Source organism: Pseudomonas pichavaramensis, from assembly GCF_050473265.1.
Taxonomy (GTDB): Bacteria; Pseudomonadota; Gammaproteobacteria; order Pseudomonadales; family Pseudomonadaceae; genus Aquipseudomonas.
On record NZ_JBJKFJ010000005.1, the window covers coordinates 56,063 to 281,152 of the forward strand.

A 225,090-nucleotide genomic window follows, 5' to 3' on the forward strand; every position below is an offset into this window, starting at 1 on the left:
TGACAACGATCACGCTGGCGGCGCGGCTGCCATCCACTCGGCAATGCCGGTGGCGCGGGTGATCAGTGGCGAACCGCAGCGTCTTGAGCGAGCGCTGGCGGCTGAAACCTGTAATTCAGGACAAAGCTGGCAGTGGAATGGCGTGATGTTCAGGTTGTGGCAATGGCAGGAAGCCGGCTCGGGCAACCCAAGTTCCTGCGTGCTGCAGGTGGACGCCGCAGGTGAGCGCTTGCTGCTGACTGGCGATATCGATGCCCAGGCCGAGATGGCGTTGCTGCAGTCCGATTTTCCAGTTGCGTCGCACTGGTTGCTGGCGCCGCATCATGGCAGCCGCAGTTCCTCCACTCAGGCTTTCATCGATGGAGTTGGCGCGCAGCACGTGCTGATCACCCGTAGCCGGCACAACGCATTTGGTCATCCGCACCCTCAGGTGCTGGCGCGTTACCAGGCGGCGGGCATCGAAGTGCATGACACGGCGAACACGGGGGCTCTGCATCTGCGCCTGGGTGAATGGCGCGCGCCTCGCGGGTTGCGAAGCGAGGCACGCTTCTGGAGGGAAAAATGAGAAGGAGCTGCACCCTATGCTAGAGTGGCGCCACTTTTTCGAGGGGGAATCTCTACCGTGTGGGAACTGGTCAAAGCTGGCGGCTGGATGATGCTGCCGATCATTCTCTGTTCCATCGCTGCTGCCGGTATCGTTGCCGAGCGCCTGTGGACCCTGCGGCCCGCCCGCGTCACGCCGGCCAATCTGCTGGCCCAGGTCTGGCGCTGGATCAAGGACAAGAAGCTGAACAACCAGAAGCTCAAGGAGCTGCGTGAGCATTCGCCGCTCGGGCAGATCCTGGCCGCCGGCCTGGCCAACTCCAAGCATGGTCGCGAGATCATGAAGGAGTGCATCGAGGAGGCCGCCGCGCGCGTCATTCATGATCTGGAGCGTTATCTCAACGCCCTCGGCACTATCGCCGGCATCGCACCGTTGCTCGGCCTGCTCGGTACCGTGCTGGGCATGATCGAAATTTTCAGCTCCTTCATGGGCGCCGGCATGGCCAATGCGCCGATGCTCGCCGGCGGTATCTCCAAGGCGTTGATTACCACGGCGGCAGGCCTGATCGTGGCGATCCCGGCGCTGTTCTTCCACCGCTACCTGCAACGTCGCGTCGATGAGCTGGTGGTGGGCATGGAGCAGGAAGCGATCAAACTGGTGGAAATGGTGCAAGGCGATCGTGACGTCGACCTGGGTGAGGGCAAGGCGTGAAATTCCGGCGCAAACCGCGGGAGAACGTCGAGATCAACCTGGCCTCGTTGATCGACGTGGTGTTCATCCTGCTGCTGTTCTTCGTGGTTACCACCACCTTCACCCGTGAGACCCAGCTCAAGGTCGATTTGCCCGAGGCGGCCAGTGGCACGCCACCGGAGCAGACCGAACTGAAGCAGGTCGAAGTGCTGATTGGTGCTGATGGCGCCTATTCGGTCAATGGCAAGGCGCTGCTGGAGAGCAACCTGAGTAATCTGATGGCTGCGCTGCAGAAAGAGTCCGACGGTGACAACAGCCTGCCATTGATCATCAGCGCCGATGGCAAGACGCCGCACCAGGCGGTGATCACAGCCATGGATGCTGCCGGCAAGCTGGGCTTCGCGCACTTGCGCATGACCACGGTGGAAGCACAGGAAGCGCCCTGATTGAGCGCCGCTGATCGCTTGCTCGAGGCCTGGTATCGCGGTCACCCGGCGTTGGCGCTGTTGCGCCCGCTGGAGTGGCTGTACCGCCGTGTGGTGCAGGTCAAACGCGCGCGCTTTCTGGCGGGCGAGGGCGCCATCTACCGCGCTCCGGTGCCGGTTTTGGTGGTGGGCAACATCACCGTCGGTGGCACCGGCAAGACGCCGCTGATCCTCTTTCTTATCGAACATTGCCGGGCTCGCGGCCTCAAGGTCGGTGTGGTCAGTCGCGGCTATGGCGCCGCGCCGCCGAGCCTGCCCTGGCGCGTGCGTGCCGATCAGCCTGCGGCGCAGGCCGGTGACGAGCCGCTGTTGATCGTGCAGCGCACGAATGTGCCGCTGATGATCGACCCGGATCGTAGCCGTGCGGTGCGCGCGCTGCTGGCCGAAGAGCCGCTGGACCTGATTCTCTGCGACGACGGCATGCAGCACTATCGCCTGGCGCGCGACCTGGAGTTGGTGCTGATCGATGCCGCACGTGGCCTGGGTAATCGCCGCTGTCTGCCGGCCGGGCCGCTGCGCGAGCCTGTCGAGCGTCTCGATGGGGTCGATGCGGTGCTGTTCAACGGCGCCGAGGCTGATTGCGTCGATGGGTTCGCCTTTCGTTTGCAGCCCACTGCGCTGGTCAACCTGGCCAGTGGCGAGCGCGTCGGGCTGGATCATTTTCCCCGAGGCCAAGGCGTGCATGCGGTGGCCGGCATTGGCAATCCGCAGCGTTTCTTCAATACCCTCGAAGCGCTAAACTGGCGGCCGGTTCCGCACCCCTTCGCCGACCATGCCCAGTACGATCTGGCGCAGCTCAGCTTCGAGCCCTCGCTGCCGTTGCTGATGACCGAGAAGGATGCGGTGAAATGCCGGGCCTTTGCCGCCGCCGACTGGTGGTACCTGGCCGTCGATGCCGTGCCTACACAGGCCTTCGTCGATTGGCTGGATGCGGCATTGGCTCGCCTCATACCGGGGTCCTCCTGACCCCATCCAAGGACTGCGTCATGGACCTCAAACTGCTCGATATCCTCGCCTGCCCGATCTGCAAGGGCCCGCTGCAGCTCTCCGAAGACAAAACCGAACTGATCAGCAAGGGTGCCGGTGTGGCCTACCCGATTCGCGACGGCATTCCGGTAATGCTGGAGAGCGAAGCCCGCACCCTGAATACCGATGAGCGTCTGGACAAGTAAATGAGCGCAGCTTTCACCGTCGTCATTCCAGCCCGTTATGCCTCCACCCGCCTGCCAGGCAAGCCGCTGCAGGACATCGCCGGCAAGCCCATGGTGCAGCACGTCTGGGAACAGGCCAAGAAAAGTTCGGCCAGCCGCGTGGTGATCGCCACCGACGATGCACGCATCGTCGAAGCCTGCCAGGCGTTCGGCGCTGAGGTGCTGCTGACCCGCGAGGATCACAACTCCGGCACCGACCGCCTGGCCGAAGTGGCCACCCAGCTCGGTTTGTCTGCCGATGCCATCGTGGTCAACGTGCAGGGCGACGAGCCACTTATTCCGCCGAAGATCATCGATCAGGTGGCAGCCAACCTGGCGGCCAATCCGCAGGCCGGCATCGCCACGCTGGCCGAGCCGATCGAGGACGTCGCAGCGCTGTTCAACCCCAACGTGGTCAAGGTAGTGGCTGACAAAAACGGCCTGGCTCTGACCTTCAGTCGCGCGCCGCTGGCCTGGGCGCGCGATGCCTTCGCCAGGAGCCGCGACGAGCTGCCAGCAGGTGTGCCGTATCGCCGCCATATCGGCATCTACGCCTACCGCGCCGGTTTCCTGCATGACTTCGTCGCCTGGGGCTCGTGCTGGTTGGAAGACACCGAATGCCTGGAGCAACTGCGTGCCCTGTATAACGGCGTACGCATCCATGTTGCCGATGCTCTCGAGGCTCCGGCCGCCGGTGTCGATACAGCCGAAGACCTGGAGCGGGTTCGCCACCTGCTGGGGGCCTGATGAAGGTTCTTTTCGTTTGCCTGGGCAATATCTGCCGCTCGCCGACCGCTGAAGGCGTATTTCGCCACAAGCTGCGCGCTGCTGGTCTGGACGGTCAGGTGCAGGTGGATTCCGCCGGTACCGGTGACTGGCACGTGGGCAAGGCGCCGGACAGTCGTACCCGCCAGGCGGCGCAGCGCCGTGGCTATGACCTGTCGGCGCAGCGTGCACGTCAGGTCGAGGCGGCGGATTTCCAGCGCTTCGATCTGATCCTGGCTATGGACCAGAGCAACCTGCGTAACCTGCAGGCACTGCGTCCGGCCAACGCGCGCGCCGATCTTGATCTCTATCTGCGTCGCTACGAACTGGCGCTGGATGAGGTGCCTGATCCCTATTACGGCGGTGAGGACGGCTTCGAGCAGGTGCTGGACCTGATCGAACAAGCCAGCGATGCGTTGCTGATCGAGATCAAGGGGCGTCTGTGACACTCAACTTGCAGAGCGACGTTTCGCTCAAGCCATTCAACAGCTTTGGCGTCGAGGCGCGCGCGCGCCTGTTTGTCGAGGTGCATGACGATACCGAGGTGCGCGAGGCGCTGAATCTGGCCGAACAGCGAGACTTGCCGCTGCTGGTGATTGGTGGTGGCAGCAACCTGCTGCTGACTGCCGATGTCGAGGCGTTGGTGCTGCGCATGGCCAGCCGGGGCATTCGTGTTCTCGAGGATGATGGCGAGCAGGTGCTGGTCGAAGCTGAGGCCGGCGAGCCCTGGCATCCTTTCGTGCAGTGGAGCCTGGCGCAGGGCCTTGGTGGCCTAGAGAACCTCAGCCTGATTCCCGGTACCGTGGGCGCTGCGCCGATGCAGAACATCGGGGCCTACGGGGTCGAGGTCAAGGACCTGTTCGCCGGGCTGACTGCGCTTGATCGGCAGAGCGGTGAGCTGCGCGAGTTCGCGCTGGAGGAGTGTGCCTTTGCCTACCGCGACAGCCTGTTCAAGCGCGAGGCTGGGCGTTGGCTGATCCTGCGCGTGCGCTTTCGTTTCGTGCGCCAGGCTGCGTTGCGGCTGGATTACGGGCCGGTGCGTCAGCGCCTGAGCGAAATGGGGGTTGAAGCACCGACGGCGAGCGATGTCGGTCGGGCGATCTGCGCCATTCGCAGTGAGAAACTGCCCAACCCGGCTGAGCTGGGCAATGCCGGCAGCTTCTTCAAGAATCCAGTGGTGTCGTTCGAGCTGGCTGAGCGCATTCGCGCTGAGCATGCCGATCTGGTCAGCTATCCGGCGGGTGTTGGTCTGGTCAAGTTGGCGGCAGGCTGGCTGATCGAGCGTGCCGGCTGGAAGGGCTATCGTGAAGGCGATGCCGGTGTGCATCGTTTGCAGGCGCTGGTGCTGGTCAACTACGGTAACGCCACGGGCGCGCAATTACTGCAACTGGCGCAGCGCATTCAGAGCGATATCCTGGGCCGATTTGGCGTTCCACTGGAAATCGAGCCCAACGTGCTTTGATCTGGCGGCGCTTATCACCGGATTTCATCCGGGCTACGTTTTGCCGGAGCTGTTGTTAAAACGCGGATATAAAAAAGGGGATGCCTAGGCATCCCCTTTTTGCTGCGCGGGAGAATCAAACCTGAGGTTTGATCTCTTCCTCGCTCTTCACTTCTTCTTCCGGCTGCGCAGGTTCTACCGCTTCGCTCGCACTAGGCTCGCTGGCGACAGGACTTTCAGTAACAGTGGGCTCGCTTTCAGTGGCGGCGACTTCAGCTTCTACTGCAGCGCTGGGCTCGGCAGCTACCGGCGCTTCGACCACGGGGGCGGGGGCGCTTTCGGCTGCTTCGCGGGCCAGGCGCTCGGCTTCGCGCTGACGGCGACGCACTTCGCGCGGGTCATTCGAGGCGCGGCCGGTGGCGTTGGCCGGTACTGCAGCAGGTGCCTCGACGACTGGAGCGGTTTCGACAGGAGCAGCTTCGACCACAGTGGTCTCTACAACTGTTGCCTCTACAGCCGGTGCCGGAGCAGGCGCTTCAGCAACTTCGGCCACAGGCTGTACCGGCTCGACCGCTTCGGCAACCGGTGCTTGCTCTACCGGGGTTTCGACCACGGCAGCGGTTTCTTCGGCTTGCACGACAGCTTCGGCTTCAGTCTGGACCGGGGCGGCTTGCGCAGCTTCCGGTTGTACGGCTTCGACTTCGCTGCGCTGGGTCAGCGGCGCTTCGGCGGCGACCGGATCGGCATCGGCAGGTGCTGCTTCGCTGGCCACGGCCTCGCTGCTGTCGACGCTCTCGGCGACCACGGCAGCGGCAGTTGCTACTGCAGCCGGCGTGCTTGCCGGGGCTTCGTCAGCGGCGTTTTCGCTGCTTTCGGCATTCTCGATCGGGTTGCCATCGGCATCGCGCTGACGCTCACGGCGGTTGCTGCGGCGACGCTGGCCACGGGAGCGACGACGCGGACGCTCGTTCTCGCCATTGCCTTGCTCGTCATCTTGCAGCTGTTCTTCGTTCGGCAGTGCTTCGTCCTGAGTGGCCTCGGCCTGCTCGGCGCGCGGCTGACGCTCCTCACGCGGCGGACGCTGACGCTCCTGGCGCTCGCCACGCGGCTGACGCTCGGCGCGTTCTTCACGTTGCTCGTTGCCGGCATCCAGCGGCTCGCGCAGTTCGCGTACACGTTCTTCGCGCGGTGCGCGCTCTTCACGTGGTTTGCGCTCGCGGCGATTTTCCTGGCCTTCACGTGGTTCGCGTGGCGCACGTTCTTCACGCGGCTGACGCTCTTCACGAGGTTGGCGTTCTTCACGCGGCTCGCGCGGCTGACGCTCTTCGCGTGGTGCGCGTTCTTCACGCGGTTTGCGCTCGTCGTCACCACGACGGCCACCACGGTTACGGCTCTGCTGACGACCGTTGCGACGCTCTTCGCGTGGTGGACGCTCGTTGCTCTTCTTCTCTACCACGGCCGGCTGGGCTTCTTCTTCCTTACCGGCGAACAGGCTGACCAGGGACTTCACCAGGCCTTTGAACAGGCTTGGCTCCGGCGCTTGTGCAGGCGCCAGCGGAGCTTGTGGCTCGGCAGCGACCGGCGCGTTGCTGCGCGGGGCAGCCTTGATCGCGGCTTCCTGGCGAACCAGGGTGCGAGTCGCGGCTGCCGGGTGTGCAGCGGCATCCTCGGCTTCGGTGGTGGCGGCGATTTCGTAGCTGGTCTGGCTGCTCAGGGCTTCCGGGCTGTCGTCACGCAGGCGCTGCACTTCGAAGTGCGGGGTTTCCAGGTGATCGTTCGGCAGGATCACGATGCGCGCGCGGGTGCGCAGTTCGATCTTGGTGATCGAGTTGCGCTTCTCGTTGAGCAGGAAGGCGGCGACCGGGATCGGTACCTGGGCGCGGACTTCGGCGGTGCGGTCCTTCAGCGCTTCTTCTTCGATCAGGCGCAGGATAGCCAGCGACAGGGATTCGACGTCGCGGATGATGCCTTGACCGTTGCAGCGCGGGCAGACGATGCCGCTGGTTTCGCCCAGCGACGGACGCAGACGCTGACGGGACATTTCCAGCAAGCCGAAGCGTGAGATGCGGCCGACCTGAACGCGGGCGCGGTCGGCTTCCAGGGCTTCGCGGACTTTCTCTTCCACTGCGCGCTGGTTCTTGGCCGGGGTCATGTCGATGAAGTCGATGACGATCAGGCCGCCAATATCACGCAGACGCAGTTGGCGGGCGATTTCCTCGGCCGCTTCCAGGTTGGTCTGCAGCGCGGTTTCCTCGATGTCGCTGCCTTTGGTGGCGCGCGCCGAGTTGATGTCGATGGACACCAGGGCTTCGGTCGGGTCGATGACGATGGAGCCGCCCGACGGCAGCTTCACTTCACGCTGGAAGGCGGTTTCGATCTGGCTTTCGATCTGGAAACGATTGAACAGCGGCACGCTGTCTTCGTACAGCTTGATCTTGCTGGCGTACTGCGGCATCACCTGCTGGATGAAACTCAGGGCCTCTTCCTGGGCTTCGACGCTGTCGACCAATACTTCGCCGATGTCCTGGCGCAGGTAGTCGCGGATGGCGCGGATGATGACGTTGGATTCCTGGTAGATCAGGAACGGGGCAGGGCGGCTGGTGGAAGCTTCCTTGATGGCGCTCCACAGTTGCAGCAGGTAGTCGAGGTCCCACTGCATTTCTTCGCTGGAGCGGCCCAGGCCGGCGGTGCGCACGATCAGGCCCATGTCCGCAGGGGCGTTGAGGCCGTTCAGCGCTTCGCGCAGTTCGTTGCGCTCTTCGCCTTCGATACGACGGCTGATGCCACCGGCACGCGGGTTGTTCGGCATCAGTACCAGGTAACGACCGGCCAGGCTGATGAAGGTGGTCAGGGCTGCGCCCTTGTTGCCGCGCTCTTCCTTCTCGACCTGGACGATGACTTCCTGGCCTTCCTTGAGCACATCCTTGATGTTGATGCGGCCGCCTTCAGGGGCCTTGGAGAAGTATTCGCGGGAGATTTCTTTGAGGGGGAGGAAGCCGTGACGTTCGGAGCCGAAGTCGACGAAGGCTGCTTCGAGGCTGGGTTCTACGCGAGTTATACGGCCTTTGTAGATATTGGCCTTCTTCTGTTCGCGGGCGCCGGACTCGATGTCCAGGTCGTAGAGTTTTTGGCCGTCTACCAGGGCTACACGCAACTCTTCGGGCTGAGTTGCGTTAATCAACATTCTTTTCATGTGGTACCAATGGGTTCCGGGGCTACCGGAAGCCACGTTAGGCACACACGACTCTCAGGGTCGGTGTCAGGCGCGTCAGAAACGGTCGTAAATCGTTCCTCTGTCGAGCGACGGCCGATCCGCAGAGCGGCGGTCGCGACGGACGTCTTCCTGCTTGCTGTGGTGACAGAAAGCACTCAGTCAGGAGGAGGAATCAACTGGCGGTCGCGGACGAGATGAGGCGTCTTTGATCAAGCTAAGGCTACGCAGGCCGACAGTTGTACATCTCCACCCTACACGTATCGCTGAAAATCGGGTGCCGCGCGGATTCCGCAGCGGTTCTATTTACCGCGACCGCCCATTGGGCGAGTCGCGCATCATACTCAAGGCGTTGTTTCCGAATTCTTCACAGGCTGAACAATCCGTCGGACGGCCTCACGTCCTGAAAGGGTTGCGCGGGCAGGGGATGGCAAGGTTGGCGATCATCCGCAGGCCAGGCCACTTTTGGCGGCGTTCGCGACTATAGCAGTAATGATTAAGTGCTTCAATTCCATAAAAAATTGTTATGATTGCGCGATGACTACTCCTGCCTCTCCAACCTCCGGCGTCCAGCTGATCGAGGTTGCACCGGAACTCGCCGGCCAACGCATTGACAACTTCCTTCGGACGCAGCTCAAGGGCGTGCCCAAGACCCTGATCTATCGCATTCTGCGTAAAGGCGAAGTGCGCGTGAACAAGGGGCGGATCAAGCCTGAATACAAGCTGCAGGCTGGCGACGTGGTGCGCGTGCCGCCGTTGCGTCTGGCCGAGCGTGACGAGCCTGAGCCGCTTGCGCAAGGCCTGCTTGAACGCCTGGAGGCGGCGATTGTCTATGAAGACAAGGCGCTGATCGTGCTCAACAAGCCGGCCGGCATCGCTGTGCATGGCGGCAGCGGGCTCAATTACGGAGTGATCGAAGCCTTCCGTCAGCTGCGCCCGGATGCCAAGGATCTGGAGCTGGTGCACCGTCTCGATCGCGATACCTCCGGCCTGCTGATGATCGCCAAGAAGCGCAGCATGCTGCGTCATCTGCACGAGCAGTTGCGTGGTGATGGTGTCGACAAGCGTTATATGGCGCTGGTTCGTGGTCATTGGGCAACGGCGAAGAAGCAGGTCAATGCGCCGCTGCAGAAGAGCAATTTGCGTTCCGGTGAGCGCATGGTCGAGGTCGACAGCGAGGGCAAGGAAGCGCTGACCCTGTTCCGTGTGCTGCGCCGCTTCGGTGATTTCGCCACGCTGGTCGAGGCCAAGCCGGTGACCGGGCGTACGCATCAGATTCGCGTGCATGCCAAGCATGCCGGGCACTCCATTGCCGGTGACTCCAAGTACGGCGACGATGAGTTCACTCGCGAGATTCGTGAGCTGGGCGGCAAGCGCCTGTTCCTGCACGCATACGAATTGCACGTCCCCCTGCCTGATGGCGGTGTGTTGAAGCTCGAGGCGCCAGTCGACGAGGTATGGGCCAAGACCGTGGAGCGTCTGAGTGCCTGACTATCAGCTGCTGGTTTTCGATTGGGATGGCACGCTGGTGGACTCCATTGGTCGTATCGTCGAGGCCATGCATCGCGCTGCCGATATCGCGGGTGTGCCGCGCTGTAGCGATGCTGCGGTGCGCGGCATCATCGGTCTGGAGCTGGGTGTGGCGATCAGCACGCTCTATCCGGAACTCGCCGAGCCGGCGGCAATCGAAACCATCCGGCGCGCCTATAGCGAACAGTATCTGGTGCTGGAAACCGAGCCGTCACCATTGTTCGAAGGCGTGCGCGAGTCGCTCGAGGTCTTTCGTGAGCAGGGGTATCGTCTTGCGGTCGCGACCGGCAAGGGGCGCAAGGGGCTGCATCGGGTGTTGGCGGACAAGGGCTGGCTGGATTTCTTCGATATCACCCGCTGCGCTGACGAGACGGCGAGCAAGCCGGATCCGCTGATGTTGCATGAGATTCTTGCGCATTGCCGGGTGCAGCCCGAACGGGCGTTGATGGTGGGGGACTCGACCTTCGACCTGCTGATGGCGCGTAACGCTGGCATGGATGCCGTTGCGGTCGGTTTCGGTGCTCAGCCGTTGTCGGTTTTACGTGAATGTGCACCGCGTTTGGCAATTAATGAATTCAATGAGCTGCGTGCGTGGCTGGAAGGCCGCCATGCGCAGCAACCTTCAGAGGTGAGTGAGCATGTCGGATGAGTGGAAGTCATCGTCGTCGTCGGGCGAGGATGCCAAGAGCTGGAAACTGCTGGAAAAGACTCTGTTGGCGGGGGTTCAGGAGCAGCGTCGTTCGCGTCGCTGGGGGATCTTCTTCAAGCTGCTGACTTTCATCTATCTATTCGGAGCTCTGGCCCTGGTGTTGCCAGCTCTCGATCTGAAGTCGACCTCGACCACGACTGCGCACACGGCGCTGATCGAGATTCGTGGCATGATCGCTGACCGTGAGGAAGCCAGTGCCGACAAGGTGGTGGGCAGTCTGCGTGCGGCGTTCGAGGATACCAACACCAAGGGTGTGATCCTGCGCATCAACAGTCCGGGTGGCAGTCCCGTGCAGTCTGGCTACATCTATGACGAGATTCGTCGTCTGCGTGGCGAGTACCCGCAGACCAAGGTCTATGCGGTGATCAGTGATCTTGGGGCTTCCGGTGCCTACTACATCGCCAGTGCTGCGGACGAGATCTACGCCGACAAGGCCAGTCTGGTCGGTTCGATCGGGGTCACGGCGGCCAGCTTCGGTTTTGTCGATACCATGGAGAAGCTCGGTGTCGAGCGTCGTGTCTATACCTCCGGCGAGCACAAGGCCTTCCTTGATCCGTTCCAGCCGCAGAAGGAAGAGGAAACGCGCTTCTGGAAGACCGTGCTCGACACCACGCATCGCCAGTTCATCGACAGCGTGAAGAAGGGGCGGGGTGATCGACTCAAGGCCGATGAGCATCCCGAGCTGTTCTCCGGCTTGATCTGGTCCGGCGAGCAGGCTCTGCAGCTTGGTCTGGTGGATGCCCTGGGCAGTGCCAGCTATGTGGCGCGCGAGGTCATCGGCGAGAAGGAAATGGTCGACTACACCCAGCGTGACACGCCGTTCGACCGTTTCGCCAAGCGCCTGGGTACCAGTGTGGCGGATCGTATCGCGCTGTGGATGGGCTTTCAGGGGCCGACACTGCAGTGAGGAATAAAGGAAGGCCCGTTTGACGGGCCTTCTTCATCAGTGGGTCAGGGAATCTCGACGCCTTCGTTCAGTAGCATGTCCACCAGGCGGATCAGCGGCAGGCCGATCAGGCTGCTGGCATCTTCGCCTTCCGTGCTGCGAAACAGGCTGATGCCCAGTCCTTCGGATTTGAAGCTGCCGGCGCAGTCGAAAGGTTGCTCGCGCTGCAGGTAGCGCAGGATCTGCCCGTCATCGAGCGAGCGAAAATGCACGGTGAAGGGGATGCAGTCGACTTGGCACTGGTTGCTGTTGGTATTGAGCAGGGCCAGGCCGGTGAGGAATGTGACGCTGCTGCCGCTGGCGGCGCGCAGTTGTTGTTGTGCCCTCGGCAGGTCGTGGGGTTTGCCGAGAATCTGGCCGTCGCTGAGGATGGCGACCTGGTCCGAGCCGATGATCAGGTGGTCGCGGTGTTGGTCGGCCAGTGCGCGGGCTTTTGCCTCGGCCAGGCGTTTGACCAGGTCGATACCGGCTTCGCCTATCAGGCGCGTTTCGTCGATGCTTGGTGACTGCCAGGTGAAGGGCAGTTGCAGGCGCTCGAGTAGTTCGCGGCGGTAGGGGGAGCTGGAGGCGAGCAGCAGCGCGGGCATGTTCTCTTCCTTATATAGGTGGGCGAGAAATTCTACTGGTCGTGCCTGGGTGAATACAGGCTGAATTTCCTTTGACAGCGGCAGGGTGCATCCCTAGAATGCTGCGCCTATGTTGAATGGGCCGATTCCACCTCACGTTGATCCGCGCAAGCTCGCCGACCGCGAAGCTACCCTCGAAGGGCAGCTCGAACTGGCCAGCCTGCTGCGTCTCTGCGACCCGCTTGCCGATACGGCGGGTGCGGTGCAGGCGAAGTTTCAGTTCGGGCGTGACGAGCAGAAAACTGTGGTGATCCGCAGCGAGCTCGAGGTTGAGGTCAAAATGGTCTGCCAGCGTTGTCTGGAGCTGGTCGCGCTACCCATCCGCAGCGAATGTGAATACGCGGTGGTTCGGGTTGGAGCGAACACTCAGTCCTTGCCGAAGGGCTACGACGTGCTGGAAGTGGGTGAAGAGCCGCTGGAGCTGCTCGGTCTGGTCGAGGATGAATTGCTACTCGCCCTGCCGATCGTTCCTGCTCATGCCCCAGGTGATTGCCAGCAGCCGGACGGTCTCGATGAGCCCGCGCCGGGCGAGGACGAGGTATCGCGGTCCAACCCGTTCAGTGTATTGGCGCAGTTAAAGCGTGACCCAAACGTTTAGGAGTTAATGAGTTATGGCTGTTCAGCAGAACAAAAAATCCCGTTCCGCCCGCGATATGCGCCGTTCGCACGACGCGCTCGAAGGTAACGCCCTGTCCGTAGAGAAGAGCACCGGTGAAGTTCACCTGCGCCACCACGTTTCTCCGGAAGGCGTATACCGCGGTCGCAAAGTGATCGACAAGGGCGCTGACGAGTAATCCTTGTCCGCCTCGATCATCGCGATTGATGCAATGGGTGGGGACTTCGGTCCCCACTGCATTGTTCCGGCCTGTATTTCTGCGCTGGCCGAATTCCCCTCGCTACACCTGACCCTTGTCGGTCAAGCTCCCCTCATCGAAGAACAGCTCGCTCGCCAGTCTGGCGTCGATCGTGCGCGCCTGCAGGTTCAGCATGCCAGCGAAGTGATCGCCATGGATGAGCGTCCGGCGCAAGCATTGCGCGGCAAGCCCGATGCCTCGATGCGCGTGGCGCTGGAGCTGGTGCGTCAGCGCCAGGCTCATGCCTGCGTCAGTGCCGGCAATACCGGTGCGCTGATGGCGCTGTCGCGCTACGTACTCAAGACCTTGCCTGGAATCGATCGGCCGGCGATGGTCAGCCCGATACCCACCGAGCGCGGTCATTGCTACCTGCTGGATCTGGGCGCCAACGTCGATTGCAGTGCCGAGCACCTTTACCAGTTCGCGATCATGGGCGCGGTTGCTGCCGAGACGCTGGGCGTCCCTCGGCCGCGAATCGCTTTGCTCAATGTCGGCACCGAGGACATCAAGGGCAATCAGCAGGTCAAGCTGGCGGCCAATATGCTGCAGCAGGCGCATGGCTTGAACTTCGTCGGCTATATAGAAGGCGACGGCATGTATCGCGGCGAGGCTGATGTGGTGGTATGCGACGGTTTCGTCGGCAATATCCTGCTCAAGTCCAGTGAGGGGTTGGCACGAATGGTTACCGGGCGGGTCGAGGCGCTGTTTAACGAAGGATTGTTTGCGCAGGCCATTGGTGCGTTGGCCATGCCGCTGTTGCGCCGTCTCAAGGCCGATCTGGCGCCGGCCAGGCACAATGGTGCGAGTTTTCTCGGTTTGCAGGGCATTGTCGTCAAGAGTCATGGCGCGGCTGGGCAGGAGAGTTTCCAGAGCGCCATTCGCTGTGCGTTGCGTGAGGTGCAGGAGAATCTGCCACAGCGACTGCATGGTCGACTCGAGGACTTGTTGCTGTAGACTCGTCGCGTTTTTACGTTGTGATGGGTGCCGGAATGTGACTGCGGCACGTAGCCTGTCATCCAACTGTCAGTTTGCTGCGCCAGGCTCGCCTGGCGCTGGTTTTTCGACTCAAGGGACTTATTCATGTCTGCATCCCTCGCATTCGTCTTTCCCGGTCAGGGCTCGCAAGCTCTGGCCATGCTCTCCGATCACGGTGCTCAGCAGAAACTGGTGCTCGACACCTTCGCTGAAGCTTCCGAGGCGCTTGGTTACGATCTCTGGGCGCTGACCCAGCAAGGCCCTGAAGAGCAGCTGAACCAGACCGACAAGACCCAGCCGGCTATTCTCACTGCCTCTATCGCCCTGTGGCGGCTGTGGCAGGCCGAAGGTGGCGCCAAGCCGGCTTTCGTTGCCGGTCACAGCCTGGGTGAGTATTCCGCGCTGGTTGCCGCTGGCAGCATCGGTTTCACGGATGCGGTGAAGCTGGTCGAGCGTCGTGGCCAGCTGATGCAGCAGGCCGTGCCGGCCGGGCAGGGCGGTATGGCGGCGATTCTCGGTCTGGAAGATGCCGACGTGCTGGCTGCCTGCGCCGAAGCTGCGCAGGGTGATGTGGTCAGCGCGGTCAACTTCAACGCGCCGGGCCAGGTGGTGATTGCCGGTAGCGCCGCCGCCGTCGAGCGCGCCATCGAAGGTTGCAAGGCGCGTGGCGCCAAGCGCGCCATGGCACTGCCGGTCAGCGTGCCATCGCACTGCGCACTGATGAAGCCGGCTGCCGAGCGTTTCGCCGAGGCCGTCGAGGCGCTCGACTGGCAGGCGCCGCAGATTCCGCTGGTGCAGAACGTCAGCGCTGCCGTGGTTTCCGATCTGGCCACGCTGAAGGCCGATCTGCTGGCGCAGCTGTACAGCCCGGTGCGCTGGGTCGAATCCATGGTCCGCCTGTCCGAGCAGGGCGTGACCGATCTGGCCGAATGCGGCCCGGGCAAGGTGCTGAGCGGCCTGAACAAGCGCTGCGTCAAAGGCATCAACACCCACAATCTGGATACCCCAGAAGCCTTTGCTGCCGCTCGCGCAGCGCTGGTTTGAGATAGGAGAACGAGCATGAGTCTGCAAGGTAAGGTCGCGCTGGTAACCGGCGCCAGCCGTGGCATCGGCCAGGCAATCGCCCTGGAACTGGGTCGTCAGGGTGCTACCGTCATCGGTACTGCCACCTCGGCCGCTGGCGCAGAGCGCATTGCTGCCACGCTGAAGGAGCACGGCATCAACGGTACCGGCATGGAGCTGAACGTGACCAGCGCCGAGTCCGTCGACGGTGTTCTGAGCGCTATCGCCGAGCAGTTCGGCGCCCCGGCCATTCTGGTTAACAACGCCGGTATCACCCGCGATAACCTCATGCTGCGCATGAAGGACGACGAGTGGACCGATGTCATCGATACCAACCTCAACAGCCTGTTCCGTCTGTCCAAGGGCGTGCTGCGCAGCATGACCAAGGCGCGCTTCGGTCGTATCATCAACATCGGTTCGGTGGTCGGTGCCATGGGCAACGCCGGGCAGGCCAACTACGCGGCCGCCAAGGCGGGCTTGGAAGGCTTCGGCCGTGCTCTGGCGCGTGAAGTGGGTTCTCGTGGTATTACGGTCAACTCGGTTGCCCCTGGTTTCATCGATACCGACATGACCCGTGAGCTGCCGGAAGCGCAGCGTGACGCGCTGCTGACACAGATTCCGCTGGGCCGTCTGGGTCAGGCAGAAGAAATTGCCAAGGTGGTCGGTTTTCTGGCTTCCGATGGCGCAGCCTACGTGACCGGGGCTACTATTCCGGTTAACGGCGGTATGTACATGAGCTAAAAACAGGCCTTCGGAGACTCCGGAGGCTGACGAATGTGACGCGAGCCATCAGAAAACTGTCATAGTCGCTGTCTAAAATCCGTTATAAAGCTGCAACAGGTTTATAGACAGATCGTTGAAGTGTTCCTGGGGGCTCCCCGGCATTCAGCTTGAAATGCTAAAAACCCTTTCTATACACTTGGCCGCTACCAGCTGCCTGGATTTGTCCAATTAGGAGTGATAACACGTGAGCACCATCGAAGAACGCGTCAAGAAAATCGTTGCCGAGCAACTGGGCGTTAAAGAAGAGGAAGTCACCAACAGCGCTTCCTTCGTAGAAGACCTGGGTGCCGACTCTCTTGACACCGTTGAGCTGGTGATGGCTCTCGAAGAAGAATTCGAGACCGAGATCCCGGACGAGCAAGCAGAGAAGATCACCACCGTTCAGGAAGCCATCGACTACGTGACTGCCAACGCGCAATAAGTCACAGTCAGCTTTCTGACCGAGAAAAGCCGCACTGCCTTAAACAGGCGTGCGGCTTTTCTTTACGTGCAAGGCGCATGTGGCGCCTGAGTAGAACAAGAGGAGATTGCTGTGTCGCGTAGACGCGTCGTGGTTACCGGTATGGGCATGCTGTCGCCGCTGGGTAACGATGTGCCGAGCAGCTGGCAGGGCATTTTGGCCGGGCGCAGTGGCATCGGTCTGATCGAACACATGGACCTGTCCGCCTACTCCACCCGTTTTGGCGGGGCGGTCAAGGATTTCAACGTCGAGGATTACCTCTCCGCCAAGGAGGCGCGCAAGCTCGACCTGTTCATCCAGTACGGTCTCGCTGCCTGTTATCAGGCCGTGCGTGATTCCGGGCTGGACATCACTGATGCCAATCGTGAGCGCATCGGTGTGGCCATGGGCTCCGGTATCGGCGGCCTGACCAATATCGAGAACAACTGCAAGTCATTGCACGAGCAGGGGCCGCGGCGCATTTCGCCGTTCTTCGTGCCGGGCTCGATCATCAACATGATTTCCGGTTTCCTGTCGATTCACCTGGGTCTGCAGGGGCCTAACTACGCCATCGCCACGGCGTGCACCACGGGCACCCACTGCATCGGCATGGCGGCGCGCAACATTGCCTACGGCGAAGCTGACGTGATGGTCGCCGGTGGTGCCGAGATGGCAGCCTGCGGTCTGGGCATGGGCGGTTTCGGCGCGGCGCGTGCACTGTCGACGCGTAACGATGAACCGACCAAGGCCAGCCGTCCGTGGGACAAGGGGCGTGACGGTTTCGTCCTGTCCGACGGTTCCGGCGCTTTGGTACTGGAAGAGCTGGAACACGCCAAGGCGCGTGGCGCCACCATCTACGCCGAGCTGATCGGCTTCGGTATGAGCGGCGACGCCTTCCACATGACCTCACCACCCGAGGACGGTGCCGGTGCTGCCCGCTGCATGGCCGCCGCTCTGCGTGATGCCGGCATCAATGCCGACCAGGTGCAGTACATCAACGCGCACGGCACTTCGACTCCTGCGGGCGACAAGGCTGAAGTCGCAGCGGTAAAAAGCGTATTCGGTGAGCATGCCTATCAGCTGTCGGTCAGTTCGACCAAGTCGATGACTGGCCACCTGCTGGGCGCTGCCGGTGCCATCGAGGCGATCTTCAGCATCCTCGCCCTGCGCGATCAGGTGGCTCCGCCGACCATCAACCTGGATGAGCCGGACGAAGGCTGCGACTTGGACTTCGTCGCGCATCAGGCCAAGGCCATGCCAATCGAGATCGCCCTGTCGAACTCCTTCGGCTTTGGCGGCACTAACGGTTCGCTGCTGTTCCGTCGGTTCCACGGTTGATGCTGAGCTGGGTCAACGGTGCGCCCGGCGAGCAGTTGTCGGTTCGCGACCGTGGCCTGGCTTACGGCGATGGTCTGTTTGAGACCATCGCTGTGCGTGGCGGGCGCATGCCGCTGTTGGCGCGGCACATGGTGCGTCTTGGCCAAGGTTGCCAGCGACTGTCCATTGCCCTCGACATGACCCTGATGCAACGCGAGTTGCAGGCGTTCGCCGCGCAGCTCGGTGACGGCGTGGTCAAGCTCACCGTTACCCGTGGCCAGGGGCAGCGCGGTTATGCGCCGCCACAACCTTGCCAGCCTCTGCGTATCCTGCAGGCGGCGCCCATGCCGCACTACCCAGCCGAGCATGCCGAGCAGGGCGTGCGTCTGTTCCCCTGTGCGACCCGTCTGGCCGAGCAGCCGCTGCTGGCCGGGCTCAAGCACCTCAATCGTCTCGAGCAGGTATTGGCACGTGCTGAATGGCAGGACCCTGACTGCGCCGAGGGGTTGATGCGTGACACCTCGGGGCGGGTGATCGAGGGGGTCTACAGCAATCTGTTTCTGCTGCGCGCGGGCCGCTTGCTCAGCGCCGATCTGTCGCGTTGCGGGGTGGCAGGGGTGATGCGCGCCGAAATCCTGCAGCAGGCGCAGCAACTGGGTATTCCCATCGAGCTACGTGATATTTCCCATGACGAACTGCTGAATGCGGACGAAGTCTTTCTCTGCAACAGCCTGTACGGCATCTGGCCTGTGCGGGCGCTGCAGGAACGATACTGGCCGGTCGGGCTGGTCACCCGTAAACTGCAGGCCATCGTTCGTGACCTATTGAGTAATTAACCGGTGCTACGCAAGATTCTGCTGCTGCTCGAGTGCGGCGTGCTATTGGCTCTGCTGTTGGTTGTATTTGCCGCCTGGCAACAGCAACAGGCGCTCGAACAGCCCCTGCATCTGAATGACGAGTTGCTTCTGGAAGTGCCTGCGGGTGCTACGCCCGGTGGTTTGCTCAATCGCCTGGAAGCCGAAGGGGTGATCGACAACGCTTTCTGGCTGCGTCTTTACTGGCGCTTCAATCTGCGTGCTCCTGCATTGCACAGCGGCGAGTACCGCCTGTTGCCCGAGCAGACGGCCAGGGACGTATTGAGCCTTTGGCAGCGTGGCGAAGTGGTGCAGTACAGCATGACGCTGGTGGAAGGCTGGAACTTCCGCCAGGTCCGCGCTGCACTGGCTAGCCAGGAACGTCTGCAGCAGCGCTTGGCCGATCTGACCGATGCCGAGCTGATGGAGCGTCTGGGGCTCGCTGGGCAGAATCCGGAAGGGCGCTTCTTTCCCGACACCTATCGCTTCGTGCGCGGCATGAGCGACGAGGATCTGCTCAAGCAGGCCAATGCCCGGCTTGAAGCGGTGCTTGCCGAAGAGTGGCAGCAGCGCGTAGACGGACTGCCGTATCGCGAACCCTACGATGCGTTGATCATGGCGTCGATGATCGAGAAGGAAACCGGTGTGCCCGAGGAGCGTGGCGAGATCGCCGGTGTGTTCGTCCGCCGTCTGCGTATCGGCATGCGTTTGCAAACCGATCCTACAGTGATCTACGGCATGGGCGAGCGCTATAACGGCCGCATCACTCGCGCTGACCTGCGCACGCCAACGCCTTACAACACCTACACCATCGATGGCATGCCGCCGACGCCGATCGCCATGGTCGGCCGCGAGGCGATTCACGCTGCGCTCAACCCTCGCGAGGGCAAGTCGCTGTATTTCGTCGCCCGGGGCGATGGCAGCCATGTGTTCTCCAACAGCCTGGCCGAGCACAACCGTGCTGTGCGTGAGTATCAGCTCAAGCGCCGCGCCGATTACCGCTCCAGCCCCGCGCCACGCGCGGCGGCAGAAACTGAATAAGGGCAATCCGTGACCGGTCTGTTCATTACCCTGGAAGGCCCGGAAGGTGCCGGCAAAAGCACCAACCGCGAGTACCTGGCCGAGCGCCTGCGTGAGCAGGGCATCGATGTACTGCTGACGCGCGAGCCGGGCGGCACGCCGCTGGCCGAGCGGATTCGTGAGTTGTTGCTGGCACCCAGTGACGAGCCGATGTCGGCCGACACCGAGCTGCTGCTGGTGTTCGCTGCGCGCGCCCAGCACCTGCAGCAAGTGATTCGTCCAGCGCTGTCCAATGGCAGCGTGGTGCTCTGCGATCGTTTCACCGATGCCACCTACGCCTATCAGGGCGGTGGTCGTGGCCTGTCCACAGCGCGCATCGCGCAACTGGAGCAGTTCGTTCAGGGCGAGTTGCGCCCGGACCTGACGCTGATTTTCGACCTGCCGGTGGAAGTCGGCCTGGCCCGTGCCGCTGCACGTGGTCGCCTGGATCGCTTCGAGCAGGAACAGCGCAGCTTCTTCGAGGCGGTGCGCCAGGCTTACCTTGCCCGCGCCGAGCAGGCGCCGCAGCGTTATCGCGTGATCGATGCTGGGCAGACACTGGCCCAGGTTCAGGCCGACCTCGATGCCTTGCTACCGAGCCTGCTGGAGGCATGCCGTGGCTGATGTCTACCCCTGGCAGGAAAACCTCTGGCAGCAATTGGCGGGGCGCGCTCAGCATGCCCACGCCTATCTGCTGCACGGTCCGGCCGGAATCGGCAAGCGCGCCCTGGCCGAGCGGCTGATGGAGCGCCTGCTGTGCCTCAGTCCGAACGGGCTGGATGCCTGCGGTAGCTGCAAGTCTTGCCATCTGCTGGCGGCGGGCACCCATCCGGACAACTTCGTCCTCGAACCGGAAGAGGCGGACAAGCCGATCAAGGTCGACCAGGTACGTGAGCTGGTCGAGTTCGTGGTGCAGACTGCGCAACTCGGCGGACGCAAGGTGGTGCTGCTGGAGCCGACCGAGGCGATGAACATCAACGCCGCCAACGCGCTGCTGAAAAGCCTGGAAGAACCGTCCGGCAATACCGTGTTGTTGCTCATCAGCCACCAACCCAGCCGTCTGTTGCCGACCGTCAAGAGCCGCTGCGTGCAGCAGGCCTGCCCGCTGCCGAGCGCAGCGATGAGTCTGACCTGGCTGAGCCAGGCGCTGCCGGAGTTGAGCGACGAGGAGCGCGGCGACCTGCTGACCCTGGCCGGCGGTTCACCGCTGGCAGCCGTGCGCTTGCAGGCGCAGGGCGTGCGCGAGCAACGCGCTCAGGCCGTGGAGGGCGTGAAGAAGCTGCTCAAACAGCAGATATCGCCGAGCCAACTGGCGGAAAGCTGGAACGCGCTGCCACTGAACCTGCTGTTCGACTGGTTCTGTGATTGGGCGCAGCTGATGCTGCGTTACCAGCTGACTCAGGACGAGGAGGGGCTGGGCCAGGCCGATATGCGCAAGGTGGTGCAGTATCTGGCGGACAAAACCGCACAGAACAAGGTATTGGCCATTCAGGAGTGGTTGCTCGCTCAGCGGCAGAAGGTGCTCGGCAAAGCCAACCTCAATCGCGTGCTGCTTCTCGAAGCATTGCTGGTGCAATGGGCAGCGCTCCCGACGACTGGGCGCTGAGCCGACGATCACGGGATTCGGCAGGGCGTCACATTCTGCTGGCTGCGTGCTATCGGGTGGTTTGCGTAGCAGCATGAACAGGCCCTAGAATCAATCATTAAGCAATAAACGCTAGGAATGCACTGATGAGCCTGCCACCCAATCTTGGGCCCCGTAACGGAATCCTGTCCCTGACCATCAAGGACAAGTCCGTGCTCTATGCGGCCTATATGCCTTTCATCAAGAATGGCGGTCTCTTCATTCCTACCAACAAGAGCTACAAGCTCGGTGATGAAGTGTTCATGCTGCTCAACCTGATGGACGAGCCGGAGAAGATTCCGGTTGCCGGCAAGGTCGTGTGGATCACCCCGAAAGGCGCCCAGGGCAACCGTGCAGCCGGTGTCGGCGTGCAGTTCAACGACGGTGACAACACCGCGCGCAACAAAATCGAGACCTACCTGGCCGGTGCGCTGAAGTCCGACCGCCCGACTCATACGATGTAACGCTGCCGGCCGCTAATCTTCCTCTTCACAGCTGCGGTTTGCTGCGTAAGCAGACCTTCGCCCCTTTCGATTACAATTCGGGTTTTTCCGTTGCCCGAGTTTCCCGCTGTGCTGATCGACTCCCACTGTCACCTTGATCGTCTCGACCTTGCCGCCCATGATGGCTCGCTGGATGCCGCGCTGGACGCGGCGCGTGCCGTGGGTGTGGGGCATTTTCTGTGCATCGGCGTCAGCGCCGACAACGCCGCCGCCGTGAAGGAGCTTGCCGAGCGCTATACGGATGTCGATTGCTCGGTGGGTGTGCACCCTCTGGATCTGCAACCGGGCGCGGAACCGGCGCTGGACTGGCTGCTGGGCGAGTTGGCGCATCCCAAGGTGGTGGCCATCGGTGAAACCGGACTGGATTATCACTACGAGCCCGAGTCTGCCGAACTGCAACAGGCATCTTTCCGCCTGCATCTCGACGCCGCACGTATCACCGGCAAGCCAGTGATCGTGCACACGCGCGAGGCGCGCGCCGATACCCTGGCGTTGCTGCGTGAAGCGGCCCTGCCGCAGGCCGGTGTGCTGCATTGTTTCACCGAAGATTGGGAAATGGCCAAGGCTGCGCTGGATATCGGCTTTTATATCTCGCTGTCGGGCATCGTCACCTTCCGCAATGCCGAAGCGCTGCGTGAAGTCGCGCGCCAGGTGCCGTCTGACCGTCTTCTGGTGGAAACCGACTCACCTTACCTGGCACCGGTGCCGCATCGGGGTAAACCCAACCTGCCGCAATACGTGCGTGAGGTGGCCGAGTATCTGGCTGTGTTGCGTGGCGTCAGCTACGAAGCCCTGGCCGAGCAGACTTCGGAGAACTTCAAGCGCCTGTTTCCCCTGGCCAGTGTGGTGTAGCCCGGATGCAATCCGGGTACCGCTTGAGATCTATTCCCCGAATTGCATCCGGGCTACGGGACTGAGTTCGCCACTTCCGGGTTTGCATGCCCGGTGCAGGCAAAAAAAACCCGGATTCTGGGGGATGAATCCGGGTCAAGACCATTAGGAGTAAATCAAGGTACGCGGTCCACGGTACCTTGGCCGACGGGGCACTTGGGGGGAGATGCCGCACGTCAGTAATCTTCAGTATTGGCCAAGCTGGCCAAGCGTCCAGAGCAAAACCTGACTTTTTTAAACGGATTTGGAATACCGCTGGCGCTGCTGAGTCCTCAGCCTTTTGCCAGCTGGCTCAATAGCCCCAGCGTCTCCTCGATGACCTGTTCACGAGTGTAAAAATGCGGAGACAAGCGCACGCCGGCTCCGCGTTGTACGCAGATCACCTGTTCTTCGCGCAGACGCTGATACAGCGCCGCATTGTCCCAGCCGGCCAGGCTGAAGTTGAGGATGCCGGCGCGGCGTCGCGCAGCGAGCGGGCTGTGCAGCATGGCCCCCGGTAGCTTGCCAATTGCGTCAGTCAGGCGCTGCACGCGTTCTTCCAGGTACTCGCCGACCTTTTCCATACCGACCTCTTCCAGCAGCGACAGGCTCGCCTCCAGCGCGAATGCGCCAAGCATGTTCGGGCTGCCGCATTCGAAACGCCGGGCACTGCGTGCGGGCTGCCAATCCTGACGGTTGTAGTCACCTGCATGTTCCAGCATGTGCCAGCCGTACTCATGCAATTTCAGTTGTTCGCGCACTGCCGTACGGCAGTAGAAAACCCCCAGCCCCTCCGGGCCGAGCATCCACTTGTGGCCGTCGGCCATGGCGAAGTCACAGCCGTAGGCTTGTACGTCGAAGGGCAGGGCGCCCAGTTGCTGGATGGCATCGATGCAGAACAGCACGCCATGTTTACGGCAACCCTGACCGAGGCGCGGCAGGTCCAGGCGCAAACCGCTGGCAAATTGCACGGCGCTGATCGACAGCAAGCGTGTACGCGGGGTGACGGCCGCGAGCAGGGCTCCCTCTGGATCGTCGCCTTTCAGGCTGACCTCCATGACCTCTACGCCCTGAGAGGCCAGGGCAAGCCAGACGATGCGATTGGAGGGAAACTCTTCATCGCTGATGATCACCTGATCCCCCGGTCGCCAGTCCAGCCCAAAGGCGACGAAGGACAACGCTTCGGAGGTGTTCTTGACCAGGGCGATATCGCCTGTGCTTGGTGCGTTCATCAGGCGCATGAGGCGTTCGCGCAAGCTACGCTCAGCTTTCAACCAGTCGGAATAGCCGCGTGCGCCGTAGGTTACGTTCGCTTCGGAAAACCGTCGAATCGCTTCAGCGCTGCGTTTCGGCCAGGGTGAAACAGCCGCATGGTTGAGATAACGCAGTCCCTGTTCCTGGGGAAACTCATCATGAAACACGTACATGGTCGGAAGATCCGTGCAATTTGGCTACATTTGGGCATAATAGCTCGCTTCGATTTTTGACCCCGTAGTCCCTTTATGCAGAAAGAACCCCGTAAGGTCCGCGAATTCCGTCGCCGCGAACAAGAAATTCTCGACACCGCGCTGAAACTCTTCCTCGAACAAGGTGAAGACAGCGTAACCGTCGAGATGATCGCCGACGCAGTTGGTATCGGCAAAGGCACTATCTACAAGCACTTCAAGTCCAAGGCGGAGATCTACCTGCGCCTGATGCTCGACTACGAGCGTGATCTGAACGAGCTGTTGCACTCGGCCGATGTCGACCGCGACAAGGAAGCGCTGTCGCGCGCCTACTTCGAGTTCCGCATGCGCGATCCGCAGCGCTATCGACTGTTCGACCGCCTGGAGGAAAAGGTGGTCAAGGGCAACCAGGTCCCGGAGATGGTCGAGCAACTGCACAAGATCCGCGCCTCCAACTTCGAGCGTCTGACCCAGCTGATCAAGGGCCGTATCGCCGAAGGCAAGCTGGAAGACGTGCCGCCGTACTTCCACTACTGCGCCGCCTGGGCGTTGGTGCACGGTGCCGTGGCGCTGTATCACTCGCCGTTCTGGAGCAACGTGCTCGAGGATCAGGAGGGCTTCTTCCAGTTCCTCATGGATATCGGCGTGCGCATGGGCAACAAGCGCAAGCGCGACGCCTGATACCTTCATGTCGGCCACGGGAATGTTCCGTGGCCGACATGGCGATATACTCCAGCCTATTGATCCACTGGAGTTCCCCATGATCGTCGACCGCCAAGGCAGACGCTTCCGCAATCTCCGCGTCAGCCTGACCGCCGCCTGCAATTATGCCTGCACCTACTGTGTGCCGAACGGCAAGCGACTGGTCGCTGCGCAAGACGAACTGTCCGCTGACGCCATGGCGCGGGGCGTGGCTTATCTGATCGAAGCAGCCGGTATCGAACGCCTGCGCGTCACCGGTGGCGAGCCGCTGGTCAGCACCCGTCTGGAGCCCTTCCTGCGTCAGGTCAGCCAGCTCGGTCTCGACGACATCAGTCTGACCACCAATGGTCAGTTGCTGCAGCGCAAGCTGCCGCTGCTGGTCGAGTGTGGTATCCGCCGTCTCAATGTTTCCCTCGATACTCTCGATGCCGATGCATTCCGCGGCATTGCCCGTGGCGGTGATCTGGCCACGGTGTTGGCGGGCATGGAGGCGGCGCGTGAGGCCGGTATCAAGATCAAGGTCAACATGGTGCCGCTGCGCGGGCAGAACCTCGATCAGGTTCTGCCGCTGTTGGAGTACTGCCTGGAACGTGGCTTCGAGCTGCGCTTCATCGAACTGATGCGCATGGGCCATCTGGCACGCGACCCCAACGCCTTCAATCAACAGTTCGTGGGGCTGCCCGAATTACTCGAGCTGATCGGCAGCCGCCATCAGTACGTGCAGGCCAGCGCTCCGGTGGACGCCACGGCGATGCGCTACGCCATTCCCGGCGCCGGCCATTTCGGCGTGATCGCCAATGAAAGCGTGCCGTTCTGCAGGACCTGCTCGCGCCTGCGTCTGTCGTCCACCGGTTGGCTGCATGGCTGCCTGTCATCGAGCAACCGCCATTTCGTCGGTGACCTGCTGGACAAGCCGCGTCACCAGGCTCTGCCGGCCTTGCAGCGTCTGCTGGTCAAGGCGCTGGGTGACAAACAGGACCTGGCCTTCTCCGGTGGCGTCACGGTGATGAAGATCATCGGCGGTTGACGCGCCGTCCTAGTCAGCCCATGCCGCCTGGGCCTGCTTGCCTCTGCTCATCAAGATCTCGATGAAGTTGTCGAGCAACTTGTTCTGCTCACCCTTGCGGGTGACCGCCACCAGGGACGTGCTGATTTCGATGCCATCGACCGGCAGGAACACCACGTCATGGCGATTGTTATCGGTCATGGAACGGCTGACCAGCGTACCGCCCAGCCCGGCGCCGACCAGGGCAAAGGCCGTATGTATCTCAATCGCCTCATGGTGGACCGTCGGATTGACGCCTTTTTCTCTCAGGTAGGCATGCAGCTTCTGACCGTAGGGGCTGCGGGCATCCTTGGGATAAAGAATGAATGGCAGGTGCTGGAAGCTGGTGATCGAGAAACTGGATTGCCCGGCCAGCGGGTGGCTGGCAGGCAGTACCGCTACCAGCGGGTCATCGAAGATCAGGCGGTAGTCCATGTCGGGGTGACGTTCATATTCACCAATGAAGCGTGAGATGCCGATGTCGATACGACGTTGATGCAGGCTTTCGACCTGGTACTCCGAGAGCTTTTCAACCAGATCCAGGTGCACATCCGGATGCGCCTCGCGAAAATGCCGGATGACATTGGGCAGCAGCGAGAACAGGGTAGAGCGGATGAAACCGACGCCAAGCCAGCCACCGTTGCCTATCGCAACCCGATTCGACTCTTCCTCCAGACGTTGAGCCTGCAGCAGCAGTTCCTTCGCCCGTGGATAGAAGAATTGCCCGAGCGAGGTCAGCTGCATGGGCCGTTTCGAGCGGTCGAACAGTTCGCCTCCCAGATCCTCTTCCAGCAGCCCCAACTGGGTGCTGATGGCCGTCGGCGCAACGCAGAGCAGTTTGGCTGCGGCGTTGCCGCTACCTGATTCGACCACTTTGCAGAAATATTTGACCTGTCTTAGGTTCATTTTTATTGGATGTTCCTGCGGAAAACGCTGATTGAGTGAAGATAAATACTAGGTAATAGTGGGTTACAGATCAAACAAGGGGTCAACAATATGATCGATAACCTCCGTAATGAAGAGCTGGCCAGGCAGCTCGGTGAGCTTGGCAGCGCCACCATCTATGAGGCGCAGGGTGCGTTCGGTGCTCTGGATTCGGGAATGAAACCTCTGTCGCCCGGCATGAAGGTCGCAGGCCCGGCCTTTACGGTGGATGTGCGTCCCGGAGACAACCTGATGCTGCATTACTCCCTGTTGCATGTGCAGCCGGGAGACGTTCTGGTGGTCGATGCGAAGGCGTTTATCGAAGCGGGCCCTTGGGGCGACATCCTCACTGAGCAGGCGTTGCACAAAGGGGTCGCCGGATTGGTGATCAATGGTTCGGTGCGTGATGTCCAGGCCATCCAGGAGATGGGCTTTGCGGTGTTCTGCCGTGGCGTCAGCATCAAGGGAACCGCCAAGAAGCAGTCAGGCAAGATCAACGTAGCGGTCACCATCGGTGATGTGACGATCCACCCAGGGGATTACATCTTCGGTGACGTGGACGGCCTGGTGGTGGTACCAGCAGCGAACCTGGCCAGTGTGCTGGAGAGTGCGTTGGCGCGTGAGCACGTAGAGGCCAGCTTCCGCGCGAAAATTCGAGAGGGTGTAAGCACCGTCGAACTGCTGGAACTCAATGCTCCCCTGAGCCAGATGGGGCTGGTCTGACCGCGTGATCTCTCCGGCGACGGAGCACGCGGCAAAAACTGAATACCTGCAACTCAATAAAAATAAAATCGGAGTCCGACTCATGAAGACCATAAAAACAACAGTCAACATCCTCAAAGGCATCGTACCCGCAGCATTCATGCTCATGGCGCTGCCAGCTGCTGCTGATTATCCCGAACGTCCTGTGTCGGTCATCATCGCCTACGGTGCCGGTGGTAATACCGATGTGGGTGCACGCATTCTTTTCCCCAAGGTCGAGCAGGCACTGGGCGCTACCCTGAATATCATCAACCGCCCCGGTGGTGGTGGCTGGGTCGGCTGGACGCAGATGCTGAATGCGAAAAGTGATGGTTACACCCTGGGCTACCTCAACACACCCAATCTGACCACGGGTTACCTGGACCCTCACTACAAGCGCAAGGCGACGCTGGATGATTTCGACCTGATCGCCAACCATGTGACCGATTACGGCGTCATCTCCATCAACAAGGATGAAACACGCTTCAGCAATATTCAGGAACTGGTTGAGTTCGCCAAGTCCAACACCCTGACTGCCTCTACAACAGGGGCCAATGGTGATGACCATATCGCCATGCTGAAAATGAACCAGAAGTTCGCGACCCAGTTCGTACCCGTGCATACCACTGGTACCGCGGAGCAGCGTGCCGCTCTTCAGGGCGGTCATGTGGACGTCAGCTTCTCCAATGTGGGTGATACCAACCTGGCGCACAAAGGCGGTGATCTGACGATCATTGCGGTCATGGCACCGGAGCGTTCCAGCTTCATTCCGGACGTTCCCACGCTCGCCGAGTCTGGTTTCCCGGGGGTAGTGTCCTGGTCGGCACGGGGTATCGCCGCGCCCAAAGGTCTGTCGCAAGAGCAACTGACTAGTCTGCGAGAGGCATTCATCGCCGGTTTGAACGACCCCGAGCATTTGGCCAAGATGAAAGAAATGGGTCTGCAGGTCGACATCCGCACAGGGGATGACTATCGCGCCATGCTCCTTGAAGAAGAGAACGGTATCCGCGAACTCAGTGAGCTGTTGGGCTGGTAAGTCCAGGACGGGGTGATGCTGCCTGGCATCACCCCCGGTTCATGCGGGTGCCAGAGGTTTTTGGCGCGACTGGCCAACTCGACAGGTTTCGATTCTCACTATGAAATATCTGCATCTGGACGCAGTCATCGGGCTGTGCATGCTGTTGTTTTGCCTTTTCTTTTACAGCCTGGCGGCAGACATGCCGAGAGATCCGGCACTGTTTCCCAGGTTGATCCTCGTAGCGCTTGGCGCATTTTCCTTGTTCGTGCTGGGCGGTGGGCTGATTAAAAGCCTGCGTGCACGCAATCGTGGCGAAGCGGTTACGCGTTTTTTCGCCGATGGTTTGCGCGGCCCGTTGAGCGTCTATGCCGGGGTGGTCGCGTATGTCGCGCTGATTCCCGTGCTGGGTTTCTTTGCCGCTACGTCACTGGCGACCGCCTTTTTCATGCTGTATTTCGGCTATCGCTCATACGTCAAGGCGCTGATGGTGCTGCTGTCCATCAATGCGTTCATCTACCTGCTGTTTGTCTGGCAACTGAAGATCTTCTTGCCGACCGGCCTGCTGGTTTGAAGGGGGAGACACGATGGATATTGATACTTCCTTGCTGATGGCCGTGCTGGCCAAGCTGGCGTCGGTAGAGGTCCTGCTGATGCTGTTGCTCGGCGTTGTCGGCGGCATTTTTCTCGGCGCGCTGCCGGGTTTGAGCGCGACTATGGGCATTGCCCTGCTGATTCCGCTGACGTTCGGCATGGACCCGGTTGCTGCCATGGTCTTGCTCGGTGCGATCTATTGCGCCGCGGTTTATGGCGGGTCCATAACGGCAATTCTGATTCACACACCAGGCACGCCTTCTTCGGCGGCAACGGCGCTGGACGGATACCAGATGACCTTGCGCGGCGAAGGCCTCAAGGCGCTGGGGACTTCCACCGTCTGCTCGGTCATCGGTGGGTTGGTCAGCGTTGTGGCGTTGCTGCTGTTGGCCCCACCTCTGGCGCAGATTTCGCTGAAATTCAGCGCGCCGGAATATTTCCTGATGGCGATTTTCGGCCTGACCATCATTGGCAGTCTGTCTTCCGGTGCCATGGCCAAAGGTCTGGCTTCCGGTCTGCTGGGGCTTTTGATCAGCCTGGTCGGCGTGGACATCATGACCGCGTTCCCGCGCTTTACCTTCGATCTGCCGGATCTGGAAAATGGCATTTCCCTGATTCCTGCCATGATCGGCCTGTTTTCCATCTCTCAGGTGATGGTTCAGGCCGAGAAGATTCACACGGCAAAGCAATCTTCCACTGTGGCTGCGCTGCAGGGCCGGCTCTTTCCCAGCTGGGCAGAGTGGCGTGGCATGTGGCGCACCATTCCACGTTCTTCGGCTATTGGCGTTCTGGTTGGCATTCTGCCGGGAGCAGGCGGGGATGTCGCTTCCTGGGTGGCGTACAACGAAGCCCGGCGTAACTCGAAGCGCCAGGACAACTTCGGTAAAGGCGAGGTCGAGGGACTGGCGGCCGCTGAGACGGCCAACAACGCCGTGACAGGCGGCGCGATGATTCCGCTGCTGACGCTGGGTATCCCGGGCAGTGCTGCCACGGCGGTAATGCTTGGCGGGCTATACATTCATGGCCTGCAGCCTGGCCATGAGCTGTTCACCGTGAATGCGCACGTCGTCTATGCGGTGATCGTCGGCCTGTTTCTCGCCAACTTGCTGATGGGCATCGTCGGACTTTCTCTGGCTCGTCAGGTGGTCAAGGTTTCGATGATTCCGTTTGCTATCCTGGCCCCCATCATCGTGGTGCTCTCGGTCGTTGGTGCCTACACCATCAACAACAGCATGTTCGACGTCTATGTGATGGCGGCCTTCGGCCTGTTGGGCTACCTGATGCGCAAAACAGGTTTTTCGACGGCTGCGGTCGTGCTGGCAATGATCCTCGGCTCGATGGCCGAACTGGGTTTCCGGCAATCGCTGGTAATGTCCAAAGGCAATTTGCTGACTTATTACCTCGATCGACCGTTCTCCATCCTGTTGCTGGCCCTGATCGTGCTGTCGTTGTTGTCACCTGTGCTGGTTGCCTGGCGCAAGCGGCGCTCTGCCGACAAAGGGGCGCAGGTCAGCAACTGATCGCAATCTGCAGGAGCGTTTGTTCCTGCAGATGCGGTTTCACCAGACTGGGGTAGCGGCAGCCGGCTGAGCGACATCCTCCACGCAGGGGTGTCGTGCTCTCGTAAAAAACGTCTGAAAATTTCGTCAAGGCGAGCGGCGGCAATACTGGCGTGGAATCTGCATTTCTCCTCTATCCGCCGGTTTTCCGTCGCCGGCATGAGGAGGAATGATTGATGCGTAACCTGTTTCTACTGGTGGCGCTGTTGGGCCTGGCCGGCTGCATGAAGGTGAGCGATCTGGCCGATGGCGCCGAATACCATTTGCGCGACGCCGGGTTTCTCGACCATGGGCGTACCGAGCGCATGGCGTCGCGGCGTCTGCAGCAGGACTCTTTCATCTACATCGCCCAGGGCCATTTTGTGCCACCGGGGCACGGTTATCCGCGGCCTAACGTCGTGGCGGAGGAAGCCTTCAAGGGCTTCGTCGAATATTTCCCGCTGGTACGTCGCGCCCGTGAGCCGGCTGGCCTGGAGCAGGCCGTGGCCGAAGCACGCTCTGTTGGCGCGCATTACCTGCTGTACGCACGCTTCGCCTACAGTGACGACCGCATCGGCAACGAGGATGAATGGGCGGATCAGGAGGCGCTGGATCGTCTCGGCACCGACCGCGCATCGATCCAGCTGATGCTGATCGAAACCAATACTCGCTATCTGGTCGATACTGCACGTATCCGTAGCCGCGGCGGTTTCCTGACGTTCTACGATGCCCAACCACAGGATCTCATCGGCCCGCCGCTGCATGACTATGCGCGCAGCCTGATCGGCCTGGGGCGCTGAGAGCAGAGCTGGCTGTCAGGGGCAAAGCCTTCTTCGCGCCTTTAGCAGTAGCTGTCGCGGTCAAGCTTCCTTGCGCGGTGTATCCTCTTCGGCTCACGGAAAAGCAAGAGGAGAGAGCATGAGCGATCCAGGCAAGGCGGGTGACCTGCTGACGCAGATCCCCAAGGGCGAAGGCAAGGGCCTGCCTCCCGTGCATCTGTGGAACCCCGATTTCTGTGGCGATATCGACATGCGTATCGCCCGCGACGGCACCTGGTATTACCTGGGTACGCCCATCGGCCGCAAACCCATGGTGCGGTTGTTCTCCACCATCATTCGCCGCGATGGCGACGACTATTTCCTGATCACGCCGGTCGAGAAGGTTGGCATCCAGGTCGACGATGCGCCCTTCGTCGCTGTGACTCTGCAGGTCGAAGGGGAAGGCGAGACGCAGCGGTTGCGTTTCACTACCAATGTCGAAGATGAAGTGACTGCATGCGCCGAGCATCCGATTCGCGTGGAGATCGATCCTGCGACACTCGAACCCTCGCCCTACATCCTGGTGCGGCGTAACCTCGAGGCACTGATTCACCGCAACGTGTTCTATCAAATGGTGGAACTGGCGGTAGAGCGTGAGGTCGACGGAGAACTCTGGCTGGGCGTGTGGAGCGACGGGCAGTTCTACCCCATCGGGCAATCCCAGGTCTGAGGCCAGTCGATTCGGTGCGCGTGGCGCACCCTACGGGTTGAAGGGAGATGCAGATGGATGAGCCACGAATCGAAACCCAGCGCCTGCTGTTGCGCTCGCCACAACCTGACGATGCGCCCGAGGTGCAGCGCCTGGCCGGCGACTTCCGTATCGCCGATGTCACCAGCAGTATTCCTCACCCTTATCCGCCCGAGCTGGCGCAGCAGTGGATCGAGCGTTGCGCGCAGGAGTGGGCCAGCGGAGCCGCAGCCAACTTCATCATCACCGAGGCCGACAGCGGCAAGCTGGTCGGCTGCATGGCATTGAAAGACATCAGTCGCGGCGAGGCCGAAGTGGGCTACTGGATCGGTGTGCCGTACTGGAGCCGTGGCTATGCCAGCGAAGCCTGCAACGCACTGGTGGAGTTCGCTTTTCGTCATTTGCGTCTGCGGCGTCTGCATGCCAGCCATCTGACGCGCAATCCGCAATCCGGCCGAGTGCTGTTCAAGGCCGGTTTCCGCCATCTGGGGCTGGGGCACTGTGCATGTGGCAGCCAGGGCAAGGTGGAACCTGTCGAGTTGTATGAGCGGGTGTCCGGCGAGTGACCCGTGCCCTGTTCATCTGCAGTCGCAATCGCTTGCGCAGCCCGACGGCCGAGCGGGTATTCGCCGATTTTCCCGGAGTAGAAACCGATTCCGCCGGGCTGGCCCCTGATGCCGAGGTGCGCCTTTCGGCCGAGCAACTCGACTGGGCAACGGTGGTCTTTGTCATGGAGAAGAACCACCGCAGCAGGCTGATGCGCCAGTACCGTCAGGTGCTGGCCGGCAAACGCGTGATTTGTCTGGATATTCCCGACGATTACGGCTACATGCAGCCGGAGCTGATCAGCCTGTTGCAGCGCAAGGTGCCCGCGCTGCTACGTTGATCCGCGTGGGCTCAACGCACCCGGTCCCGGCTTTGCACTGCCAGATCCAAGGCCTTCTGCATGTCCAGTCGCGCCGAGCGGCCGACATCCTTGTCACTCAATTGATAGTTACGCTCCGAGGGCAGGATGGGCGCTGTCAGGTCTTCGGCATCCATGGGCTCGAAGTCGTAGTCACCGCCAATGGTCATGGCGCTGCGGCGTAGCAACATGCGCACCTGCTCCGGTTGCAGGCGTGGGTTGATCGAGAGCATGGCCGCGACCACGCCAGTAACCAGCGGCGTGGCATAAGAGGTGCCGCAGTGCACCTCGCCGGTCGCATCGACCTCGCGGGTGGAAGCGCGAGCACAGGCGGCAGCGGTGATGTCGACGCGCATATCGACGTTCGACGAGTTGCGTTTCACCACATACGCCGGGTCGTCGACATCGGCCTTGTCGTCCTTGCTGCGCTGGTGCCCGCCGACCACCAGCAGTTGCTCGGTAATGAACGAGGAGGGCAGGCGGTATTCGTCCCTGCCAGAGTAGGACGAGCCATTGCCCGCGGAGTTGATCACCAGTACGTCCGGATGTTCTTCGCGCAGCCAGAGAAAGAACTCCTCCAGCAATTCCTCATAGCCGCTCATGGCGATGCCCGAGCGTACCAGCGAGTCGATCTCGTCACCTTCGACATTGCGGGTACCGACACGGTGGATGCCCCAGCTCCAGTTGAGCACGCGCACACCGTCTTCCACGAGATTGACCGAGGCCGCGATGTTGGCGGTGATGCCGGCATCCGAGTTGCGTTCGACGATGACCTCGAAGCCGTTACTGGCCTTGTCCAGGCCACGCAGAAAGCCGGTATTGCCACCCTTGTCCCAGTGCGCGGCCAGTATGCCGGCCACGGTACTGCCGTGGTTGTCTGGCTTGCCGGCGTCGCGGGCGTAGAGACAGGTGCGTCGTGCGCCCTCAGGGCAGGCGCCCTGATAATCGGCGAAGTCAGGCGCGTCGAAGTCGACGTTGCGTTCGATCACGCCGATCCGCACCGACTTGGTGTCGATGGGCGTTTCGCCGGCAGGGATGCGCCGCAGGTAATAGTTCACCGCGTCCATGAAGCGATTGGCCGCCCACTCCTCGGAATTCTTGTCCGGCTGCGACTTCAGCTCGGCCTTCGGTTCTGCCTCTTCGCCGCGCTCTGCTGCGCTTTCCTCGATCACCACGGCATCGACGCTGGTTTCACTGCCCATGCGCAGTACCAGCGCATCACGCTCGGTGAGGTTCTTCACCGGCAGGCGCAGCTGGTAAACGTTCAGCGGGGGAATGGCGCCGACCACCTCGGCATCGTATTTCCGGGCCAGGCGTCTGGCTTCATCGAGGCCATCGTGGCTTTCCTCGATCAGCAGACTGACCAGGTCGACGTAAGTCGTCAGGCCATCCATGTTCTTTGCCACCTCATCGGGCCGGGCGGCCAGCACGTGGCTGCCCTGTAGCGAGAGCCAGACCGGGTTGCTGCTGCGCGAGTCGTCTTCCAGCCACAGCGGCGCGCTGTGGTGCTGGTCGTGGCTTAATTGCAGACGCAGGTTATCGCCACTGCGTTTCACCTCCGAGGCGGGAAGCGTGCTGTCGCCCAGTTGCACCTTGGGTATCTGCTTGCCGAGGCCGCGTACCTGCAGGCACCAGTCTTGGCGCTCGCTGGTGAGCAGATCGCCGCAGCGTTGCAAGCTCTCGATACGCAGGGGTTCCTGTGCATCGGCGAACGGGCTGAGCGCTGCGATGGCCAGCGCGGGAAGAATGGTGCGGCTGCGGAGCATGGGGCAGGGCCTCCGTGGCGGTTGTCCTGCTTTTCCGACTGTCTTGGCCGCGCTTCGTTCAGGCGTCGGGGCATTGAGTCGCCTCGCCTGAGCCGAGCTAAGTCCAGTGTTAAGTGTTATGGTATTACGTTTCTTGAGCGCTCATCCGAAGTCTTCCATGCCCTCCCATCGCCTACTCTCGATAGACGCCCTGCGTGGCCTGGTCATCCTGTTCATGCTGCTCGATCACGTCCGCGAAACCTTCTACCTGCACCAGCAGGTGAGTGACCCGATGGATGTGGCAAGCACCGATCCAATGCTGTTCTTCAGCCGCACGCTGGCGCATTTGTGTGCGCCAGTATTCATCCTGCTTACCGGGCTTTCGGCGTTCCTTTACGGTGAAAAGCAATCAAGCCGGGCGGCGGCCAGTGCCTTTCTGTTCAAGCGCGGACTGTTCCTCGTGGTGCTGGAGTTCACCCTGGTCAATTTCGCCTGGACCTTCCAGTTTCCGCCCACGGTGATCTACCTGCAGGTGATCTGGGCCATCGGCCTGAGCATGTTGGCGCTGTCGCTGCTGTTGTGGCTGCCGCGCGGCTGGCTGGCGGCCCTGGGGCTGTTGCTGGTGGCCGGACACAACCTGCTCGACGGGCTGCATTTTGCACCGCAGTCGTTGCTGCACGTGCCCTGGGCGGTGCTGCATGATCGTGGCTGGATCGAGCTCTCCGAGTCGTTGCGTCTGCGCACCTCGTACCCGTTGCTGCCGTGGATCGGCGTGATCGCTCTCGGTTACGTAATAGGTCCCTGGTTTTGCAGCACCTGCGCACCTGAGCAGCGTCGCCAGTACCTGCGCAACGCTGGCTTCAGCGCACTGGCGCTGTTCGTCGCGCTGCGCCTGATCAACGGTTACGGCGAGCAGCCCTGGGCATTCGAAGAAAGTGGTTTGCTGACGCTGATGAGCCTGCTCAACATCACCAAGTACCCGCCATCACTGCTGTTCCTGGCCCTGACGTTGGGTGTCGGTTTGCTGTTGTTGGCCGCGTTGGAGCGGCGCAATGACGGACGTCTGGTCGCTACGCTCGCCGTCTTCGGCTGCGCGCCGATGTTCTTCTACCTGCTGCACCTGTACGTGCTGAAGTTGCTCTACCTGGCGGCGCTGGCGCTATGGGGCAGCAATCAGGGCACTTACTTCGGCTTCGATTCGGTCATCTGGGTCTGGGCCATGAGCGGGCTGCTGGGCGTGGCGCTGTACCTGCCAACGCGCTGGTTCGGCCGGCTCAAGGCGCGTCGACGTGATATTGCCTGGCTCAAGTACCTGTAACGGCAAAAGGCCGTCGCCAGTGCAGCGGTCAATGGTGGACAGGTAAAGCATTGTCCACCCTACGAGTCGGATTGGTGTGGTAGGCGCCTGCTTGCGGGCGATAGCGGGTGGCAATCGCCGCAAGCGGGCGCCTACAAGATGGCTGCGGTCTTACAGCTTGACGTTGAGCGACAGGTAAGCCGAGCGGCCCGGGGCCGGGGAGAACATGGCCTGGTCGTCGCCACCCCAGAAGAAGTTGTCGAACCAGACGTACTCGTACTCGCGGTCGGTAAGGTTCTTCAGTTGCAGGTCGAGGCTGGTGCTGTCGTTGAGCTGGTAGTTGACGCTGGCGTCGAGCACGGCGAAGCCGCCGTACTTGCCCTGGGCGTTGCGCTCGTCGATGTAGTAGTCACCCTGGGCGCGGGCCTGCAGGCCGATGCGCCAGTCCTGGTCGAGTTGGTAGTCGGCGCCGAGGTTGCTGATGGTGCGCGGGGTGGAGAACACCTCCTTGCCGGCCAGTGACTCGCCGCCGGAGAAGGCGCTGATCACCTTGGCTTCCTGATAGGAATGCGAGGCCCAGAGGCTCAGCCGGTCCGTCACTTGCGCATTGAGCTGCAGATCGACGCCGCGGCGGCGGGTTTCGCCGAGACCGACGTTGGTGCCGGTGGCCGGCATGTTGGCCACTTCGTCGGTGGCGTCTTGTTGCCACACGGCGATGCGCGCCTCGCTGCCGGCGAACGGTTTGAACTTGACGCCCACTTCCTTGCCGGTGTTGATCGACGGGCTGAAGTGCGTCTGCCCGACGGTGACATAGGCCGGATTGGTGGAGCCGGTGAGGATCTGGAAGGTGCGCCCCCAGTTGGCGTACAGGTTGATGTCGTCGGTCAGGCTGTAGACCACGCTGAGTTTGGGCTGACGAATCCAGCCGTAGTCCTGCAGCTTGGCCTTCACTCCGCCGAGCATCTCGGTGTTGCCGGAGAACTGGTCGACCCGGTAGGCGGGGATGATCTTCAACTTGTCGGTAGCCTGGATGATCGCCTGCACGTAGGCGCCGGTGTTGTACAGGGTGTAGCTGTCGTCGTTCTGCACCCGCGCTGGCATGTCATGGAAGTTGGTCGGCAGGCTGTAGGCGAAGCGGTGGCGCGTGTACTGGTTGTTCTGCTGTTCGTAGTTGACGCCGCCGTCGAGGGTCAGGCGTTCGTGGGCGCGCCAGGTCAGGTTGCTCAGCACGCCGGTCTGGCGTTCCTCCCACAGGCGGCGCTGGCGCGGCGCGTTGCCGGGCTGATAATCGGTGAAGGTGATGCGGCGGTCATCGTCGTAGCTGTTGTAGTACAGCTTGTTGCTCAGGCTGAGGTCGTCGCTGAGCTGGAGGTCGGCGTGCAGGCCGAGGTGCTTCATGTCGCGGTCGCTGTTGTCATGGGCGTTCTTCGCCGGCGATTGGCTGCGGCTGGCATGCAGTTGGCTAGCGGTGAGGAAGCCCGGCTCGTCGGCCTGATGGTGGTAGAGGCGGGCGACCAGACCGACCTTGGCCGTCTGCGCGTCGTTGCTGAGGAACCACTTGCCGCCCAGCGAGTATTTGTTGGAGCGGCTGTGATCGCGCTCGCCCTCGCTGTCCTGCTTGGCGAGGATGTAGTTCTGGGCGAAGTTGCCTTCTTCACGGCCGATGGCCAGTTGCAGCTCACGGGTATCGAAGCTGCCGTAGGTGATGCGGCCGTCGCTGTAGTTGCCGCCCTGGCGGGTGGCGAAGTTGATGTTGCCGCCGATGTTGTGCAGGCCGTAGCGCGGATCGTTGGTGCCGCGCACCACCTCGATGTAGTCCAGCTCCAGCGGGAAGATCATGTCGATGAAGCGCTGGTTGCCGCTGTTGACGTTGCTCGGGATGCCGTCGATCAGGGTCTTGATGCCGTTGATGTAGCCCTCGCCGTTGAAGGCGCGGAAGGTCACCTTGCCGGACTCGGCGCCCATGCGCGTCTCGGTCATCTGGATGCCCGGCATCTGCCCGAGCAGCTCCCAGCTGTTGCTGACGTTCTGATTCTCGATGCGATCACTGCCCAATACGTCCACCGAGGTGAGGATGCTTTCGGTGCTCAGCGTGTTGCTGGAATCCGGGTAGGCGTAGACGGCGCCCAGTGACACGCTGGAGTTGCTGGGCTGGGCGGCGAACAGGTCGGTCGTGACCAGCGCCGAGAGCACGGCGAGGGAGGCCGAGGTGGTTTTCATGGGGGGATCCTAGTGTTGCGTTTGCTGGATTGAAGTCGTGTTTTTTGTGGCGGATCCAGGGCAGATTCCGCGCTGAGGTTTGCTGCGATAAAGATGTTATATCATAACTATATTGTTTGATTCGACTAAAGCAGCCATTCGATGCTTGCTCGGTGGAATGCCGTGCTAGACAGCTTTCACCGCTGCCCGAGCCTTGCAGCCCAGCAACTGCGCCATGAACGATTAGACGTCTGCGCACTAATGGCGTATCACTATCAGTGTCTTGTACGGTCCATGCGAAGCAGAAGTCCTATGCAGCCTCTGGGTTCGATCAACACACCTGCCAGTTCCATTGATCAGCAGTTCGACGGAATCGTCCGTCTGCTCTGCGCTCACTTCAGCATTCTTGCCAGCATGCTGGTTGCGGGAGAGGGGCGCGCACGGCGTATCTGGGCCAGCCCTGGCCTAAGTGAGTTACAGCGATCCCAGATCGTGGATATCCAGGAGGAGGGAGTATCCGTTGCAGCTCCGCCTCTGCGCATTCTTGCCGCCCATTCGCTGCTTTCCTGCCAGGGCAGCAGGATCGGCACACTCTATTTGCTCGATGACACGCCCCGTGAACTCGATGCCAGCGAGCAGCAGGCGTTGCGGGATTTCGCGGCCCTGGCGCTGCACCAGCTGGAGCGGGAAGCCGAGCTTGCAACCCTGCGCAATAGCGAGCGCCGCATGGCGCTGGCCACTGCCGGCAGTGGTACCGGTATCTGGGATCGCGACATCATTACCGGGGAAATTCACTACTCCAGCAGTTGGAAGGCGCTGCTGGGTTATGCCGATCATGAAATCGGCAACCGCATCGAAGAAAGCTACACACGTGTGCATCCGTCCGAGCTCGACTACGTTCGCGCGACCATTCAGGCGCACCTCGAGCAGCGCACCGAAGCCTACGAAGTGGAACACAGGCTGCTCTGCCGGGATGGTCAGTACAAATGGGTATGCAGTCGCGGCAAGGTGGTCGAGCGCGGTAGCGAGGGCCAGGCGCTGAGAATGATCGGTACCACGACCGATATCACCGCCATGCGCCGGCTGTCCGAGCAGGTGCAGCAAACCGTGGAGCTGATGACGGACCTCACCAATGAAATCCCCGGCATGGTCTTTCAGTTCCTGCGGCCGCTGCGTGGTGAGCCGAGGTTCACCTACGTCAGCGCCGGCGCGCACGCCATCTGCGGCCTCACGGCGGCTCAGTTGATGGCTGATACCCAGGCGCTTACGGCGATCATCCATGCGGATGATCGGGACGCTTTCGTGCAGACCTTCATGCACAGTGCCGAGCAGTTGGCGCCTTGGCGCCACGAGTTTCGCGTGCAGGTGCCGGGGCGCGCCATCGCCTGGTGCCAAGCTGAAGCCTGTCCGCGGCGGCAGAGTGACGGCAGTGTGATCTGGCATGGCTTCATGACCGACGTCACCGAGCGCAAGAAGATCGAGGCCGAGCTGCAGGCCTTCGCCACCACCGACTTTCTCACGCAGCTCGCCAATCGCCGGCATTTCATGCGTCAGCTGGAAGCCGAGCTGGCGCGGTTGCAGCGCTGCGCGGGGCAGAGCGCGGCGATCCTGATGTTCGATCTGGACTACTTCAAGGCCATCAACGACCGCTGGGGGCACAATGTCGGTGACCAGGCCTTGCGCCACTTCGCGGCCATACTCGGCTCACAGCTGCGCAAGACCGACACCGCTGGCCGTCTGGGCGGTGAAGAATTCGCCGTGGTGCTCAGCGAGGCTGACCTGGAAAAAGCCATGCATTTCGCCACGCGCATCCAGAGCGAGCTGGCCAGAACGCCGGTGCTACACGCCGGTGAACAGATATTTCTCGCCGTCAGCGTCGGCATCTCATCTCTCACGGCCAACGACACCAGCGTCGAAGCCGCGTTGTCGCGCAGTGATATCGCGCTGTACTGCGCGAAACGCGGTGGGCGCAACCGGATCGAGTATCACTGAGCGCTGGCCGACTCACGCAGCCTTTAACGCCTGGCTGATCGCCTCATTGAATGCCGTGATATCGCCAGGATTGCGTGAGGTGATCAGCGTCCAGTCCTGGCCTGGGCAAACCTTCACCTCGGCATCCACCCAGTCGGCGCCCGCGTTGCTCAGATCCAGGCGCACGCTGGAGTACGAGGTCATCACCTTGCCTGGTACCACGCCGGCATCGATCAGCAGCCAGGGCCCGTGGCAGATCGCCGCGACTGTTTTGCCGGCGTCACGGAACTCCTGAACCAGACGCTGGGCATCCTCGTCCTGGCGCAGGTTGTCCGCATTGACCGTGCCGCCAGGAATCACCAGCAGGTCGTACTCCTCAGCGCTCTGCCCCTTGATCTGCGTGTCAGACTGCACGGTAACGTCTTTCTCGCTGTCCTTGAGCCAGGTTTCGGCCTCGCCGCCTTTGACGCTCGCATGGGTAACGCTCGCACCCTGATCCTTCAGGGCCTGCATCGGCTTGAGCAACTCGTCGCGCTCGATGCCACTGTTGGCGGTGATGAACAGCACCTTCTTGCCTTGCAGATTCGAACTCATGATCAATACCTCCGCTGGTGCGCCCGACGGCGCAGTAAATGGTCGCGTTGGTGAACGCGGCATGTATCAGGATTGAGGGATATGAGGTGCAGAAGTTCGAACAGATTGCCTCAGGGCTCGACTCAAGCAGATGTGCGATGGCATGGGCCAAAGCCATTGCCTTGAACCTCAGGCACTGTGTCGACTACCGTGTGGCGTCTACTCGAAACCAATACAGGGAATCTTCATATGGACGTGCAATGCAGCTCTCTCGACGAGGTACGTCGGCACATCGATCAGATCGACCGCGCCATGGTCGACCTGATCGCTCAACGCGGCGGTTTCGTCGCGCAGGCGGCACGTTTCAAGAAGGATGATGCAGACGTCCGCGCACCGGCACGCGTCGAGCAGGTCATCGACAAGGTGCGTGAACTCGCCGATCAGCGCGGTGCCTCGGCCGAGGTCGTGGAGCAGGTCTATCGCGCGATGATCGCTGCATTCATCCGCGAAGAATTGCGAACCCACGCGGCGCTCAATACGAGTTCAGACAGCGCCGACTGATGGGCGCTGTCGATCTGAAGAGGTATTAGCGTTGGCTCAGCGTGGCGACGGATACGCCTGACGCCACGAAAGTCATTCCGGCGCCCAGGTTCAAGCCTTTCACCAACCTGGGGCGCTGTTGCAGGTAAGCCGACAGCCTATAGGCGAACACGCCCATCAGAGCAAAACCCACAGCCGTCAGCACAGCGAACCAGAGGCCATAGACCAGCATTTGCGTCGTGACCGAACCCAACTGCGGATCGACGAACTGCGGGATGAACGCCAGCACGAAAAAGCCCGGCTTGGGGTTGAGAGCAGCAGAGAGGAAGCCGGTAGCGAAGATGCTCGGCAGCGATTGTCGGCTGACGCTACGAAAACTGATCAGGTTGCGGCTGCGCAGTACCTTGATGCCCAGCCAGAGCAGGTACCCGGCACCGATGCACTTGATCAGCCAGAACGCCAGCTCCGAGGTTTGCATCAGCAGGGTCAGCCCCAGTGATGCAGCCAGAACATGGAAAAGAATGCCGGTGCCCGAGGCCATGCCGGAAACGATGGCCGCCAAACGTCCCTGACCGAGACCACGAGCGATCGCCAGCAGATTGTCCGGGCCGGGAGCCAGCACCAGCAGAATGCAGGCGCCGGTATAAGCGAGCCAGGTATCGATGGGGAACATGCAAACCTCCTTGTAGAAAACGAGCGACGACTCCGCGCCCCGGTAGCATAGACACTAGCCTGTGGCTGTTCTGCCTGGCAAATCGAAGTCCATCACTCACATAGGTGACGCCGGCTGCCTGTCGGCGAATGCCGGTGCTGCGCTACAGGCCGTAAAGACTCTTCGAACTCGACACCGTGCTCGGCCTCTACTGATCGACACGACAGTGAATAGGGGAGACGCGCATGACGACCAAACACGCGGCAATCCATCGCATGGTGATGAAGGATCATATCTGTCCATTCGGCCTGAAGGCCCTGCACCTGCTTCGACATGAAGGTTACGAGGTCGAGGATCATTGGCTGCGTGATCGTGAGCAAACCGACGCGTTTAAAGAGGCGCATCAGGTCGACAGTACGCCACAGATTTTCATCGACGGACAACGCATCGGCGGCTATGACGAGTTGCGCCAGCATCTGGGTAAGGGCGGGCACTCATCGTTGTCCGTCTATCAGCCGGTACTGGTGGTATTTGCCATGGCCGGGGCGATGGCCCTGGCGCTCAGTTGGATGGCTTTCGGCTCCTTGCTGCAGGGACGCGTTCTGCAGTGGTTCGTGGCCATCAGCATGTGTCTGCTGGCAATGCTCAAGCTCAGGGATCTGGAAAGCTTCAGCAATACCTTTCTTGGCTATGATCTGCTCGCGCGTCGCTACGTCCCTTACGCCTATTTCTATCCGTTCGCGGAGGCGTTGGCCGGTGTGCTCATGGTCGCGGGCGCATTGATCTGGTTGGCGGCGCCACTGGCCATTTTCATCGGCGCCATCGGCTCTGTTTCGGTTTTCTATGCGGTTTACATCCAGAAGCGGGAGCTTAAGTGCGCGTGTGTGGGCGGTGACAGCAGCGTTCCGCTCGGCCCTGTCTCACTGGGCGAAAACCTGCTGATGCTGTTGATGGGGGCCTGGATGCTCTATGGCCACAGTGCCTGACCTTGCCCCGTCAGCCAGGCCTGCAACAGCGCTTATCCTGTTGGGCATGGGCATCGCGGTGCTGGCCCTTGCAGGCATGGCGCCACAGGACAGGGTCAGTTGGGTGCTGGAAAGTGCACTACCCATCCTGTTGCTGCTCGGGCTGAGCATCGCCTGGCCCTGGCTACGTTTTTCGCCTGGCGCCTATCTGGCGATCCTGGCGCTATTGGTAGTCCACGAACTGGGCGCGCATTACACCTATGCAAAGGTGCCTTATGACCAGTGGCTGCGCAGCCTGAGCGGCCAATCACTGGATGATGCGATGGGCTGGAGGCGCAATCAGTACGACCGTCTGGTGCACTTCAGTTACGGCCTGCTGATCGCTGTACCGCTGCGTGAGCTGCTGCTGCGTCTGACCCCGATGCGTGGCGGCTGGCTGATTCTGCTGACCCTGAGCCTGGTGATGTCCACTTCGGCGTCGTATGAACTGATCGAGTGGATCGGGGGAGAGTATCTGGGCAAGGACCAGGCCAGAGCATTCCTGGCCACTCAGCAGGACCCCTGGGACGCCCAGAAGGACATGGCACTTGCCCTGGGCGGTGCAATCCTGTGCTGCATGATCAGCCTGGCTCGTAAGCGCCTGGGTTCGTCGAGCGCCAATTGAATCGCCTTGGCTGCAGGGCGCCTGCAGCCAGGCGTGTTTGCTCAGCCTGAGCTCTTGCGCAAGCGCCGCAGGCCCCAGCCCAGCAGCAGAGCCGCCGCCGTACCCGCCAGCAGCATCGGAACAGGCTGAGCACTGCTCTGGGCGCGCCAGCCGCCGTCGATGCGCCTTTCGCCCGACGGCGGTTGGAACAGATTGCCGGTGGAATGTTGGGTGCGCTGCCCACGCTTGAGAGCACGGCCCACGATCAGCCCTGAGATCTTTGCGAAACCTGGTAGCAGGAAATGACCGAGGCGCAGCAGGGTCGCCGCACTGCCAACGGTTCTGCTGGGCCGTGGGCTCAGTGCCATCTCGACCATGGCTTCGGCAACGCGTTGTGGATCGTAGCGCGGGGGCGGCGGGCTCAGCTCATGGCCGGTGAAGTTGCCACCATCGCGGAAGCCCGGCGTGTCCATCACCGCAGGATAGATGTCGCAGACATGAATGTTCGGCCAGCTTGCCAACTCGCCACGCAGCGCCTCGGTGAGTCCACGCAGGCCGTATTTGGCGGCGGAGTAGGCTGCCGCGTAGGGCTGGGCGACCCAACTGCCGAGTGACAGCGTATTGATCAGCACGCCGGTGGTCTGGTTCTTGAAATACGGCAGCACCACATAGGCACCGCGCAGGTAACCGAGCAGGTCGGTCTGCACCACCTGCTCGTGCGCTGCCAGCGGCGTGTCTTCAAAGCAGCCCACTGCGCCAACACCAGCATTGTTCACCCAGACATCGATACGCCCTTCGCCGAATGCGGCAGCGCGCTCGGCCAGATTTTCCATTGCTTCGTTGCGGGTGACGTCAGTAGGTACAGCCAAAGCGCATGCGCCAAGTTGCTCGCATTCCTCGACCACGCAAGCCAGTGCCGCGTCATCACGTGCGGCGAGCACCAGGCGTGCGCCATGGCGGGCGAACTCGTGGGCGGCGCAGCGGCCGATACCACTCGATGCGCCGGTGATGACCACCAGTGCGTCATTCAGTTGAGTTGTAGCCATCGAACTCTCCTGCAATCATTGGATCGTTATCTGCTGGGCCTGATGCCTGTGCCAACCGCGAGTTGTTCGATTCGGGTTGCAGCGATGGCGAAACGCTTGCCGTTTACCTGATTGATTACCGTCACGCCCGTATCGCCCTGTTGCGGCCCGATACTTTCGATGCGGTAGCCCGGAATGCGTCCGGCCAGCTCACCCAGTCGCATGGCCATCCCCGAAGAGGCCCATCAAGGGCCTCTCTCCGGGGGTACGCCTACTGGCGGCCACCACCGTGGCTGTTCTGGCCTCCTTTGCGTCCTGCTTCAGAAGCCTTCTCGCGATCGTTGGCAAAGTTGCCGCCACTTACCTGACCGCCTTTCTTGCCGGCTTCGGATGCTTTCTCACGATCATTGGCGAAGTTACCCGGATTGTTGTTACCGGTGCTTTTGCTATTGGTCATTTCGGTTCTCCCGATTGCAGAGGCAGGATTGCCTCCGTGAAGCAATGGAGAAAACTGTCGCCGCTTGCGTTCACTCTATTTCCACGCTGCGCTTGCTGGTAGCTGACGAGCGGTGAGCCACTAGCGGGCCAGCTCACAGATTCGCCGATGGCAGTTGCAGCCAGGTGGAGAACAGCCCCAGTACGGACCAGAAAACAACGAACAGCCAGGGGGAGCGGAGCGAGAACAGCAGTGATTTGTAGGTGCTGTCGCTGCTGGCCTCCTGCTCGCTGAACAGGGGGGAATCGTCATAGGCGTGGCCGAATTCGGGGTCGCTGCGCAGCAATTGCTCCTGCTTGTAGTGCCAGTGCTTGACGATGGTCGCGGAAGCCCTGATGCCAGGCCAGGCATGCAGTGAACTGATCACACCCAGCAGCGCCAGAAGGGCGGGGAAAATCAGGGTGAACACGGCGCCCCAGTGCGGGTTCGAATTGGCCATCGAGGTCGCATAGGCGATGACCAGAAACGACTGCGCCGTCAAATAGGCGTTGGTACGCCCAGCCAGCAGGCTGGTCTCGTACTGAACTTCCCGACGGTAGAAATCCAGTCGTTCTTTCGGCGTGCCGAAGATCAGGGTTTGGGCGTGATCTGCCTGCTGCGCGGCATGCGCTGAGGGCGTAACGATTCGTGAAGTCTTCATCGATCCTGCTCGACTGTCGGTTGTGTTTCGCCGCTCTACGAGCCGTAGCTAACGACTGAGGGTTAGACTGCGGGCGGTCCAGTCATTCAGTGTTTTTGTCGTGCTCCTGGTGGCAGGGCCAATTGCCGGTCGTTCTTGGCTCAAGCCAGGAAACGCGTTGGGTTTGATGCGAGGCTCTATGACCCTAATGCCCAGAAGTGGCGTGGAGGTCTATCGGTGCGCGGTTGGTGAGGTAGGCGGTTGCTGCCAAGCTTTCTTTGCGCGGCTGAAGAGACAGGCATTAAGCCTTGGCCACTCGGGAAGTAGACGAGGCACTGCAAGCGACGATTCGCTGAGTCACGCGTTGGCGAGTCGCGCACAAATCCGCGGTGCAGCCGCGTACAGGCAAGAATAGTGAGAAAGCCCGTTCATGCGCTCGAGGCGCGCCTTCTGCGCCATGCGTTCGGCCAGATACGTCGACATGGCGAAAGGTGACCAGTTGTCCTGCGTGCCATGCCATAGGCAGACGCTTGCCGCACCGTCGAAGACCTCGGTTGACCAAGGTTGCAGGTAATGATGGATGTCCCGCATGTAGCCGGCCGTCCCATGGGCGAAGCCGTTTCGCAACACGCGGCAAATGAGTGCTCTGAACGCCGGGTCTTTCACCAGCGCCCGGTCTCCGCTGCAGGCGCTGGCGAATAGGGCGCCAAACAGCAGCCGAGGTGCGCGCCTAGCCAGTAGCGCTTGCCACCTTGCAAGCCAGTGGAACAGAGTTGGGTTAAGCGTGGCCAGCGAGAACACCGCCTTGCCGGCCATGCCATCGAGAAAGTTACCGGCGTCGAGAGGGGCGGCAGCCGAAATCAAATGTAGGCAGCGAACCTGGCCCGGCATCAGAGCGCTGACTTCCAGGGCGGCATGAGCGCCCAGGGAAAAACCGATAAAGTCTGCCGGGGCGCCTTGAAGCGTCTTGTCGATCAAGTGTGCGATGTGCTGGTAGTAGTCGGCACCGCCAAGCGACGGGGCGATGGCAAAACGATCGAAGCTCAGAATACGCAGCCCCTGCATCCGGGCCGGTGCATCGAAGATGGCGCTCTCGAGTGGCGAGCCTGGCACGCCATGGAAGTAGATCACGGGGTGCCCCGCAGAGCAGCCGTACTGGGTGAATTCCATGTCTGATTCTGATTGACCTGATGTCTCGGTCTTTTATCACCGCCTTGCTGAATATGCGCTAGGGCGAACTGCCGCATTGCCTTCCAGGTTCGAACGCCTGCGTGAATCTCGCGTGCCTCACTCCGGCAATCTGACCTTCTTCTTCGCTCCAAACAGATTCCAGCTGGCCACGAACAGTGCGGCCACCAGAGGGCCGATCACGAAACCGTTCAGCCCCAGCAGAGCCAGGCCGCCGAGAGTGGAGACGAGAATCAGGTAGTCCGGCAGGCGGGTGTCCTTGCCAACCAGGATGGGGCGCAGGATGTTGTCCACCAGGCCGATCACCAGCACGCCGAAGGCGGTTAGGATGACGCCCTGCCAAGGGTTGTCACTGAGCATCAGATAGACCGCGACCGGTGCCCAGACGATGCCGGCACCAGCTGCTGGCAGTAGCGACAGGAATGCCATCAGCACCCCCCACAGCAGCGGGCTGTGGATGCCCAGCGCCCAGAAGATGAAGCCACCGAGCGCGCCTTGCACGACGGCAACCACCACGTTGCCCTTGACCGTGGCGCGCACCACGCGGGTGAACTTGATCTGCAGGCGGCGTTTGGTGCTGTCGGCCAGCGGGATGGCGTTGCGAATGTTGCGCACCAGATCCTGGCCGTCGCGCAGCAGGAAGAACAGCAGGTACAGCATCACGCCGAAACTGATGAAGAACTCGAACGTGCCCTGGCCGATGGCGAATACCTTGGTGGCCAGGTATTGGCTGCCGGCGGTGGCGCTGCTGGAGATCTGCTCACGCAGACCGTCGAGGTTAGCGAGGCCGAAACGGTGCAACTGCTCCTGCATGGGCACTGGCAGTGCCCGTACCGTACTGGTCACGTAGGCGCCAAAGTCCAGCTCGCCGGACTCCAGCTGTTCATAGAGGCTGGTGCCCTCGGCAACCACCGCCGAGGTGATGAAGATGACCGGCAGAATCGCTACCAGCAGGCAAATGGTCAGTGTCAGCAGGGCGGCGAGGTTGCGGCTGCCGTTGATACGCTGGTTGAGACGCTCCTGCAGGGGGGCGAACACCACGGCCAGGACCATTGCCCAGAACACCGCGCCGTAGAACGGCAGGAGTATCCAGAAGAAGGCAATCGTCACCAGAACGAGCAGGAGGATGAAGGCTTTCTGTTCGAAGGTCGGGTTTCGCATATCGGTTTCGCCGGGAAGGGACATGCCAGTTAGTCCCCCGATGCTCTGGCAAAGTGCCCACAAAGTTGGAGTGGGGTTTTAGTCAGGCGGCCAAGGGGGATTGACAGCTCTGGGATACTGGAAGGCATGAGCACGGGCATTCGACGGAGACACGGCATGCGTGACGAGGAAATCAAGGCGCTGTTCGATCAGCAGGCGGCGGGCTACGACAAGCAATGGGCGGGGATGTCGCCGATTCGTGAGGCGCTGTATCTGCTGCTCGATGCGCTGTTCATCGATCTGCCGGCCAACGCGCGGATACTGTGCGTGGGTACTGGTACGGGCGTGGAAATCGCCCATCTGGCCGAGCGCTTTCCGGGCTGGCGCTTCACCGCGCTCGATCCGTCCGGGGCGATGCTCGAGGTGTGCCGTCAGCGCGCGGAGCATGGAGGTTTTGCCGAGCGTTGCGACTTTCACGAGGGCTATCTGGATACACTGGCGCCTGGGACGGCCTACGACGGCGCTACCTGTTTTCTGGTGTCGCAGTTCTTGCTCGAACCGGCCCTGCGTACGGCATTCTTCGCTCAGATCGCGCAGCGCCTGAAGCCTGGCGGGCTGCTGGCCAGTGTCGACCTGGCAGCGGATATCCAGTCGCCGGCCTACGAGGTATTGCTGCCTGGCTGGATGACGCTGATGTCAGCGGCCGGGGTCGATGCGCAGATGCTGGAGCGCGCGCGGGCAGCCTACGCCCGCGACGTGGCAGTGCTACCGGCGCCGCAGGTGGCTGACATCATTCAGGCCGCCGGTTTCGAGGCGCCGGTGCCGTTCTTCCAGGCCGGGCTGATGCATGGCTGGGTCAGTCGGCGCGCAGCCGATGCCTGAGTGGCGCTACTCGTGACGCGTGCTGCGGTCGCGGTCGCCTGGGTAGTGCCGGTCGAAGGGCAAGGGCGGTAGCCAGGTTTCGCGGCGGACGGTCCAGAGTTCGTAGGTGGGGGTGAAGCGGTTCGGTTCGTCCAGCGAGCCGACGTTCACTTCGATCTCATCCCCCGAGCGGGCGAATACCGGCGAGCCGCAGCGCGGGCAGAAGTGGCGGCCGGCGTACTGGCCGGTTTCGCCCTCTACCTTCACCGCGTCCTGCGGGAATATCGCCGAAGTGTGGAAGAGGGCACCGTGGTGCTTGCGGCAATCCATGCAGTGGCAAACGCCAACCCGATAAGGCTGGCCGCTGGTTTCGAAACGCACCTGGCCGCAGAGGCAGCCGCCAGTGAGGTGGTGCATGGTGAGTTCTCCTGTTTCCTGTGCAGGGATAGAGAACATAGCAGGGGCGTGCTTGTATCGCGGCCCGCGACCCAGTGAGCGACAGCCGTCGTTGTGGCGGACGGTTCGCTGGCGCTCCGCTACGTCCTGTGGGGTGCTGGTGTCATCTGGCGACATTGCCGCTATGTCGTCCATGATTTCGTCTGTCGCACTGCTAGGCTCTGTACGAAAAGTACCTGCGCTCGGTGATGCTTCGTTAAAAATCGGTTCGGAATGCTCATTTACAGCTCGTAAACTCCGCTTCCTCACCGATTTTTGCCTCGCCTGACCTTCGCTCGGAGACTTTTCGTACAGACCCTAGGCTTGGCTGGTGTGGCAAGACAGACTTTCTCAGCACAGGGACGGGTGATGAAACTCTTTTATTTTCTTCTGGCTTTAGCCATCGCTTGGCTACCCGGTTGCAGCCGTAGTGTCAGCGAACGTGTGATTTATGAGGGCGGCAACTGGTGGTCGATTCGGCAAGTACACGAGCCGCATCCGGCCGGCGGCGTGAGCGTCTATTACCGCGTGTATCACCGCGGCAAGCTGGTCATTTTGGCCCCACCGCTTGTTGAGCGGGAAACCAGTTCGGTGCTGTCGGTCGCGCACTTCAATCCGGGCGAGTCTCTTTACCCGGAGCTGATCGTATTGGTGGGCGATCGCTTCACGGATGAGCGTGGCTGTAACAATTCGAGATTCCGCGCCTTTCGCATGATTAGCCATCTCGACCGGGCGGAAATCGTGCCCGTCGCCATCCCCTGATGCTCATCGCAAGCCGTTGGTCTTGGCATGTATCATTTGCCCTTGTCGCCTGTTTTCAGGCTGAGCGCTGCTTTGTTTCGATGGCCTGACTCGCCACTGTGCGGTGGTATGTTGGCCCGCTGAAGCGCTGTTTCCCGTATTCCGGGCTGTCCGAGATCGGCAGGCCCGGCCATCTGCGAGTGATGACACGATGATCGAGGTAACTGAAGTTTCCATTGCCGAACTGCGCGCCGCACTGGAGTCCGGGCGCACCACGGCGGTCGAACTGGTCAAGGCTTACCTGGCGCGTATGGATGCCTACGATGGCCCGGATACGCCGAGCAAACTCAATGCCGTGGTGGTGCGTAACCCTGAGGCATTGACGGAAGCCGCGGCCTCCGATGCACGTCGTGCCCGCGGTGAGGCGCTGGGCCCGCTCGATGGCATTCCCTACACCGCCAAGGACAGCTACCTGGTCAAGGGCCTGACTGCTGCGTCCGGCAGCCCGGCGTTCAAGGACCTGGTGGCGCAGCGTGATGCCTTCACTGTCGAGCGCCTGCGCGCGGCCGGCGCCATCTGCCTGGGCAAAACCAATATGCCGCCGATGGCCAACGGCGGTATGCAGCGCGGCGTCTATGGCCGCGCCGAAAGCCCGTACAACGCCGCTTACCTGACTGCGCCGTTCGCCTCGGGCTCGTCTAACGGCGCCGGTACGGCCACGGCTGCCAGCTTCGCCGCCTTCGGTCTGGCCGAGGAAACCTGGTCCAGCGGGCGCGGTCCGGCGTCCAACAACGGCCTGTGCGCCTACACGCCGTCGCGAGGGGTGATCTCGGTGCGCGGCAACTGGCCGCTGACGCCGACCATGGACGTGGTGGTGCCCTATGCGCGGACCATGGCCGATCTGCTCGAAGTGCTCGACGTGGTGGTGGCCGACGATGCCGACAAGCGTGGCGACCTGTGGCGCTTACAGCCCTGGGTGCCGATTCCCAAGGCCTCCGAGGTGCGTCCGGAGTCCTATCTGGCGCTGGCGGCCAAGGCTGAAGCGCTGGCTGGCAAGCGTCTGGGCGTGCCGAAAATGTTTATCAACAAGGACGAGCTGGCCGGTACCAGCGAGAGTCCGGGCATCGGTGGGCCGACCGGTCAGCGCATTCACACCCGGCCGACGGTGATCGCTCTGTGGGAGGCCGCGCGCCAGGCGCTGGAGGCAGCCGGCGCCGAGGTGGTGGAGGTGGACTTCCCCCTGGTGTCGAACTGCGAAGGCGACCGCCCTGGCGCGCCGACCGTATTCAATCGCGGCATCGTCACGCCGGAGTTCCTACATGACGAGCTGTGGGAGCTTTCCGGCTGGGCGTTCGACGACTTTCTGCGCGCCAATGGCGACCCCAAGCTCAATCGTCTGGCCGATGTCGACGGCCCGCAGATCTTCCCGCATGACCCGGGCACCTTGCCGAACCGCGAGGGTGATCTGGCGGCCGGCATGGAGGAATACGTCAACATGGCCAAGCGCGGCATCAAAGCCTGGGACCAGATCGCCACGCTGCCCGATGGTCTGCGCGGTCTGGAACATACGCGCAAGATCGATCTGGAAGACTGGATGACGCAGCAGGGCCTGGATGCGGTGCTGTTCCCCACCGTGGCCGATGTCGGCCCGGCGGATGCTGATGTCAATCCGGCGTCCGCCGATATCGCCTGGAGCAACGGCGTGTGGGTGGCCAACGGCAACCTGGCGATTCGTCACCTGGGCGTGCCGACCGTGACCGTGCCAATGGGCGTGATGGCCGATATCAGCATGCCGGTTGGCCTGACCTTCGCCGGCCGCGCCTACGACGACTCGGCGCTGTTGCAACTGGCGGCGGCTTACGAGGCCACTGGCAGCAAACGCCTGGTGCCGCCGCGTACACCGCCGCTGGGTTGAGCGGGCGCGGGGCTGGTTTGCGCCGTGATAAAAGCTCGCCGCTAAAGCGCCTTCCACACCCAGCGCCGCACACCACCCCGCAGCCCGGATGCAATCCGGGGCCGCGCTCGGCCACGCCAGCCATTGTGGGAGGGGCTTCAGCCGCGATCAGGGCCTGGTCCGACAGCATCGCGGCTGAAGCGGAGATGCCGCCCAGTCGCTCCGTATTGGTGGTTTTTTGTCAGATGTAGTTGGCGAAATGATCTGGGCGAGCACGACCCGTGGGATTGCCCCGGATTGCATCCGGGCTACGTTGCGGTGTAGCCGGAGGTAATCCGGGGAGCGGGCTGGCTCGGGCTTGCTTATTGACGCAAATCCACCGCCGGCTCGCCCTGGCCATCGAACAGCTGCGCCGGCTGACTGGGCAGGATACTGGGGCGACCGCTGTTCGAGCCGCCATTACCGAGAATGCGGATGTCGCTGTATTTCTTGCCCGACAGCGCAGCCAGGCCGGCACCGTCGCGGACCACGGTGGGGCGCAGGAAGACCATCAGGTTGCGTTTGATGTGCGACTCGCGGGTGGAGCGGAACAGGCCGCCCAGCAGAGGAATGTCGCCCAGCAGCGGCACCTTGGACACGGCCTCGGTAACGTCGTCCTGAATCAATCCACCGAGCACGATCACCTGGCCGTCATCGGCGAGGATGGTGCTCTTGATCGAGCGTTTGTTGGTCACCAGATCCACCGCCTGGGCATTGAGGCCGGTGCTCGGCGCGATGGATGAGATTTCCTGTTCGATCTCCAGGCGCAGCGTGGCGCCGTCGTTGATATGTGGGGTGACCTTGAGCGTGACGCCGATGTCCTTGCGCTCGATGGTGGTAAAGGGATTGCCGGCACCTGAGGCGTCGGTGGTGTAGGAGCCGGTCTGGAAGGGCACGTTCTGCCCGACGAGAATCTCGGCCTTCTGGTTGTCCAGGGTCAGCAGGCTCGGTGTCGACAGCAGGTTGCTCTTGCTGTTGGCCGACAGCGCGGTGATCAGTGCGCCAAAGCGGTCGCTGCCGACGCCGATGATGGCGCCGTCGGGCAGGGTGGTGTTATCGGGTATCTCGCCGTCCTGCAGGATCTGCAGCACGGTGCCGACGGACAGGCCGGTGCCGGCGAAATTGACGCCGCCCAGGCCACCCCGGCCGCCACGAGCATCCACCGCCCATTGCACGCCCACGGCATCGGTAATGTCGCCGGAGACTTCGACGATGGCCGCTTCGACCATTACCTGTGCACGCGGAACATCCAACTGACGGACGATATCTTCGAGGGTCGCGACCTGATCCGGATCGGCCAGCAACACCAAGGCATTGAGGCTCTCGTCGGCGCGGATCAGGATGTTCGACTGCCTGCCGCTGGTGGCGCTGCCGTCCTGATCGTTGAGGCCTTCGGAGATTTCACCGAGGGTTTCGGCCAGCGACTTGGCGTCGTTGTGCCGTAGGCGAATCACGCGCATGTTGGCCGAGCGGCTGGTGGGCGTGTCCAACGAGCGGGCCAGGTCGGCCAGCCTTGCGCGGGCATCCGGCGGGCCGAGAAGCAGCAGGCGATTGGTGCGCGCATCAGCCACCACCTGGGTGGCGCCGGTACCCTTGGTTTGGCCACGGGCGATGGCCGTGTTGAGCACTTCGGCGGCGTCCATCACCCAGGCGTGTTGCAGGGTGACCACGCTGAAGTCCTTCGCGCCACTCTGGTCGAGCTGGTGCATCAGCTCTTCGATACGCGCGATATTGGCGCTGCGATCACTGATGATCAGCGCATTGGTCGAGGTGACGGCGGCCAGGTGACCATATTGCGGCACCAGCGGGCGAATCAGTGGGATCAGCTCGGCCACCGGCGCGTGCTGTACCTGGATCAGGCGGGTTTCCAGGCGGTCCGGTGCCGGCCGGCCCGAGTCGGCTTCGGCCTTGGCCTCGGCGTTGGGGACGATGCGCGCCTGGTCGCCCTGGGTCAGCACGCTGAAACCGTGAGTGGCCATCACCGAGAGAAACAGCTGGTACACCTCGGCCAGGCCCAGCGGCGTGCTGGACACCACATTGACCTGGCCCTTGACGCGCGGATCGACGACGAAGGTTTGTCCGCTGATGGCGGCGACCTGATCGATAAACTCGCGGATATCTGCACCCTTGAGATTGATGGTCCAGCTTTCTTCCTGCTGGTTGGTGCTGTTTGGCGTCTGCTCGATCTGTGCGAGCGACGGCATGGGGGCAGCGGCCAGGCTGGCGGCAAGCAGGGCGAGTGTCACTCGGCTTCGGAGAACAGGCATCGGTTCAGTCGCTTTCCATGGGCTGATCGGAGGGCGTTTCTTCAGATGGAGTGCCGCTGGCCTCCATCTCTTCGCGCAGCATCTGCATGCGCTGGCGCAGTTGTTCGAGGTTGTCCTGGTCGAGGCGTTCCAATTGCTGCACCGGGTCTTGCGCAGCGGCTTCGGCTGGCGGCGTGTAGCTGTATTGTTCGCTCTGATGACGGGGGAAGGCGAGGCTCTCACGGCGACCATTGCGCAGCAGCTCGATACGGTCAGCATGGATGGCGTCCACACGCACGCCATCGCTCACTTCCATACCGACTGTGTAACGTTGAGCACTTTCTCCCTGGCGCTGGATCAGCGCGCTGGAGCGCTGCGGGTCGCTGTGTACGAAGCTGCCGAGCAGAGTCAGTTGCAGATCGGTGGCTGGCGCAGGGCCGCTGTCGGCCTGGCGCGGGGTACCGAACAGTTGGGCGATGGGCGCCTGCGCGCGCTGTTGCAAGCTGGCGGTGGGCTGGCTGGAAGCCTGTGGCACGGGGCTACGTACCAGGCGTAGCAGATCTGCGCTCTGCCAGACCAGGCTGACGCTCAGGGCGATCAGCACGAGCATGCCGATCAGGCTCGGGGCATTGGCCTTGAGCCTTTGGGAGAGGGCTGAAATGGACAAAAACATTACTCCGCAAACGACGTTCTAGTTCTTCTTATGGGCGGGCGTCGCGCGCTGATCATAGCAGCCTGCGCGCTGTTGGCATCCCCAGGGGCGGGTGGGTGTGCAGTTTCAGGCAATGTGTTAAAGATAACTCGATAACTATCAAGAAAACCGTCCCGGCGATGGCCCATTGAGGGCGAGCAGTCAGGTTAGTCTGTAATGACTGGGATCAGGTTCTGTTCTAAGGCTATGCATGAACGCTTCGCTGTTCGAAACTCCGCTGCGCCGGTTGCCCTTCAGCTTTGCCAAGCGTCATGGCGTGGTAATCGTCATGCATGATGGGCATGCCCGCCTGGGTTACCGCGCCGATTGTGATTTGGTGGTGCTGGCCGAGGCGCAACGCTTTGCCGGGCGCAGCCTGCCGTTGCAGGCGATGAGCGCCAGTGAGTTCGCCCAGGCGTTGGGCGCGGCTTATCAGCATGATTCGGCCTCCATGCAGTTGGCCGAAGATATCGGCGGCAGCCTCGATCTGGCCTCGCTGGCCGAGCAGGTACCGGAGACCGAAGACCTGCTGGAGCAGGAAGACGACGCGCCGATCATCCGTCTGATCAACGCCATTCTCGGTGAGGCGATCAAGGAAAACGCTTCCGACATTCACCTGGAAACCTTCGAGAAACGCCTGGTGGTGCGCTTTCGCGTGGACGGCATTCTGCGTGAGGTGCTCGAACCCAAACGCGAGCTGGCGACACTGCTGGTCTCAAGGGTCAAGGTCATGGCGCGCCTGGATATCGCCGAGAAGCGCGTGCCGCAGGATGGGCGCATCTCGCTCAAGGTGGGCGGACGCGAGGTGGATATTCGCGTGTCCACGTTGCCTTCGGCCAACGGCGAGCGGGTGGTGCTGCGTTTGCTCGACAAGCAGGCCGGGCGTTTGTCGCTGCAGCATCTGGGCATGCGCAGCGAGGATCGCGCGCTGATGGAAGACACCGTGCGCAAGCCGCACGGCATTCTGCTGGTCACCGGGCCCACCGGTTCGGGCAAGACCACCACGCTGTACGCCAGCCTGGTCAGCCTCAACGACCACACGCGCAACATTCTCACCGTCGAGGACCCCATCGAGTATCACCTCGAGGGCATCGGCCAGACCCAGGTCAACGCCAAGGTGGACATGACCTTTGCCCGTGGCCTGCGCGCCATCCTGCGGCAAGACCCGGACGTGGTGATGGTCGGTGAGATCCGCGACAAGGAAACCGCCGAGATCGCCGTACAGGCCTCGCTGACCGGCCACCTGGTGCTCTCGACCCTGCACACCAACAGTGCCATCGGCGCCATTACCCGCTTGGTCGACATGGGCGTGGAGCCCTTTCTGCTGTCGTCGTCCTTGCTCGGTGTGCTGGCGCAGCGACTGGTGCGGGTGCTGTGTCCGGCGTGCAAGGAACCTTACAGCGCCGATGCGGCCGAATGCGCGCTGCTCGGTGTGCCGGCCCGCCCAGCGCCGACGCTGTATCACGCGCGCGGCTGCGCCCACTGTCATCAGCAGGGCTACCGTGGGCGTACCGGTATCTACGAGCTGGTGGTGTTCGACGAAACCATGCGCAGCCTGGTGCACAGTCGCGCCGCCGAGCAGGAGATGACCCGTCACGCCCGCTCGCTGGGGCCGAGCATCCGCGATGATGGCCGGCGCAAGGTGCTGGAAGGGGTTACCACGGTCGAGGAAGTGCTGCGCGTGACGCGAGAAGAATGATGGCGATTGGGATGTTGGCAATGGCTCTTGCAGGCGCGGCTGGGGGGAATTGCGCTTTAGCCGCGAGGCTTTACATATCGCGGCTAAAGCCGCTCCTACGGGGACAACTGGAGCGCTTTGCCGATGGCGGCCTTTGAATACATTGCCCTGGATGGCCGCGGCCGCCAGCACAAAGGTGTGCTGGAAGCCGACAGCGCCCGTCAGGTGCGCCAGCTGCTGCGTGAGCGCCAGCTGGCGCCGCTGGAGGTCAAGACCACGCGCAGCCGTGAGGCTGGTTCTGGCCAGGCGCGGCTGGGCTTCGTGCGCGGTTTGTCGGCGCGCGACCTGGCCCTGGTCACGCGGCAACTGGCGACGCTGATCCAGGCGGCGCTGCCGATCGAAGAAGCGCTGCGCGCCGCGGCGGCGCAAGCCACCCATGCGCGTATTCAGGGCATGCTGCTGGCCGTGCGTGCGCGGGTGCTGGAAGGTCATAGCCTGGCCGGCAGCCTCAAGGAATTTCCTGCCGCCTTTCCCGAGTTGTACCGCGCCACGGTGGCGGCCGGTGAGCATGCCGGGCACCTGGGGCCGGTGCTGGAACAACTGGCTGACTACACCGAGCAGCGCCAGCAGTCGCGGCAGAAGGTGCAGCTGGCCTTGCTCTATCCGCTGATTCTGATGTGCGCATCGCTGCTGATCGTCGGTTTTCTGCTCGGTTACGTGGTGCCGGACGTGGTCAAGGTGTTCGTCGACTCTGGGCAAACCCTGCCAGCGTTGACGCGCGGGCTGATCACCTTGAGTGACTGGGTCAAGACCTGGGGGCTGCTGGCGCTAGTGGCCTTGGTGCTGGCCGTCATCGCCTTGCGCGCGGCGCTGCGCGACGAGGCGTTTCGCCTGCGTTGGCACCGCTTTCTGTTACGCATTCCCTTGCTCGGTCGGCTCGGCCGCGCCACCGACTGTGCGCGTTTCGCCTCCACTCTCGCCATTCTCACCCACAGTGGCGTGCCCTTGGTGGAGGCGCTGGCGATTGCCGGTGAGGTGATCGGCAATCGGGTGATTCGCGCCGAGGTACTGGTGGCGGCGCAGAAGGTGCGCGAGGGCGGCAGCCTGACCCGCTCGCTGGAGGCCACGGGGCAGTTTCCGCCGATGATGTTGCACATGATCGCCAGCGGTGAACGCTCTGGCGAGCTGGATCAGATGCTGGCACGCACGGCGAAGAACCAGGAGAGTGACCTCAGCGCGCAGATCGCCTTGCTGGTCGGGTTATTCGAGCCATTCATGCTGGTTTTCATGGGCGCAGTGGTGCTGGTGATCGTGCTGGCCATCCTGCTGCCGATTCTTTCTTTGAACCAAATGGTGGGGTAACTAGGTGAAAAGCAGACAAGCGGGCTTCACGCTTATCGAAATCATGGTGGTGGTGGTGATCCTCGGGATCCTCGCCGCCCTGGTGGTGCCGCAGGTGATGAGCCGGCCGGATCAGGCCAAGGTCACCGCTGCGCAGAACGACATCCGTGCCATCGGCGCGGCGCTGGACATGTACAAGCTCGACAACCACAACTACCCCAGCACCCAGCAGGGTCTGGAGGCGCTGGTGAGCAAGCCGAGCGGCAACCCGCCGGCGAAGAACTGGAACAAGGACGGCTACCTCAAGCGCCTGCCGGTCGACCCATGGGGCAACCCCTATCAATACCTGGCGCCAGGCACCAAGGGCGCCTTCGACCTGTACTCCTTCGGTGCCGATGGCAAGCAGGGCGGCAGCGACCTGAATGCCGATATCGGCAACTGGGATCTCTGAGCCGAGCATGCCGCGCTTCGCCTCCAGGCACGCGCCCGGCCAGCGCGGTTTTACCCTGATTGAGCTGCTGGTGGTGCTGGTGATTCTCGGCAGCCTGATCGGCCTGGCGGTGTTCAGCACTGGCCTCGCCGGGCCGGCGCGCGAGTTGCGCAGCGAAGCCGAGCGGCTCAGTGGGCTGATTGGTGTGCTGCTCGACGAAGCCGTGCTGGACAACCGCGAGTACGGCCTGAGCTTCACCCGCGAGGGTTATCGCGTGCTGCGCTATGACCCGCTGCGCGGCGAGTGGCAAACCGTGGACCGCCAGGCGCATCGCCTGCCGCAGTGGGCCGAGCTGACTCTGGAGGTCGAGGGGCAGGCTGAAAACGAAGTGGCCGCATTGCCGAGCGAGGGCGGCGAGAGCGCCCCGCAATTGCTGATTCTCTCCAGTGGCGAACTGACCCCGTTTCGCCTGCGCCTGAGCGAACGGCGCCGCGATGGCCTGCGTTTGCAACTGAGCAGCGACGGCTTTGCCCTGCCGCGAGTCGAGCAACTGGATGCGGGGCGCGCCGGATGAACAGAGGCTCTGCTGCAGCTCGGTCCGCGCGCGGCTTCACCCTGCTCGAAGTACTGGTGGCGCTGGCCATCTTCGCCCTGGTCGCCGCCAGCGTGCTGACCGCCAGCGCGCGCAGCGTGCGCACCGCCAGCCAGCTGGAGGACAAGACCCTGGCCATGTGGGTGGCCGACAATCGCCTGAGCGAATTGCAACTGGCCGAAACGCCACCGGCCGATGGTCGCGACCAGGGCCAGGTGGAGTTCGCCGGGCGGCGCTGGTCATGGCAGAGCGAGATCGAAGCCACCAGTGAGCCGGCCATGCGCCGGGTCAATCTGTGGGTCGCCGCCGATGAGCGCGGCGCCCGTGGCGATTTGCGCGAGCGCGCCGTGGTCAGCCTCAGTGGCTTTCTCGGGGCGGCGCAGTGATGCGGGCACAACGCGGCTTCACTCTGCTGGAACTGCTGATCGCCATCGCCATCTTCGCCCTGCTGGGGCTGGCCACTTATCGCATGCTCGACAGCGTGCTCAGCGCCGATGCCGTGACCCGTGAGCATGAACGCCAGCTGCGTGAACTGACGCGTGCGCTGTCGGCGTTCGAGCGTGACCTGCGCCAGGTCACGCTGCGGCCGATTCGCGATGGCTTCGGTGACCCGCAACCGGCCTTGCACAGCGATCTGGCCGACGCCACGGCCCTGGAGCTGACCCGCGCCGGCTGGCGCAACCCGCTGGGGCAACGGCGCGCCGAGGTGCAGCGGGTGCGCTGGCAATTGAGTGGCGAGCAATGGCAGCGCCGCTACTGGCGCGTGCTCGACCGTGCCCAGGACAGCGCGCCGCAGGTGCAGCAGGCACTCGATGGCGTCGAGTCGCTGAGCCTGCGTTACCTGGACAAGGACGGCCAATGGCTGGTGGATTGGCCGCCGACCAGCAGCACCGGCGATGCCGCGCTCAGCGAGTTGCCACGTGCAGTGGAGCTGCGCCTGCAGCATCGCCGTTATGGCGAGTTGCGCCGCCTGTTGCGCCTGCCCGATCTGCCCGTGCAGGAGCAGGTCGTCGCGGCGCCGGGCGAGAGCGCCGAGGGGCAGCAGGAATGAGACGCCAGCAAGGTGTGGCATTGATCACCGTGCTGCTGGTGGTCGCCGTGGTCACGGTAGTCTGCGCCGGGCTGATCGCCCGTCAGCAGCTGTCGATCCGCAGCAGCGCCAATCAGCTGCACGTGACCCAGGCCTGGCATTACGCCCTGGGCGGCGAGACCCTGGCCAAGGCGATTCTGCAACGCGACCTGCGTGAGGGGGATCCGCAGCAGCCGGTCGATCATCTGCTCGAACCCTGGGCCAGGCCGCTGCCACCGTTCCCGCTGGATGAAGGCGGCGAGCTGCGCGTGCAGATCGTCGACCCCAGCGGGCGCTTCAACCTCAACAGCCTAGTCAGCCAGGGCCGCCCCAACCAGCAGGCCGTGCTGCGTTTTCGCCGCCTGCTGCTGCGCCTGGGCATCGACAAACCCTATGCCGAACGCCTGCTCGACTGGCTCGACCAGGACAGCGAACCGCAGGGCGGCAATGGCGCCGAGGATGGCCTGTACCTGCTGGCCACGCCGGCCTACCGCACCGCCAACCGCGAGATCAGCGATGTCTCCGAGCTGCGCCTGCTGCTGGAGATGGACGAGGCCGACTATCGCCGCCTCGCGCCCTTCGTCAGCGCGTTGCCCGGCACCGCGCTGCTCAACGTCAATACGGCCAGTGCCATGGTTCTTTCCAGCCTGTCCGACGGCCTCAGCCCGGACGCCGCCATGGGCTTGATCGCGGCGCGTGGCGCCGAGGGTTATTCCAGTTCGGCGGCTTTCGCCGCCCAGCCTGCGCTGGCCGGGCAGGGCCAGCAGGTGATGCAGGGATTGGCGGTGGGCAGTCAGTATTTCGAGGTGTTCAGCGAGGTCAGCCTCGGCGAGCGCCGGGTGGTGTTGCGCAGCCTGTTGCAGCGCAGCAATGATGGTCAGGTGCGTGTCCTCACGCGTGATTTGGGGCAGGGCGGCATGCCGCCTTAGTCCATCAGAGCCTGTTCAAAGCCTGCTGCGCGTCGGCCCTGCTGCGTTCAAAACAGGCTCGGACTGCTCATTTACAGCTCGTAAACTCCGCGTCCTCGCCTGTTTTTGCCTTGCATGGCTCTAGCTCGCGAGGCTTTGAATAGGCTCTGGGAAGAACAGCAATAATGAAGCCGATATGGATTTTCCTGCCGCCCGAGGCCTGCCAGGCACTGTCGCCGGAGCTGCTGGTGCAGTGGGTTGGCCCTGGCGAGAGCCGCACGCTGAGCCTGGCCGAGGCGTTGCTCGCGCTGCCGGTGCAGTGGCAACTGGTGCTGCCGGTGGAGGCGGTGACCGCTTGTGCCGTGCAGTTGCCGACGCAGAAGGCGCGCTGGATTCGTCAGGCACTGCCGTTCGCGGTCGAGGAAATGCTCGCCGAGGATGTCGAGCTGATGCACCTGGCCCTGGGCGAGGCGCTGGCTGATGGGCGTCACCGCGTCTATGCCGTGCGCGCCGACTGGCTGCGCGAATGCCTGGCGCTGTTCGCCACGCAGCCACCGCAGGCGATCCGCATGGACGCCGACATGCTGCCGGCGCACGGCAGTCAGATGCTCTGGCTGCATTCGCGCTGGCTGTTGGGTGGCGCAGCGCCCTGGCGACTGGCCGTGCAGGCGGCGGACTGGCCATTGTTGGCGCCAAGCTGCGCGCAGCCGCGGGTGGCGCGGGCCACTGCCGAGCAGCTCGCACTTGAGCCGGTCGATGAGCAGCACCTAGTTGAGAATGCTCACCAATGGCTGGTCGAGCAGGGTGCGGGCGCGGACCTGGCGCAAGGCGCGTTCGCCCTGCAGCAGAGCGGTGCTGGCTGGCGGCGCTGGCGTCCGCTGGGCGCAGTGCTGGTGCTGTGTCTGTTGCTGCAGTGGGGGTTCAACCTGGCGCAGGGCTGGTACCTGCAGCGCGAAGCCGATGCCTATGCGGCCTCCAGTGAGGCGCTTTACCGCGAGCTGTTCCCGCAGGACAGCAAGCTGATCAACCTGCGCGCGCAGCTGGATCAACACCTGGCGCAGTCCAGCGCTGCTGACAGCGCGCTGCTCGGCCTGCTCGCGGAGGTGGCGAGCGCACTGAGTGTCGACGGTGCGGCGCAGGTGCAGGTCAATCAGCTCGACTACAGCGCGCTGCGTGGCGATCTGTCCCTGCAACTGCAGGCGGCAGGTTTCGCCGAACTGGAAGGGCTGCGTGAGCGTCTTGAACAGGCCGGTCTGGCGGTGCAGATGGGCTCGGCCAGCCGCGAGGCGCAGGGCGTCAGCGCGCGCATGGTGATTGGAGGATGAGCGGCATGTCGATGAGCGAGAAAGTGCAGCAGCAGTGGCTGCGCTCACCGCTGGCGCAGCGTTGGCAGGCGCTGCCGGCGCGTGACCGCATGGCGCTGTTGGTGCTGGGCCTGTTTCTGCTGCTGGTGCTGTTCTACGTGACGTTGTGGCAGTCGGCGCAGCGCCAGGCGCAGGCCGCGCGCCAGGCCTTCGAGGAGCAGCGCGAGCTGTATGCCTATTTGCACAGCCGTGCGCCGTTGTTGCGCGGACGCGACCTGCAGCCACGCGCGAGCCTCGACCCGGCGCGTTTGCAAGGGCTGGTCACGGCCACTGCGGCCGAGCAGGGGCTGGTCATCGAGCGTCTGGACAGCGAAGGCTATGGCGCCGTGCAGGTCAATCTGCAGCCGGTGGCGTTCGCCCAGCTGCTGCGCTGGATCGAGGCGCTGGAGGGGCAGGGCGTACGGGTGGAGGAGGCCGGGCTGGATCGCGCCGAGGAGAATCGTGTGCTGGCGCGGCTCAGCCTGCGCGTAGATGGGTAGGGTGAGCCCCCGTTCGCTGGCGAGCGCTGCCATGTCGGTACGCATGGCGCAGCGGTAACATCGCGCACCCTATTGGGCGGTTAGGGAACGCCGCTGCTCCGATATAGTGCCGTTTTCAACAGCGAATGAGCTGCATGAGAGAGCCGGGTGCCCATGAAATGGGCCTTATATGATTCATGGCTTGAGTTTTGCTTTATTAATTCGTTTGTCTTTTCTGCTTGATCATGCCTTTTTCTGGCTGTCAATATCCTCCCCAGGCGCTTCCTCTGCTTCTGTAATTAGTTGTCGCATTAAGGAAATATCGCCTCATTGGCTGCCGCTAGAATGCCGCTCACCCAGCCAAGGCCCCTTGTCGCTCATCCTACCCGGATGGCGCTGCATCGCCTTTTACAAACCAAACAAGGCCCGGGCCCCTCACTGCCATCGATGCCATACCCAATTCGAAGGAGCAAAGAATGAAGAAGATCGCACTGCTCGGCGCCCTGGCGCTGTCCCTGATGTCGCCCCTGGCCATGGCTGAAAAGCCGCTGCGCATCGGCATCGAAGCTGCTTATCCCCCCTTCGCATTCAAGACTCCCGATGGCCAGATCTCCGGCTTCGACTACGACATCGGCGTCGCCCTGTGCGAAGAGATGAAGGTCGAGTGCAAGTGGATCGAACAGGAGTTCGACGGCCTGATCCCGGCGCTGAAAGTACGCAAGTTCGACGCGGTGCTGTCGTCCATGTCGATCACCGAAGATCGTAAAAAATCCGTGGACTTTACCGGCAAGTACTACGCCACTCCGGCCAAGTTGGCGATGAAGGCCGGCACCGAGCTGAAAGACCCGCTGGCTGATCTGAAAGGCAAGAAGGTCGGTGTGCAGCGTTCCTCCGTGTACGACCGCTATGCGACCGACATCTTCGCCCCGGCGGGTGTGGAAGTCGTGCGCTACAGCTCGCAGAACGAAATCTTCCTCGACATGCAGTCCGGTCGCCTGGATGCCACCCTGGCTGACTCGGTGAATATCGATGACGGCTTCCTCAAGACCGATGCCGGCAAGGGCTTTGCGTTCGCTGGGCCGGACTTCACCGACGTGAAGTACTTCGGTGAAGGCCAGGGCATCGCCGTGCGCAAGGGAGACAAGGCCCTGGCTGACAAGATCAGTGCTGCCATCCTGGCCATCCGCGCCAACGGCAAGTACAAGGAAGTGCAGGACAAGTACTTCGACTTCGACGTTTACGGCGAGTAAGCGAGCGCAGAGAGAAAAAGTGGCACTAACCTTTGCGGAGGTTGTGCCACTTTTTGCTTTTCCGACGGAGCGGTGTTGCCGGCTATCAAGCTGCGGTCTGCCGCCCGAGTGACATGAATTTCCTTTGTGCTATACGGCGCCATCAGGGTGCCCGCGAGGTATTGGCGCATGCTCCAAGGCTACGGCTCGACCATTCTTGATGGCGCCTGGCTCACACTGCTTCTGGCGCTGACGTCGATGGCAGTGGCGATCTTTCTCGGTCTGCTCGGTGCGGCTTTTCGCCTGTCGCCGATTCGCTGGTTGGCGATGCTGGGCGATACCTACGCCACAGTGATTCGCGGTATTCCCGATCTGGTGCTGATTCTGCTGATCTTCTACGGCGGCCAGGACATGGTGAACCGTATCGCGCCGATGCTTGGTTATGACGATTACATCGACATCAATCCTTTCGTTGCCGGTGTCTTCACCATGGGGTTCATTTTCGGCGCTTACCTGTCGGAAACCTTCCGTGGCGCCTTCATGGCCATTCCCAAGGGGCAGGCCGAGGCGGGCGCGGCCTATGGCATGAGCGGGGTGCAGGTGTTCTTTCGCATCCTCGTGCCGCAGATGATCCGCTTCGCCATTCCCGGCTTTACCAACAACTGGCTGGTGCTGACCAAGGCCACTGCGTTGATCTCCGTGGTCGGTCTGCAGGACATGATGTTCAAAGCCAAGAGCGCCGCCGATGCCACGCGTGAGCCTTTCACCTTCTATCTCGCGGTGGCGGGGCTTTATCTGGTGCTGACCAGCGTTTCCCTGCTGGCCCTGCGCTTCCTCGAGAAGCGTTATTCGGTGGGCACCAAGGTGGCTGACCTATGATTTTCGACTACCAGATGATCTTGGATAACCTGCCGCTGTACTGGAGCGGCGTGCTGGTGACCCTAAAGCTGCTGCTGATTTCCCTGGCGTTTGGTTTGAGCCTGGCGGTTCCGCTGGCACTGATGCGGGTATCGAAGTCGCAGTGGATCAACTTCCCAGCCTGGCTCTATACCTACGTGATTCGCGGCACGCCGATGCTGGTGCAGCTGTTTCTGATCTACTACGGCCTGGCCCAGTTCGAGTTCATCCGTGACAGCTTTCTCTGGCCGTATTTCTCCAGCGCCACCTTCTGCGCCTGCCTGGCCTTCGCCATCAATACCAGTGCCTACACTGCGGAAATCCTTGCTGGCAGCCTCAAGGCCACGCCGCCCGGCGAGATCGAGGCGGCCAAGGCCATGGGCATGTCGCGCAGCAAACTGTATCGGCGCATTCTGCTGCCTTCGGCATTGCGCCGTGCGCTGCCGCAGTACAGCAATGAAGTGATCATGATGCTGCATACCACCTCGCTGGCGTCGATCGTCACGCTGATCGACATCACCGGCGCCGCGCGTACGGTCAGTTCGCAGTACTACATGCCGTTCGAAGCCTTCATCACTGCCGGCCTGTTCTACTTGGCGCTGACCTTCATTCTGGTGCGCCTGTTCAAGCTGGCCGAGCGCCGCTGGCTGGCCTATATGGCACCGCGCAAGGGCTGAGGCCATGACGATTCAAGAGAACCCGAACATGTACAAACTCGAAGTTCAGGACCTGCACAAGCGTTACGGCAGCCATGAGGTGATCAAGGGCGTGTCGATGGCGGCCAAGGCGGGCGATGTGATCAGCATCATCGGCTCCAGCGGCTCGGGCAAGAGCACCTTCCTGCGCTGTCTGAACCTGCTGGAGCAGCCGCATGCCGGCAGGATTCTGCTCAACAACGAGGAGCTGAAGCTGGTGCCGGCCAAGGACGGTTCGCTGCGTGCGGCCGATGCCAAGCAGCTGCAGCGCATGCGTTCGCGTCTGGCCATGGTGTTCCAACACTTCAACCTGTGGTCGCACATGAGCGCCCTGGAGAACGTGATGGAGGCACCGGTGCACGTACTTGGCGTGAGCAAGGCCGAGGCCCGTGACAAGGCCGAGCACTACCTGGCCAAGGTCGGTGTGGCGCACCGCAAGGATGCTTACCCCGCGCATATGAGTGGCGGCGAGCAGCAGCGCGTGGCCATTGCCCGTGCCTTGGCCATGGAGCCGGAGGTGATGCTGTTCGACGAGCCGACCTCGGCGCTCGATCCGGAACTGGTTGGCGAAGTGCTCAAGGTGATGCAGGACCTGGCGACCGAAGGGCGTACCATGGTGGTAGTGACTCACGAGATGGGCTTTGCCCGCGAGGTGTCGAACCAGCTGGTGTTCCTGCACAAGGGGCTGGTGGAAGAGCGTGGTTGCCCGAAGGACGTGCTGGCCAATCCGCAATCCGAGCGCCTCAAGCAGTTCCTTTCCGGCAGTCTCAAATAAGAAGAAGCTAGACTGCGCACTGACTGGTGCGTGGAACCACTGAATAGACACTAATGACTCCCCATCGAATCGGCTTTCTATACTGGCCCGGCACCAAGGCCCTGACCCTGTCCCTGGCTGAAGAAGCCCTGCGTGTTGCCCAGCGGGTGCATCCGGAAGTGCTGTATGAACTGGTCTTCCTCCAGGCCGAGCCGCTGGTGGCCGGTGACTGGCGCCTGCCGGGGGAGCCCTGGGCCGGACATCTGGAGGGGTTGGACAAGCTGTTTCTGCTCGCTGATGCACCGCCGGCGCAGGTATCTGCCGGTCTGGCTGCGGCGCTCAAGCAGCAAGTGCGTGCTGGTTGCGTGATTGGTGGTCTGTCCGCCGGGGTCTATCCGCTGGCGCAGCTGGGTTTACTCGACGGTTACCGCGCGGCAGTGCACTGGCGCTGGCAGGATGACTTTGCCGAGCGCTTCCCCAAGGTCATCGCCACCAGCCATCTGTTCGACTGGGATCGTGACCGTTTAACCGCGTGCGGCGGCCTGGCGGTACTCGACCTGTTGCTGGCTGTACTGGCGCGTGATCACGGTGCCGAGCTGGCGGGCGCAGTGAGCGAGGAACTGGTGGTCGAACGCATTCGCGAAGGTGGCGAGCGCCAGCGCATTCCGCTGCAGAACCGCCTCGGCTCCAGTCATCCGAAGCTGACTCAGGCGGTGCTGCTGATGGAAGCCAATATCGAGGAGCCGCTGACCACCGACGAAATCGCCCAGCACGTGTGCGTGTCGCGCCGTCAGCTCGAGCGCATCTTCAAGCAGTACCTCAACCGCGTACCCAGCCAGTATTACCTGGAGCTGCGCCTGAACAAGGCGCGCCAGCTGCTGATGCAGACCAGCAAATCGATCATCCAGATCGGTCTGTCCTGCGGCTTCTCTTCCGGACCGCACTTCTCCAGCGCCTACCGCAACTTCTTCGGCGCCACGCCGCGTGACGACCGTAATCAACGGCGCAGCAACAGCCCCTTCGAGCTGACTTCCACACCGGTCGAGCGCGGCTGATTGGCGCTTTAGCAGCTGAAGTCATTCCTGGGGTATGCGCAGACGGTAGCCCGGATGAAATCCGGGGATCTGGCGCCGGCCCGGATTCCATCCGGGCTTCGCATTAGGGGCGTTTCGATACCAGTCGGTCAGTCGGCGGAGTTTTTTTCCTGCGGCGTGCTCCAGGCGTGTGATCTGCGATTACACTGCGCCTTTCCGACGCTTTCTGTCGCTTGGGCGACAACCCGCGGAAAACCTGGGGTAGCGCTGTAAGAAGTTGTCGCATGGCGACAATGCCGACCCCGATTCAGTCCCTACAATCCTTGCATTCCCTGTCGTTTCGGGCGCTTTGCTGCCCGCCAATGACTGGATTTCTCATCAGGAGAGCTTTGATGTCCGTTCAGCACGATGCGGTGCAACGCGCCGATTTCGACCAGTTCATGGTTCCCAACTACGCCCCTGCTGCCTTCGTTCCGGTTCGCGGCCTGGGTTCGCGAGTATGGGATCAGAGCGGTCGAGAGCTGATCGACTTCGCCGGTGGTATCGCCGTCAACGTGCTCGGCCACTGCCACCCGGCGCTGGTTGCCGCGCTGACCGAGCAGGCCAACACCCTTTGGCACATCTCCAACGTATTCACCAACGAGCCGACCTTGCGCCTGGGCAAAAAACTGGTCGAGGCGACCTTCGCCGAGCGCGTGTTCTTCTGCAACTCCGGCGCCGAGGCCAACGAGGCGGCATTCAAGCTGGCCCGGCGCGTCGCGCATGACCGCTTCGGTGCGGAAAAGTACGAGATCATCGCTGCCACCAACAGCTTCCACGGCCGCACCCTGTTCACCGTCAGCGTAGGCGGGCAGCCGAAGTACTCCGATGGTTTCGGGCCGAAGATCCAGGGCATCACGCATGTTCCGTACAACGATCTGGAAGCGCTGAAAACGGCCATTTCCGACAAGACCTGCGCCGTGGTGCTGGAACCGATCCAGGGCGAGGGCGGCGTACTGCCGGCGGACCAGGCCTACCTGGAAGGCGCCCGTGCGCTGTGCGATGCGCACAACGCCCTGCTGGTGTTCGATGAAGTGCAGAGCGGCATGGGCCGTACCGGCGAGCTGTTCGCCTACATGAATTACGGTGTGGTGCCGGACATCCTCTCCAGCGCCAAGAGCCTGGGTGGCGGTTTCCCCATCGCGGCGATGCTCACCACCACCGAGCTGGCCAAGCACTTCTCGCCCGGCACTCATGGCACCACCTATGGCGGCAACCCGCTGGCCTGTGCGGTGGGTGAGGCGGTACTGGACATCGTCAACACCCGTCAGACCCTGGATGGCGTCAAGGCCAAGAGCGAGCAGTTCAAGAGCCGTCTTGAGGCGTTGGGCAAGCAGTTCGGCCTGTTCGAGCAGGTGCGTGGCATGGGCCTGTTGCTCGGTTGTGTGCTCAACGCGCAGTGGCAGGGCAAGGCCAAGCAGGTGCTCGATGCTGCCACCGCCGAGGGGCTGATGATTCTGCAGGCCGGTCCCGACGTGGTGCGTTTCGCACCGAGCCTGGTGGTCGATGACGCCGATATCGAAGAAGGCCTGGCGCGTTTCGAGCGCGCGCTGAGCAAGTTGACGGCAGCCTGAGTCCTTGCTGACTGTCTGTGGGAGGGGCTTCAGCCGCGACAATTGCCGCATCGCTGCTAAAGCGCCTCCCACGCTGGCTATGAATCTTGCAGCTTCCGTATTTAGAAGGAGTGACCCATGCTGGTGATGCGCCCTGCGCAGATGGCGGACCTGGCGGATGTACAGCGACTGGCTGCTGACAGCCCGGTGGGGGTCACTTCATTGCCGGACGATGCGGGTCGTCTGGGCGACAAGATCGCGGTGTCGGAGGCGTCTTTCGCTGCCGAGGTCAGTTTCAACGGCGAGGAACGCTACTTCTTCGTGCTGGAAGACACCAAGAGCGGGCGTCTGGTCGGCTGCTCCGGCATTGTCGCCTCGGCTGGTTATTCCGAGCCGTTCTACAGCTTTCGTAACGAAACCTTCGTGCACAACTCGCGCGAGCTGAAGATCCACAACAAGATCCACGTGCTGTCGCTGTGTCACGACCTGACCGGCAACAGCCTGCTCACCAGCTTCTATGTCGAGCGCCCGCTGGTCGGCAGCGTTTTCGCCGAACTCAACTCGCGCGCCCGCCTGCTGTTCATGGCCACTCACCCCGAGCGCTTCGCCGATGCGGTAGTGGTGGAGATCGTCGGGCTCAGTGACGAGAAGGGTGATTCGCCGTTCTGGGAAGCGCTGGGGCGCAACTTCTTCGACATGAGCTACGCCGAGGCCGAACGCCTGTGTGGGCTGAAGAGCCGTACCTTCCTCGCCGAACTGATGCCGCATTACCCCATCTACGTGCCGCTGCTCTCGGATGAGGCGCAGGAAGCCATGGGGCAAGTGCATCCGCGCGCGCAGATCACCTTCGACATTCTCATGCGCGAAGGCTTCGAAACCGATCACTACATCGACATCTTCGACGGTGGCCCGACCCTTCACGCGCGCACCTCGGGCATTCGCAGCATCGCCCAGAGTCGCCTGGTGCCGGTGACGATCGGCGAGGCCGAGAGCGGTGGCCGGCAGTACCTGGTGAGCAACGGCCAGTTGCAGGATTTCCGCGCCATCGTCGTGGACCTCGACTGGGTGCCGGGCAAGCCCGTGGTGCTGAGCAGCGAGGCGGCCGAGGTGCTGAGTGTCGGTGAGGGCGCCAGCGTCAGGCTGGTCGCGGTTTGAATCGAAGTGGCAAGCCAGCTTGTCTTCTAACTTTTAGCTTGCTGCTTGAAGCGAATAGCTGATCCGGAGGATCCAATGATCGTTCGTCCCGTGCGCAGTGCCGACTTGCCGGCGCTGATCGACCTGGCGCGCAGCACCGGCGCAGGTCTGACCACGCTGCCAGCCAATGAGGCGCGTCTGGCCCATCGGGTTGGCTGGGCGGAGAAGACCTTCCGTGGTGAGGCCGAGCGTGCCGATGCCGACTACCTGTTCGTGCTCGAAGACGATGCCGGCAAGGTGGTGGGCATTTCTGCCGTAGCGGGGGCGGTGGGTCTGCGTGAGCCCTGGTACAACTACCGCGTCGGCCTGACCGTCAGCGCCTCGCAGGAGCTGAACATCCACCGTCAGGTCCCGACCCTGTTCATGGCCAACGACCTGACCGGCAATTCCGAGTTGTGCTCGCTGTTCCTGCATGCCGATCACCGCAGTGGTTTCAACGGGCGGTTGCTGTCGAAGGCGCGCTTTCTGTTCATCGCCGAGTTTCGTGAACTGTTCGGTGACAAGGTGATCGCCGAAATGCGCGGCATGTCCGACGAGCGTGGGCGTTCGCCATTCTGGGAAAGTCTGGGGCGGCATTTCTTCAAGATGGAGTTCTGCCAGGCGGACTACCTTACCGGTGTGGGCAACAAGGCCTTCATCGCCGAGCTGATGCCCAAGTTCCCGCTCTATACCTGTTTCCTCTCCGAGGATGCACGCTCCGTGATCGGTCGCGTGCACCCGGACACCGAGCCGGCGCTGGCCATGCTCAAGGCCGAGGGTTTCAGCTATCAGGGCTATGTCGACATCTTCGACGCCGGGCCGGCCATCGAAGCCGAAACCGGGAAGATTCGCGCCATACGCGACAGCCAGAACCTGGTGTTGGCCATCGGCACGCCAGGTGACGACGCCGAGCCTTTCCTGGTGCACAACCGCAAGCGCCAGGACTGCCGTATCACCGCCGCACCGGCGCGGCTGGCGGCCGGCACCCTGGTGGTCGCCCCGCAGACGGCCAAACGCCTGCGCCTGTCAGCTGGCGATCAGGTGCGCGCGGTGCCGCTGGCTGCGCACGGCTGAGTTCTTGTTTTGCGTGATGCCCTGCTGGCAGGGCATCGCTGAATGCTGGGAGTGGTAGAACAATATGAACACTCATTACATCGCAGGTCAGTGGCAGCCAGGTCAGGGCGAGCCGCTGCAGTCGCTCGACCCGGTCAGCCAGGCCGTCGTATGGCAGGGGCAGGGCGCCTCGGCCGCGCAGGTCGATGCCGCTATCCATGCCGCACGTGGTGCATTTTCGCTGTGGGCCGCGCACTCGCTGGACGGGCGTATCGCCGTGCTGGAGCGTTTCGCTGCCTGCCTGAAATCGCGTGCCGACGAAGTGGCGCGCGCGATTGGTGAAGAGACCGGCAAGCCGCTGTGGGAAGCCGCCACCGAAGTGAACAGCATGGTCGGCAAGGTCGCCATTTCCATCCAGAGCTACCGCGAACGCACGGGCGAGAAGAGCGGGCCGCTGGCCGATGCCACGGCTGTGCTGAGGCACAAGCCGCATGGTGTAGTGGCGGTGTTCGGTCCCTACAATTTCCCGGGCCACTTACCCAACGGTCATATCGTGCCGGCGCTGCTGGCCGGTAACTGCGTGCTGTTCAAACCCAGCGAGCTGACGCCCAAGGTGGCCGAGCTGACCGTGCAATGCTGGATTGAGGCCGGGCTACCCGAGGGTGTGCTCAACCTGCTGCAGGGTGGGCGTGAAACCGGCGTTGCCCTGGCCGCACATCCCGGTATCGATGGCCTGTTCTTCACGGGTTCCAGCCGCACCGGCAATCTGCTGCACGCCCAGTTCGCCGGGCGTCCAGACAAGATCCTGGCCCTGGAAATGGGTGGCAACAACCCGTTGATCGTCGATCAGGTGGCCGATGTCGATGCGGCCGTCTATGCCATCGTCCAATCCGCATTCATCAGTGCCGGGCAGCGCTGCACCTGTGCGCGGCGTCTGCTGGTGCCGCAGGGAGAGTGGGGCGACGCCCTGCTGGCACGTCTGGTACAGGTTGCCAGGCAGATCAGGGTTGGTCGTTACGACGAGCAGCCGGCTCCGTTCATGGGCTCGGTGATCTCCCTGCATGCCGCCGCGCAGTTGCTGCAGGCGCAGCACAATCTGTTGGCGGGCGGTGCCACGGCGCTGCTGGAAATGACCCAGCCGCAGCCCGGCGCTGCCTTGCTGACCCCAGGCATCCTCGATGTCAGCGCAGTGCGTGAACGGCCCGACGAGGAGTTTTTCGGCCCGTTGTTGCAGGTGATCCGCTACGACAGCTTCGAGGCGGCGATCACTGAAGCCAATGCCACGGCTTTCGGCCTGGCTGCCGGCCTGCTCTCCGACTCGCGGGCGCGCTACGAGCAATTCTGGCTGCATAGCCGCGCCGGCATCGTCAACTGGAACAAGCAGCTCACCGGTGCTGCCAGCAGTGCGCCGTTCGGGGGCATCGGTGCCTCCGGCAACCATCGCGCCAGCGCCTACTACGCAGCGGATTACTGCGCTTACCCGGTGGCCTCGCTGGAAAGCGACAGCCTGGCCCTGCCTGCGACCCTGACCCCGGGAGTGACCCTGTGATGTCCGCCTATGAGATGAACTTTGACGGTTTGGTCGGGCCAACGCACAACTACGGTGGTTTGTCCTACGGCAACGTCGCTTCGCAGAGCAACAGCCAGGTGATGTCGAGCCCCAGAGAGGCTGCCAAGCAGGGGCTGGCCAAAATGAAGGCGCTGATGGACATGGGCTTCAAGCAGGGCGTGCTGGCCCCGCAGGAGCGTCCGGATGTCGGTGCCTTGCGTCGTCTGGGCTTTACCGGCAGCGATGTCGAGGTCATTGCCCGTGCGGCGCGCGAGGCCATGCCGCTGCTGGTCGCCAGTTGCTCGGCATCGAGCATGTGGACGGCCAACTCCTGCACCGTCAGCCCCAGCGCCGACACGGCCGACGGCCGCGTGCATTTCACCGCGGCCAACCTCAACTGCAAGTTCCATCGCAGTATCGAACACCCGACCACCAGTCGCGTGCTGCAGGCGATGTTCGCCAACCAGGCGCACTTCGCCCATCACCCGGCGTTGCCGGCGGTGGCGCAGTTCGGTGACGAGGGCGCGGCCAATCACACGCGCTTTTGCAAAGGCTACGGCGATGCCGGTGTGGAGTTCTTCGTCTACGGTCGCAGCGCCTTCGACACCCGCTACCCGGCGCCTGCGCGTTACCCGGCGCGGCAGACCCTTGAAGCCAGTCAGGCGGTTGCGCGACTGCATGGCCTGAGCGACGCGGGCGTGGTCTACGCCCAGCAGAACCCGGCGGTGATCGATCAGGGCGTGTTTCACAACGACGTGATCGCTGTTGGCAATGGCGAGGTGCTGTTCTATCACCAGGATGCCTTCCTTGATACCGACAAGGTGCTGGCCGAGCTGAGTGACAAGCTGGCGCGCCGGGGCGGCCACTTCCAGGCCGTTTGCGTGCCGGGCTCTGCGGTGAGCGTGCAGGATGCGGTGCGCTCTTATCTGTTCAACAGCCAACTGCTGACCCGTGCCGATGGCAGCATGCTGCTGGTGGTACCGGAGGAGTGCCGCAACAACGCCAGCGTGTGGCGCTACCTCGAACAACTCACTGCCAGTGGCGGTCCGATTCGAGAGGTGCGTGTGTTCGACCTCAAGCAGAGCATGCAGAACGGCGGTGGCCCGGCCTGCCTACGCTTGCGCGTGGCGCTCAACGAGCAGGAGCTGGCGGCGGTCAATCCGGGTGTGGTGATGAGTCATGCATTGCACGACACGCTGGTGGCTTGGGTCGACAAGCACTATCGCGATCGTCTCGGCGAGGCCGATCTGGCTGACCCGCAATTGCTGAGCGAAAGTCGTACGGCATTGGATGAACTGACGCAGATCCTTAAACTGGGCTCGGTCTATCCTTTTCAATTGAACTGATCTTAATTCCGGAGATTTTATGAGCGACGCCCTGCAACTGATTCTCGAAGATAACGACGGTACCCAGCTGGAGACGTCCTGCACTCGTTTTGCCGTGATCTGGCAAGGCAAGGAGGTCTGGGTACAGGCCGTTGGCGATCAGTTGCTGATCGGTGTCGATGTGGCGGAAGGGGACAGCGAATACGCCAACCTGTTGCTGCGTCCGCAGGCCACCAATCTGGTCAGCCTGCAGCTGGAGATGGAGCCGGTGGAGCAGGACGATGATCACGTCCACGGTCCTGACTGCAACCACTGATCGTTGAGCCTTGCCGGGGCGCGCTGCCTGCACCGGCAAACATGCTGTTTAGCAAGGAGTTGTCATGCTGGTCCTCGGCAAGCTGCTTGAACTGACCCTGGCCGGCCATGAGCCGTCGGCGAAGATTCAACTGACGCCCGATGGCACGCGACTGCGCTGGCTGGATGAAGGCGCGCTGGAAGTGACCCCACCGGCTGCGCGTGACAACGGTCTGGACCTGCTGTTATCGGCCGGCATTCACGGCAACGAGACCGCCCCGATCGAAATGCTCGATCGTTTGTTGCGCGGCATTGCGCGCAACGAGCTGCGTCCGGCAGCACGTATCCTGTTCCTGTTCGGCAACCCTGAGGCCATGCGCCGTGGTGAGCGTTTCGTCGAGCAGGACATCAACCGCCTGTTCAGTGGTCGCCACGAGCAATCCAGTGGCTTCGAGGCCATCCGCGCTTGTGACCTCGAGCACCTGGCCGCCACCTTCTTCGGCAAGGACACTGGCCGCACGCGCCTGCATTATGACCTGCACACCGCGATTCGCGACTCGAAGATCGAACAGTTCGCCCTGTATCCCTGGCAGGAGGGGCGTGCTCATTCGCGGCGCGAACTGGAGCGTCTGCGAGCTGCCGGGATCGAGGCGGTGCTGCTGCAGAACAAGTCGTCGATCACCTTCAGCGCCTATACCTATGCCCAGCTCGGCGCCGAGGCGTTCACCCTGGAGCTGGGCAAGGCGCGTGCATTCGGGCAAAACGAGCTGGCCAACCTCGATCTGCTGGAAAATGCCCTGCAGGCGCTCATCGAAGGGCGTGAGGTCATCACCGGCGAGCCGACGCTGGATGGCTTGCAGTTGTTCGCCGTATCGCGCGAGATCATCAAGCACAGCGACAGCTTCCTGCTGCACCTGCCTGCGGATATCGAGAACTTCACCGAGCTGGAGCCTGGCTATCTGCTCGCCGAGGATATCGCCGACACCCGCTGGCTGGTGGAGGAGCGGGGTGCGCGCATCATATTCCCCAACCCCAAGGTCAAGAACGGCTTGCGCGCCGCTATCCTGATCGTCCCGGACGACGGCGCCGGTCTGGCGTAGCCCGGATTTCATCCAGGCTGCATCTCGCAGGAGCGGCTTCAGCCGCGATACGCCACCAGACACTTGTCAGCAATGACAGGTGGTTTGCCCGCCTAGCCCGCCGTTCTGCCGGATTTTGTGTCAACTGTATCTTGTGGCCCCCTCCGCGACCTCCTTAGCATGGCGCTTTCGCCAATAATCGGGAAAGCCTGTCATGCCCCTGATCGACCTGCGTAGCGACACCGTCACCCAACCCACTGCGGCCATGCGCGAGGCCATGATGGCTGCCGAGCTGGGCGACGACGTGTATGGCGAAGATCCCACGGTCAACCGTCTGGAGAGCTGGCTGGCCAACGAGCTGGGTTTTGAGGCCGCGCTGTTCGTACCCACCGGCACCATGAGCAATCTGCTGGGTCTGATGGCGCACTGCGAGCGCGGTGACGAGTACATCGTTGGCCAGCAGGCGCACACCTACAAGTATGAGGGCGGCGGAGCGGCCGTGCTTGGTTCCATCCAGCCACAGCCGATCGAGGGTGAAGCCGATGGCTCGCTGGATCTGGCTAGGGTCGAGGCGGCGATCAAGCAGGATGACTTCCATTTCGCTCGCACCCGTCTGCTGGCGCTGGAAAACACCATGCAGGGCAAGGTGCTGCCGCTTGACTATCTGGCAGCGGCCCGTGAGTTCACCCGTCGGCATGGACTGAGCCTGCATCTGGACGGCGCCCGCCTGTACAACGCCGCGGTCAAGCTGGGTGTGCCTGCACGTGAGATCACCCGGCACTTCGACTCGGTGTCGGTGTGCCTGTCCAAGGGCCTCGGTGCGCCGGTCGGCTCGGTGCTCTGTGGCAGTTCGGCTCTGATCGCCAAGGCGCGGCGTCTGCGCAAGATGGTCGGCGGCGGCATGCGCCAGGCCGGAGTGCTGGCGGCAGCGGGGCTTTACGCGCTCCAGCATCAGGTCGAGCGTCTGTCGGAGGATCATGCCAAGGCAGCACGCCTGGGCGCAGCGCTGAGTGAACTGGGCTACAGCGTCGAGCCGGTGCAGACCAATATGGTTTATGTGCAGCTCGGCGAGCGAGCCAGCAAGGTCAAGGCCTTCATGGCCGAGCGCCGTATTGTCGTCAGTGCGGCACCACGTTTGCGTCTGGTCACGCACCTGGATGTCGGTTCCGAAGGTGTCGAGCGAGTGATTGAGGCGTTCGCCGCGTTTCGCGCCCATTGACAGGATGCCGACAGCTCATAGCTGTCGGCTATCAACAAGGCACTAGCCGCGGGCGATAGGGCCGATATAATGCGTCCCTTTGCAGACTGCAGTGACAACTGCAGCGCTCGGTCATGCTGTGTTAGATACCGGCACAGAATGCCTGTTTACCACCGGTAAACTGCGCTTTCTCAGCCAGCTGACCTTCGCTCGCGACGTTCTCAGTTTGTCTGTTTCGCCGGCTTTGCCGTGGCCGCCTGATTCCGTGGATGACCCCTATGAAAAGCGCAGAAATCCGTGAAGCCTTCCTGAGCTTCTTCGAAGAAAAGGGACACACCCGTGTCGCTTCCAGCTCGCTGATTCCGGCGAACGACCCGACCCTGCTGTTCACCAACGCCGGCATGAACCAGTTCAAGGACTGCTTCCTCGGCCTGGAAAAGCGCGCCTACACCCGCGCCACCACCAGCCAGAAGTGCGTGCGCGCCGGCGGCAAGCACAACGACTTGGAAAACGTCGGTTACACCGCGCGTCACCACACCTTCTTCGAAATGCTGGGTAACTTCAGCTTCGGCGACTACTTCAAGCGTGATGCCATTCACTACGCCTGGGAGTTTCTCACTGGCGACAAATGGCTGAAGCTGCCCAAGGAAAAACTCTGGGTCACCGTCTACGCCACCGACGACGAGGCCTATGACATCTGGACCAAGGAAGTCGGCGTCCCCACCGAGCGGATGATCCGCATCGGCGACAACAAGGGCGCGCCGTACGCTTCCGACAACTTCTGGGCGATGGGCGATACCGGCCCGTGCGGCCCGTGCACCGAGATCTTCTTCGACCACGGCGAGCACATCTGGGGCGGCCCGCCTGGCTCGCCGGAAGAAGATGGTGACCGCTACATCGAGATCTGGAACAACGTCTTCATGCAGTTCAACCGTACTGCGGACGGCGTGCTGCACCCGCTGCCGGCGCCGAGCGTGGACACCGGCATGGGCCTGGAGCGCATCAGTGCAGTGCTGCAGCACGTCAACTCGAACTACGAGATCGACCTGTTCCAGAACCTGCTGGCGGCCTCGGCCAAGGCCATCGGCTGCGCCAACGCAGGTGAGGCATCGCTGAAAGTGGTGGCGGACCACATCCGCTCCTGCAGCTTCCTGATTGCCGACGGCGTGACGCCGTCCAACGAAGGTCGCGGCTACGTGCTGCGCCGCATCATTCGCCGCGCTTGCCGTCACGGCAACAAGCTGGGTGCCAAGGGCAGCTTCTTCTACCAGATCGTCGCCGCCCTGGTGGCCGAGATGGGCGAAGCCTTCCCTGAACTCAAGCAACAGCAGGCGCACATCGAGCGCGTGCTGAAGACCGAAGAAGAGCAGTTCGCCAAGACCCTGGAGCAGGGCCTGAAGATCCTCGAGCAGGACCTGATCGAGCTGAAAGGCAACGTCATTCCCGGCGACGTGGTGTTCAAGCTGTACGACACCTACGGCTTCCCGGTCGACCTGACCGCCGATATCGCCCGTGAGCGCGAGCTGTCGGTGGACGAAGAAGGCTTCGAGCGCGAGATGGAAGCGCAGCGCGAGCGCGCCCGTTCTGCCAGCGCCTTCGGCATGGATTACAACGCCGTGGTCAAGGTTGACGCCGACACCCACTTCCTCGGTTACGAAGGCACCAGCGGCAGCGGCCAGATCATCGCCCTGTTCAAGGCGGGCGCTGCCGTCGACAGCCTCGCCGAAGGCGAGGAGGGCGTGGTGGTGCTGGATCAGACTCCGTTCTACGCCGAATCCGGCGGCCAGGTTGGTGACTGCGGCTTCCTCGAAGGTGCCGGTGTGCGCTTCGACGTGCGTGACACCACCAAGGCTGGCGGCGCTTTCCTGCACCACGGTGTGGTGGTGCGTGGCGGCCTGAATGTCGGCACCAGCGTCAAGGCCGAGGTCGAGGCCGAGGTGCGTCAGGCTACTGCGCTGAACCACTCGGCAACGCACCTGCTGCACGAAGCCCTGCGCATCGTGCTCGGCGACCACGTGCAGCAGAAGGGCTCGCTGGTCAACAGCCAGCGCCTGCGTTTCGACTTCAGCCACTTCGAGGCGATCAAGCCGGAGCAGCTCAAGCAGATCGAAGACATCGTCAACCGTGTGGTGCGTGAGAACTCGGCGGTGGAAACCGAAATCACCGACATCGAGACCGCCAAGGCCAAGGGCGCCACTGCGTTGTTCGGCGAGAAGTATGGCGATCAGGTGCGCGTGCTGAGCATGGGTGGCGATTTCTCCGTCGAGCTGTGCGGTGGTACCCACGTAGCGCGCACCGGCGACATCGGCCTGTTCAAGATCGTCAGCGAGGGCGGTGTGGCCGCTGGCGTGCGCCGTATCGAAGCGGTCACGGGCTCTGCAGCCATGGCCTACCTCAATGGTGCCGAGGAACAGCTGAAAGAAGCCGCGAGCCTGGTCAAGGGCAACCGCGACAATGTGCTGGAAAAACTGTCGGCGCTGATCGAGCGCAACCGTCAGCTGGAAAAAGAGCTGGAGCAACTCAAGGCCAAGGCCGCCAGTGCTGCCGGTAACGACCTGGCTGCGGCTGCCGTTGCGGTCAAGGGTGCTCAGGTGCTCGCCGCGCGTGTCGACGGTCTGGACGGCAAGGGCCTGCTGGCGCTGGTCGACCAGCTGAAGAACAAGCTGGGCAGCGCGGTGATCCTGCTCGGCGGTGTGCTCGACGACAAGGTGGTGCTGGTTGCCGGTGTGACTCAGGATCTGACCGGCAAGCTCAAGGCCGGTGACCTGATGCGTCAGGCCGCTGCCGTGGTCGGTGGCAAGGGTGGTGGTCGCCCGGATATGGCCCAGGGTGGCGGCGTCGATGCGGGCAAGCTGGATGAAGCACTGGCCTTGGCCAGCACCTTCGCCGAGCAAGGTCTGTAAGTAGCATGAAAACAAGGCCTGCAGTGCGTCCGGCGGGCCTTGGCAGTGTGACCCGATGCGGGTTTAATGGGCGCCCTTCGAGGATTCAGGCGGCTTTTTGAAATGGCTTTGATCGTACAGAAGTTTGGTGGCACCTCCGTCGGCACTGTTGAACGTATTCAGCAGGTGGCCGAGAAGGTGAAGAAATTCCGCGAGAACGGGGACGACATCGTCGTCGTGGTTTCCGCCATGAGTGGTGAAACCAACCGCCTGATCGATCTGGCCAAACAGATCACCGATGGCGAGCCGGTTTCGCGCGAGCTGGATGTCATGGTATCCACCGGTGAGCAGGTGACCATTGCCCTGCTGGCCATGGCGCTGATCAAGCGCGGCGTGCCGGCGGTGTCCTACACCGGCAGCCAGGTGCGTATCCTCACCGATAGCGCTTATAACAAGGCGCGCATTCTGCAGATCGATGACCAGAAGATTCGCGCCGACCTCAAGTCTGGTCGTGTCGTCGTCGTCGCCGGTTTCCAGGGCGTCGACGAGCAGGGCAGCATCACCACACTCGGCCGTGGCGGCTCCGACACCACTGGTGTGGCCCTGGCTGCGGCGCTGAAGGCTGACGAGTGCCAGATCTACACTGACGTCGATGGTGTCTACACGACCGACCCGCGCGTGGTGCCCAAGGCTCAGCGCCTGGAGAAAATCACCTTCGAAGAGATGCTGGAAATGGCCAGCCTCGGTTCCAAGGTGCTGCAGATTCGTTCGGTGGAGTTCGCCGGTAAGTACAACGTCCCGCTGCGCGTCCTGCACAGCTTCCAGGAGGGGCCGGGCACCCTCATTACCCTTGATGAAGAGGAATCCATGGAACAGCCGATCATTTCCGGCATCGCCTTCAACCGCGACGAAGCCAAGCTGACCATCCGTGGCGTGCCGGATCTGCCGGGCGTGGCCTTCAAGATTCTTGGCCCGATCAGCGCTGCCAATATCGAAGTCGACATGATCGTGCAGAACGTGGCGCACGATAACACCACCGATTTCACCTTCACCGTGCATCGCAACGACTACAACAACGCGCTCAACGTGCTGCAGAAAACTGCAGACGAGCTGGGTGCACGTGAAGTGGTTGGCGACACCAACATTGCCAAGGTATCCATCGTCGGTGTCGGTATGCGCTCCCATGCGGGCGTCGCCAGCCGCATGTTCGAGGCCCTGGCCAAGGAAACCATCAACATTCAGATGATTTCCACTTCCGAGATCAAGGTCTCCGTGGTGATCGAGGAGAAGTACCTGGAGCTGGCGGTGCGTGCGCTGCACACGGCTTTCGAACTCGATGCGCCGGCCCGACAGGGCGAGTAACGCAGATGATCCGAAAGGCGCGGCTGGTTCCGCGCCTTTCGTTTTTTTGACTGCTATGCGGGAACTTTCTTTCTGCGCGGGCTGGTCAATACTTGGGTGGAGGTTTCCAGGCTCATCAAGCAGGAAGCTGGCACCATTTTCTTTTTTGCAGACTGTTGTCCTGAAAATGTAATCCGTGAGGAGAAAGGAATGCTGATTCTGACTCGCCGGGTCGGAGAGACCCTGATGGTAGGTGATGAAGTGACTGTCACCGTGTTGGGCGTGAAAGGTAACCAGGTGCGCATTGGCGTCAATGCGCCCAAAGAGGTTGCCGTGCACCGTGAGGAAATCTACCAGCGCATCCAGAAAGAGAAGGGTGACGAACCAAGCCACTAATTTTTCTACAAATTTTTGTTTGCAAACGGGGAAAACATGTTTATCATGCGCCCCGTGTTGCGGAGAGGTGGCCGAGTGGCCGAAGGCGCTCCCCTGCTAAGGGAGTACACCTCAAAAGGGTGTCGGGGGTTCGAATCCCCCCTTCTCCGCCATTATTCAGCGGGTCGGGCGCAAGTCGGGCTGGCGAATCAACCAGAGGTGATCTGGTATAAAAGCACCGACCGGACTCATAGCTCAGCTGGATAGAGTACTCGGCTACGAACCGAGCGGTCGGAGGTTCGAATCCTCCTGAGTCCGCCATATTGAATGGCTTGCATCGCTGCAGGCCATTTTGTTTCAACCAGCGGTGATCTGGTCTAAAAGCGCCAAACGGACTCATAGCTCAGCTGGATAGAGTACTCGGCTACGAACCGAGCGGTCGGAGGTTCGAATCCTCCTGAGTCCGCCATATTCAATGGCTTGCATCGCTGCAAGCCATTTTGTTTCAACCAGCGGTGATCTGGTCTAAAAGCGCCAAAGTGGACTCATAGCTCAGCTGGATAGAGTACTCGGCTACGAACCGAGCGGTCGGAGGTTCGAATCCTCCTGAGTCCGCCATACCAAAAGGGCCTGCAGCGATGCAGGCCCTTTTTCTTTGTGCGTCATTTCTTCACGCAACCCGCTTCGTCGAAGTTGATCTGTTGGCGCTTGCCGCGTTTGTCGTCGTAGTAATAGCGCTGGCTGCCATTCTGGCGGCTGATCCTGTCCGGCTTGCCCAGGCTGTTTTCCACATCGGCACGGCTCATGCCAAGGCGAATTTCCCGGCGGATGATTGCCTGGCGCTTGTCACTGCTGCTCAGCAGGTTGCCGCAGCCATCATCCTGCTGACCGACCGTCACCACCTCCCTTGAGTCTTTTTTAGCCGTGCCGGAATAGCGTGAGGGGTCTGCCAGGGGGATCGCCTTGCCGCTGCTGGGGGTGTGATTGCGTGCGTCCTGCATGTGCTGTTTCTGATCGGTCGCGCAGCCGTGGCGAGTGAAGGTGACATGGCCGTTGGCGTCCTCACAGCGGAACACGCTGGCGGCTGAGCTGTCTTGAATAGGGTGAAACAAAATGGCAGCGCATAAGGCTACGAAGTGCAATCCTCGCATGAGTCGTCCTCCGTGACGTTTGCCTGATCAGCTTAGATCGTTTTTTCCTGTTTGCCAGGGTGTCCTGGGCTGGATAGCTGGCGTCGCATAGCCATGTTTCAGCCGGGATCGAAGTTTGCGATGCAAGCAATTGTTCTTGCCGCGCTTTTGTCACGTACAAAGTAGTTTCGCGGTGTTATCATTTGCCGTGTCAGCCCCGCCGGGGCTTGTGGAATACCACCATGGACTTACCCAGTAGTTACTCAATACTCCCCTCGAACAATCGTGTAAGACCTGATTGATCCCCTTTGGTGTGCCCGCCAGCTGGGGGTGGAGCGCGCTATGACTGAAGTAGAAGCCAAAAAGCCGCAAGAGAGCCTGCAGGACCGCCTGGCCCAGGTGGTTGAGCTGTTGCATCGGCACAAGCTGGTCGAAGACCTGACCCATCGTCAGGAAGGCCAGCATCAAGATCGGGTCGAGAGCCTGGTACATCGTCAGAATCTCGTCGAGCTGCAGCGCAAGCTCGAAGATGTGCACCCCGCCGATATCGCCCACATCCTCGAAGCCCTGCCGCTGGAAGACCGTTTGACTGTCTGGCAACTGGTCAAGGCTGAGCGCGACGGCGACATCCTGCTGGAAGTATCCGACGCGGTACGAGAAACCCTGATCGCCGATATGGACGATCACGAGATTCTCGCAGCGGCCAAGGATCTGGACGCCGACGAGCTCGCCGACCTGGCCCCTGAACTGCCACGAGACGTTGTCCATGAGCTCATGGAGTCGCTCGATGCTCAGCAGCGCGAGCGCGTGCGTTCGGCACTGTCCTACGAAGAGGATCAGGTCGGCGCGCTGATGGACTTCGAGATGGTCACCATCCGCGAGGACGTCAGCCTGGAAGTGGTGTTGCGCTACCTGCGCCGCTTGAAAGAGCTGCCTGGCCATACCGACAAGCTGTTCGTGGTCGACTACGACGGTGTGCTCAAGGGTGTGCTGCCGATCAAGCGCCTGCTGGTCAACGATCCGGAAAAGCAGGTCGGCGAGGTCATGGCCGATGATCCGGTGAGTTTCCATCCGGACGAGGACGGCTATGACGCCGCCCAGGCCTTCGAGCGCTACGATTTGATTTCTGCGCCCGTGGTCGACAAGAACGGCAAGCTGATCGGCCGTCTGACTATCGACGAGATGGTCGACCTGATCCGTGAGGAAAGCGAAAGCGAAGTGCTGAACATGGCCGGTCTGCGCGAAGAAGAAGATATCTTCGCCTCGGTATGGAAGTCGGTACGCAACCGCTGGGCCTGGCTGGCAATCAACCTGGTGACCGCGTTCCTGGCCTCGCGGGTGATCGGCTTGTTCGAAGGTTCCATCGAGAAGCTGGTGGCGCTGGCAGCGCTGATGCCCATCGTGGCCGGTATCGGCGGTAACTCCGGCAACCAGACCATCACCATGATCGTCCGTGCCATGGCGCTGGATCAGGTCAGTACCGGCAATACGGCGCGTCTGGTACGCAAGGAACTGGGCGTATCCCTGATCAACGGCATTCTCTGGGGTGGTGTGATCGGTGGCGTCGCCTACTACCTGTATGGCAGCTGGTCGCTGGGTGTGGTGATGACCACCGCGATGACCCTCAACCTGTTGCTGGCGGCGCTGATGGGCGTGCTGATCCCCATGACGCTGGCACGCATGGGGCGTGACCCGGCCATGGGGGCCAGCGTGATGATTACCGCCATGACCGACAGCGGTGGTTTCTTCATCTTCCTGGGGTTGGCGTCGATTTTCCTGATGTAGTTCAGTTCATCAGTTCGACCAGCCGCCAGGTATCGAGAAAGGCCGTGACCTTGGTGATACGGCCGTCTTCCAGCTGCATGTGCCAGGAGTAGCTGTTCTCGTAGAGACTGCCGTCTTTAGCGGTGGCGACGCCATCCCAGTGAACGACGACAAGTGGCCCCTGTGCCACGATCTGACGGACCGTCGGCACGATGGGCGTTGCCAGCCTGGCAGTGATGGGTTTGACGGCGTCTTCCATGAAGCGTTCGCGAGAGTGGTAGGTGCCAGAGTACGGGCTGCTGCCCACTACTACCCACACCGCACTCTCCGCGAGCAGATCGAATATGCCGCCTTGACCGGCGCGCCAGTCGTCGAAGGCTTGCTCGATCAGTGCGAGGTTCTGTTGGCTGGCTTCGTCCGCTCGGGTGGTCAGGCTCAGCAGGCAGCCGATTGAAAAGGCCAGCAGATAGTAGTGTGTTTTCATGTCCGGCTCCTGATCAGTACGGGCTGGCTGTGGGGCGTACGATGAGTTCGCTGACGTCCACATCGCTGGGCTGTTCTATGGCAAAGGCCACTGCTCGGGCGATGGCCTCACCGATGCCGCTACTGGCGCCGGTAATGAGGATGACTTTGCTCATGTTGGTCTCCATTACGTTGTGGAGCCTTCATGCTAGGTAGGGGGGAGTGCGGCTGCTAAGTCTCGTTACTTTTTGGTTATTGCCTGTTTCTATTGACCGCTCCCTACAATGTCGTGGTCTTTACCTTGAATCGGCATCCGAGTGATGGACCAGGGAACCGAGAATACGAAGCAACGTATGGTCGAGTTGATGCTGCGTCTTGCGCCTGAAGAGGGCTACACGGCGGCGCAGTTGGACGGGATCACCTTCATGCGTTCCAACCGACCGCTACCGGTGACCCCTGCGTTGTATGAGCCGAGCATCGTGATCGTGATTCAGGGGCGCAAGCGCGGGCTGCACGACGGCAATCTTTATATCTACGATGCGCAGCACTATCTGGTTCTGGCGCTGCCCTTGCCGTTTTCTATCGAAACCGAGGCCAGCGCCGAGCAGCCCATGCTGGGTGTGGTGCTGCGGGTCAATCCGTTGCTGCTTGCCGAGCTGGTGATGGAGCTTGACGAGCCACCAGCCGCTACGCCGGCAACGCTTTATTCCAGCCCGATGGATGCGTGTTTGAGTGATGCAACGTTGCGCTTGCTGGAGGCGCTGGCTGATCCTGACGAGGTGCGCCTGCTGGGGCCGTCGATTAAGCGTGAGATAGTCGTTCGCGCGCTGCAGGGTGAGCAGGGCGCCGGCCTGCGCGCGACCTTGGCGCAGAACAGCCATTTCGGACGCATCGCACGTGTGCTGCAGCGTATACATCGCGACTATTCGCAATCGCTCGATGTCCCGTCTCTGGCCGAAACCGCTAGCATGAGCGTGCCGGCCTTCCATGTGCACTTCAAGGCCATGACCAGTCGCTCGCCGTTGCAGTATCTGAAAGCCATTCGCCTGCACCAGGCACGTTTGCTGATGATCCGCACCGGCATGAGCGCGGTCGGTGCTGCGCATCGGGTTGGCTATGAGAGCCCGTCGCAATTCAGTCGTGAGTTCAAGCGCCTGTTCGGGCGTACGCCTGGCGATGAGGCCCGGCATTTCAAGACGCTTCTGGCACTGGCGCCCGCTGTCGATACCCGCTCGCAGGAGCGGGCCTGATCCCCTGGCGCAGAGCGCTTCTCGTCCTTTGGTAGCACATGTGAGAAAAACACTACATATCAGGCCTCTCGGGCCCGCTGGAGGTTTGCCTCAAACGCTCGTTTCAGGCTAAGGTTCGGCAGTTTTGTCCGGGCGCTGACCCCGGACGCTCCTAATCGATAATGAATGCAGCCGATGAGCTGCTGGCCAAAAGGAGCCAAGATGACCCCCAGTGAACTTCTTCTCGAGGGTGTCGAGCTCATGCTGTTCGGCATGGGCTTCGTGTTTGCCTTTCTGGTACTGCTGGTTGGCGTGGTCAGCCTGATGTCACGCGTGATCGGCGTCTTTGCAGCGCCCGCTGCAGTCGCTCCAGCTGCGGTAGCCACTGCCAAACTGGCTAGCCACGAGCCGGATGCGCAGACGCTGGCCGCCATTCAATCCGCCATTGCCCAGCACCGCGCGCGTCGCGGTTGATCAGGTTCAGAGGGAGTACCTGTATGACAGCCGTAAAACAAGCACTCGGCATTACCGATGTGGTGCTGCGTGACGCCCATCAGTCGATCCTGGCGACCCGCGTGCGTCTTGAAGACATGCTGCCGATCGCGCCCAAGCTCGATCAGGTCGGCTTTTGGTCGGTGGAGTCCTGGGGCGGCGCGACCTTCGACGCCTGCATTCGTTACCTCGGCGAAGACCCCTGGGAGCGCATCCGCGAGCTGAAGAAGGCGATGCCCAATACGCGCCAGCAGATGCTGCTGCGAGGGCAGAACCTGCTGGGCTACCGGCACTATGCCGATGATGTGGTGGAGAAGTTCGTCGAGCGCGCGGCGGTCAATGGCGTCGACGTGTTCCGCGTTTTCGATGCGATGAACGACCCGCGCAACCTGGAAACGGCCCTCAAGGCCGTGAAGAAGCAGGGGCGGCATGCTCAGGGCACCATCTCCTACACCACCAGTCCGGTGCATACCCTGCAGATGTGGGTCGACCTGGCCAAGCAGATCGAGGACATGGGCGCCGACTCGGTGGCGATCAAGGACATGGCCGGTATCCTAACGCCCTACACCGCGTTCGAGCTGGTATCGCGCCTGAAGAGCAGCCTGGCGATCCCGATTCACATGCAGTGCCACGCCACGGCGGGACTGTCATCGGTGGCCATCCTCAAGGCGGTGGAGGCTGGTATCGACAACGTCGACACGGCGATTTCCTCGCTGTCGATGACCTACGGCCACTCGCCGACCGAGTCGGTGGTGGCGATGTTCCAGGGCACCGAGCGCGACACCGGCCTGGATCTGGAGCTGCTCGAAGAGATCGCGGCCTACTTCCGCGAAGTGCGCAAGAAATACGTGAAGTTCGAGGGCAACCTCAAGGGCGTCGACTCGCGCATCCTGGTCGCCCAGGTGCCAGGTGGCATGCTCACCAACATGGAAAGCCAGCTGAAAGAGCAGGGCGCCCAAGACAAGTTCGACCAAGTGCTGGCGGAGATTCCACGGGTACGTGAAGACCTCGGTTTCATTCCGCTGGTGACGCCGACCTCGCAGATCGTCGGCACTCAGGCGGTGATCAACGTGCTGACCGGCGAGCGCTACAAGTCGATCACCAAGGAAACCGCCGGTGTGCTCAAGGGTGAGTACGGCGCGGCGCCGGCGGCCTTCAATGCCGAGCTACAGGCGCGTGTGCTCGATGGCGCCGAGGCGATCACCTGTCGTCCCGCCGACCTGCTCGACGCCGAGATGGACAAGCTGACCGCTGAACTCAAGGGCATCGCTCAGGAGAAGGGCATCAAGCTCGCCGCCGATGCAATCGATGACGTGCTGACCTACGCTCTGTTCCCGCAGATCGGCCTGAAGTTCCTGGAGAATCGTGGCAACCCGGCCGCTTTCGAGCCGGTACCGACCGGCAAGGAAACCGTGGCTCGCGAGCCGGGCAAGCCCGAGGTCTACACCGTCGAGGTGAACGGCAAGTCTTTCGTCGTGCAGGTCAACGAGGGTGGCGATATCGAGGGGCTCAAGCCCGTTGGTGGCGCGTCGAACGCCTCGCTGGCAGCAGCACCGGTGGCTGCGGGGGCTGGCGAGCCGCAGGCGGCGCCATTGGCCGGCAACATCTTCAAGGTGCTGGTGCAGCCAGGCCAGGCCGTGGAGGAGGGGCAACTGGTGATCATCCTCGAAGCGATGAAGATGGAAACCGAGATCCGCGCCTTCAAGGCCGGCACGGTCGGAGCGGTCAACGTCAAGGTCGGTGACTCGGTGGCGGTGGGCGACAGCCTGCTGACCATCGGCTGAGGGGCGCGCCATGGAAAAGCTGCTCAAGCTCTGGCAGAGCACCGGCCTGTATCATCTGGAGCCTGGCCAGGCCTTCATGATCGCGGTGTGCCTGCTGCTGATCTACCTGGCCGTGAAGAAGGGCTTCGAACCGCTATTGCTGGTGCCCATCGGCTTCGGCGGGCTGCTGTCGAACATTCCGGTGGCCAACATGGCCGAGGGCGCCGGCTTTCTTCATCTGATCTACGAAGTGGGCCTGCCGACCAGCATCTTCCCGCTGCTGATCTTCCTCGGCGTTGGCGCCATGACCGACTTCGGTCCGATGCTGGCCAACCCCAAGACCCTGTTGCTCGGCGCCGCGGCGCAGTTCGGTATCTTCGGCACCCTGATGGGCGCGCTGGCGATCACGGCGCTGGGGATTCCGGGCATGGAGTTCACCCTCAAGGAGGCGGCGTCCATCGCCATCATCGGCGGGGCGGATGGGCCGACCTCGATCTTCGTCACCTCCAAGCTGGCACCTGACCTGCTCGGTCCCATTGCCGTAGCGGCTTACGCCTACATGGCTCTGGTGCCGCTGCTGCAGCCGCCGATCATGCGTGCGCTGACCACCAAGGAGGAGCGCTCGATCGTCATGCAGCAGCTGCGTCCGGTGGGGCAGACCGAGAAGATCATCTTCCCCATCGTGCTGTGCATTCTGATTGGCATGCTGCTGCCGGACGCCGCGCCACTAATCGGCATGTTCGCCCTTGGCAACCTGCTGCGTGAGTCCGGTGTGGTCGAGCGCCTGGCCGATACCTCACGTAATGCGCTGATCAATATCGTCACCATCTTCCTCGGCCTGACCGTGGGCTCCAAGCTGTCGGCGGAAGCCTTCCTGCAGCTCAAGACGCTGGGCATTCTGCTGCTGGGCATGGTCGCCTTCTGCGCCGGTACCGCGGCTGGTGTGCTGATGGCCAAGCTGATGAATCTGTTCAGCCGCAACAAGGTCAACCCGCTGATCGGCTCGGCCGGGGTATCTGCGGTGCCAATGGCGGCGCGGGTATCGAACAAGGTGGGGCTGGAGTCCAACCCGCAGAACTTCCTGCTGATGCACGCCATGGGCCCGAACGTGGCAGGGGTGATCGGCTCGGCGGTGGCGGCGGGGGTATTGCTCAGCTTCGTCGGCTGACGGCGAGCAGTATTTCGCAGGCATTAAAAAACCGGCTCGAGGCCGGTTTTTTAATGGGCTCGCCTCAGGCTTCTTCGGCGGCCATTTCCACATCATGGGCGATCAGCGCGACCAGGGCGTTCTGCTGACGGCGCGACAGCTGGCGGAAACGCTGCAGCAGTTCACGCTCATGCAGGCTGAGCTCGGGGCTGTCGAGACGCAGGCTGAGATCTTCATCCAGAGCGCCTTCCTGAAGCATGCTCTGCTCCAAGCGGGCGATGATTTCAGAGTTCATGCTGCGGTGATGGTTGCGTGCTACGTCAGCGATACGCTCACGCATGCCATCTGGCAAGCGAACGACGAATTTGTCAGCCGTGCGGCTGGAATAAGTAGCCTGTTTCATAGGGCGCATACATTACCGGTTAGTTCAGGGAGCGATACTGGTAGTCAGTGTCGAGATTGTCACCGGTTTGACAGTGTTTCGCACTAGCCGTTCAACCGGTACCGCGTTCTGCGTCGTTATGACCTTGCGGTCATCTGAACAGTTCCTTGACGCCAAATACGTGTCACATTGTGATTCAGGTGGAGGCTTTATGCCAGCACCGACTGTCAGAATTGCGCAGTATTCAGCAGAAGTCATGTTCGTGCTGTGCTCGGCATTTAAAATTTAAAGTTTCAGTCACTCAAACGTCATCCGCGGTTCACCGGGTTGACACAGGTTCTGCCTACCTTGGTCTACACCAGAGGGCGGCCTGGATGCTGTCTTCTCATATCGACAATGATAGTAGAGAGCCAGCATATGAGCGCAGCCATTCGAGTCGACCGCCTCAACAAGACCTTCGGGCGCAAGCAGGCCCTGTTCGACCTGGCGCTGTCCGTGCAGCCAGGGGAGATGGTCGCGCTGATTGGAGCGTCCGGGTCGGGCAAGTCGACCCTGCTGCGGCATCTGGCGGGCCTGGCTCGTGGCGATGCAGGCAGCGTCGAAGTGCTCGGCCGTCAGGTGCAGGCCGAAGGTCGCCTGAATGGTGACGTACGCCGTCTGCGTGCCGACATCGGCTACATCTTCCAGCAGTTCAATCTGGTTGGCCGCCTCAGCGTGCTGCAGAACGTGCTGCTCGGTGGCCTGGGGCGTATGCCGCGCTGGCGTGGCAGTCTCAGCCTGTTCAGCGCCGAGGAGAAACAGCGGGCCATGGACGCGCTGGAGCGTGTTGGTCTGGCCGAGTTCGCCGCGCAGCGTGCCTCGACCCTCTCCGGCGGCCAGCAGCAGCGTGTGGCCATTGCCCGAGCGCTGTGCCAGCAGGCCGAGGTGATTCTCGCCGACGAACCCATCGCCTCGCTCGACCCCGAGTCGGCACGCAAGGTGATGGAGATTCTCGCCGACATCAATCGCCGCGACGGCAAGACCGTGGTGGTGACCCTGCATCAGGTCGACTACGCCGTGCGCTATTGCCAGCGCGCGGTGGCCCTGAAGGGCGGGCGCATTCATTTCGATGGCTCGACCGAAGGTTTCAATCCCGATTTCCTCAACGACCTCTACGGCGGCGACCTCGACATCAGTCTGCTGCTGCCGCAAGGCCAGCGCCCGCGTGCGCTGGAACGTCCCCTGGCACTGGCCAAGGCCTGACGCCGCTGCCTCCATCCGAAACAACAACGCCAACCCGCAACAGGAGTGTGCTCCATGTTCAAACGCATCGGCCAGGTGCTGGCTGCCTCTGCGCTCGTAACCGGTTCTCTGCTGGGCTCGGCCCAGGCTGCCGAGGAACTCAACTTCGGCATCATCTCCACCGAGTCTTCGCAGAACCTGAAGACCATGTGGGATCCCTTCCTGGCTGACATGAGCAAGCAGACCGGCGTGAAGATCAACGCCTTCTTCGCCCCGGACTACGCGGGCATCATTCAAGGCATGCGCTTCGACAAGGTCGACGTGGCCTGGTACGGCAACAAGTCGGCCATGGAAGCGGTGGACCGCGCCGGCGCTGAAATCTTCGCCCAGACCGTCGCGGCCAACGGCGCTCAGGGCTACTACAGCCTGCTGGTAGCGCACAAGGACAGCCCGATCAACTCGGTCGAGGACATGCTCAAGAACGCTGCCACCCTGAGCTTCGCCAACGGTGATCCGAATTCCACCTCCGGCTACCTGGTGCCGGGCTACTACGTGTTCGCCCAGAACAACGCCGACGCCGGCAAGATCTTCAAGCGCTCGCTCAACGGCAGCCATGAGGTCAATGCCCTGTCGGTCGCCAACAAGCAGGTCGATGTCGGCACCTTCAACAGCGAAGGGATGGAGCGCCTGGAAGTCACCGCACCGGACAAGGCCGCACAGCTGAAGGTCATCTGGAAGTCGCCGCTGATCCCGTCCGACCCCATCGTCTGGCGCAAGAATCTGCCCCAGGAAACCCGCGACAAGCTGCGCAATTTCTTCATGACCTACGGTGCCAAGCCGGAGGAGAAGAAAGTGCTCGCCGGTCTGCAGTGGGGCCAGTTCAGGGCTTCGGATAACGACCAACTGCTGCCGATCCGTCAGCTCGAGCTGTTCAAGAAGCGCACCGAAGTGGCCAACAGCACCACGCTCAAGGACGCCGACAAGCAGGCTCAGCTCAAGGAGCTGGATGCCGAGCTGGCCAAGCTGCAGCAACGCATGGCCGAACTCGAGAAGAAGAGCGGCGCCAGCGCCGGCTGACCCCGAGAGCCGTCCCACGAGCGTGGGGCGGCTCTTGAAAAGCTCGCCGCTGAAGCGCCTCCCACTGGATTGAGAGTTACCCATGACGACATTGACCACCGCCACCCCGATCGCCGAGGGCAAGCGCAGCTGGCTGCAGCTGATCGGCTGGGGGCTGTTCTTCGCCGTGCTTGCCTGGTCCTGGCAGGGCGCGGAAATGAACCCGCTGGCGCTGGTGCGCGATGCTGGAAACATGTCCACCTTCGCCGCCGATTTCTTCCCGCCGGACTTCAGTAACTGGCGGCACTACATCAAGGAAATGGTCGTTACCGTGCAGATCGCCCTGTGGGGCACTGTGCTGGCCATCGTCTGCGCCATTCCGCTGGGCATCCTCAGCTCCGAGAACATCGTGCCCTGGTGGGTTTATCAGCCGGTACGCCGGGTGATGGACGCCTGCCGTTCGATCAACGAGATGGTCTTCGCCATGCTCTTCGTCGTCGCCGTCGGTCTCGGCCCCTTCGCTGGCGTGCTGGCGCTGTTCATCAGTACCACCGGGGTGCTGGCCAAACTGTTCGCCGAGGCGGTCGAGGCCATCGACCCGGGCCCGGTGGAAGGTGTGCGCGCTACCGGTGCCAGCGCCTTGCAGGAGGTGATTTTCGGGGTCATTCCGCAAGTCCTACCGCTGTGGATCTCCTACTCGCTGTACCGCTTCGAGTCCAACGTGCGCTCGGCCACGGTGGTCGGCATGGTCGGTGCCGGCGGCATCGGCGTGATCCTCTGGGAGGCCATTCGCGGCTTTCAGTTCGGTCAGACCTGCGCCGTGCTGATCGTGATCATCCTGGTGGTGAGCGCCATCGACATCCTGTCCCAGCGCCTGCGCAAGCTTGTTATCTGAAGGAGAGCGAGGGCGCCTGTGTGCGCCCTTTTCAAACGATGAACTTGTCTAGACAAAGCGAACCGCTGTACCGCGAGCTGGCCGCCGTGCTGCGCGAAGACGTGCAGCGCATGAACCCAGGCGACTACCTGCCGGGCGAGATGCAACTGGCCGCGCGCTTTTCCGTCAACCGCCATACCCTGCGCCGGGCGGTGGACGAGCTGGTTCTCGAAGGCCGCCTGCTGCGCCGTCAGGGCAAGGGCACCCAGGTGCTGGCCAGGCCGCTGGTCTATCCAGTGGAGGCGGGCAGCGCCTTCAGTCAGTCGCTGTCGGCCCTCGGGCACCGGGTCGAGGCACGCCTGATGGAGCGCCTGTGCCGTACCGGCAGCAGCGAGGAGTGCCGTCATCTGCAGTTGCCCGATGGCAGCGAGCTGATCGAACTGGCCACCCTGCGCCTGCTCGACGGCCAGCCGCTGAGCCTGATTCGCCACCGCTTCTGCACCAGCCTGGCGCCGCTGCTGGCGGACTACCAGGGTGGCTCGCTGCGCCAGTACCTGGCCGAACGCGACCTGCCGTTGGTGCGCACCTTCAGCCTGATCGGCGCGCGTCTGCCCAGCCGCGAGGAGGCCGCGCATCTGCTGATGCCGCGCCATGCACCGCTGCTCAGCGTACTCACCCTGTCCCGCGATCCTTCTGGTCGAGCGGTGGAACTGGCGCAGTCCAGCAGCCGCGCCGACCGCTTCCAGTACCAGGTAGCGACCTGATGGAGACCCGCATGAACGACTTTGAATCGAACACCGCTGCGCGCCAGCGCTGGATGGGGGTGCTGGCCCGCGCCGGCCAGGCTCTCGACGCCCATGAAGCGGCGCTCAAAGATAGCGCCTACCAACTGATCCGTGCGCCCGAGGTGGGCATGACCCTGGTGCGCGGCCGTATGGGCGGCACCGGCAGCGCCTTCAACCTGGGCGAGATGACCGTCACCCGCTGCGTGGTGCGCCTGGCCGATGGCCGTACCGGCTACAGCTACCTGGCCGGCCGCGACAAGCGCCGCGCCGAGCTGGCGGCCCTGGCCGATGCCCATCTGCAGGGCTGCGACCAGGCGCGCTGGCTGGAAGATCTGATCGAACCCCTGGCCTGCCAGCAGCGCGAACAGCGCCTGGCCCGGGCCGCCCGCACCGCCACCACCCAGGTGGAGTTCTTCACCCTGGTCAGAGGAGAGGATTGATGAACACGCCGCACAGCTCGCACTGGCTGCAACCGGCTTTCGATGACCCGGTGCTGGATGCCCAGGTCAGTTTCCGCGCCGCGCTCAATGCCCTGGCCGAGCCAGGAGTGCCGCGCGCCATGGATCGCGCTCACCCTCTTGGTGATCTGGCACCGGCCACCTATGGCCTGTGCCTGGCCTTTCTCGACAGTGACACGCCGCTGTGGCTGGCGCCGCGCTTCGATACACCGCTGATTCGCGCCAATCTGGCCTTTCACTGCGGCTGCCCGATCGTCGCCGACCGCGAAATCGCCCTGTTCGCCCTGCTCGACGAGAGCGAGCTGGTCGACCTGTCCGACTTCGACAATGGCAGCGAACGTTACCCTGACCAGTCCTGCACGCTGCTGATCCAGCTCGATGATCTGCACGCCGGTGCGCCCCTGCGCTGGCGCGGGCCGGGCATCAAGGACGTGCGCAGCGTCAGCCTGCAACTGCCGGCCGGCTTCTGGCCGCAGCGTCAGGCCCGCAGCGCATTCCCACGCGGGTTGGACTGCTTCTTCGCTGCAGGCGCCGAGGTCATCGGCCTGCCGCGCAGCACCCATGTGCTGATCGAAACCGAGGAGGCCGCCTGATGTATGTCGCCGTCAAAGGTGGCGAACGCGCCATCGACAACGCTCACCAGCTCCTGGCCAGTCGCCGTCGCGGCGATAGCAGCATTGCCGAACTGGAGGTGGAGCAGATTCGCCAGCAACTGCCACTGGCCGTCGCCCGGGTGATGAGCGAAGGCTCGCTGTACGACGAAGAGCTGGCTGCGCTGGCCATCAAACAGGCCGCAGGTGACCTGATGGAAGCCATCTTCCTGCTGCGTGCCTATCGCACCACCTTGCCGCGCTTCGGTGCCAGCGCGCCGCTGAACACCACGCAGATGCAGCTGGAGCGCCGCATCTCTGCAACCTTCAAGGACCTGCCGGGCGGCCAGCTGCTCGGCCCGACCTTCGATTACACCCATCGTCTGCTGGACTTCGCGCTGCTGGCCGAGGGCGAGTATCCGGCGCCGCAAGCCAGCTCCGGCGAGGAGCCCAAACCCTGTCCGCGGGTGCTGGATTTTCTCGCCGAAGAGGGGCTGATGGCACGCGAACAGGATGATGCCGCGCCGGTGCCGGATATCACCCGTGAGCCGCTGGCGTTCCCCACCAGCCGCGCCGAACGCCTGCAGGCGCTGGCGCGGGGCGACGAGGGCTTTCTCCTGGCGCTGGGCTATTCCACCCAGCGTGGCTACGGGCGCAACCACCCCTTCGCCGGGGAGATCCGCATCGGTGACATCGAGGTGTGGATGACGCCGGGCGAGCTGGGCTTTGCCGTGCCGCTGGGCGACATCGAAGTGACCGAGTGCGAGATGGTCAACCAGTTCGTCGGGGAGAGCGCCGAGCAGGCGCAGTTCACCCGTGGCTATGGCCTGGCCTTCGGCTACGCCGAGCGCAAGGCCATGGGCATGGCCCTGGTCGACCGCGCACTGCGCGCCGGCGAGTACGGCGAAGAGGTGCAGGGCCCGGCGCAGGAAGAGGAATTCGTGCTGATGCACTGCGACAACGTCGAGGCCGCCGGCTTCGTCTCGCACCTGAAGTTGCCGCACTACGTCGACTTCCAGGCCGAACTGGAATTGATCCGCAAGCTGCGTCGTCAGGCGCCGGCAGAGGAGAACCGCTGATGAACGCTTCGACCACCAGCGGCGCCCGCGAGGCGTCCGCGTACAACTTCGCCTACCTGGACGAACAGACCAAGCGCATGATCCGCCGCGGCCTGCTCAAGGCCGTGGCCATTCCCGGTTATCAGGTGCCGTTCGGCGGCCGCGAGATGCCGCTGCCCTATGGCTGGGGCACCGGTGGCATGCAGCTGACCGCCGCCATCCTCGGTCGTGACGACGTGCTCAAGGTGATCGACCAGGGCGCTGACGACACCACCAACGCGGTGTCGATCCGCCGCTTCTTCGCCCGTACCGCAGGCGTTGCCACCACTGAGCGCACGGTTGAGGCCAGCGTTATCCAGACCCGTCACCGCATTCCGGAAACACCGCTCGCGGCCGGACAGATCATGGTCTATCAGGTGCCGATTCCCGAGCCGCTGCGCTTCATCGAACCGTCCGAGAGCGAGACGCGCACCATGCATGCGCTTGAGGACTACGGCGTGATGCACGTGAAGCTGTACGAGGACATCGCCACCTTCGGCCACATCGCCACGGCCTACGCCTACCCGGTGACGGTGGACGAGCGCTACGTGATGGACCCGTCGCCGATTCCCAAATTCGACAATCCCAAGCTGGACATGAGCCCGGCGCTGATGCTGTTCGGTGCTGGCCGTGAAAAGCGCCTGTACGCGGTGCCGCCCTATACCCGTGTCGTCAGTCTGGACTTCGAGGATCACCCCTTCGCCGTGCAGCAGTGGGACGAGTGCTGCGCCTTCTGTGGCAGCAGCGAGTCGTTCCTCGACGAGCTGATCGTCGACGACGCCGGCAGCAAGCGCTACGTCTGCTCCGACACCGACTACTGCCGCCAGCGTACCGAGGAGAGCCTGCAATGAGCGCCGCCGAACGTCTGCAACCTGCCCTGGAAACGGCCGAGCCGTTGTTTTCTGCGCGTGATTTGACCCGCTTGTACGGCCCGGAGAAGGGCTGCCAGGGCGTGAGCTTCGACCTCTATCCTGGCGAAGTACTGGGCATCGTCGGTGAGTCCGGCTCGGGCAAGTCCACCTTGCTCAGTCTGCTGTCCGGGCGCTGCCTGCCGGATCGCGGCGCGGTGCGCTATCGCGGTCGCGACGGTCAGTGGCTCGACCTGTACAGCGCCAGCGAAGCCGAGCGGCGCACGCTGTTGCGCACCGAGTGGGGCTTCGTCGAGCAGAACCCGCGTGACGGTCTGCGCATGGCGGTGTCGGCCGGCGCCAATATCGGCGAACGGTTGATGGCCCAGGGCGTGCGCCATTACGGCGAGCTGCGCGCCGCCGGGCTCGACTGGCTGAGCCAGGTGGAGATCGACCCGGCGCGCATCGACGACCTGCCACGCACCTTCTCCGGCGGCATGCAGCAGCGCTTGCAGATCGCCCGCAACCTGGTTTCCAGCCCACGCCTGGTGTTCATGGACGAGCCGACCGGTGGCCTGGACGTGTCGGTACAGGCGCGCCTGCTCGACCTGCTACGCGGCCTGGTGCGCGAGCTGGACCTGGCGGTGGTGATCGTCACCCACGACCTGGCGGTGGCGCGGCTGCTGGCTGACAGGCTGATGGTGATGCGCCGCTCGCACGTGGTCGAGGCGGGGCTGACCGACCAGATTCTCGACGATCCGCAGCATCCCTATTCGCAGCTGCTGGTGTCGTCGGTGTTGCAGCCTTGATGACGTCCCGCAATCGCCAGCTCGCAACCCGGATGCAATCCGGGAAAGCCGTGCCAGGCATCCCCCGGATTGCATCCGGGCTACGACATTGAGCGTTTTTCTCCCCTCTCCCGCTTGCGGGAGAGGGGCCGGGGGAGAGGGGCGATCCGTTGCACCGAGTCGTCTGTATCACCCTCTCCCCATCCCTCTCCCATGAATGGGAGAGGGGGCAGATCGTGCCTACCGTATTCGAGGTGTGTATGAACAACCTGATCGAGGTCACCGGCCTCAGCAAGACCTTCACCCTGCACCAGCAGAACGGCGTCGTCCTGCAGGTGCTGCGTGATCTGAATTTCAGCGTACGCGGCGGCGAGTGCCTGGTGCTGCACGGCCAGTCCGGCGCCGGCAAGTCGACTCTGCTGCGCACCCTGTACGGTAACTACCTGGCCGCTGGCGGCAGCATTCGCATCCTCCATGCGGGCGCGCCGCTGGAGCTGGTCGGCGCGCTGCCGCGCCAGGTGCTGGCGGTGCGTCGGCAGAGCCTGGGTTACGTCAGCCAGTTCCTGCGGGTCATCCCGCGGGTCGCGACTCTGGACGTGGTGATGGAACCGGCGCTGGCCCGTGGTTGGGCGCGCAGCGATGCCGAGGCGCGGGCCAAGGCGCTGCTGACCCGGTTGAACATCCCCGAGGCGCTCTGGCAACTGGCGCCGGGCACCTTCTCCGGTGGCGAGCAGCAGCGCGTCAATATCGCCCGCGGCTTCATGGTCGAGTGGCCGGTGCTGTTGCTCGACGAACCCACCGCCTCGCTGGACGAGACCAACCGCCAGGTGGTGCTGGAGCTGATCGCCGAGGCCAAGGCCGCCGGCAGCGCGCTGATCGGCATCTTCCACGATCGCGCTGCCCGCGAGGCGGTGGCCGATCGTTACCTGGACATGAGCGCCGCCGCGGCGCAACCGGAGTATGTGTATGTCGTCTGAACAGATTCTCAGCAATGCCCGCATCGTCACTGCCGAGCGCGAGTTCCTCGGCAGCGTGCAGCTGAAGGACGGGCTGATCGCTGCCGTCGATGAGGGCGTCAGCCAGTTGCCACAGGCGCAGGATCTGGGCGGCGATTACCTGTTGCCGGGGCTGGTGGAACTGCACACCGACAACCTGGAAAAACACATGAGTCCGCGTCCCGGGGTGGACTGGCCTTCGACCTCGGCAGTGCTGACCCATGATGCGCAGATCGTCGCCGCCGGCATCACCACGGTGTTCGATGCGCTGTCCATTGGCGACATCAACCCGCGCGGCCGGCGCATGCAGCAGTTGCCGGCGATGATCGAGGCCATCGCCGCCGCCGAGGCGGCCGGGCAGACCCGTGCCGAGCACCGCCTGCACCTGCGCTGCGAGCTGTGCCACCCCGATGCGCTGACTCTCTATCGCGATCTGGTCGAGCACCCGCTGGTGTCGCTGGTGTCGGTGATGGATCACTCGCCGGGCCAGCGCCAGTTCGCCAAGGTGGAGAAGTACCGCGAGTACTACATGGGCAAGTACCACCTGAGCCCGGCGGAGATGGAGGCGTTTCTTCAGGAACAGATCGCCAATTCGCGCCAGTACAGCGACCGTCAGCGCCGCGCCATCGTCGAGGACTGCCATGGCCGGGGCATCTCGGTGGCCAGCCATGACGACGCCACCCTGGCCCATGTGCAGGAGTCGGCCGACTTCGGCATGGCCATCGCCGAGTTCCCGACCACCCTGGAGGCAGCCGAGGCCAGCCACCAGCGGGGCCTGAAGGTGCTGATGGGCGCGCCGAATGTGGTCCGCGGTGGCTCGCACTCCGGCAATATCGCCGCCGCCGAACTGGCGCGTCACGGTGTGCTGGATATCCTTTCCAGTGACTACTATCCAGCCAGCCTGCTGCATGCCGCCTGGCTGCTCGCCGGGCAGGACAACGACTATGATCTGCCTGCGGCCATCGCCACGGTGAGTCGCGCACCGGCCAGGGCTGCAGGCATGGACGACCGTGGCGAGATTGGCGTAGGGTTGCGCGCTGATCTGCTGCAGGCTCGCGTACAGGGTCAGCAGCCAGTAATCCAGCAGGTATGGCGCCAAGCACGAAGGGTGTTCTGATGCGGGGCAGGTTGATCTATCTGATGGGGCCTTCGGGCTCGGGCAAGGACAGCCTGTTGCAAGCCGCGCGCGCACCGCTGGAGGCGCACGGCTGTCTTTTTGCCCGGCGGGTGATCACCCGTAGCGCCGAAGCGGTGGGCGAGGACGCCGTGGGCGTGACCCCGGCCGAGTTCGAGCGCCTGGAGGGTGAGGGCGCCTTCGCTCTGAGTTGGCGCGCTAACGGCCTGGCCTACGGCATCCCGGTGGAAATCGACGACTGGCTGAGCGCCGGCCACGACGTGCTGATCAATGGCTCACGTGGCCATCTGGAGACGGCGCGGCAGCGCTACCCGCAGCTGCTGGCGGTCCTCTTGCAGGTCGATGAGGCCGTGCTGCGTCAACGTTTGCTGGCCCGTGGCCGGGAGACGCCGGAGCAGATCGAGCAGCGTCTGGCGCGCAGCCGCAGCTTTACCCTTGTGGGAGGGGCTTTAGCCGCGACTGTCGCCGCTGAAGCGCCTCCCACGGAGTCCTTTGCAATCTTGGACAACTCCGGCCCCCTGCCACAAACCGTCAAGCGCCTGCTGCAACTGCTCGATGAGGCGCGTCAATGCGCCTGACCCTGCTCGGCACCGGTGATGCCCGCCAGGTGCCGGTTTATAACTGCAGCTGCGCGGCCTGCGACGCGGCACAGGTCTACCCGTCACGTCGTCGCCGACCCTGCTCGGCGCTGATCGAATGTGGCTCGCAGCGCTGGCTGATCGACAGCGGCCTCGCCGATCTGACCGAGCGTTTTGCGCCGCACAGCTTCAACGGCATCCTGCAGACGCATTACCACGCCGATCACGCCCAGGGGCTGCTGCACCTGCGCTGGGGCCAGGGGCTGGTGATTCCGGTGCATGGGCCGGATGATCCCGACGGCCTGGCCGATCTGTACAAGCACCCCGGCATCCTCGATTTCAGTCAGCCGTTCGTGGCCTTCGAGCGTCGCCAATTGGGTGAGTTGAGCGTCACCGCGCTGCCGCTGACGCATTCGAAGCCGACCTTCGGCTATTTATTTGAAGGGCTGGGGTTCGAAGGGCAGGAGTTCGAAGGGCAGCACAGACGCATCGCCTATCTCACCGACACGGTCGGCGTGCCGGAAGCGAGTTGTGCCGAACTGCAGCGCGCGCCGCTGGATCTGCTGGTGCTCGATTGTTCCACCGCACCGCAATCCGTCGCACCACGCAATCACAACGACCTGACCCGTGCCCTGGAGGTCATCGCTCGCCTGCAACCGACACAGGCAGTGCTGACCCATATCGGCCACAGCTTCGATGCCTGGCTGCTGGACCATCCCGATGCTCTGCCAGCCGGCGTCAGCTTGGCCAGCGACGGCCTGCTGCTGTAAGTCTGGACAGGCGTGAAAATCACCCCGGATTGCATCCGGGCTACGGGTCAGGGTGATGCCGGTTCGAGCGTTTGCCGGTGCATCAACACGGTGGATGGATGAAGCGCCATCCCCCCTACGCCCGGGCGCCCAGCGTCTCGGCCTTGCGCAGCCAGCTCTGGCGCTGTTCCTCGGTGGATGGTCGTACCGGGGCGAATTCGCTCAGGCGGCGGGTCCTGATACCGCAGAAACCGAGGATGGTGCGCACCATCTGCCGGTGTGCCGGGGCGCCGTAGACCCAGCGGAAGTACCAGCGCGGGGTGTCCATGGTCACCAGCAGGTCGGCACTGCGGCCGCTGAGTAGCTTGTCCCAGAGTTGCGAGCGGTTGCGGTACTTGAAGGCGAAGCCGGGCAGGAACACCCGGTCGAAAAAGCCTTTGAGCAAGGCCGGCACGCCACCCCACCAGACGGGATAGACGAACACCAGGTGCTCGGCCCAGTGGATCAGGCGCTGGGCTTCGAGCAGGTCTGGTTCAAGGTTCTGGCTTTGGTCATAACCGTCGCGCAGGATCGGGTCGAACTGAATTTCGCCCAGCTTGATCTGGCGCACCACATGGCCCTTGCTACGTGCTCCGTGGCTGTAAGCCTCGGCCAGTGCATGGCAGAGGCTGTCCTGCTTCGGTGAGCCGAGAATCAGCAGGATGCGTTTGCCGTCACCCTCCAGGCGAGTCGCGCCGGTCTTGCCCTCACTCATGCCGTCCGGCCCCCAGCATGTCCTGCGGTCTGACCCACTGGTCGAACTGTTCTTCGTTCAGATACCCGAGTTGCAATGCGGCCTGACGCAACGTGCTGCCTTCGGTGTAGGCCTTCTTGGCAATTTCGGCGGCCTTGTCGTAGCCGATATGCGGGTTGAGCGCGGTGACCAGCATCAGGCCGTTCTCCAGATGCGCAGCCATTTGCGCCGCGTCCGGTTGCAGCTCGGCTACGCAGTGCTGCTGGAAGTTGCGACACCCGTCGGCCAGCAGGCGAATCGACTGCAGCAGGTTGTGGATGATCACCGGCTTGAACACATTGAGCTGCAGATGGCCCTGGCTCGCGGCGAAGCCGATGGTCGAGTCGTTGCCCAACACCTGACAGGCGAGCATCGACAGCGCTTCGCATTGGGTCGGGTTGACCTTGCCAGGCATGATCGAACTGCCGGGCTCGTTGGCCGGCAGGCGCACCTCGGCAAAGCCAGCACGCGGGCCCGAGCCCAGAAGGCGCAGGTCATTGGCCAGCTTCATCAGCGCGACGGCCAGGGTTTTCAGTGCCCCGGAGAGTTGCACCAGCGGCTCATGGCCGGCCAGGGCGGCGAACTTGTTCGGTGCGCTGGTCAGTGGCAAGCCGGAGAGTGCCGCCAGTTCGGCGGCGATGGCTTCGGCGAAACCGCTCGGAGCGTTCAGCCCCGTACCCACTGCGGTACCGCCCTGGGCCAGTTCGCAGACAGCTGGCAGCGCTGCACGGATGGCGGCCTCGGCGTGGCCGAGCTGGGCGACGAAGGCGGACAGTTCCTGGCCGAAGGTGATCGGCGTGGCGTCCATCATGTGGGTACGCCCTGTTTTGACCAGGTTGGCATGACGCTGCGCCTGGTCCTGCAGACCGTCACGCAGCTCGGCCAGCGCCGGCAGCAGGCAGTGGCGAACATCCTGTGCGGCGGCAATATGCATGGCAGTGGGGAAGCAATCGTTGGAACTCTGGGCGCGATTGACGTGGTCGTTAGGGTGCACCGGGGTCTTGCCGCCACGCTGACCACCCGCCAGTTCGTTGGCACGGCCGGCGATCACTTCATTGACGTTCATGTTGCTCTGGGTGCCGCTGCCGGTCTGCCAGACCACCAGGGGAAACTGCGCGTCGTGCTGACCTTGAAGCACCTCATCGGCGGCCTGCTCGATCAGCCGGGCAATGTCCGCGGGTAGTTCGCCGCTGCGGCTGTTGACCCTTGCGGCGGCCTTCTTGATCAGTGCCAGGGCATGCAGTACGGCCAGTGGCATACGCTCCTGACCAATGGCGAAGTTGATCAGCGAGCGCTGGGTCTGCGCGCCCCAGTAGGCGTCGGTAGGGACTTCGATGGGGCCGATGCTGTCGGTTTCGGTGCGGCTCATGGCGTTCTCCAGGGCAAATGCGAGGGTGCTGGCAGTTTAGGTCGCGCCGCTGGAGACTGGTTCCGCAACTTGTCTATCGCCTCGATTACCAGCGCGCGTGGGTTTCGCCCAGCCAGCCGAGCGCGCCATCCACCGGCACCCGCTCGCCCTTGGGCCCCCGGAGTACGCCCGTGTAATGGCCGAAGTGCTGGACGGTGTTTGCATAAAAAGGGCCGAACTTTGGACAGGCCTTGTGCAATTGACGGGGGATGAAGCGCAGAGATACGCGGTCGTCTTCGCTACCCAGACGCCACGGCGTCAGCGGCGCATGCGAGCTGCGTTCGATGTGCATGGGGCTGTCCAGCAGGTGCACCTCACCGCCAAACCACAGGGCGTTCTCCGACAGGCCGCTGTGCTCCAGCCAGCCTGCGCCAAAGTTGCCGGCGATACCACCGCTTGCGGCGAAAGCGGCGCGTTGCCAGTAGCTGTTCAGCGGCCACACGCCACGGCCGAAATCCAGCGCCGCGAAGCTTTGTCCGGGTAGGCAACTGTAGTGCTTGCGGCCCAGTTGCAGGCTTCCCGCCACCGGTAGTCCCAATTGTCTGCTGGTGGCATGGAAGCCGCCCTTGGTCATGGGCGCGACCAGATTGACCGACTCCAGATGAGCCGGGCGCTGGATATCCAGCGCCACCTGCATGGGCTGGCCACCGATGTCGGGTGCCGCGGCGGTCAGGCGCACGCGGCCGGAATGTTCATCGATCCGCAGCTGCAGCCGGGAGTGACTGAAGGAATGGCTTTCCAATGGCTGATCAGGCAGCTGGCAACCCAGGGCGAAGGGGCGAATCTGCGTATGGGCGACGGCCTGTCCGCTTTCCAGGTCGAGAAAATAGGCGGCGCCGTAGCCCAGGTAGTCGAGGTCGGCCAGGGTCAGCGAGAGCATCCATTGAGGCGTGGTGATGCACCAGTGATTCCAGCGCTTGCGCCGGCAGGCATGGCCGCGCAGGGTGCAGTCCACCAGAGGGCGGTTGGACCAGCCGATGGCCTTGTCCAGCAGCCTGCCTTTGCTGTCGCATAGAGGTTGGAGCGGAAAGGGCGCATGTGAGGCGAGGCTGTTCATCGAGCACATCCATGTTTGTGCGCGGGCTGGCGATCAATTGCCGGGTCGTAGGGTGCGCACGCCTTGATAAATAATGGCTTAAGGCATGAAGAATGCCGAGCCTGGCCAAGCATGAGCAAGTACTGGCACTTTGGCAACTGACCAGTGGGTGAGAGGGTCGGCAGAGCGACTGTGAGTCAGTGCACAACTCGGAGCGCTTGAGTCAATTCGGTCCAGGGCACAAAATGCCGCCACCGTAGTCTACCCAGACTCATTCACAACCTCTGGACGCTCTCCATGCTCCGTTTCTCCAAACTCTGCACAGCCGTTCTGCTCAGCGCGAGCGCATCTCTGGCCATGGCCGACGCCGCCAGCCACGCTGCCGATGCCGAGCGCTTCCTCAAGCTGGCGCATGCCGACAAGCTGACCGTTCCGGTCTATGGCCAGGTGCAGCAGATGTTCGCCCAGCGTTTCGCCCAGGCGCCCGAAGGCAAGCAGGCCGTACTCGAGAGCTACCAGGCCAAGGCCAATGCCGCTTTGGACAAGGCCGTTGGTTGGGACAAGCTGAAGCCGGACATGGTCAAGCTCTACACCAGCAACTTTGACGAAAAGGAGCTCAAGGAGCTGATCGCATTCTATGAGTCGCCGCTGGGGCAGAAAGTGTTGCAGAAGATGCCGACCCTGACGGCGCAGTCGGCGCAGATCACCCAAAGCAAGCTGGAAAGCGCTGTGCCTGAGGTCAACAAGCTGCTGGCCGATATGAGCAACGAGCTCGGCCTGCCAAAACAGCCCTGATGGAGCCCAAGATGTCCAAGCAAGACCTGATCGTCACCGCCCTGGCCGGGCTGCAGCCCGAATACCTGGACGTGCTGGACGAAAGCCGCATGCACAGCCGTGGCCTGGAGACGCACTACAAGGCGGTGATCGTCAGCCCTGCATTCGCCGGGCTGAATGCGGTCAAGCGACATCAGAAGGTCTATGCCACGGTGGGCGAGCTGATGGGCCAGATCCACGCCTTGGCGCTGCACACCTACACCCCGGAGGAGTGGGCCGCGCAGGGCACGGCGCCGGCCTCGCCAACCTGCCGCGGCGGTCATTGACCTAGCCTGGATGAAATCCGCGGCAGCATTGCCGCAGATTTCCCCAGTAGCGCTGCACTCAAAACAGGTCATCGCCGGATTGCATTCGGGCTGAGCGACAGGCGGTCGCGCCCTGTCGCCAACTTGCCCCGCTGATTGACCGCTTTGCTACAATCGCCCCCGCGCCGGCCCATGCCGGCGTTTTTCATGTCACCCGGTCCGCCCTTTACGTGGGCGACTACTGAGAGATTCGTTCATGACTGACAAGATCGTCGTGGCGGCGCTGTATAAGTTCGTCTCCCTGGCGGATTACCAAGCGCTGCGCGAACCCCTGCTGCAAACTCTGATCGACAATGACATCAAGGGCACCTTGCTGCTCGCTGAAGAGGGCATCAATGGCACCGTTTCCGGCAGCCGTGCGGCCATCGACGCGTTGCTCGCCTGGTTCCGCCAGGACGTCCGCCTGGCCAATATCGATCACAAGGAATCCTACTGCGATGAACAGCCGTTCTATCGCACCAAGGTCAAGCTGAAGAAGGAAATCGTCACCCTCGGTGTGCCGGGTGTCGATCCCAACCGGCGTGTCGGCACCTACGTCGAGCCGCAGGACTGGAATGCCCTGATCAGCGACCCCGAGGTGCTGCTGATCGATACGCGCAACGATTACGAAGTGTCGATCGGTACCTTCGAAGGGGCTATCGACCCCAAGACCAAGACGTTCCGCGAGTTCCCCGAGTATATCCGCCAGCACTTCGACCCGAGCAAGCACAAGAAGGTGGCGATGTTTTGCACGGGCGGTATCCGCTGTGAGAAGGCCTCCAGTTACATGCTTGGTGAGGGGTTCGAGGAGGTCTACCACCTCAAGGGCGGCATCCTCAAATACCTTGAGGACGTACCGCAGGAACAGACCAAGTGGCAGGGCGACTGCTTCGTCTTCGACAACCGTGTGACCGTACGCCACGACCTGTCGGAAGGCGACTACGATCAGTGCCATGCCTGCCGCACGCCGATCTCCGTGGAAGACCGCCAGTCCGAGTTCTACAGCCCCGGCGTCAGTTGCCCGCATTGCTGGGACTCGCTGCCGGAGAAAACCCGTGAAAGCGCCCGCGAGCGGCAGAAGCAGATCGAGCTGGCGCGCGCGCGCAACCAGCCGCACCCGATTGGACGCGACCCCCGCCAACTGAACGAGGCCTGACGCATGACCAGCCGCCTGCTCTACGTGATGGACCCGATGTGCTCCTGGTGTTGGGGCTTTGCGCCCGTGGTCGAGGCGCTTGCCGAGCAGGCGGCTGCAGCAGGCGTTTCGCTGCAGGTGGTAGTGGGGGGGCTGCGGCGCGACCAAGTTGCGGTGGATGCCGTGGCGCGGGTGCGTTATCTGGGTTACTGGCAGGCAGTCAATGCCAGTACCGGCCAGTTGTTCGACTTCGAGCGTGGCCTGCCGGAAGGCATGGTGTACGACACCGAGCCGGCCTGTCGCGCCCTGGTGACCGCGCGTAGCCTGGATGCGGACAGCGCCTGGACACTGCTCAAGTTGATCCAGCAGGCCTTCTACACCGAAGGCGCCGATGTCACCCAGGCCGGCGTGCTGGTGCAACTGGCGGAGCAGGCGGGCATCCCGCGCATCGAGTTCGCCGAAGCCTTCGACAGCCAGGCGATGCACGATGCCACTGCCGCCGACTTTACCTGGGTGCAGGATCTCGGCATCGCCGGCTTTCCCACGTTGCTGGCCGAGCGTGACGGCCAACTGGCGTTGCTAACCAACGGCTATCAGCCGCTGGAAGCACTTTCCCCACTACTGGGCCGCTGGCTGGAGCGCGCCGCTCATGCCTGATCGGTTGAGCTGGGCGCAGATTCGGCGCCTGGCCCTGAGTCACAAGAAAGCCCTGATTCTCGCCAACCTGGTCGCCGTGCTGGCGACCCTGTGCAGCGTACCGATTCCGCTTTTGTTGCCGCTGTTGGTCGATGAAGTGCTGCTGCACGATGGCGACGCCGCGCTGAAGGTGATGGATCGCTTCCTGCCTGCTGGTTGGGAAACGGCAGCCGGCTACATCGGCCTGATGCTGCTGCTGACCCTGTTGCTGCGCAGCTCTGCGCTGATCTTCAACGTGTTGCAGGCGCGCCTGTTCGCCAGGCTGTCGAAGGACATCGTCTATCGCATCCGTATGCGTCTGATCGAGCGCCTCAAATGCATTTCCCTTGGCGAATACGAGAGCCTTGGCAGCGGCACGGTGACCACTCACCTGGTCACCGACCTGGATACCCTGGACAAGTTCGTCGGCGAGACCTTGAGCCGCTTTCTGGTGGCGATGCTGACCCTGGTCGGCACCTCGGCCATCCTCATCTGGATGCACTGGCAGCTGGCGCTGTTGATCCTGCTGTTCAACCCGTTGGTGATCTATGCCACGGTCTTGCTGGGCAAGCGCGTCAAGCACCTGAAGAAGCTGGAGAACGACAGCACTTCACGCTTCACCCAGGCCTTGACCGAAACGCTGGAGGCGATTCAGGAAGTGCGCGCTGGCAACCGCCAGGGTTTCTTTCTCGGTCGCCTCGGTGGCCGCGCCCGTGAGGTACGCGACTATGCCGTGGCGTCGCAGTGGAAGAGCGATGCCTCCAACCGCGCCAGTGGCCTGCTGTTCCAGTTCGGCATCGACGTGTTCCGCGCGGCGGCGATGCTCACCGTGCTGTTCTCCGACCTGTCCATCGGCCAGATGCTCGCCGTGTTCAGCTACCTTTGGTTCATGATCGGCCCGGTGGAGCAACTGCTCAGCCTGCAGTACGCCTTTTATGCCGCCGGCGCTGCGCTGACCCGCATCAACGAGCTGCTGGCACGTGAGGACGAACCGCAATATGCCGGCAAGGTCGATCCGTTCAAGGGGCGCGACACCGTTGGCATCGAGGTGCAGGGGCTGACTTTTGCCTATGGCGACGAACCGGTATTGGACCGTCTCGATCTGTCCATCGGCCCCGGCGAGAAAGTGGCCATCGTCGGCGCGTCGGGCGGTGGCAAGAGCACCCTGGTGCAACTGCTGCTCGGTCTGTACACGCCGCAGGCCGGCAGCATTCGCTTTGGCGGCAGCAGCCTGGAGGAAGTCGGCCTGGATTGTGTGCGCGACAACGTCGCTGTGGTGCTGCAGCATCCGGCGTTGTTCAACGATACGGTGCGCGCCAACCTGACCATGGGCCGCGAACGCAGCGATGAAGCCTGCTGGCAGGCGCTGCGTATCGCCCAGCTGTACGACACCATCGCGCTGCTGCCGCAGGGCCTCGACAGCGTGGTCGGGCGCAGCGGTGTGCGTCTGTCCGGTGGCCAGCGCCAACGCCTGGCGATCGCCCGCATGGTGCTGGCCGAACCCAAGGTGGTGATTCTCGACGAAGCCACGTCGGCGCTGGATGCTGCGACCGAATATGCCTTGCACGAAGCCCTGGCGCAGTTCCTCGACGGCCGCACCACGCTGATCATTGCCCACCGCCTGAGCGCGGTGAAGCAGGCCGACCGCGTGCTGGTGTTCGATGGCGGCAGCATCGCCGAGGATGGCGACCACCAGCAGCTGATCGCCGAGGGCGGGCTGTACGCCAAGCTGTACGGACACCTGCAGCAGGGGTGAGCTGGTAGGGCTGTGCGCAGTGCTGCAGTCGGGATTTCGCGGCTGAAGCGAAATGCCGCCCAGCCGCTCCTGTAGGTGGGCGATGTTGACTGGCCGCTGCCATTGAGGTCCCGGATTTCATCCGGGCTACAACGCGGCGCTGATCACCTGGCTCGGATGCAATCCTGGGCGCTGTGCAGGCGGATACCCGCGGGCCCTGACCTGTCGCGGCTAAAGCCCCTCCCACATGAGGTGTCCGGCTGCTCTGTTTTGTTCAGTCGCATCGTAGGAGCGGCTTCAGCCGCGATGCTCTTTTGCGCACCCAATCCCCCGCAGATTGCATCCGACTACAGAGCTACGGTGTGTGACCGTGGGAGGCGCTTTAGCGGCGACGCCTTGCCTTAGTTGCTGCTCATCAAGGCCTTGCCCAGTTCCTCGAACAGCGTCTGCACCGAGCGCAAGGCGCGGCAGTCGGGGCGGGTCAGCAGCCAGAGTTCGGTGTCGCAGCCGGCCAGGGGTTCGCTGAGCGCTCGCAGGTCGGGCTGGCTGCGCAGGACGAAGTCGGGCAGGGCAGCGACGCCGAGCCCGGCACGGGTCAGCTGAGACACGGCGTACATGCTGCTGCAGCGGTAGCTGGGCATGACCCCCGGCATTTCGCGCAGGCGCCAGAGCACGGTGGCGTGGTCCGGCATCGACTCGTCCGGGGCAATCCAGCTCTGCCGCGCCAGGTCGCTGCGGTCCTGCCCGTCGTCACGGGCACAGACCACGTAGGACACCTTCGCCAGCCGCCGGCCAACCAGGTGCTCCGGTGGCTGGTTGGTCAATCGGAGTGCCAGGTCGGCATCGCGCCTGCTCAGGTTGGCGAAGTCGTTGGAGGTCACCAGCTCCAGCGACAGCGCCGGGTAGCTGGGCATGAAACGCGCCAGCGCAGGCAACAACAGACTGCTCAGCACCGCATCGGTGCAGGTCAGGCGCACCGTGCCGCTGACCACCTGCTTGCCCAGTTCCAGGGCCACGCGTGCGGCGTCCAGTGCCTGTTCGGCGTGCTCGGCCTGCTCAGCCAGGGCCCGCGCGGTCTCGCTGGGCTCGTAGCCGCGCCGGCTTTTCTCGAACAGCGCCACGCCCAGCGCCGCCTCCAGACGCCGTACGGCGCGGAACACGGTGGAGACATCCACCTGCAGCAGTTCGGCGGCACGGGCCAGGGAGCGGCCACGTACCAGGGCGAGTACCAGGGAAAGGTCGGCGTGGTCGATCTGATATTGCATCGCTGCAATTCCTGCTTGTCAGTTTGCCAATTATTATTGCGTAAGCGCCCTCTTATAGTGGCAGGTAAACCGCGAACAGGTCGTTGAAAAATGTAGCCGAGGCAGCCAGTGCAAGGCAAAGACAGGCGAAAAAGCGGAGTTTGCAGCTGTAAATGAGCATTTTTAGCCTGTTTTTAACGTAGCAATGGCAACGCAGGTAGTTTTTCAGCGGCCTGCAGGCAAGAGGGGGAGAGGAGCATGTATAGCAAGTGTCGAGTCAGGGTCGCCCTGGTGGGTGAATTCAATGCGGCGATCACCGCGCACCGGGCCATTCCCGAGGCGCTTAGGCTGGCTGCCGAAGCCCTGGGCGTGGCGGTCGAACACGACTGGCTGGGTACCGACAGCATCGTCGATGACGCGACTCTGATGGCCTATGACGGTATCTGGTGCGTACCGGGCAGCCCCTATGCCAGTGCCGATGGGGCATTGCGTGCTATCCGCTTCGCCCGTGAGCAGGGCGTACCGTTCCTCGGCACCTGCGGTGGCTTCCAGCATGCGCTGCTCGAATATGCGCGCAACCGCCTGGGCTGGGCGGATGCCGAACACGCCGAGCTGTCGCCGCAGGCGCAAACGCCGTTGATCGCGCCGCTGGCCTGTGCCCTGCAGGATGTCAGCGAGCGCGTGCACCTGGTTTCGGGGTCGCGTATTGCCGAACTGTACGGTGTGCGCGAAATCAGCGAGCAGTACCTGTGCCGTTATGGCCTGGTCGATGCCTTCGTCGAGCCGCTGATGGCGCAGGCGCTGAAGGCCTCCGGGCTTGACGAGGCCGGTGCGGTGCGCGCCATTGAGCTGGAGGACCATCCGTTCTTCATCGCCACCCTGTTCCAGCCCGAGCGTGCTGCGCTGCAAGGTCGTCTGCCGCCGCTGGTGGCCGGGCTGGTCGGGGCCTGTGCGGTGCAATCGGTGCATGAGGCCCATCTGGAGCAGGCTTCGTGATCGCGGCCACGCCGCAGCCGCCCTATTACGTGGTGATGTTCACCTCGCTGCGCACGGACGTCGACGCCGGCTACGCCGAGGCGGCGCAGCGCATGCTCGAGCTGGCCGCCCGGCAGCCTGGTTTTCTCGGCGTGGAGTCGGCGCGCAGCGACGGGTTGGGGATCACCCTGTCGTACTGGCAGAGCGAGGAGGCCATTCGCGCCTGGCGCGAGCATGCCGAACACACGCAGGTCCGCGAGCAGGGACGCAGCACCTGGTACTCGGCCTTCGTCACGCGCGTGGCCAAGGTGGAGCGTGCCTACGCTTTTGCGCGCCCGGACTGACGCCCAGCGGCAAGCCCACTCGCCACGCTGTAAAGAAAATCTTACGCTTTACAGGGCTGTGGATGCTCCGCCCGCCAGACTTTCAGGGCTGTAAGGAATAATTGCCATTGCTGCACTCGGCCACCGCGGCGAGATGCCGCAAGCCATCTTGAGAGCGGCTCTGCGCTCGGTTGTCATGAGGTTGTCCGCAACGCATTCGTGCGCTTGCCATAACAATGACAATCAGGAGGCAGAATGAACGCCGTGGCCAAGATCGAGCAGCACAACCCCATCGGGACCGACGGTTTCGAGTTCGTTGAATTCACCGCACCGAGCGCCGAAGGCATCGAGCAACTGCGTCAGTTGTTCACGGCCATGGGCTTTACCGAAACCGCCAAGCATCGTTCGAAGGAAGTCTGGCTGTTCCAGCAGAACGACATCAACATCGTCCTCAATGGCAGCCCTACAGGCCATGTATGTGCCTTCGGCGAGAAACACGGGCCGAGTGCCTGCGCCATGGCGTTCCGCGTGAAGAATGCGGCCCAGGCGGCTGCCTACGTCGAGCAGCAGGGCGCCACGCTGGTCGGCAGTCACGCCAACTTCGGCGAACTGAAAATCCCCTGTGTCGAGGGCATCGGCGGCTCCTTGCTGTACCTCGTGGATCGCTATGGCGACAAGAACATCTACGACGTCGACTTCGAGTACATCGAAGGCCGTAGCCCCAACGACAACGCCGTTGGCCTGCAGTGCATCGACCACCTGACCCACAACGTGCGTCGCGGCCAGATGGACGTATGGTCCGGTTTCTACGAGCGCATCGCCGGTTTTCGCGAGATTCGCTACTTTGACATCGAGGGCAAGCTCACCGGCTTGTTCTCCCGTGCCATGACCGCGCCCTGCGGCAAGATCCGTATCCCGATCAACGAGTCGGCCGACGACAAGTCGCAGATCGAGGAATTCATCCGCGAATACCATGGCGAGGGTATCCAGCACATCGCCCTGAGCACCGACGACATCTACGCCACCGTGCGCCAGCTGCGCGCCAATGGCGTGGACTTCATGACCACCCCGGACACCTATTACGAGAAGGTCGACAGCCGCGTCGCCGGTCATGGCGAGCCACTGGGCCAGTTGCGCGAGCTGAACCTGCTGATCGATGGAGCGCCAGGGGACGACGGCATCCTGCTGCAGATCTTCACCAACACGGTGATCGGCCCGATCTTCTTCGAGATCATCCAGCGCAAGGGCAACCAGGGCTTTGGCGAGGGCAACTTCAAGGCGCTGTTCGAATCCATTGAAGAGGACCAGCTGCGTCGCGGTGTGATCTCTGAGGAGTGATGCCATGAGCCGCCAATGGATCAGCTTTCCCCTGCGTGAGGGCGATTGTTCGCGGCAGGCGCATTGCGACCTGCCGCAGGACACCTACGAGCGCGAGATGGGCCGCGAGGGGTTCTTCGGCCCCACCGCGCACCTGCATCACAAGCATGCGCCGACGGGTTGGATCGACTGGGAAGGCCCGCTGCGCCCGCATGCGTTCAACTTCAACGACATCCCCAGCGAGCGCGACTGCCCGCTGGCGGCGCCGCTGACCCTGCACAACGCCGACGTCAAGTTGCGCGTCTGGCGTACCCACGGCGCCATGCGCCACCTGGTGCGCAACGCCGATGGCGACGAGTTGCTGTTCGTCCACGAGGGCAGCGGACATTTCTATTGTGACTTCGGCCACCTGGAGTACCGCGACGGTGACTATTTGCTGATCCCGCGCGGTACCGCCTGGCGCATCGAGGCCAGCGAGCCGAGCTACTTCCTGCTGATCGAGAACACCGACGGCGCCTACCAGCTGCCGGACAAGGGCCTGCTCGGTCCACAGGCGATCTTCGACCCGGCTGTGCTGGAGCATCCGCATATCGACGATGCCTTCAAGGCGCAGCAGGACGAGAACACCTGGCAGATCCGCATCAAGCGGCGCGACCAGATCAGCACCGTGACCTATCCCTACAACCCGCTGGATGTGGTCGGCTGGCATGGCGACAACACCGTGGTGCGTCTGAACTGGCGCGACATACGCCCGCTGGTCAGCCATCGCTACCACCTGCCGCCGTCGGTGCACACCACCTTCGTGGCCAATGGTTTCGTGATCTGCACTTTCACGCCACGGCCGGTGGAGTCCGATGCGGGCGCGCTCAAGGTGCCGTTCTTCCACAACAACGATGACTATGACGAGGTGTTGTTCTACCACCGTGGCAACTTCTTCAGCCGCGACAACATCGAGCAGGGCATGGTCACCCTGCACCCGTGCGGCTTCCCCCACGGCCCGCACCCCAAGGCGCTGAAGAAAAGCCAGGTCGATCCGGCGACCTTCATCGACGAGGTGGCCGTGATGATCGACACCCGTCGTGCGTTGGAGGTGGCCGAGGCCGCCAGCGCGGTGGATGTGCCCGAGTACGTCAACTCCTGGCGCGCGCCGGGGCTGAAGTAGGGTGCGCCGAGCGCACCGAGGAATGATTGCAATGGTGCGCATGGCGCACCCTACGAGGTTTGAGCAATGAAACTCGCATCACTGAATCAGGGTCGCGACGGGGTTCTTGTCGTGGTCTCCCGTGACCTCAGTCGCGCTGTGCGCGTGCCGCAGGTCGCCGCCACCCTGCAGGCCGCACTGGACGACTGGAACGCGCTGCGGCCCAGGCTGGAGGCGGTCTATCAGCGTCTCAACGACGGTATGGAGGAGGGCGCCTTCGCCTTCGACCAGGCGGCCTGTCACAGCCCGCTGCCGCGTGCCTACCACTGGGCCGATGGCAGTGCCTACGTCAATCACGTGGAGCTGGTACGCAAGGCCCGTGGCGCCGAGATGCCGGAAAGCTTCTGGCATGACCCGCTGATGTACCAGGGCGGTGCCGATGCCTTCATCCCGCCGCACAGCCCGATTCGCCTGGCCGACGCAGCCTGGGGCATCGATCTGGAGGCCGAACTGGCGGTGGTCACCGACGACGTGCCGATGGGCGCCACGCCGGCCGAAGCGGCGGGCCACATCCGCCTGCTGATGCTGGTCAACGACGTGTCGCTGCGCAACCTGATCCCCGGCGAACTGGCCAAGGGCTTCGGTTTCTACCAGAGCAAGCCGTCGTCGAGCTTCTCGCCGGTGGCCGTGACCCCGGACGAACTGGGCGACAGCTGGAGGGATGGCAAGGTGCATCGGCCGCTGGTGTCGCACATCAACGGCGCGCTGTTCGGCCAGCCGAACGCCGGCGTGGACATGACCTTCAACTTCCCGACCCTGGTCGCCCATGCCGCCAAGACCCGGCCATTGGGCGCCGGCAGCATCATCGGTTCGGGCACCGTGTCCAATTACGACCGCAGTGCTGGCTCGAGCTGCCTGGCGGAGAAACGCATGTTGGAGATCGTCGAGCAGGGCGAGGCGAAAACGCCTTTCCTGGCCTTCGGTGATCGGGTGCGTATCGAGATGTTCGATGCAGCCGGCCAGAGCATCTTCGGTGCCATCGATCAGGTGGTGGAGCGTTATGACGCCCGCTGATCTATCGGCGCGACTATAGGAGCGGCTTTAGCCGCGATGCTCGGTTGAATCGCGACTAAAGCCGCTCCTACGCAGGTTGCGTTTCGAAAGGAATCCGCAATGTTGAAACTCTACGGTTATTGGCGCTCCAGCGCCGCCTACCGCGTGCGCATCGCCCTCAACCTCAAAGGTCTGGCCTGCGAACAGTTGCCGGTTCATCTGGTTCGCGACGGAGGGGAGCAGCACAGCGCCGACTACCGCGCGCTGAACCCGCAGGGCCTGTTGCCGCTGCTGGTCGACGAACAGAATGGCGGCGTGCGCATTGCCCAGTCGCTGGCGATCATCGAATACCTGGAGGAAATCTTCCCGGTGCCGGCACTGTTGCCCGCCGACCCGGCCGAGCGTGCCCAGGTCAGGGCACTGGCCCTGCATATCGCCTGTGACGTACACCCGCTGAACAACCTGCGCGTGCTGCAGTACCTGAGCAATGAGCTGGGCGCCTCCGATGCCGCGAAGACCGCCTGGTACCAGCATTGGGTCGCACTCGGCCTGGCGGCGGTGGAGGAGGGCCTGGCTGTGTTTGACGGACGCTTGTCACTCGGCGAACGGCCCGGATATCTGGAGGCCTGTCTGATCCCGCAGCTGTATAATGCGCGGCGTTTTAACTGTGACCTTGCCGCGTACCCACGCATTGTCGCCTTGGCGGCGCGTTGCGAACCTCTGGAGGCCTTCCGACTGGCCGCGCCGGAGGTGCAGCCCGACGCCCAGTGACACCTCCGGCTTTCATCCAAGCCTTGCATTCCGCCGCGCCACAAGCGCGGCGGGTCCGATCCCGTCACAGATAAAAACAAGCAGGTGACGCATGACTCGTGAAAAACCGAAGAATCTCTGGCTCTCGCGCTGGGGCTTCATCCTCGCTGCAACCGGCTCGGCCGTCGGTCTGGGCAATATCTGGAAATTCCCCTACATCACCGGCGAGTATGGCGGCGGCGCCTTCGTGCTGATGTACCTGGCTTGCATCCTGGCCATCGGCATTCCGGTGATGATGACCGAGATCGCCATCGGCCGCCGTGGCCGTGGCAGTCCCATCGACGCCATCGGTCGTGTAGTGCGCGAGAACAACGGCAACCCGCTGTGGAGGGCCGTCGGCGGCATGGCCATGCTCTCCGGTTTCATGATCCTGTGTTTCTACGTGGTCGTCGCCGGCTGGGCGTTTGCCTACACCTGGAAGATGCTCGATGGCTCGTTGGCCGCTACCAGCGTCGAGGCGCTCGGTGGTGTGTTCGAGGCGCATAACGCCAACCCCTGGCAGTTGGGTGGATGGAGCGTGCTGGTGGCGCTGCTGACCCTGTGGATCGTGGCCAAGGGCGTGCAGCAGGGTATCGAGAATGCCGTGCGCTGGATGATGCCGGGCCTGGCCCTGATGCTTGTCGTGCTGGTCGGCTACGCCCTGACCAGCGGCAGCTTCAGCGCCGGTTTCGGCTTCCTCTTCCATTTCGATGCCTCGAAGATCACCGGCGAAGCGCTGCTGGCGGCGCTGGGCCACGCCTTCTTTACCCTGAGCCTGGCCTCCGGGGCGATCCTCACCTACGGCTCCTACATCCCCGATGGTCAGTCCATTGCCCGGACCACCTTCATGGTCGCCATCTGCGATACCTGCGTAGCGCTGCTGGCCGGCCTGGCAATCTTCCCGATCATCTTCGCCAACGGCTTGAGCCCAAGTGCGGGGCCGGGTCTGATCTTCATGAGCCTGCCGCTGGCATTCCAGCAGATGCCGTTCGGCACGGCCTTCGGCGTGCTGTTCTTCGCCATGGTGTCGATCGCTGCGCTGACTTCGGCGATCTCGATGATCGAGGCCACCGTGGCCTATCTGAACGAGAAGCATGGTGTCAGCCGCCTGAGCGCCGCGGTGGTTGCTGGCACGGTGCTGCTGCTGATCAGTCTTCTGGCCATGCTCTCGTTCAACCTGCTGTCGGGTTGGACGCCCTTGGGCAAGAACTTCTTCGACTGGCTGGACTACCTGACGTCGCGCTGGATGATGCCGTTGGGTGGGATTTTTATGGTGATTCTTGCGGGCTATGCGCTGCGCGGTGAAATCATGCGCGACGAACTCGGCCTGCCGCCTGCCGGCTATGCGCTGTGGCTGTTCATGGTGCGTTATGTCAGCCCCGTGCTGATCATGGTGGTGTTCCTGCATGCGCTGGGATGGTTGATGTTCGACCCCATTGCCCAGTGGTACTGGATCGCCGGTGCCATTGGCGCCTTGGCCGTGGCGGGTGAGCTGTTGCGTCCCCGTGTGATGCCGGCGCTTGCCGGGCGCTGAGCACGGGCCGGCTTCGAGCAAGGCGCAGTTTCGGCAGAAACTGCGCCTTTTTTCTTGGAGCGTTGCGGGCAGGAAATCCACTAGGCGGGAAGTCGCCAGTTATTCGGCGCCAGTAAGCGGATATTTGCCGAAGTTGGCCGCTGAGCAATATTGCACTAGACATAATCAGGAACCTTGCTTGGCGAATTGCCAGTACTCAAGCGGCGCGCCATCCCTGCCGATAGTCTGTACTCGGTATGGCACAGCAGTTGCGTAGTCAGCCGATCAGGTCGCGCCCACGAGGTGTGGCTGCAATAAGAAGAACTGGAGCTATCCCCCCTATGTTCAAGCCTGCCGCGCGTCTATTCGCCAACCTTAGCGTTGGCAAGAAACTTCTCATCGGATTCGGCCTCGTGCTGTTGCTAACGGCAGCCATGACCGGCAGTGGTTATTTCGCCGTCCAGGCCGTGCTCAACGGGCATGCCGAGGTCGGCCAACTGGCGCAGGTGAACCAGGAAATTCTTCAGGCGCGTCGTCTGGAGCGTAATTTCGCCATCGAGCAAACCCCGGAGAACGCCGAGCGCGTGCGTGAAAGCCTGCGCAAGGTTCAGGGCATGCTGGAACAGCTCGTCCAGGAAAATCTGGAGAACACCCGCGTGCAAACCATGCAGCAGGCCGCCGCCGAGTACCTCAAGCAGTTCGACAATTACGTCGAGCAGCAAGGCAAGGCGCGCGAGGCGCGGCAGGATATGCGTAGCGCAGCAGCCGAGGCACGCGACCAGTTCGAAGTGATTGAACTGGACATGTATGACGCGGTGCGTGAACTGCGCCTGCAGGGCGACCGCCTGCGTGGCAGCGATCCGTTGACCCTGGCGGAAACTGCCTCCGGCCTGAGCAAGCGCATGCTCGATCTGCGTGGCCAGGAAAGCCTCTACATCATCGACGGTTCTCCCGATGCGTTGAAGGAGTGGGAGTACGTCAGCGAAGATCTGCAGACCGTCGCGAGCAGCCTCAGCGTCTGGCTCAACGACGATCAGAAGGCTGCCATCGACACCGCCTTGCAGGCGCTGACCCTGTATCAGCGCTCCTTTCTCTACTACCAACAGTTGCGCGAGCAGAATCAGGCAACCGAGAAGGCCATGATCGAGCGGGCGCGTTCGGTGGTCGATCTGGCTAAGTCTGCTCAGGCCAGCGCCGAGCAGAGCATGCTCGGCGGCAGCCAGCGCGCCCTGTTGGTGCTGGCCGTCATGGGCGCTGCCGCCATCGTGCTGGGGCTTTGTGCCTCCCTGTTGATCACCCGTTTGATCGTCGTGCCGCTGCGCCAGACTGTCAGCTTCGCGCAGCGTATTGCGGCTGGTGATCTCAGCCAGGACATCCCGCAGGACCGCCGCGACGAGGTGGGCCAGTTGCTTGCGGCGATGCAGAACATGACCGTCAGCCTGCGCAATCTGGTGGGACGCATCGGTGGTGGCGTCGGCCAGATTGCCGCAGCGGCCGAGCAACTGTCGGCGATTACCGCGCAGACCAGTGCCGGTGTGCAGACCCAGAAGCTCGAGACCGAGCAGACCGCCACCGCCATGCATCAGATGGCCGCCACCGTGCAGGAAGTGGCGCAGAATGCGGAGCAAGCTTCACTGGCGGCGCGCGACGCCGACCTGGAGGCGCAGCAGGGCAACCGCGTGGTGCAACAGGCCGTCGATCAGATCGACAGCCTGGCCGGCGAGGTGGAGCAGTCTGCCGAGGCCATCGAGGCCTTGAACAAGGAAAGTGCGCGCATCGGCAGTGTGCTGGAGGTGATCCGCAACGTCGCCGAGCAGACCAACCTGCTGGCGCTCAATGCGGCCATCGAGGCGGCGCGCGCCGGTGAGCAGGGCCGCGGTTTCGCGGTAGTCGCCGACGAAGTACGGGCGCTGGCCAAACGTGCGCAGGACAGCACCGAGGAAATCGAAAGCTTGATCGCCAGTTTGCAGCGTATGGCCAAGGACGCCGTGCAGCAGATGGACAGCAGTCGCGAGCTGACCCGGCGCACCGTGGAGTTGGCTGGCGAGGCGGGCGATGCGCTGGGCCGAATCACCCAGGCGGTCAGCACCATCGAGCAGATGAACCAGCAGATCGCCGCGGCTGCCGAGGAACAGAGCGCGGTGGCCGAGGCGATCAACGAGAGCGTGACTCGCGTGCGTGATATTGGCGAGCAGAGCGCCACCGCCACCGAGCAGACGGCCTCGTCCAGCGCCGAGCTGGCGCGTCTGGGTGTGGAGCTGCAGGGGCTGGTCGGGCAGTTCCGCACTTGATCCTCAACCCAGGTGGAAGCCGCCATCGATAGGGATGACGGCTCCGGTCATATAAGCCCCGGCGCTGCCGGCCAGGCTCAGCGCCAGGGCTGCCATTTCCTCCTCGCGGCCCCAGCGTTTCATCGGGATCACGGTCGTGTCGGCGGCCAGCGCAGCTTCGTTCTCGGCGATAAAGCGGGTCATCTTGCTGGGGAAGCGCCCTGGGGCGATCACGTTGACGTTGATGTGGTCGCTCACCAGCTCCCTGGCCAGCATGCGCGACAGTTGATGCAGTGCAGCCTTGCTCGGCCCGTAGGCATAGGCCTGCTCGCCCATGGCACTGAGGCCGGCCACCGAACCGATATTGATCACGCGTGCCGGACAATCCGCGGAACCCGCTTCACGCAGCAGCGGCAGCAACTGCTGGATGCAGCTGAATACCGAGGTGACGTTGAGCTGCATGACCTTTTCCCAGCCTTTGGCCGGATAACTTTCCAGCGGCGCACCCCAGGTGGTACCGGCGTTGTTGACCAGAATATCCAGGCGCTGGATGCGCTCGCCCAGCTCACGGGCCAGTGCCTGTACGCCTTCCTCGCTGGCCAGGTTGGCAGCGATGCCGGTGCATTGGCCGAGCGCTGACAGCTCGGCGGCGGTCTGCGCGCAGGCTTCGCCGTCACGGGCGCAGACATAAACATGGGCGCCAGCCTCGACGAAGGCTTTGGCGATCATCAGGCCGATGCCACGGGTGCCGCCGGTGACCAGCGCGGTGCGCCCGGCCAGGGAAAAATAGGGATGCATGCAGGACCTCGCAGGATAGTGAGGCCCTTACCCTAGGGGGTGATGCGGCGGAAAGCAGGCATCATTGCCAAGCGAAATGCCGCTTCATGCGTTTGCGCTGTCGTGTCTGAAGCTTCTCCCGCGGGATCAGCGTTCTGTGGTGCGGGCTTCAGCCGTGGGATGCCAACTGCACATCCAGCACGCAGATCTGCCCCGGCGCGGGGTAGTGCCAGTGCACATCCAGATCCCAGAAACGCGCGCCGTAGCGGCGCTCCGGGCCTGGCTGCTGGTAGGCCGGGCGCGGGTCCTGGGCCAGGCACTGTTCGATCAGCGCCACCAGTGGCTCGTTCAGGCGCAGGCCATGGGCCTGCGCCTGTTGCAGGGCAGCGTCCTGCCAGCTAACCGGAATCAGCGCCGGCGGCGCATCGGCCATGGCGTTGTGCGCGTCGGTGACACTGTCGGCGTAGGGCACGTAGGGTTTGATATCCAGCACCGGGGTGCCGTCGAGCAGATCGATGCCGGACAGATATAGACGACCCGCTTCCACCTTCTCCAGGCGCACCACCGACTGACCGATGCCGTTGGGCCGGTGCGTGGCGCGGGTGCTGAACACACCGACCGACTGATTGCCGCCCAGGCGCGGCGGGCGCACCTTCAGCCGTGGCTTGTCTTCCAGCGCCTGATGAAACAGGAACAGCAGCCAGACATGGCTGACCTGCTCCAGCCCCTGCACCGCCTCGCCCTGATCGAACGGCGGCAGCAACTCCAACACGCCGCGCGCGGCGGGTGCCAGGTGCGGCTGGCGGGGGATTGCGAATTTTTCCTTGAAACACGAGCGGACGATACCGACCGGCGAAACCTGATGCTGCATGGTGGCCTACTTAGCGGCGGTTGACCGGTGCGTCGTACGCTTCCCGGCAGCCGGCATCGCGGAACGGCCCGGTGAAGCGCAGCCAGCCTTCACCGGGACTGGTCTGGGCGCAAGTCAGGTGGCCATCGGCCTTGCTTTGCCAGAGGAAGAAGGGTGCGGGCGCGGCGAAGCTGGGCAGGCTCAGGGCGAGCAGGGCAGTCAGAAGCAGGGGGCGCATGGTGACAATCTCCAGAGCTTGAGAAGCGAACCCTAACATGGGTTTCTCAGAAGCGTTCCTTTTCACCCAGATAACGCCACTCGCCAACCGGCAGCTTGGCCATCGGCACGCCGCCGACGCGGATGCGCTTCATCTCGCGGATCTGCAGGCCGAGGGCGGCGCAGAGCTGGCGCAGCAGGTCAGGCGCCGGGTTCTTCAGGGCGAAGCGCAGGCGCTGCTCGCTCTGCCAGCTGGCCTTGCACGGCGGGTATTGGGTGCCCTTGTGCAACAGGCCCTTCTTCAGGCGTTCCAGGCCGTTGGGCGCCATCTCGCCGGTGACGTCCACCAGGTATTCCTGCTCCAGCTTGCTGCCGTCCTCGCGCAGCTTGCGCTGGGCGCGCCAGTCCTGGCTGAGGATGACCAGGCCGCTGGCGCCTTTCTGCAACGGCAGGCTCTGCTCCTGGCGCAGGAAGTGACCGTGCAGGATGCGCTGGGCGTGCGGGTCGTCCTGCCAGTGATTGTCGCGCGTCGGCAGGCGTAGCAGGGCTTCGCCGTAGCTGCCGGCCGGAGCATTCAGCAGCAGGCTGACCGGCTCCACCGCATCGAGGCTGGCGCCGGGCAGCAGCTCCACGCGTTGCCCTTCGGCAACCTTGAACTGCGGCGCCTCGACCACCTCACCGTCGACGCTGACCCAGCCGCCGGTGATATACAGATCGGCCTCGCGGCGGGAGCAGGCGAACAGTTCGATGACGCGTTTGGACAGGCGGATGGGGTCGCTCATGACAGGGCTCGGGCAGAAAGAAAAACAGTTCAGGCCGTGATTACGGGCTCCGCGCACGAAGCGCGGCTCTGCAGGCAACTGCGGGGCAAGGTCTCGCGAGCTAGAGCCAGGCTAGGCGAAGTTGCCCGAAGGCGCGCAGCTTAATGTTGTAAGTGAGCACGCTGAGGGCGACTTCAACAACGCCTGGCCGACGCGCCGCGCAGCAGACCGTTGATTAAATCAGACCAGCTCGCCCCACATATCGTACTCATCGGCATCGACGATACGCACGCGCACCTTGTCGCCCGGCTTGACGTTGGTGGAGTCGATGAACACGCTGCCGTCGATCTCCGGGGCGTCGGCCCAGGAGCGGGCCACGGCACCTTCGCCGTCCACTTCGTCGACCAGCACGTCCATCTCCAGGCCGATCTTGGCCTGCAGGCGCGCGCTGCTGATGGCCTGCTGGTGCGCCATGAAGCGCTCCCAACGGTCCTGCTTGACGTCGTCCGGTACCAGTTCCAGGCCCAGATCGTTGGCCGGCGCGCCTTCCACCGGCGAGTACTGGAAGCAGCCGACGCGGTCGAGCTGGGCTTCAGTCAGCCAGTCGAGCAGGTACTGGAAGTCTTCCTCGGTCTCGCCCGGGAAGCCGACGATGAAGGTGGAGCGGATGGTCAGCTCGGGGCAGATTTCGCGCCACTTCTTGATGCGCGCCAGGGTCTTGTCTTCGAAGGCCGGGCGTTTCATCGACTTCAGCACTTTCGGGCTGGCGTGCTGGAAGGGGATGTCCAGGTACGGCAGCAGCTTGCCGGCGGCCATCAGCGGGATCACGTCATCGACGTTCGGGTACGGGTAGACGTAGTGCAGGCGCACCCATACGCCCATCGCCGACAGCGCTTCGCACAGCTCCAGCATGCGCGTCTTGACCGGCTGGCCGTTCCAGAAGTCGAGCTTGTACTTGAGGTCGACGCCGTAGGCGCTGGTGTCCTGGCTGATCACCAGCAGCTCCTTGACGCCGGCCTTGACCAGGCGCTCGGCCTCGCTCAGCACGTCGCCCACCGGGCGGCTGACCAGCTTGCCGCGCATCGACGGGATGATGCAGAAGCTGCAGCTGTGGTTGCAGCCCTCGGAAATCTTCAGGTAGGCGTAGTGGCGCGGGGTCAGCTTGATGCCCTGCGGCGGCACCAGGTCGATCAGCGGGTTGTGCTCGGTCTTCGGCGGCACCACTTCGTGCACCGCGTTGACCACCTGCTCGTACTGCTGCGGGCCGGTCACGGCGAGCACGCTCGGGTGCACGTCACGAATGCTGTTCTCGGCCACGCCCATGCAGCCGGTCACGATGACCTTGCCGTTCTCCGAGATCGCCTCGCCGATGGCGTCCAGCGACTCGGCCTTGGCGCTGTCGATAAAGCCGCAGGTGTTGACCACTACCACGTCGGCATCCTGGTAGGTCGGCACGATCTCGTAACCTTCCATGCGCAGCTGGGTCAGGATGCGTTCGGAGTCGACCGTTGCCTTCGGGCAACCAAGGCTGACGAAACCGACTTTGGGGGTGGCGGTGGACATGCGGGCTAACCTCTAACGGGCACCTTGTGGGCGCCTCTGATCAAAAAGTGCGCAATTCTAGCGGCGCTTTGGGCGCTTTACCAGTAGCAAAACGGCCGGCAGCGCCGGGCGGCGTTGATGCGTGCTCAAGTGTCAGGCCGCTTGCGTGAGCAGCGCACATTTTTTCGTGGTGTGCGCGTCAGGTAGCGCGGCTGAAGCCGCTCCTGTGCAGGCTATATAGATAGCTATTGTAGGAGCGGCTTCAGCCGCGATCGCTCGTCGCCTGCGCCGCCGGTGTGATCTGCGGCGCAAGAGGCAAGGTTGCCGATAACGCCTGTTTACCGCAGGATTGCCGCACCATGGTCGAAAGGTGTGGCTTGCAGCGCAGCTGCGTCGTCGATATCTCCTGACAATCCAAGATGTGCGCCGGTCCGCTTGAGGGCTCGGGTTATTTCGATGCTGGTGGCAGGTTTCAGCGTGCCGCCGGCCAATTTGCTGATGAGGGATACAAGTTGATCATCCATCCTAAAGTTCGCGGTTTCATCTGCACCACCACTCACCCGGTTGGTTGCGAGCGCAACGTGCTCGAGCAGATCGAAGCCACCCGCGCACAGGGCGTGCGTGAAGATGGTCCGAAAAAAGTGCTGGTGATCGGCGCCTCCAGCGGCTACGGCCTGGCCGCCCGCATCACCGCGGCGTTTGGCTTCAAGGCCGACACCCTGGGTGTGTTCTTCGAGAAGCCGGGCACCGAAACCAAGCCGGGCACCGCCGGCTGGTACAACGCTGCAGCCTTCGACAAGTTCGCCAAGGCCGATGGCCTGTACAGCAAGTCGATCAATGGCGATGCCTTCTCCGACGAAGCTCGGGCCAAGGTCATCGAGCTGATCAAGAACGAAATGGGTGGCAAGGTCGACCTGGTCATCTACTCCCTGGCCTCGCCGGTGCGCAAGCTGCCGCAGACCGGTGAAGTGGTGCGTTCGGCGCTCAAGCCGATCGGCCAGCCGTACAAGTCGACCGCCATCGACACCAACAAGGACGTGATCATCGAAGCGTCCATCGAGCCGGCCAGCGAGCAGGAAATCGCCGACACCGTCACCGTCATGGGCGGTCAGGACTGGGAACTGTGGATCAACGCTCTGCAGCAGGCTGATGTGCTGGCCGAAGGCGCGCAGACTCAGGCCTTCAGCTACATCGGTACCGAAATCACCTGGCCGATCTACTGGCACGGTGCGCTGGGCAAGGCCAAACAGGACCTGGACGAAACCGCCACTCGCCTCAACCAGCGTCTGCAGGGTATCAACGGCGGCGCCAACGTTGCCGTGCTGAAGTCGGTGGTCACCCAGGCCAGCTCGGCCATTCCGGTGATGCCGCTGTACCTGTCCATGGTCTTCAAGATCATGAAGGAACAAGGCCTGCACGAAGGCACCATCGAGCAGCTCAACCGCATGTTCCGTGACCGCCTGTACCGCACCGATGGCCAGCCGGCCGAAGTCGACAGCGAAGGCCGTCTGCGTCTGGATGACTGGGAACTGCGTGACGAAGTGCAGGACGCCTGCAAGGCGCTGTGGCCGCAGGTCACTACTGAGAACCTGTTCGACCTGACCGACTACGCCGGTTACAAGCGCGAGTTTCTCAAGCTGTTCGGCTTCGAGCGTGATGATATCGACTATGACGCCGACGTTTCCGCCTTCGTCGAGTTCGACTGCGTCGAGCTGTAAGTAGCACGCAGCCGCCACGGTTTTCGCCGTGGCGGCTGCGTTTCAGCTTCTGGCGGTTGCCGCTGCGCATTCCTTCCCTTCGCGCATCCCGCTCTGGCAACGCCGTTTCCCTGTGTGACTCAAGCCATTCGCCTGTTGCTGGCGTGGTTGCCCCGTGCGCCTTAGCGGCGGCCAGGCAGCATGCGCAGCAGGGTGTTGTCGTGGCTGATGTAATGGTGCGACAGGGCCGCTGCGGCGTGCAGGCCGATCAACCAGTAGCCGGCGACGCCGGCCAGTTCATGCCATTCCTTGATCTGTCCGGCCAGTGCCTTGTCCGGGCTGGTCAGTGCAGGCAGCTCAAGGCCGAAGAACGGAATGGGTTTGCCCGCGGCGCTGAGAATCAGCCAGCCGGCGAGTGGTGCGCCGATCATCAGCGCATAAAGCGCTACATGCATCAGCTTTGCCGGCAGCGACTGCCAGGTCGGTAACGGCGGCTCGATTGCCGGAGTGGGGCTCAGCAGGCGTGCCAACAGGCGCAGCCAGACTAGGGCGAAAACAGCCAGACCAAGCATGAAGTGCCAGTGCTTGAGCAGTTCTCGGGTGTCGCTGCCCTTGGCGAAGTTGCCCTTGAGCTCGATGCAGGCGTACACCGCAACGAGCAGCAGGGCCATCAGCCAGTGCAGGGCAATGGAAAGGGGTAAGTAGCGTTGGGTCTGGATGCGCGTCATCCGCTTGTCCTCATCGGTTAACCTGCTTCCATTGCAGGCGTAGTCGAGGATAGACCGGCCAGCTTAAGAAAGTCTGAAGGGGATAAAGCGCGCAAACGAAAAAGGCCACTCGATTGAGTGGCCTTTTTCTGAAGGTGGTTGCGGGAGCAGGATTTGAACCTACGACCTTCGGGTTATGAGCCCGACGAGCTACCAGACTGCTCCATCCCGCGCCGGCAATTCTACGCTTGCGCAAAGCGTTGTCAATCGATTTCTTGCTTTTAATCGAAAAAATTAATTTTCGCCAAAGCAAAAAGGCCACTCGATTGAGTGGCCTTTTCGTGAAGCTGGTTGCGGGAGCAGGATTTGAACCTACGACCTTCGGGTTATGAGCCCGACGAGCTACCAGACTGCTCCATCCCGCGTCTGTGGGGCGGCATTCTACAGCCAGATACTTGGGTGTCAACCGCTATTTGTAAGAAAAGTGTTTTCAACTCAGATGCTTAGCGTTAAACAGCTGTTAGACTTCAGGGCTTCAGGCCAGACCGTGCGAGGCTTTCGAGGGTGTTGTGCGCAAGATAATCCACATTGACTGCGACTGCTTCTACGCCGCTGTCGAGATGCGCGACGACCCGAGTCTGGCCAGTCGCCCATTGGCTGTGGGCGGTTCGGCGGATCGGCGCGGCGTGATCGCCACCTGCAATTACGAAGCGCGCGCCTATGGCGTGCGCTCGGCGATGTCGTCACGGCATGCATTGAAGCTGTGCCCGGACCTGTTGATCGTCAAGCCGCGCTTCGAGGTCTACCGCAGCGTGTCGCGGGAAATCCACGGCATCTTTCGCCAGTTCACCGACCTGATCGAGCCGTTGTCGCTGGACGAGGCCTACCTAGATGTCAGCGAGTCGCCGCATTTTTCCGGCAGTGCCACGCGTATCGCTCAGGAAATCCGCCGCCGCGTGGCGCAGGAGCTGCACATCACCGTGTCGGCGGGTGTAGCGCCGAACAAGTTCCTGGCCAAGATCGCCAGCGACTGGCGCAAGCCTAACGGGCTGTTCGTCATCACCCCGGATCAGGTGGACGATTTTGTCGCCGAGTTGCCCGTAAGCAAGCTGCATGGTGTCGGCAAGGTTACGGCGGACAAGTTGGCGCGCCTGGGCATACGTACCTGCCTGGATTTGCGTGACTGGAACAAGCTGGCGCTGGTACGCGAGTTCGGCAGTTTCGGTGAGCGCTTGTGGGGGCTGGCGCATGGTATCGACGAGCGTGCTGTGAAGGTGGATAGCCGGCGGCAGTCATTGAGCGTCGAGCACACCTTCGATCAGGACCTGCCGGACCTGGACAGCTGTCTGGACAAGCTGCCAGCGCTGATCGAGGAAATGAACGGACGCCTGCAGCGCCTGGACGCCAGCTATCGACCGGACAAGCCCTTCGTCAAGGTCAAGTTCCATGACTTTACCCAGACCACTCTGGAGCAGGCAGGGGCCAGCCGGGATCTGGAAAGCTATCGGCAATTGCTGAGCAACGCTTTCGCGCGTGGCGACAAGCCGGTGCGGCTGCTTGGAGTCGGCGTCAGGTTGCATGACTTGCGTGGGCGGCAGGAGCAACTGGAGCTGTTTGCGACATAGGACGTCAGGCTGCAAGTCAGCGAAACCTGTAGGGGCTCGTCCTGTCGGTGTGTAGCCCGGATGACATCCGGTTTTTTCTTGAGCCTGGGCCCGGATTGCATCCGGGCTACGGATGGTGAGTGCAATTAATGTGGGAGGTGCTTTAGCGGCGAGTTGTTATCGCGGCTGAAGCCGCTCCTACAGGAGCAGTGCGTGTCCTGTAGGGCGAGCGCCGCGTTACTCGGCCCAGAGGCGGATCGGTTTGCCGCTGGCTGGCCAGAGTTGCAGCTGGCCGATGGCGTTGAAGTCCCAGCGTTTGATCTGGCTCAGCGCGGTGAGGAAGCGTTGCTCCTGCTCCATCAGTGCAGGCGCGCACATCTTGCGGGTGCTGCCTGGGGCTTCGAAGGTCAGCGCGTCGTCATTCAGCGCATAGCCAGCGAACCAGTGGTTGCAGCCGGCATTGCCATGGGCGCGGCCGTCGGCGGCAAAGGTGATGGTCAGGTGGCTGCGGTCGATCAGTGGGCGTTCGCCAATCCACTCCACCCGATAGCTGCGTTCGGTTTCCAGTTGCGGTGCATTGCTGGTGCAACCAGCCAGTGCGGCGGCAAGCAGGGTAAGGGACAGGGCGCGATACATGACTCAGGCCTCCTGGCAGGTGCGGCAGAGATGACGGCCAGCGTCGTTGCGCCAGCCCAGTTCGGCAATGCGTGCTTCGGCCGCAGGAGCCTGAGCCGCCTTGCCCAGCGCCGCATCGACGGCGAATTCGAAGTCCAGCTGCTTGCCGCAGCCGTCGCAGTTGACTTGCCAGTTATGGATGGCCAGCTCCTTGAACTGCGGGCCTTTGCATACGGCCAGCCATTGGCCAGGTGGATTGATCAGGTGACGGACCTTCTCCACCTGCAGGCGCATGTGCAGGTCGCGGCTGCCCTTGAGGGTGACCAGCAGTACATCGTTGGCCTGGATCGAGCCACCGTTACCGGTGACCTGATAGCGGCCCGGAGCCAGTGCGCGGCATTCGGTGAGAGTGTGTTGCGGGTTGAGCAGGGTGTAACGGAAATCGTGTTCGGCCATGGGTCCTCCGGATCAGCCGGCATGCTATCACGCGCCGGCCCTGACCTCATTGCTCGGGGTGCCTGCGACCCAGGCGGCAATGTTGTCCAGTGTAGTGCGGGCAATGGCGCCGAGCGCCTCGCGGGTAAGAAAGGCCTGGTGAGCAGTGATGATGACGTTGGGAAAGGTCAGCAATCGGGCCAGGGTATCGTCCTGTAGCGGTCGGTCGGAGTGATCCTCGAAGAACAGCTCGGATTCCTCTTCGTAGACGTCCAGGCCCAGATAGCCGAGCTGGCCGCTTTTCAGGGCATCGATCAGCGCCGGAGCATCGACCAGTGCGCCGCGACCGGTATTGATCAGCATCACGCCGTGTTTCATCTGCGCCAGGCGAGCGGCGTCGATCAAATGGTAGCTGGCCTCGGTCAGCGGGCAGTGCAGGCTGAGGATGTCACTGTCGCTGATCAGTTCATCGAGTTCAGCCCGGCGAGCGCCGAGTGTGTCGAGCCCGCTGATGGGGAATGGGTCGTAGATCAGCACCTGGCAGCCGAAACCATGCATGATGCGGGCGAATGTCTGGCCGATCTTGCCGCCGCCGATCACGCCAACGGTCTTGCCATGCAGGTCGAAGCCGGTCAGACCGTGCAGGGAAAAGTCGCCGTCACGGGTGCGGTTGAAGGCGCGGTGGATGCGTCTGTTCAGGGCCAGCACCAGTGCTGCGGCATGTTCCGCCACAGCGTGTGGCGAATAGGCCGGTACCCGCACGACCGGCAACCCCAGACGCTGTGCGGCATGCAGGTCGACATGGTTGTAGCCGGCCGAGCGCAGGGCGATCAGGCGCGTGCCGGCAGCGGCCAGGCCTTCCAGCACCGGCGCCGACAAATCGTCATTGATGAAGGCGCAGACCACTTCACTGCCAGCGGCCAGGGCGAGGCTGTCGGGTGTCAGGCGGGCTTCGTGAAAGTGCAGTTGCCAGTCGGACGGACAACTGGCTGCCAGAAAGGACTCGCGGTCGTAGGGTTTGCTGCTGAACAGGCAGATTCGCATGCTGGTCCTCAGGCGCTCTGGGCGGCTGCTTCGGTCAAGCGGGCAATGGCCGCGTCCAGCTCATCCAGGGCGCGCTGGGCCTCGGGGTCATCCTGCTTGAGCAAGGTTTCACTGCGCTGACAGGCGGCGCGCAGCTGTGGCACGCCACAGTAACGCGTGGCCCCGTGCAGGCGGTGTACGCGTTCGATCAGTGTCGTGCGTTCGCCGGCATCCCGCGCCTGGCGAATGGCCTGGCGATCACCTGGCAGACCGGCCAGCAGCATGCTCAACATATCGGCAGCCAGATCCGCCTTGCCGGCCGCCAGGCGCAGGCCTTCTTCGGCATCGAGCACCTTGCTCTGGGATTGCGCCGGAGCAGGCTGCGCGGCCTTGCTTGCAGGCTGGTTGCGCAGGTTAAGGCCGGTCCATTTGAGCACTACTTGCGCCAACTGGCGCTCGCTGATCGGTTTGGTCAGATAGTCGTCCATGCCGCTTTGCAGCAGGGCACGTTTCTCGTTGGCCAGGGCATGGGCGGTAAGGGCGATGATCGGCGTGGCACTGCGGCTCTGCTCGCTCTCCCACTGGCGGATCGCTTCCGTGGCTTCGCGGCCATCCATGCCTGGCATCTGCACGTCCATGAACACCAGGTCGAAGCTGTCCTGCTTGATCTCGTCTATCGCAGCAAAGCCGCTGTCCACGGCCTTGACGTTAGCCCCCATGTCATCGAGCAGGGTTCTGACCAGCAGCAGGTTGGCCGGGTTGTCGTCGACGCAGAGGATATGCGGCCGTCTCGTCTCACCCATTACCAGCGGTTCATTGAGCGGACGTTGCGGGTTGACCAGCTCGACCAGCGCCTTGTGCAGTTTGCGTGTGCAGGGCGGCTTGGCCTGCAACTGGGTGTAGGCGTCGGGGAGCGACTCGTGGAACAGTCCCAATTCTGTCGTGGGGCAGAGCACCAGCGCCTTGCAGCCCAGTCGATCGAGCTCCTGAATGCGTTGGCCGAGGGTTTCGGCCGGCAATTGGGCGGCGGTGATGCCGAGTACCGCGAGGGTCAGCGGGCGATCCCGCTGCTGCTGGCTGCTGACTGCCTCGAAAAGCTGCCCAGGGTCGGCGAAGCTCTCTACTTCCAGGCCACAGTCTTCCAGCTGGTGCGCCAGGGCCTGGCGAGCCAGTTCGTGGCTTTCCAGAACGGCGACGCGGTGGCCCTGCAGGGCCGCGCGCGGCAAGTCTTCGGCATCGTCGCGGGCCTTGGGCAGTGATAGGCTGACCCAGAATTCCGAGCCTTCACCTGGGGTGCTGTCGACGCCGATCTCGCCACCCATCTGCTCGATCAGGCGCTTGGAAATCACCAGGCCAAGTCCGGTGCCGCCGGCCTGGCGGGTCAGCGAGTTATCGGCCTGGCTGAAGGCCTGAAACAGCGCGCGCAGGTCTTCATCCGACAGGCCGATACCGGTGTCCATGACGCTGATGCGCAATTGCGCGCTGTCGGCACTTTCGTCCTCGACCATCGCGCGCATGACGATGGTGCCTTCGCGGGTGAATTTGATGGCATTGCTGACCAGGTTGGTCAGCACCTGCTTCAGGCGCAGTGGGTCACCGCGAAGGGCCAGTGGCGTATCGCGGTAGATCAGGCTGACCAGTTCCAGCTGCTTTTCATGCGCTGCCGGGGCAAGGATGGTCAGTGTGTCTTGCAGCAGATCGCGCAGGTTGAAGGGTAGGGACTCGAGCACCAGCTTGCCGGCCTCGATCTTGGAGAAATCCAGCACCTCGTTGATGATGCCGAGCAAGCTGTCCGCGGATTTCTCGATGGTCATCAGGTAATCCTGCTGGCGCGGGCTGAGCTCGCTTTTCTGCAGCAGGTTGGTGAAGCCGAGAATGCCGTTGAGCGGGGTGCGGATTTCGTGGCTCATGTTGGCCAGGAACTCGGACTTGATGCGGCTGGCTTCCAGCGCTTCCTTGCGGGCGAAATCCAGCTCGATGTTCTGGATTTCGATGGTTTCCAGGTTCTGTCTGACGTCTTCGGTGGCCTGGTCGATGTTGTGCTGCAGCTCCTCCTGGGCATTCTGCAGGGCCTCGGCCATGCGGTTGATGCCGGCGGCCAGCTCGTCGAGCTCATGGTTGCCCTGCGGAGGTAGGCGGGTTTCCAGGTGGCCGTCCTTGAGTTGGGCGACGGTGGCCTTGATCGCCAGCAAGGGTTCGTTGATGGTACGGCTCATGCGCAGCGCGAGCAGGGCCGTGACGGCCAGGCCACCGGCGATCAGCAGCAGGCTGGTGATCAAGCTGCGATAGCCGCTGAGCAGCGTGCCCTGGTGCGATAGTTCCAACTCCACCCAGCCCAGTAACTGTGGGTCGTCGTCTGTCTTGGCCTGGTCGCTGAGAACCAGATGCTGGTCGTAGACCGGGAGCAGGAAACGCGTGGCATCCTGGCCGCTGAGCTGGCTTACATCGGCCTGACCAGTGGGTGACGGGTTGAGCATGCTGGGGCCGGCATGAGCCAGGACATTGCGTTGTGGCTCCAGAAAACCTACTGCGCGAACGTCCGGGTGTTCAAGTGCCTGCTGAGCGATACGTCCGAGCAATGCGGTGTTCTGTTGCTGCAGGGCCGGCGCCGCGAGTGGCGCCAGGTGCTCGACCAGCATCTCGCCGCGCTGCAGCAGCTGTGCCTGCAAGCTTGATAGCTGCACCCAGGTGAAATAGCCGCCCAGCACCAATGCCAGCAGGCTGGTGGGGAGCAGGGTGAGCAGCAACACGCGCCCTTTGATGCCTAGATCCTTGAACACGGTTTATCTCCTTGATCTCGTCCGGGCAGTGTAGCGATTCGGCGCGCTGGAATCTTTAGGTGAGCGATTGTTGTTTAGTAGGTAGAATTGTTCTCATTTTTATCCTGTGGTCCCCGATGATGATGACCCAAAGCCCTGTTGCAACCCGCATTCTGGCGGTAGAAGACGACCCCTTGCTGGCCAGTCACCTGCAGGCCGACCTGGTAAATCGTGGTTACGACGTGACCCTGAGCCATGACGGCAGTGAGGGACTGAGCCTGGCCGAGCGCGAAGATTTCGATCTGGTGCTGATGGACATCATGCTGCCGGGCACCAATGGTCTGGAGGCGTTGCAGCGCTTGCGCCAGCGCCGCCGTGTGCCGGTGCTGCTGATGTCGGCGCTGGGTGACGAGCAGAACCGTATCGCTGGATTCAGTCAGGGAGCCGACGATTATCTGCCCAAACCTTTCAGCCTTGGCGAGTTGAGCGTGCGCATCGAGGCGATTCTGCGGCGTGTGGCTTATGAGCGGCATCAGCAGCAGGGCCAAAGCACTGATGACGGGCTGAGTTTCGATGAAGGGCGCAGCGATGTTGCGCATGCCGGTCAGTGGGCCGGGCTGACGCTCAGTGAGTACCGCGTACTGGAGTTGCTGTGGCGCAACCGGGAGGAGGTGCTGAGCAAGCCTTTCCTTTATCAGCAAGCCTTGCGCCGCGCCTACGCTCAGCATGATCGCAGCCTGGACATGCACGTCAGTCACGTGCGCCGTAAATTGCAGGCCATCGGCTATGCCCAGACGCGGGTGGATACCGTATGGGGCAAGGGCTACGTTCTGGTGCAGGTCAGCTCATGAACCTGCCGGGCCGACATTCGCTGCTGTGGAAGCTGACGGGCGCCCTGGCGCTGTTCTGTCTGTTGCTGGTCAGTTTGCATGTCGATATCGGCCGAATCCTGATCCAGGCGACCTCGTACCTGTCCAACTCTGCCAAGAGCACTCTGTCGGACTACGCGCAAGACGCGGAGCACGCCTGGCGCAATGGCGGTGTCTCCGGGGTTGACGATTTTCTACGGGGGCTGCGCGAGCAGGAGCAGGTCTGGGCAGCGGTAGTCGATGAACACCAGCACTCGCTGTCTTCGCAAGCGCTGAGTGAAGAGGAGCGGCAGCGCCTGGACTTCGTGCGCAAGCTCGACTTCCCGGTCGGCCGGCCGGGAGGCACGCCAACCTTCTATATACCGTTCAGCGATGGCGAGACGCGTCTGGTCATGGAGCTGCCACAACGCCTAAGCCCGCGTCGGTACAACGAACTATGGGAGATTTTGCTGCAGCGGGTCGTACCGTCTGTCCTGGCGATATTGCTGGGCTTGCTGCTATATCGCGCGCTGATTGCGCCACTGGCGGTGCTGCGTCGTCAGGCCGCAGCTCTGAGCGCTGGTGATCTGGATGCACGGGTCGGGCCTGGAGTGACCGGGCGGCGTGATGAGCTGGGTGAGCTGGCGCGAACTTTCGATCACATGGCGGGCCGTTTGCAAAATACCGTGGCCTTCCAGCGCCAACTGCTGCGCGACCTCTCGCACGAGCTGCGCACGCCGTTGAGCCGGCTGCGGGTCGCCGGGGAGCACGAGCAGGATGTCGATGCCCTGCGCCAGCGCCTGGAGCGCGAAGTGGGGGGGATGGAGAAGCTGATCGGCGATACCCTCGAGCTGGTCTGGCTGGATACCGAGCGGCCCAGCCTGCCACTGGAGTCGGTGGATATCGCGCGGCTCTGGGAGGTCCTCAGCGAGAATGCCGGCTTCGAGTCTGGTTGGGACATGCAGCGTCTGCCTTGCGAAGTGCCGGCCGATTGCGTGGTCTGGGGGCATCTCAATGGTCTGGCCCAGGCGCTGGAGAATGTGTTGCGCAATGCCATTCGCCATTCTCCCGAGGACGGTGTGGTGCGCCTGGGCGGCATGCGGGATGGCAATTATTGGCAGCTCTGGGTCGAAGACCAGGGGCCGGGGGTGCCGCAGCAGGCGTTGGAGACGATCTTCCGACCCTTTGCGCGGTTGAATGTTGCCCGACCAGGCGGAGACGGTTACGGCCTCGGCTTGGCCATCGCGCGCAGCATGGTGCAACTGCAGGGCGGGCAGCTGTGGGCGGAGAATCTTGATGGCGGCTTGAGCATCAATTTCCGTCTGAAGGCCGATCTTGCCAGGCCGGTGCCGCGTCGAGTCGCGCAAGTGCACGCGCAGGCGGTCTTGCCAGCGGGCGAGTCGCCCTCGGTCTGATTCAGCGCGGATGAATGGCCGTGCCGCCGGCTGCTATTACTTTGAGATTCAGACCCTGCTGATCGAGCCACGATTGCAGGCGTCTGGCTGTTGAGTCGGCGTTCCCATCATCGGTGCGCAGCGGATGGACGCTGCCATGCCACATCAGCATCTGCAGCGACTGTGCGAGCAGACCCAGGTCACCTTTGCAGGTATCCAGTCGGCTCAGCTCCTGAAAGCTCGCCGGGCCGGCGTTCAGCCGCTGCAGAATGGGAGAGAAGACAGAGACTGGCCCCTGAATCTCGCCGATGGGCGTGGCGAAGGTCAGCCCACCGCTGCGCTCTGCGCTTGGGCAGGGGCCGAAGCGCAGCGTGGCGACCTGCTGAATGTGCTGCTGCGGAGGGAGGCTTACCGGGTTGCGTTGGAACAGGTCCTGGCGTTGATGCTGATGGCGAGCCATGTCCTTGATCAGTTCGCGGATGGCTGGCGACGCTTGCTCGCGCAGCAGCGCCTGGCTGGCCTCGGGGATCGACAGCGAGTCGAGGTTTTCGAAGACGTTGGCGCTGCCAAGATAGGAAAGGCCCGCGCTGGCGACCATGCGATGTACGTCGACCGAGTGCTGCGCTTGCCAGTGGTCGCTGAGAAAGTGGTGGGCCAGGTAGGCCGGGTTCATCCGCTGCAGTGTCTGCAGGCTGGCTCGAAGGCGGGGCTGATCATGAAAGACGCCAGTCGCGTCGAGCTGGCCGAGCAGTTCGAGCCCGGCACGGACTTTCTGTTGCGAATCGCCGGGCAGTTGTGCGGCGACTTCATTGAGCAGCTTCTGTATCGGTAGCATCTGCGTCGCGCCGGGGTGACACATATAGTGCAGATACAGCAGCCCGCGCGGCTTTAGCCACTTCCCGACCAGTTCGAGGATGTGCGCTTGCTGTTCGGGTGCGATCCAGGACCACACTCCGTGACAGGCAATGAAGTCGAAGTGCTGACTGTTCTGCTGGCCGAAGCGGGCGAAGTCGGCATTGATGAAGCGAACGTTATCCAGGCGGATTGCCTGTGCAGCCTTTCGGGCAAAAGCGAGTTGCGCCTCGTTGAAGTCGACCCCGAGGAACTGTCCCAGTGGGTTGCAGGCCGCGGCGACCAGCAGGTTGATGCCCAGGCCGCAGCCCAGCTCGCAATAGTTGTAGGGCTGATCGATTGCGGGGGCGAGGCTGCCCTGGATCTGCGCCAGGCTGGCAAGCCAGACCGGCTGCATTTCCCTGTGGTAATGCGGCGGGTAGGCCGTGTCCCTGACATAGGATGGTGGTGCATTCATGAGGCTGCCTCTGTGTCTGAAAAGCGAGAAGCCGCCTCCTGAAAGAGGCAGCTTCTCGGGTACCTAAACCAGGTAGCAGAATCAGAAATTCTGCGTCAGCCCGAATACGTAGCGTCTGCCATCGAGGTTGTAGGCGAAGTCATCTTCCGTGGTGACCTCCTTGTTGGTGACGTTGTAGACACCGAACTTGAGGCTCAGGTCGCGAGTCGGCTTGTACACCAGGCCGACGTCGGCAAAGGTGTAGGACGGGTAGGTCACGCCATTGGTGTTGCTGCCGCTGGTGCCTGTCTGCCAGCGACCGGAGGTCTCGCCACGGTAGTTGACCTGGGTCCACAGGTTGAGCTTTTCGGTGGCTTGCCAGTCCAGCGATGCGTTGAACATGTGCTTGGCCATGTCGTTGAGCGGCTCGCCCTTGTACTGGCCTGACTTCTGCTCGGTGCTGGTATAGGTGTAGCTGTGGCGGTAGGTGAGGTTGTCGAGAATCTGGTAGTCGAGGGTGAATTCGACACCTTTGAGTTCGGCCTCATCGACGTTTTCGTAGGCGGTGTAGCCAAACTGATGCGCGGGGTAGGTGGTGCCGTTGTAGGTGCAGGCGACGTTCTGTGCACAGACCCGGCCGGTGCGGTTGATCTTGTCTTCGTAGTCGATCTGGTAGATGGTCAGGGTGCTGCTCAGACCGAGGTCGAAGTTCTCGTAGCCGATGCCGATTTCACGGTTGACGCTGGTTTCCGGGACCAGATCCGGGTTGCCGATGATGACCCCGCCCATGGATGTGGCGCCATAGTCGGTTGCGCTCTGGCGCAGGGCCGGAGCCTTGTAGCCGGTGGTGACGCCGCCCTTGAGGGTGAAGTTGTCAGTCAGTCGATAGACGGCATAAACCTTCGGGCTGAACTCGCTGCCGTAAGCCTGATTGTCATCGAAGCGGCCGCTGAGGGTCAGGGTCAGGTCATCGGTCAGGCTCCAGTTGTCCTCCAGGAACAGCGAGTTCTGGTAGCGATCCATCTCCACCACCGCATTGGCGTCTGCCACTACAGGTTCGCGCAGGCCGCTGCTGGCGCCATCCTCGAGCTTCTCGTACTTGTGGGTCAGGCCCCCGGTAAGGGCGTGCGAGCCTGCAAAATAGGTGGCCTGGGTATTGGCCGTCAGTACGCTGTATTCGATGCCTTCGCCGGTTGTGGCATTCAGACGGCTGAGGTTTTCGGAGTGGTCATAGTTGACGTAGGTATCGGTCAACAGGTTGTCGTAGCGCCCCTCATGGGTGATCGCGTAGGTGCGCTGAATCGAGTCGGTGAAGGTGGCTTCGTCCGCCTGAGGCAGGCTTTTTCCGGGGTTGGCCCAGCGCCGTTGACGACCTTCGTTGTAGTTGAGGGTGACCAGGTTCTGCTCGTTGATGCTCCAGCCCAGTTTGCCACCGGCATTGCTTCTTCTGTAGCGCGGGTCGGTTGCACCGCTGTCGTCCTGGCCGGTGAGGTGGCTTTCATCCTGGTGCAGGAACGAGCCATTGAGCTGCAGGGACAGCATGTCCTGGATCAGTGGCGCGTTCAGGTAAGCGCTGGTCTGGTAGCCATCCTCGTTGATGTCGTTGTTGCTGTCGGCCATCGAGTATTCGGCGGTGACGCTGCCGCCGAACTCGTTGTGAATCCGCTTGGTGATGATATTGACCACACCACCCATGGCGTCCGAGCCATAGAGCGAGGACGCCGGGCCGCGGATGACTTCGATGCGTTCGATCGCCTCGATCGGCGGCAGGAAATTGATCGGGGTGCCGGCCTGCGTGCCGTTCAGACCGAAGGCATCGTTGCCCTGTACGGGGCGGCCGTCGATCAGAAACAGCGTATAGCCGGCTGTCATGCCGCGAATCATCACCGAGCGTTCGACGCCACCACCGGCGATCTGCACGCCGGCGACGTTCTTCAGGGCATCGGTGACGTCGGTGTAGGAGCGCTTCTTCAGTTCTTCCGCCGAGATCACACTGATACTGGCCGGCGCATCCTTGATGCTCTGCTCGAAACCCGAGGCGGTCACGACCACGTCACCCAGTTTCACTTGCTCGGCCGCCTGCACTGCAATGGCTGAGCAGGTGATCGAGGCCATCGCGGCTGCCAGCAGGGTTTTCTGAAATTGCGGTTTGGACCGAGCAACGAACGGGCGGTTGATGCGTGACATGCGTATAGCTCCTACGGAAAACAGGATGGCTCAAGTGTCGGCGTGTTTTTCTGATGTCTGTCCGGCAGCCTCTGCTGAGCGCCCGTGACCGTTCCCGGCGAAGCCCTGCGGATCGTCGGCGTCGAAGTGGGTGCACGTTGCTTGGGTGCGCCCGTGTCCGAGTGGGGCTGCACCGCTGGCAATTTGCTGTCAGGCTGCGGATTTCTCGCAAATGATATGAATACTCATCTGCGAGTAAATGTGATTTACAAACTATACATTTTGACTTTGTAAATTCTGCGAGCTCCGAATCCCTTCTGGATCAGGGGGAATCCGGGCTGCGCTTTTTCAAGGTGTAAATCCAAATGCGGCTCAATAGCGATTGATAAAGCCCTGCTGTAACCTCGGCGGCGCCTGGGCTGGGCGGATGTTGCCGAAGCGGCTCTTCATGGAGGCGTACGCGCCCGGCGCAAACGTATTTCAATGAGGAGAGAGATATGTCGTCGCTTCGCTCCGCTGTGACTCACCTGGTCGCAGCGTTTGCCTTTCTGGCCTTCACCTGTGCTCATGGCGCCTATCCCCTGACGGTCAGCCATGCGCAGGGCAGCCTGACGCTGAACGAGACGCCGAAGCGGGTTGCCGTGTTCGATCTGGCTACGCTGGATACTCTGGATGCACTCGGGGTGTCGGCGGCCGGTGTGCCGCAGATGGTCGGCCCTGACTACCTCAAAGACACCTATGCGCAGCGCGAGGTGGTCAATATCGGCACCCTGTTCGAGCCGGACTACGCCGCGCTGGAAGCCCTCAAGCCAGATCTGATCATCGTCGCCGGCCGCTCCAGTGCTGCCTACGAAAAACTGGCGCAACTGGCGCCGACCCTTGATCTGAGCATCGCGCCTGACGCCTTCATTGCCGGGGTGCGGCAGAACCTGCAGCTGCTTGGCGACATCTTCGACCGTCAGGAGCGGGCCGTGCAGCTCGATAGCGAGCTGCAGCAGGCGCTGCTCGCGACCCATGAGAAGAGCCAGGGGCTGAACTCGCTGACGTTGTTCACTATCAACGACGCGTTGATGCTGCATGCCCCGGGTGAGCGCTTCGGCATGCTCTATGAGGTGTTGGGTACGCATTCCGTGGTCGAGTCGGTGGATCCGGCGAGCGTGCCGCAAGGGCGCCCGGCACCCGGTTCGGCGGAGGCCAAACAGCTGCGCGAGCGGCAGAAGGTGCGCCTGGATGCTGCTTTGCAGGATGCACCGGACTGGCTGGTGATTCTGGATCGTGGTGCGGCAACCGGTGGTGAAGGCAAGGCGGCAGAGACACTGGGCAAACACCCGGCAATCGCAACCGGCAAGGCCTGGACTGCCGGCAAGGTGTTCTATCTCGATCCGCCCACCTGGTATATCGCCACTGGCGGTTATCAGGGGCTGATGAATACCCTGAAGGCGTTCTCCGCCGCGCTGTGAAACTACCGGCAGCCATCAGGGCTGTCGGCTTGCGTCACGTCATGACACCGATCATGGCGTGATGAAGCTACGGGTTCGGCGTATCATGACGCCCCTTTGCGTCAGTCTGGATTCGCACACCCCATGAGCCTGCAATTCCCCACCATCGCCGATTGCATCGGCAACACACCTCTGGTGCGCCTGCAACGCCTGGCTGGTGAGACCAGCAATACCCTGCTGGTCAAGCTGGAGGGCAACAACCCGGCTGGTTCGGTCAAGGACCGGCCGGCACTGTCGATGATCAACCGTGCCGAACTGCGCGGTGATATCCAGCCTGGCGACACGCTGATCGAAGCCACCAGCGGCAATACCGGTATCGCCCTGGCCATGGCGGCGGCGATCAAGGGTTACAAGATGATCCTGATCATGCCGGACAACTCCACCGCCGAGCGCAAATGGGCAATGACCGCCTACGGCGCCGAGCTGATCCTGGTCAGCAAGGAGGAGGGCATGGAGGGTGCTCGCGACCTGGCCGAGAAGCTGCAGGCAGAAGGCCGTGGCAAGGTGCTCGACCAGTTTGGCAACGGTGACAACCCCGAGGCTCACTACAGCGGCACCGGCCCGGAGATCTGGCGGCAGACTGGCGGAACCATCACCCACTTCATCAGTTCCATGGGCACCACTGGCACCATCATGGGCACCTCGCGCTACCTCAAGGAGCAGAACCCGGCGATCCAGATCGTCGGTCTGCAGCCGCAGGAAGGCTCGGCCATTCCCGGCATCCGCCGCTGGCCGCAGGAGTACCTGCCGAAGATCTACCAGGCCGAGCGCGTCGATCAGGTGATGGACATGGGCCAGGCCGAGGCCGAGCACGTCATGCGCCGCCTGGCGCGCGAGGAAGGCATCTTCTGCGGGGTTTCCTCCGGTGGCTCGGTGGCCGGCATGCTGCGCCTGTCGCAACAGGTGGAAAACGCCGTGATGGTGGCGATCATCTGCGACCGCGGCGACCGTTATCTGTCCACCGGCGTTTACGAAGAACCGGCGAACTGATGGCCAAACGTAGCTCCAGCCTGCGCTTTCAGCCCAGCGGTGGCAGTCGCGCCCAACAGCTCCCTGTCGGCAAGAAGCAGGTGCTGGCCATCGAGCGCCTGGCCGGTGACGGCCGTGGCATCGCTTTCGAAGGTGGGCGCACCTGGTTCGTCAGTGGTGCGCTGGCCGGCGAGCAGGTCGAGGCTCGCGTACTCGCTGCGCGCAGCCAGACCGTCGAGGCGCGCGCCGAACGCATCATCAATGCCAGCGAGCAGCGCCGCAGCGCGCCGTGCGTGCATGCCGGGCGTTGTGGTGGTTGCAACCTGCAGCACATGCCTCATGCCGATCAACTCGCCCTGAAACAGCGCACGCTGGCCGAGCAGATGAGTCGCCTGGGTGGCGTACAGCCGGACGAATGGGCGGCGCCACTGGTCGGTCCTGAGCTGGCCTACCGTCGCCGTGCACGCATCGCCGTGCGCTGGGACGCCAAGGCGCGTCAGCTGCACGTCGGTTTCCGCGCCGAGGCCAGTCAGGACATCGTCGCCATCGACGATTGCCCGGTGCTGGTACAGCCCTTGCAACCGATTTTCCAGGCGTTGCCGGCGTTGTTGCGCAGCTTGGAAAAACCGCAGGTCGTGGGCCATGTCGAGCTGTTCAGTGGCAGCGCCGAGGCTGTGCTGCTGCGTCACACCGCTACACTGTCCGAGGCCGATCTGGCGCGGTTGCGCACCTTCTGCCGGGAGCATACGGCGCAGCTGTGGCTGCAGGGTGAAGGCCAGCCGCAGGCGGACGAGGCGGGCGCCGAGCTGGGTTTCGCGCTGCCGCGCTGGCAGTTGCAGTTGGCCTATCGACCCGGTGACTTCGTACAGGTCAACGGTCTGGTCAATGAGGCGATGGTCGCGCAGGCGCTAGACTGGTTGGCAGTGCAAGCTGATGAGCGCGTGCTCGATCTGTTCTGCGGGCTGGGCAATTTCGCCTTGCCGCTGGCGCGCCAGGCCGCCGAGGTGGTGGCGGTGGAAGGCGTCGAGGCGATGGTGGCGCGAGCCGCCGCCAACGCACAGCACAATGGCCTGGGCAACGCGCACTTTTTCCGTGCCGACCTGTCCAAGCCGCTGGCCGATGAGGCCTGGGCGCGTGGCGGTTTTTCCGCAGTGCTGCTCGACCCGCCGCGCGACGGTGCGTTGCAGGTGGTGCGTGGCATGAGCGAGTTGGGTGCGCGGCGCCTGGTGTATGTGTCCTGCAACCCGACCACCCTGGCGCGCGATGCCGCCGAGCTGGCGCAGCAGGGGTATCGACTGCGCCGTGCCGGGATTCTCGACATGTTCGCGCAGACCGCGCATGTCGAGGCGATGGCTCTATTCGAAAAAACCGAGCCCTAGGCTCGGGGTAAGGCGGCACGTTCGGTGTCGCAGGGATGTGCAGGATGCGCGTTCTTTCAGTTAATCCGACCGGCTCAGAGAAGGCCGGCGACTGCTCGGTGCGGCGTATGCGCACCGTAGGGAAGGTAAGACGATGGTTCAGGTGAGAGCGCATCAGCCGATCAACGATGACGGCAGCATCAACCTCGAGGCCTGGTTGGAGCATGTCACCCGCGTCGATCCGGCGCTGGATCGTCAGGCATTGCAAGAAGCCTGCGAATTTGCCCGTGATCTGGAACAGCAGGCCAACACCAGCGAGCATCACTGGAGCGAGGGCGCATCGACATTCCGCGCCGGACTCGACATCGCGGAAATCCTCGCCGATCTCAAGCTCGATCAGGATTCGCTGGTCGCGGCGATCATCTATCGCGGTGTGCGTGAGGGCAAGATCACCCTGGCCGCGGTGCACCAGCGCTTCGGCCCGGTGGTGGCCAAGCTGATCGAAGGCGTGCTGCGCATGGCGGCGATCAGCGCCAGTATCAATCCGCGGGAATCGGTGGTGGTCGGCTCGCAGACGCAGGTGGAAAACCTGCGCAAGATGCTGGTGGCCATGGTCGACGACGTGCGCGTGGCGCTGATCAAGCTGGCCGAGCGCACCTGTGCGATCCGGGCGGTAAAGGAAGCTGACGAGGAGAAGCGGCAGCGCGTAGCGCGCGAGGTGTTCGACATCTATGCGCCGCTGGCTCACCGCCTGGGCATCGGCCATATCAAGTGGGAGCTGGAAGACCTGTCCTTCCGCTACCTGGAGCCGGAGCAGTACAAGCAGATCGCCAAGCTGCTGCACGAGCGTCGTCTCGATCGCGAGCAGTACATCAACGATGCCATGGCGCACCTGCGCCAGGAGCTGGAAGCCACCGGTATCAAGGCCGACATCAGCGGCCGGGCGAAACATATCTATTCGATCTGGCGCAAGATGCAGCGCAAGGGCCTGCAGTTCAGCCAGATCTACGACGTGCGTGCGGTGCGTGTGCTGGTGCCGGAAATGCGCGATTGCTACACCGCGCTGGGCATCGTGCACACCCTATGGCGACACATTCCCAAGGAGTTCGACGACTACATCGCCAACCCCAAGGAAAACGGCTACCGCTCGCTGCACACTGCCGTGCTCGGCCCGGAAGGCAAGGTGCTGGAGGTGCAGATCCGCACCCACGCCATGCATGAAGAGGCCGAGCTGGGCGTCTGCGCACACTGGCGCTACAAGGGCACCGACGTCAAATCCGGCTCCAACCACTACGAAGAGAAGATTTCCTGGCTGCGTCAGGTCATCGAGTGGCACGAGGAGCTGGGCGACATCGGCGGCCTGGCCGAGCAGTTGCGTGTCGATATCGAGCCGGATCGGGTCTACGTGTTCACCCCGGATGGCCACGCCATCGACCTGCCCAAGGGTGCCACGCCGTTGGATTTCGCCTACCGCGTGCACACCGAGATTGGCCACAACTGCCGTGGCGCCAAGATCAACGGGCGCATCGTACCGCTGACCTACAGCCTGCAGACCGGCGAGCAGGTGGAGATCATCACCAGCAAGCAGGGCTCGCCGAGCCGCGACTGGCTCAACCCCAACCTCGGTTACGTCACTACCAGCCGGGCGCGGGCGAAGATCGTGCACTGGTTCAAGCTGCAGGACCGCGACCAGAACGTCGCCGCCGGCAAGCAACTGCTCGAACGCGAGCTGGTGCGCCTGGCGCTGGTTGGCGTGGATTTCGATAAGCTGGCGGAAAAGGCCAACCTGAAAACCGCCGAAGACCTGTTCGCGGCCATGGGCGCGGGCGATGTGCGCCTGGCGCACGCGGTCAACCTGGCCCAGCAGTTGGTCGAGCCAGAGCGCAGCAGCGAGCAGCTCGAGCTGATTCCGCGCAAGGCCCAGGGCTTCAAGCCGGGCAAGCGTGGCGACATTCAGATCCAGGGTGTCGGCAACCTGCTGACGCAGATGGCCGGCTGCTGCCAGCCGCTGCCGGGCGACCCTATCGTTGGCTACATCACCCTCGGTCGTGGCGTCACCATTCACCGCCAGGACTGTCCGACGGCGCTGCAACTGAGTGGGCGTGAGCCGGAAAGGATGATCCAGGTGAGCTGGGGGCCGGTACCGGTGCAGACCTACCCGGTGGAAATCGTCATCAAGGCCTACGACCGCTCTGGTCTGCTGCGTGATGTGACCCAGGTTCTGCTCAACGAGAAGCTCAATGTGCTGGCGGTCAACACCCGTTCGAACAAGGAGGACAACACCGCCTCCATGTCGATCACCGTGGAGATTCCCGGCCTTGATGCCCTCGGTCGCCTGCTGGCGCGTATCGGCCAGTTGCCCAACATCATCGAAGCGCGCCGCCACCGCGTGGCTTAGCAGGAAGCGTCCATGTATCAACTCGACGATCTGCTGCACCTGATGGCGCGCCTGCGTGACCCGCAACATGGCTGTCCCTGGGATCTCAAGCAGGACTACGCGAGCATCGTGCCCTACACCCTGGAAGAGGCCTACGAGGTCGCCGATGCCATCGAGCAGGGCGACTTCGAGCACCTGCCAGGCGAGCTCGGCGACCTGTTGTTCCAGGTGGTCTATTACAGCCAGCTGGCCCGCGAAGAAGGGCGTTTTGACTTCGCCAAGGTGGTCGATGGCATTACCCGCAAGCTGATTCGCCGCCATCCTCATGTGTTCCCCGATGGGGACCTGTATGGCGCGCCGGATATGGCCAGGCTGGAAGAGGCTGCCATCAAGCAGCGCTGGGAAGAGATCAAGGCGCAGGAGCGCGCCGAGAAGGCTGCCGCGCCCAAGCAACTGTCCTTGCTCGATGACGTGCCGGTCGCGCTGCCGGCGCTGAGCCGTGCGGTCAAGCTGCAGAAGCGTACCGCCCAGGTCGGCTTCGACTGGCCCGAGGCGCTGCCGGTGGTGGACAAGGTCCGCGAAGAGCTGGACGAAGTGCTCGAAGCCATGAGCGAGAACGATGCCGAGGCGGTGGCCGAGGAAATCGGTGATCTGCTGTTCGTCGTCACCAACCTGGCGCGTCATCTCAAGGTCGATCCCGAGGCTGCGCTGCGCGCCGCCAATGGCAAGTTCGAGCGGCGCTTTCGCTTTATCGAGCAGAGCGTACGTGAAGCTGGGCGCAGCCTCGATGGCTGCACGCTGGAAGAACTGGACGCCCTGTGGGGCGAGGCGAAGAAGCTGGAAAAGCAGGCGCCAGGCTGTTGATGACGTAGCCCGGATGCAATCCGGGAAATGCCTAGCTCGTGCCTCCCGGATTGCATCCGGGCTACCGTTGGGTTTTCGGGCTGGAGCCGCTGCGTCTTAGCCCTTATGCTGGGTGCTTCGAAAATGGCGGTGCCGCGCGCCGCTGCAACAACATCATGTTCGGGATCTTTAGTCATGGGTCTTTCCCTGCGCGACCAGCTGCTCAAAGCCGGCCTGGTCAATGAAAAACAGGCCAAGCAGGTTGGCAAGCAGCAGCAGAAGCAGAAGCGTCTGGCGCACAAGGGCCAGGCCGAACTGGACGACAGCACGCGCCAGGCAGCACTACAGGCCCAGGCCGAGAAGGCTGCGCGCGATCAGGAGCTGAACCGTCAGCAGCAGGAAAAGGCCGAGCAGAAAGCCCGTACGGCACAGATCAAGCAGCTGATCGAGCGCTCGCGCCTGCCCAAGCTCGATGGCGAGGACTACTACAACTTCGTCGATGACAAGAGGGTCAAGCGCCTGCCGGTCAACACCATGGTGCGTAACAAGCTGTCCAACGGCTGGCTGGCCATTGTTCGCCATGGCGGCGGTTATGAAATCATTCCGCGTGAGGCGGCGTTGAAGATCCAGGAGCGCGACGCTTCGCGCATCGTTCTGCTCAATACCCATGTCGAAGAGCCGGATGCCGACGATCCGTACGCCGCCTACCAGATTCCTGATGACCTGATGTGGTAATGCAGCGTTTCTGTCCGCTCGCGTAGGGTGCGTTGTGTGCACCGCGGATTGGTGCAATTGCTATTGGTGCGCATGACGCAACCTGCCCATAGGTGCGTCGCGTTCAGCAGCGATTGCCGCCCAGCACCACTCGAGCAAAGCTGGCGCCTGTATCCAGCGGGGTGATTGCCAGCAGGCTATCCATGCGCAGGCGCTGTTCGCCTCCGGCGGTATGCACGAGCAGAAACTCCTCCTTGTTTGCCGAGGTTTCCGTGGTCAGGGCCCGGCCCTGCTGACGAGTGCCGTCGACCAGCTCGATATCCAGCTGATAGTGATGCATGCAAGCGATCTCCAGATAGTCGTAGAGGTCGCAGGCCAGGGGTTGGTAGTCGTCCATCGAGTTATCCTCCGAGATCGCTAGAGCCTAGCCGAGAAATGGCTCCGACTGTTTTTCAAGGAGTTAAAAACGCCGCAACCCGTTACAGGCGTTGCGGCGTTTTCGTGTGGCTGGAGTGTTTACATCAGAGGGATGGTGTAGCTGACGATCAGTCGGTTCTCGTCCAAATCGCCGGTGGTCGCGTTGGAGCGTACCATCGCGTTCCGCCAGCGCACGCCCAGGTTCTTCAATGGACCTTCCTGGATGATGTAGCTGATATCCACGTCGCGCTCCCATTCCTTGCCGCTGGAGCCATCTGCGGCATCAAATCCGTCACCTGTGACATAACGAACGAAGGCTGTCAGGCCGGGAACGCCATAGCTGGCGAAGTTGATGTCATAACGTGCCTGCCAGGATTTCTCGTCCTTGCGGGTGAAATCGAGAATTTGCAGGTAGTTGACGATGTATGGATCGGTTTCGCTCAGGAAGGGGAAGGCGTTGTCGCCGCCTACCTCCTGGTAGCCCAGGCGGAAGGTGTGCGCGCCGATGCCGGCCCAGAGGTTGACCGAGGTCAGGTCGTTATCTATGTCGCCTGCGCGCTTGGAGCCGTTGTCCTGAGAGTCGAAGTAGGCCAGGTTTGTGCCCAACTTCCAGTCGCCAATTGGCTGTACGTGGATCAGGTTGTACAACTTCTGGTCGTAGATATCTTCCAGCTCGCCATACCACAGGCCGACCGTGGTGTTGCCACCGTTGAACTTGTAGTCGCCGCCAGCGAAGTTGTAACGATCACTGGCGCGAGGGCTGGCTGCCGAGGTGAAGTTGGTGGCGGTGATGTCTTCGCTGTCTGTGGAGTTGCGGAAGTTCACTTCGCGCAACTGGCCGCCATTGAGCGTCAGGCCGGCGAATTCCTGTGAGGTGATCATGCCGCCATTGAAGACCTGCGGCAGCAAGCGCGAGTCGCCGGACGAAACGATGGGCAGTTTCGGCATCAGGCCGCCGACCTTGCCAACGGTCTTGGAAATACGCACCTTCACCGCGCCGGTGGCTTCGGAGTACTCATCCGGCCCTTCGTCGCCGAAACCGTTGGGTAGCAGGTTGGTGCCTGCCCGCTCGTCCGAGGAGTCGAGCTTCAGACCCAGGCCGGCATAGGCGTCGAGGCCGAAGCCGACGGTGCCTTCGGTGAACCCTGATTCGGCCTTGAAGATGAAGCCCTGGGCCCATTCTTCGCGCTTGGACTGCTGCGCAGCGGTGGTGTCGCGCAGGTCGCGGTTCATATAGAAGTTGCGGAGTTCCAGGGTGGCCTTGCTGTCACCGATGAAGTCAGCCTGTGCCAGGCTCGGTAGAGTGAGGCTGGCGCCCAGCGTGGCGAGGGCCACGGCGCGGGCGAGGGGAGTCTTGCTCATTATTGTTGTCTCCTCGTTGTTATAAGCAGGCCGACCACGATGTGACCGGCCGGTTACGGCGCCATGAAATAAAGCACTTCGGTTATGGGGCGACTGTAAGACTTTAGTCTGGCGCCAGCTGGTCGCAATATGGCCTGTGGGCGGCCCGATATCTCTATCTCGCCTCTTTCGACTCGAATTACGACCTTCGGTCTTGTGCTGAAAAAAAGATGGCTGGCACAGCTGCGCTGAAAAGAATCAGGGACCGCTGGTCGAGAAAAGCTAAAGCTTGCCGGCGAGCGGCCGTTAAGTTCGGCAGATCACCTGCTTAGGGACCCTGACCATGCATCCGTTAAGCTCACTCAATTCCGCTGCTGCCCGCACTGCGCAGGCGAGCAACTCTATGGCTACGCGCAATAACGCCGCCGATGCACAGACCACCCTGGCCAACCGGCTTGCCGACAAACTTGGCCTGCAGCCGGGCGCTCTCAACGGCAAGCGTGATGACTACACGCCGGAAAAGGTGGCGGGGCGTGTGCTGGGATTCATCGAGCAGCGCCTGCAGAGCGAGGCGGCTGCTGGTGCTGATCCCGCCAAGCTGGAGAAGCTGTTGTCTCAGGCGCGCGAGGGTGTCGAGAAGGGTTTTGCCGAGGCACGCAAGATTCTCGATGGCATGGGCGTTCTCGGCGGCCAGGTGGCGGGCGATATCGATGACACCTACAGCAGGATCCAGGACGGTCTGGCCGACCTCGACAAGCGTTTCGGTGCAACTGCGCCGGGCTCGTCGGGGGAGGTTGCCGTGGCCGGTTATCGTGAGCGCTTCTCCGCTCTGGCTGAAACCTTCGACTTGTCCATCACCACTCGTGACGGAGATCGCCTGCGTGTTTCTGTCGCGCAGGCATCTGCCAACTGGTCGCAGAGCAGCTTCGCCGCGTCCAGTGATGGTAAATCCTCCAGCGTGGTAGCCAGCAGCCAGTCCGGCAGCCTGCAGATTGGAGGCTGGCAGGTCAGTGTGGAGGGCGAGCTGGACGATGATGAGATCAAGGCACTGGAGACGCTGTTCAGTCAGGTGCAGGATCTGTCCGACAAGTTCTATGCGGGCGATCTGGCTGGCGCCTTTGATCGTGCCATGGCGCTGGATATGGATGGTGAGCAGTTGGCATCGATGTCGCTGCGGCTGACCCAGACCAGTGTGCGTCAGGCTACCGATGCCTATGGGGCTGTTGCAGGGCAGGGCGCCAGTGCGGTCAATGGCGGGTTGCAAGACTACGCTCAGGGCTTGCTCGATGCGCTGCGCAGCGCCGGCGACCTCGCTCAGGATGCCGGCGGCATGCTCAAGGACCTGCTCAAGGGTGGCTTCTCGCTGGATGATCGCTTCGACCTGCCGCGTCTGGAGAAAGCTGACAGCCTCAACCGCAGTCTGCTTGATGGCTTGCAGTCTCTGCTTCCAGGGCAGGCTGACGAGGCTAACGGCGCGAGCTGATACTGCCCGGTGCTAAACTGCGCACCTTGCTGACAGTGAGGTGCGCTCATGACGCCTGAATGCCAACTCTTCGGAACCCTGGGTTGCCACCTTTGTGAGGTGGCCGAGGCATTGCTCATGCCGTTCGTCGAGAATGGCCTGCTGGTCGAGCTGATCGATATCGCAGAGCACGAGGGGATGATCGACCAGTACGGTTTACGTATTCCGGTTCTGCGCCGTTGCGACACCGGAGGCGAGTTGAACTGGCCGTTCGATGCCGAGCAGGTGGTCAGCTTTCTGCGTTGAAGAAGTGCCTGATGGTCAGAGCGCAGGCAATAAAAAACCCGCCGGTTAAGGCGGGTTTTTTGTTTGGTCGGAGAGACAGGATTCGAACCTGCGACCTTCTCGTCCCGAACGAGACGCGCTACCAAGCTGCGCTACACTCCGAATGAGGCGTATTCTACCGAAAAACTTTTACCGCACAAGGGGTTAGCCTGAAAAAACTTCAGCTCAGGAGTGTGGTGAACTGCCCGTTCCCGGGTTCGGGTAGCTTTCGGTAGCGCCTCAGGCATTTGCCTCAGAGCTCCTTGACCGTCTGCACCTGGTCCTTGTTGATCGTGGCGCGTTTACCGTCGAGCTGCTCGAACTCGTAGAAGCCGGAATCCTCATCGAAAGTCGGTTTGTCCACGGTCTGAATTTCACGGCCATCGTTCAGTGTGATCACCGATGGCGAGGCGCAACCGGCCAGCACGGCAAAGCCGATTACCATCAGCAGCGCGGGAATGGTCCGTTTGGTCATGGTCTGTCTCCTTGGATACGAATGGGTGCCATACCCTCGCTCAGACGTAAAACCGCCGTATGAGTTCCGCTGCAGGGCGCCTGATTCAGTTTGCAGGAGGCGTATCGGCAAGAATTTCAGGTGTATTGAGGTTGGCCAGGCGGGCGTCGTCCAGTGGGCAGTCGACCGCGACTGGCGCCAGTTTGCCGAACCAGCGCTGCGGGCTGCGCTCGCCGGCCTGCCAGGCGCCTTCAAGATCATCCTTGAGGCATGTGGGTAACAGGCAGAACAACGGCTGCCAGTAATTGCCCTGGCGCACCACAACCGGTTTGTCTCCCGCATGGGCCAGCAGCGCGCTCAGCAGGGAATGGTCGACCAGTGGGGCGTCGCAGGGCAGCACCAGCAACTGCTCATGACGGGCTGCCGCCATTCCGGCGCGGATGCCGGCCAGCGGTCCCTGGAAATCCTGTTCCAGGTCGGCCACCAGCTTATCGGCATATGGGGCATAGCGATCATTGTTGCGGTTGCAGGAAATGATCAGGTCATCACTCAGAGGTCTGGTCAGTTCATGCAGCCAGGCGATCAGTGGCCGGCCATGCCATTGCAAGAGGCCTTTGTCCTGCCCGCCCATGCGTTGTCCACGACCACCGGATAGCAGAAGCACCGAGCAGTTGGCAGGGGTTGGGGATGTCGGCATGGAGCGGTCTCCGGGGGCTGCGGTGTGATATAAAGTTGCCCATTGTCTACCAATTGGATGCCTGCCATGAACCATAAGGCCGAAGCGGTTTTCGTGCCGTTGAACATTGCCGTACTGACCGTCAGCGACACGCGCACGCTGGAAACCGATACCTCGGGTCAATTGCTCGTCGATCGTCTGAGCGCTGCTGGCCACCAGTTGGCGGCACGCGTGCTGCTCAAGGACGATCTGTACAAGATTCGCGCCCAGGTCGCGACCTGGATTGCCGAGGATGAGGTGCAGGTGGTGGTGATCACTGGTGGTACCGGTTTCACCGGGCGTGACAGCACCCCTGAGGCCGTCACCTGTCTGCTGGACAAGCAAGTCGACGGTTTCGGTGAGCTGTTCCGGCAGATATCCGTGGCCGATATCGGCACCTCCACGGTGCAGTCGCGTGCTCTGGCCGGGTTGGCCAACGGCACGCTGGTTTGCTGCTTGCCGGGATCGACCAATGCTTGTCGTACGGCTTGGGACGGGATTCTTGCCGAGCAACTCGATGCGCGCCATCGTCCATGCAACTTTGTACCGCACCTGAAGCAGGCCGCTGCGTGCGAGACGCGCGGATGAGTGGCTGCGACAAGCCTGGCCTGCTGCCCATGGAGGCAGCGCTGGAGCGCCTCCTGGCGCTGGCTGACGCTGCTGCTGTAGAGGAAGTCGAGCAGGTTGAGCTGGCGCAGTCCGATGGGCGCGTGCTGGCCGAGCCGCTGATCGCGGAGCTGGATCTGCCGCCATGGGCCAACAGTGCCATGGATGGTTACGCCCTGCGCCTGGCCGACTGGAATGGCCAGGCGTTATCTGTCAGTCAGCGCATTCAGGCGGGCGTAGCCCCCGCGCCGCTGGAGCCTGGCAGTTGCGCGCGCATTTTTACCGGCGCGCCGTTGCCGGCTGGCGCCGACACCGTGGAGATGCAGGAGAATGTCGAGCTGGACGAAACCGGTCGAGTGCTCTTTCGTCATGCATTGAAGATTGGACAGAACGTTCGTGCGCAAGGCCAGGAAACGCGCAACGGCGAGTGTGTGCTGCCGGCGGGGACGCGCCTGGGGCCTGTCGAGCTGGGGCTGGCGGCTTCTCTCGGCGTCGCGCGGCTGCCGGTGCGTCGTCGCTTGCGCGTGGCGGTTCTCTCTACCGGTGACGAATTGGTGGAGCCGGGAGAGGCGCTGGAGCCGGGACAAATCTATAACAGCAACCGACGTTTGTTGATCACCTGGCTGCAGCGTCTGGGCTGCGCCGTCACCGATGCCGGGATATTGCCGGACGACCTGCCGCGCACCCGCGCAGCGCTCGGGGCTCTGGGTGCGGTTGACCTGATTCTGTCTACCGGTGGTGTATCGGTCGGGGAAGCTGACTTTCTCGGGCTGGCGCTGCGTGAAGCGGGCGAGCTGGCGCTTTGGAAGCTGGCGATCAAGCCGGGCAAGCCGCTGACGTTCGGTCATTATCAAGGCGTGCCGGTGATCGGCTTGCCGGGTAATCCGGCTTCGACGCTAGTTACCTTCGGTTTGTTGGCACGCCCGTATATCCTGCGCCGTCTTGGCGTTCAGCGTGTGGAGCCCCTGGCTTTCCCGGTGCCGGCGGGTTTTGTCTGGAGCAAGCCGGGCATGCGCCGGGAGTATTTACGTGCGCGGCTGGAGAATGGTCGAGTGGTGCCGTATGCGAATCAGAGTTCAGGTGTGCTGCGCAGCGCCGCCTGGGCTGAAGGGTTGGCTGAGGTAATGGAGGGCAGCACGCTTGCAGAGGGCGATATGCTGCGGTTTATCCCGCTAAGCGAGATCCTCGGTTGAACATGACGCGCCCGGCCAATCTGGTTGGGCGCGTTAGATGATGCGGTAAAACTACTGGGTCACATTTCTCACGATAGAATTTGCAAATGAACCTTATAGAGGGCATAGTCGCCGACTTGTAAATCTCTAATCGACACGGTCGTGCCCATGCTCCAACGCTTCGCACCCCTCGTGCCTCTAGCACTAACAGTCTTTCTCGCTGCCTGCGCCGGCCACTCGCCGCAACCGCAGATCAGCGAAGCTGCGGTCAAGCCAATTGCTCATCCGCTTTCCCAGCAGATCGAGCCGGCGGACGATGATGTCACCGCATTGATCGACGACAAACCCTATGAAATGCCGCAGCTGGCCGACAGCCTGCTCGATCTCGGGCGTTCGCTGATCGGTACTCGCTATCGCTACGGCGGCACTTCGGTGCAGTCCGGTTTCGATTGCAGTGGTTTCGTCGGTTATCTGTTCCGCGAGGAAGTCGGTCTCGAATTGCCGCGCTCCACGCGCGAATTGATCAAACTGGATGCGCCCAAGGTCGCGCGGGCCGATCTGGAGCCGGGTGACCTGATTCTCTTCAATAATCGTGGGCGTGGGCGTGTCAGCCATGCTGGCATTTACCTGGGCGACGATCAGTTCATTCATTCCAGCAGCAGCCGCAGCGGCGGTGTGCGCATCGACAGCCTGGACGACAGTTACTGGAAGCGCAGCTACATGGAGGCCAAGCGTGTGCTGGCGCTGGCTCCTACAGACGATCAGGCTGCGAGCAGAATCCATCCCTGATGGCGTATGGCGTGGCCCTCGGGGTTGCGCCACTACTCTCCAGGCGGCACAGTAGAGCCCATTCAGGCTCAGGATCGCCTCGCTTATGCCCGTAACGACCCGTGTCGCCCTCGTTTCCCTCGCTCTGCTGCTGAGTGCCTGCAGCAGTAACGCTCCCGCTCCCAAGCCTGTTTATATACCGTCCACTGCGCCCTCTGCCTATCAGGGTGGTGCGGAGGATGTACTGTTTCGTGCGCTTGGTCTGGTTGGAACACCCTACCGTTATGGGGGCAATACCCCGGAAGGCGGTTTCGATTGCAGTGGTCTGATCGGCTACGTCTATCGCGACGCCGCTGGTATCAGCCTGCCGCGTTCGACTCGTGAGCTGAGCGCGATGCGCACGCCGGATGTTCGTCGCGATTCGCTGCAAAGTGGTGATCTGGTGTTCTTCGCCACCAACGGCGGGCGCTCGGTCAGTCATGCCGGCATCTATGTGGGCGAGGGGCGTTTCGTGCACGCGCCATCCAGCGGCGGAACCGTGCGCCTGGATAGTCTCGACAATGTCTATTGGCAACGTGTTTACCTCGATGCCAAGCGAGTGATTACGCCTGAGCTCGCGCGCAATCCCTGAGCCAGATAATGGTCGCGCCCATTCGCCTGCCGCCTCAGCCTGAGGTCTGCGAACTCTGCGCTCGCCCCGTGGCGTTGACGCGCCATCATCTGATACCCAAGGCGCTGCATGACAAGGTCTACGTGCAGAAGCGCTTCCCTCGACATGAGCGCATCACCGCCACGCTCTGGGTCTGCCGGGCCTGCCATAACCAGATCCATCGATTGTTCAGCGAGAAGGAGTTGGCGCTCACTTTCAACACTCGCGAGGCGTTGTTGAGTGATGAGCGGCTGCGAACCTTTGTCGAGTGGCTGTCGCGCAAGCCGCCGGGCTTCATGCCCAGGCATTGAGCGGGATCAGCGTTGACGTGCAGGGTGGCCAGCCTCTAATCTGCGCGCCTTGCTTCAGGTGCCCGAATCACTGCAAGCGGTGGTCGAAGGGTGAAACAGGGAAGCCGGTTCCCATTCCGGCGCTGCCCCCGCAACGGTAGGTGAGTCGAACGCCGCTCAAGGCCACTGTGCAATGCACGGGAAGGCGCGGCGCTGAACCTTTTGGTTCACTCACGAGCCCGGAGACCGGCCTGTCGCAGTTTTCACGGCATCGCGGAGGGCGTTGTCCGGCCAACGCTCCGGTTGTTCCGGGGCGTTCGTTTTTTTGTCTTCCGCATGCACGACCAGCTATTGGCGCCTGGATGAGGAGGGCAGAATCGTCTCTTCTCCTGGCTGCCGTTCACGCTGCCGCACGAGCAATGCGCGAGATTGCGGCCGAGGAGCAGAGCATGAGCGAGTCCGTTGACCGCGACGCGCGCCACAAGGCGCGCATGCAGCGCAAGAAAGCCCTGATCGACGAGAAGATCGCCCAGGCCCAGGATGAATACGGCTTGTTGCTGGTGCACAGCGGTAATGGCAAAGGCAAGAGCAGCAGTGCCTTCGGCATGGTTGCCCGGGCTCTTGGCCACGGCATCAAGGTCGGCGTGGTGCAATTCATCAAGGGCGCGGCCAGCACCGGAGAGGAAACCTTTTTCCGCCGTTTCCCCGAGGAAGTCAGCTACCACGTGATGGGCGAGGGCTTTACCTGGGAGACCCAGGATCGTCAGCGCGATATCGCCAAGGCGCAGCAAGCCTGGGACGTGGCCCGGCGCCTGTTGGCCGACGAGTCTGTCGGACTGGTGGTGCTGGATGAACTGAACATCGCCCTCAAACACGGCTATCTGGAACTGGCGACGGTGCTCGCCGATATCGAGGCCCGACCACTGCTGCAGCATGTGGTGGTGACAGGGCGAGGCGCTTTGCCGGAGATGATCGAGGCGGCCGACACGGTCACCGAGATGAACCTGGTCAAGCATGCCTTCAAGGCTGGGGTGAAGGCGCAAAAGGGCATCGAATTCTGATGAGCGCTCGCCAATGTCCGGCGTTATTGATCGCCGCGCCCGCTTCCGGCCAGGGCAAGACCACCGTCACCGCGGCATTGGCACGCCTGCACACGCGTCAGGGACGGCGCGTGCGCGTCTTCAAGTGCGGTCCGGATTTCCTCGACCCGATGATCCATACCCGTGCCAGTGGCGCACCGGTCTATCAGCTCGATCTGGCAATGGTAGGCGAGGCGGAAAGTCGTCGTCTGCTATGGCAGGCAGCCGGCGAGGCCGATCTGATCCTTATCGAAGGCGTGATGGGCCTGTTCGACGGCAAGCCCTCTGCGGCCGACCTGGCGCGCCACTTCGGCGTGCCGGTACTGGCTGTGATCGATGGTGCGGCCATGGCCCAGACCTTCGGCGCCCTGGCTCATGGCCTTGCCACTTTCCAGCCGGACCTGCCTTTCGCCGGCGTGCTTGGCAATCGTGTGGCCAGCACGCGGCATGGCGAGATTCTGCGCGATGCCCTGCCATCGACCATCCGCTGGTTCGGCGCGTTGCCACGCAGTGCGGCGGTAGAACTGCCCAGCCGTCATCTGGGCCTGGTGCAGGCGGCTGAGCTGGCCGATCTCGATGCCCGCCTGGATGCCGCCGCCGATGCCTTGGCCGCCAGCGCCGATGTCGATTTGCCGCCTGCAGTGAGCTTCGCCGCGCCGCCGATCGACGAACCAAAGGCGCTGCTGAGCGGCGTGCGCATCGGCGTGGCACGGGACGCAGCCTTTGCCTTCCTGTACCAGGCCAACCTCGACCTGTTGCAGGCTCTTGGTGCCGAGTTACGCTATTTCTCGCCGCTTGCCGACAGCGCCTTGCCCGAGGTGGACAGTCTCTACCTGCCGGGTGGTTACCCTGAGTTATACCTGTCCGAACTGGAGAGCAACCAGGCCATGGCGGCGGCGATTCGTGCCCATCATCAGGCCGGCAAGCCGCTGCTCGCCGAATGTGGCGGCATGCTCTACCTGCTCGACGAGCTGCGTGACAAGCAGGGCGCCAGTGGTCGTATGCTCGGCCTGCTGGCCGGCAGTGCGGCCCTGCAGCCAAGATTGACTGCCCTGGCATTGCAGCAGGTGGCGCTGCCAGAAGGCGAGCTGCGCGGCCATACGTACCATCATTCCCGGCTGGAAAGTCCGGTCACGCCGCTGGCTGTGGCGCGTTGTCCGAATGGCAAACCGGTGGCCGAAGCGGTGTATCGACTCGGTCGGCTCACCGCCAGCTACATCCACTTCTATCTGCCCTCCAACCCGGAGGCGGCCGCCGCGCTGCTGCACCCATGAGTGAGCATGCCTTCAGTGCGGCCGAGCGGGCGGCGGTATATCGCGCCATTGCCGAGCGCCGTGACATGCGCCACTTTGCCGGCGGTCAGGTCCTGCCTGAGGTGCTGGCGCGTTTGCTGGAGGCTGCACACCACGCGCCCAGTGTCGGCCTGATGCAGCCCTGGCGTTTTCTGCGCATCAGTGATCCGCAACTGCGTCAGCAGGTGCATGAGTTGGTAGAAATGGAGCGAGTGCGTACTGCCGAAGCCTTGGGCGAGCGTTCGGATGAATTCATGCGGCTGAAGGTTGAGGGCATTGTTGACTGTGCCGAGCTGTTGGCCGTGGCGCTGATGGACGGTCGCGAGAAGCACGTCTTCGGACGCCGCACCCTGCCGGAAATGGATATGGCCTCGGTGGCCTGCGCCATTCAGAATCTGTGGCTGGCCGCGCGGGCCGAGGGCCTGGGTCTGGGTTGGGTGTCGTTGTTCGATCCCGCAGCGCTGGCCGAGTTGCTGGGCATGCCTGCCGGCAGCAAACCGGTGGCTTTGCTGTGCCTGGGGCCGGTGCAGGCCTTCTATGACAAACCCATGCTGGTTGAGCAGGGTTGGGCCGAGCCGCGTCCGCTAGCGGAATTGCTGTTCGAGAACCGTTGGGGTGTCACTGAACGATGAGCCTGGCCTTGATCACCTGCGCTGGTGTGGCGCTGGATGCCATTCTCGGCGAGCCGCGCAGGGCGCATCCGCTGGTTGCCTTCGGCCGCTTAGCCAGTCGGCTGGAGCAGCGTTTCAATCCGGCTGGTGGCGGTTGGCGCAGCCACGGTGTCACGGCCTGGTGTCTGGCCGTGCTGCCGTTGACCTTTCTGACCTGGCTGCTGATGCAGGTGAGTTCGGTTGCCTGGGCGGTGGAGATCTTCGCCCTGTATTTCGCTCTGGGGCTGCGCAGTTTGTACGAGCATGCGTTGCCGGTGGCGCAGGCGCTGCGTCTAGGGGATCTGCCGCTTGCGCGTGAGCGCGTGGGCTGGATGGTCAGCCGTAATACCGCCGCGCTGGATGCCACGGGCGTGGCGCGCGCCGGTACCGAGTCGGTGCTGGAAAACGGTTCGGACGCCGTATTCGCAGCCTTGTTCTGGTTCATCGTCGCGGGCGCACCCGGTGTGGTGTTTTATCGCCTGAGCAACACGCTCGATGCCATGTGGGGCTACCGTAACGAGCGTTTCGAACGTTTCGGCTGGGCAGCGGCGAAGATCGATGACGTGCTCAACTACATCCCGGCGCGCCTGGTGGCATTGACCTATGCACTGCTTGGGCACAGCGCTTTGGCGCTGCGCTGCTGGCGCCGGCAGGCGCCGTTGTGGGACAGTCCCAATGCTGGCCCGGTGATGGCGGCAGGCGCCGGCAGCCTGGGGGTCAGTCTGGGCGGTGCGGCGGAGTATCACGGCGAGGTGCATGAACGGCCGCAGCTGGGCGAAGGCCCTGCCCCGCGTGCGCGCGATGTGGAGCGGGCGATGAATCGGGTGGTCGCGGGCACAGCCTTGTGGCTGCTGCTTCTGACACTATGGGAGGTATGGATTGCTTGAGCATGGTGGTCGGTTGCGCGCTGCGGCGCAGCGTTATGGCATTGCCCTGGACGAGTGGCTGGACCTGTCGACCGGCGTCGCGCCTTATGGCTGGGACTTGCCGGCGGTACCCGGTTCCGCGTGGGCGCGCCTGCCTGAAGTGAACGACGGCCTGGAGCAGGCGGCGCGTGATTACTACGGTGCCAGCAGCCTGTTGCCGGTTGCCGGCTCTCAGGCGGCCATTCAGGCTTTGCCGCGCCTGCGCAAGGCCAGCAGCGTTGGCATTCTCGCGCCCACCTATGCCGAGCATGCCGCAGCCTGGCGGCGTGAGGGACATCGCATCTGCAAGCTCAGCGAGGGTTCGGTGCATCGCGCCTTGCCGCAGCTCGATGTGCTGGTGCTGGTTAACCCGAACAATCCGACCGGACGCCTGATCGAGCCTGCGCGTCTGCTCGACTGGCACGACGAGCTGGCCGAACGTGGCGGCTGGCTGGTGGTCGACGAAGCTTTCATGGATTGCACCCCTGAGCACAGCCTGGCTGCCTACAGCGACCTGCCGGGGCTGATCGTACTGCGCTCGTTCGGCAAGTTCTTCGGCCTGGCGGGCCTGCGCCTGGGTTTCGTGCTTGCGGCGCAGGCGTTGCTGGACGAGCTGGAGAATTTGCTGGGCCCCTGGGCCGTCAGTGGCCCGGCGCGCAGCGTGGCCCTGAGTCTGCTGAACGATCCTGATGGCCAGCGTCGTCAGCGTGAGCGTCTGCAGGCCGACGGTGAGCGTCTGGCCGCATTGCTGCGCGATTGCGGCATACCGCCTACCGGCGGCTCGGCGCTGTTTCAGTTCTGCTGCACGCGGCGTGCGGTGCCCTGCGCCGAGCTGCTGGCGCGTCGTGGCATTCTGGTGCGTCTGTTCGCCGAGCTGGACAGCCTGCGTTTCGGTCTGCCGGCGGATGAGTGCGGCTGGCAGCGCCTTGAACAGGGGCTGCTGGAGTGTGCACCGATACTGGCCAGTCTCGAGGAGACGCCCTGATGGCCACGCTGATGGTCCAGGGCACGACCTCCGATGCCGGCAAGAGCACGCTGGTGACTGCGCTGTGCCGCTGGGCTCGGCGCCAGGGCATTGCCGTGGCACCGTTCAAACCGCAGAACATGGCACTCAACTCGGCGGTCACCGCCGATGGCGGCGAGATTGGTCGGGCTCAGGCCGTGCAGGCACAGGCTGCCGGTATGGCGCCGCATACCGACATGAACCCGGTGTTGCTCAAGCCCAATAGCGATATGGGCGCGCAGGTGATCATCCATGGGCGGGCCATTGGCAACATGCAGGCGCTGAGTTATCACGGTTACAAACCGGTGGCCATGGCGGCGGTGCTCGAGTCCCACGCGCGCCTGCTCGAGCGCTACCCTCTGGTGCTGGTCGAGGGCGCCGGCTCGCCCGCGGAAATCAACCTGCGCGCTGGCGACATTGCCAACATGGGCTTTGCCGAAGCGGTGGATTGCCCGGTGATTCTGATCGCCGATATCGACAAGGGCGGTGTATTCGCTCACCTGGTCGGCACCCTGGAGCTGCTCAGCCCGAGCGAGCAGGCGCGGGTCAAGGGCTTCGTGATCAACCGTTTTCGTGGCGACATCGCCTTGCTCAAACCCGGCCTGGATTGGCTCGAGCAGCGCACCGGCAAGCCGGTGCTCGGCGTGCTGCCTTACCTGACGGATTTTCACCTGGAAGCCGAGGATGCCATCGATACCCGTCAGCAGGACAAGGGCGAGCAGGCCTTGCGCGTGGTGGTGCCGGTGCTGCCGCGCATCAGCAACCACACCGATTTCGATCCGTTACGTTTGCACCCGCAGGTGCATTTGACCTTCGTCGGGCCAGGTCAGGCGATACCGCCGGCCGATCTGATCATCCTGCCCGGCTCCAAGAGCGTACGGGGTGATCTTGCGCGTTTGCGCGAGCATGGCTGGGATGCCGCCATCGCCCGTCACCTGCGTTACGGCGGCAAGCTGCTGGGGATCTGCGGTGGTCTGCAGATGCTTGGCCGGGAGATTCATGACCCGCATGGCCTGGAGGGTGCCGCTGGCAGCAGCGAAGGTCTCGCGCTGCTGGATTTCGAGACGGTGCTGGAGCCGGAAAAACAGCTGCGTAACGTACAGGGCAAGCTGTGCCTGGAACAGGCGCAGGTCAGCGGCTACGAGATTCATGCCGGGGTCAGCCGTGGCACCGGTCTCAATGGTGCGGTGCAGCTCGATGACGGGCGCTGCGACGGCGGCCTGAGCGATGATGGCCAGGTGCTGGGCACCTATCTGCATGGCCTGTTCGAGCAGCCGGCAGCCTTTGCCGCCTTGCTGCGTTGGGCCGGGCTGCATGAGGTGCAGACGGTCGATTACCAGGCACTGCGTGAGCGCGATATCGAGCGCCTGGCGGACCAAGTGGAGCTGCACCTGGATACAGGGAAACTAGCTGAGCTCTGTGGTCTGTGATCCGTAGCCCGGATGCAATCCGGGACGATTGTGTGGCATTGAGTAGGAGGCGCGGGGCCGCTGGTCGCGCGTATCCATAGAGGAGTGCAAGTGCTTGAATTGATTCTCGGCGGTGCCCGTTCCGGCAAGAGCCGACTGGCTGAGAAACGCGCCAGTGAGTCGGGGCTGGAGGTGGTCTATATCGCCACCAGTCAACCGCTCGATGGCGAGATGAACGCGCGTGTCGCTCAGCATCGCGCGCGTCGCCCGCAACACTGGAGGCTGGTCGAAGAGCCGCTGGAGCTTGCCCGCGTGCTGCGCGAGCAGGCGGCGCCTGGGCGCTGCCTGCTGGTCGATTGCCTGACGTTGTGGCTGACCAATCTGCTGCTGCTAGATGATGGCGCCCGCCTGGACGCCGAACGTGAGGTGCTGCTCGCCTGCGTGGGCGAGCTGCCCGGGCGCATCCTGTTGGTCAGCAACGAAACCGGACTGGGCGTGGTGCCACTGGGTGAGCTGACCCGCCGCTATGTCGATGAGGCGGGTTGGCTGCATCAGGCGCTGGCCGAACGCAGTCAGCGGGTGGTGTTCACCGTGGCCGGTTTGCCCATGATTCTGAAAGAGGAGGTCGCATGAGTCTGCAATGGTGGCAGGGGCCATGTCAGCCCAGCGATCACGTCGCCCGAGCCAAGGCCGAAGCACGGCAACAGCAGTTGACCAAACCCGCCGGCTCCCTGGGGCGGCTGGAGAACATCGCCATTCATCTGGCGGCGTTGCAGGGGCGTGAGCGACCGAGCCTGGACAAGCTGTGGATCGCCATCTTCGCCGGGGACCACGGTGTGGTGGCCGAGGGCATCTCTGCCTATCCGCAGGCGGTGACCGGGCAGATGCTGGCCAACTTCGTCGGCGGTGGCGCAGCAATCAGCGTGCTGGCGCGTGAACTGGATGCGGCGCTGGAGGTGATCGACCTGGGCACGGCCGGGCCGCTACCGGAGTTGCCTGGTGTGCGTCATCTGCATGTCGGCGCCGGCACGCAGAACTTCGCACACGAGCCGGCGATGACGCTGGCTCAGGCGTTGATCTGCCTGGAAGCAGGGCGCGACAGTATCCAGCGTGCTCGGGCCGTTGCTTGCGACCTGTTCGTTGGTGGCGAGATGGGGATCGGCAACACCACGGCTGCTGCTGCGCTGGCCTGCTGGCTACTGGATTGCCCGGCGAGTGAGCTGGCCGGGCCTGGTACAGGCCTCGACGGTGCGGGTGTGGCGCACAAGGCGCGGGTCATCGATGCAGCCCTGGCGCTGCACGGTGCGCAGATCGATGGGCCGTTGCAGGCGCTGGTGCACCTGGGGGGCTTCGAGATCGCTGCGCTGGTCGGTGCTTATCTGGCCGCTGCCCAGCAGGGCGTGGTGGTGCTGGTCGACGGCTTTATCTGCAGCGTCGCCGCGTTGCTGGCGGTGCGGCTGAATCCGGGATGTCGCGACTGGCTGCTGTTCGGCCATCACGGCGCGGAACCCGGTCATGTGCGAGTGCTGCAGGCCCTGGAAGCAGAGCCGCTGCTGGAACTGGGTTTGCGCCTGGGCGAGGGCAGTGGCGCGGCCTTGGCCGTACCGCTGCTGCGTCTGGCCTGTGCGCTGCACGGACAGATGGCGACCTTCGCCGAGGCCGCCGTCGCGGATAAACCGGCCTGATGTTGTATCTGGAGCTGTTGCGCCATGGCGAGACCAAGCAGGGCGGCGGTCTGCGGGGCAGCCTCGACGATGCCCTGACCGAACAGGGCTGGGCGCAGCTACGTGCGGCCGTGCAGGATGACGGCTCCTGGGATCGCCTGATCACTTCGCCCCTGCAGCGCTGCGCGCGGTTCGCTGAGGAGCTGGCTGCGGCTCGGAATCTGTCCGTGCACTACGAGGCTGATCTGCAGGAGCTGCACTTCGGCGACTGGGAAGGGCGCAGCGCCGCGGATCTGATGCGCACCGATGCTGAAGCGCTTGGGCAGTTCTGGGCTGATCCCTATGCGTTTACTCCGCCCAATGGCGAGCCGCTGCTGCAATTCGAGGCGCGCGTGCTGGACAGTCTGCAGCGCCTGGCACGTGAATATGCCGATCAGCGTCTGCTGTTGGTCACCCATGGCGGTGTGATGCGCCTACTGCTGGCGCGGGCGCGAGGTTTGCCACTAAAGGACCTGCTGCAAGTCAACGTCGGCTATGCCGAGCGTTTCCGACTGTGCCTGGACGCCTCTGGGCATCTGACGGAGCTGCCATGATTCCCTTTCTGATCGCTCTGCAGTTTCTGACCCGTTTACCGGTCAGCTTGCCGGGCATGCCCACGCCCGAGCAGGTGGGGCGCTCGTTGCTCTGGTATCCGCTGGTTGGGCTGCTGCTCGGCCTGTTGCTGTGGGGGACGCAGCAATTGCTGGGGCAGACCGCGGCCGCTTTGCAGGCGGCGATCCTGCTGGCGCTCTGGGTGGGCCTGAGTGGCGGTCTGCACCTGGATGGTCTTGCCGACACTGCCGATGCCTGGGTGGGCGGCTTCGGTGACCGCGAACGTACTCTGGCGATCATGAAGGACCCGCGCAGCGGTCCGATTGCCGTGGTCGTGCTGGTGCTGCTGCTGTTGCTCAAGTTCGCCGCGCTGCTGACCCTGCTGCAGGCGGATCAGGGGATCTACCTGATTCTGCTGCCCTGGTTGGGGCGTAGCCTGTTGCCGCTGCTACTGCTGACCACCCCTTACGTGCGCGCCGGTGGTCTGGGGCAGGCGCTGGTTGATCATGCGCCGCGTCGGCAATTGCCATGGTGGTTGGGCGCGAATGCACTCGGCATGCTGCTGTTTGGCTGGCCAGGCTTGCTTGCTGTGCTGGCGGCGCTGCTGCTGTTCGTCTGGTTGCGTCGTGCTCTGTTGGGGCGCCTGGGCGGCACGACCGGCGATACGGCCGGGGCACTGCTTGAGCTGGCCGAGTGTGGCGCGCTGTTGGTTCTGGCGCTGAGCGCCTGAACGCAACTGTTCTGCCGACACAGCGGCTAACTGTATGAGTGTAACTAGCTGATGCGGGTATATACCTGTATTCATGTTGCCGACCTCTTGTCTCTGTACTCAGCTACGCCGCGCCAGTCGGGGTGTGACTCGCCGCTACGATGATGCACTCGCTGCCGTCGGGCTAGGTGCTGCACAGTTTTCTCTGCTGCGTCATATCCAGCGGCTCGGTCAGCCGAGCATCTCCATATTGGCCGAGGCCATGGGGCTGGACCGCAGCACCCTAGGGCGCAATCTGCGGGTGCTTGAAGACCAGGCGTTATTGCAACTGAGCGAAGGGCGCGACTTGCGCGCGCGCGAGGTTCGGCTCACAGAAGCCGGCCTGCACCGCATCGAACAGGCGCTGCCGCTGTGGGAGCAGGTGCAGCGTGAGCTGAACGCGCAACTGGGCGAGGAGCATCGCGCCGAGTTGATGAAGCTGCTGCAGGCCCTGGCCTGAGGGTTTACCGATTTTTACTGCCTATGCGGCCGCCAACGGTCGCCCGCTGGAGATAACAATGACAACTGCATGGCGTTCTTCCACCTGGCTATTGCTTGGCGCCTCGCTGATCCTGGCCCTGTCGCTCGGTACTCGGCACGGTTTCGGTCTGTTCCTGCCGCCAATGAGTGCCGAGTTCGGTTGGGGGCGCGAAGTGTTTGCCTTTGCCATTGCCCTGCAGAACCTGATCTGGGGGCTTGCGCAGCCGGTCACCGGCGCGTTGGCCGATCGCTTCGGCGCCCGTAAGGCCATCGTCATCGGCGGTTTCCTGTACATGGTCGGGCTGGTCTGCATGGGGCTGTCTGACTCGCCATTGTCGTTGTCGCTCAGTGCTGGGTTGCTGATCGGTATCGGTCTGTCCGGTACGTCGTTTTCGGTGATCCTCGGTGTAGTGGGGCGTGCGGTACCGGTGGAGAAGCGCAGCATGGCCATGGGGATTGCGGCAGCGGCCGGTTCTTTCGGCCAGTTCGCCATGTTGCCCGGTTCGCTCGGCTTGATCGCCTGGCTGGGTTGGTCGGCCGCGTTGCTGGCACTGGGGCTGCTGGTCGCGTTGATGATTCCGTTGGCCGTCATGATCAAGGAAACCCCGCCATCGACCGGCAGTGGCCCTGAGCAAACCCTGGGCGAAGCGCTGCGTGAAGCCACCAGCCATTCCGGTTTCTGGCTGCTGGCGCTGGGCTTCTTCGTCTGTGGTTTTCAGGTGGTATTCGTCGCTGTACACCTGCCGGCCTATCTGGTGGACCACGGCTTGCCGGCACTGACCGGGACCACGGTGCTGGCGCTGGTCGGTCTGTTCAATATCTTCGGCACCTACATCGCCGGCTGGCTCGGTGGGCGTATGGCCAAGCCACGCCTGCTCAGTGCGCTGTACCTGCTGCGTGGGGTGGTGATCACGCTGTTTCTGCTGGCGCCGCTGACGCAGTGGAGTGCTTACCTGTTCGGCATCGCCATGGGCCTGCTGTGGCTGTCCACGGTGCCGCTGACCAATGGCACCGTGGCTACGCTGTTCGGGGTGCGTAACCTGTCGATGTTGGGTGGTATCGTCTTCCTTTTCCATCAGCTTGGCTCCTTCCTTGGCGGCTGGCTGGGTGGTTACCTGTATGACCATACCGGCAGCTACGATCTGGTCTGGCAGATTTCCATCGGCTTGAGTCTGATGGCCGCTGCACTGAACTGGCCGGTGCGCGAGGTGCCCGTGGCTCGTTTGCAAGGGGCGCCGGCGTGAGCCGCAGGGCCGCTCTCTATGCCGCTGTGGCAGTGGGCCTGGGCGGGCTCCTGGCCCTTGCCTGGTGGGGCTGGCGCCAGGGTGGCCTGGCCTTGCTGCAGCTGGGTGTCGGCATCTGCTAGTTGCCTGAGGCCTGGCCTGCGAGTAGCGTGATCAGATCGCGTCATCGATTGAGGTCACTGCCATGCCGTTTCGTCGTATTGCCTTTTGTCTGCTGCTTTCAAGCCTGACGCTACCGGTATGGGCAGCGGATTGTCCGCCGTTGCTGCAGGGCGAGTTGCCCAAGCTGCGTGCCAAGGGGGAGAGTGTCGAACTCTGTCAGTTCGCCGGCAAGCCGCTAGTAGTGGTCAATACCGCCAGTTTTTGCGGTTTCACTCCGCAGTTCAAAGGGCTGGAGGCGCTATACCAGCGTTATCGGGATCAGGGGCTCGAGGTCTTGGGTGTGCCGTCCGATGATTTCCGCCAGGAGTCCGATGACAGCGCGGAAACCGCCACTGTCTGCTACGTCAATTACGGCGTGACCTTCACCATGACCGAGCCGCAGCCAGTCAGGGGCGATGATGCCATTGCCTTGTTCAAGGGACTGGCCGAGCAGAGCAATGCACCGCGCTGGAATTTCTTCAAATACGTGGTCGACCGCCAGGGCAAGGTGGTGGCGAGTTTTTCCAGTCTGACCAAACCGGATGACCCGGAGCTGATCAAGGCGGTGGAGCAGGCTATCGCCAGCAGACCTTAGTCTAAGGCCAGTCAGTTAAGGCCCAATGCGTCGAACGTGTAGGAGCGGCGCCCCGCCGCGAACCGCGTACGGCGCTGACTTGAAGCGCTTCGCCCTGGGGTGGAACTCCTACGTAAAGCAACGTGGAGAGCCTTATCTGATCAGCGCTTAGCCTCTGAAGCAACAAGGCCCGCAGATGCGGGCCTTGTTGCTTTGCTGCGGATCAGAACCTGTAGGTCAGCGATGCCCCGAGTCCATGAGCGCTGTTCTTGTAGTTGGCGTTGTAGCTACCGCGGCTGGCGCTACTGCGGTTGACGTCTACCGACTCTTCCTGCAGGTAGGAATAGGCGACGTCGACGGTCATGTCTTCGTTCGGGCTCCAGCCGGCGCCCAGGCTGAAGATGGTGCGGTCGCCGGAGGGGATGCGTGGCGAGCGATCGGTGTTGTTGATCGGCGACTGATCCACGGCGATACCGGTGCGCAGCGTCCACTGCTGGTTGACCTTGTAGGCCAGGCCGACGGAGTGGGCCCAGGTGTCGTGCCAGTTCTGCTCCTCGACGATGGTGTTGAGGTTGGCCGGCAGGGTGCTGGCGTCGTTCTCCACGCGGATTTCCTTGAAGCGGCTCCAGCGGGTCCAGGTACTACCGGCGTAGAGCGTCCAGGCGTCGTTCAGCTCGTGAGTAATGGACATGTCCACCGATTCGGGGGTGGTCAGGTCGAGCTTGGCGTCGTATTTGCCAGCAATACCGGTCAGGGCCGGGGCATCGACCTTGGTGTCGCCTTCCAGCTTGTATTTGACTCGTGAGTGGTAGGTGACACCTACCCGGGTGCGCGGGCTGAACTCATAAAGCACCCCCGCATTGAAGCCCACGGCGGTGTCGTCGCCTTCGACCTTGACCTTGCCGTCACCCAGCGGGGTGAACAGTGATGACGTCAACTCGCCTTCGATATGGTTGAAGGTCGGGCCGAAGCCGACCGACAGCTGGTCGTTGAAACGGTAGCTGATCGTAGGTTGTACGGTGATCACGCGTACGTAGCTCTTGTCTGCGTGATAGCGGCCCTGGAAGCTGCGCTCATAGTCGGTCATCAGGCCGAAGGGCACATAGATGCCGAGGCCGAAGGCGACCTTGTCGTCCAGTGGTTTTACGTAGTAACCCATGGGCACGCCGGTGTCCGGCACCATGTCGCCGTCGTTGCTACCACCCAGAGCGGTACCTGCTGGAGTGCTGCCGCTGGTATGGCGAATGTCGCTCTTGGCGTGAATCACTGCAGCACCGACGTTAATCTCGTCACGTTTCAGGCGGGCCATACCGGCCGGGTTGCCGAATACGGTGCTGGCATCGTCGGCAGACGAAGATCGCCCGGCGAAGGAGGTTCCCATGCCGGAAATGCTTTGTTCGTTGAGGGCGAAGCCACTGGCGAAGCCTTGGCTGGAGGCGGCTGCGATGGCGACGGCAAGACCTGTCTTGAGAAGACGTTTGCTCACGGGGAAGCTCCTATGGTGAGGCGAGGGGGCGCACGCTACAGCTTTTGCTGACTCGTGCCAAGGCGCTTAAGTTCCCGAAATAGAGCGTATTGTCGGATAAGTATCTGAATTCTGCGCAGATATATATGAATTGTGTTTATGACCAATCGGTCAGGCTACCTGGCTGACCTGTTGGATGTGACGGTGCCAGGCATCGAGAAAATCTGCCGGTCGCCCATAGGGCTGGAACACCTTGCACCAGATCCGTCCCAGGGCCGTTACATCATCTGCTGCCGGCAGCTCCAGCTGTTCGGCCTCAATCAGAAGCCAGGCGATGGCTGTGGCGTAACGCAGATTGACCGTCAATTCCAGGTGCGGCGCTTCGAGGAAGGCATGCTGGCTGGCCAGCCCGCGGACCCGGCTGGCCAGCTCCGGGTCGCGTGCCAGGTGTTGGTCCCAGAGCGCCAGATGGCGCTGTTCGCTGATTCGGTACAAGCCATGGCCATGTGGCGTGTCCAGTGCACTGCCAAGGGCCGACTGGCAGGCTGCGGCTCCCAGAAGCAGTGCTTCGGCGGTGGCCGTGTGACGCTGCAGATAGAGAAGGGTAGGGCGTATTACATGCTGGCTGAGATCGCAGGCGGCTATTCCCATGGCGTCCTCGCGAAAGGTGCCGGTGGGGCCGGGCGCGTGGCAGCTGTTCTAGTGGCTCTTCGATAAAGGCCCCACCGGGAGCGGGGTTAGCCGCTCATTTTCAAGTCTAGTGCGATATTTCAGCCGTAAAGGGCTGTTTTTAAATTGATTCCGGATTTGAGTTATTGGGCATATTTCCTTTGGTGCTTAAGATCTCCGATCAGTCGCCGGTGGCTACCGGATGGGCCGGATCGGTGATCCATTCGCTCCAGGAGCCGGCATACAGCGCGGCCAGCGGGTAACCGGCAAGGTTCATGGCGAACAGGTTGTGGCAGGCGGTGACGCCCGAGCCGCAGTAGGCCACCAGTTGCTCCAGCGGGCGCTCGCCACGTAGCCGGTCGAAGCGCTCGCGCAGGGCATCGGTGCTAAGGAAGCGGCCGTCTGGCCCCAGGTTGTCGGTGAAGGCCGCGCACTGCGCCCCGGGAATGTGTCCGGCAACCGGGTCGAGTGGTTCGACTTCGCCACGAAAGCGCGGCAGCGCCCGTGCATCGAGCAGGGTCAGGTCCTTGTCGTCCAGGCGCGCAGTCAACTGCTCGGCGCTCAGCAGCAGGCTGCTGTCAGGTTGGGCGGAGAAATCTCCGGGGCTATTGCTCGGTGCCGCCGTGCTCAGCTCGAGGCCGGCCTCGCGCCAGGCCTTGAGGCCGCCGTCGAGCAGATAGAGGTTGTCGCGTTTGCCGAGCCAGAGCAGCAACCACCAGGCGCGTGCGGCGAAAGCCCCGGGGCCGTCGTCATACAGCACGACCTGACTGTCGCTACGCAGACCACAGATGCGCAGGCGCTCGACCAGAGCGCTGGGGTCCGGCAACGGGTGGCGGCCGGTCACACCCTTGACCACCGGCGCAGAAAGGTCCTGCTCCAGATCGACGAAATGAGCATTGGGGATGTGCCCATCGAGATAGCTGCGGCGCCCGTATCCCGGATCTTCGAGGGCGAAACGGCAGTCCAGGATCAGCAGGTTTTCCTGGCCCAGGCGTTGCTGAAGCTGTTGCGCGTTGATCAGTTGAGCGAATGACATGGTGCCTCCTGTGTCGTTGACGCGTTTGTCGGCATCATACCGCCTGGCCGATCTGGCGCGTGCTGTTCGCTCTCCCGCGAAAAAGAAGCTAGTCATGCTCAGTCTGCAGCCTGTGGCGCAGGGGGCGAGCAGTATCGGGCTCTGGGCGATGATCTTGTGACGGACACCGGTACCGCATGCAATCACTGTTGCAGGGTATTTCTTCGCCTACTTGCGGAACGCTTGATCAAAAATAGTGCGTCATTTTGTGTGATTTTGGTGCGTGAAATGGCGCTTGAAGGCCGTTTTAACGAGGGGTTGAGTACCGGTTTATATAGATTTGCACCTTGAAGTTTCATCATGGCGACATTTTGATCTGTTTTGGTGCTTTGTCGCCTGATAGAGTGCCGGCCACTTTACTGCGTGGCGTCGAGGTGCCGCATGTCGTTGTCCGTCGATTCTTTCCTGGCGCGCCTGAAGCAGCGCGACCCTGATCAACCAGAATTCCATCAGGCGGTAGAGGAGGTGGTGCGCAGCTTGTGGCCGTTCCTCGAAGCCAGCCCGCGTTATCGCGATGCGGGCATTCTCGAACGTATGGTCGAGCCGGAGCGGGCGATTCTGTTCCGCGTGCCCTGGGTCGATGATCGTGGTCAGGTGCAGGTCAATCGCGGCTACCGCATTCAGATGAGCAGCGCCATCGGCCCGTACAAGGGCGGTCTGCGCTTTCACCCTTCGGTGAACCTTGGCGTGCTCAAGTTTTTGGCCTTCGAGCAGGTATTCAAGAACTCCCTGACCTCGTTGCCCATGGGCGGTGGCAAGGGCGGTGCGGATTTCGATCCCAAAGGCCGCAGCGAAGGCGAAGTGATGCGTTTCTGCCAGTCGTTCATGAACGAGCTGTACCGTCATATTGGCGCTGATCTGGATGTACCGGCCGGTGACATCGGGGTCGGTGCTCGTGAGGTCGGCTATCTGTTCGGCCAGTACAAGCGTCTTTCCAATCAGTTCACTTCGGTGTTGACGGGCAAAGGCCTGAGCTACGGCGGCAGCCTGATTCGTCCGGAGGCTACCGGTTACGGCTGCGTGTACTTCGCTCAGGAGATGCTCAAGCGCATCGATCAGGGTTTCGAAGACAAACGGGTGGCCATCTCCGGCTCCGGCAACGTCGCCCAGTACGCGGCGCAGAAAGTCATGGATCTGGGTGGCCGTGTCATCTCGCTGTCCGATTCCGAGGGGACGCTGTACGCCGAGGGCGGCTTGAGCAGCGAACAGTGGCACTACCTGATGGACCTGAAGAACGTGCGTCGCGGTCGCCTGCGCGAGATGGCCGAGCACTATGGCCTGCAGTTCCTCGCCGGGCAGCGCCCGTGGAGCCTGCCGTGCGATATCGCACTACCTTGCGCGACGCAGAACGAGCTGGATGACAAGGACGCGCGCGCGTTGCTGAACAATGGCTGTATCTGCGTCGCCGAGGGCGCCAACATGCCCTCGACCTTGCAAGCCGTGGATCTGTTCGTCGAGGCCGGTATCTGTTACGCGCCAGGCAAGGCCTCCAACGCTGGCGGCGTTGCCACCAGTGGCCTGGAGATGAGCCAGAACGCCATGCGTTTGCACTGGAGTGCCGGTGAGGTGGACGAGCGCCTGCATGGCATCATGCAGAACATCCATCACGCATGCGTGCACCATGGCGAGGAGAACGGCCGGATCAACTACGTCAAGGGCGCCAATATCGCCGGCTTCGTCAAGGTGGCCGATGCCATGCTGGCGCAGGGCGTGGTCTGAAGACTCGCCGCTGAAGATGAAAAAAAGCCCCGGTTCTCCGGTAATGCTGTTCATTTAAGGTTACAGACGTTGGCTCCCCTCTCCCATTTATGGGAGAGGGGCTGGGGGAGAGGGCTGAAAATGCCGCAAAACTGCCAGTTTCCCCTCGCCGAACGCGGCCCGCCCAACCCTCTCCCCAAAGGGGCGAGGGGACTAATTGCGTCCGACCACTTCTTATGTGAACAGCATTACGGCTCTCCTGGGCTTTTTCGTCAGTGCAGTTCGAGCCTGCCGATGCGGTCGTTGTCCAGGCTGCCGAAGTACAGGTAGTCGCCCACCGGCTTGACCGAGGTGATCATGCGCAGGTGGGTGCCGCTGGTGTCGTGCAGGCTGCGCACGATCTCTCCCTGTTCGTTGAGGGCGATGGCGAAGCCATAGGGAATCGCCTTGGGCCACAGCGCGCGTGGCAGTTTGGCCAGTTGCGCCTTGAGCCAGGGGTGGCGATGGAGGAAGTCGGCATCGGCCTTGCGTGGTGTCGGCAGGGCGACCCAGAAGGTGCCCTTGCGGTCGCCTTGCAGGTTATCCGGCAGGCCAGGCAGGTTATCGATGAATACGTCGTGTTGGCCGGCCTTGTCGCCCTTGAGCCAATAGCGAGTGATGCGATAGCGATAGGTTTCGTTGACCAGCACGAAATCCTCGTTCGCCGACAGCGCCACGCCGTTGGCGAAGTACAGCCCATCGAGTAATACACGGGTCTCGCCGCTGCTTGGCTCATAGCTGAGCAGGCGCCCATGCGGGCGTGCTTCGAGCAGATCGAGCAGATAATCCGGCTGCTGGAAGCGCGACGAGGCATCACTGAAGTAAATGGTGCCGTCGCTGGCGATGTCCAGGTCGTCGGTGAAGGCGAACGGCAGGCCGTCGGCCTCGGTGGTCAGCACTTCGATCTTGCCCTGCGGGTCGATGCGCAGCAGGCCTTTGTAAGCGTCAGCGACGATCAGGTTGCCGCTGGCATCGAAATCCATGCCCAGCGGGCGCCCGCCAGTGTCGACGAAGGTTTCCACGCTGTCATCAGCGAGTACGCGGACGATACGACCATCATGCAGGCCCGCGTATACCCGGCCTTCGCTATCCACGGCGGTGTCTTCCGGGCCGTGAACCTGGCCGCGGGCGAGCAGCTCGGCTTTCATCAGGGTGTCGTTGGGCTCCAGTACACCGGTCATGGGCGGTGCCTTGGGGGCTTCCCAGGGCAGGGGATCGATCGGGCTGGATGTGAGCGCCAGGTAACCGGCCGCTGCGGCCAGCAGCACGACGAGCAGGGCAAGCAGTTTTTTCAGCATTATTGTTTTCCGTATCGAAGGTCGGTGCGCGGCACAGAGTACACAGATCGAGCGTGCGGCGGCAGCTCGCTGCCCGTCGAGTGGCCTGGGCATATATACTGCGCGCCATTGTTAATGGGAGAGCCGCGTGGCTAACGACATTCACTGGATTCTCGACGACGCCAGCCTGGCCGAGCATTGCGCTGTATGGCAGACATTGCCCTTCGTCGCGCTGGATACCGAGTTCATGCGCGTCGATACCTTCTACCCCATCGCCGGCCTGTTGCAGGTCAGCGGTGGCGAAGGTGCTTATCTGATCGATCCACTGCGCATCAATGACTGGCAGCCATTCGCCGCGTTGCTCGAAGCACCGAGTGTGGTCAAGGTGCTGCATTCGTGCAGCGAAGACCTGGAAGTGTTCCTGCGTCTGACCGGCAGCCTGCCGACGCCGTTGTTCGATACGCAACTGGCCGCCGGCTATCTCAACCTCGGCTTTTCCATGGGCTATTCGCGCCTGGTGCTGGCGCTGCTCGACATCGAGTTGCCCAAGGGCGAAACCCGCTCCGACTGGTTGCAGCGGCCTCTGTCCGAACTGCAGGTGCGCTACGCCGCCGAGGACGTATTGCATCTCGTCGAGGTGTACCGGGCATTGAAGGCCCGCCTGGCGCCGCAGAAGATCGAGTGGATACTCGAGGATGGCGCGGAGCTGGTCGGCAATCTGAGCCGCGAAGTCGCTCCGGAAGAGGCCTGGCGCGATGCCAAGCTGGCCTGGAAACTCTCGCGTCAACAGCAGGCAGTGCTACGTGCCTTGTGTGCCTGGCGCGAGCGTGAGGCGCGGGCGCGCAACCTGCCACGCAATCGCGTGTTGCGCGAGCATTCGCTGTGGCCGATGGCCCGTACGCAGCCGGACAACCTGGTCACCTTGGCGCGTATCGAAGAGATGCATCCGAAGACCGTGCGTCAGGACGGCGAAACCCTGCTGCAGCTGATTCGCGACGCCGCCGCATTGCCGCCCGAGCAATGGCCCGAGCCGCTGCCCGAGCCGCTGCCGATAGAGGCCTCGGCCCTGCTGAAGAAACTACGTGCTGTCGGTCAGCGCGAAGGCGAGCGCCTGGACATCGTGCCGGAGCTGATGCTGCGCAAGAAAACCCTGGAAGCCCTGCTGAAAACGGGCTTCCCCAAAGGGCCTTACCAATTGCCCGATTCTCTGCGCGGCTGGCGCCGGGAATTGATGGGCCAGGAGCTGCTTGACTGCCTGGCCACTGAAGGAGAGTCCGCGTGAAACGCATCTGCTCGATTTACAAAAGCCCACGCAAGAACGAGATGTACCTCTACGTGCTCAAGGCCGAGGCGCTGACTCGCGTACCCGAAGGCCTGCTCGCCGTGTTCGGTGCACCTGCGCATGCCTTTGATCTGGTGCTCAGCCCCGAGCGCCAGTTGGCCCGCGAAGACATCACCCAGGTACTGGAGAATCTCGACAAGCAGGGCTATCACCTGCAGATGCCGCCTCCCGAGGAAGAGTACATTCAGCACCTGCCTGACGAATTGTTGCGCCGTAACGACCCGGTCTGAGCCATGCGCCTGCTGATCGCCGAAGAGGATCACGTGCTGTATGCCGAGCAGATCCGCAGTGCTCGGCCCGATCTGCAACTGGTTGCCAGTGCCGATGCCACCCAGCTGCGCTCGGCAGCGCCGCAGTGCGACCTGTGGCTGGGGCAGCCGGATCTGCTCGCGCCACTGCTGCGCGAGGGCTTGCGTCCGCAGTGGTTGCAGTCGACCTGGGCCGGTATCACGCCGTTGCTGGCGGCGGACCTGCCGCGTGATTACCGTCTCAGCCGTGCAGTCGGCATCTTCGGCCAGGTGATGGCCGAATACGTGCTCGGGCATCTCCTGGCGCATGAGCGACGCCTGTTCGCCCGCCTGGCAGCGCAGGTCGAGCAGCGTTGGGATAACAGCCTGCCGCGCAGCCTGCGCGGACGCCGGGTACTGGTGGTCGGTTGTGGTGACATCGGTCAGTCGGTGGCCGACTTTCTAGCGCCTTTCGGCGTTGAACTGCGCGGCGTAGCCAGCCAGATACGCGAGCAGGCACCTTTTCGAGAAGTGGCCGCGATGGAGGCTTTGCCGCGGTTGGTTGCGTGGGCCGATTACGTGATCAATCTGTTGCCGGATACGGCGGCGACCCGCGATATCTACGATGCGCGGTTGTTCACCAGTTTCCGCCCACAGACGCTGTTGCTCAATGCCGGGCGCGGTGTGGCGGTGGTCGATGCCGACTTGGTGGCGGCCCTGCAACAGCAGCAACTGGCCGGTGCGGTGATCGATGTGTGCCGCGAAGAGCCTCTGCCAGCAGGCCATCCGTTCTGGACCGCGCCGCGGCTGATGCTGACCGGCCACAGCTCGGCCCCGACCGATCCTTCGCTGATGAGCGAGCTGTTCCTCGACAACCTGGCGCGCTGGCAGGCCGGTGAAGCGTTACGCGGTGACGTGGATTTTGCGCGCGGCTATTGAAGTGCCGTTCGCCTTGCGCGGCTTGGCCGCAACCGGTGCACAAGCTAGACTGCCGCGCTTTTCTCCGCCGAGTCCATACTGCAGTCATGGCCGCTAAAGTCGAACCCTTCTGGAAACGCAAGACCCTCGTCCAGCTCGATCAACAAGAGTGGGAGTCGCTGTGCGACGGTTGCGGCCTGTGCTGCCTGCAGAAGCTCGAAGACGAGGACGATGGCGCCGTCTACTACACGCGCATCGCCTGCAAATTGCTGGATCTGCAGACCTGTCGCTGCAGTGACTACGCCAACCGGGTCAAGCACGTGCCCGACTGCATCCAGCTCACGCCGGCGCAAGCCGACCAGTTCCAGTGGCTGCCGCCGACCTGCGCCTACCGTCTGGTCAGCGAGGGCAAGGATCTGCCGCTCTGGCACCACCTGGTCTGCGGTGATCCGGAGGCGGTGCACATCGAGCGTATCTCCCAGGCCGGGCGCATGCTGAGTGAGAACAGCGTGGCCGAGGATGACTGGGAAGAGCACCTGATCTTCCGCGCGGGTTGATTGCCTCGCCACTTCGTGGCAAATCTGTGTTCCGTCCATGGAATTGCCCGTTGGCGCTGCGGTCATATGCCGCCACGTTCCGCATCAGGAGTCTTGCTCGATGTCCCTTCGCTTGCCGTTGTTATCGTCTCTGCTGCTTCTGACTCTGCCGGGCCTTGCCGCTGCGCAGAAGGTCGATCTGGATTACCGCGTGCGCTTTTTGCCGGACAGCGACCAGGCCGAGGTCAGCATCACCCTGGAGAAGGGCGAGCGCGTGCGCAGCCTGGATTTCAACCTGGGTGACGAGGGCCGCTACAGCGACTTCAAGGCTGACGGTCAGTGGTCGCAGGAGGCCGAGGGGCGTGGGAAATGGCAGCCGGGCAAAGGTAAAAGCGTACTCAGCTACCGGGTGCAGATCGACCATCAGCGCAAGGAAGGGCGCTACGACGCGAGGATGACCAAGGACTGGGTACTGCTGCGTGGTGATGACCTGGTGCCAGCGGCCAAGCTCGATCAGCAGGACAAGACCGATCTGGTGGCGCGTCTGCAATTCGACCTGCCCAAGGGTTGGAAAAGCGTGGAGACCGGCTGGCCACGTATCGGCAAGAATCGTTTTCGCATCGACAACCCGCAGCGCAAGTTCGACCGCCCGACCGGCTGGATGCTCGCCGGCAAGCTGGGCACTCGCCGCACTCGCCTGGGCGATACCGAGGTCGCCATCTCCGCGCCGGTGGGCGAGGGCATGCGCCGTATGGACATCATGACCTTCCTGACCTTCGTCTGGCCGCAGTTGCAGCAGGTGTTCCCGCGCGATCCCGACAAGCTGTTGATTGTCGGGGCCGGCAATCCGATGTGGCGCGGCGGTCTGTCGGCGGCCAACTCCTACTACATGCACGCTGACCGCCCATTGGTCAGCGAGAACGGCACCAGCTCCCTGGTGCACGAGCTGGTGCATGTGTTCGGCCGCATCTATGGCCGCGAACGCAGTGACTGGATCGCCGAAGGCCTGGCCGAGTACTACGCCATCGAGCTGGTGCGCCGCGCCGGTGGCATCAGCGAGGATCGCTATCAGAAAATCCGTGAACAACTGATCGACTGGAGCAAGCCGGTCAACAGCCTGCGTACCGACCACTCCACCGGTCCGGTGACCGCGCGTGCGGTGTTGCTGCTGCAGGAGCTGGATCGCGAGATCCGCCAGAAGACCAAGGAAAAGGGCAATCTGTCGCTGGATGACGTGACTCGTGGGCTGATGCGCCTGGACCGGGTCAGCACCAAGGATTTTATCGACATCACCGAAAATGTCATCGGCGGCCCGTCGAAGACCCTGGATACGCGGCTGTTGCGCTAACCGGCGGCGGCTTCTAAGGGGCGTGTGTCGATTCTGTAGGCGCGGATTTATCTGCGGTCAGGGCGTCCTGCTCGACCGCGTCGCGAACAAATGCGCGCCTACAGGGTGCGCTCGTCAGCCCTGATCGTCCGTGCGGCCGAGCAGGGCGGCCAAGCCTGCCAAACCCTTGTGCGTGACCTTGCTGCCGGAGCCGGCGCTGGCCGCTTCTTCCTTCTGATAGTGCAGGTCGACCTGGCGCTGGTGCTCGTTGTCGTGGCAGTACAGGCATAGCAGCTCCCAGTTGGAGCCGTCTTCCGGGTTGTTGTCGTGGTTGTGGTCGCGGTGATGCACGGTCAATTCGCTCAGGCGCTTGCCGCTGAACTCACGGCCACAACGGCCACAGAAGTGCGGGTACATGCGCAGAGCCTTTTCCCGGTAGCTGGTTTCACGGCGCTGCTGGGCTTCGGCGAGAATCTTGTCGAGCTTGCTGGTGGTCATGGGTCGTTTCACTGGAACGTTCATAGGCAGGTGTTGCCAGAATAGAACGAAAGCCAGTCAAGCAGGAGAGCCAGTATGCGTATTCATATTCTCGTCGCCAGCCTGCTGCTATCCAGCGTCGCCACCCTGAGCTGGGCGCAGCAGCCGGTTCGCATGCCCTCCGCGCCAGAGCCCGGCTCCCCGGGTACGGCCACGCCGCAGCCTTACGGCCAGCCCTCGACGTCAGTCCCGATCAAGCGCCAGGGATCGGCGCCCCTGCTACCTCCGCCACAAGGGCAACCCCTTCCCGGGGCAACACCCCGATCCAACGGCGATCAGCCGATTCCACGATTGGATGAGCAGATACGCCGCAATAGTCAGGAGTTGGACGGTCAGCGCAAGCAAGACTGATCGTTGGTTTTTGGAGCGGCGTAATCCGGGGGAGTCTTCCACCGCTTACGGGGCGCCGAGGTTTTGTGGGAGGCGCTTTAGCGGCGAGGTGTTCTGTGGCTGAAGCCGCTCCTACGGGCGTGGTATCCCGAGCACACGGAACAGGAAGGCATATTCCAGCGCCACGTCCTTGATCCCCTGATAGCGGCCGCTCATGCCGCCATGACCGGCACCCAGATCGGTCTTGAGCAGCAGCAGGTTGTCGTCGGTCTTGTCGCGGCGCAGCTTGGCCACCCATTTCGCCGCTTCCCAGTACTGCACGCGGCTGTCGTTATAGCCGGCCACGGCGAGAATCGCCGGATAGTTATGGGCGCTGACGTTCTCGTAGGGCGCATAGCGCTTGATGCGCTCGTACACCTCGGGCTGGTTGGGGTCGCCCCATTCGTCGTACTCGGTGACGGTGAGCGGTAGATCAGGATTGAGCATGGTGTTGAGCACATCGACGAAGGGCACTTCGGCGATAGCCGCGGCGAACAGCTCCGGGCGTTGGTTGAGTACTGCACCGATCAGCAGGCCGCCGGCGCTGCCGCCGCTGATCGCCAGCTGTACCGGGCTGGTCAGTCCCTCGGCGATCAGCCGTTCGGCGCTGGCGATGAAGTCGTCGAAAGTATTCTGCTTGTGTTGCAGTTTGCCGGCGCGGTACCAGGCCTCGCCCATTTCGCCGCCGCCGCGTACATGGGCAATGGCGAAGATGAAGCCGCGCTCCAGCAGGCTCAGGCGGGCATGCGAGAACCAGGGGTCGAGGCTCGCGCCGTAAGCGCCGTAGCCATAGAGATAGAGCGGCGCCGGCTGGCCGGCAGCGAATACTTCGCGACGCGCCACCAGGCTGATCGGCACCAGAGTGCCGTCCTTTGCGGTGGCCCACAGGCGCCGGCTCTCGTAGGCGTCGGCGTCGAACGGGCCTTCCACAGGCGTCTGTTTCAGCACGATCTGGTCGCCGCTGGCCAGTGCCAGCTGGCGCACCTGGGCAGGACGATTCAGCGCCTCGTAACGCAGGCGAATCACCGGGCTGTGGAACTCCAGGGCATCCTGTACGTACAGGCTGTAGGCCGCATCTGGCAGCTCGACACGGTAACTGACCGCACCTTGCGCTTGCACTTCGAGGATCGGCAGGCCGCCTTCACGCAGGGCGAGGACGATGGCGCGCTGGTTGAGCGTGGCGCCTTCGAGCATCACCTGCGGGTCATGTGCGCGAATCTGCTGCCAGTGCGGGCGCTGCGGCTGTTCTTCGCTGGCGCGGTAGAGGGCAAAGTTGATGCCGCTCTGGTTACTGCGGATCAGCCAGCACCACTGGCCGTCGAGCATGCCATGGTCGGCGTCGTATTCATGGCCTTCCTCGCGCGGCGCCAGGCAGGTGAACGAGCCTTGCGGCGTATTGGCGTCGAGCACCCAGACCTCGCTGGTGGTCTTGCTGCCCAGTTGCAGGATCAACTGGCGCTCGGAACTGGAGCGATAGCAATGCAGGAAGAAACGGCCGTCCTGCTCCTCGAATACTTCGGTGGCGCCGCTATCGCCCAGGCGATGTCGATGCAGCTTGTAGGGGCGGTGGGTGTCGTCAAGCTCGGTGAAGAACAGGGTCTGGCTGTCGTTCGCCCAGGTCATGCTGCCATCGCAGTCTTCGAAGGGCAGTTCAAGCACGGCGCCGCTGTCGAGCTCCTTGACGAACAGGCGGTAGATTTCGTCGCCGGTCGTGTCGAGGCTGTAGGCCAGGCGTCGTTGATCGGGGCTGATGCTGAACGCGCCCACCGAGAGAAAACCGCCAGCGGCCAGCTCGTTCGGGTCCAGCAGCAGCGTTTCGCTGGCGCTGTCGACCTCCAGCGAGCCGCCATCTGCCCGTGCGCAGCGGTAATGGCGTGGGTATTCGTCGCCCGCCGTGGTGCGCTGGTAGTACAGGTAGTCACCCCAGGGCGTGGGCAGCGACAGGTCGGTCTCGCGGATGCGCCCCTTGATCTCTTCGAACAGTTGCTCGCGCAGGGCAAGCTGCGGCGCCAGAGTGTTTTCCAGGTAGGCGTTTTCCGCTTGCAGGTGGGCCAAGACCTCTTCGCTGTCGCGGTTTTCCAGCCAGCGGTAGGGATCTGTGCCGGCTTCCTGGCGGGCGAGAGGGGCAGGGGACATGCTGAAACTCCAGATCTGTGTGCCCGACAGGGGCGCCGGGGCGAGCAAAAGCCGTTATCATAAGCGCCCCTTTGCCACACCTGCCATGCCGGCGACTGCTTATGATGAACGAGAACGACTACCTTCTGGCCTGGGCCGCCTATGGTGTTGCTGCCCTGGGTTGCCTGCTGGTGTGGATGCGCATGACTACCTGGATGTGGCGCTACCTGCGTGAGCCGCTGCGGGTGCTGGTGGCCGTGTTGCTGTTCAGCCCAACCATCGTTGACCCGGCGCGCGAACTGTTCGCCCCGGGCATCGCCGTGATCGCCATGGACCTGCTGCTCAAGGTCGGCAACAACGCCTGGCGCGCGGTGGCTGACCTGGCGCTGTACGGGCTGATCGCCTTCGCCGTGTACCTGTTGTTCGTCGCCATCCGTTGGCCGATCGAGCGTTGGTGGAAAGGGCGTAATCAGCAGCAGGTGGCTGAAGCCGATGACGACCCCCGTACCCTGCGTGAACGCATGGATGAAGACGACGATCTGGCTCGACCTTATGTGAGTGAGCGTGGCGGCCGTCTGGAACCGCGTATTTAGATGCCCCTTGCGCCTGCCTAATCAGGCGTTCAGCATGATGGCCTTGTGCAATGGAGCCATCGGACCAGTGCATCTGGTGCAGTTGTCGAGTCAGACCCCTGTTGCCGGGTGATCGCCCTGTGCTCAGCATTTCGTCGAATTGCAGACCAATCGGCGCCATTGCCCAGTCATTTTCAGCGGGCCGCAGCTGATCGATTGCCTAAGGAGTATTGATTCGATGTGCGAATTGCTCGGCATGAGCGCCAACGTTCCAACCGATATCGTCTTCAGTTTCACCGGGCTCATGCAGCGTGGTGGCCGTACCGGACCACACCGGGACGGTTGGGGCATCGGTTTCTACGAAGGTCGCGGCTTGCGTATCTTTCAGGACCCGCAGGCAAGCAGCGAGTCCGAGGTGGCGCAGCTGGTGCAGCGTTATCCGATCAAGAGCGAGGTGGTGATCGGCCACATTCGTCAGGCCAATGTCGGCAAGGTGTGCCTGGTCAATACCCATCCGTTCAGTCGCGAGCTGTGGGGGCGTAACTGGTGTTTTGCGCACAACGGCCAGCTGGCGGGGCTGGAAGGTTCCACCAGCTTCTATCGACCGGTCGGCGATACCGACAGCGAAGCGGCATTCTGCGACCTGCTCAATCGAGTGCGCCGTGCCTTTCCCGAACCGGTATCGGTGGAGGTGCTGCTGCCCGTATTGGTCGCCGCTTGCTCCAGCTATCGCAAACTTGGCGTGTTCAATTGCCTGCTCAGTGATGGCGACTGGTTGTTCAGCTTCTGCTCGACCAAGCTGGCGCATATCACCCGGCGCGCGCCCTTCGGTCCGGCGCAGCTCAAGGACGCTGATCTGAAGGTGGATTTTCAGGCAGAAACCACGCCCAATGATGTGGTCACGGTGATCGCCACCGAGGCGCTGACCGATAACGAGCAGTGGGCACTCTACCAGCCCGGCGAGTGGCGGCTGTGGCGCCGTGGCGAGTGTGTCGCCGACGGCAAGGCCTGAACGGAGAGGGAGCATGCTGAGAAGCTATCTGCGTCTGACATTGTTCGCCTTTGGCCTGTTGCTCGGCATTCAGGTGCCGGGCTTCGTCGACGACTATGCCAAGCGTGTCGAGGCGCACCGGCTGGAGTCGCAGCAGAGCCTCAGGGGCTTTCAGGAAACGGCCAGCAAGTTCTTCAAGGGTGATATGGACGCGCTGGTGGCGCACTACCGCGTCAGTGATGATCCGGTAATGCGCAGCGACGCGCAGAGCGTCGCTCATCTGGTGCAGCGTGCTGGCCTGCTCGAGCGCGAATGGCGGGCCATGCAAGGCCCCTGGTACCAGCAGGCTTGGCATCTGGCGACAGGCGCCGACCAGGCACTGTTCGAGGAAACGCTGCAGGCCTACCGCTATCAGGTGTTGTTCACCCCCGATGCGATCCTCTGGGGTGTGGTGTGTGCCCTGCTGCTGGCCTGGCTGGTCGAATCGCTGATCGTGTTGCTCGGTTGGATGTCCGGTGCGGGCAGCACCCAGCGGGCGCAGCAACGGCACTGGCGTTGACCGGGACTCACCGAAGTTGGCTTTGGCGTCGCTCTTAGGGAAGCGGTACGGATGGCCGGCTGCAAAACTTGCGCTGGTTCGCCTGTGCATTGGGTGAAGCGTGTTAGTGTAATAAGGCGTTACATTTAACCGCCTCACTGTATTAATGGAGTTTCCATGCCGATCAAGGATTCGATCCTGGCAGCCGCGCTGGCTGCCGTCCTGCCTTTCATGCCTGTTGCCTACGCCGATTCCACTGTAGAGCCGCAACCCGCCGCCTCAGTCAGCGAAGATGTCACCGAAGCTGATGAAGCAGGGCAGTGGAGCAGCCCCGAGGAATTCGTCGCTAGCCTGGAATTCAAGAGCGGCCGCGTGGTGCTGGGCGATGACCTGGCGACCTTGAACCTGCCCGACTCGCTGGTGTTTCTCGACGGCGAAAATGCCCAGCGCCTGTTGGTCGATGGCTGGGGCAACCCACCGGATGACGTGCCGCCGCTGGGGATGATCCTGCCGGCCGGCATCTCGCCGCTGGCCGATGAATCCTGGGGTGTGACCGTCGAGTACGAAGACAGCGGCTACGTCTCCGACGAGGACGCTGCCGATATCGACTACAGCGACATGCTCGAGGACATGCAGTCCGACATGCGCGAGGCCAACGCCTGGCGTGAGGAAAACGGTTACGAGTCGGTTCAACTGGTCGGCTGGGCCGCCGAGCCGCGTTACGACGCCGAAGGCAAGAAGCTGCACTGGGCCAAGGAGTTGAAGTTCGGTGACAGCGAAGTCAATACCCTCAACTACAACATCCGTGTGCTGGGACGTAAGGGCGTGCTGGTGCTGAACTTCGTCGCCAATATGGACCAACTGGCGGAGATCGAGGCCAACGTACCTGCGGTGCTGGCAGCGACCGAGTTCAACCCGGGCCAGCGTTATGCCGAGTTCAACCCGGATCTGGATACCGTCGCTGCCTATGGCCTGGGCGCGCTGGTCGCCGGCAAGGTCGCGGCCAAGACCGGTCTGCTGGCCCTGCTGCTGGTGCTGCTGAAAAAGTTCTGGATCGTTCCAGTGGTGGTCGTCGGCTGGCTGTTCAAGCGCATGGGCGGCAAGAAGGCCGAGAGCCCAGAGCAAGCGCCGGCCGCGCCAGAAGCCACCCGCGAGCCTCAGGCGCAGCAGCCTGTGCAATCACCGGCGCAGACGGTGATGGACCTGAACAAGTCGGATGATGCGGACAAGCGCTGAGCCTGATGTGTAGCCCGGATGCAATCCGGGGGCTCTTTTAAACTCAGCTCCCGTATTGCATCCGGCTACAAAAACGCCGCGAATCCTTTGCAGGTTTCGCGGCGTTTTCGTTATGGCTTGAAAGCTTACTTGGACAGGTATTTCATGCCGTCTTCCAGGCCCTGCAGCGTCAGCGGATACATGTGGTCTTCGATCAGCTCACGCACCAGATTGGTGGACGCCGTGTAGTTCCAGGTGTCCTTGGGGTAGGGGTTGATCCAGATGATCTTCTTGAACTTCTCGGTAAAGCGCTTCATCCAGACGTAGCCGGCTTCTTCGTTCCAGTGCTCGACGCTGCCGCCGGCCTGGGTGATCTCGTAAGGTGCCATGGCTGCGTCGCCGACGAACACCACTTTGTAGTCGGCGCCGTACTTGTGCAGCAGATCCATCGTCGAGGTGCGTTCGCTGGTACGGCGTAGGTTGTTCTTCCACACGCTCTCGTAGATGAAGTTGTGGAAGTAGAAGTACTCCAGGTGCTTGAACTCGGTCTTGCAGGCGCTGAACAGCTCCTCGCAGACCTTGACGTGGGCGTCCATCGAGCCGCCGATATCCAGCAGCAGTAGGAGTTTCACCGTATTACGCCGCTCCGGACGCATCTGGATGTTGAGCAGGCCACCGTCTTTGGCGGTGTGGTCGATGGTGCCATCGAGATCGAGCTCTTCGGCTGCGCCCTGGCGGGCGAACTTGCGTAGGCGGCGCAACGCCACCTTGATATTGCGCGTGCCCAGCTCGACCTGATCATCGAGGTTCTTGTATTCGCGCTGGTCCCACACCTTGGCCGCCTTGCCCTGGCGCTTGCCGGCATCGCCGACGCGAATGCCTTCCGGGTTGTAGCCGCCTGAGCCGAACGGGCTGGTGCCGCCGGTGCCGATCCACTTGTTGCCGCCGGCGTGCTTTTCCTTCTGCTCTTCGAGGCGCTTCTTGAACTCCTCGATCAGCTTGTCGAGGCCGCCGAGGCTCTGGATCTGCGCCTTCTCCTCGTCGCTGAGCAGGCGTTCGAACTCCTTGCGCAGCCATTCCTCGGGGATCATCGCCTCGATATGTTCGTTGAGGTTCTGCAGGCCGTTGAAGTAGGCGCCGAAAGCCCGGTCGAACTTGTCGAAGTGACGCTCGTCCTTCACCAGAATGGCGCGCGCCAGATAATAGAATTCGTCCATGTCGGCGAACACGACGTTGTGCTTGAGCGCGTTGATCAGGTCGAGCAACTCACGCACCGACACCGGCACCTTGGCCGCGCGCATTTCGTTGAATAAATTGAGCAGCATGGCTGCGGGTCTCCCGGTGATGCACGAACGGTTCCCTCTCCCATTCATGGGAGAGGGTTAGGGCGGGCCGCGTTCGGAGAGGGGCTTTTCAGGCCGTATCGACGCAGCCGGCTACCCTCTCCCCCGACCCCTCTCCCGCAAGCGGGAGAGGGGAGACAAGCCTAGCGGCTGGCGCGGCGTGCCATGAAGGCCAGGCGCTCGAGCAGCTGCACATCTTGCTCGTTCTTCACCAGGGCGCCAGCCAGCGGTGGAATGGCCTTGGTCGGGTCGCGCTCGCGCAGCACGGCTTCGCCGATGTTGTCGGCCATCAGCAGCTTCAGCCAGTCCACCAGTTCGCTGGTCGAAGGCTTCTTCTTCAGGCCCGGCACCTTGCGCACGTCGAAGAACACGTCCAGCGCTTCGGCTACCAACTCGCCGCTGATGTTGGGGTAGTGCACGTCGACGATCTTCTTCAGCGTGTCGCGATCGGGGAAGGCGATGTAGTGGAAGAAGCAGCGGCGCAGGAAGGCGTCCGGCAGTTCCTTCTCGTTGTTCGAGGTGATGATGATGATCGGGCGCTGCTTGGCCTTGATCGTCTCGTCGGTCTCGTAAACATAGAACTCCATCTTGTCGAGCTCCTGCAACAGGTCGTTGGGGAACTCGATGTCGGCCTTGTCGATCTCGTCGATCAGCAGGATCACGCGCTCGTCGGACTCGAACGCTTCCCACAGCTTGCCCTTCTTGATGTAGTTGCGAACGTCGTGAACCTTGTCGGAGTCGAGCTGCGAATCGCGCAGGCGGCTGACCGCGTCGTACTCGTAGAGACCCTGGTGCGCCTTGGTGGTGGACTTGATGTGCCAGGTGATCAGACGAGCGCCGAAGGCCTCGGACAGCTGTTCGGCGAGCATGGTCTTGCCGGTGCCCGGCTCACCCTTGACCAGTAACGGGCGCTGCAAGGTGATGGCGGCGTTGACCGCAAGCTTGAGGTCGTCGGTGGCGACGTAGGACTGGGTACCTTCGAACTTCATCGGAAAATCCTCGGAACGGTAACGCGCGGGGCCGGCCCGCAGCAGAAATTCAGAGCGCGACTATAACGCGCAGGCTCAGTGGCTGTGAACGAAGACGCAGTATTCAGTCACTGAATGGCGAGTCAGGTGTCACTCGATTGGAAGCTGGACGGACTGCTGACTTTGCGCATCCGTTGCTGCACTGCCGGGGTTGGTCGCCGCTGCAGCCCGCTAGTCATCGTTACCCGGCGGCGGATTTTCATAGCGCGCGGTAAAGGCTTCGATGAAACCGTTGCGCAGGATGCCGACGAAGGCCTGCAGCGCGCTGATATCCTGCTGCCGGGTGCTGCCGCTCAGTTCCACGCGGGTGGCGAGCTGGTCCTTGCGCTGGTTCTGCAGCACTTTTTCGCTGCCGCCAACCAACGCCTCCCAGATCGAGCGCAACACGCCCTTGTCCTCGTTTTCCACATCCTGACGCCAGTCGAACACCTCCACGTTGCGCAGCAGCGGTTTGATGTAGCCGCTGAGTTGGGCGTTCTCGGCGGAGGCTTCGACGACCAGATCGCCGCTGCCGCGTTTGAAGTCGAAGTTGCCATAGGCGCTGGCCAGGTCGTTGAGACGCGGCAGCTCGACGTCGCGCGCACGCACGCGGAACTCGAAATCCTCGAAGTTGTGAAAAGGGTCGAATACTGCACTGGCTTCCAGTGGTGCATGCCCCAGCAACTGCGCTGTGCCTTCGAAACGGGCGACGCGATTGCCTTGCTCGTCGGCCACGTTGGTGAGGTTGTAGAGACTGGCGTTGACGGCCTTGGCCTGCAACTCGACCGGCGGTGACGAGTTGAAGTTGTAAAACCCAAGGACACCATCGCTTACACGGACTTCGTTGAGGGTGATCGGTAGCAACTTGTTCAACTGCTCGCGCCAATCAACGCCTTCACCGGTTTGCGTGTCTTCGCTGCTGCTGCCGTCGACGAAATTTACCTGCGGTTTGTCGAACATGACTTTGGCAACCACCGCATGCTCATACCAGAGGTCATGCCAGCTGACGGCGATGTCAATCTGCGGAGCGTCGACAAAGGGCACCGGTACGTCCTGTTCGGCCTTGACGATGCTCAGCCCGTTGATACGATAGGCGCCGCGCCACAGGGCCAGGTCGATATCGTCTATGTGACCGCGGTAATCGCCCATGTCAGCCAATGCGTCATTGAGGTAGTCGCGTATTACGTAGGGCAGCGCCGCGTGCACGGCCACCAGCAGCGCGAGCAGCGCCAGGCAGATCCACAACGACAGGCTGTAACGGCGTTTCATCCGGGATATCCGTGAGGTCCGATTCTCAACAGGTTGACTGCATGAACCACCGGAGAGTTCGACCTTCCTGATGCTGGACGCCATGATCCATCAGGCATAGGCTGACGGGCTCAGCAACGACAAGGAACCGATACACCATGAGCCGCATTTTCGCAGACAACGCACAGGCTATCGGCAATACGCCCTTGGTGATGATCAATCGCCTCGGGCCCAAGGGTGTGACCATCCTGGCCAAGATCGAGGGGCGCAACCCGGCGTATTCGGTCAAGTGCCGCATCGGCGCCAACATGATCTGGGACGCCGAGGAGCGTGGGGTGCTCAAGCCGGGCATGACCATCGTCGAACCGACCTCCGGCAATACCGGTATCGGCCTGGCTTTTGTCGCTGCGGCGCGTGGCTACAAGCTGGTGCTGACCATGCCGGCCTCGATGAGTCTGGAGCGTCGCAAGGTACTCAAGGCCCTCGGTGCCGAGCTGGTGTTGACCGAGCCGGCCAAGGGCATGAAGGGCGCAATCGAGAAAGCCAACGAGCTGGTCGCCGCCAACCCGGATTACTACTTGCCGCAGCAGTTCGAGAACCCGGCCAACCCGGCCATTCATGAGAAGACCACCGGCCCGGAAATCTGGCGTGATACCGATGGGGCCATCGATGTGCTGGTCGCGGGCGTCGGTACCGGCGGTACCATTACCGGGGTATCGCGCTATATCAAGCAGACCCAGGGCAAGCCGATTCTGTCGGTGGCGGTGGAGCCGGTTGGCTCGCCGGTGATCAGCCAGACCCTGGCCGGTGACGAGGTCAAGCCTGCGCCGCACAAGATTCAGGGCATCGGCGCCGGTTTCGTGCCTAAGAACCTCGATCTGGCCATGGTCGATCAGGTCGAGCAGGTCGCTGACGAGGACGCCAAGGCCATGGCACTGCGTCTGATGCGCGAAGAGGGCATCCTCTGCGGGATCTCCTGCGGTGCGGCGATGGTGGCAGCGGTGCGCCTGGCCGAGAAGCCGGAAATGCAGGGCAAGACCATCGTGGTGATTCTGCCGGACTCCGGTGAGCGCTATCTGACCTCGATGCTGTTCAGCGATATGTTCACCGAGCAGGAACTGCAGCAGTAGGACCTGTCGACTCCTGCGAGAGCCGCCTTCGGGCGGCTTTTTCGTAGGGTCGCGGTGCGCACCGGGTGGCCCTGGTGCGCGCAGGGCTCTCTACGTCCTGGCCACGCTCGGCCTGACTACCAGCCACAGCGCCAAGGCGATCAGCACGCAGCCTGGCAGGTAGTCCCAACTCAGCGGCTCATCCAGCAACAATGCACCCCAGAGCACGCCGAACGGTGGAATGAGGAAGGTGGTGGTGCTGGCCTTGATCGGTCCGATATCGCTGAGCAGGCGGAAATACAGCACGTAGGCGAACGCCGTGCAGAGCAGGCCGAGACCGGCCAGCGACAGCCACACTTCGATTCCACCCCAGCTCGCTGGTGCTTGCAACGCCATGCTGCCGGCGAACAGCGGCAGCAGGAACAGGCTGGCCCCGACGAGGCTGGCGAAGGCTGTCAGACGATTGTCCAGGCCGCCCTGCTGGCCGATCCAGCGTCGCGTGAGGAAGCCGGCAAAGCCGTAGCAGGTGGTGGCTACCAGGCAGGCGCCGGCACCGAGCAACAATTGCAGGTCGAAGGCCACCGGGCCGGTGCGGGTCAGTACCGCTACGCCGAGCAGGCCGATGAACACCCCGGCGGCTTTACTCGTGGTGATGCCTTCATGGAAGAACAGTGCGCCGATCAGCACGCCCATCAATGGCGTCATGGCGTTGAAAATTGCCGAGTAACCGGCTGGCAGGATCAAAGCCGCCAGGCAGTACATGGCCGATGGCAATCCAGCATTGATCACCCCAAGCCCCAGGCAGATGCGCAGCTTGCCGCGAAAATTCCAATCCGTACGCAGCAGCAACAGCAGCACCAGCAATCCCAATGCGCCGAAGCTGGCGCGGAAGAAGGCGGTCGGCATGCTGCCCAGTACGGGCGCTGCAACGCGCATGAACAGAAAGCTGGCGCCCCAGATGGCGGCAAGCAGCAATAGGCGAAGCAGGTCGGCGGTACGCACGATGGAGCATCCGGCAGGGTGAGGGCGAGAGTGTTGCCGCTGGACGCTCATCTGGCAATCCGCATTGCGCTTTTGAAGTCGTTGCGTTGTAAATGCGGCGGTAACGCCTGGCACAGAGCGCCTTCTCCCGCAGTCGGGAGAGGGGCGCATGGTTCGCATCGTCGTTTGTCGGCTAAGCTCGGCTCATTCAACGCATTTACGGGGCACGCGTATGGGGCAGCAATGGCCGGCCGGGGAGATCGCCCGCCTGATCCTCGATGGCTTCGACGATTATCGCGAGCATTTTCGCCAGATCACCGATGGCGCCCGTGCCCGCTTCGAGCAGGCGCAGTGGCAGGATGCACAGCAGGCATCGGCCGCGCGCATCAACCTCTACGAAGACAAGGTGGCGCAGACCCGTGAGCGTTTGCTGCAGGGCTTCGATTCCGCGCTGCTGGAGGCGAGCCAGTGGCCGCTGGTGAAAAGCGCCTATATCGCGCTGATCGACCTGCGTCTCGACGACGAGCTGGCGGAAACCTGGTTCAACTCGATCTTCTGCAGCCTGTTCAGCCATGACCTGATCAGCGATGGCTGCATGTTCATCCATACCACCCGGCCGTCGCTGCGCAGCCGAGCGGGCACCGCGCAGACCCGTAGCTATCGCCCTGACGGGGCGCTGGACCAGGCGTTGCAGGCGATCTTCGCCGACTACGCCTTCGACGCCCCATACGAAGATCTGCCGCGGGATCTGCAGCGCCTAGAGGCGCAGCTGCGTGCCAGCCTGCCGGACTGGATCTGCAAGGATCCGGAGCTGCGCATCGAGCTGTTCTCCTCGGTGCTGTATCGCAACAAGGGCGCCTATCTGGTTGGGCGCATCTACACTCGCGATGAGCAGTGGCCGCTGGCGATTCCGCTGTTGCATCGTGAAGGGCAGGGTATCCAGGTCGATGCGGCGATCACCGACGAGGCGGAGGTGTCGATCATCTTTTCCTTCACCCGTAGCTACTTCATGGTCGATGTGGCCATTCCAGCCGATTTCATCGGTTTTCTGCGGCGTATCCTGCCGGGCAAGCATATCGCCGAGCTGTATACCTCGATTGGTTTCTACAAGCATGGCAAGAGCGAGTTCTATCGCTCGCTGATTGGCCATCTGGCCAGTAGCGACGACCGCTTCGTCATGGCGCCAGGCGTACGCGGCATGGTCATGAGCGTGTTCACCCTGCCGGGCTTCAATACGGTGTTCAAGATCATCAAGGACCGCTTCGCCCACGCCAAGACGGTGGATCGCAACACCGTGATCGAGAAATACCGGCTGGTGAAAAGCGTCGACCGTGTCGGGCGTATGGCCGACACCCAGGAGTTCGCCGACTTCCGTTTCCCCAAGGCCAAGTTCGAGCCCGAATGCCTGGCCGAATTGCTCGAGGTGGCACCCTCGACCGTGGTGGTCGAAGGCGACAGCGTACTGGTACGCCATTGCTGGACCGAGCGGCGCATGACGCCGCTCAACCTCTATCTGGAAAATGCCAGCGAGGCACAGGTACGCGAGGCTCTGGACGATTACGGCCTGGCCATCAAGCAACTGGCGGCGGCCAATATCTTTCCCGGCGACATGCTGCTGAAGAACTTCGGCGTCACCCGCCATGGCCGTGTGGTGTTCTACGACTACGACGAGATCTGCTTTCTCACCGAGGTGAACTTCCGCAGGATTCCACCGCCGCGTTTTCCCGAAGACGAGATGAGTGCTGAGCCTTGGTATTCGGTCGCCCCCAACGACGTGTTCCCCGAGGAGTTCCCGCCCTTTCTGTTTGCCGATATCCAGCAGCGGCGGCTGTTCAGTAAGCTGCATGGCAACCTTTACGATGCCGACTACTGGAAGCAATTGCAGGACGCCATTCGCGCGGGCAAGGTGATCGATGTGTTTCCCTATCGGCGCAAGAGTCCGGTGATTTGATTGGCCCTTGTTGAAATCCGCTCCGCCAGGCCTAATCTCATAAGTGAGCCGCTAGTAGCAGGCTCTTTCCTTAACTTGGCTGGAGGTCGTACCCATGCTCGCCAAGCTGCAAGAACAACTGCAACACCTGCTGCAAGCCCTTGGCCTTGCTCCGCAACCTCAGCCGATTCGCATCAGCGAAGCCGAGCAGGAGCGCCTGCGGCGCGAGGCGCGTCAGCGCCGCTGAGCTAATCAGGCGAGCCGGTGGGCGTCGAACCAAGTGTCGATCAGCTCGCGCATGCGTTCACCGGAAAAACTCGCGAAATGCCCGCCATGCACGGTGCGCACGGGTAGTTCGCGCAGGCGCGCCAGACTTTGCGCGTAATCCTCCAGGTTCGAGTGGTAGGCGTCCTCTATGAGCGGCCCGTCATAGAGGATGTCGCCTGAGAACAGCGTTTGCGTCTGCGCCTCCCACAGGCTGATGCCGCCCGGTGAATGACCGGGGGTATGCAGCACCTGCAACACCCTGTTGCCCAGATCCAGCACATCGCCATCGTCGACCAGACGAGTGGCCGGCGCGGCCTGCACGCGGTATTCGGCGTAGCACAAGGGGCAATCGGGGTGCGCCTCGAACATGTCGTCGCCGACGAAGTCGGTGGCCAGGGTATTGGCGCCATCAGGGGCAGCGAGGATGTCCGCCTCGGCGGGGTGTACCAGACGCTCGCTGAATTCATGGTGCCCGGCGATATGATCGAAGTGGCAGTGACTGGCGACTGCCAGCAGGGGCCTGTCCGTCAACCAGGGCAATTGTTCGCGCAGGCTGACCAGGCCGGAGCCGGAGTCGATCAGCACGTCATGTTCACGGCCCTGCACGTGCCACATGTTGCAGCGGTAGTAGGGACGCACATAGGGCTCGTGGATCAGGCAGATACCGTCGTGACGGTGCTCCACCTCGAACCATTGGTCACGGCTGACGATTTTCACGTTATTTTCCTCAGAGCTGCGTCTAGTAGGGTGCTGCGGGACAGACGGTCATCCAGATGGATGATGGTTCATCGGTGCGCACGGCGCACCCTACAGATTGTGCTTCTTCGTGTTAGGCCAGCTGCGCGCGTGGCACCAGCACCCAGCGGCGCAGCACCGCGTAGCTGGCGGCGGTGAGCAGGAATACCGGCAGCGAGGCGCCCCAGGCCAGCGGTGAGACCCAGCCCCAGTAGTAGGCCAACGCTGCGCCCAGGCCGTAGGCCACGAAAGCCGCCGGGTTGAAGCCGGCCAGGTAGCGATAGCGGCCGCCGTCTTCACTGAGCAGCTCGTCCACCGCGTAGTCGCCCTTGTGGATCAGGAAGTAGTCGGCGATCAGTACGGCGAAGGCGGGGATGAACACGCTGCCGATCACCAGCAGGAAGTTCTGGAAATTGTCGAGAATGCCGGGGATCTGCGAGCCGAGAATCGACAGCACGCCGATGCACAGTGCCGGTTTCCAGAACGGCGTCTTCGGGCTGATGTTGAGGTACGACAGCGAGGCGCTGTAAACGCACATGACGTTGGTGGTCATCACCGAGAGGAACACCACGATGGCAGCCGGCAGACCAAAACCGAAACCGGCCAGCAGCACGGCAGGGTCGTAGGTCTGCTCCATGCCGGTCATCACCGAGAAGCCCGATACGGTCGCGCCCAGGCCCATTGCCAGAAGGGTAGCGAGCACGTAACCGACCCAGGTGCCGACGCCGGCCACGCCCTGGCTGCGGCAGTTGCGGTTGTAGTCGGCCGCCAGCGGTATCCAGGAGAACGCGGTGGCGATGACGATATCGAAGGCGATGCCCGGAGTGATGTCGTTGCGCGGCTCGGCCGGCATGGCCAGCAGGCTGGCGAACTCGAACTTCTGTCCCATCACGTAGAACATGGCGCCGGCCAACAGCAGCATGCCGATGGCTGCCCAGCGCTCGACTCGCTCGATACCCAGGTGACCGCGCAGGGCGATCAGCAGCACCAGGGTCTCACAGAGGATGGTGAACAGCGGCAGGTTGGAGTAGCCGGTCAGGTGCTCAACGGCATAGTTGAGGCTCATGCCGGCCAGCAGTGCCTGGATCCAGCTCCAGGCCAGCAGGGTCAGCAGGTTGACCAGCGAAGGCAGCTTGGCCCCTTGCGAACCGTAGCTACCGCGTGCCAGCACCATGGTGGTGAGGCCGCTGCGCTGACCCATCAGACCGACCAGCACCAGCGGCAGAATGCCGATGGCCGAACCGAGCAGGACGATCAGCATGGCCTGGCTGAACGGCAGGTCGGGCACCAGCAGCATGCCGGTGAGGATGGTGGTGACCACCACGTTGGCGCCCAGCCACAGGGCGATGGTGCCACCGAGGCCAAGGCTGCGATGGCTGGCGTCGGTGGGGCTTAGGCCGTCCTGGCCGAAATACTGGCTTAGATTCTTGAGCATGAAACGACTCCCCGGTGCTTGATTATTGGTGTTGGTAGGGCGGCAGTCAGTGGTACAGCAGGATCTTGTGGTTATGCTCGTAGCCCGGATGCAATCCGGGGAATACGGGATATCGCGGCTAAAGCTCTCCCCGCATGGCGGTGTCGCATTCTGTAGGAGCGGCTTCAGCCGCGATCGATGCAGTCAGGGATGAAAGGGCGCGGCCTCCTGCACTTCGATGATCAGCGGGCGATCACTTGGCGCGCTGCGCAGCAGTTCGGCCAGGTGCGTGTGATCACGGGCGCGCTCTGCCGCGCAACCAAAACCGCGGGCGATGGCCAGCAGGTCCGGGGTGAAGATGTCGACGCCGATCGGCTCGATGTCGCGGCGTTCCATGTAGCGCTTGATCTCGCCATAACCGGCGTTGTTCCACAGCAGCACGATGATGCCGACCCTAGCTTCCACGGCGCTGGCCAGCTCGGGCAGGGTGAACTGCAGGCCGCCGTCGCCCATCAGGCTGATCACCGGGCGTTCCGGCTCGGCCAGTTTGGCGCCGATGGCCGCCGGCAGGCCGTAGCCCAGGGTGCCGTAACCGGTGGAGGCATTGAACCAGCGTCGTGCGCCATCCAGTTCCACCAGGTGGTTGCCGCTGTACACCGTCTGTGTCGAGTCACCGACGAAGCGCGCATTGGGCAAGGCCTCAAGCAGGCAGTCGAACAATTGCCGGTAATGCGCCCAGCCGCTGAAGTCCTCATTCAGACGTGCCTGCACGACAGCCGTACGTTGGGCACCGGGGCTACTCGGGTCGGCCTGGCGCGGATTGAACTCGGCCAGCAGCATGCGCATGGCCACCCGCGCATCACCCTGAATGGCCAGGTGCGGGGTGAAGTTGCGCTGCAGTTGCTGGGCGTCGATGTCGATACGGATCAGCCGGCCAGGGAGACGGAAGTCGCCGTCGAACACCACGTCGTAATCGGTTTCGCCCAGCTCGGTGCCGATCGCCAGCACCACATCGGCCTCCAGGGCCAGGTCGCGTACCGGGCACAGCGACTGGTTGCTACCCAGCAACAGTGGGTGGCCAGGCGGCAGCAGGCCCTTGGCATTGATGGTCAGTGCCGTCGGTGCATCCAGGGCTGCGGCCAGGGCGCGGGCCTCGGCTTCGGCGGCCACGCAGCCACCTCCGAGTAACAGCAGCGGACGCTCGGCTTGCTTGAGCAACCCGGCGGCTTCGCGGATCAGCGTGCGGTTGGCCGCCGGTCGGCGTACCGTCGGTCTGGGCGCCACCTGCATGTGAGACGCGTCAGCGGTGATGATGTCCAGCGGCAGTTCGATGTGCACCGGGCGTGGCCGTTCGCCTTCGAATACCGAAAACGCACGGGCCAGCACGCCGGGCAACTCTTCGACGCTCATCAGGGTGTGGCTGAAGGCGCTCACGCCAGCGCTCATTGCCCGCTGATTGGGCAGTTCGTGCAGGTAGCCCTTGCCCAGGCCGAGGCGGTTGCGCTCGTTGACGCTGGAAATCACCAGCATCGGAATCGAGTCGGCATAGGCCTGGCCCATGGCGGTGAGGATGTTGGTCATCCCCGGGCCGGTGATGATGAAGCACACGCCGGGCTTGCCCGAGACGCGCGCATAGCCGTCGGCCATGAAGCCCGCGCCCTGCTCATGACGCGGGGTGATGTGGCGGATGCCGCTGCCGGGCAGGCCGCGATACAGCTCGACGGTGTGCACGCCGGGGATGCCGAACACGGTATCGACGCCCCAGGCCTGGAGCTGCTTGACGAGAAATTCACCGCAGGTGGTCATGCTCTCTCCTTGGGGCTCAGCCGACGATCCAGTGCGCCATCAGGGCGATGATCGGCAGGGTGATCAGGGTGCGCAGAACGAAGATGACGAACAGCTCCAGCAGGCTCAGCGGCAGCTTGGCCTTGAGGATCAGCACGCCGACTTCGGACATGTAGATCAGCTGGGTCAGCGAAATGCAGGCCACCACGAAACGGGTCAGCTCGCTCTCGATACCCTTGCCCAGCACGGCCGGCAGGAACATGTCGGCAAAGCCCACCAGCATCGCCGGCGCAGCCTTGGCGGCTTCTGGCAACTGCAGGGCTTCGAGCAGCGGCACCAGCGGGTAGGACAGCCAGTTGAAGATCGGGGTGAACTCGGCGATGGCCAGCGACAGGGTGCCGATGGCCATGACCAGTGGCAGCAGGCCTAGCCAGATATCAACCACGTTATGCACGCCGATACGCACCATCTGCGTCGGTGACGGGTTGGCGTTGGCGCGGCGAATGGCCTGGGCCAGGCCCCAGCGCAGCAGTGAGGTGCCTTCCGGAACTTCCTCACGGATCTGTTTGCCGACGCCGGCCACGTATTCTTCCTTCTTCCACGACAGCGGCGGAATGCGCGGGGTAATGATCGCCGCCGCCAGGCCGGCTACCACCACGGTGAGGTAGAAGGGCACGAACAGATGGTCGAGCTTCATGAAGCTGGTGATCAGCAGGCTGAAAGCGATCGAGGCGATGGAGAAGTTGGTGGCGATCACCGCCGCCTCGCGGGCGCTGTAAAAGCCCTTCTGATACTGCTGCGCGGTGATCAGCACGCCGACGGTGCCGGAGCCGAGCCAGCTGGCGATGGCGTCGATGGCCGAGCGCCCGGGCAGACCGAAGATGCGGCGGAACACATTGCGCACCAGGGTGCCGCAGAACTCCATCAGGCCGTAGTCGGTGAGCAGCGGCAGGATCAGCCCGGCCACCAGGAAGAAGGTGATCAGCACCGGCGCCAGGTCCTTGAGCACCACACCGCCAGTGTTGGCACTCCACACCCACTCGGGGCCGAACTGCCAGAAGGTCATCGCCGCGAACAGCGCGCCGAGTACGCGCAGGGCCAGCCACAGTGGCGGCAGGTTGAACAGTTCATTGAGCGCCGGACGCTGAGTGACCCAGCGCGGTTTGAACAGGCTGGCCAGCAGGCCGAGCGCGGCAGACACCAGCAACAGACCGGTGGCAATGGCGGGCAGGTGATCGGTAAGTGCAGCCTTGAGCGTATCGGCCATCACCCCGAGACCGATGGTGACCTTCTCTTCGTAAACGATGGGGGTCAGGAACAGCAGCACGCCGAGCAGCGAGGGGATCAGGAAGATCAGCAGCTGACGCAGGTTGAACGGTGCGCTCGCGCCGGGTTGGTCGTCGAGCAGGGGCAGGGATTCATCACGATTCATCGCAGGCATCCGAATTGTTGTTGTATGGATGTCCCGGGCGCCCTGTGGGCGCCCGGTTCGGCTATTAGCGTTTGGTCACGCCGGGCAGCACGCAGAGCATTTCGTAGAGCAGGTTGGCGCCGAGCAGCGAGGTGTTGCCGGTGGTGTCATAGGGCGGGGAAACCTCCACCAGGTCGGCGCCGATCAGGTCCAGGCCTTCGCAGCCACGGATGATCTCCATTGCCTGAATGGTGGTCAGGCCGCCGATTTCCGGGGTGCCGGTGCCCGGCGCCCAGGCCGGATCGATGCCGTCGATGTCGAACGACAGGTACACCGGGCCGCCGCCGACTTTCTCGCGCACTTCGGCCATCAGCGGGGTCAGCGACTGGTGCCAGCATTCTTCGGCCTGGACCACGCGAAAGCCCTGCTTGCGGCTCCAGTTGAAGTCCTCGGCGGTGTAGCCCTGAGCGCGCAGGCCGATCTGCACCACGCGCTCGCTGTCGAGCAGGCCCTCTTCCTGAGCGCGGCGGAAGGTGGTGCCGTGGGCGATCTTCTCGCCGAACATGTGGTCGTTGACGTCGGCGTGGGCGTCGATGTGCACCAGACCGATCTTGCCGTACTTCTTGTGCAGGGCACGCAGGATCGGCAGGGTGATGGTGTGGTCGCCGCCGAGCGTCAGCGGCTTGATGCCGAATTCGACGATCTCGTCGTAGGCCTCCTCGATGATGCGCACGGCGTCGAGCAGGTTGAAGGTGTTGATCGCCACGTCACCGATGTCGGCGACGTTGATCGAGTCGAACGGTGCGGCGCCGGTGGCCATGTTGTACGGGCGGATCATCACCGACTGGGCGCGGATCTCGCGGGGGCCGAAGCGGGTGCCGGAGCGCAGCGAGGTGCCGATGTCGAGCGGTACACCGATGAAGGCGGCGTCGAGCTGACGTTTTTCCTCGTCGTTCTGGATATGCGGCAGGCGCATCATGGTGGCGATGCCGCCGAAGCGTGGCATTTCGTTGCCACCCAGGGGCTGGTGGAGTTTCTTGTCCATGGGAAGGCCTCAGGCTCGTTCTGGTTGTGGCCGGATTCTTGGCCAGCCGCCAGCGGGGAAAAATCGTCAGGGGCAAAAACTTAGTTCAGGATTGTTTGAACTTATGGCTTCAGCCCCCGTTGCAAAGGCGTTCAGTCGCAATAATCGGGAGCGATACGCTGCAGTTTTCGCAGCCAGGCCTGCCACAACAACTGGCGTTGCCACTCGACGCCCTGCAACTGTTCGCAGGCGTGGCGTGACAGATGCTCGGCAATCGGCGTGCAGCGCTGGCCACCGCCGCTGGCTGCCAGTTGAATCTCACAGGCGCGGTTGAGGTAGAACATGATGCAGAAGGCATCGGCGACGCTGGCGCCGACGCTGAGCAGACCATGCTGGCGCAGAATCAGAGCGATGTTGTCGCCCAGCGAGGCCTGAATACGCTGGCGCTCGTCCAGGTCGAAGGCGACACCTTCGTAGGCGTGATAGCCGACGCGCTGATGGAACTCGGTGCTGATCTGGTTGAGCTGCAGCAGGCCGGCATCCTGCGCCGCCACGGCCATGCCGGCCAGGGTGTGGGTGTGAATCACGCAGTGGGCGTCTTCACGGGCCATGTGCACGGCGCTGTGGATGGTGAAGCCGGCGACGTTGTAGTCGGCATTGCCTTCCACCACCTTGCCGTGCATGTCGACGACGATCAGGTCGCTGGCGCGGATCTCTTCGAAGAACAGCCCGAACGGGTTGATCAGAAAACGCGGTTCACCAGCGCCGGGCAAACGCACCGAAAAGTGGGTGTAGAGGGTGTCGTCCCAGCCGAACAGGGCGGCCAGGCGATAGGCCGCGGCGAGGTCGCGGCGCAGGGTGGCGATCGTGTTCATGCGTTCTCCAGGCCGATGAAGCGGCGTACACGCTGGTGGTCGCCGCTGCGGATGGCATCCGGTGCGGCGTCGAGCTGAACGTGGCCGTCTTCCATGAACAGCACGCGGTCGGAGATCGATAGGGCGAAGTCCATTTCGTGGGTGACGATCAGCATGGTCATGCCCTCACGGGCCAGATCGCGGATCACCGCCAGGACGTCGCCGACCAGCTCCGGGTCGAGCGCCGAGGTGGGTTCGTCGAACAGCATTACGTCAGGCTTCATGGCCAGCGCGCGGGCAATGGCCACGCGCTGCTGCTGGCCGCCGGACAGCTGGTGCGGATATTTGTCGGCGTGAGCCAGCAGGCCGACCTTGTCGAGCAGGGCCAGGGCCTGTTGGCGCAACACGTCACGGGTGCCCAGGCGATGATAGAGCGGGGCGAGCATGACGTTGTCGACGATGGTGCGGTGGGGGAACAGGTTGAAGTTCTGGAACACCATGCCGATGCGCTTCACACCCTGGCGCTGACGGCGGTTGTCGGGGCGGTCACCGGCCTGGATGAAGCTTTCGCCAAACAGCACGATCTCACCTTGGTCGATGCTCTCCAGGCCGTTGACGGTGCGGATCAGCGACGTCTTGCCGGAGCCGGACGGGCCGATGATGGATATCACCTCGCCGCTGCGTACGGCCAGGTCGATACCCTTGAGCACCTGGTGGTTACCATAGCGCTTGTGGATGTTGCTCAGTCGCAGGGCATCCGGTGCGCCGCTCTGTACGGTTGCTGTCGCGCTGTTCTGCAGTTGGGGCAGGGCGTCGCGCAGTTTGCTGACGGTCGCCTCGCCAAGGGTTTCGGGTTTGCGTCGGCTCAGGTCGAGGTGACGCTCCAGGTACTGCAGGCCCCAGCCGAAGAAGGTCACGATCATCACGTAGTAAACGGCCACGGCGCCCAGGGTTTCCAGCACCAGGAAGTTCTGTGCGTACAGCCGTTGGCCGATCAGCAGCAACTCGCTGAGCGAGATCACCGAGACCAGCGAGGTCAGTTTGACGATGGTGACGTACTCGTTGGTCAGCGTCGGCAGGGCGATACGAAAGGCTTGCGGTACGACGATCAGGCGTTGTGTCCCGAGCGCGCTGATGCCCAGGGCACGAGCCGCCTCACGTTGCCCCTTGGCTACCGAGAGCAGGCCGCCACGATGGATCTCGGCCATGTACGCGGCCTCGGTCAGTACCAGGGCGAGCAGGCCGGCGTAAAAGGGTTTGGAGAGCAAGGCGCCGCTGGCCGGAAACAGCTGCGGCAGGTTGTAGACGAAGATCAGCAATACCAGCAGCGGTACGCTGCGAAAGAACCAGACGTAGAACGACGCTGGCATGCGTGCCCAACGACTGCTGGCCTGCTTGGCGCTGGCCAGGGCGAAACCGAGAATCAGGCCGAGCAACCAGGCCAGGCTGCTGAGTTTTACCACGGTCCAGCAGGCGGCCCAAAAGGCCGGCATGGAAAACAGGGAGAAAAAATAGCTCCACTCGAACGGCATATGGGGCACCTGCGACTCAAGCCAAAAAAGGCGCTAGCCGGATTGCAGTCCGGCTAACGGGGTGAAGCGGTCATGCCTTGGCACGGTTGGCCGTGAGCAGGATTGCGGCCATGAAGACCAGCGGTGTAAAGCCCTGCTCACGGCTTCGCGTCAGGCTTCTTCCAGGTTGTACTTCTTCAGCAGCTCGGCGTACTCGCCACTGGCTTTGAACTCATCCAGTGCGGCCTTCAGCGCATCGAGCAACTGCGCATTGCCTTTTTTCACGTAGATGCCCAGCACTTGCGGGTAGATGGCTTCCTTGGAGCTGATGGCGATGCGGCCGCGCGACTTCTCGACGATCAGCAGCGATGCAGCGTCGATCTCCAGGTGTGCCTGGACGTGCCCGGAGAGCAGGGCCTGAGAGGTCTCGGCATTGGTCGGATACTGATTGATGGTGATGGGGCCGGCACCTTGTTCCTTGCAGTAGCCGGCGGAGACTTTCTCCAGCGCCGGCACCCAGGAGGTGCCCTGCTGAAGGCCGACGGTCATGCCGCAGAGCTCTTCGGGGGTGGCCGGCTTACGCTCGGCGTCGCTGCGCACCATGATGGCCGCACCGGTCTTGGCGTAGGGAATGGCATCGGCCTTCTCCAGGCGCTCGGGCAGGATGTACATGCCGGAAATGATGGTGTCGAAGCGGTTGGCATCCAGGCCGAGGATCAGGTTGGGAAAGGTGATGTCACTGAAACTGGCTTGCAGTCCCAGGCGCTTGGCCAGGGCGGCAGAGACTTCCGGGTCGAAGCCCTTGACCTGTTCGCCCTCGTAGTACTCGAACGGCGGGTAGGAGATTTCCATGCCGACTTTCAGTTCGCCGCTGGCGAGTGTCTTGGGAGCCCCGGCGGCGCGCGCAGCGCCGAGCTGAAACAGGCCGGCCAGTGCACAGGCGAAGGCCAGGGCGGTGCGGCGCAAGGGGGTACGATTTGCCATTGTGATGATCTCCGGATCAGGGTTTTGTGTTGGCAGTTGGAAACTCAGAGCGCACTGGGTTGATGCTTCAGGTGGCCGAAGCTGGAAGGTTTGCGGGCGCGTTCAGGCAATTGCAGCTGACCGTCCTCGACGCGTTGCTTGAGGTACTGATAGGTCTGCAGCGCCTGGCTCCACATGTGTTCGCCGATGCTGATGGTTTCGTATTGCTCGGCGCTGGCGGCGAACTGCGCTAGCGGACGAATCTGCGTGTGGTAATCGCAGGCATAGAAGAAGGGGAAGGAGTAGCGCTCTTCACTGACCTTGCGCACGCGGTGCGACGTGGCCACGAAGGTACCGGCACTCATCACTTCCAGCATGTCGCCAATGTTGACCACGAAGGTGCCAGGCTTGGGTGGTGCGTCGATCCATTGGCCGAGGTCGTTCATCACTTCCAGGCCGGGGCGGTCCGCCAGCAGGATGGTGAAGCACTCGTAGTCGGTATGTGCGCCGATACCTGGTGCGTCCTGGGCTTCACCGTCGAAGGGGTAGTGAATCAGGCGTAGTTTCGACGGCGGAAACTTGGCCATCTCGTCGAAGGTGTTCTCTGGCAGGCCCAGGGCCAGGGCAAAGCCCTGGAACAGCGTGCGGCCGAGCTGGAAGATCTGCGCGTAATACGCCTGTATCGACTCCTTGAACCCAGGCAGGGTCGGCCAGTGGTTGGGCCCCAGCAACGGTGTGCCTGCCAGCACCAGCGGATTGTCGGCCGGCACCTCGAAGCCGATGTCGAAGGCTTCCTTGTGGTCGGGCTTGCCCTTGGAGTAACGCTCCTCGCCCTCGGGCACGAAGCCCTTGTGGGTGTCGGAGGCGCCGATGTAGTGACGCATCTTGTCATCCAGGGACTGCGCGAAGTAATCCTCCGCCGCCTTGTGCAGGCCATCGATCAGCGACTGTTCGATGCCATGTCCGCTGATATAGAGGAAGCCAACCTGGCTCGCAGCGCGCCCCAGTTCTTCAGCAACGGCGACGCGCTCGGCAGGGTCGCTGCTGAACAGGCCGGCGATGTCGACCACGGGGATTTCGGTGAAATTCTTGCTGGTGCTGGTCATCGTTTGCCCTCAGCGGCTGGTGAAACGGTGGAAGTGCTGGCGCTCACAGCGCGCCATCCATTGATTGAGCTGCCACAGATCGGCAACCGGGACATCGGTGAAGGGCAGGTGGTGCAGATAGCCGTCCGGGCCGAACTCGGGCGTCAGGGTGGTGACCTGCTGGCCACGTTTTTCCTGGCTGCTCCAGATGCGCTCCCAATGGCGTTGGTGAAAGGTGAGGAATTCGGCGTATTCAGGTGCGCCCGGGTGCGGGACCTGCGGCCCCTGGTCGTAGCCGACGCGGGCCTGGATATGGTCGACGCGCTCGATGAAGGGCGAGAGGTCGTCGGTCGGGTCGTCGAGCAGGCGCTCGCAGGTCACCAGCCAGTGGCTGATATCACTGGTGAAGCGCAGTTCGGGCACCTGGCGAATCACGTCCAGGGTCACCCAGGGGCTATACAGCGACCGGCCGCGGTGGATTTCGAAGCAGCAGTGCAGACCACTGGCTTCGGCCAGTTCGACGGCTTTGGCGAAGAAGTCGACCTGTTCGTTGAGCGACCAGCGATCGTTACCCGGCAGCACATTGACCAGCCGTGGATTGAGTTCGGCGGCCCAGTCAAGCTTGCGCCGCAGGTCCTCGAGATGCGCCTGAGGGCTGTCGCTTTGGCGCGGCAGTACCGGTGTGGAGGTGAACAGGATGGCGATGTAGGGGGCGTTGTTGTCGCGCAGAATGCGGGCGTTGGCACTACGCTGTGCTGCGGTTTCCGGGATGCGCGCCTCGAGGCCGTCGAAGCCGGCGCTGAACGCTTCGTCGAGCGCTTGCTGCCAACTGCCGTGATAGCCCCAAAGGGAGCGGAAGATATCCAGTCGCATGGCCGTCTCCTGGAGAGGGCGAGGGTCAGCGGCAGATTTGGCAAGGAGTGCAGTGAGACACCCGGTGGCGTCCGATTCGGGCCGGCGCCTGGTTATGGAGCACATTGTTGGCCTATGCCGCGCGCCGTTTAAATCGCTTCGTGCAAATACTTAGTTCAGGAAAGTTTGAACTAACGGAGCCGTCGCAGGTGCGTTCGACACCGGCCAGACGCTACACTATGGGCCTGCCGTTTTACCGTACGCCCTATGTCCTTCGCCTTGCCCGACCTGAAACTGCTGAAGATCTTCGTCGCTGTGGTACGCCATCAGGGCTTCGCCGCTGCGCAGCAGGAACTGAATCTCTCCACCTCGGCCATCAGCACTTACATGAGTCAGCTGGAAAGTCAGCTCGGCATCGTGCTCTGTCATCGGGGGCGCGGTGGTTTCAGTCTGACCAGCAAGGGGGAGCTGTTCCACCAGGAGACCTTGCGTCTGCTCGGTGAGCTGGAAGGGTTCGAGCGTTACTCGGCCGCCCTCAAGGGCGAGCTACGCGGCACGCTCAACCTCGGCGTATTGGATTCCACGGTGAGCGACCCGGCTTTGCCACTGGCCGAGGTGATTGGCGCTTACAGCCAGGAGCATCCTGGCGTGCATCTGCATCTGTCAGTGATGAGCCCCTACGAGTTGCAGTTGGCCGTTCTGGACAACCGCCTCGACCTGGCTCTTGGCGCGTTCTCCACGCGCATGAATGGTCTGGTTTATCAGCCCTTGTATCGTGAACAGCACTGGCTGTACTGCAGTGAGCGCCATGCTCTCTTTAGTCAGCGGCGCATTCCGGTGGAGCTGATTACCCAGCAGCGTATGGTCGGGCGCGGCTACTGGAGCCAGGCCGAGCTGGCCAGGCACGGCTTCAAGCACAGTGCGGCGACGGTGGAGTCGATGGAGGCGCAGCTTATTCTGGTGCTCTCCGGAGCCTACATCGGCTATCTGCCCGAACATTACGCCCAGCATTGGGTGGATGAGGGGCAGTTGCGCGTGCTATCGCCAGCCACCTTCGGTTATCAGGCGCCGTTCTCCTTGATTCTGCGCCGTGGCCGTACGCGTGAGCCGTTGATTCAAACGTTTCGGGATCTGCTCAAGACGCAACTGAATCAAATCTGAAACAGGTCCGATTAACCCCAGAAAAATATGCATGAAAAGGAGCCTGGCGCGGTGATTGCCCTGTGCTAGTACTTATTCATGTGTCTTCCTAATACGAACAGGGATGCCTCGATGCGACAGAATCTGCCCGTAACCCAGCGGGAACGTACCTTTGCTGCTGAAGAACGTCTGATATCCACCACCGATATGGATAGCCGGATCACCTATTGCAACGATGCCTTTGTCGAGATCAGCGGTTTCACGCGTGAAGAGCTGATTGGCCAGCCGCATAACCTCGTTCGTCACCCCGACATGCCACCAGGTGTCTTTGCCCACATGTGGGAAACCATCAAGCAGGGCAAACCCTGGATGGGCATCGTCAAGAATCGCTCGAAGAACGGTGACTACTACTGGGTCAGTGCTTACGTCACCCCGGTCTACGAGGGCGGGCGTATGGTCGGCTACGAGTCGGTACGCTCGCTGCCGACCGAGGCGCAGAAACGCCGTGCGGAGAAGCTCTACGCACGCCTGCGGGCAGGCAAACCACCGGTGCCGAGGCTCGAGTATTGGACGTATGATCTGGTTCGTTCTTGGCCGCTGATCGCAGCATCGCTGCTCATCCTTGCGTCGCACTGGTTGCTATCGGGTTGGCCACTGATGGTCTTCATCATCCTGACCTTGTTTGCATTGGGTTCCTACCAGTTGTATCGCACTCGCCAGCTTATTCGCGGAACCCTGGCAGAACACCCGAAAGCCTTCACCAGTGCTCTGGTCGCGCTGACCTACAGCGACAACCGTGGCGCCCAGGCACTGCTGGACATGGCGATGATCAGTGAGGAGGCGCGCTTGCAAACGGCGCTGACACGACTGGAAGACGCAGGGGTAAACGTCAAGAAGCGGGCTTCTCAGTCAGCCGAACTCTCGCGTTCCAGCTCCGAGTTGCTGGATCAGCAACGTGCTGAAACCGACCAGTCGGCGACCGCGATTAACGAGATGGCCGCGACGATTCAGGAGGTTGCGCACAACGTACAGAACACCTCGCATGCTGCCGAGGAGGCAGATCGCCTGGCGCGCAATGGGCGTGATCTGGCCGTCGGCAGTCTCGACTCGATGCGCCAGATGGCCAAGGCGGTGACCGATATCGGTCAGGCAGTCAACGAGCTGGCCGAGTCCACGCAATCGATCGGCAGCGTCGCCGATGTGATCACCTCGATTGCCGAGCAGACCAACCTGCTGGCGCTGAATGCGGCGATCGAGGCAGCCAGGGCAGGGGAGCAGGGACGAGGTTTCGCCGTGGTTGCCGATGAGGTTCGCTCTCTGGCGTCGCGTACTCGCCAATCTACCGAGCAGATTCACCAGATCATCGCCGACTTGCGTGCTGGCGCTGAACGAGCGGTGGTGACTGCCGGCAAGGGCGAAGAGATTTCCCGTGGCAGCGTCGACAGTGTGGAGTCGGTGCGTGATGCCCTGGAAGGCATCAGCTCAGCCGTCACCCGCATTACCGGTATGAGCCAGCAAATGGCCGCGGCAGCCGAAGAGCAGAGTCATGTTGCCGAAGATATCAGCCGGCAGATAACACGTATCGCTCAGCTCTCCGACAATAGTGCCGGTCAGGCCCACCAGGGGGTTGAGATCAGTCGCGAACTGGAAGAGATGGCCGACTACCTGCACAGTCTGGCCGAGCGCTTCAATCGCTGACCACTCAGGTGGATGCGTAGCCTGGGTTGCAGTCGGGCTACGCCGCAGCTGCCGTTCATGGCACACTGCGCGACATGCCTCGTCCGACCTGTTCGCGCTGCCAGCGCCCCCTCAGCCATTGCCTCTGCCCGCTGATTCCCGACCTCGATAGCCGTACCCGGGTGCTTATCCTGCAGCACCCGAGTGAGGTCGGGCATGCGCTCAATACTGCTCGGCTTGCGGCGCTGGGACTGCACAATGCCGACTTGCACGTGGGTGAGGTCTTCGATGATCTGCCTGCGTTGTTGGCGCAGCCCGGTTATCGGGCCTGCCTGTTGTTTCCTGGTGAAGATGCTGTGGCGTTGACGAGCTATGGGCCGAGCGATGAGCCGCTGCTGCTGGTAGTGCCCGACGGCACCTGGCGCAAGGCCCGCAAGCTGCTGCATCTCAATCCACTGTTGGCAGCGCTACCAAGGGTCAGCCTGAGCACGGTTGCAGTGTCGCGCTATCGTCTGCGCAAGGCGCCAGGAGAAGGCGCGTTATCGACCATAGAAGCGATCGTCGCGGCGTTGGATGCGCTGGAGGCGCCGCAGCGTTTTGACGCGCTGCTCAAGCCCTTCGACGCGTTGATCGAGGGGCAGATCGCGGCGATGGGGCAAGAGGTTTTCACCCGCAATCACCTGCGTTAGCTGGCGCCGCCCCCGTAGCCCGGATGCAATCCGGGGGCGTTTCAGGGTGTGCAGATCATCCCCGGATTTCACCCGCGCTACGTCTATTGCTGCGGCGCACTCAGCGTTCGCGCATGGCTTCCGAGCGGGCTTTGAGCACGGGTTTTAGCAGGTAGGCCAGCACGCTTTTCTCGCCGGTGATGATGTCCACAGTCGCGACCATGCCGGGGATGATCAACAGTGGATTTTCCTCGCTGCCCAGGTGGCTTTTCTCCGTGCGCACCTGGATCAGATAGAAGCTGTTGCCTTCTTCGTCGGTGATGGTGTCGGCGCTGATCAGCTCCAGGTTGGCCTTCAGTCCGCCGTAGATGGTGTAGTCGTAGGCGGTGAACTTGACCATGGCCTTCTGCCCCGGATGAAGGAAGGCGACATCCTGCGGGCGTACTTTGGCCTCGATCAGCAGGCTGTCGTCCAGTGGCACGATCTCCAGCATGTCGCTGCCGGGCTGGACCACTCCGCCAATGGTGTTGACCTTGAGCTGCTTGATCACGCCGCGCACCGGCGAGGTCACGGTGGTGCGGGTGACCTTGTCCTGAATCGCCACGCTAGTGGCGTTGATCTTCTGCAGCTCGGTGCGCACTTCGTTGAGCTCCTTGAAGGCTTCGGCGCGGAAGGCCAGCTGTGATTCCTGCATCTTGCTCTTGATCTCCGCCATCGCCGCTTCGGCGCGTGGAATGGCCAGGTTGGTCGCTTCCAGCGCGCCGCGTTGTTCCACCAGACTGCGGCGCAGGCGCAGCACTTCCACTTGCGAGATGGCCCCGGAGGCCACCAGCGGCTGTGACATGTTCAGCTCCTGCTGCAGCAGGCCCAGGCTGGAGCGGTACTGCTGCGCCTTGGAGCGGAACTCGGCCAGCTCCTGTTCCTTCTGCCGGTATTGTTCGCCCAGCGTGCGCTGCTCGCTCTCCAGGCGTTGCTGGCGTGAGCGATACAGCGCCAGTTCATCCTCGGCCAGTTGCGGGGCGTCGCGGGTGACTTCTTCGGGCAAGGCAGGCGCGCGGCCCTCGGCTTCGGCGGTCAGGCGCTCGACGCGTGCGATCAGGGCCAGTCGGTCGGCTTCGGTTTCACCCTGATTGGAGAGAAAGCGGGTGTCATCCAGGCGCAGCAGGGTATCGCCCTTGTCCACCACCTGGCCTTCGCGCACGAATATCTCGCTGACGATGCCGCCCTCCAGGTTCTGGATCACCTGCACCTTGCTCGAGGGAATGGCCTTGCCTTCGCCGGTGGTGACTTCCTCCAGTACGGCGAAGTGCGCCCAGACCAGCGCCGCCAGCAGGCAGGCACAGACTGCCCACACGGTGATGCGGGTCAGCCAGGGTGAGTCTTCGAGAATGGCGCCCTCGACCTCCGGCATGAATTCGGTGTCCTGGCGTTTGTCGCGCAGGCTGCCGAGGTAGCCGCCGAGATTCTGCGTCGCTTGCATGCTCCGTCGCTCCTACAGGCTGGCCGGGCCAACACGGCCCTTGCGCAGGGCTTCGATCACCGACTCTTTCGGCCCGTCGGCGACAACGCGGCCGTTGTCCAGTACGGCCAGGCGTTCGACCAGGCTGAGCATGGAGGCGCGGTGGGTGATGAGGATCAGCGTCTTGCCTTGCACCCATTTGTGCAGGCGTTGACGCAGCAGGTCTTCGCTGGTGTTGTCCATGGCGCTGGTAGGCTCGTCCAGCACCAGAATCGGCGGGTCGAGCAGCAGGGCACGTGCCAGCAGGACGGCCTGGCGTTGGCCACCGGAGAGCAGTTGGCCACGCTCGCCTACCGGCCGGTCGAAGCCTTGAGGGTGCTGCCGGGCCAGGTCGACCACACCGGTCAGCTCGGCGACTTCGAGCATGCGCGAATCGTCGATGTATCGTGCGCCCAGGGTCAGGTTGTCACGCAGGCTGCCAGCCAGCAGCGGCAGATCATGGGAGACGTAGCCGATCTGATGGCGCAGGTCGGCGACATCCAGTTGCCGCAGGTCGAGGTTGTCGAGAAGAATCTGGCCGTCATCCGCGTTGTAGAAAGCCATCAGCAGGCGCGCCAGGGTGCTCTTGCCCGAACCGCTGCGACCGATGATGCCGAGGCGCTCACCAGCCCCCAGACGCAGGCTGACGCTGTTCAGCGCCGGAGCACTTTGCCCGGGATAGGTGAAGCTGATCTGGCGTAGTTCCAGAGCGCCCTTGAGCTGGGTGCGATCCAGCGGGCGCTGCTTTTCCTGACGTTCCTGGGGCAGGGCCATCAGCGCGTCGGTACTGGTCATGGTCAGGCGCGCCTGCTGATAGCGGGTGATCAACCCGGCGATTTGCCCCAGAGGCGCGAGGATGCGACTGCCCAGCATGTAGCAGGCCACCAGCGCACCGACGCTGAGATTGCCGGCGATGATCAGATAGACGCCGCCGACTATGGTGCTCATGCCGGCGAACTGCTGCAGGAACAGGGTGCCGTTGGTGGCCAGCGAAGCGAGGAACTTGGCGTGGCCGTCCAGGCGGGTCAGGGCGCCGTGGGTCTGTTCCCACTGGTGTTGGCGTTCGCTCTCGGCGCTGCAGGCCTTGAGCATCTCCAGGCCGCCCAGGGTTTCGATCAACAAGGCCTGGCGCTGCGAGCCCAGTTGCAGGCTCTTTTGTACGGTATCGCGCAGGCGCGCCTGGATGATGAAGGCGAATAGCGCGGTCAGCGGAAATGCCAGCAGTGGGATGAATACCAACGGGCCACCGATCAGGCCGATCACCAGCAGCATCAACAGTGAGAAGGGCAGGTCGATCAGACTGGTCAGGGTCACGGCGGTGAGGAAATCGCGCAGCCCCTGGAAGTCATGGATGCTCTGAGCGAAGCCGCCCACGCTGGCCGGTCTGGCTTTCATCGACATGCCGGTGATGCGCTCGAACAGCGTGGCCGAGAGCACCACGTCGGTCTTCTTGCCGGCTGTATCGAGCAGGTGCGCACGTAATACCTTGAGCAGCAGTTCGAAGCCGGTACCGATCAGCAAGCCAATGGCCAGGACCCAGAGGGTCGCGGTGGCCTGGTTGGGCACCACGCGATCGTAGGTCTGCATGACGAACAGCGGCACCATGAGGCCGAGCAGGTTGATCAGCAGACTGGCCAGCACGGCGTCGGTGTACAGCCAGCGCGAGAGCTTCAGCGTGTCGCGGAACCAGGCTTCTATACGCGGCACCAGCGGTGTGCGAGCTTCTTCCAGCTCATGTCGCGGGCGGGCGAAGAAGGCCTGGCCGCTGTACTCGGCGGCCAGTTGCTCGCGGCTGACCCATTGTTCGCCGCCGTCGGTTTCGCACGGCAAGATCTGTGCCTGTTGCTTGGGGCCCCATTGGCGCAGCACGGCGCTGCGCCCGTTCTTCAGTAGCAGCAACACCGGCAGGCTCAGCGGGGAAATACTTGCGAGATCGCGCTGCAGCAGCCGCCCTTGCAGGCCGGCCCGTGCCGCGGCACGCGGCAGCAGGTCGGCGCTCAGGCGCTGGGCCGGCAAAGGCAGGCCCGCACTCAATGTGCCGCGGCTGACCGAGCAGCCATGCAGCTTGCAGAGAATCAGCAAGCCATCGAGCAATGGATCGTCGTGGCTGAGCCGCGGATCACTGGCCGGTCCTGGCCGTTCCATGGTTGTCATGTACTACTCCTGCCGATACGGCTTACTTCATTTCTGGCAGGCGCGCCTCGCTCTTCACCTCGGTGAGGGCTACCGCTTCCGCCGGGACCACGACCTGCTGCTGACGCAGAAGATCACCCATCGCTGCAACCACGCGGTACATCGAGAACTCTTCGCCGTAGCGAACCTCCGTGTAGCGGCGGTTGGCGGTGAACAGTTCATTCTCGCTGTCGAGCAGATCGAGCAGGGTGCGTTGCCCCAGGCTGAACTGCTGTTGGTAGGCTTCGCGAACGCGGGCGGTGTAGTCCGCGTAGTCCCTCGCCTTGGGCGTTTGCACACGCGCGTTTTCCATGGCATTCCAGGCCAGCGAAAGGTTCTCGTTGAGCACTCGCAGTGCGTTGTTGCGAATGTCCATGGACTCGTTGATCTGGTGTGCGGCCGATTGCAGGCGAGCCTTGTCACGCATGCCGTTGAACAGGTTGTAGTTCATCACCACGGCGGCTCGCCAGGTGCTGTAATGGCCTTCGTCACCCTGCACGTTGTCGTCGGCCGAGGTGGCCAGTTCTGCGTCGAAGCGCGGGTAGAACGGCGATTTGGCGACTTCGTACTGCTTCTCGGCGGCCTGTACGTCGGCTTGTGCCGATTTCAGGAAGGGGTTGTTGTCCATCACCGTTTGCCGGGCTGCGAGCAGGTCCTCCGGCATGTTGCCCTTGATCGTGGCAGGGGATTCGAGCTGGTCCGGCAGGCGGCCGACCGCGCTGAAGAAGTTGGCTTCGGCATCGGCCAGGTTGACCTCCTCGGTGTAGAGGTTGTTTTGCGCCAGTGCCAGGCGGGCCTCGGACTGGTCGAGGTCGGCGGTGCTGCCGACACCCTGACGGCTGCGCAAGCCAATCTGGTCATTGATGCGCGTGTGTGCCTGCAGGTTGTTGCGTGCCAGGGTGACCATCTCGCGACGCATCAATACATCCAGATAGACCTCGACGGTGCGCAGGGCAAGGCTCTCGGAGGTGCCCAGCAAGCGATAGGCGCGGGAGTTGACCACGGCCTCGGTGCGGGCGACTTCGTTGGGCGTGTTGAAACCATCGAACAGCATCTGCCGCAGGCGCAGCTCTGCGTTGCGATAGTTGAGGGTTTCCGTGTTGTGGTCGCCCAGGGCGCGGGTGCTAGGGCTGTCGGTGTTTTGCCGACCGTACCCGACCAGCAGGTCGACCGTGGGCAGATAACCGCCTTTGGCGAATTTCACATCTTCATCCGATGCAAGGCGGCTGTTGGCTGCGGCATGAATTTCCGGATGGTTGTCCAGCGTGCTCTGGATTGCCTCCGTGAGGTTCATGGCGTTTGCCTGACTGCAGACCGTCGCCAAAAGCATGGCGCTCCATAGCGGGGATAGGGTGCGCATTGGCGTTTCTCCTTACTGAAGTTCTTATCCTGTCGCCATAAAAATGGCGTTTTTGCCTGTCAAACCGTTTCAGGCTTGTAACATCAGAGCTAAGAACAACTTTCGGAGGACCTAAGATGATTTTTTCACAACCCCTATTCGGAAAAAATCTTATGAAGTCTGCGAAAAGCAGCACATTGTTTGAAGGCGTTAACTGCGTAAGTGCTCGATTTTCGTGGCTTGCGCAGTTGTAGTGGGCAGTCAGGCATCAAAATCGGGGATTAATCTGATGGAGTAGTTCGACGCATGCTGTGGTGACATTTTTTTGTCAGTAGCGTTTTCGGGATTTTGCGCCGTTCCATTTCAATCAGCAGTCAGGGTTCTTTCCTCGACTTCGAAAAGGTGTTCTGACCCTTTCGGTAGGTACGTGTCGGCGGTGGTCGGCAGCTGTAGTGAGGATGGAATCATGGCTACTCTTATTGGTGTCGTCAGTCAGGTTGTCGGCGAGGTTTTCGCGGTAGCGAGCGATGGATCGCGCCGGCCTGTTAGCGAGGGCGACCGGGTTTACGCGGGTGAGCAACTGCTCACCGGTGCGACTGGTGCGGTTGCGGTGTCCATGACCAACGGCCAGCAACTGACCCTTGGTCGCGACAGCAGTATCACTCTCGATGCACAGATGCTTGCGTACCGGGGTGAAACCCAGGCACCGGTGGTCGAGGCGCCACAGCCTCCCACCGACGATGACCTGACCGACGTCGAGCGCTTGCAGGCCGCCATCGAGGCTGGCGACGACCCGACCCTGCAGGGCGAAGCGACCGCAGCAGGCCCTGGCGCCGGTGCGGGTGGCGCTGGTGGTGCCGGCGGTGGCAACTCGTTCGTGCTGCTGAGCGAAGTGGGTGGCGCCCTCGATCCGATCATTGGTTTTCCGACCGAAGGCCTGCCAGGCGGGCCTGAGTTTCCCGAGGCTGAGCCGCTGGCGCTGGACGATCCCGAAGTCGATGGCATCCCGACTGGCGGCACCGCGTTCAACGCGGTGGATGAGGAAGGCCTGCTTGATGGCATCGTCGGTGGCGTGAACGACCTCGATGGAGAGGCGACCGAGGTGACCGGCGTATTGGGCTACAACTTTGGCCCAGATGGCCCCGGGACCTTCACCTGGTCCACTGCCGGGCTGGCGGCCATGGGCATCAGCTCAGGTGGCACGCTGCTCACTTATGAGGTGAGCGCCGATGGCCTGACCCTCACCGCCTATGCCGGTGAAACGGTGGTCTTCGTTGCCCAAGTCACCGACCTGGCGACTGGTGCTTATGAGTTCAAATTGCTGGCGACGCTGGATCACGCCGCACCAGAAGGCGGCGGCAGCGATGAGAACGACATTCTCTACCAGTTCAACTACACCATCACCGATGGCAACGGCACCCCGGCCACCGGTAGCCTGAGCATTCTGGTCGATGACGACAGCCCGGTTGCGATGCTCTCGCTCAATGAGCAATCCGATGGGGTGTCACATGACGAAACCGCAGGCCTGCAGGACAGCGATAGGGATTTGGACGAATTGCCGGAGGCCTTTCACGCTGGGCTAGGTACTCCGATCGGCTGGTCGCAAAGTGCAGAAGCTGTGGTTAGCACGGCAGGTAGCAGCTACGGCGCAGACAATCACGCCGCAGCCACCACCGTCATCAGTCTGACCATCACCGGTGGTGATGGAACCTATTCTGGGCTCACCACGACGCTTGGCGAGAGCATCTACCTGTTCAAGGAAGGAGACCTGATCGTCGGTCGTGTGGGCGGCGCTGACGGCGATGCCGCATTCGCGGTGATGATCGACCCAGACAACGGAGTGCTCAGCCTGGCCCAGTACCTGTCGCTGCATCATCCGATTGGTGGTGACAGCCATGACGAGGCGATCAGCCTGCTGTTCGAAGGCGAGGAGGGTGAGTCGGTCAACCTGATCCAGGCCGTGGTGACGGTCACCGACAGTGACGGCGATGTGGCCGTCAGCGAAGGCGTTGGCGTCGGGCAGCTGATTCAGTTCGAAGACGACGGCCCGCGGATTCTCTGCTTCGAGCTGGAGCGCGTAAAAATCGTCGCCGACGAGTCGGTTGGCCTGGGTGGGTCATTGAAAGATGAGTTTGGCGGTCACGCCTGGCCTATGGACGAGTGGGGCCAGGGCGCTGGTGTCATCGGCCACGCCGAGGTCAAGGGCGAGGACCTGTTCCGTCTGCATGTCGATGGCGGCGCGGATGGTGAGGACACCAGCAAGCGCACCTTCGAGTTCGTTTACACGGAAGGTGCTTTCTCTGGGCTGAGTGCCACCGATGGCGGAAAGATCTATCTGTTTGCCGGCGATGATGGCGATGTAATTGGTAAGGACAGCGATGGGCAGCCGGTTTTCCGCATCAGCATCAATGAGGAAACCGGTGATGTCGATCTTTGGCAGTACGAGGCGATCAACCATCGATACGACTACAACGATCACGATGCGCTGAAGACGCTGGCCAAGAACGTCCTGGGTGTGAAGGTCACTGTGTACGACGGTGATGGCGACAGTACCAGTGAAACCGTCGATCTGGGCAAGGTGGTCGGCTTCGAGGACGACGGCCCGAAAGTCACCTGCTTCGAACTGCAGAAATGGGTCAAGGTGGTAGCCGACGAGTCGGTTGGCCTTGGCGGCTCGTTGAAAGATGAGTTTGGTGGCCACGCATGGCCGGCGGATGAGTCTGGCCAGCCGAGCAATGTGATCGGCTATGCCAAGGTCAAAGGCGAGGACCTGTTCAAACTACAGGTCGATGCTGGCTCCGATGGTGAGAACACCAGCAAGCGCAGCTTCGAGTTCAGCTTCAGCAACGGCGCCTGGTCCGGGCTGTTCGCCACCGATGGCGGCATCATCAGACTGTATGCCGACGGTGATGATGTGGTCGGTCGTGACGCTTCCGGTGACGATGTGTTCCGCATCCGTATCGACGAGCAAAGCGGTGATATTCAGCTGTGGCAATACGAGGCCATCAACCACGGTAACGATGGCAATGACCATGACAGCCTGCTCACGCTGAAGTCAGGCGCGTTGGGCGTGAAGGTGACTGTCTATGACAACGACGGCGACTATGATCGCTCGGATCGCGTAGACCTGGGCAAGGTGATCGGCTTTGAAGACGACGGCCCGAAAGTCACCTGCTTCGAACTTCAGAGATGGGTCAAGGTGGTAGCCGACGAGTCGGTTGGCCTTGGTGGCTCTTTGAAAGATGAGCTTGGTGGCCACGCATGGCCAGCGGATGAATGGGGACAGGGGCCTGACGTGATCGGCTATGCCGAGGTCAAGGGCGCAGACCTGTTCAAACTGCAGGTCGATGCCGGCTCCGATGGTGAGAACACCAGCAAGCGCAGCTTCGAATTCAGTTTCAGCAGTGGTGCACTATCTGGGCTGTCCGCCACCGATGGCGGCATCATCAAGCTGTATGCCGACGGTGATGATGTGATTGGCCGTGATGCGGACGATAATGTGGTGTTCCGCATCCGTATCGACGAGCAGAGTGGCGATATCCAGCTCTGGCAATACGAGGCCATCAACCACGGTAACGATGGCAATGACCATGACAGCCTGCTCACGCTGAAGTCAGGCGCGTTGGGCGTGAAGGTCACGGTCTACGACAACGACGGGGACTATGACCGTTCAGACCGTATCGACCTGGGCAAGGTGATCGGTTTCGAAGACGACGGCCCGAAGGTTACCCGGTTCGAGCTGCAGAAATGGGTCAAGGTGGTGGTCGATGAGTCGGTCGGCACTGATGGTTCGAACAAGGATGAGAACGGCTATGCAAGCCCAGACGATGAGACTGATCAGCCCAGTGGTGTGATTGGTTATGCCGAGGTCAAGGGTGAAGACCTGTTCAAACTGCAGGTCGATGCGGGCTCCGATGGTGAGAACACCAGTAAGCGCAGCTTCGAGTTCAGCTTCAGCAATGGCGCCTGGTCCGGGCTGTTCGCCACCGATGGCGGCATCATCAAACTGTATGCCGACGGTGATGATGTGATTGGCCGTGATGCGGACGATAATGTGGTGTTCCGCATCCGTATCGACGAGCAAAGCGGTGATATCCAGCTGTGGCAATACGAGGCTATCCACCACGGTAACGATGGCAATGACCATGACAGCCTGCTCACGCTGAAGTCAGGCGTATTGGGCGTAAAAGTCACGGTCTATGACAACGACGGTGACCATGACCGTTCGAGCACGATCGACCTGGGCAAGGTGATCGGCTTCGAGGATGACGGCCCTGCCGTGGACGGCTATAGCACCGTGCGTGTGGACGAGGACGGTGCTGCGGTGCATGGTGCATTGCAACTGCCTGATGCAAACGCTGGCGGCGTGGACGATTCCGATTATGGTGTCGCCGATACCGGCAGCCTGGGCATCGATGCGGGCTCCGATGGGCTGAAGAGCCTGAGTTTCAACGAAGGCGTGGCCAAGACCGTTTCCGGGCAGACGGTCACTTCCGATGACCATGTGGTGATGCTGGACTGGCAACCCGGCGCAGGTGGCGAGGGTGGCACGCTCGAAGGCTATTACATGACGGACGCTGGCAAGGTCACCGTGTTTACCTTGCAGGTTGCGGCCAACAATCAGGATTACACCTTCAGCTTGCAAGCGCCGCTGGATCACAAGTTTGCGGGCACCGAGGACGAGCTGCTTCTCAAGCTGGGCTTCACCGTCAAGGATGGCGACAACGATGTCGCCAGCGGCATGGTGAAAGTGGTGGTCGATGACGACACACCGATACTTGGCAACGCAACTCCAGAGCACTGCCTGACGCTGACCTACAAGGGCGGCGACGCCTCCTTCGTCAACAGCTATGGCTACTACATCAAAGGTGAGGATGGTACGCCGCTCAGCGGCAAGGTTATCTGGGCCGATACCACCGGCCTGACTGACGGTGACTCGGTGACCCTGATGGGCCTCGATCCCAGTCAGGTCGGTTTCTTCATCATCCCTGATGGTGCGGCGAATGCCATCGCTGATGGCACTGAGGTGACCTTCCAACTGGTCGAAGGCCAGTGGCAGGCGTTCGTGGGGGATACCGCGCTTACCGGTGCGGGGGGAGCCGATATCGTATTCAGCGATGCCACGCTCAATCCGAATGACAAGCCGCACGTCGAGGACAATGGCGCTCCAGGCAACCAGAACTGGGAAGACATCAACGCAGGCGGTGACAACGACTACAACGACGTCAACATCCAGGCCACCTGGACCGTCAAAGCGCCGGTTGGCGGTACGGTGCATGAAGACAAGCTGGAAAACCCGCATCAGGGCAATCCGGAAACCGATCAGCGCTTGGTGGTCAGCACCGATAACGGAGCCGGCAGCCTGACCTCGCTGGTGGCCTTCGGCGCCGATGGTCTGGGCAGTTTCGGCCTGGTCGACACCGGCACTGCGGCCGATATGCTGAACGATCAGGGGCTGATCTCGGGTGGCCAGCCGCTGGTGTATGTCGTCAGTGAGCAGGTCGTCGATGGCGAGCTGGTCAGCACCACGCTGACCGCGACGGCGGCCGGTGGCTATGAGGTCTTCACCCTGGTGGTCGAGGCCAATGGTGACTTCACCTTCACCCTGCAGGGCCCCTTGGACCACCCGCAGGCGGATGGCAATGATGGCGAACTCTGGGCCGATGGGGCTTTTACCGGCATCGATTTCACCACGCTGCTGACCGCGACCGATGGCGATGGCGATCCGCTGCAGATGCCGGCCGGCAGCAAAGGCCTGTTCGTGATCAACGTCGAGGACGATGTGCCGACGCTGTGCGTGGATGTCGAGCTGCAGGCCCTGGCGCAGTTGCAGGCTTCACTGGACGAGACTCGTGGCGACGTTGATCGTTACGCTGCCAAGGACGACAGCGAAACCTACAGCAACGATGATGCTCCGCCTGCCTTGGCGCAGTTCACCACCAAGGTGACCGGTGGCCTGGCTGCGCTGTTCAGCATGACCGCCAGCGCTGGCGCTGATGGCGCCCAATCGCAGAGTGGGGTGCTGAGCTTTGCCGGTATTCCTTCAGGCGGTTTGTCCACCAATCTGCTGGCAACCGAAGGCGGTGCGATCAAGCTGATCGTCGACCCTGAGCACAGCTCGGTCATCCTGGGTGTCGATACGACGGGCAATACGGTCTTGAGCATCGCCATAGTCACGGTCGACGACCTACCCCAGCTGCAGACCACCTTGTTCGAGGCGCTCAGGCATGGTGAAAACGACCAACACTTCGACGAAGCGGTGGATCTGCTGACCCGCGATGGTTCGCTCAAGTTGCAGTATCAGGTGACTCTGGTCGATGGCGACGGCGACGGCGTGACCAAGTCTGCGCAGGTCGAGTTGGCCGGTAGCCAGGGCTCCTACTTCTCGTTCCAGGATGACGGTCCGCAGATCGACAAGTTCCAGCTGCTTGATGGCGTAAAACTGTACGTCGACGAGTCCTTCGGTATCGACGGTTCCAGCGAAAATGAGCCAGGGCATGTCGCTCCGGATGACGAACCGAGTGGCAGCACGCTGTTGGGCTATGCACAGATCGAAGGCAAGAACCTGTTCGCGCTGCAGGCGGACGGTGGTGCGGACGGCCTGGATACCAGCCGTACCAAGTTCGCACTGACGCTGGCCAGTGAAGGTGTCGACTCCGGCCTGGATGCTACCGCCGGTGGCGACATCCGGCTTTACACGGACGCTGACGGCAACATCCTCGGCAAGGTTGGCAATGAGACCATCTTCAAGGTCACAGTCAACAGTGCCGACGGCACCATAACTCTGGAGCAGCTGCAGGCGATCAACCACAGCAACACTGGCAGTCATGACGAGCTGGCATTGATTCGTGACGGAGTGTTGAAGCTGGCGGTTACCGTCTACGACAATGACGGTGATGCGCTAAGCAAAGACCTGGACCTGGGCAAGGTGATCGGCTTCGAAGACGACGGTCCCAGCGTGGTGGATCCTGATTGCGCCGAGTTTGTAGAGACCAGTGGTTATGTCACGCGCGGGCTTATCGAGGCTGACTACGGCAGCGATGGCGGCGGTTTCGACCTTTTGGCGAATGATGGCAAGGAAATCGGTGGTCTCTATTACTCGGTGGTCAAGGTAGGCGGCGTTACCACGCTGACCGCGACGGTCGACGATGCTGATGGAGAGACCTTCTTCACCCTGACGGTGTACGACACCCTCCAGGCAGACGGTGACGGTGGCAGCTACAACTACGTGCTGGAGGTCTTCAACGCGCGTCCGACCAGCACCGCTGACTTCGATCTCAAGGCAATTGACGCAGGCTCCCCTGAGCTGTCGTTCGACGTAGCGAGTGGAGAAGGTCTATCGGTCATCTTGACCGGCAGCGGACTGGTCAATCCTTCGAACAAAGGTGTCGGTGTAGGGGGAAACAACCTGATCGAGGAGACCGAAGAGCTGTACATGACGTTCAGCGACACGGTTTATTCGGCTGAAGTGGATGTGCAGAAGCTTTCTTCCGGCGACAAACTGTACTGGGAGGCTCACGACAGTGGCGGCAACCTGGTTGCGTCCGGTACTTACGAGGGGCAGGGCTCGGAAAACTCCCTGTTCAGTTTCAACCTGGCCAATTCGGTCTTCACCAACGGCACTACGGCAGATGATCTGTTACAGGGCTTCACCAAGCTGACCTTTGGCTCGGTCAGCGGGGACTACCGTATTCAGGAAATCACCTTGCAGCAGCAGTCGCTGCCGCCAGATCTGAACCTGTCCTTCCAGATCGATGTTGTCGATGGGGATAACGACCGGATCAGCACCCAACTCGATGTCTGCTTCGCCGATGGCGTGCCGACCGGAGGCTATGCATTCGACCTTGTCGACGAGGAAGGCCTGGCAGGTGGTATCCCCGGAGGTGTCGAGGATGAGCCGGGTGAGGCCACGACGGTCACCGGCAGTCTCGGTTATGACTATGGCTCCGATGGCTTTGGTAGTTTCACCTGGCTTGAAGCGGGCTTGCCCGACGATCTCACATCGGGTGGTCAGGAGATCGAATATGTGGTCAGCGGTAATGGCCTGGTATTGACCGCGCAGATTGAAGGCAGTGGACAACCGGTGTTCACCGTGACGCTGACCAACTCGGCGACAGGTGCCTTCAAGTTCCAGTTGCATGCGCCACTGGATCACCCAGAACCACAATCAGGCAGTGTGGAAAACAACCTGGACTTTCAGTTCAACTACCAAATGGTCGACGGCAATGGCTCGACAGCACAGGGCAGGCTGGACATCTCCGTGGACGACGACTCGCCCTTGGCGCAGAACATTGCGCAGAGCCGCGAGGCCTCGGGTGATGTCAACACCAACCTGCTGATCGTGCTCGATGTGTCCGGTAGCATGAACGAATCAGCTGACTTCGGCGGGCTGTCGCGTCTGGAAGCATCGAAGTTGGCCGTGCTCGAACTGCTGGAGCAGTACGAAGCGATGGGTGACGTGAAGGTGAGATTGGTGACCTTCGCCAATGGCGCCTCTGCGATCGGTAATGTCTGGATGACGGTGGACGCAGCCAAGGCGGCTGTTATTGGCATCCCGGAATCGCCCAGCAATGCCTACACCAACTACGATGCAGCGCTGGACAAGGCGATGGAGGCCTGGGCTTCGACTGGCAAGTTGACGGTTGCCAATAATCCGGACGAGTCGCTGCAGAATGTCTCGTATTTCCTGTCCGACGGTGAGCCGAATCGGCCCAATAACAGCCCAGGTATCAACAGCAGCGAGGAGACTGAGTGGATCAACTTCCTCAATAGCCAGAAGATCCAGTCCTACGCATTGGGTGTGGGGCCGGCGGCGGACGTCAACGACAACCAGCCTGGCAATTTCAGCAACAACGACGAGCTTGACCCTATTGCCTACGATGGCTCATCTGGCAGCAACACCAACGCCATTGCGGTGGACAGTTTTGCCGATCTGGAGGATGTTCTGGTCCAGACCGCTCAGGCGACACCGATCAGCGGCAACCTGACCGACGGCGTCAACGGCTTCGGTGCCGATGGTGGGCGAGTCAAGTCGGTGATCATCAACGGTGTGACTTACACCTATAACCCCGGCCTCAATCCGACCATCACGGGTAGCAACGGCAGTTCGGTCAGTGGCATTACCCTGGCCTTAACTCTGGCGGCGGGCGCTACGTTCGAAATCAACATGGCCACCGGTGCCTACCAATATGTGTCACCGGCCAATGTGGGGAACGGTGCTAGTCAGCAGGTGGGTTTCGTCCTGATCGACAACGACGGCGATCAGAGTGGTCTGGCGAACCTGACCATCACGGTCGATCCGGCGGATGGGCCGATGGTTGCGCGTGATGATTATGTGGTCGCGCGTAGTAACGGCTTCGATATCCCTGACTGGGCCTTGCTGGCCAATGACAGTGGGCCAAACAGTACGATCCAGGCGATCGCCAGTATCGTCTCGACTGCTGGTATGTCGGCAAGTCATCCTTCGGGAGCGACTTCCGTATTGGTGTCATCCGCTGATGCTGGAAACTCGTTCGTTTACCGCAACGAGGCAAGTGGCCAGAGTGAAAATGCCAAGGTCACTATCGCTGCAGTCGATGACAGCGGCTCTCTTGACGGGGGGTACCTCGACGAAATACTCATCGATGGCAACGCTAGCAGTACCATCAATGGCGACAGCGGCGACGATATCCTGATCGGCAACGGTGGCGACGACGTCCTCAATGGTGGTGACGGCAACGACATCCTGGTGGGTGGCACCGGCGGCGATACGCTCAACGGTGGAGCCGGCAATGACACCGCCAGCTATATCGATGCCACCAGCGGCGTCACGATCAGGCTCGATAATTCAGGTGATGCCAGTGGTAGCAGTCGTGTTAGCGGCTGGGCGTCGGGCGATCGGCTGGATAGCATCGAGAACCTGATCGGTTCGAACTTCACCGACACTCTCGTTGGCGGCAACCAGAACAACGTGCTCAGCGGCCTGTTGGGCAACGACACGCTGTACGGTGGCGGCGGTAACGATGTGCTGATCGGTGGGCGTGGTAACGACACCATGAGCGGTGGCGCGGTGGATAACAGCAGTGGTCGAGACACCTTCGTCTGGCAGAACGGCGATACCGGTATCGATACCGTGCTCAATTTCGTGCGTGGCTTCAACCTGGGGAGCAATGGGGATCGCCTGGATCTCTCCGACCTGCTGGTCGGCGAGCACGGCACTACAGGCGATATCGGCAACCTGCTCAACTATCTGCAGATCACCTCCAGTGAGCTGCCCAGTCAGGGAACCTCGGCCTGGGATACGACGATCAAGATCAGTGCCATGGGCACGGGCAACTTCGATAGTCCCGATCAAACCATCGTCTTGCAGGATGTCAACCTGCTGGGTGGCAGTGGCGTGGGGGGATACGGCGTCGGAGGCGATACTGGCAGTGTGGTTCTGGCCATGCTCAACGACGGAACTTTAAATGTAGATACGGTCTGACCTTCGCTTATATGATCGACCCGCTATCGTTCAGATAGCGGGTTTTTTTTGCCCAGGAGAAATAGGCATGGTTTACGTACAGCGTGACGCTGCCGGGCGTTTGCTTCGGGTCGAGCATGAGCCCTTCGAGGGCATGACGGAAAATATCGCAGTTGAAAGCGAGGAACTGCACAACTGGCTGACGGCCAGGGAAGAGGTCAAGGCCCGTCTGGACGGCCTGAAACAGTCTGATCTGGAACTGGTGCGGGTGCTCGAGGACGTGGTCAGCGTACTGGTTGAGCGCGGTGTGATCCGCTACACCGACCTGCCAGAAGCGGCGCGTCAGAAGCTCGACCAGCGTGCCATCGCCCGTGCCGAGATCGAGGGGCTGAGCGGCTTGTTGGGTGACGACGAACACGACTTGGTGTGATATCCGCTGTGCCAGCGCTTGGCAGGAGTGCTGGCAGTGTCGCTACAGTTTGAACGCTTTTTCCTTGTGCAGGTTGGCCGCGCTCATTTGTCGATCCAGGGTGTGGGCGCACCGATCAGGCGGCCCATGGCGCCATGGATGCCCAGCTCCGTCAGCACTGCAAGTTCTCCCTGCGTTTCCACCATCTCGGCGATCAATGGCAGGTCGATGCTGTTGGTCGCGCGGTAGATCGCCTCGATGAAAAGTCGCTTGTCGCTTTCCTGGTCGATGGCGCGGATATAGGTGCCGTCGATTTTCAGATAGGCCAGCCCAAGGTGGGTCAGGTTGCCGATCAGGCTGAAACGGCCGCCAAAGTGCTGCAGTCCAAGATTGAAGCCAAGCTCACGAATATTCTGGCTCAGGGCCTCGAGCTCGACCGGTGGCGGCAGATGATGCTCGTCGATCTCCAGCGTCATCAGGTGTGCCAGCTCGGTGTGGGCCCTTAGTACTTCAAACAGGCGAGCCCTGTCCTTGGCGTTGCGCAGGGTGGCGGCGGACAGGCTCAGTGCCAGCGGTTGGGGATGGCGCTGCAGATGGACCAGGCTATGTTCGAGCATCGCCAGGTCGAAACGGGCGGACCAGCCCAGGCGTTCGATCCAGGGTAGGAAGCGGCCAGCGGTGATGGCCTCGCCCTGCGGGTCGAGCAGGCGGGCGAGCACCTTGTACTGCATCACCGTACCCGATTCGCATTCGGCGACAGGCTGGAAGTAAAGCTGCAGCTTGCCCTGGTTCAATGCGTCGTCGATCCAGCCTCGCCAGTCGTGTAGCCCCTGATTGCTCTGTGTGGTGAAGTCATCCAGACGTTCCCAGCACTTGTCGGCGTGGCTCTGCGCTTGAGCCAGCGCCTGGTCGGCCCGGCCGATGACCGTGGTGACCTGCTCGCCAGGGCGAAAAGCGGCAATGCCCAGGTGTGCGACCGGTTGGCAATCGCTGGCCCCCGTTTGCTTGAGGTTGTGTAGCGCGTCGCTGATCTCGTTTGCCAGGTGGTCGGCATCTTCGCCGCTCAACCCCGGGGCGAGCAGGGTGAACTCTCCACCGCGGTTACGCGATGCCAGCCACTTGCTGCGGCCGTCGGCGTTTTGCAGCGTTCTGAGTTGCTCGCCCAGTGTTTCGATCAAGGCGTCGGTACGCTGTCCGCCCAGACGTTGATTGAGGCCGGCGAGATCATTGACGCGCAACAGCAACAGATAGCCTTCGGCATTCTGCTCGTTGAGCGCCAGTTGATTGTTCAGGCGGATATCGAACTGGCGGCGGTTGGCCAGGCCGGTGAGACTGTCCTGATAGGCCTCCGCGCGCAGTTTCTCGCTGCGCGCCGCTTCTTCGGCGAACAATGTCTTCAACTTGTCGACCATCTGGTTCATGGCCAGTACCACTCGCTTGAGTTCCGGCGTGCGCGGCACCCGTGGCAGGGTGAGGAACTCCCGGCGGGTGATGGCTTGCGCTTGGCGTACCATGTTGTCCAGCGGGCGCAGTTGCGTGCGCAGCAGCCAGCCGCCGAGGATGGCGCTGACCAGGCCGCAGAGCAGTAGCCAGAGCAGGCTGCCGATGGCGCTATCCCACAGCCTGGCCAGGGCGAACTGCGGGTGGCTGAGCACTTCGACCCGTGCCGCCTGTTCCCAGCCACGCATGATCAGAGCGTCGCCGCCCTGGGGTTGCAGGTTAACCAGATCGACGAACCAGCTCGGGACGTTGTCTGGGCGGGCATCGTTGCTGCGCTCGACCACCACTTTGCCTTCGGCGATGTCGACCACGCGGATGCTGGCGAAGTAGCCGCTGTCGAAGATCGAGCTGACCATCAACTCGAGCATGGCCGGGTCGTCGACATGCGGTGCCATCGACAATCCCAGCGCAGTGGCCGCGTCCTGAGCGTGGGAGCGCAGTTGGCTGAGCAGTTGCTCGCGTGACGTCTCGACGCCGGCAATGAAGCTGCCGGTGAAAGCCACCACCAGAAACAGGCAGATGGCCAGGAACAGTTGCTTGAGCAGGGACATGGCTTTCCTCCTAGCCTTCGCCTACGGCGAAGCCTTCGGCACGCATTTTTTTCAGCACGTCTTGCCAGCGCGAGAGCTTCTTCGAGTCGCTCTTGCGCGTCGTCGCGCCAGGCAGGTAGAGGCCCTCGGCATTGAAGGCGTAGACCGGCAACAGGTCCTTGCGCTGGGATGCGGGGCGGATGTCGTTGATCAGGTTATCGAGCACCAGCGGCTCGGCAGTCGGGCTGGCGTAATAGGTCAGCACCATGTGCGCCTGGTTGTAGTTCAGCGCCTTGACGTAGGTGATGCGCAGCTTGTCGCTGGGGATGCCCAGGCGGCGCAGGGTGAAGTACTTGGCCAGTGAATAGTCCTCGCAGTCACCGGCGCCCTTGACCAGCATCTCGATCGGCGTGGCCCAGTAGTCGTTTTCGCGCCACAGCTGGATATCGTCGACGAAGCGGACCTTGCGGTTGAAGAAGCGATTGACCTCATTGAGCTTATCGGCTTCGGTCAGCGCCGCGCTGCTCTTGATCAACTTTTCCCAGTCGAGGATGCGCGCGCGCGCCGGGCCCAGATTGCCGTAGCGGCTTTCGGCGTTCTTGATGATCAGCGCGAAATCCCAGTCGGCCAGAGACAGGCCAGCCAGCAACCCACCGCCAACCCCAAGGATCAGCAGCCGCCACCGCCATCCCTGAACGCGTAGCCGTCGCATGGGGTCGGGTCTCTGGGTCTGATCGATGAAGTCTAGGCGATGAGCTGGCAATCTGCCGGCTGCAGAGCGCTGTCAGCGGGTACGCAGGGTCTTCTGTTTGAGGATGTACAGGCTGACCAGTACCGCACTGGTCAGCATGAAGGCGCGCGCCCAGGGCAGGGGCACCAGATAGCAGGAAAAAGCGATGCTCGCCCACATCAGCAGCAGGGCGTAGACCTTGCCCTTGAGCGGGATGCCCTGGCCTTCGAGATAGTCGCGAATCCACGGGCCGAGGTGCGGGTGAGTGACCAGCCAGATATAGAAGCGCCGCGAGCTGCGCATGAAGCAGGCTGCAGCCAGGAGCAGAAACGGGGTGGTGGGCAGTACCGGCAGGAAGATGCCAATGACGCCCAAGACAACGCTCAGCCAGCCGACTGCCAGCAACAGGTAGCGAACGCTGCGATGGCGGCTGGGCTGAATATCACGGGGCATGGGCGCAGGGACAGCCGGGTTGCCCCGGCTGTAGCCATCAGTGGCGGGGTTTGAGCAGAGCCGGTTTTTCTTCCGGGGCCTGGCACAGCAGGAACAGGGCGGTGAGCAGTTCCGGAATCTGATCGATCATGCTGTCCACCAGATCGCGGTCTCGGGCGATTTCGGCGAATTCCTGTTGCTCGTCGAACAGGCCGGAACCGACCATGATCGGCAGCAGCAGCTCGCTGACTTCATCTTCGGCGTCTTCGAACCACACGGCTTCACGCAGGAACACGCCCTCCATGAAACCGATGCACCAGCCGCGCAGGTCGGAGTCATCCGGGTCATCGCCCAGGTCCAGGTCGCACGGCAGCTCGGGCTCTTCTTCACCGGCCAGTTGGCGGGCGATGTGAGCCTTCAGGTGAACCAGGGTGCTTTCGATCTCTTCGCGCTCGGCGTCACTGCGATAGTGCGGCGGCTCAGCGAACAGCGCATCG

At 62.6% G+C, this 225,090-nt stretch carries 214 protein-coding genes, 7 tRNA genes, 4 pseudogenes and 1 riboswitch (2 of these 226 only partly in view); of the genes and pseudogenes, 153 read left to right on the plus strand and 72 right to left on the minus strand.

All coding sequences use genetic code 11. The features are described from left to right. The 8 genes in view from ACJRW5_RS09710 to murB are tightly spaced (at most 57 nt apart) and all read left to right on the plus strand, a layout consistent with a single transcriptional unit that may run on beyond the window. Positions 1-565, plus strand: partial view of a DNA internalization-related competence protein ComEC/Rec2 gene (locus ACJRW5_RS09710; protein WP_484570580.1) — the 3' end only. The gene continues 1,649 nt to the left of window position 1, outside the view; only the last 565 of its 2,214 coding nucleotides appear in the window; its start codon lies beyond the left edge, outside the window; the stop codon is at positions 563-565. A gap of 57 nt (positions 566-622) precedes the next feature. Next, positions 623-1,255 carry a MotA/TolQ/ExbB proton channel family protein gene (locus tag ACJRW5_RS09715; protein ID WP_037048580.1) on the plus strand — a complete coding sequence of 211 codons (633 nt, stop codon included), beginning with the start codon at positions 623-625 and terminating at the stop codon, positions 1,253-1,255. Continuing rightward, complete coding sequence (locus tag ACJRW5_RS09720) at positions 1,252-1,680, plus strand: ExbD/TolR family protein (RefSeq protein ID WP_484570319.1); 429 nt, start codon at positions 1,252-1,254, stop codon at positions 1,678-1,680. Before ACJRW5_RS09715 ends, ACJRW5_RS09720 begins: the two co-directional genes overlap by 4 nt. Beyond that, positions 1,681-2,685: a tetraacyldisaccharide 4'-kinase gene (gene lpxK / locus ACJRW5_RS09725; RefSeq protein ID WP_484570320.1), complete on the plus strand. Its 1,005-nt coding sequence runs from the start codon at positions 1,681-1,683 to the stop codon at positions 2,683-2,685. Positions 2,686-2,705: 20 nt separating this feature from the next. Next, positions 2,706-2,891 (plus strand): Trm112 family protein, encoded by a 186-nt coding sequence (locus ACJRW5_RS09730; protein WP_013714804.1) that lies wholly within the window; start codon positions 2,706-2,708, stop codon positions 2,889-2,891. After that, positions 2,892-3,656 (plus strand): 3-deoxy-manno-octulosonate cytidylyltransferase, encoded by a 765-nt coding sequence (gene kdsB, locus ACJRW5_RS09735; RefSeq protein ID WP_484570321.1) that lies wholly within the window; start codon positions 2,892-2,894, stop codon positions 3,654-3,656. It abuts the gene before it with no gap. Further along, positions 3,656-4,120: a low molecular weight protein-tyrosine-phosphatase gene (locus tag ACJRW5_RS09740; RefSeq protein ID WP_484570322.1), complete on the plus strand. Its 465-nt coding sequence runs from the start codon at positions 3,656-3,658 to the stop codon at positions 4,118-4,120. Before kdsB ends, ACJRW5_RS09740 begins: the two co-directional genes overlap by 1 nt. Beyond that, positions 4,117-5,136, plus strand: coding sequence for a UDP-N-acetylmuramate dehydrogenase (murB, locus tag ACJRW5_RS09745; protein ID WP_484570323.1), 1,020 nt, complete (start codon positions 4,117-4,119; stop codon positions 5,134-5,136). The genes ACJRW5_RS09740 and murB overlap by 4 nt, the downstream gene beginning before the upstream one ends. 115 nt (positions 5,137-5,251) lie before the next feature. On the opposite strand, the gene rne is transcribed toward murB, so the two are convergent. Beyond that, the gene (gene rne, locus ACJRW5_RS09750) at positions 5,252-8,308 is read right to left on the minus strand and encodes a ribonuclease E (protein ID WP_484570324.1); all 3,057 of its coding nucleotides are present in this window, start codon (positions 8,306-8,308) and stop codon (positions 5,252-5,254) included. 555 nt (positions 8,309-8,863) lie between these two features. Between rne and rluC the strand changes: the two genes are divergently transcribed. Genes rluC through sppA form a run of 3 tightly spaced genes read left to right on the plus strand, consistent with a single transcriptional unit; the run spans position 8,864 to position 11,472 of the window. Then, the gene (gene rluC, locus ACJRW5_RS09755) at positions 8,864-9,817 is read left to right on the plus strand and encodes a 23S rRNA pseudouridine(955/2504/2580) synthase RluC (RefSeq protein WP_484570325.1); all 954 of its coding nucleotides are present in this window, start codon (positions 8,864-8,866) and stop codon (positions 9,815-9,817) included. Next, positions 9,810-10,505, plus strand: a complete 696-nt coding sequence (locus tag ACJRW5_RS09760; protein WP_484570326.1) for an HAD-IA family hydrolase — start codon at positions 9,810-9,812, stop codon at positions 10,503-10,505. Before rluC ends, ACJRW5_RS09760 begins: the two co-directional genes overlap by 8 nt. Further along, positions 10,495-11,472 (plus strand): signal peptide peptidase SppA, encoded by a 978-nt coding sequence (gene sppA, locus ACJRW5_RS09765; protein ID WP_484570327.1) that lies wholly within the window; start codon positions 10,495-10,497, stop codon positions 11,470-11,472. Before ACJRW5_RS09760 ends, sppA begins: the two co-directional genes overlap by 11 nt. 44 nt (positions 11,473-11,516) lie before the next feature. Here sppA and ACJRW5_RS09770 read toward each other — a convergent pair whose 3' ends face one another. Beyond that, positions 11,517-12,098 (minus strand): Maf family protein, encoded by a 582-nt coding sequence (locus ACJRW5_RS09770; RefSeq protein ID WP_484570328.1) that lies wholly within the window; start codon positions 12,096-12,098, stop codon positions 11,517-11,519. 109 nt (positions 12,099-12,207) lie between these two features. Between ACJRW5_RS09770 and ACJRW5_RS09775 the strand changes: the two genes are divergently transcribed. The 13 genes from ACJRW5_RS09775 to ACJRW5_RS09835 all read left to right on the plus strand — a co-directional run bounded on the left by ACJRW5_RS09775 (position 12,208) and on the right by ACJRW5_RS09835 (position 22,459). Continuing rightward, positions 12,208-12,735 (plus strand): YceD family protein, encoded by a 528-nt coding sequence (locus tag ACJRW5_RS09775; protein ID WP_484570329.1) that lies wholly within the window; start codon positions 12,208-12,210, stop codon positions 12,733-12,735. 13 nt (positions 12,736-12,748) lie between these two features. Beyond that, the gene (gene rpmF, locus ACJRW5_RS09780; RefSeq protein WP_025167420.1) at positions 12,749-12,931 is read left to right on the plus strand and encodes a 50S ribosomal protein L32; all 183 of its coding nucleotides are present in this window, start codon (positions 12,749-12,751) and stop codon (positions 12,929-12,931) included. A 3-nt stretch (positions 12,932-12,934) separates the two neighbouring features. Further along, positions 12,935-13,945 carry a phosphate acyltransferase PlsX gene (gene plsX / locus ACJRW5_RS09785; RefSeq protein ID WP_484570330.1) on the plus strand — a complete coding sequence of 337 codons (1,011 nt, stop codon included), beginning with the start codon at positions 12,935-12,937 and terminating at the stop codon, positions 13,943-13,945. 126 nt (positions 13,946-14,071) lie between these two features. After that, the gene (fabD, locus tag ACJRW5_RS09790) at positions 14,072-15,010 is read left to right on the plus strand and encodes an ACP S-malonyltransferase (RefSeq protein WP_484570331.1); all 939 of its coding nucleotides are present in this window, start codon (positions 14,072-14,074) and stop codon (positions 15,008-15,010) included. A gap of 15 nt (positions 15,011-15,025) precedes the next feature. Continuing rightward, positions 15,026-15,769, plus strand: a complete 744-nt coding sequence (fabG, locus tag ACJRW5_RS09795; RefSeq protein ID WP_484570332.1) for a 3-oxoacyl-ACP reductase FabG — start codon at positions 15,026-15,028, stop codon at positions 15,767-15,769. 226 nt (positions 15,770-15,995) lie between these two features. Further along, entirely contained in the window at positions 15,996-16,232 is a 237-nt protein-coding gene (gene acpP, locus ACJRW5_RS09800) for an acyl carrier protein (RefSeq protein ID WP_159972594.1), read from the plus strand. Positions 16,233-16,343: 111 nt separating this feature from the next. Then, entirely contained in the window at positions 16,344-17,588 is a 1,245-nt protein-coding gene (gene fabF / locus ACJRW5_RS09805) for a beta-ketoacyl-ACP synthase II (protein WP_484570333.1), read from the plus strand. Beyond that, positions 17,588-18,403: an aminodeoxychorismate lyase gene (pabC, locus tag ACJRW5_RS09810; protein WP_484570334.1), complete on the plus strand. Its 816-nt coding sequence runs from the start codon at positions 17,588-17,590 to the stop codon at positions 18,401-18,403. The genes fabF and pabC overlap by 1 nt, the downstream gene beginning before the upstream one ends. A 3-nt stretch (positions 18,404-18,406) precedes the next feature. Then, the gene (gene mltG, locus ACJRW5_RS09815; protein ID WP_484570335.1) at positions 18,407-19,462 is read left to right on the plus strand and encodes an endolytic transglycosylase MltG; all 1,056 of its coding nucleotides are present in this window, start codon (positions 18,407-18,409) and stop codon (positions 19,460-19,462) included. Between the two features lie 9 nt (positions 19,463-19,471). Then, a complete protein-coding gene (tmk, locus tag ACJRW5_RS09820) occupies positions 19,472-20,104 on the plus strand; it encodes a dTMP kinase (protein WP_484570336.1) in 633 nt (210 codons plus the stop codon). Beyond that, a complete protein-coding gene (locus ACJRW5_RS09825) occupies positions 20,097-21,086 on the plus strand; it encodes a DNA polymerase III subunit delta' (protein ID WP_484570337.1) in 990 nt (329 codons plus the stop codon). The genes tmk and ACJRW5_RS09825 overlap by 8 nt, the downstream gene beginning before the upstream one ends. A 125-nt stretch (positions 21,087-21,211) precedes the next feature. Then, entirely contained in the window at positions 21,212-21,568 is a 357-nt protein-coding gene (locus tag ACJRW5_RS09830; RefSeq protein ID WP_003245164.1) for a PilZ domain-containing protein, read from the plus strand. A 108-nt stretch (positions 21,569-21,676) separates the two neighbouring features. Then, positions 21,677-22,459, plus strand: coding sequence for a TatD family hydrolase (locus ACJRW5_RS09835; RefSeq protein WP_484570338.1), 783 nt, complete (start codon positions 21,677-21,679; stop codon positions 22,457-22,459). A 311-nt stretch (positions 22,460-22,770) separates the two neighbouring features. Here the strand turns inward: ACJRW5_RS09835 and ACJRW5_RS09840 are convergent, their stop codons facing one another. Beyond that, complete coding sequence (locus ACJRW5_RS09840; protein ID WP_484570339.1) at positions 22,771-23,904, minus strand: aminotransferase class V-fold PLP-dependent enzyme; 1,134 nt, start codon at positions 23,902-23,904, stop codon at positions 22,771-22,773. A 75-nt stretch (positions 23,905-23,979) separates the two neighbouring features. On the opposite strand from ACJRW5_RS09840, the gene ACJRW5_RS09845 reads away from it, so the two are divergent. Both ACJRW5_RS09845 and ACJRW5_RS09850 read left to right on the plus strand, forming a co-directional pair. Further along, positions 23,980-24,603 (plus strand): TetR/AcrR family transcriptional regulator, encoded by a 624-nt coding sequence (locus ACJRW5_RS09845; protein ID WP_003461933.1) that lies wholly within the window; start codon positions 23,980-23,982, stop codon positions 24,601-24,603. Positions 24,604-24,682: 79 nt separating this feature from the next. Continuing rightward, the gene (locus ACJRW5_RS09850) at positions 24,683-25,651 is read left to right on the plus strand and encodes a GTP 3',8-cyclase MoaA (RefSeq protein ID WP_484570340.1); all 969 of its coding nucleotides are present in this window, start codon (positions 24,683-24,685) and stop codon (positions 25,649-25,651) included. 9 nt (positions 25,652-25,660) lie between these two features. Here ACJRW5_RS09850 and ACJRW5_RS09855 read toward each other — a convergent pair whose 3' ends face one another. After that, positions 25,661-26,575: a LysR family transcriptional regulator gene (locus ACJRW5_RS09855; RefSeq protein WP_484570341.1), complete on the minus strand. Its 915-nt coding sequence runs from the start codon at positions 26,573-26,575 to the stop codon at positions 25,661-25,663. A 90-nt stretch (positions 26,576-26,665) separates the two neighbouring features. On the opposite strand from ACJRW5_RS09855, the gene ACJRW5_RS09860 reads away from it, so the two are divergent. From ACJRW5_RS09860 to ACJRW5_RS09895, 8 genes are all read left to right on the plus strand, one after another. Beyond that, positions 26,666-27,316: a 4-carboxy-4-hydroxy-2-oxoadipate aldolase/oxaloacetate decarboxylase gene (locus ACJRW5_RS09860; RefSeq protein WP_484570342.1), complete on the plus strand. Its 651-nt coding sequence runs from the start codon at positions 26,666-26,668 to the stop codon at positions 27,314-27,316. Positions 27,317-27,398: 82 nt separating this feature from the next. Further along, positions 27,399-28,370: a tripartite tricarboxylate transporter substrate binding protein gene (locus ACJRW5_RS09865; RefSeq protein ID WP_484570343.1), complete on the plus strand. Its 972-nt coding sequence runs from the start codon at positions 27,399-27,401 to the stop codon at positions 28,368-28,370. A gap of 100 nt (positions 28,371-28,470) precedes the next feature. Then, positions 28,471-28,923 (plus strand): tripartite tricarboxylate transporter TctB family protein, encoded by a 453-nt coding sequence (locus ACJRW5_RS09870; RefSeq protein ID WP_484570344.1) that lies wholly within the window; start codon positions 28,471-28,473, stop codon positions 28,921-28,923. Positions 28,924-28,960: 37 nt separating this feature from the next. Beyond that, on the plus strand, positions 28,961-30,463 hold the full coding sequence (locus ACJRW5_RS09875) for a tripartite tricarboxylate transporter permease (RefSeq protein ID WP_484570581.1): 1,503 nt from the start codon (positions 28,961-28,963) through the stop codon (positions 30,461-30,463). Between the two features lie 215 nt (positions 30,464-30,678). Continuing rightward, complete coding sequence (locus ACJRW5_RS09880) at positions 30,679-31,281, plus strand: DUF4823 domain-containing protein (protein ID WP_484570345.1); 603 nt, start codon at positions 30,679-30,681, stop codon at positions 31,279-31,281. Positions 31,282-31,399: 118 nt separating this feature from the next. Continuing rightward, positions 31,400-31,969: a DUF1285 domain-containing protein gene (locus ACJRW5_RS09885; protein WP_484570346.1), complete on the plus strand. Its 570-nt coding sequence runs from the start codon at positions 31,400-31,402 to the stop codon at positions 31,967-31,969. A gap of 53 nt (positions 31,970-32,022) precedes the next feature. Continuing rightward, positions 32,023-32,553 (plus strand): GNAT family N-acetyltransferase, encoded by a 531-nt coding sequence (locus ACJRW5_RS09890; RefSeq protein ID WP_484570347.1) that lies wholly within the window; start codon positions 32,023-32,025, stop codon positions 32,551-32,553. Next, positions 32,550-32,873 (plus strand): low molecular weight protein tyrosine phosphatase family protein, encoded by a 324-nt coding sequence (locus ACJRW5_RS09895; protein ID WP_484570348.1) that lies wholly within the window; start codon positions 32,550-32,552, stop codon positions 32,871-32,873. Before ACJRW5_RS09890 ends, ACJRW5_RS09895 begins: the two co-directional genes overlap by 4 nt. Before the next feature lie 11 nt (positions 32,874-32,884). Here the strand turns inward: ACJRW5_RS09895 and ACJRW5_RS09900 are convergent, their stop codons facing one another. Next, on the minus strand, positions 32,885-34,657 hold the full coding sequence (locus ACJRW5_RS09900) for a S8/S53 family peptidase (RefSeq protein WP_484570349.1): 1,773 nt from the start codon (positions 34,655-34,657) through the stop codon (positions 32,885-32,887). Between the two features lie 157 nt (positions 34,658-34,814). On the opposite strand from ACJRW5_RS09900, the gene ACJRW5_RS09905 reads away from it, so the two are divergent. Next, entirely contained in the window at positions 34,815-35,954 is a 1,140-nt protein-coding gene (locus ACJRW5_RS09905) for an acetyltransferase domain-containing protein (protein WP_484570350.1), read from the plus strand. A 150-nt stretch (positions 35,955-36,104) separates the two neighbouring features. Here ACJRW5_RS09905 and ACJRW5_RS09910 read toward each other — a convergent pair whose 3' ends face one another. After that, positions 36,105-38,153 carry a TonB-dependent receptor gene (locus ACJRW5_RS09910; RefSeq protein ID WP_484570351.1) on the minus strand — a complete coding sequence of 683 codons (2,049 nt, stop codon included), beginning with the start codon at positions 38,151-38,153 and terminating at the stop codon, positions 36,105-36,107. Positions 38,154-38,444: 291 nt separating this feature from the next. On the opposite strand from ACJRW5_RS09910, the gene ACJRW5_RS09915 reads away from it, so the two are divergent. Then, complete coding sequence (locus tag ACJRW5_RS09915) at positions 38,445-40,124, plus strand: sensor domain-containing diguanylate cyclase (protein ID WP_484570352.1); 1,680 nt, start codon at positions 38,445-38,447, stop codon at positions 40,122-40,124. A 12-nt stretch (positions 40,125-40,136) separates the two neighbouring features. Here the strand turns inward: ACJRW5_RS09915 and ACJRW5_RS09920 are convergent, their stop codons facing one another. Then, positions 40,137-40,697, minus strand: a complete 561-nt coding sequence (locus ACJRW5_RS09920; RefSeq protein WP_484570353.1) for a type 1 glutamine amidotransferase domain-containing protein — start codon at positions 40,695-40,697, stop codon at positions 40,137-40,139. A 228-nt stretch (positions 40,698-40,925) separates the two neighbouring features. Here ACJRW5_RS09920 and ACJRW5_RS09925 point away from each other — a divergent pair, with 228 nt between their 5' ends. Then, the gene (locus tag ACJRW5_RS09925; protein WP_484570354.1) at positions 40,926-41,237 is read left to right on the plus strand and encodes a chorismate mutase; all 312 of its coding nucleotides are present in this window, start codon (positions 40,926-40,928) and stop codon (positions 41,235-41,237) included. Between the two features lie 25 nt (positions 41,238-41,262). Here ACJRW5_RS09925 and ACJRW5_RS09930 read toward each other — a convergent pair whose 3' ends face one another. Further along, positions 41,263-41,889: a LysE family translocator gene (locus ACJRW5_RS09930; protein WP_484570355.1), complete on the minus strand. Its 627-nt coding sequence runs from the start codon at positions 41,887-41,889 to the stop codon at positions 41,263-41,265. Between the two features lie 224 nt (positions 41,890-42,113). On the opposite strand from ACJRW5_RS09930, the gene ACJRW5_RS09935 reads away from it, so the two are divergent. Next, on the plus strand, positions 42,114-42,854 hold the full coding sequence (locus ACJRW5_RS09935; protein ID WP_484570356.1) for a MauE/DoxX family redox-associated membrane protein: 741 nt from the start codon (positions 42,114-42,116) through the stop codon (positions 42,852-42,854). Continuing rightward, a complete protein-coding gene (locus ACJRW5_RS09940) occupies positions 42,838-43,497 on the plus strand; it encodes a DUF2238 domain-containing protein (RefSeq protein WP_484570357.1) in 660 nt (219 codons plus the stop codon). The genes ACJRW5_RS09935 and ACJRW5_RS09940 overlap by 17 nt, the downstream gene beginning before the upstream one ends. 41 nt (positions 43,498-43,538) lie before the next feature. Here ACJRW5_RS09940 and ACJRW5_RS09945 read toward each other — a convergent pair whose 3' ends face one another. The 6 genes from ACJRW5_RS09945 to ACJRW5_RS09970 all read right to left on the minus strand — a co-directional run bounded on the left by ACJRW5_RS09945 (position 43,539) and on the right by ACJRW5_RS09970 (position 47,965). Next, positions 43,539-44,522, minus strand: coding sequence for an SDR family oxidoreductase (locus ACJRW5_RS09945; protein WP_484570358.1), 984 nt, complete (start codon positions 44,520-44,522; stop codon positions 43,539-43,541). Between the two features lie 26 nt (positions 44,523-44,548). Further along, positions 44,549-44,725, minus strand: coding sequence for a hypothetical protein (locus tag ACJRW5_RS09950; RefSeq protein WP_484570359.1), 177 nt, complete (start codon positions 44,723-44,725; stop codon positions 44,549-44,551). Between the two features lie 47 nt (positions 44,726-44,772). Next, positions 44,773-44,958, minus strand: a complete 186-nt coding sequence (locus ACJRW5_RS09955; RefSeq protein ID WP_484570360.1) for a con-10 family general stress protein — start codon at positions 44,956-44,958, stop codon at positions 44,773-44,775. Between the two features lie 133 nt (positions 44,959-45,091). Next, positions 45,092-45,637 carry a hypothetical protein gene (locus ACJRW5_RS09960; protein WP_484570361.1) on the minus strand — a complete coding sequence of 182 codons (546 nt, stop codon included), beginning with the start codon at positions 45,635-45,637 and terminating at the stop codon, positions 45,092-45,094. A gap of 336 nt (positions 45,638-45,973) precedes the next feature. Further along, positions 45,974-46,786, minus strand: a complete 813-nt coding sequence (locus ACJRW5_RS09965) for an alpha/beta fold hydrolase (protein WP_484570362.1) — start codon at positions 46,784-46,786, stop codon at positions 45,974-45,976. 117 nt (positions 46,787-46,903) lie between these two features. Continuing rightward, positions 46,904-47,965, minus strand: a complete 1,062-nt coding sequence (locus ACJRW5_RS09970; protein WP_484570582.1) for an AI-2E family transporter — start codon at positions 47,963-47,965, stop codon at positions 46,904-46,906. Between the two features lie 156 nt (positions 47,966-48,121). Here ACJRW5_RS09970 and ACJRW5_RS09975 point away from each other — a divergent pair, with 156 nt between their 5' ends. After that, positions 48,122-48,826 carry a class I SAM-dependent methyltransferase gene (locus tag ACJRW5_RS09975; protein ID WP_484570363.1) on the plus strand — a complete coding sequence of 235 codons (705 nt, stop codon included), beginning with the start codon at positions 48,122-48,124 and terminating at the stop codon, positions 48,824-48,826. Positions 48,827-48,832: 6 nt separating this feature from the next. Here ACJRW5_RS09975 and ACJRW5_RS09980 read toward each other — a convergent pair whose 3' ends face one another. Then, positions 48,833-49,222 (minus strand): GFA family protein, encoded by a 390-nt coding sequence (locus ACJRW5_RS09980; RefSeq protein WP_484570364.1) that lies wholly within the window; start codon positions 49,220-49,222, stop codon positions 48,833-48,835. Between the two features lie 387 nt (positions 49,223-49,609). On the opposite strand from ACJRW5_RS09980, the gene ACJRW5_RS09985 reads away from it, so the two are divergent. Continuing rightward, complete coding sequence (locus ACJRW5_RS09985; protein ID WP_484570365.1) at positions 49,610-50,002, plus strand: hypothetical protein; 393 nt, start codon at positions 49,610-49,612, stop codon at positions 50,000-50,002. Positions 50,003-50,192: 190 nt separating this feature from the next. After that, a complete protein-coding gene (locus ACJRW5_RS09990; protein ID WP_484570366.1) occupies positions 50,193-51,896 on the plus strand; it encodes an amidase in 1,704 nt (567 codons plus the stop codon). Positions 51,897-52,237: 341 nt separating this feature from the next. Here ACJRW5_RS09990 and gspD read toward each other — a convergent pair whose 3' ends face one another. Continuing rightward, positions 52,238-54,181 carry a type II secretion system secretin GspD gene (gene gspD, locus ACJRW5_RS09995; RefSeq protein WP_484570367.1) on the minus strand — a complete coding sequence of 648 codons (1,944 nt, stop codon included), beginning with the start codon at positions 54,179-54,181 and terminating at the stop codon, positions 52,238-52,240. A 4-nt stretch (positions 54,182-54,185) separates the two neighbouring features. Continuing rightward, positions 54,186-54,833, minus strand: a complete 648-nt coding sequence (locus tag ACJRW5_RS10000) for a type II secretion system protein N (RefSeq protein WP_484570368.1) — start codon at positions 54,831-54,833, stop codon at positions 54,186-54,188. Between the two features lie 229 nt (positions 54,834-55,062). On the opposite strand from ACJRW5_RS10000, the gene gspE reads away from it, so the two are divergent. From gspE to ACJRW5_RS10145, 29 genes are all read left to right on the plus strand, one after another. Then, on the plus strand, positions 55,063-56,550 hold the full coding sequence (gene gspE, locus ACJRW5_RS10005; RefSeq protein ID WP_484570369.1) for a type II secretion system ATPase GspE: 1,488 nt from the start codon (positions 55,063-55,065) through the stop codon (positions 56,548-56,550). Between the two features lie 123 nt (positions 56,551-56,673). Further along, positions 56,674-57,891 carry a GspF family T2SS innner membrane protein variant XcpS gene (gene xcpS, locus ACJRW5_RS10010; RefSeq protein WP_484570370.1) on the plus strand — a complete coding sequence of 406 codons (1,218 nt, stop codon included), beginning with the start codon at positions 56,674-56,676 and terminating at the stop codon, positions 57,889-57,891. Between the two features lie 4 nt (positions 57,892-57,895). Next, complete coding sequence (gene gspG / locus ACJRW5_RS10015) at positions 57,896-58,321, plus strand: type II secretion system major pseudopilin GspG (protein ID WP_484570371.1); 426 nt, start codon at positions 57,896-57,898, stop codon at positions 58,319-58,321. A 7-nt stretch (positions 58,322-58,328) separates the two neighbouring features. After that, positions 58,329-58,874, plus strand: coding sequence for a type II secretion system minor pseudopilin GspH (gene gspH / locus ACJRW5_RS10020; RefSeq protein ID WP_484570372.1), 546 nt, complete (start codon positions 58,329-58,331; stop codon positions 58,872-58,874). Next, entirely contained in the window at positions 58,871-59,278 is a 408-nt protein-coding gene (gene gspI / locus ACJRW5_RS10025) for a type II secretion system minor pseudopilin GspI (protein WP_484570373.1), read from the plus strand. Before gspH ends, gspI begins: the two co-directional genes overlap by 4 nt. Continuing rightward, positions 59,278-59,943 (plus strand): type II secretion system minor pseudopilin GspJ, encoded by a 666-nt coding sequence (gene gspJ / locus ACJRW5_RS10030; RefSeq protein WP_484570374.1) that lies wholly within the window; start codon positions 59,278-59,280, stop codon positions 59,941-59,943. The genes gspI and gspJ overlap by 1 nt, the downstream gene beginning before the upstream one ends. After that, entirely contained in the window at positions 59,940-60,890 is a 951-nt protein-coding gene (gspK, locus tag ACJRW5_RS10035) for a type II secretion system minor pseudopilin GspK (RefSeq protein ID WP_484570375.1), read from the plus strand. Before gspJ ends, gspK begins: the two co-directional genes overlap by 4 nt. A gap of 164 nt (positions 60,891-61,054) precedes the next feature. Beyond that, the gene (gene gspL, locus ACJRW5_RS10040) at positions 61,055-62,194 is read left to right on the plus strand and encodes a type II secretion system protein GspL (protein WP_484570376.1); all 1,140 of its coding nucleotides are present in this window, start codon (positions 61,055-61,057) and stop codon (positions 62,192-62,194) included. Continuing rightward, positions 62,191-62,712 carry a type II secretion system protein M gene (locus tag ACJRW5_RS10045; protein ID WP_484570377.1) on the plus strand — a complete coding sequence of 174 codons (522 nt, stop codon included), beginning with the start codon at positions 62,191-62,193 and terminating at the stop codon, positions 62,710-62,712. The genes gspL and ACJRW5_RS10045 overlap by 4 nt, the downstream gene beginning before the upstream one ends. Before the next feature lie 455 nt (positions 62,713-63,167). Further along, positions 63,168-63,941 carry an ABC transporter substrate-binding protein gene (locus ACJRW5_RS10050; protein WP_484570378.1) on the plus strand — a complete coding sequence of 258 codons (774 nt, stop codon included), beginning with the start codon at positions 63,168-63,170 and terminating at the stop codon, positions 63,939-63,941. Positions 63,942-64,109: 168 nt separating this feature from the next. After that, positions 64,110-64,799, plus strand: coding sequence for an ABC transporter permease (locus tag ACJRW5_RS10055; RefSeq protein WP_484570379.1), 690 nt, complete (start codon positions 64,110-64,112; stop codon positions 64,797-64,799). Continuing rightward, positions 64,796-65,494: an ABC transporter permease gene (locus ACJRW5_RS10060; RefSeq protein WP_484570380.1), complete on the plus strand. Its 699-nt coding sequence runs from the start codon at positions 64,796-64,798 to the stop codon at positions 65,492-65,494. Before ACJRW5_RS10055 ends, ACJRW5_RS10060 begins: the two co-directional genes overlap by 4 nt. A gap of 28 nt (positions 65,495-65,522) precedes the next feature. Continuing rightward, positions 65,523-66,287, plus strand: a complete 765-nt coding sequence (locus ACJRW5_RS10065) for an ABC transporter ATP-binding protein (protein ID WP_484570583.1) — start codon at positions 65,523-65,525, stop codon at positions 66,285-66,287. Between the two features lie 53 nt (positions 66,288-66,340). Further along, entirely contained in the window at positions 66,341-67,321 is a 981-nt protein-coding gene (gene argR, locus ACJRW5_RS10070) for a transcriptional regulator ArgR (RefSeq protein ID WP_484570381.1), read from the plus strand. Between the two features lie 371 nt (positions 67,322-67,692). Further along, positions 67,693-68,913 carry an aspartate aminotransferase family protein gene (locus ACJRW5_RS10075; protein WP_484570382.1) on the plus strand — a complete coding sequence of 407 codons (1,221 nt, stop codon included), beginning with the start codon at positions 67,693-67,695 and terminating at the stop codon, positions 68,911-68,913. A gap of 117 nt (positions 68,914-69,030) precedes the next feature. Further along, positions 69,031-70,047 (plus strand): arginine/ornithine succinyltransferase subunit alpha, encoded by a 1,017-nt coding sequence (gene aruF, locus ACJRW5_RS10080; RefSeq protein ID WP_484570383.1) that lies wholly within the window; start codon positions 69,031-69,033, stop codon positions 70,045-70,047. Positions 70,048-70,122: 75 nt separating this feature from the next. Beyond that, positions 70,123-71,139 (plus strand): arginine N-succinyltransferase, encoded by a 1,017-nt coding sequence (gene astA, locus ACJRW5_RS10085; protein WP_484570384.1) that lies wholly within the window; start codon positions 70,123-70,125, stop codon positions 71,137-71,139. A 64-nt stretch (positions 71,140-71,203) separates the two neighbouring features. Continuing rightward, complete coding sequence (astD, locus tag ACJRW5_RS10090; RefSeq protein WP_484570385.1) at positions 71,204-72,667, plus strand: succinylglutamate-semialdehyde dehydrogenase; 1,464 nt, start codon at positions 71,204-71,206, stop codon at positions 72,665-72,667. Next, complete coding sequence (astB, locus tag ACJRW5_RS10095; RefSeq protein ID WP_484570386.1) at positions 72,667-74,013, plus strand: N-succinylarginine dihydrolase; 1,347 nt, start codon at positions 72,667-72,669, stop codon at positions 74,011-74,013. Before astD ends, astB begins: the two co-directional genes overlap by 1 nt. A gap of 19 nt (positions 74,014-74,032) precedes the next feature. After that, positions 74,033-74,308: a topoisomerase II gene (locus ACJRW5_RS10100; RefSeq protein ID WP_484570387.1), complete on the plus strand. Its 276-nt coding sequence runs from the start codon at positions 74,033-74,035 to the stop codon at positions 74,306-74,308. Positions 74,309-74,372: 64 nt separating this feature from the next. Further along, a complete protein-coding gene (gene astE / locus ACJRW5_RS10105) occupies positions 74,373-75,386 on the plus strand; it encodes a succinylglutamate desuccinylase (RefSeq protein ID WP_484570388.1) in 1,014 nt (337 codons plus the stop codon). 193 nt (positions 75,387-75,579) lie between these two features. Beyond that, positions 75,580-76,584 carry a low-specificity L-threonine aldolase gene (ltaE, locus tag ACJRW5_RS10110; protein ID WP_484570389.1) on the plus strand — a complete coding sequence of 335 codons (1,005 nt, stop codon included), beginning with the start codon at positions 75,580-75,582 and terminating at the stop codon, positions 76,582-76,584. A 257-nt stretch (positions 76,585-76,841) separates the two neighbouring features. After that, positions 76,842-79,466, plus strand: a complete 2,625-nt coding sequence (alaS, locus tag ACJRW5_RS10115) for an alanine--tRNA ligase (RefSeq protein ID WP_484570390.1) — start codon at positions 76,842-76,844, stop codon at positions 79,464-79,466. A gap of 102 nt (positions 79,467-79,568) precedes the next feature. Next, entirely contained in the window at positions 79,569-80,807 is a 1,239-nt protein-coding gene (locus ACJRW5_RS10120; RefSeq protein ID WP_484570391.1) for an aspartate kinase, read from the plus strand. 189 nt (positions 80,808-80,996) lie between these two features. Then, complete coding sequence (csrA, locus tag ACJRW5_RS10125) at positions 80,997-81,182, plus strand: carbon storage regulator CsrA (RefSeq protein WP_069517029.1); 186 nt, start codon at positions 80,997-80,999, stop codon at positions 81,180-81,182. Positions 81,183-81,243: 61 nt separating this feature from the next. Then, positions 81,244-81,334, plus strand: a tRNA-Ser gene (locus tag ACJRW5_RS10130). A 71-nt stretch (positions 81,335-81,405) separates the two neighbouring features. After that, a tRNA-Arg gene (locus ACJRW5_RS10135) sits at positions 81,406-81,482 on the plus strand. 71 nt (positions 81,483-81,553) lie between these two features. Then, positions 81,554-81,630, plus strand: a tRNA-Arg gene (locus tag ACJRW5_RS10140). Positions 81,631-81,702: 72 nt separating this feature from the next. Next, positions 81,703-81,779, plus strand: a tRNA-Arg gene (locus ACJRW5_RS10145). Positions 81,780-81,823: 44 nt separating this feature from the next. Here the strand turns inward: ACJRW5_RS10145 and ACJRW5_RS10150 are convergent. Continuing rightward, on the minus strand, positions 81,824-82,312 hold the full coding sequence (locus ACJRW5_RS10150) for a DUF4124 domain-containing protein (protein WP_484570392.1): 489 nt from the start codon (positions 82,310-82,312) through the stop codon (positions 81,824-81,826). 321 nt (positions 82,313-82,633) lie between these two features. Here ACJRW5_RS10150 and mgtE point away from each other — a divergent pair, with 321 nt between their 5' ends. Further along, entirely contained in the window at positions 82,634-84,076 is a 1,443-nt protein-coding gene (mgtE, locus tag ACJRW5_RS10155; RefSeq protein ID WP_484570393.1) for a magnesium transporter, read from the plus strand. Position 84,077: 1 nt separating this feature from the next. Here mgtE and ACJRW5_RS10160 read toward each other — a convergent pair whose 3' ends face one another. Next, positions 84,078-84,539: a nuclear transport factor 2 family protein gene (locus ACJRW5_RS10160; protein ID WP_484570394.1), complete on the minus strand. Its 462-nt coding sequence runs from the start codon at positions 84,537-84,539 to the stop codon at positions 84,078-84,080. Positions 84,540-84,552: 13 nt separating this feature from the next. Beyond that, positions 84,553-84,648, minus strand: a pseudogene (locus ACJRW5_RS10165) (oxidoreductase); the annotation flags it as partial. A 222-nt stretch (positions 84,649-84,870) separates the two neighbouring features. On the opposite strand from ACJRW5_RS10165, the gene ACJRW5_RS10170 reads away from it, so the two are divergent. The 4 genes from ACJRW5_RS10170 (at position 84,871) to ACJRW5_RS10185 (ending at position 89,169) form a co-directional block, all read left to right on the plus strand. Beyond that, the gene (locus ACJRW5_RS10170; RefSeq protein ID WP_484570395.1) at positions 84,871-85,767 is read left to right on the plus strand and encodes an AraC family transcriptional regulator; all 897 of its coding nucleotides are present in this window, start codon (positions 84,871-84,873) and stop codon (positions 85,765-85,767) included. A gap of 201 nt (positions 85,768-85,968) precedes the next feature. Next, on the plus strand, positions 85,969-86,220 hold the full coding sequence (locus ACJRW5_RS10175) for an OadG family protein (RefSeq protein WP_484570396.1): 252 nt from the start codon (positions 85,969-85,971) through the stop codon (positions 86,218-86,220). A 23-nt stretch (positions 86,221-86,243) separates the two neighbouring features. Continuing rightward, positions 86,244-88,022 carry a sodium-extruding oxaloacetate decarboxylase subunit alpha gene (gene oadA, locus ACJRW5_RS10180; protein WP_484570397.1) on the plus strand — a complete coding sequence of 593 codons (1,779 nt, stop codon included), beginning with the start codon at positions 86,244-86,246 and terminating at the stop codon, positions 88,020-88,022. 10 nt (positions 88,023-88,032) lie between these two features. After that, a complete protein-coding gene (locus ACJRW5_RS10185; protein WP_484570398.1) occupies positions 88,033-89,169 on the plus strand; it encodes a sodium ion-translocating decarboxylase subunit beta in 1,137 nt (378 codons plus the stop codon). 64 nt (positions 89,170-89,233) lie between these two features. Here the strand turns inward: ACJRW5_RS10185 and ACJRW5_RS10190 are convergent, their stop codons facing one another. Next, complete coding sequence (locus tag ACJRW5_RS10190; RefSeq protein ID WP_037057131.1) at positions 89,234-89,560, minus strand: Arc family DNA-binding protein; 327 nt, start codon at positions 89,558-89,560, stop codon at positions 89,234-89,236. Between the two features lie 387 nt (positions 89,561-89,947). On the opposite strand from ACJRW5_RS10190, the gene phnC reads away from it, so the two are divergent. The 13 genes from phnC (at position 89,948) to phnP (ending at position 100,725) form a co-directional block, all read left to right on the plus strand. After that, on the plus strand, positions 89,948-90,772 hold the full coding sequence (gene phnC / locus ACJRW5_RS10195; RefSeq protein ID WP_484570399.1) for a phosphonate ABC transporter ATP-binding protein: 825 nt from the start codon (positions 89,948-89,950) through the stop codon (positions 90,770-90,772). A 54-nt stretch (positions 90,773-90,826) separates the two neighbouring features. Continuing rightward, positions 90,827-91,828 (plus strand): phosphonate ABC transporter substrate-binding protein, encoded by a 1,002-nt coding sequence (phnD, locus tag ACJRW5_RS10200; RefSeq protein ID WP_484570400.1) that lies wholly within the window; start codon positions 90,827-90,829, stop codon positions 91,826-91,828. Positions 91,829-91,910: 82 nt separating this feature from the next. After that, on the plus strand, positions 91,911-92,702 hold the full coding sequence (gene phnE, locus ACJRW5_RS10205; RefSeq protein WP_484570401.1) for a phosphonate ABC transporter, permease protein PhnE: 792 nt from the start codon (positions 91,911-91,913) through the stop codon (positions 92,700-92,702). A gap of 20 nt (positions 92,703-92,722) precedes the next feature. Beyond that, positions 92,723-93,445, plus strand: coding sequence for a phosphonate metabolism transcriptional regulator PhnF (gene phnF, locus ACJRW5_RS10210; protein WP_484570402.1), 723 nt, complete (start codon positions 92,723-92,725; stop codon positions 93,443-93,445). 11 nt (positions 93,446-93,456) lie between these two features. Next, positions 93,457-93,906 carry a phosphonate C-P lyase system protein PhnG gene (gene phnG, locus ACJRW5_RS10215; protein WP_484570403.1) on the plus strand — a complete coding sequence of 150 codons (450 nt, stop codon included), beginning with the start codon at positions 93,457-93,459 and terminating at the stop codon, positions 93,904-93,906. Then, entirely contained in the window at positions 93,906-94,517 is a 612-nt protein-coding gene (gene phnH, locus ACJRW5_RS10220; protein WP_484570404.1) for a phosphonate C-P lyase system protein PhnH, read from the plus strand. The genes phnG and phnH overlap by 1 nt, the downstream gene beginning before the upstream one ends. Next, entirely contained in the window at positions 94,517-95,593 is a 1,077-nt protein-coding gene (locus ACJRW5_RS10225) for a carbon-phosphorus lyase complex subunit (protein ID WP_484570405.1), read from the plus strand. The genes phnH and ACJRW5_RS10225 overlap by 1 nt, the downstream gene beginning before the upstream one ends. Continuing rightward, positions 95,593-96,462, plus strand: coding sequence for an alpha-D-ribose 1-methylphosphonate 5-phosphate C-P-lyase PhnJ (locus ACJRW5_RS10230; RefSeq protein ID WP_484570406.1), 870 nt, complete (start codon positions 95,593-95,595; stop codon positions 96,460-96,462). The genes ACJRW5_RS10225 and ACJRW5_RS10230 overlap by 1 nt, the downstream gene beginning before the upstream one ends. Then, positions 96,459-97,268, plus strand: a complete 810-nt coding sequence (gene phnK / locus ACJRW5_RS10235) for a phosphonate C-P lyase system protein PhnK (RefSeq protein WP_484570407.1) — start codon at positions 96,459-96,461, stop codon at positions 97,266-97,268. The genes ACJRW5_RS10230 and phnK overlap by 4 nt, the downstream gene beginning before the upstream one ends. Positions 97,269-97,507: 239 nt before the next feature. Then, complete coding sequence (gene phnL, locus ACJRW5_RS10240; protein ID WP_484570408.1) at positions 97,508-98,224, plus strand: phosphonate C-P lyase system protein PhnL; 717 nt, start codon at positions 97,508-97,510, stop codon at positions 98,222-98,224. After that, positions 98,214-99,359 carry an alpha-D-ribose 1-methylphosphonate 5-triphosphate diphosphatase gene (locus ACJRW5_RS10245; protein WP_484570409.1) on the plus strand — a complete coding sequence of 382 codons (1,146 nt, stop codon included), beginning with the start codon at positions 98,214-98,216 and terminating at the stop codon, positions 99,357-99,359. The genes phnL and ACJRW5_RS10245 overlap by 11 nt, the downstream gene beginning before the upstream one ends. After that, the gene (gene phnN, locus ACJRW5_RS10250) at positions 99,359-99,955 is read left to right on the plus strand and encodes a phosphonate metabolism protein/1,5-bisphosphokinase (PRPP-forming) PhnN (RefSeq protein WP_484570410.1); all 597 of its coding nucleotides are present in this window, start codon (positions 99,359-99,361) and stop codon (positions 99,953-99,955) included. The genes ACJRW5_RS10245 and phnN overlap by 1 nt, the downstream gene beginning before the upstream one ends. Next, positions 99,946-100,725 carry a phosphonate metabolism protein PhnP gene (gene phnP / locus ACJRW5_RS10255; protein ID WP_484570411.1) on the plus strand — a complete coding sequence of 260 codons (780 nt, stop codon included), beginning with the start codon at positions 99,946-99,948 and terminating at the stop codon, positions 100,723-100,725. Before phnN ends, phnP begins: the two co-directional genes overlap by 10 nt. 115 nt (positions 100,726-100,840) lie before the next feature. Here the strand turns inward: phnP and ACJRW5_RS10260 are convergent, their stop codons facing one another. From ACJRW5_RS10260 to ACJRW5_RS10270, 3 genes are all read right to left on the minus strand, one after another. Then, positions 100,841-101,458: an NAD(P)H-dependent oxidoreductase gene (locus ACJRW5_RS10260; protein ID WP_484570412.1), complete on the minus strand. Its 618-nt coding sequence runs from the start codon at positions 101,456-101,458 to the stop codon at positions 100,841-100,843. Further along, on the minus strand, positions 101,451-102,845 hold the full coding sequence (locus ACJRW5_RS10265) for a class II fumarate hydratase (protein WP_484570413.1): 1,395 nt from the start codon (positions 102,843-102,845) through the stop codon (positions 101,451-101,453). The genes ACJRW5_RS10260 and ACJRW5_RS10265 overlap by 8 nt, the downstream gene beginning before the upstream one ends. A gap of 85 nt (positions 102,846-102,930) precedes the next feature. After that, positions 102,931-103,941: a DUF2804 domain-containing protein gene (locus ACJRW5_RS10270; protein WP_484570414.1), complete on the minus strand. Its 1,011-nt coding sequence runs from the start codon at positions 103,939-103,941 to the stop codon at positions 102,931-102,933. Positions 103,942-104,217: 276 nt separating this feature from the next. Between ACJRW5_RS10270 and ACJRW5_RS10275 the strand changes: the two genes are divergently transcribed. The 5 genes from ACJRW5_RS10275 to ACJRW5_RS10295 all read left to right on the plus strand — a co-directional run bounded on the left by ACJRW5_RS10275 (position 104,218) and on the right by ACJRW5_RS10295 (position 108,604). Further along, a complete protein-coding gene (locus tag ACJRW5_RS10275; RefSeq protein WP_484570415.1) occupies positions 104,218-104,715 on the plus strand; it encodes a DUF2059 domain-containing protein in 498 nt (165 codons plus the stop codon). Between the two features lie 11 nt (positions 104,716-104,726). After that, entirely contained in the window at positions 104,727-105,020 is a 294-nt protein-coding gene (locus ACJRW5_RS10280; RefSeq protein ID WP_484570416.1) for a BolA family protein, read from the plus strand. A 235-nt stretch (positions 105,021-105,255) separates the two neighbouring features. After that, a complete protein-coding gene (trhO, locus tag ACJRW5_RS10285; RefSeq protein WP_484570417.1) occupies positions 105,256-106,194 on the plus strand; it encodes an oxygen-dependent tRNA uridine(34) hydroxylase TrhO in 939 nt (312 codons plus the stop codon). A 3-nt stretch (positions 106,195-106,197) separates the two neighbouring features. Next, positions 106,198-106,830 (plus strand): DsbA family protein, encoded by a 633-nt coding sequence (locus tag ACJRW5_RS10290; protein ID WP_484570418.1) that lies wholly within the window; start codon positions 106,198-106,200, stop codon positions 106,828-106,830. Then, on the plus strand, positions 106,823-108,604 hold the full coding sequence (locus tag ACJRW5_RS10295) for an ABC transporter ATP-binding protein (RefSeq protein WP_484570419.1): 1,782 nt from the start codon (positions 106,823-106,825) through the stop codon (positions 108,602-108,604). Before ACJRW5_RS10290 ends, ACJRW5_RS10295 begins: the two co-directional genes overlap by 8 nt. 380 nt (positions 108,605-108,984) lie before the next feature. On the opposite strand, the gene ACJRW5_RS10300 is transcribed toward ACJRW5_RS10295, so the two are convergent. Next, on the minus strand, positions 108,985-109,848 hold the full coding sequence (locus ACJRW5_RS10300; RefSeq protein WP_484570420.1) for a LysR family transcriptional regulator: 864 nt from the start codon (positions 109,846-109,848) through the stop codon (positions 108,985-108,987). 237 nt (positions 109,849-110,085) lie between these two features. Here ACJRW5_RS10300 and ACJRW5_RS10305 point away from each other — a divergent pair, with 237 nt between their 5' ends. The 9 genes and pseudogenes from ACJRW5_RS10305 to ACJRW5_RS10345 all read left to right on the plus strand — a co-directional run bounded on the left by ACJRW5_RS10305 (position 110,086) and on the right by ACJRW5_RS10345 (position 119,229). Continuing rightward, positions 110,086-110,823 (plus strand): CTP synthase C-terminal region-related (seleno)protein, encoded by a 738-nt coding sequence (locus tag ACJRW5_RS10305; RefSeq protein WP_484570421.1) that lies wholly within the window; start codon positions 110,086-110,088, stop codon positions 110,821-110,823. Further along, positions 110,820-111,146 (plus strand): antibiotic biosynthesis monooxygenase family protein, encoded by a 327-nt coding sequence (locus ACJRW5_RS10310; RefSeq protein WP_484570422.1) that lies wholly within the window; start codon positions 110,820-110,822, stop codon positions 111,144-111,146. The genes ACJRW5_RS10305 and ACJRW5_RS10310 overlap by 4 nt, the downstream gene beginning before the upstream one ends. A 234-nt stretch (positions 111,147-111,380) precedes the next feature. Then, positions 111,381-112,463 carry a 4-hydroxyphenylpyruvate dioxygenase gene (gene hppD / locus ACJRW5_RS10315; RefSeq protein ID WP_484570423.1) on the plus strand — a complete coding sequence of 361 codons (1,083 nt, stop codon included), beginning with the start codon at positions 111,381-111,383 and terminating at the stop codon, positions 112,461-112,463. A 4-nt stretch (positions 112,464-112,467) separates the two neighbouring features. Then, positions 112,468-113,604 (plus strand): homogentisate 1,2-dioxygenase, encoded by a 1,137-nt coding sequence (locus ACJRW5_RS10320; protein WP_484570424.1) that lies wholly within the window; start codon positions 112,468-112,470, stop codon positions 113,602-113,604. A 66-nt stretch (positions 113,605-113,670) separates the two neighbouring features. After that, complete coding sequence (locus tag ACJRW5_RS10325) at positions 113,671-114,657, plus strand: fumarylacetoacetate hydrolase family protein (protein ID WP_484570425.1); 987 nt, start codon at positions 113,671-113,673, stop codon at positions 114,655-114,657. A gap of 99 nt (positions 114,658-114,756) precedes the next feature. Further along, positions 114,757-115,407, plus strand: a complete 651-nt coding sequence (gene maiA / locus ACJRW5_RS10330; protein ID WP_484570426.1) for a maleylacetoacetate isomerase — start codon at positions 114,757-114,759, stop codon at positions 115,405-115,407. Positions 115,408-115,498: 91 nt separating this feature from the next. After that, positions 115,499-116,959, plus strand: coding sequence for a sodium-dependent transporter (locus tag ACJRW5_RS10335; RefSeq protein WP_484570427.1), 1,461 nt, complete (start codon positions 115,499-115,501; stop codon positions 116,957-116,959). A 1,226-nt stretch (positions 116,960-118,185) separates the two neighbouring features. Further along, positions 118,186-118,371: pseudogene (locus ACJRW5_RS10340) on the plus strand (HAMP domain-containing protein); the annotation flags it as partial. Then, on the plus strand, positions 118,366-119,229 hold the full coding sequence (locus ACJRW5_RS10345; protein ID WP_484570584.1) for a methyl-accepting chemotaxis protein: 864 nt from the start codon (positions 118,366-118,368) through the stop codon (positions 119,227-119,229). The pseudogene ACJRW5_RS10340 and the gene ACJRW5_RS10345, both read left to right, overlap by 6 nt. A 3-nt stretch (positions 119,230-119,232) precedes the next feature. Here the strand turns inward: ACJRW5_RS10345 and ACJRW5_RS10350 are convergent, their stop codons facing one another. From ACJRW5_RS10350 to ACJRW5_RS10375, 6 genes are all read right to left on the minus strand, one after another. After that, positions 119,233-120,006, minus strand: a complete 774-nt coding sequence (locus tag ACJRW5_RS10350; RefSeq protein ID WP_484570428.1) for an SDR family oxidoreductase — start codon at positions 120,004-120,006, stop codon at positions 119,233-119,235. A 148-nt stretch (positions 120,007-120,154) separates the two neighbouring features. Next, complete coding sequence (gene tsaA, locus ACJRW5_RS10355) at positions 120,155-120,856, minus strand: tRNA (N6-threonylcarbamoyladenosine(37)-N6)-methyltransferase TrmO (RefSeq protein WP_484570429.1); 702 nt, start codon at positions 120,854-120,856, stop codon at positions 120,155-120,157. 10 nt (positions 120,857-120,866) lie between these two features. Further along, positions 120,867-121,073 carry a hypothetical protein gene (locus ACJRW5_RS10360; RefSeq protein WP_484570430.1) on the minus strand — a complete coding sequence of 69 codons (207 nt, stop codon included), beginning with the start codon at positions 121,071-121,073 and terminating at the stop codon, positions 120,867-120,869. Positions 121,074-121,119: 46 nt separating this feature from the next. Next, on the minus strand, positions 121,120-121,833 hold the full coding sequence (locus tag ACJRW5_RS10365; RefSeq protein ID WP_484570431.1) for an rRNA pseudouridine synthase: 714 nt from the start codon (positions 121,831-121,833) through the stop codon (positions 121,120-121,122). Positions 121,834-122,052: 219 nt separating this feature from the next. After that, entirely contained in the window at positions 122,053-123,375 is a 1,323-nt protein-coding gene (gene rimO / locus ACJRW5_RS10370; RefSeq protein ID WP_484570432.1) for a 30S ribosomal protein S12 methylthiotransferase RimO, read from the minus strand. Between the two features lie 317 nt (positions 123,376-123,692). After that, the gene (locus tag ACJRW5_RS10375) at positions 123,693-123,878 is read right to left on the minus strand and encodes a hypothetical protein (protein WP_279532676.1); all 186 of its coding nucleotides are present in this window, start codon (positions 123,876-123,878) and stop codon (positions 123,693-123,695) included. Here ACJRW5_RS10375 and fabV point away from each other — a divergent pair. Then, complete coding sequence (fabV, locus tag ACJRW5_RS10380) at positions 123,867-125,072, plus strand: enoyl-ACP reductase FabV (RefSeq protein WP_484570433.1); 1,206 nt, start codon at positions 123,867-123,869, stop codon at positions 125,070-125,072. The two genes, ACJRW5_RS10375 and fabV, sit on opposite strands and share 12 nt — an antisense overlap. 161 nt (positions 125,073-125,233) lie before the next feature. On the opposite strand, the gene ACJRW5_RS10385 is transcribed toward fabV, so the two are convergent. The 3 genes from ACJRW5_RS10385 to ACJRW5_RS10395 form a co-directional block, all read right to left on the minus strand. Further along, complete coding sequence (locus ACJRW5_RS10385) at positions 125,234-125,779, minus strand: cytochrome b (protein WP_484570434.1); 546 nt, start codon at positions 125,777-125,779, stop codon at positions 125,234-125,236. A 135-nt stretch (positions 125,780-125,914) separates the two neighbouring features. Further along, positions 125,915-125,991 (minus strand) — tRNA-Met (locus tag ACJRW5_RS10390). Between the two features lie 115 nt (positions 125,992-126,106). Then, positions 126,107-126,183 (minus strand) — tRNA-Met (locus ACJRW5_RS10395). Between the two features lie 144 nt (positions 126,184-126,327). Here ACJRW5_RS10395 and dinB point away from each other — a divergent pair. Further along, positions 126,328-127,383: a DNA polymerase IV gene (gene dinB, locus ACJRW5_RS10400; RefSeq protein WP_484570435.1), complete on the plus strand. Its 1,056-nt coding sequence runs from the start codon at positions 126,328-126,330 to the stop codon at positions 127,381-127,383. 216 nt (positions 127,384-127,599) lie between these two features. Here dinB and ACJRW5_RS10405 read toward each other — a convergent pair whose 3' ends face one another. From ACJRW5_RS10405 to ACJRW5_RS10420, 4 genes are read right to left on the minus strand one after another with little or no spacing between them, the layout of a single operon-like run. Beyond that, the gene (locus ACJRW5_RS10405; RefSeq protein ID WP_484570436.1) at positions 127,600-127,998 is read right to left on the minus strand and encodes an META domain-containing protein; all 399 of its coding nucleotides are present in this window, start codon (positions 127,996-127,998) and stop codon (positions 127,600-127,602) included. Between the two features lie 3 nt (positions 127,999-128,001). Continuing rightward, complete coding sequence (locus ACJRW5_RS10410; RefSeq protein ID WP_047590002.1) at positions 128,002-128,433, minus strand: hypothetical protein; 432 nt, start codon at positions 128,431-128,433, stop codon at positions 128,002-128,004. Between the two features lie 27 nt (positions 128,434-128,460). Further along, positions 128,461-129,456 (minus strand): 2-hydroxyacid dehydrogenase, encoded by a 996-nt coding sequence (locus ACJRW5_RS10415; RefSeq protein WP_484570437.1) that lies wholly within the window; start codon positions 129,454-129,456, stop codon positions 128,461-128,463. An 8-nt stretch (positions 129,457-129,464) separates the two neighbouring features. Further along, on the minus strand, positions 129,465-132,215 hold the full coding sequence (locus ACJRW5_RS10420; protein ID WP_484570438.1) for a response regulator: 2,751 nt from the start codon (positions 132,213-132,215) through the stop codon (positions 129,465-129,467). Between the two features lie 119 nt (positions 132,216-132,334). On the opposite strand from ACJRW5_RS10420, the gene ACJRW5_RS10425 reads away from it, so the two are divergent. Then, entirely contained in the window at positions 132,335-133,045 is a 711-nt protein-coding gene (locus tag ACJRW5_RS10425) for a response regulator transcription factor (RefSeq protein ID WP_484570585.1), read from the plus strand. Then, a complete protein-coding gene (locus ACJRW5_RS10430) occupies positions 133,042-134,457 on the plus strand; it encodes a HAMP domain-containing sensor histidine kinase (RefSeq protein WP_484570439.1) in 1,416 nt (471 codons plus the stop codon). The genes ACJRW5_RS10425 and ACJRW5_RS10430 overlap by 4 nt, the downstream gene beginning before the upstream one ends. Before the next feature lies 1 nt (position 134,458). Here the strand turns inward: ACJRW5_RS10430 and ACJRW5_RS10435 are convergent, their stop codons facing one another. Together ACJRW5_RS10435 and ACJRW5_RS10440 are read right to left on the minus strand one after the other, a co-directional pair. Beyond that, on the minus strand, positions 134,459-135,745 hold the full coding sequence (locus tag ACJRW5_RS10435) for a class I SAM-dependent methyltransferase (protein WP_484570440.1): 1,287 nt from the start codon (positions 135,743-135,745) through the stop codon (positions 134,459-134,461). Positions 135,746-135,826: 81 nt separating this feature from the next. Continuing rightward, the gene (locus ACJRW5_RS10440; protein WP_484570441.1) at positions 135,827-137,911 is read right to left on the minus strand and encodes a TonB-dependent receptor domain-containing protein; all 2,085 of its coding nucleotides are present in this window, start codon (positions 137,909-137,911) and stop codon (positions 135,827-135,829) included. Between the two features lie 476 nt (positions 137,912-138,387). On the opposite strand from ACJRW5_RS10440, the gene ACJRW5_RS10445 reads away from it, so the two are divergent. The 6 genes from ACJRW5_RS10445 (at position 138,388) to ACJRW5_RS10470 (ending at position 145,671) form a co-directional block, all read left to right on the plus strand. Then, positions 138,388-139,350 (plus strand): siderophore ABC transporter substrate-binding protein, encoded by a 963-nt coding sequence (locus tag ACJRW5_RS10445; protein ID WP_484570442.1) that lies wholly within the window; start codon positions 138,388-138,390, stop codon positions 139,348-139,350. A gap of 123 nt (positions 139,351-139,473) precedes the next feature. Continuing rightward, a complete protein-coding gene (cysM, locus tag ACJRW5_RS10450; RefSeq protein ID WP_484570443.1) occupies positions 139,474-140,379 on the plus strand; it encodes a cysteine synthase CysM in 906 nt (301 codons plus the stop codon). Then, complete coding sequence (gene rlmD / locus ACJRW5_RS10455) at positions 140,379-141,737, plus strand: 23S rRNA (uracil(1939)-C(5))-methyltransferase RlmD (protein ID WP_484570444.1); 1,359 nt, start codon at positions 140,379-140,381, stop codon at positions 141,735-141,737. The genes cysM and rlmD overlap by 1 nt, the downstream gene beginning before the upstream one ends. Positions 141,738-141,870: 133 nt before the next feature. Then, positions 141,871-144,114, plus strand: coding sequence for a GTP diphosphokinase (gene relA, locus ACJRW5_RS10460; RefSeq protein ID WP_484570445.1), 2,244 nt, complete (start codon positions 141,871-141,873; stop codon positions 144,112-144,114). Between the two features lie 12 nt (positions 144,115-144,126). Beyond that, positions 144,127-144,957 (plus strand): nucleoside triphosphate pyrophosphohydrolase, encoded by an 831-nt coding sequence (mazG, locus tag ACJRW5_RS10465; RefSeq protein WP_484570446.1) that lies wholly within the window; start codon positions 144,127-144,129, stop codon positions 144,955-144,957. 174 nt (positions 144,958-145,131) lie between these two features. Further along, positions 145,132-145,671 (plus strand): DUF2058 domain-containing protein, encoded by a 540-nt coding sequence (locus ACJRW5_RS10470; protein WP_484570447.1) that lies wholly within the window; start codon positions 145,132-145,134, stop codon positions 145,669-145,671. 103 nt (positions 145,672-145,774) lie between these two features. On the opposite strand, the gene ACJRW5_RS10475 is transcribed toward ACJRW5_RS10470, so the two are convergent. Further along, positions 145,775-146,047: a Rho-binding antiterminator gene (locus tag ACJRW5_RS10475; protein WP_484570448.1), complete on the minus strand. Its 273-nt coding sequence runs from the start codon at positions 146,045-146,047 to the stop codon at positions 145,775-145,777. Between the two features lie 119 nt (positions 146,048-146,166). Continuing rightward, entirely contained in the window at positions 146,167-147,429 is a 1,263-nt protein-coding gene (locus tag ACJRW5_RS10480; protein ID WP_484570449.1) for an OprD family porin, read from the minus strand. 322 nt (positions 147,430-147,751) lie between these two features. On the opposite strand from ACJRW5_RS10480, the gene ACJRW5_RS10485 reads away from it, so the two are divergent. Both ACJRW5_RS10485 and ACJRW5_RS10490 read left to right on the plus strand, forming a co-directional pair. Beyond that, complete coding sequence (locus tag ACJRW5_RS10485; protein WP_484570450.1) at positions 147,752-148,891, plus strand: DUF5610 domain-containing protein; 1,140 nt, start codon at positions 147,752-147,754, stop codon at positions 148,889-148,891. 48 nt (positions 148,892-148,939) lie between these two features. Then, positions 148,940-149,176 (plus strand): glutaredoxin family protein, encoded by a 237-nt coding sequence (locus ACJRW5_RS10490; RefSeq protein ID WP_484570451.1) that lies wholly within the window; start codon positions 148,940-148,942, stop codon positions 149,174-149,176. 64 nt (positions 149,177-149,240) lie between these two features. On the opposite strand, the gene ACJRW5_RS10495 is transcribed toward ACJRW5_RS10490, so the two are convergent. From ACJRW5_RS10495 to mobA, 3 genes are all read right to left on the minus strand, one after another. Further along, positions 149,241-149,317 (minus strand) — tRNA-Pro (locus ACJRW5_RS10495). A 130-nt stretch (positions 149,318-149,447) separates the two neighbouring features. Continuing rightward, the gene (locus ACJRW5_RS10500; protein ID WP_484570452.1) at positions 149,448-149,669 is read right to left on the minus strand and encodes a YgdI/YgdR family lipoprotein; all 222 of its coding nucleotides are present in this window, start codon (positions 149,667-149,669) and stop codon (positions 149,448-149,450) included. Positions 149,670-149,754: 85 nt separating this feature from the next. Further along, positions 149,755-150,345 carry a molybdenum cofactor guanylyltransferase MobA gene (gene mobA / locus ACJRW5_RS10505; RefSeq protein ID WP_484570453.1) on the minus strand — a complete coding sequence of 197 codons (591 nt, stop codon included), beginning with the start codon at positions 150,343-150,345 and terminating at the stop codon, positions 149,755-149,757. 66 nt (positions 150,346-150,411) lie between these two features. Between mobA and moaB the strand changes: the two genes are divergently transcribed. From moaB to ACJRW5_RS10600, 19 genes are all read left to right on the plus strand, one after another. Continuing rightward, positions 150,412-150,951 (plus strand): molybdenum cofactor biosynthesis protein B, encoded by a 540-nt coding sequence (gene moaB, locus ACJRW5_RS10510; protein ID WP_484570454.1) that lies wholly within the window; start codon positions 150,412-150,414, stop codon positions 150,949-150,951. Then, positions 150,948-152,162 (plus strand): molybdopterin molybdotransferase MoeA, encoded by a 1,215-nt coding sequence (locus tag ACJRW5_RS10515; protein WP_484570455.1) that lies wholly within the window; start codon positions 150,948-150,950, stop codon positions 152,160-152,162. Before moaB ends, ACJRW5_RS10515 begins: the two co-directional genes overlap by 4 nt. 147 nt (positions 152,163-152,309) lie before the next feature. Then, the gene (locus tag ACJRW5_RS10520; protein ID WP_484570456.1) at positions 152,310-152,930 is read left to right on the plus strand and encodes a C40 family peptidase; all 621 of its coding nucleotides are present in this window, start codon (positions 152,310-152,312) and stop codon (positions 152,928-152,930) included. A gap of 85 nt (positions 152,931-153,015) precedes the next feature. After that, the gene (locus ACJRW5_RS10525) at positions 153,016-153,540 is read left to right on the plus strand and encodes a C40 family peptidase (RefSeq protein WP_484570457.1); all 525 of its coding nucleotides are present in this window, start codon (positions 153,016-153,018) and stop codon (positions 153,538-153,540) included. 8 nt (positions 153,541-153,548) lie between these two features. Further along, positions 153,549-153,869: a hypothetical protein gene (locus ACJRW5_RS10530; protein ID WP_484570458.1), complete on the plus strand. Its 321-nt coding sequence runs from the start codon at positions 153,549-153,551 to the stop codon at positions 153,867-153,869. A gap of 39 nt (positions 153,870-153,908) precedes the next feature. After that, positions 153,909-154,117, plus strand: a riboswitch (cobalamin riboswitch). Between the two features lie 180 nt (positions 154,118-154,297). Then, positions 154,298-154,909 (plus strand): cob(I)yrinic acid a,c-diamide adenosyltransferase, encoded by a 612-nt coding sequence (gene cobO / locus ACJRW5_RS10535; RefSeq protein ID WP_484570459.1) that lies wholly within the window; start codon positions 154,298-154,300, stop codon positions 154,907-154,909. Then, complete coding sequence (locus tag ACJRW5_RS10540) at positions 154,909-156,201, plus strand: cobyrinic acid a,c-diamide synthase CobB (RefSeq protein ID WP_484570460.1); 1,293 nt, start codon at positions 154,909-154,911, stop codon at positions 156,199-156,201. Before cobO ends, ACJRW5_RS10540 begins: the two co-directional genes overlap by 1 nt. After that, entirely contained in the window at positions 156,198-156,851 is a 654-nt protein-coding gene (gene bluB / locus ACJRW5_RS10545) for a 5,6-dimethylbenzimidazole synthase (RefSeq protein WP_484570461.1), read from the plus strand. Before ACJRW5_RS10540 ends, bluB begins: the two co-directional genes overlap by 4 nt. Further along, entirely contained in the window at positions 156,848-157,756 is a 909-nt protein-coding gene (gene cbiB, locus ACJRW5_RS10550) for an adenosylcobinamide-phosphate synthase CbiB (protein ID WP_484570462.1), read from the plus strand. Before bluB ends, cbiB begins: the two co-directional genes overlap by 4 nt. Beyond that, positions 157,749-158,759 carry a threonine-phosphate decarboxylase CobD gene (cobD, locus tag ACJRW5_RS10555; RefSeq protein WP_484570463.1) on the plus strand — a complete coding sequence of 337 codons (1,011 nt, stop codon included), beginning with the start codon at positions 157,749-157,751 and terminating at the stop codon, positions 158,757-158,759. Before cbiB ends, cobD begins: the two co-directional genes overlap by 8 nt. Continuing rightward, on the plus strand, positions 158,759-160,207 hold the full coding sequence (locus tag ACJRW5_RS10560) for a cobyric acid synthase (RefSeq protein WP_484570464.1): 1,449 nt from the start codon (positions 158,759-158,761) through the stop codon (positions 160,205-160,207). The genes cobD and ACJRW5_RS10560 overlap by 1 nt, the downstream gene beginning before the upstream one ends. Before the next feature lie 90 nt (positions 160,208-160,297). Continuing rightward, a complete protein-coding gene (gene cobU, locus ACJRW5_RS10565; protein ID WP_484570465.1) occupies positions 160,298-160,819 on the plus strand; it encodes a bifunctional adenosylcobinamide kinase/adenosylcobinamide-phosphate guanylyltransferase in 522 nt (173 codons plus the stop codon). Then, positions 160,816-161,871 carry a nicotinate-nucleotide--dimethylbenzimidazole phosphoribosyltransferase gene (gene cobT / locus ACJRW5_RS10570; protein WP_484570466.1) on the plus strand — a complete coding sequence of 352 codons (1,056 nt, stop codon included), beginning with the start codon at positions 160,816-160,818 and terminating at the stop codon, positions 161,869-161,871. The genes cobU and cobT overlap by 4 nt, the downstream gene beginning before the upstream one ends. Further along, on the plus strand, positions 161,871-162,443 hold the full coding sequence (gene cobC / locus ACJRW5_RS10575; RefSeq protein WP_484570467.1) for an alpha-ribazole phosphatase family protein: 573 nt from the start codon (positions 161,871-161,873) through the stop codon (positions 162,441-162,443). Before cobT ends, cobC begins: the two co-directional genes overlap by 1 nt. Next, positions 162,440-163,171, plus strand: coding sequence for an adenosylcobinamide-GDP ribazoletransferase (locus tag ACJRW5_RS10580; protein WP_484570468.1), 732 nt, complete (start codon positions 162,440-162,442; stop codon positions 163,169-163,171). Before cobC ends, ACJRW5_RS10580 begins: the two co-directional genes overlap by 4 nt. 73 nt (positions 163,172-163,244) lie before the next feature. Then, positions 163,245-163,649 carry a MarR family winged helix-turn-helix transcriptional regulator gene (locus ACJRW5_RS10585; RefSeq protein ID WP_484570469.1) on the plus strand — a complete coding sequence of 135 codons (405 nt, stop codon included), beginning with the start codon at positions 163,245-163,247 and terminating at the stop codon, positions 163,647-163,649. Positions 163,650-163,707: 58 nt separating this feature from the next. Further along, the gene (locus ACJRW5_RS10590) at positions 163,708-164,913 is read left to right on the plus strand and encodes an MFS transporter (protein ID WP_484570470.1); all 1,206 of its coding nucleotides are present in this window, start codon (positions 163,708-163,710) and stop codon (positions 164,911-164,913) included. Further along, positions 164,910-165,035, plus strand: coding sequence for a hypothetical protein (locus ACJRW5_RS10595; RefSeq protein ID WP_484570471.1), 126 nt, complete (start codon positions 164,910-164,912; stop codon positions 165,033-165,035). The genes ACJRW5_RS10590 and ACJRW5_RS10595 overlap by 4 nt, the downstream gene beginning before the upstream one ends. 62 nt (positions 165,036-165,097) lie before the next feature. Further along, complete coding sequence (locus tag ACJRW5_RS10600) at positions 165,098-165,649, plus strand: glutathione peroxidase (RefSeq protein ID WP_484570472.1); 552 nt, start codon at positions 165,098-165,100, stop codon at positions 165,647-165,649. Between the two features lie 202 nt (positions 165,650-165,851). Here the strand turns inward: ACJRW5_RS10600 and ACJRW5_RS10605 are convergent, their stop codons facing one another. The 3 genes from ACJRW5_RS10605 to ACJRW5_RS10615 form a co-directional block, all read right to left on the minus strand. Continuing rightward, positions 165,852-167,114 (minus strand): OmpP1/FadL family transporter, encoded by a 1,263-nt coding sequence (locus tag ACJRW5_RS10605; RefSeq protein ID WP_484570473.1) that lies wholly within the window; start codon positions 167,112-167,114, stop codon positions 165,852-165,854. 150 nt (positions 167,115-167,264) lie between these two features. After that, positions 167,265-167,744 (minus strand): hypothetical protein, encoded by a 480-nt coding sequence (locus tag ACJRW5_RS10610; RefSeq protein ID WP_484570474.1) that lies wholly within the window; start codon positions 167,742-167,744, stop codon positions 167,265-167,267. A 199-nt stretch (positions 167,745-167,943) separates the two neighbouring features. Beyond that, positions 167,944-168,798, minus strand: a complete 855-nt coding sequence (locus ACJRW5_RS10615) for a sulfurtransferase (protein WP_484570475.1) — start codon at positions 168,796-168,798, stop codon at positions 167,944-167,946. Positions 168,799-169,218: 420 nt separating this feature from the next. Here ACJRW5_RS10615 and gdhA point away from each other — a divergent pair, with 420 nt between their 5' ends. Beyond that, entirely contained in the window at positions 169,219-170,556 is a 1,338-nt protein-coding gene (gdhA, locus tag ACJRW5_RS10620; RefSeq protein ID WP_484570476.1) for an NADP-specific glutamate dehydrogenase, read from the plus strand. Between the two features lie 251 nt (positions 170,557-170,807). Here the strand turns inward: gdhA and ACJRW5_RS10625 are convergent, their stop codons facing one another. Beyond that, positions 170,808-171,872, minus strand: a complete 1,065-nt coding sequence (locus ACJRW5_RS10625) for an SMP-30/gluconolactonase/LRE family protein (protein ID WP_484570477.1) — start codon at positions 171,870-171,872, stop codon at positions 170,808-170,810. 127 nt (positions 171,873-171,999) lie between these two features. Between ACJRW5_RS10625 and rnd the strand changes: the two genes are divergently transcribed. The 5 genes from rnd (at position 172,000) to ACJRW5_RS10650 (ending at position 176,222) form a co-directional block, all read left to right on the plus strand. Continuing rightward, the gene (gene rnd, locus ACJRW5_RS10630; protein ID WP_484570478.1) at positions 172,000-173,133 is read left to right on the plus strand and encodes a ribonuclease D; all 1,134 of its coding nucleotides are present in this window, start codon (positions 172,000-172,002) and stop codon (positions 173,131-173,133) included. Then, entirely contained in the window at positions 173,130-173,423 is a 294-nt protein-coding gene (locus ACJRW5_RS10635; protein WP_484570479.1) for a YcgL domain-containing protein, read from the plus strand. Before rnd ends, ACJRW5_RS10635 begins: the two co-directional genes overlap by 4 nt. Positions 173,424-173,426: 3 nt before the next feature. Then, complete coding sequence (locus ACJRW5_RS10640) at positions 173,427-174,359, plus strand: D-2-hydroxyacid dehydrogenase (RefSeq protein ID WP_484570480.1); 933 nt, start codon at positions 173,427-173,429, stop codon at positions 174,357-174,359. Positions 174,360-174,445: 86 nt separating this feature from the next. Then, positions 174,446-174,895 carry a YcgN family cysteine cluster protein gene (locus tag ACJRW5_RS10645; RefSeq protein ID WP_484570481.1) on the plus strand — a complete coding sequence of 150 codons (450 nt, stop codon included), beginning with the start codon at positions 174,446-174,448 and terminating at the stop codon, positions 174,893-174,895. Between the two features lie 100 nt (positions 174,896-174,995). After that, the gene (locus ACJRW5_RS10650) at positions 174,996-176,222 is read left to right on the plus strand and encodes a hypothetical protein (RefSeq protein WP_484570482.1); all 1,227 of its coding nucleotides are present in this window, start codon (positions 174,996-174,998) and stop codon (positions 176,220-176,222) included. Positions 176,223-176,336: 114 nt separating this feature from the next. On the opposite strand, the gene ACJRW5_RS10655 is transcribed toward ACJRW5_RS10650, so the two are convergent. Together ACJRW5_RS10655 and ACJRW5_RS10660 are read right to left on the minus strand one after the other, a co-directional pair. Further along, on the minus strand, positions 176,337-176,699 hold the full coding sequence (locus ACJRW5_RS10655) for a YajD family HNH nuclease (protein WP_484570483.1): 363 nt from the start codon (positions 176,697-176,699) through the stop codon (positions 176,337-176,339). Positions 176,700-177,200: 501 nt separating this feature from the next. Beyond that, positions 177,201-179,243 (minus strand): S9 family peptidase, encoded by a 2,043-nt coding sequence (locus ACJRW5_RS10660; RefSeq protein ID WP_484570484.1) that lies wholly within the window; start codon positions 179,241-179,243, stop codon positions 177,201-177,203. A gap of 101 nt (positions 179,244-179,344) precedes the next feature. Between ACJRW5_RS10660 and ACJRW5_RS10665 the strand changes: the two genes are divergently transcribed. The 4 genes from ACJRW5_RS10665 to ACJRW5_RS10680 all read left to right on the plus strand — a co-directional run bounded on the left by ACJRW5_RS10665 (position 179,345) and on the right by ACJRW5_RS10680 (position 182,559). After that, positions 179,345-179,815 (plus strand): MFS transporter, encoded by a 471-nt coding sequence (locus tag ACJRW5_RS10665; protein WP_484570485.1) that lies wholly within the window; start codon positions 179,345-179,347, stop codon positions 179,813-179,815. A gap of 217 nt (positions 179,816-180,032) precedes the next feature. Then, positions 180,033-180,806 (plus strand): class II glutamine amidotransferase, encoded by a 774-nt coding sequence (locus ACJRW5_RS10670; protein ID WP_484570486.1) that lies wholly within the window; start codon positions 180,033-180,035, stop codon positions 180,804-180,806. Between the two features lie 13 nt (positions 180,807-180,819). Continuing rightward, positions 180,820-181,344 (plus strand): DUF2937 family protein, encoded by a 525-nt coding sequence (locus ACJRW5_RS10675; protein WP_484570487.1) that lies wholly within the window; start codon positions 180,820-180,822, stop codon positions 181,342-181,344. A gap of 156 nt (positions 181,345-181,500) precedes the next feature. Next, complete coding sequence (locus tag ACJRW5_RS10680) at positions 181,501-182,559, plus strand: DUF2167 domain-containing protein (protein ID WP_484570488.1); 1,059 nt, start codon at positions 181,501-181,503, stop codon at positions 182,557-182,559. Positions 182,560-182,684: 125 nt separating this feature from the next. Here the strand turns inward: ACJRW5_RS10680 and ACJRW5_RS10685 are convergent, their stop codons facing one another. From ACJRW5_RS10685 to ACJRW5_RS10695, 3 genes are all read right to left on the minus strand, one after another. Further along, positions 182,685-183,863, minus strand: a complete 1,179-nt coding sequence (locus tag ACJRW5_RS10685) for a vWA domain-containing protein (protein WP_484570489.1) — start codon at positions 183,861-183,863, stop codon at positions 182,685-182,687. A 161-nt stretch (positions 183,864-184,024) separates the two neighbouring features. Continuing rightward, complete coding sequence (locus ACJRW5_RS10690) at positions 184,025-184,870, minus strand: AAA family ATPase (RefSeq protein WP_484570490.1); 846 nt, start codon at positions 184,868-184,870, stop codon at positions 184,025-184,027. Between the two features lie 210 nt (positions 184,871-185,080). Continuing rightward, positions 185,081-186,157 carry a DUF748 domain-containing protein gene (locus tag ACJRW5_RS10695; RefSeq protein WP_484570491.1) on the minus strand — a complete coding sequence of 359 codons (1,077 nt, stop codon included), beginning with the start codon at positions 186,155-186,157 and terminating at the stop codon, positions 185,081-185,083. Between the two features lie 137 nt (positions 186,158-186,294). Between ACJRW5_RS10695 and cysK the strand changes: the two genes are divergently transcribed. After that, a complete protein-coding gene (gene cysK, locus ACJRW5_RS10700) occupies positions 186,295-187,266 on the plus strand; it encodes a cysteine synthase A (protein WP_484570492.1) in 972 nt (323 codons plus the stop codon). A gap of 90 nt (positions 187,267-187,356) precedes the next feature. Here cysK and ACJRW5_RS10705 read toward each other — a convergent pair whose 3' ends face one another. After that, entirely contained in the window at positions 187,357-188,247 is an 891-nt protein-coding gene (locus ACJRW5_RS10705; protein ID WP_484570493.1) for a DMT family transporter, read from the minus strand. Positions 188,248-188,458: 211 nt separating this feature from the next. Here ACJRW5_RS10705 and aceK point away from each other — a divergent pair, with 211 nt between their 5' ends. Next, positions 188,459-190,177, plus strand: coding sequence for a bifunctional isocitrate dehydrogenase kinase/phosphatase (gene aceK / locus ACJRW5_RS10710; protein WP_484570494.1), 1,719 nt, complete (start codon positions 188,459-188,461; stop codon positions 190,175-190,177). A 94-nt stretch (positions 190,178-190,271) separates the two neighbouring features. Continuing rightward, positions 190,272-190,403, plus strand: coding sequence for a PA1414 family protein (locus tag ACJRW5_RS10715; protein ID WP_484570495.1), 132 nt, complete (start codon positions 190,272-190,274; stop codon positions 190,401-190,403). Positions 190,404-190,408: 5 nt separating this feature from the next. Here ACJRW5_RS10715 and ACJRW5_RS10720 read toward each other — a convergent pair whose 3' ends face one another. The 10 genes from ACJRW5_RS10720 to ACJRW5_RS10765 form a co-directional block, all read right to left on the minus strand. Next, positions 190,409-191,140 (minus strand): MBL fold metallo-hydrolase, encoded by a 732-nt coding sequence (locus ACJRW5_RS10720; RefSeq protein WP_484570496.1) that lies wholly within the window; start codon positions 191,138-191,140, stop codon positions 190,409-190,411. A 112-nt stretch (positions 191,141-191,252) separates the two neighbouring features. Then, on the minus strand, positions 191,253-192,593 hold the full coding sequence (locus ACJRW5_RS10725) for a purine-cytosine permease family protein (protein WP_484570497.1): 1,341 nt from the start codon (positions 192,591-192,593) through the stop codon (positions 191,253-191,255). Positions 192,594-192,776: 183 nt separating this feature from the next. Then, positions 192,777-194,378 carry a 5-guanidino-2-oxopentanoate decarboxylase gene (locus ACJRW5_RS10730; protein ID WP_484570498.1) on the minus strand — a complete coding sequence of 534 codons (1,602 nt, stop codon included), beginning with the start codon at positions 194,376-194,378 and terminating at the stop codon, positions 192,777-192,779. Between the two features lie 16 nt (positions 194,379-194,394). Continuing rightward, on the minus strand, positions 194,395-195,789 hold the full coding sequence (locus ACJRW5_RS10735) for a YjiH family protein (RefSeq protein ID WP_484570499.1): 1,395 nt from the start codon (positions 195,787-195,789) through the stop codon (positions 194,395-194,397). 64 nt (positions 195,790-195,853) lie between these two features. After that, complete coding sequence (gene speB, locus ACJRW5_RS10740; protein ID WP_484570500.1) at positions 195,854-196,813, minus strand: agmatinase; 960 nt, start codon at positions 196,811-196,813, stop codon at positions 195,854-195,856. 131 nt (positions 196,814-196,944) lie between these two features. Further along, positions 196,945-197,667, minus strand: a complete 723-nt coding sequence (locus ACJRW5_RS10745; RefSeq protein WP_484570501.1) for a class II aldolase/adducin family protein — start codon at positions 197,665-197,667, stop codon at positions 196,945-196,947. Next, positions 197,664-199,178, minus strand: a complete 1,515-nt coding sequence (locus ACJRW5_RS10750; RefSeq protein WP_484570502.1) for an amino acid ABC transporter permease/ATP-binding protein — start codon at positions 199,176-199,178, stop codon at positions 197,664-197,666. The genes ACJRW5_RS10745 and ACJRW5_RS10750 overlap by 4 nt, the downstream gene beginning before the upstream one ends. Positions 199,179-199,328: 150 nt before the next feature. Beyond that, positions 199,329-200,141, minus strand: coding sequence for an ABC transporter substrate-binding protein (locus ACJRW5_RS10755; protein ID WP_484570503.1), 813 nt, complete (start codon positions 200,139-200,141; stop codon positions 199,329-199,331). Between the two features lie 44 nt (positions 200,142-200,185). Further along, complete coding sequence (locus tag ACJRW5_RS10760) at positions 200,186-201,226, minus strand: isopenicillin N synthase family dioxygenase (RefSeq protein WP_484570504.1); 1,041 nt, start codon at positions 201,224-201,226, stop codon at positions 200,186-200,188. Between the two features lie 9 nt (positions 201,227-201,235). After that, entirely contained in the window at positions 201,236-202,078 is an 843-nt protein-coding gene (locus ACJRW5_RS10765; RefSeq protein ID WP_484570505.1) for a sugar phosphate isomerase/epimerase family protein, read from the minus strand. Positions 202,079-202,324: 246 nt separating this feature from the next. Here ACJRW5_RS10765 and ACJRW5_RS10770 point away from each other — a divergent pair, with 246 nt between their 5' ends. The 4 genes and pseudogenes from ACJRW5_RS10770 to ACJRW5_RS10785 all read left to right on the plus strand — a co-directional run bounded on the left by ACJRW5_RS10770 (position 202,325) and on the right by ACJRW5_RS10785 (position 205,563). Further along, the gene (locus tag ACJRW5_RS10770) at positions 202,325-203,218 is read left to right on the plus strand and encodes a LysR family transcriptional regulator (protein ID WP_484570506.1); all 894 of its coding nucleotides are present in this window, start codon (positions 202,325-202,327) and stop codon (positions 203,216-203,218) included. 186 nt (positions 203,219-203,404) lie between these two features. Further along, positions 203,405-203,608, plus strand: a pseudogene (locus ACJRW5_RS10775) (PAS domain-containing protein); the annotation flags it as partial. Between the two features lie 318 nt (positions 203,609-203,926). After that, a pseudogene (locus ACJRW5_RS10780) lies at positions 203,927-204,895 on the plus strand (methyl-accepting chemotaxis protein); the annotation flags it as partial. Positions 204,896-204,969: 74 nt separating this feature from the next. Beyond that, positions 204,970-205,563 carry a tRNA-uridine aminocarboxypropyltransferase gene (locus ACJRW5_RS10785; RefSeq protein WP_484570507.1) on the plus strand — a complete coding sequence of 198 codons (594 nt, stop codon included), beginning with the start codon at positions 204,970-204,972 and terminating at the stop codon, positions 205,561-205,563. Between the two features lie 100 nt (positions 205,564-205,663). Here ACJRW5_RS10785 and ACJRW5_RS10790 read toward each other — a convergent pair whose 3' ends face one another. Genes ACJRW5_RS10790 through ACJRW5_RS10800 form a run of 3 tightly spaced genes read right to left on the minus strand, consistent with a single transcriptional unit; the run spans position 205,664 to position 210,572 of the window. Continuing rightward, positions 205,664-207,022: an HlyD family type I secretion periplasmic adaptor subunit gene (locus ACJRW5_RS10790; protein ID WP_484570508.1), complete on the minus strand. Its 1,359-nt coding sequence runs from the start codon at positions 207,020-207,022 to the stop codon at positions 205,664-205,666. 12 nt (positions 207,023-207,034) lie between these two features. Beyond that, complete coding sequence (locus ACJRW5_RS10795) at positions 207,035-209,194, minus strand: type I secretion system permease/ATPase (RefSeq protein WP_484570509.1); 2,160 nt, start codon at positions 209,192-209,194, stop codon at positions 207,035-207,037. A 22-nt stretch (positions 209,195-209,216) separates the two neighbouring features. Beyond that, entirely contained in the window at positions 209,217-210,572 is a 1,356-nt protein-coding gene (locus tag ACJRW5_RS10800; protein WP_484570510.1) for a TolC family outer membrane protein, read from the minus strand. A gap of 445 nt (positions 210,573-211,017) precedes the next feature. Between ACJRW5_RS10800 and ACJRW5_RS10805 the strand changes: the two genes are divergently transcribed. Next, complete coding sequence (locus ACJRW5_RS10805) at positions 211,018-221,013, plus strand: retention module-containing protein (protein WP_484570511.1); 9,996 nt, start codon at positions 211,018-211,020, stop codon at positions 221,011-221,013. A 67-nt stretch (positions 221,014-221,080) separates the two neighbouring features. Further along, positions 221,081-221,422, plus strand: coding sequence for a tryptophan synthase subunit beta (locus ACJRW5_RS10810; protein WP_484570512.1), 342 nt, complete (start codon positions 221,081-221,083; stop codon positions 221,420-221,422). 83 nt (positions 221,423-221,505) lie between these two features. Here the strand turns inward: ACJRW5_RS10810 and lapD are convergent, their stop codons facing one another. From lapD to ACJRW5_RS10830, 4 genes are all read right to left on the minus strand, one after another. Next, positions 221,506-223,452 carry a cyclic di-GMP receptor LapD gene (gene lapD, locus ACJRW5_RS10815; RefSeq protein WP_484570513.1) on the minus strand — a complete coding sequence of 649 codons (1,947 nt, stop codon included), beginning with the start codon at positions 223,450-223,452 and terminating at the stop codon, positions 221,506-221,508. A gap of 10 nt (positions 223,453-223,462) precedes the next feature. Continuing rightward, positions 223,463-224,143 (minus strand): cysteine protease LapG, encoded by a 681-nt coding sequence (lapG, locus tag ACJRW5_RS10820; protein ID WP_484570514.1) that lies wholly within the window; start codon positions 224,141-224,143, stop codon positions 223,463-223,465. A gap of 72 nt (positions 224,144-224,215) precedes the next feature. Continuing rightward, entirely contained in the window at positions 224,216-224,614 is a 399-nt protein-coding gene (locus tag ACJRW5_RS10825; RefSeq protein WP_484570515.1) for a YbaN family protein, read from the minus strand. Between the two features lie 37 nt (positions 224,615-224,651). Further along, positions 224,652-225,090: the 3' portion of a UPF0149 family protein gene (locus tag ACJRW5_RS10830; RefSeq protein ID WP_484570516.1), read on the minus strand. The gene runs 146 nt beyond the window's last position; only the last 439 of its 585 coding nucleotides appear in the window; its start codon lies beyond the right edge, outside the window — the gene reads right to left on this strand; its stop codon occupies positions 224,652-224,654.

Coding starts and splice junctions, on each gene's coding strand:
- ACJRW5_RS09990 (WP_484570366.1), top strand. CDS start 50,193: ATGATCGAGGTAACTGAAGTTTCCATTGCCGAACTGCGCGCCGCACTG.
- gspJ (WP_484570374.1), top strand. CDS start 59,278: ATGCGGGCACAACGCGGCTTCACTCTGCTGGAACTGCTGATCGCCATC.
- ACJRW5_RS09855 (WP_484570341.1), bottom strand. CDS start 26,575: ATGAACCTAAGACAGGTCAAATATTTCTGCAAAGTGGTCGAATCAGGT.
- mgtE (WP_484570393.1), top strand. CDS start 82,634: ATGACTGAAGTAGAAGCCAAAAAGCCGCAAGAGAGCCTGCAGGACCGC.
- ACJRW5_RS10345 (WP_484570584.1), top strand. CDS start 118,366: ATGACCGTCAGCCTGCGCAATCTGGTGGGACGCATCGGTGGTGGCGTC.
- phnN (WP_484570410.1), top strand. CDS start 99,359: ATGCGGGGCAGGTTGATCTATCTGATGGGGCCTTCGGGCTCGGGCAAG.
- ACJRW5_RS10185 (WP_484570398.1), top strand. CDS start 88,033: ATGGAAAAGCTGCTCAAGCTCTGGCAGAGCACCGGCCTGTATCATCTG.
- ACJRW5_RS10790 (WP_484570508.1), bottom strand. CDS start 207,022: ATGCAAGCGACGCAGAATCTCGGCGGCTACCTCGGCAGCCTGCGCGAC.
- ACJRW5_RS10170 (WP_484570395.1), top strand. CDS start 84,871: ATGGTCGAGTTGATGCTGCGTCTTGCGCCTGAAGAGGGCTACACGGCG.
- ACJRW5_RS10625 (WP_484570477.1), bottom strand. CDS start 171,872: ATGCTGAAAAAACTGCTTGCCCTGCTCGTCGTGCTGCTGGCCGCAGCG.
- ACJRW5_RS09890 (WP_484570347.1), top strand. CDS start 32,023: ATGGATGAGCCACGAATCGAAACCCAGCGCCTGCTGTTGCGCTCGCCA.
- ACJRW5_RS10530 (WP_484570458.1), top strand. CDS start 153,549: ATGGTCGCGCCCATTCGCCTGCCGCCTCAGCCTGAGGTCTGCGAACTC.
- ACJRW5_RS09905 (WP_484570350.1), top strand. CDS start 34,815: ATGCCCTCCCATCGCCTACTCTCGATAGACGCCCTGCGTGGCCTGGTC.
- ACJRW5_RS10405 (WP_484570436.1), bottom strand. CDS start 127,998: ATGTATCGCGCCCTGTCCCTTACCCTGCTTGCCGCCGCACTGGCTGGT.
- ACJRW5_RS10440 (WP_484570441.1), bottom strand. CDS start 137,911: ATGTCACGCATCAACCGCCCGTTCGTTGCTCGGTCCAAACCGCAATTT.
- ACJRW5_RS10585 (WP_484570469.1), top strand. CDS start 163,245: ATGTTGCCGACCTCTTGTCTCTGTACTCAGCTACGCCGCGCCAGTCGG.
- ACJRW5_RS10150 (WP_484570392.1), bottom strand. CDS start 82,312: ATGCGAGGATTGCACTTCGTAGCCTTATGCGCTGCCATTTTGTTTCAC.
- astB (WP_484570386.1), top strand. CDS start 72,667: ATGTCCGCCTATGAGATGAACTTTGACGGTTTGGTCGGGCCAACGCAC.
- gspI (WP_484570373.1), top strand. CDS start 58,871: ATGAACAGAGGCTCTGCTGCAGCTCGGTCCGCGCGCGGCTTCACCCTG.
- maiA (WP_484570426.1), top strand. CDS start 114,757: ATGTTGAAACTCTACGGTTATTGGCGCTCCAGCGCCGCCTACCGCGTG.
- ACJRW5_RS10300 (WP_484570420.1), bottom strand. CDS start 109,848: ATGCAATATCAGATCGACCACGCCGACCTTTCCCTGGTACTCGCCCTG.
- ACJRW5_RS10660 (WP_484570484.1), bottom strand. CDS start 179,243: ATGTCCCCTGCCCCTCTCGCCCGCCAGGAAGCCGGCACAGATCCCTAC.
- gspD (WP_484570367.1), bottom strand. CDS start 54,181: ATGCCTGTTCTCCGAAGCCGAGTGACACTCGCCCTGCTTGCCGCCAGC.
- ACJRW5_RS10475 (WP_484570448.1), bottom strand. CDS start 146,047: ATGGACGACTACCAACCCCTGGCCTGCGACCTCTACGACTATCTGGAG.
- ACJRW5_RS10655 (WP_484570483.1), bottom strand. CDS start 176,699: ATGACCACCAGCAAGCTCGACAAGATTCTCGCCGAAGCCCAGCAGCGC.
- fabD (WP_484570331.1), top strand. CDS start 14,072: ATGTCTGCATCCCTCGCATTCGTCTTTCCCGGTCAGGGCTCGCAAGCT.
- ACJRW5_RS09925 (WP_484570354.1), top strand. CDS start 40,926: ATGGACGTGCAATGCAGCTCTCTCGACGAGGTACGTCGGCACATCGAT.
- ACJRW5_RS09840 (WP_484570339.1), bottom strand. CDS start 23,904: ATGTACGTGTTTCATGATGAGTTTCCCCAGGAACAGGGACTGCGTTAT.
- speB (WP_484570500.1), bottom strand. CDS start 196,813: ATGGACAAGAAACTCCACCAGCCCCTGGGTGGCAACGAAATGCCACGC.
- ACJRW5_RS10665 (WP_484570485.1), top strand. CDS start 179,345: ATGATGAACGAGAACGACTACCTTCTGGCCTGGGCCGCCTATGGTGTT.
- rimO (WP_484570432.1), bottom strand. CDS start 123,375: ATGTCCACCGCCACCCCCAAAGTCGGTTTCGTCAGCCTTGGTTGCCCG.
- ACJRW5_RS10515 (WP_484570455.1), top strand. CDS start 150,948: ATGAGTGGCTGCGACAAGCCTGGCCTGCTGCCCATGGAGGCAGCGCTG.
- xcpS (WP_484570370.1), top strand. CDS start 56,674: ATGGCGGCCTTTGAATACATTGCCCTGGATGGCCGCGGCCGCCAGCAC.
- ACJRW5_RS10715 (WP_484570495.1), top strand. CDS start 190,272: ATGCTCGCCAAGCTGCAAGAACAACTGCAACACCTGCTGCAAGCCCTT.
- phnG (WP_484570403.1), top strand. CDS start 93,457: ATGAACGACTTTGAATCGAACACCGCTGCGCGCCAGCGCTGGATGGGG.
- ACJRW5_RS09950 (WP_484570359.1), bottom strand. CDS start 44,725: ATGCGACTGGGTGAGCTGGCCGGACGCATTCCGGGCTACCGCATCGAA.
- ACJRW5_RS10280 (WP_484570416.1), top strand. CDS start 104,727: ATGTCCAAGCAAGACCTGATCGTCACCGCCCTGGCCGGGCTGCAGCCC.
- ACJRW5_RS10260 (WP_484570412.1), bottom strand. CDS start 101,458: ATGAGTGAGGGCAAGACCGGCGCGACTCGCCTGGAGGGTGACGGCAAA.
- csrA (WP_069517029.1), top strand. CDS start 80,997: ATGCTGATTCTGACTCGCCGGGTCGGAGAGACCCTGATGGTAGGTGAT.
- ACJRW5_RS10295 (WP_484570419.1), top strand. CDS start 106,823: ATGCCTGATCGGTTGAGCTGGGCGCAGATTCGGCGCCTGGCCCTGAGT.
- phnL (WP_484570408.1), top strand. CDS start 97,508: ATGAACAACCTGATCGAGGTCACCGGCCTCAGCAAGACCTTCACCCTG.
- ACJRW5_RS10000 (WP_484570368.1), bottom strand. CDS start 54,833: ATGTTTTTGTCCATTTCAGCCCTCTCCCAAAGGCTCAAGGCCAATGCC.
- ACJRW5_RS10540 (WP_484570460.1), top strand. CDS start 154,909: ATGAGCGCTCGCCAATGTCCGGCGTTATTGATCGCCGCGCCCGCTTCC.
- relA (WP_484570445.1), top strand. CDS start 141,871: ATGGTTCAGGTGAGAGCGCATCAGCCGATCAACGATGACGGCAGCATC.
- ACJRW5_RS10520 (WP_484570456.1), top strand. CDS start 152,310: ATGCTCCAACGCTTCGCACCCCTCGTGCCTCTAGCACTAACAGTCTTT.
- ACJRW5_RS10500 (WP_484570452.1), bottom strand. CDS start 149,669: ATGACCAAACGGACCATTCCCGCGCTGCTGATGGTAATCGGCTTTGCC.
- ACJRW5_RS10525 (WP_484570457.1), top strand. CDS start 153,016: ATGCCCGTAACGACCCGTGTCGCCCTCGTTTCCCTCGCTCTGCTGCTG.
- ACJRW5_RS10730 (WP_484570498.1), bottom strand. CDS start 194,378: ATGACCACCTGCGGTGAATTTCTCGTCAAGCAGCTCCAGGCCTGGGGC.
- hppD (WP_484570423.1), top strand. CDS start 111,381: ATGAACGCCGTGGCCAAGATCGAGCAGCACAACCCCATCGGGACCGAC.
- fabG (WP_484570332.1), top strand. CDS start 15,026: ATGAGTCTGCAAGGTAAGGTCGCGCTGGTAACCGGCGCCAGCCGTGGC.
- ACJRW5_RS10765 (WP_484570505.1), bottom strand. CDS start 202,078: ATGCGACTGGATATCTTCCGCTCCCTTTGGGGCTATCACGGCAGTTGG.
- lapG (WP_484570514.1), bottom strand. CDS start 224,143: ATGCGACGGCTACGCGTTCAGGGATGGCGGTGGCGGCTGCTGATCCTT.
- ACJRW5_RS10270 (WP_484570414.1), bottom strand. CDS start 103,941: ATGAACAGCCTCGCCTCACATGCGCCCTTTCCGCTCCAACCTCTATGC.
- ACJRW5_RS09980 (WP_484570364.1), bottom strand. CDS start 49,222: ATGCACCACCTCACTGGCGGCTGCCTCTGCGGCCAGGTGCGTTTCGAA.
- gspE (WP_484570369.1), top strand. CDS start 55,063: ATGAACGCTTCGCTGTTCGAAACTCCGCTGCGCCGGTTGCCCTTCAGC.
- bluB (WP_484570461.1), top strand. CDS start 156,198: ATGAGTGAGCATGCCTTCAGTGCGGCCGAGCGGGCGGCGGTATATCGC.
- ACJRW5_RS10045 (WP_484570377.1), top strand. CDS start 62,191: ATGAGCGGCATGTCGATGAGCGAGAAAGTGCAGCAGCAGTGGCTGCGC.
- ACJRW5_RS10325 (WP_484570425.1), top strand. CDS start 113,671: ATGAAACTCGCATCACTGAATCAGGGTCGCGACGGGGTTCTTGTCGTG.
- ACJRW5_RS10225 (WP_484570405.1), top strand. CDS start 94,517: ATGTATGTCGCCGTCAAAGGTGGCGAACGCGCCATCGACAACGCTCAC.
- cbiB (WP_484570462.1), top strand. CDS start 156,848: ATGAGCCTGGCCTTGATCACCTGCGCTGGTGTGGCGCTGGATGCCATT.
- ACJRW5_RS10615 (WP_484570475.1), bottom strand. CDS start 168,798: ATGTCATTCGCTCAACTGATCAACGCGCAACAGCTTCAGCAACGCCTG.
- gspL (WP_484570376.1), top strand. CDS start 61,055: ATGAAGCCGATATGGATTTTCCTGCCGCCCGAGGCCTGCCAGGCACTG.
- ACJRW5_RS09775 (WP_484570329.1), top strand. CDS start 12,208: ATGTTGAATGGGCCGATTCCACCTCACGTTGATCCGCGCAAGCTCGCC.
- ACJRW5_RS10735 (WP_484570499.1), bottom strand. CDS start 195,789: ATGAATCGTGATGAATCCCTGCCCCTGCTCGACGACCAACCCGGCGCG.
- ACJRW5_RS10290 (WP_484570418.1), top strand. CDS start 106,198: ATGACCAGCCGCCTGCTCTACGTGATGGACCCGATGTGCTCCTGGTGT.
- ACJRW5_RS10060 (WP_484570380.1), top strand. CDS start 64,796: ATGATTTTCGACTACCAGATGATCTTGGATAACCTGCCGCTGTACTGG.
- cysM (WP_484570443.1), top strand. CDS start 139,474: ATGAGCCTGCAATTCCCCACCATCGCCGATTGCATCGGCAACACACCT.
- ACJRW5_RS10825 (WP_484570515.1), bottom strand. CDS start 224,614: ATGCCCCGTGATATTCAGCCCAGCCGCCATCGCAGCGTTCGCTACCTG.
- ACJRW5_RS10580 (WP_484570468.1), top strand. CDS start 162,440: ATGATTCCCTTTCTGATCGCTCTGCAGTTTCTGACCCGTTTACCGGTC.
- aceK (WP_484570494.1), top strand. CDS start 188,459: ATGGGGCAGCAATGGCCGGCCGGGGAGATCGCCCGCCTGATCCTCGAT.
- ACJRW5_RS10600 (WP_484570472.1), top strand. CDS start 165,098: ATGCCGTTTCGTCGTATTGCCTTTTGTCTGCTGCTTTCAAGCCTGACG.
- ACJRW5_RS09885 (WP_484570346.1), top strand. CDS start 31,400: ATGAGCGATCCAGGCAAGGCGGGTGACCTGCTGACGCAGATCCCCAAG.
- argR (WP_484570381.1), top strand. CDS start 66,341: ATGACTCCCCATCGAATCGGCTTTCTATACTGGCCCGGCACCAAGGCC.
- rpmF (WP_025167420.1), top strand. CDS start 12,749: ATGGCTGTTCAGCAGAACAAAAAATCCCGTTCCGCCCGCGATATGCGC.
- cysK (WP_484570492.1), top strand. CDS start 186,295: ATGAGCCGCATTTTCGCAGACAACGCACAGGCTATCGGCAATACGCCC.
- ACJRW5_RS10695 (WP_484570491.1), bottom strand. CDS start 186,157: ATGAAACGCCGTTACAGCCTGTCGTTGTGGATCTGCCTGGCGCTGCTC.
- ACJRW5_RS09740 (WP_484570322.1), top strand. CDS start 3,656: ATGAAGGTTCTTTTCGTTTGCCTGGGCAATATCTGCCGCTCGCCGACC.
- ACJRW5_RS09900 (WP_484570349.1), bottom strand. CDS start 34,657: ATGCTCCGCAGCCGCACCATTCTTCCCGCGCTGGCCATCGCAGCGCTC.
- ACJRW5_RS09965 (WP_484570362.1), bottom strand. CDS start 46,786: ATGGAATTCACCCAGTACGGCTGCTCTGCGGGGCACCCCGTGATCTAC.
- ACJRW5_RS10120 (WP_484570391.1), top strand. CDS start 79,569: ATGGCTTTGATCGTACAGAAGTTTGGTGGCACCTCCGTCGGCACTGTT.
- ACJRW5_RS10275 (WP_484570415.1), top strand. CDS start 104,218: ATGCTCCGTTTCTCCAAACTCTGCACAGCCGTTCTGCTCAGCGCGAGC.
- astD (WP_484570385.1), top strand. CDS start 71,204: ATGAACACTCATTACATCGCAGGTCAGTGGCAGCCAGGTCAGGGCGAG.
- rlmD (WP_484570444.1), top strand. CDS start 140,379: ATGGCCAAACGTAGCTCCAGCCTGCGCTTTCAGCCCAGCGGTGGCAGT.
- ACJRW5_RS10795 (WP_484570509.1), bottom strand. CDS start 209,194: ATGACAACCATGGAACGGCCAGGACCGGCCAGTGATCCGCGGCTCAGC.
- gspK (WP_484570375.1), top strand. CDS start 59,940: ATGAGACGCCAGCAAGGTGTGGCATTGATCACCGTGCTGCTGGTGGTC.
- ACJRW5_RS10800 (WP_484570510.1), bottom strand. CDS start 210,572: ATGCGCACCCTATCCCCGCTATGGAGCGCCATGCTTTTGGCGACGGTC.
- ACJRW5_RS10560 (WP_484570464.1), top strand. CDS start 158,759: ATGGCCACGCTGATGGTCCAGGGCACGACCTCCGATGCCGGCAAGAGC.
- ACJRW5_RS10445 (WP_484570442.1), top strand. CDS start 138,388: ATGTCGTCGCTTCGCTCCGCTGTGACTCACCTGGTCGCAGCGTTTGCC.
- cobO (WP_484570459.1), top strand. CDS start 154,298: ATGAGCGAGTCCGTTGACCGCGACGCGCGCCACAAGGCGCGCATGCAG.
- rne (WP_484570324.1), bottom strand. CDS start 8,308: ATGAAAAGAATGTTGATTAACGCAACTCAGCCCGAAGAGTTGCGTGTA.
- ACJRW5_RS10190 (WP_037057131.1), bottom strand. CDS start 89,560: ATGCGCCCTATGAAACAGGCTACTTATTCCAGCCGCACGGCTGACAAA.
- cobC (WP_484570467.1), top strand. CDS start 161,871: ATGTTGTATCTGGAGCTGTTGCGCCATGGCGAGACCAAGCAGGGCGGC.
- ACJRW5_RS10810 (WP_484570512.1), top strand. CDS start 221,081: ATGGTTTACGTACAGCGTGACGCTGCCGGGCGTTTGCTTCGGGTCGAG.
- ACJRW5_RS10745 (WP_484570501.1), bottom strand. CDS start 197,667: ATGAACACGATCGCCACCCTGCGCCGCGACCTCGCCGCGGCCTATCGC.
- ACJRW5_RS10350 (WP_484570428.1), bottom strand. CDS start 120,006: ATGCATCCCTATTTTTCCCTGGCCGGGCGCACCGCGCTGGTCACCGGC.
- ACJRW5_RS10610 (WP_484570474.1), bottom strand. CDS start 167,744: ATGGGAATAGCCGCCTGCGATCTCAGCCAGCATGTAATACGCCCTACC.
- ACJRW5_RS10430 (WP_484570439.1), top strand. CDS start 133,042: ATGAACCTGCCGGGCCGACATTCGCTGCTGTGGAAGCTGACGGGCGCC.
- ACJRW5_RS10415 (WP_484570437.1), bottom strand. CDS start 129,456: ATGCGAATCTGCCTGTTCAGCAGCAAACCCTACGACCGCGAGTCCTTT.
- gdhA (WP_484570476.1), top strand. CDS start 169,219: ATGTCGTTGTCCGTCGATTCTTTCCTGGCGCGCCTGAAGCAGCGCGAC.
- ACJRW5_RS10480 (WP_484570449.1), bottom strand. CDS start 147,429: ATGAGCAAGACTCCCCTCGCCCGCGCCGTGGCCCTCGCCACGCTGGGC.
- ACJRW5_RS09770 (WP_484570328.1), bottom strand. CDS start 12,098: ATGCCCGCGCTGCTGCTCGCCTCCAGCTCCCCCTACCGCCGCGAACTA.
- ACJRW5_RS10435 (WP_484570440.1), bottom strand. CDS start 135,745: ATGAATGCACCACCATCCTATGTCAGGGACACGGCCTACCCGCCGCAT.
- astE (WP_484570388.1), top strand. CDS start 74,373: ATGCTGGTCCTCGGCAAGCTGCTTGAACTGACCCTGGCCGGCCATGAG.
- oadA (WP_484570397.1), top strand. CDS start 86,244: ATGACAGCCGTAAAACAAGCACTCGGCATTACCGATGTGGTGCTGCGT.
- ACJRW5_RS09830 (WP_003245164.1), top strand. CDS start 21,212: ATGAGCCTGCCACCCAATCTTGGGCCCCGTAACGGAATCCTGTCCCTG.
- ltaE (WP_484570389.1), top strand. CDS start 75,580: ATGCCCCTGATCGACCTGCGTAGCGACACCGTCACCCAACCCACTGCG.
- ACJRW5_RS10385 (WP_484570434.1), bottom strand. CDS start 125,779: ATGACGCGCATCCAGACCCAACGCTACTTACCCCTTTCCATTGCCCTG.
- alaS (WP_484570390.1), top strand. CDS start 76,842: ATGAAAAGCGCAGAAATCCGTGAAGCCTTCCTGAGCTTCTTCGAAGAA.
- tsaA (WP_484570429.1), bottom strand. CDS start 120,856: ATGCAGCATCAGGTTTCGCCGGTCGGTATCGTCCGCTCGTGTTTCAAG.
- ACJRW5_RS10490 (WP_484570451.1), top strand. CDS start 148,940: ATGACGCCTGAATGCCAACTCTTCGGAACCCTGGGTTGCCACCTTTGT.
- ACJRW5_RS09930 (WP_484570355.1), bottom strand. CDS start 41,889: ATGTTCCCCATCGATACCTGGCTCGCTTATACCGGCGCCTGCATTCTG.
- ACJRW5_RS09845 (WP_003461933.1), top strand. CDS start 23,980: ATGCAGAAAGAACCCCGTAAGGTCCGCGAATTCCGTCGCCGCGAACAA.
- ACJRW5_RS09970 (WP_484570582.1), bottom strand. CDS start 47,965: ATGCGAAACCCGACCTTCGAACAGAAAGCCTTCATCCTCCTGCTCGTT.
- ACJRW5_RS10175 (WP_484570396.1), top strand. CDS start 85,969: ATGACCCCCAGTGAACTTCTTCTCGAGGGTGTCGAGCTCATGCTGTTC.
- ACJRW5_RS10305 (WP_484570421.1), top strand. CDS start 110,086: ATGTATAGCAAGTGTCGAGTCAGGGTCGCCCTGGTGGGTGAATTCAAT.
- sppA (WP_484570327.1), top strand. CDS start 10,495: ATGTCGGATGAGTGGAAGTCATCGTCGTCGTCGGGCGAGGATGCCAAG.
- ACJRW5_RS10245 (WP_484570409.1), top strand. CDS start 98,214: ATGTCGTCTGAACAGATTCTCAGCAATGCCCGCATCGTCACTGCCGAG.
- ACJRW5_RS10425 (WP_484570585.1), top strand. CDS start 132,335: ATGATGACCCAAAGCCCTGTTGCAACCCGCATTCTGGCGGTAGAAGAC.
- ACJRW5_RS10590 (WP_484570470.1), top strand. CDS start 163,708: ATGACAACTGCATGGCGTTCTTCCACCTGGCTATTGCTTGGCGCCTCG.
- ACJRW5_RS09940 (WP_484570357.1), top strand. CDS start 42,838: ATGGCCACAGTGCCTGACCTTGCCCCGTCAGCCAGGCCTGCAACAGCG.
- ACJRW5_RS09875 (WP_484570581.1), top strand. CDS start 28,961: ATGGCCGTGCTGGCCAAGCTGGCGTCGGTAGAGGTCCTGCTGATGCTG.
- ACJRW5_RS10650 (WP_484570482.1), top strand. CDS start 174,996: ATGTCCCTTCGCTTGCCGTTGTTATCGTCTCTGCTGCTTCTGACTCTG.
- ACJRW5_RS10365 (WP_484570431.1), bottom strand. CDS start 121,833: ATGAGCGACCCCATCCGCCTGTCCAAACGCGTCATCGAACTGTTCGCC.
- ACJRW5_RS10645 (WP_484570481.1), top strand. CDS start 174,446: ATGGCCGCTAAAGTCGAACCCTTCTGGAAACGCAAGACCCTCGTCCAG.
- cobT (WP_484570466.1), top strand. CDS start 160,816: ATGAGTCTGCAATGGTGGCAGGGGCCATGTCAGCCCAGCGATCACGTC.
- ACJRW5_RS09955 (WP_484570360.1), bottom strand. CDS start 44,958: ATGACCAATAGCAAAAGCACCGGTAACAACAATCCGGGTAACTTCGCC.
- mazG (WP_484570446.1), top strand. CDS start 144,127: ATGTATCAACTCGACGATCTGCTGCACCTGATGGCGCGCCTGCGTGAC.
- ACJRW5_RS10410 (WP_047590002.1), bottom strand. CDS start 128,433: ATGGCCGAACACGATTTCCGTTACACCCTGCTCAACCCGCAACACACT.
- astA (WP_484570384.1), top strand. CDS start 70,123: ATGATCGTTCGTCCCGTGCGCAGTGCCGACTTGCCGGCGCTGATCGAC.
- ACJRW5_RS10750 (WP_484570502.1), bottom strand. CDS start 199,178: ATGCCGTTCGAGTGGAGCTATTTTTTCTCCCTGTTTTCCATGCCGGCC.
- rluC (WP_484570325.1), top strand. CDS start 8,864: ATGACTACTCCTGCCTCTCCAACCTCCGGCGTCCAGCTGATCGAGGTT.
- ACJRW5_RS09910 (WP_484570351.1), bottom strand. CDS start 38,153: ATGAAAACCACCTCGGCCTCCCTCGCCGTGCTCTCGGCGCTGGTCACG.
- phnK (WP_484570407.1), top strand. CDS start 96,459: ATGAGCGCCGCCGAACGTCTGCAACCTGCCCTGGAAACGGCCGAGCCG.
- phnC (WP_484570399.1), top strand. CDS start 89,948: ATGAGCGCAGCCATTCGAGTCGACCGCCTCAACAAGACCTTCGGGCGC.
- ACJRW5_RS10230 (WP_484570406.1), top strand. CDS start 95,593: ATGAACGCTTCGACCACCAGCGGCGCCCGCGAGGCGTCCGCGTACAAC.
- pabC (WP_484570334.1), top strand. CDS start 17,588: ATGCTGAGCTGGGTCAACGGTGCGCCCGGCGAGCAGTTGTCGGTTCGC.
- ACJRW5_RS10640 (WP_484570480.1), top strand. CDS start 173,427: ATGCGCCTGCTGATCGCCGAAGAGGATCACGTGCTGTATGCCGAGCAG.
- ACJRW5_RS09935 (WP_484570356.1), top strand. CDS start 42,114: ATGACGACCAAACACGCGGCAATCCATCGCATGGTGATGAAGGATCAT.
- ACJRW5_RS09920 (WP_484570353.1), bottom strand. CDS start 40,697: ATGAGTTCGAATCTGCAAGGCAAGAAGGTGCTGTTCATCACCGCCAAC.
- ACJRW5_RS10065 (WP_484570583.1), top strand. CDS start 65,523: ATGTACAAACTCGAAGTTCAGGACCTGCACAAGCGTTACGGCAGCCAT.
- ACJRW5_RS10760 (WP_484570504.1), bottom strand. CDS start 201,226: ATGACCAGCACCAGCAAGAATTTCACCGAAATCCCCGTGGTCGACATC.
- kdsB (WP_484570321.1), top strand. CDS start 2,892: ATGAGCGCAGCTTTCACCGTCGTCATTCCAGCCCGTTATGCCTCCACC.
- ACJRW5_RS09860 (WP_484570342.1), top strand. CDS start 26,666: ATGATCGATAACCTCCGTAATGAAGAGCTGGCCAGGCAGCTCGGTGAG.
- ACJRW5_RS10360 (WP_484570430.1), bottom strand. CDS start 121,073: ATGCGCCCCCTGCTTCTGACTGCCCTGCTCGCCCTGAGCCTGCCCAGC.
- ACJRW5_RS10375 (WP_279532676.1), bottom strand. CDS start 123,878: ATGGATGATCAACTTGTATCCCTCATCAGCAAATTGGCCGGCGGCACG.
- ACJRW5_RS10805 (WP_484570511.1), top strand. CDS start 211,018: ATGGCTACTCTTATTGGTGTCGTCAGTCAGGTTGTCGGCGAGGTTTTC.
- ACJRW5_RS10075 (WP_484570382.1), top strand. CDS start 67,693: ATGTCCGTTCAGCACGATGCGGTGCAACGCGCCGATTTCGACCAGTTC.
- gspH (WP_484570372.1), top strand. CDS start 58,329: ATGCCGCGCTTCGCCTCCAGGCACGCGCCCGGCCAGCGCGGTTTTACC.
- ACJRW5_RS09850 (WP_484570340.1), top strand. CDS start 24,683: ATGATCGTCGACCGCCAAGGCAGACGCTTCCGCAATCTCCGCGTCAGC.
- phnP (WP_484570411.1), top strand. CDS start 99,946: ATGCGCCTGACCCTGCTCGGCACCGGTGATGCCCGCCAGGTGCCGGTT.
- ACJRW5_RS09985 (WP_484570365.1), top strand. CDS start 49,610: ATGAAACTCTTTTATTTTCTTCTGGCTTTAGCCATCGCTTGGCTACCC.
- moaB (WP_484570454.1), top strand. CDS start 150,412: ATGAACCATAAGGCCGAAGCGGTTTTCGTGCCGTTGAACATTGCCGTA.
- mobA (WP_484570453.1), bottom strand. CDS start 150,345: ATGCCGACATCCCCAACCCCTGCCAACTGCTCGGTGCTTCTGCTATCC.
- ACJRW5_RS10265 (WP_484570413.1), bottom strand. CDS start 102,845: ATGAGCCGCACCGAAACCGACAGCATCGGCCCCATCGAAGTCCCTACC.
- ACJRW5_RS09870 (WP_484570344.1), top strand. CDS start 28,471: ATGAAATATCTGCATCTGGACGCAGTCATCGGGCTGTGCATGCTGTTG.
- ACJRW5_RS10725 (WP_484570497.1), bottom strand. CDS start 192,593: ATGCTCAAGAATCTAAGCCAGTATTTCGGCCAGGACGGCCTAAGCCCC.
- ACJRW5_RS10690 (WP_484570490.1), bottom strand. CDS start 184,870: ATGAAGTTCGAAGGTACCCAGTCCTACGTCGCCACCGACGACCTCAAG.
- aruF (WP_484570383.1), top strand. CDS start 69,031: ATGCTGGTGATGCGCCCTGCGCAGATGGCGGACCTGGCGGATGTACAG.
- ACJRW5_RS10320 (WP_484570424.1), top strand. CDS start 112,468: ATGAGCCGCCAATGGATCAGCTTTCCCCTGCGTGAGGGCGATTGTTCG.
- ACJRW5_RS10335 (WP_484570427.1), top strand. CDS start 115,499: ATGACTCGTGAAAAACCGAAGAATCTCTGGCTCTCGCGCTGGGGCTTC.
- lapD (WP_484570513.1), bottom strand. CDS start 223,452: ATGTCCCTGCTCAAGCAACTGTTCCTGGCCATCTGCCTGTTTCTGGTG.
- ACJRW5_RS10675 (WP_484570487.1), top strand. CDS start 180,820: ATGCTGAGAAGCTATCTGCGTCTGACATTGTTCGCCTTTGGCCTGTTG.
- trhO (WP_484570417.1), top strand. CDS start 105,256: ATGACTGACAAGATCGTCGTGGCGGCGCTGTATAAGTTCGTCTCCCTG.
- phnH (WP_484570404.1), top strand. CDS start 93,906: ATGAACACGCCGCACAGCTCGCACTGGCTGCAACCGGCTTTCGATGAC.
- ACJRW5_RS09865 (WP_484570343.1), top strand. CDS start 27,399: ATGAAGACCATAAAAACAACAGTCAACATCCTCAAAGGCATCGTACCC.
- ACJRW5_RS10755 (WP_484570503.1), bottom strand. CDS start 200,141: ATGGCAAATCGTACCCCCTTGCGCCGCACCGCCCTGGCCTTCGCCTGT.
- ACJRW5_RS10050 (WP_484570378.1), top strand. CDS start 63,168: ATGAAGAAGATCGCACTGCTCGGCGCCCTGGCGCTGTCCCTGATGTCG.
- ACJRW5_RS10770 (WP_484570506.1), top strand. CDS start 202,325: ATGTCCTTCGCCTTGCCCGACCTGAAACTGCTGAAGATCTTCGTCGCT.
- ACJRW5_RS10670 (WP_484570486.1), top strand. CDS start 180,033: ATGTGCGAATTGCTCGGCATGAGCGCCAACGTTCCAACCGATATCGTC.
- ACJRW5_RS09915 (WP_484570352.1), top strand. CDS start 38,445: ATGCAGCCTCTGGGTTCGATCAACACACCTGCCAGTTCCATTGATCAG.
- ACJRW5_RS09730 (WP_013714804.1), top strand. CDS start 2,706: ATGGACCTCAAACTGCTCGATATCCTCGCCTGCCCGATCTGCAAGGGC.
- ACJRW5_RS10160 (WP_484570394.1), bottom strand. CDS start 84,539: ATGAAAACACACTACTATCTGCTGGCCTTTTCAATCGGCTGCCTGCTG.
- ACJRW5_RS10055 (WP_484570379.1), top strand. CDS start 64,110: ATGCTCCAAGGCTACGGCTCGACCATTCTTGATGGCGCCTGGCTCACA.
- ACJRW5_RS10100 (WP_484570387.1), top strand. CDS start 74,033: ATGAGCGACGCCCTGCAACTGATTCTCGAAGATAACGACGGTACCCAG.
- phnE (WP_484570401.1), top strand. CDS start 91,911: ATGACGACATTGACCACCGCCACCCCGATCGCCGAGGGCAAGCGCAGC.
- ACJRW5_RS10685 (WP_484570489.1), bottom strand. CDS start 183,863: ATGCTGCTCAATTTATTCAACGAAATGCGCGCGGCCAAGGTGCCGGTG.
- ACJRW5_RS09945 (WP_484570358.1), bottom strand. CDS start 44,522: ATGGCTACAACTCAACTGAATGACGCACTGGTGGTCATCACCGGCGCA.
- ACJRW5_RS10485 (WP_484570450.1), top strand. CDS start 147,752: ATGCATCCGTTAAGCTCACTCAATTCCGCTGCTGCCCGCACTGCGCAG.
- ACJRW5_RS10470 (WP_484570447.1), top strand. CDS start 145,132: ATGGGTCTTTCCCTGCGCGACCAGCTGCTCAAAGCCGGCCTGGTCAAT.
- ACJRW5_RS10785 (WP_484570507.1), top strand. CDS start 204,970: ATGCCTCGTCCGACCTGTTCGCGCTGCCAGCGCCCCCTCAGCCATTGC.
- ACJRW5_RS09880 (WP_484570345.1), top strand. CDS start 30,679: ATGCGTAACCTGTTTCTACTGGTGGCGCTGTTGGGCCTGGCCGGCTGC.
- ACJRW5_RS09960 (WP_484570361.1), bottom strand. CDS start 45,637: ATGAAGACTTCACGAATCGTTACGCCCTCAGCGCATGCCGCGCAGCAG.
- ACJRW5_RS10680 (WP_484570488.1), top strand. CDS start 181,501: ATGCCGATCAAGGATTCGATCCTGGCAGCCGCGCTGGCTGCCGTCCTG.
- phnD (WP_484570400.1), top strand. CDS start 90,827: ATGTTCAAACGCATCGGCCAGGTGCTGGCTGCCTCTGCGCTCGTAACC.
- ACJRW5_RS09975 (WP_484570363.1), top strand. CDS start 48,122: ATGCGTGACGAGGAAATCAAGGCGCTGTTCGATCAGCAGGCGGCGGGC.